Below are 221,091 nucleotides of genomic sequence, written 5' to 3'. Positions count from 1 at the left end.
CGACGAGCGCGAGGCCGTCGAGTGGGTACGCGACGCTGCTGTTCCCCAGCCGTGGCGGCAACGGGTCGACTACGAGACGGTGCGGGCCAACGCCGAGATGATCGTGCCCCGCACGGTCGCGATCGACGACGCCGTACGGGCGCACCCGACCCCGCAGGTGGTGATCCTTGGAGCCGGGCTGGACGGTCGCGCCTGGCGGATGCCGGAGCTCGCCGGTGCGACGGTTTTCGAGGTCGACCAGCCGAGCAGCCAACGCGACAAGCGGGAACGCGCCGAGGGTCTGCCCGGCACCGGACCGACGTTCGTCGCGGTGGACTTCGGCCGCGACCGGCTCGCCGCGGCGCTGGCAGCGGCCGGGCATCGCCCCAGCGAGCCGACGACGTGGATCTGGGAGGGCGTCGTGCCGTATCTGACCAGGGCCGAGGTGTCTACGACGGTCGCCGCGATCGCCGCCTGCTCGGCGCCGCACAGCCGTCTCATCGTCAACTTCCAACTACCCGGGACATCTCTGACGCTGGGCCGGCTCGTCGCACGGCTGCTGATGGCGTCCACCGGCCGGCGGAGCGTCTGGGCGAAGGAGCCATGGCGCTCGACCTGGACACCCGACGCCATGGCCACCCTGCTCGCCCGCCACGGCTTCACCGTCACCGGCGACCACGACCTGCTCGACACGGCGCGGGCACTCGCCCTACCGGTCCGCCGTGCCACGTCACTCGCCCACAGCCGAGTGATGGTCGCGGATCGCGCCTGACCCCGCGTGGGACTACGGCCTCAGCGCCGGGTGCGCTTTCGGCGTACGGCCCAGACACCACCCGCGACCGCCACCACCGTCGGCAGCAGACAACAGATGCTGAGGAGTACGAGGTGCCACGGTTTGATTGCGCCCATAGCCGCGAAGGCTAACGGGTGCGGTCAAGCGACACCTCGTTGTCAGCTTCCACGACGGCGGAAGCCGGCGAAGGCGGTCGGCGACAATAGATGTACATTCGTTGATGTATTGGTTCGGACGATGGCGCTGTGGTCCGTCGCTCCGACGCCGGCGGCGGTCGCCGCCCGCCCATGGAAGGACGACGTAGTGCGACGCAACAGACGGCTGCTATCCCTGGTGGCAGCGCTCAGCCTGGTCGGAACGGCGATCGTGGCGGTCACCACCTTGGCCGCCGCGCCGGCCCAGGCCGCGCCGGTCACGATCCCCAACGGCACGCAGTTCACCGACACCAGCGGCAACGTGCTGCACGCGCACGGCGGTGGGGTGCTCAAGGTCGGCGACTACTACTACTGGTTCGGTGAGAACCGCAACGCCAACAACACGTTCCGGGCCGTCTCCGTCTACCGCTCCACCAACCTGCGCGACTGGGAGTTCCGCAACAACGTGCTGACCCAGGCGTCGGGGGCGGAGCTGCAATCGGCGAACATCGAGCGGCCAAAGGTCATCTACAACGCCAGCACCGGCCGGTACGTGATGTGGATGCACAAGGAGAACGGCAGCGACTACGGCGAGGCCCGGGCCGCCGTCGCCTCCTCGGCCACAGTGGACGGCACCTACACCTACCACGGCAGCTTCCGGCCGTTGGGCAACATGTCGCGAGACATCACGCTCTACAACGACGGCGGTACGGCCTACATGATCTCCGCCGGTGACGAGAACCGCGACCTGCTCATCTACCGCCTCACCGCCGACTACCTGACCGTGGCGACGCTTGTCGGCAACTTCTGGAACGACGGCAACCGTGAGGCACCGGCGCTGTTCAAGCGCGGTAGCACCTACTTCCTGCTCACCTCCGGCCTGACCGGTTGGAGCCCGAACCAGGCCAGGTACGCCACTGCGTCCAGCATCTCCGGTCCGTGGACCGGCATGACGAATGTCGCCGACTCGACCACCTTCCGCTCCCAGTCGGCCTTCGTGCTCCCCATCCAGGGCACGTCGACGACGAGCTACCTCTACCTCGGCGACCGCTGGGCCGGCGCCTGGGGCGGGCCGGCAAACGATTCCCAGTACGTGTGGTTGCCGATCGCCTTCCCCTCCGCCACGACCATGAGCCTGACCTGGTATCCCACCATCACCATCGACGCCGCCACGGGCACCGTCACCGGAGAAGCGTCGTCCTCCTACCGCATCACCAACCGCAACAGCGGCAAGGTGGTCGACGTGCTGGACAGGGCCACCACCGACAACGCCGAAGTCAGGCAATGGTCCTGGAACGGCGGTGCGAACCAGAAGTGGGAGTTCCGCGACGCCGGGAGCGGCTACTTCCGGATCGTCAACCAGAACAGCGGCAAATGCCTCGACGTCGCCAACGCCTCCACCGCCAACAACGCAAACGTCGTCCAGTACACCTGCGGCGGGGGCACCAACCAGCAGTGGCAGTGGGTCGCCACCGGCGACTACTACCAGCTGCGCGCCCGACACAGCGGCAAGTGCCTGGACGTGGTCAGCAGCGGCACCGCAGACGGCACCGACATCACTCAGTACACCTGCGGAACCGGCGCGAACCAGCAGTGGACCCGCAGCCAGTCCTGACATCACGAGACGGCCTTGATGCACCCACGAACGGCCTGCTAGCGCGCCACTCGGTTCGGCTGGCCGGTTGCTGTGCTGCGCTGCCGTCAGACGAGGCGCTGGGTGCGGACCTTCGGGCGCTCGTTCCTGAGATGGCCGTGCTTGTGCTGGCGGAGCTGTTCGTCCCAGACCTCCTGGTCGTAGTCCGGGTCCGGTGGGATCCACTTGTGCGAGCCGTCGCTGTAGTGGAACTTCTCGTCGCCCGGCCGCAGGATGCTCATCGGATCCAGCCGAGGAAGCGTCTGTGCAGCGCATCCGCCGGCACCCAGGTCAGGTCCTCGGAGGCCCGCACCAGCTGGGCACCTAGGTAGAGAGCCAGGGAGATCGGAGCATCGTCAAACTCGGCGCGTAGCTCGCGCTGACGCGCGCGGCAGGGCCAGGGCGCATGGCAGCCGCCGCAGCTCCAGATCGGCAGCACCGGGCCGTGCATGGTCATGCGCGGCCTCCGAGCAGCGCCGCCGTCATCGACCGCGCCTGCCGGCTGGTCGCCCAGTCCACCCACCGGCATGGGTACGGCGTGAGCCGCGACCACCACGCCCGACAGCCAGTGTAAAGGCCGTCTTTCCCGGGCCGACATACGACCAGGATTTGCCGCTCGGCCTCGTTGCTCACTGTTCCTCCTCGGCGGGCCAGTGCCCCCGGTTAATCGGGACGCGGTGTCGGCTGCGACAGGGCAGCTCCGCCCCACAGCGGCAGATCCAGCTCCACTTCCGCCACGACCAAACCGGGCGGTGTCGCCGCGCCAGGGTCATCGCGACGGCGATCAGGTACTGGTCGTAGGTAACGCGTCGCCATGGTGGTGTCCTGGCACGCATCACTGGCTCCCTCCACCGGGCAGCACTCCATGGCCGACCTCGAAACGACGGGGCCGGATCTGGAACGTTCGGTAACTGCGACGCTACGATCACGACGGCGGCGATTGGACTCACCCGCAGTACGAGTGAGCAGGCCAGATGAGCTGCCCGCAGCATCGGTTTCACGGCGGAACGTCGACCACGGGTCAACGTAGGGATGACGCATGAGAGGTCCCGGACGATCAGCACCGCATCGTGGCCAGGTAACCGGCTACCTGTTCAAGCTGATCCGGGAGTCCATCCCGCTCACCCAGGAGCAGCTCGCCGTCGACCTGGACGTCGATCGTGTGACCGTGCAGAGCTGGGAATCCGGGCGCCGGCCATTCACCGCGGTACCGCTCGGGCAGGCGATCGCCGTCCGACGCCGGCTCGGACGGCTCGGCGCGAACACACTCCTGCTCGCGGCACTTGACGACGCCGCCGAGGCGGATCTGATCCTCGCCGCCGTCCTCACCGAACAGGTGGGCCGCTGCGACATCGCCGAACAGCCGCTGGGTTGGTCCGTACTCACGCACCGTCTGACCGACTTGATCCTCTGGGCCGTCCTCGGGCAGACACCGACCTTCGCCAGAGGGCTACCCGTCGCCCATCCCCGGCGGGGTCCAGTCGCCTCCGGGCCGACCCTGCCCGTCGACGAGCAACGCACGTTCTTCGCTCACCTTCACGTACTCGCCGAACGCGCCGCAGCCGGACGGCACAGGAACGTGCTGCTGCACCGGCAAGCCTGCTTCCTCGCCGGCATGGACCCCACCAAGGCAGCAGCAGGTTGGCTCACCCAGACCACCCCCCGAGCACACCGCACGACCACCTTTCACACGTGGTCACCGCTGTGGCCCGACGTCCGATCCGTCGTCACGTCCCTCGCCAACCAAGGCGACCCGGAACCGTTACGAGACTTCATCGCTCGCGCACATCCCGACGACGCCTGCGAGCGAGCAGCCCTCAACTACTCGGCCTACTGGGTTGGCGAGATCCCGTACCGCCACCGCGACGACTCCTTCATGCCCGACGCGCTCGCTGACTGGCATGGCTCAATTCTCCTTCGGCACCTGGTCCATCGCCTCGAACCAGGGCACCCCTTCATCGACCTCAACATCCACAACATCTGGGCTCTGCTGGCCGCACGACGCGGTCTAGCTCTCGACAACCCCGCCGCGACTCGGGCGCTCCTCGACCGCAGTGTCCCCCTCCTGGACAGTGGCCGGATCTCCGCGCAGTCGCGGCAGGAGCTAACCTCAATCGTCTACAGCCTGCGGGCGGACGGACACACCGGCACAGGGACGGGCAGATGACCGACGATCACGACGCCGCCGGAGCGATGAACTTCATCTTCGAAGCCGGCGTCCTCAAACGCGCCGCCCGGACCGGCTGGTGGTTCGCCGGCGTCAAGCAACCCGAGTCCATCGCCGAGCACTCCTTCCGAACGGCGCTCATCGGAATGATGCTCGCTGCCATGGAGGGCGCCGACCCAGCCCGAGTGTCGATGCTCTGCACCCTGCACGACACTCAGGAAACCCGAATCACCGACATCCCACACATCGCCAAGCGCTACCTCACCGCCGCACCCAACACCGCCGTCACCGCCGACCAGGTCGCCGCCTGCCCACCGGCCGTCGCCGACGTCATCACCGCCGCGGTCGCCGAATATGAAGCTGGCGAGACAATGGAGGCGGTCGTCGCTCGTGATGCTGACAAGCTGGAATGCCTAGTCCAGGCCGTCGAGTACCGTCACCAAGGCATCGACAACGTGCAGCGCTGGATCGACAGTTCACGAGCGGCTTTGAAGACCGCCAGCGCCCACCGCCTTGCCGACGCCGCACTCAGCGGACAACCTCAGGCCTGGCTCACTCCTCCGCCACAGGAGTAAGCGTTCAACACTTGGCGTTGTATTGATCAACGGCGGGGAAGTAGTCGATCAAAGCGGACGACTTGGCTTCTAAACTGCTGTTACGCCTGGCATAGATGGTCAGCATTGGGTGCTGCGGGTTGGCCTCTGACGGCCTGAAAACGGCATGATCTCGGCTTGGGCTGCCGTAGCGGCGACGTGCGGACACCTCGCTTGCAAGTTCTGCGCGCTCTGTCCACTGGGGGGTCCATCGGCGTCAGTCACCCGCCTCGGGCCATCGCCCGGCGTCGGTCCTGGTGGGCGAGCAGCAGACCCAAGGGCACCTGATTCTCGGGGATGTTTCGCGCTGTGCTTGACACTGCTCTATGGGACCGGCTTCTTCCAGTGATCACGCTACTTATTGGCGCTGGTCTGTCGCGATTCGGCAGGCGCAGCGACTCACGTCGGACTGCTGCTGAGCAGCTCGCGGAGCTGGATCGGCTCGTCTGGGCCAAGGGCGGTGAGAACAACTGGTTAGACCTACAGGTCTACTTGGGTCGCCTTCGGGTCGCGCTCCGCACCGCCGGAGTGCCATGGCGACTGGTTAAGCGTCTTCAGAAGGCGGCCGTGGATCACTGGATGGCCGTGGAGCATTCAGGTGACGATGAAGTTGGCTGGTTCGTGTTGGGCACACACCCAGATAAGTTGGCTGCCGCCAAGGACGCAGTACTGGACTGGCTGGACCGGCCGTGGCACTTCTGGCGCAAGCTGCGGGCATGGCGGACATCCAGTGAGGGGGCGACTGCCAGTAAGCCGGCCTCGCCCGAGGCTGAATTGTGAGGAGTCCCAGACGTTGAAGCGGAACTTAGAGCAGCCGTCCCACCACCAGCCGGAACGCTGGTCGGCACCTGCTAACACGGCGTCTTGGGCTGCCATCGTTGGTGGCTGGTTGACGACGTTTGACAGAGTCTTGTGCCCCTGTGTGTCCCACCCGCCGGTACGGCGTGATTAGCTGCCGGCACTGGCATCCGACGGCGAGGAGGGTTGGATATCTGACGGCGAGGGCAATCGGTCTGTCGCAGTTTCCTTGAGACCCAACAGCCCGGGAAAGCCCCGAATTGTGGCCAGGCTTTCATCTGAATATTTGGTATCCGGGCTCGGCAACATCGAGGAGCGCTATCAAATAATTGCCCAGGTTCGTTCGATTCTCAAACCAGACGAAAACGAATCGCTCGTTCGACTATTGAAGGATGCCCCGCCTGTGCCGCTTGAAGTGACAACAGTGACCGACGCGATGAAGCACATGCAGGAGGCGGCGGTTCACCTTAATGTCGCGTTTGAGGATGACGACTTGTCGTTCACGCACCCTGACGTTCTTGTGCACCCGATCGCCATCTTCAAGTAGCCGCCATCCCGTCTGCCGCCCCGCCCTCCTGGGGAGCGGGCCGCCGCCCGGTCCGCCACGTCAAGCGGACCTGGACGCACGTGCGGACGCTGGGGGGCCGGGTGGTGGTCTGCTCGGCTCGCCCGGCTGTCCCAACGCGACCTCGCCCGGCTCCTGGCCGACGGCGGCACTCCCGCCGGACCGCCCCCACTACCTCAGGTCGAACAGCAGACCAGCGCCGTCGAGGTCGACCGGGTCGTCAACGTCTGCGGCGGGATCAGCATCGCTGGCCGGCAGATCAGCGTCGGCATGCCACTAGCCGGTCAACGGGTGCGGGTCCGCCTCGATGGCACCCTCCTGCACGTCATCGACGAGACCAGGCAGCTGCGCCGCACCCTGCGCTGCCCCTTGCCGCCCACCCCCTGCGGCCGCATCCGCGACTCCCGACCCGTCTCCCCGATCCCACCACCGGACCACGCCCACCGTCGAGCGGGTCGTGTCGGTCAACGGCAGCATCCAAGTCGCCGGGCAACGCATCCAGGTCGGCGTCGCGCATGCCCGCAAGCTTGCCGCCATTGCCTTGGACGAGCACCGTCACCGTCTACGACGCCGACACTCCGATCAAAGCCGTCCCCCGACGCAGCACAACCGACCTGAACCGCACCACCGCATCAGCACCACTGGCTGAACCTTGAGGCTGAGGCTAGGCGGTGAACCACCCAACAGCCGGGGCACCGCGATAATCCGGCCGGCTCGCCCACACCTGGCCCCACGCTCTCTTCTGGGTCGAGTCCAAGCGTCCGTGGCGGGATGCCTCAGCGTATGCGCCCAGCTGACGGTGCAGCGCTGAGGCCGCCTCGACGCCCACGGCCCCGATCTCATGCAGGACATAGCGCCGGGGGCGATGGTCCAGTGGATGGACCCCCGCAAACCAGAACTCCCGCCCATCCCACCGGGCCATCCCGTCGATCGCTCCGTCGTAGAAGTCGTCGCACCACAGAATCTCGACGCCGGACAGCTCGACCAGACTGGCCAACACCGACTCCTCGTGCATCAGAAAATATTCGTCGGGTTCCTCAGGCACACGAAACACGCTAGCCCTTCCGCCTCACGCGGGTGACCAGCCCTACCACCGGCCATAGGCAGTAGACCAAATCGATCACGACCTGGCGTCAAGGATCGTCCGACGCCGTTGCGTCAAACATCATCCGAGACCAGGCATCGCCGGCAGTCCGGCCGCTGGCTTTACTCGGGTGGTTGCGTGGCTGCACCACGGGAGCGCTCACGCCAGGGACTCCCTGCTGTCACCGCCCCGGGAACTGATCTCCGCAGGACGGTTTCCGCTGTTGGTGAAGGGTGGGCGCGGCAGGTTTCGAACCTGCGACCCCCCGCTTGTAAGGCGGGTGCTCTCCCACTGAGCTACGCGCCCGGATCGCCCGTGTGCGGCGGGCCGGTGGCTGGCAAGCCTACCTGTTCGCCGCCGACCCGGCCGCACGCGTACCCCTATCCGGCGGCCGCGTCGGCGATCGCCTTGCGCCAGCCCTGCTGGTCGCGGGCCTCGCCGGGGCCGTTCATCTCGGCGAAGCGGACCACGCCGGCCTTGTCGATGACGAAGGTGCCCCGGTTGGCGAAGCCGGCCACGTCGTTGAAGACCCCGTACGCCTGGGCGACGCCGCCGTGCGGCCAGAAGTCGGCGAGCATCGGGAACTGGTAGCCCTCGCGTTCGGCCCAGATCTTGTGGCTGTAGGCCGAGTCGACGCTGACGGTGAGCACCTGGACGTCGTCATTCACGTACTCGTCGAGGTTGTCCCGCACCTCGCTCAGCTCACCCTGGCAGGTGCCGGTGAAGGCGAGCGGGTAGAAGACCAGCAGCACGGTGCGCCGGCCGCGGAAGTCCGACAACCGGACCTCCTGGTTGTTCTGGTCCTTCAGCACGAAGTCCGGCGCCTCGGCGCCAACCGCGATGGGCATGCGAACTCCTCGGGGTCGAGTCGGGGGACGACGCCAGCCTGCCACACCCGGCGGCGTCGACCGCCGGGGCGCGAGGGGAACGGATTGGGCTACTTCTTGGCCTTGGCTCCACGGCGCAGCACCAGGCGGGCGCCGCTCCAGTCCCGGCCGGCGTTGACGGTCGAGGTCTGCTGGAGGCCGGCGGTGGGCGCGGACTCCGCGACCTCACTCGGCTCGACGTGCCCGTCACGCCCCGCCTTCGGGGTGAGCAGCCACACGACGCCGTTGTCGGCCAGCGGGCCGAGGGCGTCGACGAGAAGCTCGAAGAGGTCACCGTCGCCGTCGCGGTACCACACCAGCACGGCGTCGACCACCTCGTCGGTGTCCTCGTCGACCAGATCTCCACAGCGGTCGGTCAGGGCGTCCCGGAGATCCTGGTCGACGTCATCGTCGTACCCCATCTCCATGACGACCATCCCCGGTTCGATGCCGAACCGGTCCGCCAGGCTGCGTACCCCGTCGGCGGCCTGACCAGCGGTCGCGCTCACTGTCGCGTGCCTCCTCATCTCGTCCCTGCTCGCGGCGTCGGACCGACGCCGTCAGGCAAAGTCCACACAGTTGTGCCTCTGCGCGCAAGTGGCGCACCGGGTGCAACGGAATTTACCGTGCCAGCAGCGTACGGGCACCGTCGGTAATGGCCTCCGGGGAGACCAGAACGTGACGTGCTGCCGGACCTAATGGTACAAACGAGTCAACTCCGGCCACCCGCCGCGCGGCACCGACATATCCGGCGTCGACGAGCGCGGCGATCACTCCCTCGCCGACCCCGCCCGACCGGCGTGTCTCATCCACCACCAGCACCCGCCCGGTGGCCGAGGACTCCCGGATGATGTCGGCCACCGGCAGGGGCGCCAGCCAGCGCAGGTCCACGACGCGGGTGCCGACCCCCTCCTCGGCGAGGACGGCCGCGGCCCGCAGCGACATCCGCACCCCGTTACCGAAGGTGATGATGGTCAGGTCGTCGGACGAGCCGACCCGGTAGACCCGTGCGCGGCCGATCGGCACGTGCCCGGCCACCCACGAGCCGGGCTCCGGGTAGCCGGCCAGCCACTCCCCGTCACCCTCCGTGTACAGATCGCGGGTGTGGTAGAGCGCGATCGGCTCCAGGAACACGACCACGCTGCCGTCCACCGCGGCGCTCGCCAGACAGGTCCGCAGCATGGGCGCGGCGTCGTCCGGCCGCGCCGGCACCGCGACCACCAGACCCGGCACATCCCGGAGTACGGCCACCGAATTGTCGTTGTGGAAGTGCCCCCCGAACCCCTCCTGGTACGCCAACCCGGGCACCCGGACGACCATCGGGTTGCGGAAGGCGCCCCGCGAGAAGAACTGCATGGTGGCGGCCTCGCCACGCAGTTGGTCCTCGGCGTTGTGCAGGTACGCCAGGTACTGGATCTCCGGCACCGGCAGCATCCCGGCCAGCCCGGCGCCGAGGCCCAGCCCGAGCACCGACGTCTCGTCGAGCAGGGTGTCGAAGACCCGTGCCGCCCCGAACCGGTCCCGCAGGCCCTTCGTCACCCCGTACACGCCGCCCTTGGCTGCCACGTCCTCGCCGAAGACGGCCATCTGGGGGTGGTCGAGCAGCCCGTCGGCGAGCGCCGCGTTGATGCTCTGCGCCAGGGTGAGCGGGCCGGCCAGCTCCGGCGGCTTGCCCCCGAACGACTCCTCCCGCGCCGCCGAGCCCGCCCCGCTGGCCCGTGCCGCCGCGTCGGCCACCGCCCGCGCCACCCGCACCGGGCGGCGGGGCGCCAGCGCCGACACCACGTCGGCCGCGGAGGCCAGCTTCGGCTCGCCCAGCACCTCCTCGGCGAGCCGGCGGATCTGCCAGCCGGTCTCGTCGTACCGGGCCAGCAGCTCGTCGACAGTCGCCACGCCGGCCTCCACGAGCAGCCGGGCGGTGGCGGCCACCGGATCGGCCTGGAGGTCCTCGGCCAGCTCGGCGGGGCTGCGGTACGCCGACTCCGCGTCCGCGCCGGCGTGACCCATCAGCCGGACCGTGCGCAGGTGCAGCACGGCGGGCCGCCGGTGCCGGCGTACCCAGTCGGCGGCCTCCCGCGCCACCTCGTACGCCCGCACCGGGTCGGCTCCGTCGGCGCTGAGGTAGCGGATGCCCGGCTTGGCGCGCAGGGTCGCCTCGACCCAGCCCTCCGGCGAGCGGACGCTGATGCCCAGCCCGTTGTCCTCGCAGACGAAGAGCACCGGAATGCGCAGCCCGGCGTGGTCGTACCAGCCGGCGGTGTTGAAGGCGGCGGTGGCGCTGGCGTGGTTGACCGACGCGTCGCCGAACGAGCAGACCACTATGGCGTCCGGCGGCCAGGGGGCGTGCGCAGCGCCGGCCCCGCTGCCGACCCGCATCCCGGCCCCGGCACGCCGCCCGACCGTGTCCAGCCGGCGCAGCCGCTCCACGGCCAGCCCCATCCCGACCGCGCGGGGCAGGTGCGAGGCGATGGTGGAGGTGGTCGGCACGATCGCCAGGTCGGCTCGGCCGAACACCTTGTGCCGGCCACCGGCGATCGGCTCCTCGCTGGAGGCGACCATTCCGCGCAGCACGTCCCGGGCCGCCTGCGCGTACACCGCGAATCCGCCGACGGGTGGCGTGGACCCGGCCGGCTCGGGTTCGGCGGCCGACTCCGGCTCGGCGGCGTCGACGGCGGACGCCGGGTCGGCTGCCACCTGGGCGGCGCGTACGCAGTAGAAGGCCCCGGAGCGATAGTGCAGCAGCGCCGGGTCGGTCGGGCGCAGCGCGGCGGCGACCACCGCGTTGCCCTCGTGCCCGGCCGAGCCGATCGTGTAGAAGCCCTCCCCGAAGCTGCGCAGCCAGCGGCCGGCCAGGTCGAGCTGCCGGCTTGTCACCTGCGCGTCGAACAGGTCCAGCAGCTCGGCGCCGGTCAGCGGGGCGTCGTCGGTGACCGGGTCGGCGGGGTCACGCCGCCGCTGCGCGGCGGGGAGTGCCGCCAACGTCTCCCGGAAGCGGTCGTCGAGATCCTGCGGCGTGGTCACGTCGGACAGCATTACCGACGCGGCCCCTGGTCGCCCAGTGGGACACGGCAGCGGCGCGCCGACTCACCGCCCGTCGCACTGCTCCGGGCGGCCGTCGTCGGACACCTTCCACACCAGGTCACGAAGGGTGCGCAGCTGCTCGTCGGTCAGACCGGCCAGGAGTCGGGAGTCGGACATCACCTCGGCCACCCCGGCCCGTACGTCCCGACCCGAACCGGTCACGACCAACGTCTTCTGCCGGCGGTCGGCCGGGTCGGTGCGGCGCTCGACCAGCCCGGCCTGCTCCAGCTTGTCGACGAGCGCCGTCACGTTCGACCTGTCGCAACCCAGCCGCTCGGCCAGGTCGCGGGCCGGCGACGGGCGGTCCGGGTCCAGCTCGTGCAGCGCCCGTGCGGCCGCCGGCGTGAGCCCCAGCTCGGCGAACGCGGAATCCTGCCGGTGCCGCAGCACGGCGGTCACGTGGGCCATCCGGCGCACCACGTCGGCGGCCAGGTCAGCACGGCCGACAGGTCCATCTGCTCCGGAACCGACCTCCTGCGCCACGGCCACAATCGTACGCAGCAACCGGGTCGACCAGCTCGGCGACCAGGTTCGGTCACCGGGCGAGTGGGCGGCCCGCGAATCGGCCCGACCGGAGACGAGGGCTGACCACCGGCCCGCATCGATCATGATGAGTGGTGTTCCACTGCCGGCGACGAGCCGGGGCCCTCGTCGTCACCTCCCGGCCACCAACGCTCGCGAGGCTCCCCAGGTCACGAAAAATCGGAACCTGGGGAGGATTTCGTGTCGCTGTCCCGACGTACCATCCTGCTGTCCGGCGCCGCCCTCGGCGCCGCCGGCGCGGTCACCGGACTGCCGGTGGCGGCCGGCGCGGCGGTGGCCCGACGGCCGCTGGCCTACCCGTTCACCCTCGGTGTGGCATCCGGGGACCCCGACGACGACGGCTTCGTGCTGTGGACCCGCCTGGCACCGCAGCCGCTCGCGGAGGACGGCCTCGGCGGCATGCCGGACCGCGACGTGCCGGTGCACTGGGAGTTGGCCGCCGACGAGCGGTTCCGGCACGTGGTTCGTCGTGGCGTCGCGGTCGCCCGTGCCCGCTCGGCGCACAGCATCCACGTGGAACTGGCCGGCCTCCTGCCGGGCCGGGAGTACTTCTACAGGTTCCGCGCTGAGCGGCACATCTCGCCGGTCGGGCGCACCCGCACCGCTTGCGCGCCGTCGAGCATGCCCGCCGCTCTGGCGATGGGCTTCGCGTCCTGCTCGCAGTTCGAGCACGGCTACTTCACCGCCTACCGCCGGTTGGCCGAGACCGAGCCGGAGCTGATCCTGCACCTGGGCGACTACCAGTACGAGTACGCCCCGGACACGTACACCGTGCCGGGCGGCAACCCGCGTGACCACGAGGGGCCGGAGACCCGGACGCTTGCCAACTACCGGCAGCGGCACGCCCAGTACAAGACCGACGCCGACCTTCAGGCGGCGCACGCGGTGGCGCCCTGGGTGGTGGTGTTCGACGACCACGAGGTGGAGAACAACTGGGCCGACGAGGTGCCGGAGGCACCCGATCCGGAGTTCCCCGCGCGGCGGGCGGCGGCGTTCCAGGCGTACTACGAGAACATGCCGTTGCGGCGGACCTCGATTCCGCGTGGCATCGACATGCAGCTCTACCGGCGGGTGCGCTGGGGGCGGCTGGCCACGTTCCACATGCTCGACACCCGGCAGTACCGCGACGACCAGGCCTGTGGCGACGGCTACCAGAACTGCGCGGCAGCTTCCGATCCGGCCCGCTCGATCACCGGCGCGGAGCAGGAGGCGTGGCTGCTGGACGGCTTCCGCCGCTCCGACGCGCGGTGGGACATCCTGGGCCAGCAGGTCTTCTTCGCCCAGCGGGACAACAACGCCGGCCCGCTGACCGTCACCAGCATGGACGCCTGGGACGGCTACGTGGCCTCCCGGGACCGGATCACCCGAGGCTGGCTCGCCGCGGGGGTACGCAACCCGGTGGTGCTGACCGGCGACGTGCACGCGCACTGGGCCAGCGACCTCAAGCTGGACTACGCCGACCCGACGTCGCGCACCGTCGGCACCGAGCTGGTCTGCTCCTCGATCACCTCGACAGGCGACGGCGCGGACTCGGCGTCCGGCTCGCACCCGTGGTTCGCGTTCAATCCGCACCTGCGCTTCCAGAACAACCTGCGGGGGTACGTGCGGACCACGATCACCCCGGGGCAGCTCAGCGCCGACTTCGACGTGCTGCCGTACGTCAGTCGGCCGGACGCGCCCGCGTACACCCGGGCGTCGTTCGTGATCGAGGACCGCGTGCCCGGCCTGCACCAGACGGCGGACAACCCGGTCCCGTCGGCGGCCCGCAGCGCTGCGCCCCACGCGGACCCGGGCCAGCAGACCGTCCAGCAGGAAACCGTCCGCCCGTAACCCCCGCCCAGGAAGCGGTCAGGCGGGGAGGAAGGAGAAGCGGACCTGGCGGGTGGGGTTGTCGCCGTTGGTGTCGACCAGGCAGATGGACTGCCAGGTGCCCAGCGCCAGCCGTCCGTCGAGCACCGGCAGCGTCGCGTACGGCGGGACGAAGGCCGGCAGCACGTGATCGCGGCCGTGGCCGGGCGAGCCGTGCCGGTGCCGCCAGCGGCTGTCCGTGGGCAGCAGCGCGTCGAGGGCGGTGAGCAGGTCGTCGTCGGAGCCCGAGCCGGTCTCGATGATCGCCAGCCCGGCGGTGGCGTGCGGCACGAAGACGTGCAGCAGGCCGTCTCCCTCGCCGGAGACGAAGCTCTGGGCCTCGGCGGTGATGTCCCGGACGGCCGGCCGGGACCCGGTCTGGACGGTTATCACGTCACTGCGCATACGTCGCATTCTGCCGCAGCGGCCCGGGAGCCCCGGCACGTGGGGAAACAAGGGCAGTCGCACTAAGTTACCGGCGGGTACCTGTGTTCAGCATCGCGTCCGGGGGACCTAGACGTGACGACGGGTGCCACCAGGGGGCAGGATGGCGCTAGAGACCTATCCCACACACAACCGAGGGAACGCCTGTGGCTACGGAACGCAAGCGCCCGGTGATCAGCGACGGCCTACCGAGCCAGCTTCCGGACATCGACCCTGAAGAGACAAGCGAATGGGTCGAGTCGCTTGACGGTGTCATCGACGAGCGCGGCGCCAAACGCGCCCGCTACGTCATGCTGCGCCTGCTGGAGCGGGCCCGCGAGCGCCAGGTCGGGGTTCCGCCCCTGACCACCACCGACTACATCAACACCATCCCCCCGGAGCAGGAACCCTGGTTCCCGGGTGACGAGCACGTCGAGCGGCGCATCCGGGCGTACGTCCGGTGGAACGCCGCGATGCTCGTGCACCGGGCGCAGCGCCCGGAGATCGGCGTCGGCGGGCACATCTCCACCTTCGCCAGCTCGGCGTCGCTCTACGAGGTGGGCTTCAACCACTTCTTCCGGGGCAAGAACCACCCGGGCGGTGGCGACCAGATCTACTACCAGGGTCACGCCTCGCCGGGCATGTACGCGCGGGCGTTCCTGGAGGGGCGGCTCAGCGAGCACCAGCTCGACGGGTTCCGCCAGGAGCTGTCGCACCCGGGCGGTGGGCTGCCGTCGTACCCGCACCCTCGGCTCATGTCGGACTTCTGGGAGTTCCCCACCGTCTCGATGGGCCTCGGCGGTCTGAACGCGATCTACCAGGCCCGGTTCAACAGGTACCTGCAGCACCGCGGCATCAAGGACACCTCGCAGCAGCACGTGTGGGCGTTCCTCGGCGACGGCGAGATGGACGAGCCGGAGACGCTTGGCGCGATCGGCGTGGCCGCCCGCGAGGAGCTGGACAACCTCACCTTCGTGATCAACTGCAACCTGCAGCGGCTGGACGGCCCGGTCCGGGGCAACGGCAAGGTCATGCAGGAGCTGGAGTCGTTCTTCCGGGGTGCCGGCTGGAACGTGATCAAGGTCGTCTGGGGCCGCGAGTGGGACCCGCTGCTCGCGGCGGACACCGACGGCGCGCTGGTCAACCTCATGAACACCACGACCGACGGTGACTACCAGACCTACAAGGCGGAGTCCGGCGCGTACGTGCGGGAGCACTTCTTCGGCCGGGACGCCCGGACCCGCAAGATGGTCGAGCCGCTGAGCGACGACGAGATCTGGAACCTCAAGCGGGGTGGGCACGACTACCGCAAGCTCTACGCGGCCTACAAGGCGGCCACCGAGCACACCGGTCAGCCGACTGTCATCCTGGCGAAGACGATCAAGGGCTGGACGCTCGGCTCGCACTTCGAGGGCCGCAACGCGACCCACCAGATGAAGAAGCTGACGCTGGAGGACTTGAAGACCTTCCGCGACCGCCTCTACCTGGACATTCCGGACAAGGCGCTGGAGGACAACCCCTACCTGCCGCCGTACTACCACCCGGGTGAGAAGTCCGAGGAGCTGGCGTACCTGAAGGAGCGCCGCGAGCAGCTCGGCGGCTACCTGCCGTCCCGGCGGACCAGCACCAAGCGGCTGACCATCCCCGGTCCGGAGCGGTTCGCCGACGTCAAGCGCGGCTCGGGCAAGCAGAAGGTGGCCACCACGATGGCCTTCGTCCGCCTGCTCAAGGACATCATGAAGGACAAGGAGTTCGGCAAGCGCTGGGTGCCGATCATCCCGGACGAGGCCCGCACCTTCGGCCTCGACTCGATCTTCCCGACCGCGAAGATCTACTCGCCGCACGGGCAGCGCTACACCTCTGTCGACCGGGAGCTGTTCCTGTCGTACAAGGAGTCGACGACCGGGCAGATCCTGCACGAGGGCATCAACGAGGCCGGTTCGGTCGCCTCGTTCACCGCCGCGGGCTCGGCGTACGCCACCCACGACGAGCCGATGATCCCGATGTACATCTTCTACTCGATGTTCGGGTTCCAGCGGACCGCCGACGGGCTGTGGGCGGCGGCCGACCAGATGGCGCGGGGCTTCCTGCTCGGCGCGACCGCCGGTCGGACGACGCTCAACGGTGAGGGCCTGCAGCACGAGGACGGCCACTCGCTGCTGCTCGCCGCCACCAACCCGGCTGTGGTCGCGTACGACCCGGCGTTCTCCTTCGAGATCGCGCACATCATGGAAGCCGGCCTGCACCGGATGTACGGGGACGCGCAGGAGAACGTCTTCTACTACCTGACGGTCTACAACGAGCCGATCCTCCAGCCGGCCGAGCCGACCGGGGTGGACGTGGAGGGCCTGCTCAAGGGCATCTACCGCTACTCCCCGGCACCGCAGGTCGACGGCCCGAAGGCCAATGTCCTCGCCTCCGGCACGGGCATGCAGTGGGCGCTCAAGGCCCAGCAGCTGCTCGCCCAGGACTGGGGGGTGGCCGCCGACGTCTGGTCGGTGACCTCCTGGACCGAGCTGCGTCGCGACGCGGTGGAGACCGAGGAGTACAACCTGCTCAACCCGGGCGCCGAGGCCAAGGTTCCGTACATCGCGCAGAAGCTGGCCGACGCGGACGGGCCGAAGGTCGCGGTCAGCGACTGGATGCGCGCCGTACCGGACCTGATCGCCCGCTGGGTACCCGGCGACTACACGTCGCTGGGCACCGACGGCTTCGGGATGTCGGACACCCGGCACGCGCTGCGCCGCCACTTCCACGTCGACGCCGAGTCGATCGTGGTGGCGACGCTGCGGCAGCTCGCCCGCAGCGGCGCGGTGCCGGCCAGCGTGCCGGCCGAGGCCGCCAAGAAGTACGCGATCGACGACGTCAACGCCGCGCCGGTCGGTGAGACCGGCGGGGACAGCTGACCCCACACGATCGAGAAAGGGCCCGGCGCACCCGCGCCGGGCCCTTTTTGGTGCACCCGCACCCTCGCTCCCCGGCCCGACCGACCGGGCGGACGGCGGGTGAGAGGGGAGCGGCGGCGCTCCGGAGCCCCTGGCGGAGGCCCGGACCACCGCCGGGGGCGGGTGACGTCGGGAGCGGAGCGCTCGTCAGCCGACGGCGGCCAGGTCGGTGAGCCGGGCGAGCGAGTCCTCCAGGTCGGCGCCGACCCGACGCAGGCCCAGCCGCAGCAGGGCGGCCTTGACCGGCCCGGCCGGCCAGCGGACCACGATGAGCCGCACGATCGTCCCGCCCTCCTCCTCGTCCTCGGTGAGTTGGACGTAGATCTCGGTGCGCGCCTCCGCACGGGCACCGGCACCCTTGGCCCGTTCTCGCCAGCCGATCAGTGTCGGCTCCTGATAGGCGATCACCTCGGCCTCATGCGCCGAACCGCGCCCCGCCTGGACCAGTTGCCGCCGCCCGAAGCCCTCTCCAGAGAGCACTTCGGCCGCGCGAACCCCCGCCAGCCAGGCCGGCAACTGCTCGGCCCGCTGTACGACGTCCCAGACCACTTCCACCGGCGCCACCACGTGCGCACTGCGTTCCACGAGGATCATTTCCGTCTTTCCTCCAGTGAGGACATCCCACGATATCGGCACTCTATGCGCTAAATCGGACTTACACGGACGGGTTGGGAAAAAGACACGCCGATCAACCATTGCGGATTGCGCCAACCCGGCCTATGGCGCATTCATCGACAGCGCCCTAGAGTCCCGAACACGTTTCACGTTGACCGGGAGGGCGCATGTCGACCGCACCGATGCCCGAGTTCCCCGCCGGCTTCCGCTGGGGCGTCTCCACGTCCGCCCACCAGATCGAGGGCGCCGTCACGGCCGGCGGACGCGGACCGTCCATCTGGGACACCTTCGCGCGCTCCCCCGGCCGGATCAGCGACGGCAGCAGCGGCGAGGTCGCCTGCGACCACTACCACCGGCACTCCGAGGACGTGGCGCTGCTGGCCGGGCTGGGTGTCGACGCGTACCGGTTCTCCATCGCCTGGCCCCGGGTGCAGCCCAGCGGCAGCGGCCCGGCCAACGCCGCCGGCCTGGACTTCTACGACCGGCTGGTCGACGAGCTGCTGGCCGCCGGCATCGACCCGGTGGCCACCCTGTACCACTGGGACCTGCCCCAGCCCCTCGAGGACGCGGGCGGCTGGCTCAACCGCGACACCGCCGCCCGCTTCGCCGAGTACGCCGACCTCACCGCCGCCCGCCTCGGCGACCGGGTCAAACTCTGGATCACCCTCAACGAGCCGTTCATCCACATGAGCCTCGGCTACGGCATCGGTACGCACGCCCCCGGCCAGATGCTGCTCTTCGACGCCTTCGGAGTCGCCCACCACCAACTGCTCGGCCACGGGCTCGCCGTCGCCGCGCTGCGCGCCCGAACGCCCAGCCCGGTGGCGATCGCCAACAACTACTCGCCGGTGCGGGTGCTCGGCGACAGCGACGCCGACCGGGCCGCCGGGGCCGCGTACGAGGCGCTGCACAACCGCCTCTTCACCGACCCGCTGCTCGGCCGCGGCTACCCGGAACTGCCCGGCCTCGACGCGAGCCTCATCCACGCCGGCGACCTGGAGACCATCGCCGCACCCATCGACGTGCTCGGGGTCAACTACTACAACCCCACCGGCGTACGGGCCGCCGAGGAGGGCTCGCCGCTGCCGTTCGACCTGGTGCCGCTGGACGGCTACCCGCGTACCGCCTTCGACTGGCCGGTCGCCCCCGACGGGCTGCGCGAACTGCTCGGCTGGCTCCGCGACACGTACGGCGACGCTCTGCCGCCCATCGAGATCACCGAGGGCGGCTGCGCGTACGACGACGTGCCGGACGCGCACGGCCAGGTGGCCGACCCGGACCGGATCGCGTACCTCGACGGGCACCTGCGGGCCCTCCGGGCCGCCGTCGACGACGGGGTGGACGTGCGCGGGTACTTCGTCTGGTCGCTGCTGGACAACTGGGAGTGGGCCGAGGGGTTCACCAAACGCTTCGGTCTGGTGCACGTCGACTACCTCACCCAGCGGCGTACGCCGAAGTCGTCGTACACCTGGCTGCGGGACATGCTCGCGGCCTCGCGGGACGGGTCGGCGCGGTGACCACCCTCGACCCGACGCCGGCGTCGCTGCCGGCGGCGCTCGCCGAACCGACAGTGCCGGTGCGGCGCGGCTGGATCGGTCTGGTCTTCGCGGCCAACCTCGGCGTGTGGATGGCGTTCTTCACCCCGATCCAGGTGCTGCTGCCGCAGCAGATCGAGCGGATCGCGCCCGGCGACAAGGAGACCATGCTGGCCGTGGTCACCGGCCTGGGCGCGTTGGCCGCGGTGCTCGCCAATCCCCTGGCGGGCGCGCTGTCCGACCGGACCTGCCTGCGGATCCTCGGCCGGGAGTTCGGCCGTCGGCACGTCTGGACCGCCGGCGGCGCGGTGCTCGGCGCGGCGGCGCTGGTGCTGCTCGCCCAGCAGCGGACCATCCTCGGGGTCGCCGTCGGTTGGGTCGCCGCCCAGGTCTGCTTCAACGCGATGCTGGCCAGCCTCACCGCCGCCATCCCGGACCGGGTTCCGGTGGTGCAGCGCGGCGCGGTCTCCGGCTGGGTAGGCATCCCGCAGGCGCTCGGGCTGGTGCTCGGCGCGGTGCTGGTCACCGCCGTCGTCACCGGCAACGCCGCCGGCTACGTGGCCATGGCGGTGGTCATCCTGGCGCTGTCACTGCCGTTCGCGCTGCTCACCCCCGACGATCGACTGCCGCGCGCGCACCGCCCGGCACTGCGGGCGCGGGCGCTGTTCGCCTCGATGTGGATCAGCCCGCGCCAACACCCGGACTTCGCCTGGGCGTGGATCACCCGGTTCCTGGTCCAGCTCGGCAACGCGCTGGGCACCCTCTACCTGCTGTACTTCCTCACCGACGGGGTGCGCCACCCCGACCCCGAGGGCGGTCTGCTGGTGCTGATCCTGCTCTACACGCTCGGCATGATGCTGACCGCAGTGGTCGCCGGCCGGCTGTCGGACCGCTCCGGGCGGCGCAAGGTGTACGTGATCGTCTCCGGCCTGATCATGGCGGTGGCGGCGCTGCTGCTCGCCGTCGCGCCGGTCTGGCCGATGGCGATCGTCGCCGCCCTGCTGCTCGGTGCCGGCTACGGCGTCTACCTCTCGGTGGACGCGGCCCTGATCACCCAGGTGCTGCCCCGGGCCACCGACCGCGCCAAGGACCTCGGCGTGATCAACATTGCCAACTCGGCGCCGCAGGTGCTCGGCCCGGCGCTCTCCGCCCCGCTCGTCGTCCACCTGGGCGGCTACCCGACGCTCTACGCGGTCACCGCCATTGTCACCCTGGTGGGCAGCGCCCTGGTCGTCAAGATCCGCTCGGTCCCCTAGGGCGTCTGCGAATCCACTCGACGGTCACCGTAGGCTGAGGGGCGTGACAGTACGTGTGCGCTTCGCCCCGTCCCCGACCGGCATGTTCCACGTGGGCGGCGCCCGCTCCGCGCTGCAGAACTGGATCTACGCCAAGCAGCAGGGCGGGGTGTTCGTGCTGCGCATCGAGGACACCGACGCGGCGCGCAACAAGCCCGAGTGGACCGAGGGCATCCTCTCCGCGCTGGACTGGATCGGCATCTCCCGGGGCAGCTACGAGGGTCCGTACTTCCAGTCGGCGAACGCCGGTGAGCACCGGGCCGCCGCCACCAGGCTCTACGAGTCCGGCCGCGCCTACTACTGCGACTGCACCCGCGAGGACGTCCAGGCCCGCACCGGCTCGCAGTACCAGGGCTACGACGGCTACCACCGCGACCTCGGCCTCGGGCCGGGGCCGGGGCACGCGCTGCGCTTCCGTACGCCCGACGAGGGCTCCACCGTGGTGGTCGACCTGATTCGCGGCGAGCCCACCTTCGAGAACAAGCTCATCGAGGACTTCGTCATCGCCCGCGGCGACGGCTCACCTGTCTTCCTGCTCGCCAATGTCGTCGACGACATGACCATGGGGATCACCCACGTGATCCGGGCCGAGGAGCACCTGCCCAACACGCCCAAGCAGCAGCTGCTCTGGGACGCCCTCGGGGTCAAGCCGCCGATCTGGGCGCACGTGCCGGTGGTGGTCAACGAGAAGCGGCAGAAGCTCTCCAAGCGCCGCGACAAGGTCGCCCTGGAGGCGTACCGCGACGAGGGCTACCTCGCCGGCGCGATGCGCAACTACCTGATGCTGCTCGGCTGGGCGCCATCCGGCGACCGGGAGATCGTCGAGTGGTCGGTCATCGAGGACGAGTTCCGCCTGGAGGAGGTCAACCCCTCCCCCGCGTTCTTCGACGAGAAGAAGCTGCGCGCCTTCAACGGCGAGTACATTCGGGCGCTGCCGGTGTCCGAGTTCGTCGACGCCTGCCAGCCGTGGCTGACCGGCACCGACACCATCGCGCCGCCGCCGTGGCAGCCCGAGGAGTACGACGCCGACGCGTTCGCCGCCGTCGCGCCGCTGGCCCAGACCCGGCTCGCCGTGCTCAGCGAGATCGTGCCGAACGTCGACTTCCTGTTCCTGGCCTCGCCGCTGATCGACGAGGCGGCGTGGACCAAGACGATGAAGGACGGCTCGGCCGACCTGCTGGACGCCGCCATCACGGCGTTCGAGGCCCTTCAGTCCTGGGACGCCGAGTCGCTGAAGTCGACGTTGGAGGCGGTCGGCGCCGAGCGCGGCCTCAAGCTGGGCAAGACGCAGGCGCCCGTCCGGGTCGCGGTCACCGGCCGCACCGTCGGCCTTCCGCTGTTCGAGTCGCTGGAGGTGCTCGGTCGCGAGCGCACCCTGACCCGTATGCGTGCGGCCCGACTGCGCCTGGTCTGACGGGCCCGGCGGTGCGCCGCCGGGCCGGCGTCGATCGGGTGATCAGCGCGCCCGGTTCCTGCGGCGCAACACCAGGCCGGCGGCGAGGGCGGCGAGCAGCACCAGGCCGCCGAGCGCCCAGAGCCACCAGCGGCCGCTGGATTCGGACCGAACCGAGGGTGCTGGCACAACGGACGCCAGTGCGCTGCCCGTCGGCGCCGACGACGGCGAGCCCGCCGGAGCGGCCGCCGGGCCGGTACCAGCGGCCGAAGGGCTGACGGTAGGAGCGACGCCGCCGGCCGACGGCGAGGCGGACGGGTCGGCGGCGGTGCCGGTGGTGAGGGTGAACCGGACCTCGCCCTTCACCGGGTGGCCGTCACCAGAGGCCACCTGGTAACCGACGATGTAGAGCCCGGCCGCACCGGGCGTGAACGGCACGCGCACCCGACTGCCGTCGAAGGTCGGCCGCCCTCCGGCGACCACATTGTCCGGCCCGGTTATTGTGATCTTCGTCGTAGCGGGGGCCGGCTTGGCCAGGAACCGAAGCTCGACCCGGGCGGGCGCGGTGGCCACCCGGGCACCGTCGCGCGGATTGCTGCCGGTCAGCGAGTTGTGCGCGGCGGCCGGTGTCGCCGGGGCCAACAACGACACACCGAACGCCACACCGAGCACCGCTGGCACGACCCGCGCCAATCGTGTAACCCTGCCCCCCATGAACCCCTCCGTAAGGGTACGATCCGCCCGCTGATCAAAACAGCTCCTCATTAGTCGAGCAGAGATCGCAGATAGTTCCAAATACTGTTCCACTTGCTGCAATTCATCGACGTTCTGCGGAGTCTGTGAGAGTGGGCCCGACCGCCCGGTCGGTGTCGTCACCGGCCGACCGACCCGGACGTCACGACGAAGCCATCCATCGAACGGGGCGAGGAGGCGGGATGGTCCGACAGATGAGGCGCTGGGCCGCCGTGCTGGCGGGCACGCTGGCGGCGACAGTGCTGGCGCTCGGTGTCGCCGGCCCGGCCAGCGCGGCGCCGAAGCCGGCACCCAAGCCGGCACCCGCCGGTGTGGACATCACCGGCGAAGGGCTGACCGAGCCGCTGCGGCTCCGGTCGGACACCCAGCCCGCGCACGTGGTGGCTGTCGTCGACCAGGTCAACTTCTTCGCTCGTACCGGCATGCCGACCGGGCCGAAGGCGGCCGGCCTCGGTCCGAAGTACACGGTCGTGGTGCTCGCCGGCGAGACGCCGAAGCAGACGTACGACCTCTACCCCAAGGCTGCCGGTGGGCCGCGCGTCTACCGACCGGCCAAGCAGCCGGACGGCCGCAAGACCAGCGCCGGCTGGTTCCTCGGCCGGCTCAGCATGTCCGAGACGCTGCGCACCGCCGGAGTGCCGCTGGAGCGGCAGTTCGACACGGTCAGCGGCGGCGTGGGCGGCGGCGAGCGTGTCCTCCCGGAGGACACGATGGACCCTGCCCGGGACATCGACGAGGCGCTCGGCGAGTTGCAGCGACTGCTGCTGCTCAACGTCGCGGTGATGCTGACCATCACTGTCGGTCTCGCCGGGATCGCCCTGCTGATCCGCCGCCGGACCCGCTGACCTCAGGCGGCCAGCCGGACCAGCCGTCGTGCGGTGAGCGTCAGCCGTGCGGTCGGCACCAGCCGTGCGGTGAGCGTCAGCCGTGCGGTCGGCACCAGCCGTGCGATTGGCACCAGCCGGCGCGGGTCAGCACCAGCCGGCGCGGGTCAGCACCAGCCGGCGCGGGTCAGCACCAGCGGCGCGGCGGGCGTTCCCGGCGGCTGGCCCGCTGACGCGGCCGCACCGGGCCGTGTCGATGCGCCCCGGCCCATCCGGGCAGCTCGCTGCGACAGCCGGTGACGTCGTCCGGCTCGGCGGGCGGGACCGGCTCGGTGGCCCGCTGGCGTGGCACGGCCACGTCGTCGTCGCCCCGCTCGGAGGCACGGCCGCCTGTCGACTCCGCCGGGTGCGTCGGTGCCCCGCCGACCGGCCGGCGGGGCTTGCCAGCCGCCTGCGGGTCGTGGTGCCCCAGCCGGCAGGGCTCGCCCTGGGCGCAGCCGTGCTCGGCCTCCCCGTGCGCCATCCCCGGTCTCCTCACGCTCGCACTCACGCGCGGGGGCGCTCCCCCCGACGTGCCCTGCCACCGTACTGGCCGGGACCGACGGGCTGTGCACGGCGTACCCCCGGGTCAGCGCTTCGGGCGGCGAGGAAACAGGGTCTCCCAGACCGGGAAGGCGACCAGCCAGATCACGAGGGCGACGGTGAGCTTGTGGATCCAGCCCACCAGCCCGCGCGTCCGTTCGGCGTCGTCGACCCACAGGATGGCGGCACCGAGCAGGCCGCAGGCGATGATCCAGCCGAGCAGTGCCTTGGCCCACTCACGCCACTCGTAGCGGGTGCGCGCCCAGCCGTAGCGGGGCGGCCGCACCGGTGGCGGGCCGCCCGCGAACCGGTGGGCGAAGCGCTGGTCCGCCCAGCGCACCATCGAGTGCCCGAAGGCCACCGAGAAGCCGAGATAGGCGGCGGCGAGACCGTGACCGACGCCGGCGGTCGCGCCGCGGCGCAGGTCGATCACCGACGCGGCGAGCAGTGCCAGATCGACAAACGGCACGCAGAGCAGCAGCGCCGCGCCGAGTCGTGGCCGGCGCAGCGGATACCGGGCCACCAGTCCGGCGCCGAGCAGCACCCAGAACGCGATCTCACAACCGATGATCACTGCGACCACCATGGCGACCTCCCCGACGACGCCACAAGCGTCACCGATCGGCGGGGCTCGAACCTCGACGTCGGAGAGGAGATCGCGGTCATCCCTTCGACGGACCGGCCGGCCCGCCGCGCTCCACGTACCTCTTTCGGCGCATCTCGCCGCCGCAAGCCTCCTTCCCCGGTCGGAGTCGGAGGGCCGACGGTTGTGGTGGGATCGGGGCATGCGACCGCCACCGTGGCTCGGCTCCGGCACGGCCGGCCGCGACCTCACGCTTGCCGGCGCGTCGCTGATCGGCGGCCTGGTGCTGTACGGCCTGGGCATGCAGCCACAGATCATCCCGCACCCGGACGTGCCGCAGGCGCTGTTCCTGGCGCCCCTGCTGGCGGTGTGTGTGGCCGTCGGCCTGCGTCGGGTCTCGCCACGCGCCAGCCTGGCGGTGGGGACCGGGGCGCTCGTGGTGGACACGGCGCTGGGCAACTCGCTGGGCACGGTCGTGGTCTACACGCAGGTGCTCTACGACGCCTGCGTGTACGGCCCGCCCCGGCTGTGGCGGTGGCTGCTGGGGATCACCGGAACGCTGAGCGTGATCGGGACGGTGGTCGGTGTGCTCGGCTTCGGGCAGTGGCGCGGGGCGGCGGTCGGGGTGCCGGTGGTGCTCGCCGGGCTGCTGCCGGTGCTGACCGGGATCAGCGTGCGGCAGTACCGCGACCAGGCTGCCGCCGAGCGGGCACGGGCCGAGCAGACCGCCCGGCTGGTCGAGCTGGACCGCCGGCAGGCGGTCGGCGCCGAACGGGCCCGGATGGCCCGGGAACTGCACGACGTGGTCGCCAACCACCTGAGCGCCGTGGCCATCCACGCCACCGCGGTGCTGTCCGTTCCCGGGCTGGAGCGGGGCCAGGTGGAGTCGGCGCTACGGGTCATCCGGGAGAGCAGCGTGCAGGGCCTGGCCGAGATGCGGCAGATGATCGAGCTGCTGCGCGAGCCGAACGCTGGCGACCCGAGCGCGGCGGGCACCCTCGACGCGACGCCGGAGACGGTGGCGGCGCGGCTCGTCGAGGCGGACGGCCTGGTCGAGCGGATCCGGGCCGCCGGCCTCGCGGTACGGGTGCACACCGACGGCACACCGGGTCCGCTGCCGGTGTCGGTGGACCTCGCCGCGTACCGGATCGTGCAGGAGTCGCTGACCAACGCCCTCAAGCACGGCACGGGCGAGGCGGAGCTGACGATCGTGTACCGGCCGGCCGAGGTGGTGCTGACGGTGGAGAATCCGGTGCGGTCGGACGGGTCGGGGCTGCCGGGCGCCGGGGCCGGGCTGATCGGGATGCGGGAGCGCGCGGCGCTGCTGGCCGGCCGGTTCAGCGCCGGGCCGCACGACGGCCGCTGGCAGGTCCGCGCCGCGCTGCCGACCGGGGAGGGCGGGTGAGCGGGCCGGGACTGGACCCGGGCGGCGACGCGAGCGGGGCGACGGCGGTACGGGTGGTGCTCGCGGACGACCAGCCGGCGGTACGGGCGGGGCTGGCCCTGATCCTGGGCGGGTCGCCGGGCATCGAGGTGGTCGGCGAGGCGTCCGACGGCGACGAGGCGGTCCGGCTGTGCCGGGAGGCGCGTCCCGACGTGGCGGTGCTGGACGTGCGGATGCCACGCCTCGACGGGATCGCCGCGACCAGGGCGATCGTCGCCGACCGGCTCGCCGACGTACTGATGCTGACGACCTTCGACCTGGACGAGTACGTCTTCGGCGCGCTGCGCGCCGGAGCGTCCGGGTTCCTGCTCAAGGACACCGACGCGGCCGGACTGGTCGCGGCGGTGCACACGGTGGCGCGCGGCGAGGGGTTCATCGCCCCCACGGTGACCCGGCGTCTGATCGCCGCCTTCGCGGCCACCGCGCCCGGCGCGTCGGCGGCCACCCGGGCCGCGCTGGCCACGCTGACCCCCCGCGAACGCGACGTGCTGGCCTGCCTCGGCCTGGGCCTGTCCAACCAGCAGATCGCCGACCGGCTGGTGCTGGCGGAGAGCACCACCAAGACACACGTGAGCCGGATCCTCGCGAAGCTGGACCTGCGCAGCCGGGTACAGGCCGCCATCCTGGCGCAGGAGCTGGGTCTGCCCGCGCCGCCGTGACCCTGCGCCGGGCCGGCCGTCCAGGCCCGCCGACCGGTGCCGGCGTGGATGGCCTGCTCACGACGTGTCAGGCTAGGGCGGTGAGTACGCCCGACGGTGGGGAGTTGGCGGCCACGCTGCGCCGGATCGAGCGTTCGGCGGGAGCGCTGGCCACCGCCAGCGTGGCCCGGATGGACGAGACGCTGCCCTGGTTCCGCGCCCTGCCGGCCGACCAGCGCTCCTGGGTGATGCTCGTGGCCCAGGCGGGCGCCCGGTCACTTGTGCAGTGGCTGCGCGACGGTGGCGGCACGGCGGACAGCACCCAGGAGGTCTCCGACGAGGTGTTCGACGCGGCGCCGCAGGCACTGGCCCGGTCGATCACCCTTCAGCAGACCGTGGCACTGATCAAGGTGACCATCGACGTCGTCGAGGAGCAGGTGTCGCAGCTCGCCGCCGAGGGTGAGGAGCAGTTGCTGCGCGAGGCGGTGCTGCGCTTCTCCCGGGAGATCGCGTTCGCCGCCGCCCGGGTGTACGCGCGGGCCGCCGAGTCGCGCGGCGCGTGGGACGCCCGGCTGCAGGCCCTGCTTGTCGACGCGCTGCTGCGCGGCGACTCGCCGGACGTCCTGGCGAGCCGGGCCGCCGCGCTGGGCTGGGCGGACGCGCCGCCGGTCGCGGTGGCGGTCGGCCGTTCCCCCGGCGGGGAGGTCTCCGCCGTACTGCACGTGGTGTACCGGCAGGCGCGGCGGATCGGCGTCGAGGTGATCGGCGGGGTGCACGGTGACCGGTTGGTGATCGTGCTGGGCGGCGCGGCGGATCCGCTGAGCGCCACCGGCAAGCTGCTGGACGCGTTCGGTGACGGGCCGGTGGTGGTCGGTCCGGCCGTACCCAGCCTGGACGAGGCGACGGAGTCGGCGCGGGCCGCGCTGTCCGGTTTCCGGGCGGCGCCGGCGTGGCCGACCGCCCCCCGGCCGGTGCCGGCCGCGGACCTGTTGCCGGAGCGGGCTCTCGCCGGCGACGCGGAGGCGCGTCGCCGGCTGCGCCACGACGTGTACGCGACGCTTGTGCGCGCCGGTGGCGAGTTGCTGGAGACCCTGGACGCCTTCCTGGCCGCCGGTGGCACTCTGGAGAGCGCGGCGCGGGCGCTGTTCGTGCACCCGAACACGGTGCGGTACCGGCTGCGCAGGATCGCCGAGGTGACAGGCTTCTCGCCGCTGTCGCCCCGGGACGCGTTCGCGCTCCAGGTGGCGTTGACTGTCGGTCGGCTGGATCCGGTGGTCCCGGTGGTCACGGCGGTTCCGACCCAGACATTGACCCCGGCCGCCCGGAAATCCCCCCAAAGCAGCGATGATCCCCGCCGATCTTTGTGAGAAACCTCCAAAGGTTCTAGTGCGGTTTGGTCGGCCTCGGCACAGCGCTACCCACTCGTATCCGGGAGAGTCATAGGCGTGCTCGCCGTACTTAGTCCCGGCCAGGGTTCCCAGAAACCCGGCTTCCTGACCCCCTGGCTCGACCTGACCGGCACCGAGGCGCGACTGCGCGACTGGTCGGCGTTGGCCGGGGTCGACCTGCTGCACCTGGGCACCACCGCCGACGCCGACGAGATCAGGGACACCGCCCGGACCCAGCCTCTACTTGTCGCCGCGGCGTTGCTCGCGGCCGAGCACCTGCCGCTCGACGGCGTCGCGCTCACCGCCGGCCACAGCGTCGGCGAGTTGGGTGCCGCCGCCCTGGCCGGTGTGCTGTCCGCCGACGCGGCGATCACCCTGGCCGGCGTACGCGGCCGGGAGATGGCCGCCGCGTGCGCGCTGGAGTCGACCGGAATGGCCGCGGTGCTCGGCGGTGACCCCGACGAGGTGATCGCCGCGATCGAGGCGAACGGGCTGTACCCGGCCAACCGCAACGGCGCCGGGCAGATCGTCGCCGCGGGCGCCCTGGACGGGCTCGACAAGCTCGCCGCCGAGCCGCCCACCCGGACCCGGATCATCCGACTCCAGGTGGCCGGCGCGTTCCACACCCCGTACATGGCTCCGGCCGAGACCGCGCTCGCCGCGGAGGCTGCCCGGATCACCCCCGCCGATCCGGCTCGAACCCTGCTGTCGAACCTCGACGGCACCGCTGTCGACAACGGTGCCGCCATGGTGCAGCGCCTCGTCCGTCAGGTCACCGCGCCGGTGCGCTGGGACCTGTGCATGCGCACGCTGGCCGACCTCGGTGTCACCGGCGTGATCGAGCTGCCCCCGGCCGGCACCCTCGCCGGCCTGGTCAAGCGGGAACTCAAGGGCGACGGCGCCCCGGAGATCGTCACCCTCAACACCCCGGACGACCTACCGGCCGCACGGGACCTGATCGCCCGTATCGGAGGTCGTTCATGACTGGCAGTCGCATCGTCTCGATGGGGCACTACCAGCCCTCCCGGGTGGTGACCAACGACGACATCGCCCAGCTCGTGGACACCAACGACGAGTGGATCCGAGACCGGGTGGGCATCGTCAGCCGGCGGATCGCCGACGGCGAGACGGTTGCCGACATGGCCGCCGCGGCCGCCGGCAAGGCGCTGGCCAACTCGGGGCTCAGCGCCTCCGACATCGACCTGGTCGTGGTCGCCACCTGCTCCTCGATCGACCGCAGCCCCAACGTGGCCTGCCGGGTCGCCGCCAAGCTGGGCATCGCCGCGCCGGGCGCGTTCGACGTCAACACCGCCTGCTCGGGCTTCGCGTACGCCCTGGGGACCGTGGACCACGCCGTGCGGGCCGGGGCGTCGCGCAACGCGCTCGTCATCGGCGCCGAGAAGCTGTCCGACTTCACCGACTGGACCGACCGCTCCACCTGCATCATCTTCGGTGACGGCGCGGGCGCCGCGGTGGTCACCGCCACCGCCGACGACGAGCCGGCCGGCATCGGCCCGGTCGTCTGGGGCTCCGTGCCGGAGAAGAGCGACGCGGTCCGCATCGAGGGCTGGCGCCCGTACATCCAGCAGGAGGGGCAGGCGGTGTTCCGCTGGGCCACCACCGCTATCGCGCCGCTGGCCCTGCAGGCGTGCGAGCGGGCCGGGGTCGACCCGTCGGAGCTGGCCGCGTTCGTGCCGCACCAGGCCAACGCCCGGATCATCGACGGAATCGCCAAGCGGCTCAACATCCCCGACGCGATCATCGCGAAGGACATCGTCGAGTCCGGCAACACGTCGGCGGCGAGCGTGCCCCTGGCCCTGTCGAAGCTGGTCGAGCGTCGGGAGGTGCCCTCGGGCGCCCCGGTGCTGCTGTTCGGCTTCGGCGGTGGCCTGACCTACGCCGGTCAGGTCGTGCGCTGCCCCTGAACCCCCTCGGACGCGTACGCGTCGAGGAGCGGCGGTCGGCGACGCCGGCCGCCGGAGAACCCCCTATGAGAGGAACCAACCGCAATGACCCGTGACGAGATCACCACCGGCCTCGCCGAGATCCTCGAAGAGGTTGCCGGGGTGAACCCGGACGACGTGGCCGAGGGGAAGTCCTTCACCGACGACCTCGATGTCGACTCGCTCTCCATGGTGGAGGTCGTGGTGGCCGCCGAGGAGAAGTTCGGCGTCAAGATCCCGGACAACGAGGTGCAGAACCTCAAGACCGTCGGGGACGCCGTCAGCTTCATCGAGGCGCAGTCCTGATCATGAGTCGTCCTGACGTCGTCGTCACCGGGCTCGGCGCGACGACCCCGCTTGGCGGGGACGTCGCGTCGACCTGGGACGCCATGCTCGCCGGCCGCTCCGGGGTGAGTGCCCTCACCCAGGAGTGGGCCGCGCAACTGCCGGTCCGGATCGCCGCCCAGTTGGCCGTGGAGCCGTCCGAGGTGCTGGACCGGGTCCGGCTGCGCCGGCTCGACCGCTCCGAGGCGATCGCGATCATCGCGGCGCAGCAGGCCTGGGCGGACGCCGGCCTCGCCGGTTCCGACCTCGACGGGGAGCGGTTGGCCGTCAGCGTCGGCTCCGGCATCGGCGGCGCCACCACCCTGCTCGCCCAGGACGACATCCTGGAGGCCTCCGGGCCACGGCGGGTCTCCCCGCACACGATCCCGATGCTGATGCCGAACGGTCCGGCCGCCTGGGTGGGGCTGGAGCTGGGCGCCAAGGCCGGGGTGCACTCGATGGCCAGCGCCTGCGCCACCGGCGCCGAGGCCATCGCTCTGGGCCTGGACATCATCCGCTCCGGCCGGGCCGACGTGGTGGTGGCCGGCGGCACCGAGGCGGTCATCCACCCGCTGCCGATCGCCGGCTTCAGCTCGATGCGGGCCATGTCGACCCGCAACGACGAGCCGGAGCGCGCCTCCCGCCCGTGGGACCGGGGCCGCGACGGCTTCGTCCTCGGTGAGGGCGCCGGGATCCTGGTGCTGGAGCGTGCCGAGCACGCCGCGGCCCGGGGTGCCCGGGTGTACGCGCGTCTCGCCGGCGCCGGCATCACGTCCGACGCGTACGACATCGTGCAGCCGCACGCCGAGGGTGAGGGCGCCATCCGGGCCATCGCCAAGGCGATCGCGGACGCGGACGTGGCCAAGCAGGACATCGTGCACGTCAACGCGCACGCCACGTCGACGCCTGTCGGTGACATGCTGGAGATCGGCGGGCTGCACAAGGCGCTCGGCGACCACCCGGTGCTGTCCGCGACGAAGTCGATGACCGGTCACCTGCTCGGTGCGGCCGGCGCGCTGGAGTCGATCGCCACCATCCTGGCGATCCGCGACAGCGTCGTCCCCCCGACGATCAACCTGGACGACCCGGAGCCCGGTCTCACCCTGGACGTCGCCGCGCACAAGGCACGCCACATGGAGATCCCCGCCGCGCTGAACAACGCGTTCGGCTTCGGCGGCCACAACGTGGCGCTCGTCTTCGCACGTCCCTGACCCCGGCGGTACGAGACGGCAGCGGTCCGGAAACGGCTGCGCTGCGCGCATTACCGAAGGGCCCCCTCTGGTGAGGGGGCCCTTCGGCACGTTCAGCCCCGGTTGCGGGGGTGCTGCTTGGCGGTGCGTTCGTTGCCGTGGCGGTAGTTGCCGGTCCAGCGCGCCATCACCAGTTGCGGGTCGTCGTCGACCTCGGCGAGGAACTCCGCCGCCCGGGCGCCGCGCAGCGTGCCCGCCAACCGGCCGTGATGCGTGATCACCACCGTCCCGTCGGCACGCCTGTCGTACCGGAAGCCCTGTGCGGTTGTCATGCGACGAGGCTGCCAGGCCGGTGCCGTCCGGGGCGAGGCGATTTCCGGCCGACGACAGACCGGCCGGGCGCGGGCAGACCTGCCGGACTGCTCAGGCGCCGCAGGTCGTGGCGGGCAGGCCGGACACGGCCACCGGCGACCGGCCGGCCGGGCGGGCCTTGCCGGCCAGCACAGCGGCCAGCGCGGTCATCGACGCCCGGCTGGAGGAGTACGTCGCCAGCAGCGTCGGCGACGTCGCCTTGGCCAGCACGTACGGGGTGTCCATGGCGACGGTGACCGCCGCGTCGGCGCGCAGGTCGCTGTCGCCGTCGCCGTAGCCGACCAGGTGCACCACTGTCCCGCCGCTCGGCTTCACCTTCACGCCGGCCTTGGTCAGCGCGGCGGTGAGCGCCGCCCGGGTGGCGTCGCGGCCACCGGAGGAGGTGACGGTGACGGGTCCGCGTACCGCGCCGCCGCAGGCGCCCCGCAGCACGGTGACCGCGCCGGCGGCCAACGCCTCCGCCGCCGCCCGGTGCGCCGGGGTGTTGAGCGTGGACATCGGCTCGGTGGGGGCCGCCGCCAGCCGGAACTTCATGGTGAGCACCCGGGTGACCGCCTCGACCAGCCGGGCCCGGGGCAGCGACCCGCCGCGCAGGGCGGCGAGCAGCCCGTCGTACGCCTGGCCGACGTTCGGGGTCATGAGGATCAGGTCGTTGCCGGCGTTCAACGCCCGGACGGCGGCCTCGCCGGGCGCCCAGCGTTTCGCCGGCGGCATGTTCATCCCGTCGGTGATCACCACGCCCTTGAAGCCGAGCTGGCCGCGCAGCACGTCGGTGAGCAGCTTGTGGGAGAAGGTCGCCGGGGTGCCCGGGTCGATGGCCTGCGCGTCCAGGTGGCCGGACATCACGGCCATCGCGCCCGCCTCGAAACCGGCGGTGAACGGCGGCCACGCGCCGCGCTCCAGCTCTGCCGCGGACTGGGTGAGCACCGGCAGGTCCTTGTGCGAGTCGTCGGCGCTGTGGCCGTGCCCCGGGAAGTGCTTCAGGGTGGCGGCCACGCCGCTGGCCTGCAGGCCCCGGACCGCGCCGCCGACCTGGGCGGCGGCCTGCTTCGGGTCGGCGCCGAACGACCGGGAGCCGATCACCGTGCTGCGGGTGGCCAGCACGTCCGCCAGCGGGGCGAAGTCGACGTTTATGCCCATGGCGGCGAGTTCGGCGCCGGCGGCCCGCCAGGCGGCCTCGGTCAGCTTCGGGTCGCCGGCCGCGCCGGCGGCGAGCGCGCTGGGCAGGATGGTGACCCCGTCGGTGACCCGGGTGACCACGCCGTACTCCTGGTCGGTGCCGATCAGGAAGGGCGCCGGGCCGGCGGCCAGCCGCCCGGCGGCGCCCCGCAGCCCGGTGGTCAGCTCGTGGACCTGCTTCGGGTTGTCGACATTTGTGGTCTCCTGGTTGCCCTTGGTCGGGTCGTCGGCGCTGAAGCCGACCAGGATAAGCCCGCCGAGCCGGTACTTGGCGATCATCTCGGCGGGGGTGTCGACGCCGGCGAGGGCCTGGTTGCCGGCCGCGGAGCCGGCCGAGACCTTCGTGGCCGAGTCGCCGTACGCGTACGGCATCAGCACCTGCCCGACCAGGTCCTCGTCGGAGAGCGTGGCGACCAGGGCGGAGGCCCGCGCGGCCGGATCGTCGGCCGGGGTCGCGGCGGGAGCGCTCGGGGCCGCCGAGGCGCCTGTCGGACCGGGCGTCGGGTCGGGCCGGTCCGGGGTGCCGGAGCAGCCGGAGACGAGCAGGGCGGTCAGGGCGGCGACGGCGACACCGGCGTGTCGCGGGCGAATCGGCACGTAGCCCATCCCACCAGCTTCCCCCTTATCGGGGCAACTTGACCTTACCGGTCGCAGCGCCCACCAGCGCCTGGCCAGCGGGCCGGTGGCCGAGGTCAGCCGACGCGGGTGAGCAACGTCACCGGCGCCCCGTCCCCGGCGTACCGGTAGGGCTCCAGATCAGCATCCCACGCCGTGCCGAGTGCCTTGTCCAGGGCGTGTGACAGCGCCTCCGGGGCCCGGGCGGAGGCCATCAGGGCCCGCAGCCGGTCCTCGCCGAGCTGGATGTCACCGGCCGCGCCGACGGTGGCCCGGAACAGGCCACGGGCGGGCACGTACATGAAGCGCTCACCGTCGGTGCCGGGACTCGGCTCCTCGGTGACCTCGAAACGGATCATGGGCCACTGCCGGAGGGCAGCAGCCAGCTCGGCGCCCGTTCCCGGACGGCCGGTCCACCCGCACTCGGCCCGGCGGGCGCCGGGATCGACGGGCTGAGCCGTCCACTGCAGGTTGACCGGCGCGGCTAGGACGCGCGCGATCGCCCACTCGACGTGCGAGCACACGGCGAGCGGGGTCGAGTGGACGTATACGACGCCACGCGTTGGCACGGTGACCTCCCGGAGAGCGAGGTGCGTCTTCCCCTACGACCTCGTTCACCCGAGTGGTTGCTGCAACACATGATGACTTGTGTGACGGATGGTGCGCCAGGGAATCGGAAAAAACGCCTCCCGGAATAGCCGGACGGGTGGTCTCCGTTGCCTCTCAGGACACCGCGACGACCAGCCTGATGTCGTGGTCCTGTACAGTTCCATCGGCGGCTTCTGCCGCGTTACACCTTCGCGGGCCGACTCCGTGTCACCCGCACACAGCCCCCGGACGTCCAGTCCTCCCGTACGTCTTGCAAGGAGTACCTCCGTGGCGAGCAACACCTCTAAGACCGCGCGCGCGTCCGTCCGGGCCGGCCAGGCTGGCCAGGGTGGCGCCCTCAGCGTGCTGGGCGAGTTCAAGTACCTCATCCCGCTCAACGGCGGCAAGCACGCCTACGTGCGCAACCTGACCAACGGCAAGACCGCGCACCTGCGCACCGACTCCGACGCCTTCGTCGAGGAGATCCGGGTGCTGGCCGCCGCCGGCCACGCCGCCAAGATCCGGGCGGAGATCAACAACCTGGCTACCGTTCACCCGAACGACGGCTGGGAGGCCACCGAGAAGCGTCTGGTCGCGGCCGGCGTCTTCGAGGGCTGAGCCCCTCCCCCCACCACAGCACCACCCGAACCGCCCGCCGGGAGTTCCCGGCGGGCGGTTTCGCGTCCAGGATTCAGGCCGGTTCGAGCAGCTCGACCTCGCCGGTGGCCAGGTCGTAGAGGCCGCCCACCGCCGCCACCCGGCCAGCCGCGACCGGCCCGGCCAGCAGGTCGTCCTCGCGCAGCACGTCTACCGTGCGTCGAACGTGTCGGCGGATCGCCAGCGGGAGCACCGCTGGATCGTCGAGCCCGGCCTCGATGACCGCCGGGGCGATCTCGTCGACCAGGTGGGCCAGCGAACCGCCGGGCCGCTCCCCCGTGCGCAGCGCGTCCACCGTGGCACCCACCGCGCCGCACCGCTCGTGTCCGAGGACCAGCACCAGCGGTACGCCGAGCTGACCGACCACGTACTCGATGGAGCCGCACACCGCACGGTCGAGCACGTGCCCACCGGTACGGATCACGCAGATCGCGCCGAAGGTCTGGTCGAAGATCGCCTCCAGCGGCACGCGCGAGTCGATGCAGCCGAGCACCACCGCGTACGGCTGCTGGTCGCCGGACGCGGCCGCCGCCGCTGCGGTGACGTCGTGGCCGTGCACGGGTTGGCCGCTGACGAAGCGCCGGTTGCCGGCGAGCAGCTCGGCGAGCGCGGCGCGAGGCGTACCGCCGGCCTGCCGCCCCTGCCCCGCCACCTCCATGTCGTTCAGCTTGGCTCGCCGTCGACGGTCACGGGCGGGGTCCGGAATGTTCGCCCCGGCGCGATTGGCGGGGTCTCCTGGCGGGTAGCCGGTGTGTTACCGCCGGGTATCACGGTGCCGGTGGTGCCGGAACGGCTCGGGGAGGTGACGATGCCGGAGCGGTTCGAGGTCGGTATGCCCGACGGCGTACGGCTGCACGTGGAGACCACGGGACCGGCGGACGCCCCGGTCACGGCCGTCCTGCTGCACGGCTGGACGCTGGACGGGCGCAGCTGGCACCGGCAGCTCGCCGCGCTCACCGCCTCGTTCGGCGACGCGGTGCGGGTGGTCACCTACGATGCGCGCGGCCACGGCCGATCGAGTTGCATGGCGTTGCCCACAGCCACCCTGGCCCAGCTCGGCGACGATCTGGCCGCCGTCCTCGACGCGGTCGCGCCGACCGGCCGGGTGGTCCTGGTCGGGCACTCGATGGGCGGAATGACGATCATGGAGTACGCCCACCGCCACCGGGCGCACTTCGCCGCCCGTACGGCCGGCCTGGTCTTCGTCTCGACCACGGCCGAGGGGCACACGCACACCGTCTACGGGCTCTCGCCGCGCATCGCCCGGCTGATCCGGCTCGCCGAGACGACGGGCGCCGGCGTCCTGGCCCGGTGCGGCTCGTGGCGCGCGCCCCGGGCGCTGTTGAACGCGTTGCAGCCGAGCATCCGGTGGATGCTCTTCGGCGACCGCTGCGATCCCTCCGACATCCGCCTGGTGACGTCGGCGGTGGCCCGCGCCTCGCTGCGCTCGATCGGTGGCTTCCGCGCCTCGATCGGCGCCCAGCACCGGCTGGACACCCTCACCGCGCTGGCCCACCTGCCGGCGGCCGCCCTGGTCGGTGACCGGGATCGGCTGACGCCGCCGCCGTGCGCCGAGTCGATAGCCGCCGCCCTGCCGGCCACCGAGCTGACCGTCTGCCCGGGCGCCGGCCACATGCTGATGATGGAGCGCCCGGACGAGGTGAACGCCGCGGTGACCGGCGTACTGGGTCGAGTGCTCGCCGCGTCGACCCCGGACGGACGCGACGCGCGCGCCGCCGGGACCTGTCGCTGAGCGCGTTCCCGCACCTCGGGCGCGGAGGGTCGGGCCGGGGGCCGTACCCTTCTGCGGTTGGCCCGCGCGGTTCGCGCCGCTTGCCGGCGACATCGAAGGAGCGTGCGTTGACCGACCAGACCGCCCTGGAGCAGGAGATCGCCGTCGAGCAACGGCACCTCGACCGGGTGTACGCCCGACTGGCCGAGCTGCGCCAGTCCGCGGTTCGGGCCGAACGGGACGGCTACCGGATGGCGCGGGTGGGCACGTTCGGGGCGCTTGTCGAGCGCGACGCGATGGTCTTCCACGCCGCGCAGCGGCGGCACACCCTCGACGCCGAGCACGAGGGACTGGTCTTCGGTCGTCTGGACCTGCGCGACCGGCAGGTGCTGCACGTCGGGCGGCTCGGCATCCGCGACGAGGACGCCACCACGCTTGTCGTCGATTGGCGCGCTCCCGCCGCCTCCGCGTTCTACCAGGCCACCCCGGCGCAGCCGCTGGGGGTGGTGCGTCGTCGCACCATCCAGTCCCGCTCTGAGCGGGTCACCCGGATCGAGGACGACCTGTTGGACCCGACCGCCGCCCCGGAGGGGATGACCGTGGTCGGTGACGGCGCGTTGCTGGCCACCCTCTCGCGAGCCACCGGTCGGGGCATGCGCGACATCGTGGCGACGATCCAGCGGGAGCAGGACGAGGCGATCCGGTCGCCCGGCTCCGGGGTGACGATCGTCGCGGGCGGGCCGGGCACCGGCAAGACGGCGGTCGCCCTGCACCGGGCGGCCTTCCTGCTCTACTCCGACCGCAGCCGGTACGCCGGAGGCGGCATCCTGGTCGTCGGGCCGTCCACCGTCTTCGTCGAGTACATCGCCTCGGTGCTGCCCTCGCTCGGTGAGGACACGGCGACCCTGCATTCGCTGGGTTCCCTCTTTCCGGGCATGACCGCCACCCGCACCGACCCGCCCGAGGTGGCGGCGGTGAAGGGCTCGCTGCGGATGCGCCGGGTGCTGGAGCGCGCCGTCCGGGACGCGGTGCCGGGCGGCCCGGGTGAGCTGCGACTGCTCTACCGGGGGACGCTGCTGCGGCTGGACCGGGCCGAGCTGGACCGGATCCGGGACCGCGCGCTGCACCGCGGCGCCCGGCGCAACGAGGTCCGTCGGGCCGGCTTCGACGGGGTGTTCGCCGCGCTCTGGGCGCAGGCCCGTGCGGTCGGCATCACCCGGCTGCCGGAGCAGCGGGCCTTCGAGGGCGAGATCGCCGAGCGGGCGGAGTTCCGGGAGTTCCTCAAGGCGTGGTGGCCGCGCCTGCACCCCCGGCACGTGCTCGGCTGGCTGGCTCGACCGGAGCGGCTGCGTCGGTACGCCAGCGGTATCCTCTCCGGCGCGGAGATCCGGTTGCTCACCGCGGCGTACCAGAGCCTGGACACCGCAGGTCTGACCATCGCGGACGTGGCGCTGCTCGACGAGTTGGACGCGCTGCTCGGTAAGCCGCTGCAACCGGCGCGGGCCCGCCGCGACCCCTTCCAGCTCGCGGGCGGAGTCCGGGAACTGAGCACCGCCAACGACCGGCAGCGGGCCGCCCGGGCGGCGGCCCGGGAGCGGCCGGAGGACTACCGGGAGTACGCGCACGTGGTGGTGGACGAGGCGCAGGACGTCTCGCCGATGCAGTGGCGAATGGTGGGACGGCGTGGCCGTCTGGCCTCCTGGACGGTGGTGGGTGACCCGGCGCAGACGGCGTGGACCGGTGATCCGGAGGAGCTGACCCGCGCCCGGGACCAGGCGCTGGGCCGGCGCAAGCGGCACGATTTCACGCTCACCACCAATTACCGCAACTCGGCGGAGATCTTCGCGGTGGCGGCGGCGGAGATTCGCCGGCTCTATCCGGACCTGTCGCTGCCGACGGCCGTCCGCTCCACCGGGATCGATCCGGTCGAGCTGGTGGTGCCGCCGGCCGGGCTGGAGACCGCGATCCTGGAGGCGGCGACCGGCCTGCTGGCCGAGGTGGACGGCACGGTCGGGGTGATCACGCCGGTCACCCGCCGCGACGAGGTCGCCGGTTGGCTCGGCACGCTCGGCGCGACGCGCCTGCAGGTGGTGACCAGCCTGGAGGCCAAGGGCATGGAGTACGACGGGGTGGTGCTGGTCGCCCCGAGCGAGATCCGGGCCGACCCGGGCTCCGGCGTCCGGACGCTCTACGTGGCGCTCTCCCGGGCCACCCAGCGGCTCACCACCATCGACCCGACCGGCTGACCTGCCCGTTGGCGGTGTCGGCGGTCGGACCCGCCCGTACAGTTGCATACATAGCGATGTGAGCATACATTTGACCGGGTCCCGGGTGGCGACGGAGGGTGGATCTCGTGGGAGCAGGTCATGACCACCACCACGCCTCGGTCGCCAACGCCGCCCACCAGCACCGGGGCCGCCTCTGGGCCGCGTTCGGGCTGCTCGCCACCCTGATGGTGGTCGAGGGTGTGGCCGCCTTCCACACCGGCTCGCTCGCCCTGCTCTCCGACGCCGGGCACATGTTCACCGACGTGCTCGGCATCGGGATGGCGCTCGCCGCGATCACCGCCACCCGACGGGCCACCGGCGACCCACAGCGCACCTTCGGGCTCTACCGCCTCGAGGTGCTCGCCGCCCTGGCCAACGCCGTCCTGCTCTCCGGGGTGGCGGTCTACGTGGTGATCGAGGCGATCGGCCGGTTCGGCGACCCCCACGAGGTGCTGACCGGCCCGATGCTCGCGGTGGCCGTCCTCGGCCTGCTCGCGAACCTGGGCGCGTTCGCGCTGCTGCGCGCCGGCGCCCGGGAGAGCATCAACCTCCAGGGCGCCTACCTGGAGGTGCTCGGCGACCTGCTCGGCTCGCTCGGCGTGATCGGCGCGGCGCTGCTCATCGCGGTCACCGACTGGTGGTGGGCCGATCCGCTTGTCGCGGTCGCCATCGGCGTGTTCATCCTGCCGCGCACCTGGCGGCTGGGGCGTGCCGCCGTCCGCATCCTGGTGCAGGCCGCCCCGGAACACCTCCAGGTCACCGCCGTGCACGACCGCCTGGCCACGGTGCCCGGCGTCGTCGAGGTGCACGACCTGCACGTCTGGACGCTCACCTCGGGCATGGATGTTGCCTCCGCACACCTGATCATGGCGCCCGGCGCGGAGGTCGGCGCGGTCCTCACCGCGGCGCGTACCGCCCTGCGGGAGGACTTCCGCATCGAGCACGCCACGCTGCAGATCGAGCCCGGGGCCGCCCCGGGTGCCTGCGGTTCGATCGAGTGGTGATCACGTTCGTGACGGACAGACCGTTTCGCCGTCATTTTCCGGTGATGGTGCGGACACCTTCCGTCACATCGACTGCACGCGTCCCACCTGTCCCGGTAGGCTCGGTCCCGGCCACCACCCGGCGGCGCCCTCCCGGCGCCGGTGGCGGCCGCCGCCTAATCACCCGAGAGGGCGAACCGGGGAACCATGTTCCTGGGGTGCATCCGCGTCAGCGGTAGGGATCTTCCGTCCCGAACCCGTCAGCTAACCCGGTCGGCGGCTGACGGAAGGACATGCGAAGTGGCACCAGCACGACCACCTGCCGCCCGACTCGCGGCACTGATAGTCATGATGGTCACCCTCGGCGTCGCGGTACCGATCGGCGCCGCCACCGCCGCTCCCCCCGGCGGCCTGCGGGCCGCCGCGGCGCCCGACGGCGACGAGGAGGGCGGCACCCCCGCGCTGCGAGCCCAACTCGAGGCCGCCAGCAAGGGCTACCTGGACGCCAAGCGCGCCCTGGACACCTCCGTCCAGCGGCAGCGGCAACTCGCGGCCAAGCTGAAGACCACCGAAGCCGAGATGACCGTACGCAGCGGCAAGGTCGGCGAGATCGCCGGCGTGGCGTACCGCACCGGCCGCCTCAGCACCGTCTCGGCGTTGCTCAACACCAACACCCCCGAGGGCTTCCTGGACCGGGCGGCCTCGCTGGACGTGGTGGCCGCCAACGAGGACCGGGTGCTGCGCGAGCTGCACGCCACCCGCGACGAGGCCAACCGCACCCGCCTCGCCCTGGACGGCGAGATCCGCGAGCAGCGCAAGCAGGTCGAGGTGATGGCCAAGCGCAAGGAGCAGGCCGAGCGGGCACTCACGGTCGCCACCAGCAAGCCGCGCACCACCGCCGCCGACACCAGCTCCAACCGGGGCACCTCCACCGCCAACGCCCAGCCCGCGCCGCGCAACTCCGACGGCTCCTGGCCGTCCGAGTCATGCAGCATCAACGACCCCACCCCGGCCAGCGGCTGCATCACCCCGCGCACCCTGCACGCCCTCAACCAGGCCAAGGCCGCCGGCTTCACCCACTACGTCTCCTGTCACCGCTCCGGCGGCTCCGGCGAACATCCCAAGGGTCGGGCCTGCGACTTCGCCGCGGCGAAGGGCGGGTTCGGCGGTGACGCCACAGGCGCCGACAAGACGTACGGCAGCAACCTGGCCGCGTACTTCATCCGCAACTCCGACCGGCTCGCCGTGCTCTACGTGATCTGGTACAGGCAGATCTGGCTGCCCAGCAGTGGGTGGAAGTCGTACAGCGGAGGCAACGGCGACCCGTCCAGCGACCACACCAACCACGTACACCTGTCGGTGTACTGAGAGCAGCGACGTTTGTCTGATGATGCGATCGCATCTTTACTCACGGTAGCGGCAGTGGCCTCCCGGCAGTGCGGCCGGCGGCTGCGGCGACGGTTGCCAGGTCGTCGCTCGAGAAGCCGGCGCGGCTCAGCACCGCAAGCGATTTGTTCGTCGCCAGCGTGCACAACGCCAGCTCTGCCGCCTCCCGCTCATCGGCCCCCGCCGCCCGCAACGCCTGCTGCAGCATCGCTCGCAAACCGTCGATCATGGCGCGAACCGTCGCCTGGCCTTCCGCGTCGAGAGCCGGGAACTGCGTTGCCGACACCGTGAGCAGGCAGCCGTCGGGCACCGTCGGGTCGGCGATGCGGTTCAGGGTGACCTGCAGGTACGCGGCCACAACCGCGCTCGGGCTCGGGTGGGGGCCGGACAACGCCTGCTCGTACAGCGGGTGGTAGGTCTGCGCGTACCGCTGCAGGCTTTTGCGGAAGAGGGTGCTCTTGTCGCCGAACGTGCCGTACAGCGAACCCCGACCCAGGCCCGTGCCCTCGGTCAGGCGGTCGATCGAGGCCTCCGAATAGCCCCAGCGCCAGAAGACATGCATCGCGCGTCGTAGCGCCTCGTCCACGTCGAACTGCTTGCGGCCCGCCATGGTCCGTGAGTCTACACATCTTGTAACGATCGTTCCAATGGTCTTGTACCGATCGTTCCATCATGCGTATGGTGCCGGCATGACAAACCTGAGTTCGCTGCAGTTGCCCGACGGGTTCGCCGAGGTCTTCACCAGCCGGCTGGTGGAGCTGGACGGGCTGCGGTTGCACGCGGTCACCGGCGGGGACGGCCCGCCGCTGCTGCTGGTCGGCGGGTGGCCGCAGACCTGGTACGCCTGGCGGGAAGTAATGCCCGCACTCGCCCGCGAGCACACCGTCGTCGCCGTCGACTCGCGCGGAGCCGGGCTCTCCGACAAGCCCGACGACGGTTACGACGCCGGCACACTGGCCGCCGATCTGGTCGCTCTGATGGCCGCGCTCGGGCACGACCGGTTCGACGTGGTCGGTCACGACATCGGCACGTGGACCGGGTACGCGCTGGCTGCCGACTACCCCGAGCGGGTGGGCCGACTCGCCGTCCTCGAAGCAATGATCCCCGGTCTCTCGCCCTCCCCGCCGGCCTTCAGCCCGGCGGCGGTCAATCAGAAACTCTGGCAGTTCGGCTTCAACCGGCTCACCGACCTGAACGAGGAACTGGTCCGGGGCCGGGAGCGACTCTTCTTCGGCTGGCAGTTCGCCACCAAGGCCGCCACCCCCACCGCGATCCCCGCCTACGCCGTCGACGTCTACGTCGACGCGATCGCTGCGGATCCTCGCGCGCTGCGGGCGAGCTTCGAGTACTACCGGGCGCTGGACGAGACGATCGCGCAGAACGAGCAGCGCAGCAGGACCCGGCTGACGCTGCCGGTGCTCGCCGTCGGTGGCGCGCTGTGGAGCGGCGCGAGCGCCGCCCAGACGATGCGGCTGGCGGCCGACGACGTCACAGGCGTTGTTCTCGACGGCTGCGGCCATTACCCCGCCGAGGAGCAGCCGGCGCGGTTCACCGCGATCCTGAAGGAATTCCTCGACGACAAGCCGGTAGCAGGCGTGCCGCACGGCTGACCCGTTCGTGGCACAGTCCCCCCGGACGGGTCAGTTGCCGGTGGATGCCGTGCCTGCGGATGCGCTGGTCGCGGCAACGCGTGGTACGCGAGAGTCGGCCCGGCTGCGGAGGAGTGCGATGGCGACGGCGACCTGCCAGATGACGATCGTGTAGACGGAGCCGCGTTCGATCGCCCCCGAGGGCAGGCCGGCACCGAAGGTGAGAAAGAGAGCGACCACGGAGACCAGGCCGAATGCTCCGACGACGAGGCCGACGAGGCCGATCAACCGCGTCTCGGGAGTCTTTCGCCAGTGGATGCCCAGGACGAGGGCAAGCACGTTCCCGCCCAGGATGGCAAGCGTCGCTCCGGTGAAGTGCAGGGCAAGCGTGCCGTTCTGCTGCGCCTGCAGGGAACCGTGGAAGGTTCCGACAAGGATGTAGCCGATCATGGTCACGACCCCCATCACGGCGGTGAAGGTTCGGGCCCGCCCGCTGATCGTCCGCGACAGCAGCACTGTGGCGATCCCGAAGAGGATGCCCTGGACGATGAAGCCGGAGTTCATCACGACGTGCAGCGGCGAGTCGAGTTCGCGGCCTTGGAACACCCCGGCCGTTGCGGATCCGAGGTCGCTGATCCAGTTGTCGGCGTAGCTGTAGCTGGGCGACTTCCACGCCGCGGCCGTGATCGCTTCGGCGGCGAGATAGATCGCCGGGCCCAGGAGGAAGGTGGCAGCGGCGAGGGGGCGGATCCTGCTCATGATGGGTTCCATTCCGTCTGGATTACTGATTGGTCGGTCAGATTCGAAGGGAGGGGCCCTTCCTGCCAGATCAGCCCCGATCAGCGTGACCCCAGTCGTCGTTCGAACCCGAGGTGGGCCAGGACGATCAGGGCCAGGTAGGCCACGAGCACTCGACCACTGACGGCGGTGGCGAGCAGGCCCAGCAACAGTGGGGCCGCGATGCCTGTGGTGACCCGTGAGATCGTCCTCGGCAGGTCGGAACTGTGGCTGGCGACGCCGGTGACCACGCCGAGGGTGAAGTAGGCAGCGACCGCTCCGCAGAGCAGCCAGCGACATTGGTCCGGCAGTGGGTCGGAGCCGTGCCTCACCACCAGGGAGAGCGGTACGGCGATGGTGGCGACGACGCCGGTGACCAGGCAGTGCAGGCCGAGGGCGGCGCGGGCGGGGATCCGGCCGGCGCGCAGGTGCGGCAGGCCGGCGTATCCGAAGACGACGGACAGGCCGAACAGGCCGGCCAGCAGCACGAAGGACGCGATTGCGGTGACCAGCAGGCCGAAGTCGTACCGCGCCTCGCCTGCCGCGGCGACGACCTGCACCACCGATTCGCCCAGCACGATGATCACGAAGAGCCCCAGCCGCTCGGAGAGGTGGGCCGGATCGACAGACACCCCGTGCATGACCGGTACCGTGCCGCCGGGGCCTCCTGATCGTGGCCGACGCCGAGTGCTTTTCCGCGCGGTGAGGTACGACTGGACCCGCTGGAGGATCCTGCTGCCGGACAGGACCAGGATCAGCAGTAGGTCGAGGCCGACTCCCACCGCCCAGAGCGCGAGCTTCCAGTGTTCGTCGACCCAGAGCGACGCGAACCAGGGCAGCAGTCCTGCCGAGTACTGCACCACCGGGAAGTCCAGCAGTACTTCGCCGCGCCGCCACGACTTGGACCCGTAGACGCGCGTGGCGATGTAGGCGACCGCGAAGACGTTGAGCGGACGGATGTCGCTGCCGTGCCCGAGCACGGTGTGCGCCACACCTGGCACGGACGCGGCCATGACCCCGAGGCCGAACATGCCGACCATCAGCCGCACCACGCGGGTCTGACCGGCGGCGACGTTGCCGTACAACATGAACGTCGTCCAGGACAGCCACAGAGCCAGGAACAGCAGTGCGTAGAGACCGAGCGCCGCGGCGTCCAGTTCGGACCCGAGCACGTGTGCCAGAGCGGCCACGCCGGCCACCGCCACGAGGTCGAAGAAGAGCTCGGCCCAACTCGCGTGCCGCTCGATCCTGGCGTCTCTGTGCTCTTCGTCGATGTTCACCATCGGCGGCCGCCGGGTGGTGGTGTCCGGGTGGTCGTGGGTGCCCGGGTGATGCTGATGTCGGTCCTCCGCGATGATGTGGTCGGGGTTCGTGGACGATCCGTCAGCCGGCGGGAGCGCTGCTCGTCGAGATGTCGCGCAGGCCACGGTCGAGAAAATCGACAATCCAGGTGAAGCTGTCGTCGACAGATGCGTCGAACTTGAACCCGCCGGCTGCCTCCAGGGTCGAGAACCCGTGCAGGACGCTGCGGAGCAGCCGCAGGGCGTGAATCTCCTGGCTGGAGTCCAGGTGGTAGCCGCGCAGCATGGCCGCCCAGGAGGCGACCACCCGTTCGACGGCGGGGATGATCGGGTCGTCGGGTCCGGTCTGGCGGGCGGCAGCATCGCCGGCCGCGTACTGCCCGGGGTGTTCCCGCACGTAGGTCCGCATCGCCTGCGCCCCGGCGGCGAGGGCATCGCTGCCGGCCCGGCCCTGGATGGCGTCGCGAATGGCGTCCGCGAAGTCGGCCATGGCCCGGACAGCGATGCGGTGGGCCAGGTCGGCCTGGCTGGTGACGTGTTTGTAGAGCGCGGGGGTCTTGACTCCGAGCCGTTCGGCGACCAGGCCCATGCTGAGGTTCTCGAAGCCGATCTCGTCGATCAGTGCGGCCGCGGCCTCGGTGACCGACAGCGGGGTCAGCCCGGCCCTAGGCATTCGCCAGCGTCTTGTCGAGGAAGGGCCGGGCCAGCGCCAGGACCTGATCCGGCGTCTGGGCGTGTGCGTAGTGGCCGGCACCCTCGATGACGACGAGCTCGCCGAGGCCCCTGGGCAGATCAGCGATGATCTTCTCGCCCTCGGCGCGGGGGTCGGCCCAGTCGGGGTCGAGGCTGCCCTCGATGACCAGGACCGGGCAGGTGACGTTGGCCAGCTGCGCGCCGGCATCGGCCGGGCTGGTCTTGCACATGGCCTGCAGAACCTTCATCCGGCCGGGCTCCGTCAGCTTCGCCTCGATGCGCGTCAGCTCGACGCCCCAGTCGGCGGGCTTGACCGGATACGCCACGTCGAGGTACTTCTTCCAGCTCGCCAGACTTCCCCGGACCATGACCTGCGCCATCTGGCTGTAACCGCTGCGGAAGCGCTTCACCCGCATCAACCCGCCGAGATCGAAGGGTTGTACGCGGGTGAACGGCGCCAGCTCGATGACACCGTTGATCAGATCGGGCGCGGTGGCTGCGGCGATGGTCGCCGCACCGCCACTGATCGACTGGCCGATGATCACGGCGGGGCCGCCGAGGTGACGCACGACCGCGACGAGGTCGCCCGCGATGTCGGTGCGGCTGTAGCCGTCCCAGCCGAGGCTGGAGTCGCCGCAGCCGCGGATGTCGACGTTGGCGACGCGGTACCCGGCGGCGGCCAGGGCCGGAGCGAGGAAACGGTAGGAGTGCCGGCTGTCGCCGATGCCGTGCGCCAGGACAACGAGCGGCCCTCGCCCGGACACCTCGTAGGCGAGGGTGTTGCCGGCGATGCTCAGGTACTCGGCCATGACGACCTCCACAGGGTTGGTTAACGGCGCTATCTTTAGGTTAATGGCGTTAACTTTGCGCGTCAAGCGACCTTCCTCGACGGTTCCCTCCCGCAGCCTGGTACTCGACCCGCCATCGACCACACCGGGTGCGGACGTTCACGTGATCTCGAGCGCCGGCACCGGGTACGTCAGCGGACGTACCCGGGACGTCGTCGGCGGTCGGACGACCCGGACGAGCCGGGCGAGGAGCATTTCCGGTATGCCGCGAATCCCGCCCACCACCCGCAAGGCGCTGCTCACCCTGCACCTGATCACCTCGCTCGGCTGGCTCGGAGCCGACCTGGTGCTGCTCACCCTCGGCATCGCGGCACTGCGTGGCGCCGACCCGGCCGTGGTCTACCCGGTCGCCGGGCTCGTCGGCACCGTGCTGTTCGCGCCGCTGAGCGTGCTCGTCTGGCTGGTCGGCGTCGCCAGCGCGCTGCTCACCCCCTGGGGGCTGGTGCGCTACCGGTGGGTGCTGGTCAAACTGGTGATCACCACGGTGATGGTCGGGCTGGTGCTGTTCCTGCTCACGCCGAATCTGCGGCACGCCAGCGCGCTGGGCGCCACGCTCCCCGCCCGGGACCGCGCCGACCTGGTGATCGCGCCCGCGGTGTCGACCAGCCTCATGATCATCGCGACCGTACTCTCCACCTACAAGCCCTGGGGCCGCCGCCCCGCCCGACCCGCAGGCGCGCGAAGCGCGCTGCCAGGTCGCGCAACAACAAGGAGGTAGTGGCCACCGCAGGGCAGGGACGCCACTACATCGAGGATCGAGCACGATCATGCCGCGAGACGGCGAGTGCCCCGGCGCGGCGGGCACGGGCACGGCACGGCACGGGCACGGGCACGGCGGACACGGCGCGGCACGGCGGCGATCGCGGCGCGGCGCGGCGGGTGCGACGGGCGGCGGGTGGGGCGCGGGTGGGTCAGGTCGGGGGTTGCTCGTGGGCGTTGTTCAGGGCCGCACCGAGGCGGGCCGCCAGGGCGAGGTGGGCCGCGCGGGCCTGACGGAAGGCGTACCGGAAGAGGGGTGTCGGGGCGCGCAGGGTGATGTCGACGTCGATCCGGACCAGGCCGTCCGGCTCGGCACGCAGGCGGGTGTGGTTGCGGACGGTGGTGGCCGGCCACTGGCGGGCCACCGTCACGATCTCGTCGGGCTCGCAGATCAACACGTCCGCCTGGTAGGTGGTGCGGAAGCGCAACGGCCCCGCCGCGAGCCTGTCGTTGATCGTGTAGCTGGCGCGGGCGCCCGGGCGGGGCGACACCCGGCGGACCCGCACGATCAACGGGTGCAGCTCACCCTGGCGGGTCAGGTCGCTCAGCAACGCCGCCGCCTCGGCGACTGAGCAGCGGGCCTGGACGGTGTAGCTGAAGGTATCGCTGCTGAGCACACCGTCTCCCGACGTCGCTGGTCGCACGATCGTCCCGTACACGGCCCAGGGTGGCAACGCCCGGACGGACACCGTCCGTTGTCCTGCTATTCGCGCAGCGTTCCCATTACGGTCGGCTGATGGGAAATCACCGGTTGTGACGAAAGGACGGGCACATGAACGGTGACGACCGATGAGCGGGCACGTGATGGTCTTCGCGCCCACCCCGCAGCTGACCGTGACGGTGGACCAGCCGAACGACCAGCCCGAACTGCACCTGCACCCCGGCGGTCAGGGCGTCTGGCAGGCACGCATGGTGCAGTCGCTCGGAGTCGACGTGGTGCTCTGCGCCGCGCTCGGGGGCGAGATCGGTCAGGTGCTGGAGCCCCTGCTGGTCAGCGAGGGGGTGGACCTGAAGGTGGTGGTCCGGGACTCGGGCAGCGGCGCGTACGTGCACGACCGGCGGGACGGGTCCCGACAGGAGATCGTGGACGTGCCCGGGGAGCGACTGAGCCGCCACGAGCTGGACGAGTTGTACAACCTGGCGCTCGGCGAGGGGCTGCGCGCCGACGTGAGCGTCCTCAGTGGCCCGAACGCCCCGTGGCTCGTCCCGGCCGACCTGTACCGCCGCTTCGCCGCCGACCTCGGCGCCAACGGCAGCCGGGTGGTGGTCGACCTGTCCGGTGACCACCTGGGGGCCGTGCTGGACAGCGGCGTGTTCTTCCTGAAGGTGAGCCACGAGGAGCTGATCCGCGACGGGCGTGCCCGCAGCGGGGAGGGTCCGGAGCTGACCCGGGCGATGTACGACCTGCACGCCGCCGGCGCCGAGACGGTGGTGGTGAGCCGGGCCGACCAGCCCGCGCTGGCAATTATCGACGGGGAGCTCTTCGAGGTGGAGATGCCCCGGCTGGAGGCCGCCGATCCGCGCGGTGCGGGCGACTCGATGACCGCCGGAGTGGCCGCCGTCATCGCCCGTGGCGGCGACATCCGGACCGCCATCCGCACCGGCGCCGCCGCCGGCGCGTTGAACGTGACCCGGCACGGGCTGGGCACCGGACGGCTGGACTCCATCACCGGCCTGGTGGAGCGGGTCCGGCTGGTCCCGGCGGACAGCCGGCAACAGGAGCGGACCACCCCTGACGAGTTGGCCGACCGCGTGGTCGAGCGATGACGCTGCGGGTGCTGGTGACCAACGACGACGGGATCGCCGCGCCGGGCATCCAGGCGCTGGCCCTGGCCGCCGCCCGGCGGGGCCTGGACGTGGTGGTCGCGGCGCCGCTGGAGGAGGCCAGCGGCACCAGCGCCGCGATGAGTGCGGTGGAACGCGACGGACGGGTGGTGGTGCACGACCATCCGCTGCCCGGTCTTGCGGGTGTGCCGGCGTACGGGGTCGGTGGCTCACCCGGCTTCATCACGCTCATCGCGCTGCACGGCGCGTTCGGCCCGCCGCCGTCGGTCGTGTTGTCGGGCATCAACCGGGGCGCCAACGCCGGCCGTGCCGTGCTGCACTCCGGCACTGTCGGCGCCGCGTTCACCGCGGCCTCGAACGGGTGCCGGGCCATGGCGGTCTCGCTGGACGTGCTCTCCGCGGGCGAGGCGACGGCCGCCAGCGGCGGGGCCGCGGTGGACGCCGCAGCCCGGGTACGCGACGCCGAACGGCACTGGGACACCGCCGCGCGGGTAGCCCTGGACCTGCTCCCCCGGCTGACCTCCGGGCCGCCGGAGAGCGTGCTCAACGTCAACTCCCCGGACCTGCCGCACGGGCGGCTGCGCGGTGTGCGTCGCGGCGGGCTGGCCAGCTTCGGTCAGGTGCAGATGACGGTGGCCGAGTCGGGGCACGGCTTCGTGCGTACCTCATTGGAGGAGCCCGGCCAGGCCGCGCAGCCCGGCACGGACGTGGCGTTGCTGGCCGCCGGCTATGCGTCGGTGACTGCCATCCGAGCGGTCACCGAGGTGACCGACGTCGACCTGACCGGTCTGGACGAGCAGCTCTGACGGGTGAGAGCGGCGGCGCTCAGGCGCCGGGAAGCACCTCTGGGGTGGCGGCGCCGGCGAAGTAGGGCTCCGGCGCCCCGAAGAGACCGAGCAGACCGGTCACCCAGAGTTGACGGTGCACGAACCGGCTCGGCTCGGTGACCACCAGCTTGACGCCGCTGACCTCGGCGGTCTGGAAACCGGCGACCATGGCGCTGATGCCGACGGAGTCGATGAAGGTGACCAGCCTCATGTTCAGCTCGATGCGGAGCGGGCGGCTCTTGGCCAGCACCTCCGCGATCGCTTCACGCACCTCGTACGCTGTGTCCACGTCGATTTCGCCCCGAGGGGCGATCTCCACGACACCACCGGACAGGACCGACTTCACGATCGACAGGCTCACGCGAGCACCTCCACCCGCCCGTCCCCCGGGCGCCTCATCAGTACGCGGGCCGCGACCGAGAGTATTCCTCCGACGGCCTCGGTCGCCACCCCTCGGGATGAGCAATTCACGGATCCGGGCGCACAAAGTCGCCCATATCCCCACTTTTCGGCATCTGATCATTCAATACTTTTCGTTATCTGCCCACTCCGCGATCGGTCGGAACCAACGCGTCGCCGGACCAGGGTAACGGTCGACGCCTGACACGCCCGACATGCGGCGTGCCCCGGACACCGGCCCCCGCACGGCGCCGGCGTGTCGGACCATGGTCCCCGACGGCGCCGGTCGGATCCGGCCGGACGGTTGCCGGCGCCACCTAGCATCGGCCCGGGACACCCACCGTGACGGAGAGGACCTTCGATGATCAAGCGACTGGCCGGGCTGGCCGGGGTAGGAGTGCTGCTCGCCCTCGTTCTGGCCTGCGGTTTCGGCGGCGGGGACGACGATGACGACGACGATGACGACTTCGCCCGCGGCGCGGCCGTGGTGGCGGTGCGCTGAGGAAGCCGCCGAGCCGCGCCCGAGGCGGGTTTGCGCCCGGTCGGCCCGGGGCACTGCGGAGTGAGCGAACCGTGCCGCGCTGGACAGACGCCGAAGTCCGAAGTGGCCGGCGGCTTCGGCACCCGAGGAGGTAACCACGATGTTCGGAACCAACCTGCTGGACCGGCGCAGCAAGCCGGAGCGGATCGCGGACCAGGCGTGGGAGCACCTGCTCTCCGCCGTCGGCTCCGCGGGAGACAGCGTGCGGGACACCGCCCGTTCGGCGCGGCGCAGCGGCGGTGACCTCGCCGACGGCGCGGGCGACCTGGTGGGCTCCGCGGCGGAGGAGGCCCGGCGTCGGGCCTCGCGCGCCTTCGACGCGCTCGCCGGGCGCCAACCGGCGCTGCCGTGGACGCTGCTGATCGGGGCCGCGCTGGTCGGCGCCGCGGTCGGCTGGGCCGTCGGCTCCGCTGCCCGTGCCGCTGGCAGCCGGGACGACCGCGCGGTCGACGACGTCGAGTTCGTCGACGTCGACCGCCCCAACTCCCCCGTCAGCCTGGACGACTAGCTCCCCGACACCCCGAGCGGGCCCCGCCGACCTTCTGGTCGACGGGGCCCGCTCGCTGTGTGCGGTGGGTGGTGGGGCGGCCGGGATGGGGCCGGTCCGCCGGGGTGCCGGACCCCTCAGGCAGCCCCGGCGGACCGGTGTTCTCGGGTGGCCCGGACGACGCCGGGCCACCGGGTCAGCGACTCGTGCAGGTCACGGTGGCCGGCGGCACGTTGCTGCCGGTCCAGGAGGCGAGGAAGCCGATCGTGGTGCTGGCGCCGGCGCCGAGCGCGCCGTTCCAGCCGCTGTCCACGACCGAGACGACCGCCCCGGTCTGGGTGTGGGTGCCGCCCCAGAGTTGGTTGATCCGCTGACCGTTGGGGAAGGTCCAGCCCAGCGTCCAGCCGGCGATGGGCCGGGTGCCGGGGTTGCTGACCACCACCTCGGCCTGGAATCCGCCCGACCAGGAGCCGGTCACCCGATAGGCCGCCGCACACCCACCAGTCGGGGGCGGCGTGGTCGGAGGCGGCGTGGTGGGGGGCGGTGTGGTGGGGGGCGGCGTGGTCGGGGGCGGCGTGGTCGGGGGCGGCGTGGTCGGGGGCGGTGTGGTGGGGGGCGGCGTGGTCGGGGGCGGCGTCGTCGGGGGCGGCGTGGTCGGCGTACCGCCGGTGCGGTCGGCGACCAGGATGCCGCGACCGTTGGTGCCGAGGTAGACGCGTCCGTAGACACGCGGGTCGCCGGTCAGCGCCTCGGTCGGGTTGCCGTACTGGTGGCGGTCGTCGTTTATGCGTACCCAGGTCGTGCCGCCGTCGTCGGAGCGGTGCACGCCGGGTTGACCGTCCACGGTGCCGTAGAGGAAGACGGCGGGGTTGGTCCGGCCGGGCGCCGCCTTGCCGAAGCCGACGTTGCCGGAGGCGCTGACGCCGCCCAGTTTGGTGAAGCTGGCGCCGGAGTCGGTGGAGCGCCACAGCCCGCCCGGCCCGGCCAGCCACAGCTCACCGGACTTGCCGGGCAGCGCCTTGAACCGGACGTCGGTGGTGGGCAGGCCGGTCGCCGCCGTGGCGGTGAAGGTCGCGCCGCCGTTGGTGCTCAGGTAGACCCGCCCGCCGCTGAAGCCGTAGAACCGGTTGGGGTCGACCCGGTCGGACTCGATGATCGCGTTGGCCGGGATGCCGGCGGACGGCGACCACGAGTTGCCGAAGCCGACCGCGTAGACGACGCGCTGGCCGGCGTCGCCGGGCGCCCAGACGAAGCGGCTGCCGTCGGCCGCGGCGGCGACCGTGCCGCCGGTGTTGACCCCGGACGGCTCGGTGCCCTGGAACCACGTGGCGCCGCCGTCGGTGGAGAAGGCGACGTGGCTGTCGTTGGGCCGGTCCGCGTCGGTGAAGCTGCCGGCGCGCACCAGTACGGCCGGTTTGCTCTCGGCGTAGTCCAGGCTGGTGGTGCTCGTGAAGACCGGCTGGGTGAAGAGCATCGCCGGAATGGTGTCGAGGTCGGTGTGTCGGAACCCGCCGACGTCGCCGAGCGCGCTGATCAGTGGCGCGCCGCTGGGCGGGCTGACCAGGTCGAGGACGGCGGTCTCCTCCAGGCCGCGGACCATCGGCCGCAGGGTGAGCTGACCGCCGGTGTCCCACTTGGTGAGGTCGGTGGTGCCGTAGATGGTGGCGCCGGTGCCGTACATCATCCGGTTGGAGTCGTGCGGGTCGATCTCGACCGACTCGTTCATCCAGCCGAGCTTGGGCGTGGACTCCGGAGGCGCGGGGTTGGTGCCGAAGGTCAGCCACGGCACCGAGCTGATGTCCATGGTGTAGCGGCGGGACCGCTCGGGATAGCTGGTGAAGTCCCAGATCCGCGTCCAGGTCGCCCCGCCGTCGGTGCTGCGGAAGAAGATCGCGTCCGGCCACCAGGAGACCTGGGTGGCCACCATCAGCGTGTTCGGGTGCTGCCGGTCGATGGTCAGGCCGCTGTAGCCGAAGTAGTCGTCGGCACTGGTGGAGGGTATCGGGCTGATCCGCGTCCAGGCGCCTGTCGACCGGTTGAACTTCCAGACGTCGCCCTTGCCGCCGTCGTACGGGCCGCCGGTGTCGCTGGTGGCGATGTAGAGGTGACCGCCGACCGGGTCGACGACACCCTTGTGGGCCAGGTAGCCGGTGGGCTGCCCGGGAATGCGCGACCAGGTGACACCGCCGTCGGTGCTGCGGTAGACCGGATTCTCCTTGTCCGCCACGCCCACGTAGATCGTCTGGGTGGTGGAGCCGGCGGCGCCGGTGCTCTTGTCGAAGCTGACCCAGGTGAGGCCCTGGTTCTGCCCGTTGTAGCCGTTCGGGTCACTGGGGTCGGCCCGGTAGTTGCCGGCGTTGGGGAAGGCGGTGACGCGGGCCCAGGTCGCCCCGTAGTCGGTGCTGCGCCACAGGCCGTTGCCGCCCTCGGCGCCGTAGTAGACGATGTTGTTCCGGTTGGGGTCGACGGCCAGCCGCTCACCCATGCCCCGGCCCGGCATGTTGCCGCCGTTCTTGAACGGCAGCTCGGTGGCCTGCCAGGTGGCGCCCTTGTCGGTCGAGCGCAGGATCGCGCCGTTGTTCGGGTCCCAGCCGTTGGTGTACATGCCGACCGCCGCGTACACCCGGTTGGTCTGCACCGGGTCGGTGGCGATGCTGACCACGCCGTTGTAGCCCCAACGGTCCGCGCCGACCCAGTCGAGCAGCGGCGTCCACGACTGGCTGGACTGCTCCCAGCGGTAGGCCCCGCCGATGTCCGTCCGGGCGTAGATCAGGTTCTTCTCGGTGGGGTTGAAGACGATGCCGGGCACGAAGCCGCCGCCGCCGACCGGGACGTTGCGCCAGGTGTACGCCTCGGCGGCGGCCGGGGCCGGCACCGAGCCCGCGGCGGTGATGGGGACCGCCACGACGGCCGCGGCGACGGCCAACGCCGACACCAGAGCGCCGGTCAGTGATCTGGGCATCTGTGGTTCCTCTCGGGGTGGAGACCCGGGAGACGGGATCGACCGCTGTGTCGTCGTGGCCCGGGGGACGGGCACGCCGACGCGGAGACGGATCGACCGAACGTGGCGCGTCGCGGCCCGGGGGACGGACGACGACGCGGGGGACGGATCGGAGCTTGCCCTGGCTCCAACCACCCGACGCGAGGCTCCCGCAATCGAGGAACTTGCTCACCTTAACCGATTCGACGCCGCTATGGAAGCGCTCCCATCATCGACGGCGGTACCCGGTCGACGGGCAGCGCGGGCAGGTCCGGCGGGTCGGTCGCCCGCATCGGGTGAGGCCCGCTCACCCGCGTGACCGGCACGATCGGATCCCGGCGGGCCTGCCGGCCACTGTCGTCACCCGGTCCGCCAGCCAGTGCACGCAGCGGAGGGAGGGCCGATGGCCATCGCGACGATCACGCGTACCGACCAGGACATCCAGTCCGCCGTACTCGACGAGTTGACCTGGGAACCCCGGGTGCAGCCGCACGAGATCGGCGTGACCGTCGCCGAGGGCGTCGTCACGTTGACCGGGCGGGTGGACAGCTATGCGAAGAAGTGGGCCGGGGAACGGGCCGCGCACCGCGTGGTCGGGGTCCGGGCGGTCGCCAACGACCTGACCGTGCAGTTGTCCGGCAGCGACGAGCGCGCCGACCCGGACCTGGCCGCCGCGGCAGGCAACGCCCTGGAGTGGGACGCGTTCGTGCCCATCGAGAAACTCCAGGTCACCGTCTCGGCCGGCTGGGTGACGCTGCACGGTGACGTCGAGTGGGAGTACCAGCGCCGGGCCGCCGAACGGGCGGTCGGCCGCCTCACCGGCGTGCGTGGGGTGAGCAACGGCATCACCGTCCGGCCGAGCGCGCCGCCGGACGGCGCGAACCTGGCCGGCCGGATCGTGGACGCGCTGGCCCGAGCCGGCGCCACCGAGGCCGAGCGGATCACCGTCCGGGTGCACGGCGACACGGCCGTACTCGGCGGACTGGTGCACTCGATGCCCGAACGCGCCGAGGTGGAGCAGGTGGCCTGGTCCGCGCCTGGCGTCCGGGAGGTCCAGAACCACATCGCTGTCGCACCGGTTCTGCGCTGAGCCGACGGCTGTCGGGTCAACGCCGGCTGGCAGACGCCGGACGAGGTGGCGTCAGCGCCACCGGCAGCGCGGAACCACCCGGGACGGGTGAGCCGGCCTCACCCGTCCCGGGAGCAGGCTGGGTGCATGAGTGATCCGAACGGGCTGATCCAACCCGGGCGCCCCGCGCCCGGCTTCACCCTGCCGAGCACTCCGGACGGGCGCCAGACCGGCCCCGAGCAGTTCCGGGGTCGCCCGGTCGTGCTCGCCTTCTACCCCGCCGACTGGAGCCCCGTCTGTGGGGACCAGATGTCGCTCTACCAGGCGGCGGCACCGGTGTTCGACCAGTACCAGGCGATGGTGCTCGGCATCTCGGTGGACAGCGCCTGGTCGCACCGGGCGTTCGCCGAGAGCCAGGGCATCACCTTCCCGCTGCTGTCCGACTTCGAGCCCAAGGGTGAGGTGGCCCGCCGGTACGGCGCGTACACCCCGCGGGGCGAGGCGGCCCGCGCGCTTGTGGTGCTCGACCAGGCCGGGACGGTGGCGTGGAGCTACCTGTCGGCCCCCGACGTCAACCCGGGCGCGGACGGAATCTTCGACGCGCTGGACAACCTCGCTCGCGATCGAAAGGTGATGGCCGGATGACCACCCCACTTCAGGTCACCGCCCGGCTCCGGGAGCCGGTGACCGTCGAGGACCACGTCCGCGGGCCGTCCAACGCCGCGGTGACAGTCATCGAGTACGGCGACTTCCAGTGCCGGTTCTGCGGCGCCGCGTACCCGAACCTGCACGAGTTGCTGCGTCAACGCGCCGACACGGTACGGCTTGTCTACCGCTACTTTCCCATCGCGAACGTCCACCCGTACGCCGAGCGGGCGGCGGAGACGGCGGAGGCCGCCGCGGCGCGGGGGAAGTTCTGGGAGATGCACGACTGGCTGTACGAGCACCAGGACCAGCTGGACCCGGTGCACCTCTCGCTCGGTGTCGAGCAGCTCGGGCTGCCGCCGGACGAGCTGAACGGCGAGGTGGAGCGCCGGACGTTCGCCGACCGGGTCCGCCGGGACTTCGTCGGCGGTATCCGCAGTGGGGTCAACGGCACGCCGACGCTCTTCGTCAACGACGTCCGGCACGACGGCGGGTACGACCTGCCCGACCTGCTGGCGGCCGTGGACGCGGCGGCGAACGCCTGACCGTGGCGGCCGATCCGGGCGGCTCTTGAGCCGCTCAGATCAGCCGCAGCTCGCGCGCCCGCCGGACCGCCTCGCGCCGGCGGGTCGCGCCGAGCTTGCGGTAGATGTTTCGCACGTGCGTCTTCACCGTGTTCACCGACAGCGACAGCTCGGCGGCGATCTCCACGTTGGACAGGATGCTCTGGAGGTACCGCAGGATGGTCAGCTCCCGCTCGGTGAGCGGCTCGTCGAGCAGGCCACCGGGCTCGGCCGCCGGCCGGGGGGCGCTCTCCTCGACGCCCCGGACCAGGTCGCTGACGAGCGAGAAGTGCGCGGTTCCCGCATCCAGGTGAGCGGCCAGCAGGTCCCGCACCGACGGCTGAGCCCTGGTGAACGCTCGTCGGCAGCCCTGCGGGCCGGCCAGGTCCAGCACCTGCTCCAGGACGCGCCCGGCCCGGCGTCCGTCCCCGGCCCGCTCGGCGAGCACCGCCTCCAGCAGGCCGGCGTCCAGGCGTACCGGAAGGGGCCAGGCGGCGGCGGGCGGGGCCTGCCAGTCCGGCAGCGCCCGCCCGGCAGCGCCCAGATCGCCGGCCCGCAACTCCACCCGGCTCAGTGCCACGTCGAGCGCCGGCGTGGCCGGGTCGCCTGTGACATCGGCCAGCAGGTCCCGGGCACCGTCCAGATCACCTCGCTCGGCCCGCGTCTCCACCTCGGCCGCCCGCACCAGACTCGACAGTTCGGCGGCGGCCGGCCCGTCGGGCAGGGCCTCCCGGGCGCGGGCGAGCAGCCGCTGGGCGCCCGCCAGGTCGCCGACGTCCCGGTCCAGCCACGCGCGACACAGCGCGAAGACCGCTGCCGCCACCGGCTCCCCGCCCGGTCCGGACCGGTCCGGCGGACCCGCCCCCGCGACGCCGTCCGCGCCGCGCGCCGCGCCGATCGCGCCGGTCGCGTTGTTCATGGCCGCAGCGCCGGCCAGCCCCACAGCGGCGGCAGCGCCGGTTGCCGGGGCGGCGAGCGCGAGGTTCGCGGCAGCCTCCTCGGGCTGGTCACGATGCACGGCCACGACGGCCAACGCCAGGTACGCGTAGCCGCAGTCGAGCCGGCAGGACCAGCCCCGGCAGGACGGCATCTCCAGCGCGTCGCGGGCCGCCACCTCGGCCGCGCGCAGGTCACCGCGAACGGCCAGCAGGAGCGCCGACCGGCTGGCCCCGACGAGTTCGGTGCGCGGCCGACCGGCCTCCCGGGCCGCCGCCCGGGCCCGGACGAACCGCGCGTCGGGCAGCCCGCCGGCGGACAGCTCGACGAGACCGAGCGCGGTGCCCGTGAAGGCCCGCAGGTCGGCGTCGTCGGCGTCCGAGCCGGTGGCGATACCGGCCGCCCGACGCTCCGACGAGCCCGCCTCCGCGCGCGCCGGACCCCGCGCGCCCTGACGAGCCGGTGGGCCGGCTGGCGCGCGCCCCGGCGGCGACGCCTGACGACCTGGTGGGCCGGCCGGCGCGCGCTCCGGCCGCGAGGCCTGACGATCCGTTGAGCCGTCGGTCGGGCGGGTACGGAGCAGCCGGGCGGCGGCGACACGCGCCTGCGGCAGGTCACCGGCGAGCCGGGCCACTGTCAGCTCCACGGCCGTCGCCAACCGCAGGAACCGGTCCCGTCGCGGCACGGGCAGCGCGCCGGCGTACCCGGCGGCGGTGCGCAGGTGGCCGGCGGCAGCGGGCAGGTCACCGGCGTACGCCCGCTCGGCGGCGCAGGCCAGGGCGACCTCCGGGTCGGCCCGCACCACCTCCGGCGGCGGGGACGGCGGCGGGGACGATGACGTCTCGGTGACCGGATCGCTGTCGTAGCGGGTCAACTCGGGCCAGTGCGCGACGAACAGGTCGCCGGCCAGGTTCCACCGACCGGCGGCGAGGGCGTGCCGCAGCCCGTCGACCGGGCGGCCGGCGCCGGCGTACCAGTCGGCCGCCCGCACGTGCAGCTCCCGCACCTCGTCGGCGGGCAGCCGGGCCAGCTCGGCGCGGAGCAGGTCGGCGAGCAGCGGGTCACAGCGGTACCAGGGCGGGCGGGTGCCCTCCGGGTGCAGCAGGCCGCCGGCCCCGGCCAGGTCGGCCAGGGCCCGCCCGGCGTCCGCGCGGCCGGTCAACGCCTCGGCCAGGTCGGCGCAGACGGTCTCGGCGAGGGCCGTACGGCGCAGCAGGTCCCGGTCGGCCGGGTCGATTGCGGCCAGGACCTCCTCGTGCAGATAGCCGGCGATCTCCGGTTGGTCGCCGCCGAACTGCCCCACCCAGCGCTCCGGGTCGGGCTGATCGCGCAACGCCAGCGCGGCGATCCGCAGCGCTGCCGGCCAGCCCCCGGTGCGCTCGCGCAGCCGACGCACCGCGGCCGCCGGCAGTGCCGCGCCGTGCGCGGTCAGCAGGTCGGCCACCTCGTCGTCGGTGAAGGCCAACTCGTCCGGGCCGACCTCGGTGAGCTCACCGGCGAGGCGCAGCCGGTGCAGGGCCAGCGGCAGCCCGGCCCGCGCCCCGATCACCAGGTGCAGCCGCTGCTCGGAGTGCCGCAGCAGGAACTCCAGTCCGGTCAGCGCCGCCGGGTCGGTGATCCGGTGCAGGTCGTCCAGGACCAGCAGCACCGGCTGCTCGGCGGCGGCGAGGCCGGCCGCCAGGAGTTCCAGCTGGTCGGGGCGTGGTGGGCCGGTGGGCAGCGGTGTCACCAGGTCGTCGTCGGCCGCCCCGGTGGCGGTGCGCAGCGCCGCAGCCAGGTACGCCCAGAGCCGGTCGCCGTCGTCGCCGGCCTCCACCGAGACCCAGGCCGGCGAGGGCGCGGGCCCGGGCTCGGTCAGCCGGACCCAGGAGGCGAGCAGTGTGGTCTTGCCCCAGCCGGCGGGCGCGGCGACCAGGGTGACCGGCCCGGCGCGGCCCTCGTCGAGGCGGCGCAGCAGGCGGGGCCGGGCCACCACCGGCTCGGGCGGCACGGTCGGGGTCAGCCGGGACGCCAGGAGCGGCCGCTGCTCCTCCCGGCGTTCGGGTGCCGTGCCGATCCGCGCGCGATCCTGCTGTTCCGGCACCCGGCCCCACCCCCACCGACGCGTTCCACCCCCGGTCGGCGAGCGGTTACCCGGCGGGGACCGGTTCACCCCTTCCGGGCGAGCCCGCTTCACCCGGGCGCGACAGACGATCGGCGGACTTGGACCGGGAGGACCGATGGGGCCGATCAGACGGCTGGCGCGGGCGAGATCCGTCGTCGGCGGCGGTGTGCGGGTCGGGGCGGCGCGGCTGGCGCGCGTACCCAGAAGGCGCCGCCGGCCCGGCGCGGACCGCGACGCGGCGGCCGGCTGGGAGGTCGTGACGGTGGACCGGCCCCCGGAGCAGGTCCTTCCCGACGGCCGGTGGCCGGAGCCGTTGCGCCATCTGGACGGCGTTGTCGAGGTGCGGATGCGGCCGGCGCCGGGTGACCGGGGCACCGAGCTGGCCGCCCGCCCGCTGGCCGACGCCGCCGCGGCGGCCGGCCTGGCCGCGCATCTGGTCGGTGACGACCCGCGGCTGCTGGTCCGCCGGACACTGCGTCAGGTCAAGCAGCGCGTGGAGGCCGGCGAGGTGCTGCGCGCGGACCGCTCGGCGCTGGACCGCCGGACGGTCCGCGGGTGAGGGCGCTGTGCTGGGTGGCCGCCGACGAGCTGGCGGTACGCGAGGTGCCCGACCCGGAGTTGCGTAACGAGCGGGACGTCATCATCCGCGTCCGCCAGAGCGCCACCAGCGGCGGCGACCTGCCGCTGCTGGCCGGTCGGGATCCGCTGCTGCGCACCGGTGACGTGCTGGGGGCGGAGTTCCTGGGCGAGGTGGTCGAGGCCGGTCCCGCCGTCCGGCGACACCGGGTCGGCGACCGGGTGGTGGTCGGCGCGAGTGTGGCCTGCGGCGGCTGCTGGTACTGCCGCCGGGGACGGCACTCCTGCTGCGACAACGGCGGCCCCGACGTGGCGAGCGTCGATCCGGACCGGGGGCGTTCCGACGTGGGCTGCTTCGGCCGGCCCCGGGCGGCGGGCGGCTTCGCGGGCGGGCACGCCGAGTACGTCCGGGTGCCGTACGCGGACGTGGGCGCGTTCCGGGTGCCGGACGCGGTAGGCGACGACCGGGCGCTGTTCGCCGCCGACGTGGCACCGACCGGCTGGCTGGCGGCCGAGCTGGGCGAGGTGCGGCCCGGCGACGTGGTGGCGATCTGGGGCGCGGGCGCGGTTGGTCAGGTGACCGCTCGCGCCGCGACGCTGCGCGGTGCCGCCCGGGTGCTCGTCGTCGACGGGTACGCCGACCGGCTGCGGATGGCCGAGCGGCACGCCGGGGCGGAGCCGCTGGACTACCGCCGCACCGACGTCGCGGCGGAGCTGCGGGAGCGCAGCGGTGGGCGCGGCCCGGACGTGTGCGTGGTCGCGGTGGGCGTACCGCCGACGCGGTCGGTGGTCGATCGGCTGGCCGGCCGGGACGTCGACCGCCCGGACGCGGTGCGCGAGGCGGTGCACGCCTGCCGCAAGGACGGCGTGGTGGTGGTGCTCGGCGGGGCCGAAGGGCACGTGGACACGTTTCCGCTGGGCGCGGTGACCGACAAGCGGCTCACGGTGCGGGGGTCGCGCCGACCGGACCTGCGGGACGTGCCGATGCTGCTGCACCGGATGGCCCGCGACGAGCTGCGAACCGAGCACCTGGCGACCCACCGGCTGCCACTGGAGGACGGCCCCCGCGGGTACGCGCTGTTCCGCGACCGCGCCGACGGCTGCGTCCGGGCCGTGTTCACGCCGTGACAGGCGTTCCCGATCGGCGCTTGGCGATGGCGGGTGGCAGACTCGGGGGATGGCTGGCGAGCGGGCGTACGACGTGGTGCTGTTCGGGGCGACCGGCTTCACCGGCGGGCTGACGGCCGAGTACCTGGCCCGACACGCGCCGCCCGGGTTGCGGTGGGCGCTGGCCGGGCGCAACCCGGATCGCCTCGCCGCCGTGCGCGACCGGCTCGCCGCGATCGATCCCACGCTCGGCGACCTGCCGCTGCTCACCGCCGACGTGACCGACGCAGGGTCGCTGCGCGCCGTGGCGGAGAGCGCCCGGGTGGTCGCCAGCACCGTCGGCCCGTACGTCCACCACGGGGAGCCCCTGGTCGCGGCCTGCGCCCGGGCCGGCACCGACTACCTGGACATCACCGGGGAGTCGGAGTTCGTCGACCTCATGTACGTCCGCCACCACGCCGAGGCGACCGCCACCGGCGCTCGGCTGGTGCACGCCTGCGGGTTCGACTCCATCCCCCACGACCTGGGCGTCTGGTTCACCGTCAAGCAACTGCCGGCCGACGTCCCGATCACCGTCGACGGCTACGTCCGCGCCGGTGGCCGGTTCTCCGCCGGGACGTACCATTCCGCGCTCACCGCGTTCGCCCGGACCGGGGAGGCCAGCCGGGCCTCCCGGGCCCGCCGGGCGGTCGAGCCGCGCCCCGCCGACCGTCGGGTCCGGGCGGTGCCCGGCAAGCTGGCCCGATCGGCGGAGCTGGGCATCTGGACCGTGCCGCTGCCGACCATCGACCCGCAGGTGATCAGGCGTTCGGCTGCGGCCCGCCCGGAGTACGGCCCGGACTTCCGCTACCGGCACTTCGCCGCCGTGAAGCGGCTGCCGACCGTGCTGGTCAGCGCGGTGGGGCTCGGCGCGCTTGTCGGTCTGGTGAAGGTGCCGCCCACCCGGCGGTGGCTGCTCGGGCGGCTCGCCTCCGGGCAGGGCCCGACCCCGCAGCGGCGGGCGTCGTCCTGGTTCCGGGTCCGGTTCGTCGGCACCGGCGGCGGGCGACACGTGGTCACCGAGGTCGCGGGCGGCGACCCGGGCTACGACGAGACGGCGAAGATGCTCGCCGAGTCGGCGCTGTGCCTGGCGCTCGACGACCTGCCGCCAACCGCCGGCCAGCTCACGCCGGTCACCGCGATGGGTGACGCGCTGCTGGACCGGCTGGTCCGGGCCGGGCTCACCTTCCGGGTGCTGAAGCGGGACGAGAGCGCCCCGACACCGCCTGCGGCGGCCAGACCGGACGCGGCGACACGGGACGCGGAGCCGGCGGCTTGACCCTCGACCAGGTCGAGGGGGCAGGATGCCCGGCGTGGTGAGCGACCTGCACAGCATCGGCGAGTTGGCCCGGGCCAGCGGCCTGACCGTCAGCGCGCTGCGCTTCTACGACTCGGCGGGGGTGCTGACGCCGGCCCTGGTCGACCCGGTGACGGGTTACCGCTGGTACACCGACGAGCAGATCGGCCCGGCCCGGCTGGTCGCGGGGCTGCGTCGGGTCGGCATGCCGGTGCCCGAGATCGCCGCCGCCGTCCGCGCCGAGCCTGCCGAGGTGCACCTACTGCTAGACGCGCACCTGCGCCGGCTGGTCGACGGGCTGGCCGACGCCCGCCGCGAGATCGGCCGGCTCCGGGCCCTTGTCGACCCCACGCCCACGACGGTGACCACGCTGCTGCTCTCCCCCGCCGAACTGGCAGCCGCGCTCGACGCGGTGCGCTTCGCCGTCGGCGTCGACCCGGAGCTGCCGGCGCTGTCCGGGATGCTGCTCGACGTCGAGCCGGACGGCGTGCGGCTGGTAGCGACCGACAGGCACCGGCTCGCGCTGGCCCGGGCCGGCGCGGTCGTCGACGGGCCGCCCGCGCGGGTGCTCGTGCCGGTGGATCTCGTCGACCGGCTGCGCCTGCTGCTCGACACCGCCGATGCCCGGCCGGTGCGGCTCACCGTGGCCGGCGTCGACCTGCGGGCCGAGGTGGCCGGTCGGACGCTTACCGGCACCGCCCTGCCGTACGACTTCCCCGACTACCGTCGGCTCCTGCGCGAGGCGGTCGGCGAGCGGCCGGCCGCGTACCGCATCCCGGTGGACGTGGTGGCGCTGCGCGCGGCGCTGCGCGACCCGGCGGCACCCACGCTGGCCCGCGAGTACGCCGGCACGCCGCTGGCGGTGTCCGTCCTCGGTCTCGACGACTCCGGCGGCCTGCGCCTGCTGCACCCCGCCGAGCTGACCACGGCCGACCCGGCCGCGGAGCTGTCCACGGCCGATCCGGCCGCCGAGCGGAGAAGCGGGCTGCGGTTCGGGGTGAACGGCCGGTACCTGCTCGACGCGCTGGACGCGGCCGGCGGCCCGCAACTGGTGCTGGAGGTGGACGGCCCCATCGCCCCGCTGGCCGTGCGGCGGCCCGACGACGAGGACACCTTCTCCGTGCTGATGCCGATCCGGCTGTAGAAACCGGTCGCGCTCCCCGTAGTGGGGTGGAAACGTGCGCGACGGTAACATCTGCTGGTTCAGTGAACCCCGGACGGAGGCGTACGGAGCAGCATGCTCGACATGGAGTTGATCCGGAAGGATCGCGAGGCGGTGGCGACCGCGCTGGCGAAGCGTCTGGATCCCGCCGAGGTCGATCGGGCCCTGGACGAGATCCAGCGACTCGACCAGGAACGACGCGCCCTGATCACGGAGATCGATGCCGACCGGCAGCGCCGCAAGGCCGAGGCCCGCGCGTACGCGCAGGCCAAGCGCGCCGGCACCGAGCCGCAGGTCGCCGCCCCGGAGGGGGAGCGTAAGCAGCTCGCCGACCTGGAGTCCCAGTTGGACGAGGTGCAGGCCCGGCTGCGCGACGCGATGAGCGAGCTGCCGAACCTGCCCAGCGACGACGTCCTGCCCGGTGGCAAGGAGGCGAACCGGGTCGTCAAGACCTTCGGCGAGCCGCCGGTGATCGAGAAGGTCCGCGATCACGTGGAGCTGTCCCGCGCGCTGGGGCTGGTCGACTACGAGCGCGGGGTCAAGCTCGGCGGCTCCGGCTTCTGGATCTACACGGGGGTCGGCGCGCGGCTGGAGTGGGCGCTGCTCAACTACTTCGTCGACCAGCACATCAAGGCCGGGTACGAGTTCCTGCTCCCGCCGCATCTGCTGCTCGACTCGGCGGGTTTCGCCGCCGGCCAGTTCCCCAAGTTCTACGACGACGTCTACCACCTGGACGCCGACTCCGCGCCACGTGGACAGTTCCTGCTGCCCACGTCGGAGACGGCGATCCTGGGCGCGTACCAGGACGAGATCCTGGAGACCACGAAGCTGCCGCTGAAGGCATTCGCGTACACGCCCTGCTACCGGCGGGAGTCGGCCGGGTCGCACTCGGACGAGCGCGGCACGGTGCGCGGCCACCAGTTCAACAAGGTGGAGATCTTCCAGTTCACGCTGCCGGAGCAGGCCGACGCGGCACTGGAGGAGATGCTCGCCCACGCCGAGAGCCTGGTGGAGGGGCTGGGTCTGCACTACCAGCGCACGCTGCTGTCGGCCGGTGACGCGAGCGCCTCGATGAAGAAGACCCTCGACATCGAGGTGTGGATGCCGAGCACCGGCAAGTACAAGGAGGTGTCGTCGGTCTCCTGGGCCGGCGACTACCAGGCCCGCCGGGCGGCCATCCGCTATCGCGAGCCGGGCGCCAAGCAGACCCGCTTCGTGCACACGCTCAACGGTTCGGCGCTGGCCACGAGCCGGCTCTTCCCGGCCATCCTGGAGCAGTACCAGCAGGCCGACGGCAGTGTCCTGATCCCGAAGGTCCTCCAGGACCGCCTGGGAACAGACCGCCTGACCCCGCGCTGATCCGGCCGTCGATCATGAAGTTATTGCCCCTCACCTCGGCGTGTCGCGGCAATAACTTCATGATCGACGCCGAGGGGGCGGTGGCGGCGGCGCCGTGGGAGTCGGGCTGCCAGCAGCAGGGCTGCCAGGGTGGCCAGGAGCACCGTGGGGCCCAGGGTGTCGACGGCGTCGGCCAGGGTTTGCTGGACCTTCGTTGCCGCCTGGATCACCGGGTCGTGTCGGGCGTCGCGGTGGCCGGCGGCCAGCCGCAGCTCGTACCAGCCGTACCAGGCGACGTAGCCGCCGGCGAGCAGCAGCACCAGGCCGCTGAGCCGGGGCACCAACGCGCCGGCGACGCGCAGCCGGGCCACCAGCCCGTCGCGCAGCAGCGCCACACCGAGCGCGGCGACCGCGACCACCAGACCCATCCCGAGGGCGTACGCGCCGAACAGGGCCAGCCCGCGCCCGGTCGAGCCGGCCTGGAGGCTGGTCACCACGATGGCCAGAAAGGGTGCGATGGCGCAGCCGAGCGAGGCGAGCGCGTACGCCGCGCCGAACAGCGCCATCGACGGCCAGGACCTCGTCAGCCGGGGCGCGCGGGCCGACCAGCCGGGAGCGGGCAGCCGCCGACCGGCGAGCAGCCAGCAGCCGGCCACCAGCAGCAGCAGACCGAGCGCCACGGTCAGCCACGGCAGCCGGGGACGCAGCCAGCCGGCCAGCGGCGCGAGCGCCAGGCCGAACGCGCCGAAGACCACCACGTACCCCACTGTGAGCCCGGCCGCCGCGGTGAGCGCGCGGCCGACCGCGCCGCGGGCGTCCGACGCTCCGGCGACCAACAGCGAGAGGTACGCGGGCAGCAACGCGAAGCCGCACGGGTTGACCGCGCCGAGCATGCCGGCGGTCAGCGCGAGCAGCAGCGGGGCGGTCACGCCCCGGCCAGGGCGGCGACGCGGGCGGTGAGCGACTCACCGTCCAGGAAGCCCTGGTGGACGATCCTGCCGTCCCGATCGATGATCACGAAGATGCTCTGCTCGGTCACCGTGAACCGCTTCCAGAGCGTGCCCTTGCGGTCGTCGATCTGCGGCATGTCACCGAGGTCGAACTCGCTGACGAAGTTCTTCATGTCCCGCTGCTCGCCGAGCCCGGCGACGCCGACGATCGGAACGGTGTCCCGGTAGCGGGGCGCGATCTCGGCCACCGTCCACGCCTGGCTGGCGCAGGTGGCGCACCACGGCGCCCAGAACCACAGCACCACCGGCCGGCCGGCCAGTCGCGTCGCGTCGAACGCGCTGCCGGTGAGGGTGGTCCCGGTGAAGCGCAGGATGTCCGGGACCGGGGCGGGCGCGGCCGACGGCGAGCCGGTCGTGGGGGCAGCCGGGGTGGCCGGGGAGCTGGTCGGGGCCGGCGCGGTCCCGGCGGCGGTGGCGTCGGGCGGCACCGTGCCGGTGCAGGACGCCGTGGCGAGCAGGGCGGCGACGAGCGCCCCCGCGACGGCGGTGCGGGGCGCGTACGCCGCCGCTGTCCGCCCGATCGGCTTGCGCATCCGCAGCTCCGTTCGACAGGTGTGGTGGTCGGTGCCCTTCCCTACTCGGCCTTCGCGAGGCGAAGGGCGAGTTCCGGGCAGACCTTGACGGCCTTCAGTGCGCCCTCGCGTAGCCACGTCGGCACGGGCGTGGCCGGGAACGCCGGGTAGCCGTTGCCGTCGAGCCGGATGAAGTCCGGGACCACGTGCGCGCAGAGACCGTGCCCGTCGCAGCGGGACCAGTCCAGGGTGAGCTTCTGCGGGTTGGGGTCGGGCGCGCCGGGCAGCCCCATGACGCCCTTGACCCGCCGGCCGCAGCCGTCCCCGGTGCTGTGCAGCCGCAGGTCGTCGGCGAAGACCTCGATCGCGGAGAGGGCGAAGCGGGCCGTGCCGTCCGGGTGGCTGCACGCGCCCCGGCCCTTGACCTCGCCGGCCGCGGCCCGCACCACGTCGGCCGGTTGGCTGCCGGCCACGGCCAGGTCGACCGCGCGGGCCAGGTCCGGCAGACCCATCTTGCACGGGCCGCACTGGCCGGCGGACTCCCCGGCCAGGTAGCGCACCACCTGGGCGGCCTCACCGAGCGGGCAGGTGTCGACGCCGATGGGGATGATGATGCCCGCGCCGAGGGTGCCGCCGACCGCGGCGAGGCCCCTGCGGGAGACCTCGGCCTTCTCCGCCGCCTCCGGGGTGATCCACTTGCCGTGGTAGCCGCCCATCAGGATGCCCTGGACGTCCGGGACCTCGCACAGGTCGAGAACGTCGCGCAACGGCATGCCGGCCGTGCACTCCACCACCGCCGGACGGCCCGCCGCGCCGGTAACGGTGAGCAGCACGGTGCCCGGCTCGTCGTCGGTGCCCAGGGCCGCGTACTCGTACGGGCCGAGCCGCGCGCCGACGGCGAGCTGGGCGTACGTCTCTGCGTTGGACAGCAGGGTGGGCAGGCCGCTGACGCCGGAGTCGCTGGAGCGCTTCTTGGTGCCCGGAGGGATGTGCGGCAGTCCGTTGATGCCGTTGACAAGCGCCCCGCCCTCGCCGGAGATGAACCGGTGCGGCACCGTGACGATGGTGGTCGGCACCGGCATCCGGCGCTCCGCGAGGGCCTCCATGAGCGAGTCCCGCCCGACACCGTCGTCGGCCACGCCGATCACGATCTCCTCGGCGTCCAGCGCGTACGCGGTGAGCGCCGCGCCGTCGAGGATCAGGTGCGGGGCGCGGGTGAGCAGCACCTTGTCCTTCCAACTGGCCGGCTCGCCCTCGGAGGCGTTGACGACCACCACGGCGGCGAGGTCCTGCCGCTCGCAGGACTCCAGCACCGCGCGCAGTTTGCGGGCGAACGGGAAGCCCGCCCCGCCCTTGCCCTTGAGCTGCATGCCCTCGACGAGTCGGAGCAGCTGCGCGGGCTCCATCGGGCCGATCGGCCCGTGCACCTCCTCGTGCGCGAGCAGGTCGAGGCGGCCGTACTCGGCGAAGCCGGCGGTCAGCCGGGGTTCGCCCACACAGGCGACAGGTGGTACGGCGGTCCGCATCACTTCGCCTCACCCCGCAGCCCGGCCCAGTACGCCCCGTCCACGGCGTCCGCGCTTGCCTTGCGGCGCTTCGCGGACCGGCCCTCGCCGGCGGCCCGTCGGGCTCGCCGCGACGCCAGGTCGACGAGGGTCGGGGTGTCGTCGACGGGCGGCGGCACCTCCTCGGGGACGTACCGCGCCGGCGGACGCCAGTAGTCCGGCTCCTCCGGCAGGTCGTCCTCGGCGCTGTGCCGGCCGCTGCCGCTGCGCGGCGCCGCCGAGATCGGACCGGCGGAGATGGGGCTCGCCGAGATCGGACCGGCCGAGATGGGGCTCGCCGAGATCGGACCGGCGGAGATCGGCTCGGCGGACTGCCAGCGGCGCGGGCTGTCCCACGGCTCCTCGGGCTCCTCGACGGCCCGTCGGGGCGGCGCCGAGTACCGGGTGCCCTCGTCCTCGGAGCGGGACCGGCGGCTGCTCCGCTCGGCGGCCGGCTCCTCGGCGCGACGACGCCGGGTCGGGGCGGCCTCCTCGTCCCCATCACGGGTGCGCGACGTGCGCCGCCGGGTCGCCGGCGCCACCTCCTCCTCGACGCTACGCCGGCTCGACCGGCGGGTCGTGGTCTCCGCTTCGTCGCGCCGCCCACGCGTCGGCCGGTCGGCGTCCTGCCGGGCGGCCGGCGCCTCGTCGCGCCGCCGTCGGCTGGGCCGGGCCGGCTCCGCGAGCGAACCGGGCTCGGGCACCACCGGAACGGTGAACCGCTCGGGGTCGCGCCGCCGCGGGCCGGCCGGCGCCGTCCAGGTGGCGGTGGTGGCCTCGGCCCAGGCCGGGCGCTTGTCCTCGCTTGTGTCGCGGCGGCGGCTCAGGCCGGCCAGCAGCGACCGGCCGCGGCCCTCCTCGGTGGCCCGCCCGGCCAGCACCGCGTTGCGCACGGCGGCCTGGTGCTGCTCCCGGCTGCGCCGGCCGATGGTGACCGAGAGTCGGACCAGCAGCGCCAGCACGACGAACAGGATGCAGGCGAGGTAGCTGAGCACCACCCAGGACTTCGCGGCCCGACCGGCGTTGAGGCCGTGCAGCACCGCGAACGGCCACGCGAGGTACGCGGTGGAGTGCAGCGACCGCCACAGCCACTTCGGACCGACGCCTGCGAAGCGGGCCCGGATGATGCCGGTCCAGATCACGCTGACCATGAGCAGGGCCGCCACCGTGCCGAGGCCGACGTAGAGGCCCCGGCCGCCGACGAACGGCACCAGCGAGTCGGTCGCCGCCGCCCGACCGGTGGCAATCTTGGTGAGGACGTGGAAGAGCAGCCCTGCCGCGCCCAGGACGCCCGTGGCGCGGTGCGCCGACTGCATCAGCACTCGGTGCGAGATGCTCAGCACCAGGCGGTCGGTGGCGAGCAGGCCCAGCATCACCGTGAGGCTCAACGACACCAGGGCGACCACCCCGGCGAAGAACTCGGTGAAGAAGAAGCCGTACGCGTACGCCGTCTGGCCGGCGCCGGTCAGCATGGTCGCCGCCCAGAGCCCGGCGAGGACGGACGCGATCAGCAACGTCGTCGCCGAGCGCGACCGGGTCCGCACCCCCCGACTGCTGGTGCTGGTCCGGACCTCGGTGGCCTTCTCGTTCTGCTTTGCCCGGGCCATCTGCTCCTCGATCGTCTCGCGGCGGCGTACCACCGGCCGACCCCTGCTCCCCCATCCAGTACGGGCCGGCGGGGCGAGCGGATCACCCGGGGCGGGAAATTTCTGGGCTGGATCGAACCGACAGGCATCGGGACGCGTGTGGCGGCCACCGTGGACAGCGACCGCCATCCATGCATTGACAGCCGTTGCAACACGCTTGTAACCTTTCGGCAAATTTCAGCATGGGTTGCAAGATTCGAGCAGCCGCTGCGCTCCCCCACCGCACCGCCACCCCCACCCCCCGCTCCCCGTCAGGAGTCCCGATGCACCGACGTCGACGCGGCTCGGCGATCCTCGCCCTCGGCCTGGTCGCCAGCCTGCTCGTCCCCCTCACCGCGACGGCGCCCCCGGCCGCCGCCAGCCCGTCCGGCGCCAAGAAGGTCATCGTCCAGCTCTTCGAGTGGAACTGGCCGTCGGTGGCCAGCGAGTGCCAGAGCACGCTCGGCCCGAAGGGCTACGGCTACGTCCAGGTCTCACCCCCGCAGGAGCACGTGCGGGGCAACCAGTGGTGGCTGGCGTACCAGCCGGTCAGCTACCGGATCGAGTCCCGCAAGGGCACCCGGGCCCAATTCCAGTCGATGGTGAACACCTGCCACGCGGCAGGCGTCAAGGTGCTCGTCGACGCCGTCATCAACCACATGTCCGGTCAGGACAACGGCGGCACCGGCTGGGCCGGCTCGTCATACGCGCACTACGACTACCCGGGCATCTACCAGACCCAGGACTTCCACCACTGCGGGCGCAACGGCGGCGACGACATCGCCAACTACAACGACAGGTACGAGGTGCAGAACTGTGAACTGGTCAACCTGTCGGACCTGAAGACCGAGTCGGACTACGTCCGTACGAAGATCGCGTCGTACCTCAACGACCTGCTCTCGCTCGGCGTGGACGGCTTCCGGCTGGACGCCAGCAAGCACATGCCGGCCGCCGACATCGCCGCGATCAAGGGCAAGCTGTCCCGCTCCGCGTACGTCGTGCAGGAGGTCATCTACGGCGGCGGCGAGCCGGTCGGGCCGACCGAGTACACAGGCAACGGCGACGTGCACGAGTTCCGCTACGGCAAGGACCTGGCCCGGGTGTTCCGCTCGGAGAAGCTGGCGTACCTGCGCAACTTCGGCGAGGGCTGGGGGCACCTGCCCACCGGCTCGGCCGCGGTGTTCGTGGACAACCACGACACCCAGCGCGACAGCAGCGGCGTGCTGACCTACCGCGACCGGGGCATCTACGCCCTGGCGAACGCCTTCATGCTGGCCTGGCCGTACGGCTCGCCGACGGTCATGTCCAGCTACACCTTCAGCGACCGCGACGCCGGACCGCCCTCGGACGGCGCGAACAAGACGCTCAACACCACCTGCTACTCCGGCTGGGAGTGCGAGCACCGCTGGCCGGTGATCGCCAACATGGTCGGCTTCCGCAACGCCACCGAGGGTGCCGCCATGGCCAACTGGTACGACAACGGCAACAACCACATCGCGTTCAGCCGCGGCGGCAAGGGCTTCGTCACGCTCAACGACGAGGACTCCGCCGTGAACGGCCGCTCGTACTACACCGGGCTGCCCGCCGGCCGGTACTGCGACGTCATCCACGGCACGTACGCCGGCGGCACGTGCAGCGGGCCGGTGATCACGGTGGACGGTAACGGCTGGTTCGCCGCGAACGTGCCGGCGCACGACGCGGTGGCCATCCACATCGGCGCGCGGGTCTGAGCGTCGGGGTCCCCGGGTATCGGCGAACCGGGGGCCCCGAACCACCCATCGACATAAAGTGGTTTGGTGCCGTTTGACCGAATGTCCCCGTACCGTCGCCGGGGTGCCTGGGTGGTCACCGCCGTCGCCGTGGCCGCCCTGCTCATCACCGCGCTGCTTGTCGGCCAGGCCCTCACCCCGCGCTCGACGAACCCCGACCGACCCGTGGCAGCCGACCCGACGCCGAGCAGCATCGAGCAGGGCCCGGAGGAGTCCGTCCCGCCGGCCGCGCCCGCCCCGGCCGGTCTGCCGGTGCTCGACTACGACCCCGCGCCCAAGGGTTTCCCCGCCGACCCGGCCACCATGGACACCACGGCGCTGACCGAGGGCGTGCACCCGACCCGGAAGATCGCCGCGTACGACGCGCCAGGCGGACGGCCGCTTGCCTTCCTCGAACCGACGCTCGCCGGTGTCGAGCTGACCGTGCCGATAGCGCAGCGGCGGGTCGGCTGGACGGCAGTCCTGCTGCCCTCGGCCAACAGGCGTCTCGCCTGGCTCCCGCCCGGCGGGTTCGACACGGTGGCGCTGCGTGACCAGATCGTGGTGGAGCGCAAGGCGCACCGGCTCACCTGGTACCGGGCCGGCAAGGCGGTGCGCTCCTGGGAGACGAGCCTCGGCCAGTCCGGGCAGGAGACGCCGCTCGGTCGGACGTTCGTCCTGGGCCGCACCCCACCGCCGGAGGAGGTCTACGGCGGGGTGGACATCTACGCCCTCGGCTCGGTGCCCGACGACCCGGAGGCGGTGCCCACCGGGCTGCGCGGCGCGCACATCGGCCTGCACACCTGGTACAACGACGACGACCTGGGCGAGAACACCACAAACGGCTGCATCCGGGTCACCCGCAGCGGCCAGCGGGAACTGCTCGCCGAGGTCCGGCCCGGCAGCAGCCTGGTGGTGGTCGACCAGCTCCCCACCCCGCCGCCGACCGCCTGAGCGGCGCCGCTCAGTCGCCGAGCAGCCAGCCGTTCTGCTCGGCGATGCGGACTGCCGCCGCCCGGTTACGCGCGCCGGTCTTGCCGATCGCCGCCGAGAGGTGGTTGCGCACCGTCCCCTCGGACAGGTGCAGCGCCTTCGCCAACTCGGCGACCGCGCCGCCGGCCCGGGCCGCCCGCAACACCTCGGTCTCCCTCTCGGTCAGCGGGCTCGCCCCGGTGGCCAGGGTCTCCGCGGCCAGCGTCGGGTCCACCACCCGCAGGCCGGCGTGCACCCGGCGGACCGCGTCGGCGAGCTGCCGGGCCGGGGTGTCCTTGACCACGAAACCGTTCGCGCCGGCCTCCATGGCGCGGCGCAGATAGCCGGGCCGACCGAACGTGGTCACCACCAGCACCCGGCAGGCCGGCAGCGCGGCCCGCAGCGCGGCGGTGGCGGCGATCCCGTCCAGGCCGGGCATCTCCACGTCCAGCAGGGCCACGTCGGGGGCACTGCGGAGCGCCTCGGGCACCACCTCGTCGCCGCGGCCGACCTCGGCCACGACGGTCAGGTCCGGCTCCAGCGAGAGCAGCGCGGCCAGCGCGCCCCGCACCAGCGCCTGGTCGTCGGCGAGCAGCAGCCGGATCGGCGGGGACGCCGCGCTCACCGGGCCTCCGCCGGGGCGTGCACCCGCAGCAGGAAGCCGCTGCCGCCATCGTCGGACCGGCGCCCCACGGTCACCACGGCGTCCAGCCGGCGGGCCCGCTCCCGCAGGCCGACAAGCCCGTACCCGGCGGCATCGGCGTCCGGCGTGGACGGCCCCCGGCCGTCGTCGCTCACCTCGACCCCGTCCGGGCGCACCCGGATCGTGCAACACCGCGCGCCGCTGTGCCGGACCACGTTCGTCACCCCTTCCCGTACCGTCCAGCCGAACAGCCGGTCCCACTCCCTGGGCAGCTCCGGCACCTCGGCCGGCAACTCCGCCGCGATGCCCGCAGCGGCGAGGGCGGACCGCGCGCCGGCCAGCTCCCCGGCGAGGGTGACCTCCCGGTACGCCCCGACGGTCTGCCGCACGTCGGCCAGCGCCGCCCGCGCCAACCTCTCCACCTCGGCGATCTCGGCGGCCGCCCGGGCGGTGTCGACCTCGATCAGCCGCCCGGCCAGCTCGGCCTTGATCGCCACCACGGTCAGCGAGTGCCCGAGGATGTCGTGCAGGTCGCGGGCGGCGCGGGCCCGCTCCTCGGCGACCGCGAGCCGGCCGATCTCCTGCTGGGCGGCCCGGAGTTCGCTGTTTCGCTGGGCGAGACGGGACACGCCGAACATGGCGAACGAGGCGAGCACCACCGCGACGGTGACAGTGCTCTCCCCCGTCCAGCTCGGCACCAGCCAGGCGCCCACCAGGGGAATCAGTGCGCAGAGCGCCACGATGACAAGCGCCTGCGTCGCCGACAGCAGGAACACCGCGGACGCGGCCACGAACACAAGCGTGGCCGTCCAGTCCCCGGCGGTGCCCGGGATGCTGGCCAAACCAACCGCCACCAAGCCCAACAGCGCGATCCCGGCCCGTCGTGGCGGAATCGGTTGAAGGTGCTCACGCAGGTGACGGGCCCACTGGAACAGCAGCACGTAGCCCAGGCCGAAGACGAAGAGGGTGACCACGCCGACGATTCGCCGCCACGGCTGCGCCTGGTCCAGCGCCGTGGAGATCGGCACGTTGAGGAAGAACAGCCACACGGCGGCCAGCAGCCAACCGGTGAACCGCCATCGGCGGCTCACCGGTCGGGGCTGACCCGTCAGGGAGTCCATCGGCTTAACGCTAGCGGTCGCGGAAGTCAGACCCGAGCGGTGTCCCGGCGGAACAGCCGGGCCGCGCCGATGCCGAAGGCCAGGGTCCAGAAGACAATGTTGGCCAACCCGGCCATGCTGACCCCGTCGCCGGTCAGCGGGGCGCGAGCCAGCTCACCCATGCCGTACACGGGGGTGAACTTCGCGGCCTGCTGGAGCACGTGCGGCAGCACCTCGACCGGCACGAACAGGCCGCCGAACATGGCCAGCACCGCCAGGATCGGCCCGATGAACTGCATGACGTTCTCGGCCGGCACCAGGTAGCCGATGAACAGACCGAATGCGGCGAAGACCAGCGAGCCGATCCACGCGGCGAGCCCGGACAGCAGCCAGACGTACAGCGGGAGGCGGACACCGGCCGCGGCGCCCACCACGAACTCGATGACGACCGCGAGCAGGCCGAGGGTCATCGCGGTGGCCACCTTCGTGGCCACGTAGGCGGGCGGACGCAGCGGGGTGAGCCGCAGCTGCCGGCTCCAGCCCAACGCCCGCTCGGTGGCCACCGCGCCGCCCGCGCTGGTGGTCGCCACCATCGCCGCGTACACGGCGAGGCTGATCATGACGTACGCCGTCACGGGCCGCCCGTTGTCAAGCATCTGCCCCCGCTGCGGCAGGCCGAAGATGAGGAAGAAGACCGCCGGCATGATCAGCGTGAAGGCGAGCGTACGGCGGTTGCGCAGCACCCGGCGCAGCTCGATGCCGAGGACGGCCGGGGCGAAGCCACCCATCGCGGGCAGCCGACGGTCGGGCTGGTCGGGTCGATCGGTGCGGGTGACGGCGGGGGTGGCCGGCAGGGTGGACATCTCAGGCTCCGATGCGCTCGGTGGTCAGGGCGAGGAAGGCGTCTTCGAGGTTGCGGGAGGTGATCTCCACGTCCCGGGCAGCGGTCCGGGTGAGCAGGTGGCGGGCGATCGCGTCCGAGTCGCCGGTCCGCACCAGCACGCTGTCGCCGCGTACCTCCACGGCGTCCACGCCGGGCAGCGCGGCCAGCGCCGCCTGGTCGGCGCCGGGCAGGGTGGCCCGCACCGTACGGCCGGCGGCCAGGTTCTTGATCTCCGCGGTGGTGCCGTCGGCGACGATTCGTCCCTGCCGGACCAGCACGATCCGGTCGGCGTACGCGTCCGCCTCGTCCAGGTAGTGGGTGGCGAAGATGACGGTCCGGCCGTCGCGGGCGTCGCGGCGCAGGGCCTGCCAGAAGTCCCGGCGGCCCTCGACGTCCATGCCCGTGGTCGGCTCGTCGAGCACCATCAGGTCCGGGTCCGGCAGCAGGGCCAGCGCGAAACGCAGCCGTTGCTGCTGGCCGCCGGAGCACCGCCCGACGATCCGGTCGGCGATGTCGGCGATGCCGGCGCGCTCCAGCACCTCGGCGGCCGGGCGGGTGTGCCGGTAGAAGTGGGCGGTCATCCGCACGGTCTCGCCCACCGTGAGGTCCTTGAGCAGCCCGCCGGTCTGGAGGACGGCGGCGACCCGACCCCGGGCCACCGCCTCGTCGGCGGTGCCACCCAGGATGCGGACCGTGCCCGCGTCCGGGCGGGCCAGGCCGAGCAGCATGTCGATGGTGGTGGTCTTGCCCGCCCCGTTGGGGCCGAGGAACGCCACCACCTCGCCGGGCTGCACCCGCAGGCTCAGCCCGTCGACCGCGGTGACCGTACCGAAGGTCTTGGTGAGGCCGTTCAGCTCGACGGCCGGATGCGTACTGGTCATGGCATAGATGCTCCGGCGTCGGGGGCCGGGGCTCCCGGAGCGGCCGTCACGTTCCGGCCGTGACATTTGTCAGGGGCAATGCGCCGTCGCCGCGCGGTGTCCGCGCCCTCCGGCCGGGCCGCGAGGGGAGGAATTCCGGGCGCGGCAGCGGGTAAGCGCGCGGCCGGACACGCGACACCGGGAGGACGCGATGGGTGCCACGCCGCAGGGTCGGGTCGACACGGTCGTGCTGATCCACGGACTCTGGATGACCCCGCGCAGTTGGCAGGGGTGGATCGAGCGGTTCACCGCGCGCGGCATGCACGTCATCGCCCCCGCCTGGCCCGGGATGGACCGGTCCGTGGAGCAGTTGCGCGACGATCCCACCCCGATCGCCCAGCAGAGCATGGCCACGATCGTCGCCCACTACGACCGGATCATCCGGGCGCTGCCCCAACCGCCGATCATCATGGGGCACTCGTTCGGGGGCCTGTTCGCGCAGGTCCTCGCCGACCGCGGCCTGGGCGCGGCAGTGGTCGGGGTGCATCCCGCCGCCGCGAAGGGGGTGCTCAAGGTGCCGTTGAGCCAGTTGCGCTCCGGCTTCCCGATCCTGCGCAGCCCCGCCAACCGGAGCAGGGCCGTCCCGTTCACCGCGGACGACTTCGCCTACGCCTTCGGCAACACGATGAGCCGCGCGGACTCCGACCGGGCCTGGCAGCGCTACGCCGTCCCCGGCGCCGGTCGGGTGTTCTTCGAGGGCGCGTTCGCCAACCTCGACCCGCGCTCACCCGCCCGCGTCGACGTCGGGCGCGACGACCGCGCGCCGCTGCTGCTGATGGCCGGCGGAGAGGACCACGTGGTGCCGGCGTCGGTGGTCCGCGCCAACGCGGGCCTCTACCAGAAGTCCCGGGCTCTCACCGCGTACGAGGAGTTCCCCGGCCGGTCGCACTTCACGGTCGGGCAGGACGGCTGGGAACAGATTGCCGACTACGCGCTGGACTGGGCGCTGCGCGCGGCGGCGCTGCCCCGGGAGGCGACCATCACCAGCGAAGCCCCCCGCCGCTGACCCGGCGACCCACAGCAGCACGATCTCGTCTTCCATGAAGTCGGGGCATTCCTGACGCCAGGACACGCCGACTTCATGCAACCGGAGTTGATCACAGCGACGTGCTCATTGCTCGGCATGTGCGGGGCTGAGCGGGGTATCTCGGTGGGATGAGGGCCAGTTTCCGGCTTGGCCGGATCGCGGGGGTGCCGGTCGGCGTCAACTGGAGCGTTCTGGTCATCTTCGCGCTCATCGCGTGGGGGCTGGCCGCGAACCAGTTCCCCCGCTCGTACCCCGACCGCTCGCCGGTGGCGTACACAGTCGCCGGTCTGGCCGCGGCGGTGGTCTTCTTCGTCGGCCTGCTCGCCCACGAGGTGTCGCACGCCGTGGTGGCCCAGCGCAACGGGCTGACCGTCGACGGCATCACGCTCTGGCTGTTCGGCGGGGTGGCCGAGCTGCGGGGCGAGCCGCGCGACCCCGGCGCGGAGCTGCGGATCGCGGGTGTCGGTCCGCTGGTCAGCCTGCTGCTCGGGGCTTTCTTCGGTGCCATCGCGTTGCTGCTCGCGCTGGCCGGGCAGGGTGGGCTGCTCTTCGGCGCGATCGCGTGGCTGGCCGGCATCAACGTGCTGCTGGCGGTCTTCAACGTGCTTCCGGCCGCGCCGCTGGACGGGGGTCGGCTGCTCCGGGCCGCGGTGTGGAAGGCCACCGGCGACCGGGCTCGGGCCTCCGTGGTCGCGGCGCGCGCCGGCTGGGTGCTCGGCGCGCTGCTCATCGGCCTCGGGCTGTGGCAGTTCCTGTCCGGGGTCGGCTTCGGTGGGCTCTGGCTGGCGCTGATCGGCTGGTTCCTGATCGGCGCCGCCGGGACGGAGGAGCGGCAGGCCCGCGCCGGAAGCGCGCTGCGCGGAATCCGGGTCGCCGACGTGATGACGCCGCAGCCGCAGACCGCCTCGGCGGACATGACCGTCGCCGACTTCGTCGACCACTACCTTTTCGCGTACCGGCACTCGGCGCTGCCGCTCACCGAGGAGGGCCGGCCGACCGGTCTCGTGACCCTGGACCGGGTCCGGGGCGTACCGGCCGACAGGCGGGCGTCGACCACGCTGGCCGAGGTGGCCTGCCGGGCCGACCAGCTGGTCCTCGCGCAGTCGGGGGAACAGCTCAACGACCTGCTGCCCCGGCTCAGCGAGTGCGCCGACGGCCGCGCCCTGGTGGTGAGCGACGACGGTCGTCTGACCGGGATCGTCTCCCCCAGCGACATCAGCCGTGCCGTCCAACACGGCAGCCTGCGCACCGCCACCCCAACCCCATCCCGTTGATCATGAAGTTATTGCCCCGACACGCCGGGCAGGGTGGCAATAACTTCATGATCAACCGGGGCGGAGGGGTCCGGAGGCGGGTCGGGTCAGCGCGGGAAGTAGCGGTCCAGCAGGTCGGTGCGGAACTTCCCGGTCGGGTCCAGGCGGGTCAGCAGGGCGGCGAAGTCGGCGTGCCGGGGGTAACGGGTGGCCAGCTCGGTCGGGTCGGTGACGAAGACCTTGCCCCAGTGCGGTCGGGGCGCGAACGGCGCCAGGCGCTCCTCCACCTCGGCGAGCACCGGCAGCACCGCGGCGGCGTCGTCGACCCAGGTGAAGTGGACCACGAAGCTGTCCCGCCCGTGGTTGGGGCTGAGCCACAACTCGTCGGCAGCCACCGTCCGCAGCTCGCAGACCTGCAACAGCGGGGCGATCAGGTGCGCCACCTCGGCCAGTGCGGCGAGCGCCTCGGCCGCCGCCGTACGCGGCAGGTGGTATTCGGACTGAAGCTCGTCACCGCTGCTCGGGGTGAAGCCGAGCTTGAAGTGCGGCAACCGCTCGTGCGACGGACCCGGGACGCCGAGCTGCGGGGTGCAGTTCTCCGCCGGCATGCCGAGCACCGGGTGTCGCGGCTGGTCGGCGGCCGTGGTGCCGAGCCAGTCCGCCTCCGGCGGGGGCTGGTCCGCGAGCTGCTTGCGCCACACCTCGCGCAGCCGCGGCGTACGCCAGTCGGTGAACACGCTCACGCTGTACGCCGAGTCGAACGCCTCGTCCAGCGCCTCGGCAGCAAGGTCGAGGCGCACGTACTGGCGCAGCTCGAACGCCGGCACCAGGTCCAGGGTGACCCGGGTGACCAGGCCGAGCGCGCCGAGCCCGACCACCATGCCGGCGAACGTGTCGCCATCGGTGTCGCGGTCCACGCGCGTCAGCTCCCCGTCGGCGGTGACCAGCTCCAGGGCGGCGACCGAGGTGGCCAGGTTGCCGTGGACGGGGCCGGAGCCGTGGGTGGCGGTGGCCACCGCGCCGGCGACCGAGATGTGCGGCAGCGAGGCGAGGTTGGCAAGCGCGTACCCCTGCGTGTGCAGGTGCTGGGCGACGTCGCCGTAGCGCAGCGCCCCGGCGACGGTGACCCGCCCGCGCTCGGCGTCGACCTCGATGGTCGGGGGCAGGCCGGCGAGCGAGACCAGGTCTCCGGTGGTGTCACCGAGGCGGTTGAAGGAGTGTCCGGTGCCCACCGCGCGGATCCGGGAGCTGCCGGCGACCAGCCGGCGCACCTCGTCGACGGTGGTGGGGCGGTGGAACTGCCGGGCGGCGTAGCGCACGTTGCCGGCCCAGTTACGGCGGGGCACGTCGGTGCTCGACGTCAGGTGCTGGTCCTGCGCGGTCATGCGGTGCTCTCCCGATCGGTGGACTGATGGTCGGCCAACGCGGCGACGAGGGCGCCCAGAACCGTATCCGTCTGGAGCGCGCCGTAACCACGTTGGGCGATCGGCAGCCCGGCGGCCACGGCGCGTTCGATCTCACCCCGGGCCGCCTGCCGGGTCGCCGCGTCCCCGGACAGCAGGGCGTCCTGTCCGCGTCGGATCAACCGGTCGACCCGGTCCATCTGATAGCCGCGCAGGCCGACGGGCAGGTCCGGGGCGGCGAACGCGGCGCGGCGCAGAGCGAGCAGGTCGACGAAACGGTCCCCGGCGCAGCGGGTGAGCGCGGCGGCCACCTGCTCGGGCTGCTCCCGGACCTGGTCGAAGACGAGCAGCTCGATGGCCGGCCGGCCGTCGATCGGGTGGCGGGCGGTGACCGGGTCGAACGTCACCCCCGCGGCGGGCACCAGCAGCAGGCGCGGCGGTGTCGAGTAGCCGTCGCGGCGGGGCGGCTCGTCGAGGACCAGCGCGTCGACCTCGGCCCACCGGATCTCCCGGCGCAGACCGGGCCGCCGGATGCTGAGCCCGTCCGGGGTGATCCCGAAGCGGAACGGCCGCACCGCGCTGACCAGCGCCACCGCGCCGAGCGCGATCGCGCCCACGGCGATGATCGTCCGTAACAGGGCGCCGTCGCTGGGAAAGGCCAACAAGAGCACTCCACCGAGTACGCACGCCAGGGCGAGCATCCGGGCCCCCCGGCTCCGGCGCAGCTCCACGCTCGAACCCCCGTTCATGACCGTGGCGTCGGTCCCCGCATCCTCCGACAGACCGGGCGCTACGGACACCGGACGATCGGGCACGGTTGTTCTCGTCATCGTCGGGGAACCCTACGCGCATGAGCAGCTATCGTGATCCGGCCCCGCGGGGCGACGTCTTCCCGTCGGAGGAGGAGCTGGACCCGACCGGCAGCGCGGTCGAGGCGGCCAGCGCCCCGCCGGGCGCCCGGTTGTCGAGCCACCCGTCGCCCACACCGGGCCCCCGTCCGACGCCGGCCCCCGCGCCCGCGCCGACGCCCGTTCCGGCGCCCGGTCCACCGCCGCGCGAACCCGCCGCCGGGCCACTGTCGATCGTGACGCGACACCTGGACGGCTCGGTCGAGGTGGTCACCGACCTCGACGGGGACGGCCTCGCCGACGTCGTCCAGATCGACGTGGACGGCGACGGCGTACCGGACATCACCTATGTGGACAGCGACCGGGACGGCCGGCTGGACACCGTGCTGCGCGACACGGGCCACCACGCCCACCACCGCGCCTGACGCGACGGCCGGGACCGGGCTCAGAGGTTGGCCATGACCTCGCTGGCCACCAGGTCGAGGTGGTCCAGGTCGGTCAGGTCCAGTACCTGGAGATAGAGCCGCTGGCTGCCGATCTTCGCGTACCGGCCGATGGTCTCCAGGACCTCGTCGGGCGTACCGGCGAGACCGTTGGCCCGCAGTTCGTCCGGCTCGCGGCCGATGGCGGCGGCCCGGCGGGCCACCTCGGCGTCGTCGCGCCCGCAGCAGAGGACCAGGGCGTTGGACCAGACCAGGTCGCCCGGGTCCCGACCGATCTCGGCGCACGCCGCGCGGACCCGTTCGAACTGCGCCGCGGAGTCCGACACCGAGGCGAACGGGAGGTTGAACTCGTCGGCGTAGCGGGCGGCCAACCGGGGCGTACGCTTCGGGCCCATTCCGCCGAGCAGGATCGGCGGGCGGGGCTGCTGCACCGGCTTGGGCAGGGCCGGGGAGTCGCTGACCGGGTAGTAGCGGCCGGCGTGGTCGAACCGCTCCCCCGCCGGCGTGGACCACAGCCCGGTGATGACGGCGAGCTGCTCCTCCAGCCGGTCGAACCGCTCGCCCAGCGCCGGGAACGGGATGCCGTACGCGGTGTGCTCGTCGGCGTACCAGCCGGTGCCGATGCCCAGCTCCACCCGGCCGCCGCTCATCTGGTCGACCTGCGCCACGGTGATCGCCAGCGGGCCGGGCAGCCGGAACGTGGCGGCGGTCATCAGCGTGCCGAGCCGGATGCGGGTGGTGTCGCGGGCCAGGCCGGCGAGCGTGGTCCACGCGTCGGTGGGGCCGGGGTCGCCGCTTCCCGCGCCCATCCTGAGGTAGTGGTCGGACCGGAAGAACGCGCCGAAGCCGGCGTCCTCGGCGCGGCGGGCCACCGCGAGCAACTGGTCGTAGCTGGCACCCTGCTGGGGCTCGGTGAAGATCCGCAGTTCCATGGTCCGAGCATAGGTAGCCGCACCCGGCGCAGCTCGCGCAGTGGGCGCCTAGGCCAAGAACATCGGCTGGGCCGAGCTGCGCGACACGTACGCCAAGCGGTTCGGCGAGGGCTGAGCGGCCCCCGCCGGCCTGCGCCGGCGGGGCCCGCGGTGGCGGTCAGACGTCGCCGGACCGATCAGACGTACGGCGGGGTTGCATACGCCGCTCGCAGTGCGGCCAGCCCGGTCTCCTTCGGGGTCAGGGTGCCCCAGCCCGAGTTGAAGTAGTTGGTCCGCGCGATCCAGGGCGCGCCCTCGGCGTTGAGCTGAATGATGGCTGCCGGCACGGTCGCGATCCAGGCGGCCTGGTTGGGGATCTCGGCCACCCGTACTCCCCATTCGGCGATCAGCACCGGACGGGACAGGGCCACCGGGCCGAGGTCGGCCACCGCCCAGTCCTTCGTCCTGCGGAAACGGGCCAGCGCGGTGTGGCTGGCGTTGGTGGCGTACGCGTTCCACTGCAGGAAGTCCAGCCGCGCCATCAGCTCCTCCGGGTGGATGCGGCGGAAGCAGTCCCGGTTGAAGCCGGCGATTCCCACCGAGAAGGTCGTCCCCCCTGGCAGTGTGCGCGCCTTGAACCAGGTGAGGATGTAGTTGACGGCCTGCACGGCGCGGGCATCGGACTGCGCCCAGGTGTACGCCACACCGGCCTCGGTGGTGCCGAACTCGTGGTCGGTGTCGAACTCCGAGGCGAGCTGGATGTTCACCCCGAAGCCGAGCGTGCGGTACTGGGACAGGGCACGGGCGAACAACCCGTCGCACTGGCCGTTGACGACCTGGCCGTACCCGTACGCCTTCGGCCAGGTCGTGCCGGGACGCTGCAGGATGGTCATCGACGGCGCCGGCACGGTGTAGGTGGTGCCGTCCACGGTGAAGGTCTGCGGCCCGTCCGGGGCGCCGTAGTGCTTCAGCTCCAGGACCATGTTCATCATCACCCCGGACTGGCCGAGAGTGATCAGCCAGGGCCGGTTGTAGCCGGGGAAGATGTACGCGTCGGCGAAGCTGCGGTACTGGGTCAGCGAGCGGAAGTTGCCGCCTGCCATGTCGGCGGTCGGGTCGGCGCCGCCGGACAGGTAGTAGCCGCCGAGCACCGGTCGGCGGATCGTGTAGTCAGCGGTTGCGGTGGCGGTGTGGCCGCCGGCGTCCCGCACCGAGACGGTGACGCGGGCCATCACGCCACCGACCGGTACACGGCGACGGCGCCGTTGTCGGAGACCCGGGCCCAGGCGCGCCCGGAGTCATCGGTGACGGTCAGGGTGAGAGGGTCGATGACCACTGTGGTCTTGACCGGCGCGCTGCTGTTGCCCTTCGCGTCGGTGATCACGATGGTGACGGTCAGCGGTTGGGTGTCGGCATCGGAGTAGGTGACGGTCAGCAGCATCTGTTGTCCCGGTGTGAAGACCGATCCGTTCAGTGCTGCGGTCACGGTGGGAGTGGCCATGTCGGACCCTCTCTGATTGGTCGCCGGAGCGGGGCGCGGTTGAGCGACGCCGGTCCCGGCGGTGGTGCACGGATGTGCAAGAGGAAGCCGGGACGATGGCGTGACCCGAGGCGACGCCTTGAAGGTCCCGATAGGCGGTGGCACTGCTGCGGGCGCCCGTAGCGGTGTCGGCGGCAGCCGTGGCCGGGCCGTAGACGTCGGCTGGCGGGCTACGCCGTGTCGGCCGCGTCGGCGGGGCCGGGCTGGGTGGTGGCCTCGTCGGTGCGGACGATGCTGTCCGCACCGGGCCGTGGGATTCCGATGCGTGGCTCGCTATCTGTACCCTTCCCACCTGCCCTAACAGTGCTCTACCAGGGGCTTTGCCGTCTTGTCAGGTTGGCGACACCGCGCCCGCCGCCCCGGGGGCGGACCCGGCCGATGTCCTGCGCGACGGTCGGGCGGTGCGGCGCGTCGTACGGCGAAGGCGCGGACACATTCGTAAACTTGGACCGCAACTCGGCTGGATTGTGACGGTTTCCGCTGCGGATACCATGCGGTCGTCTCCGTCAGGCGCGACCCGAAAAGGTGCCGAGTGCTCAGGACGGCGAGAAGAGTCAGCACGACGATGAGCATCTGGCGGCAGGGCCTCTGGCGGTATCGCCTGACCGCCGCCGGCGTCGGCCTGGCGGTCCTGAGCGCGGCGACCGCGGCACAGAGCCCACCGCTGGCGCTCAGCGTCGGGGCGGCCACGGCCGGTGTCCTGGTGTCGACGCTGGAGATCCTCGCCAACCGTCGGCGGACCCGACAGTTCCGCTTCCACCCCCGCGACGGCGACGACTACCGGGACGTCGCCGAGCAGGTCTCCGACCCGAAGCGGGTCCTGACGAGCGCCCACAGCACAGGCGTCGTCCCCACCGCCGAGAGTGCTCGCCTACGCGGCCAGCGAATCCGCTGTGTCGTGTCGCCGACGAGCTACGTCCTCGGACGGGACCTGCGGCGCTGGTCGTTCGACTTCCTGGCCCGGCACGCCCGCACGGCCACCATGTACAACGGGGCCGCGCTAGGCCTCGCCGACGACCTGCCCACCGGCGCCGACGACCCGGTGGTCACGCTGCGACCGGCGCAGTACTTCGACTTCTTCTGCAGCAACCTCCTCGCCCCCTACGACGTCTACGAGGCGGGCCGGGACACCCTCGCCATGCGCGGGCGGGACCTGCTCCTCGACCATCGCAAGCGGCTGCGGAGATTCGCCGACAGCCGGCTGGCGAACGTCGTGGGAATCTCCACGGTGGCCTTCACCATCGACGGGCGGCTCCTGCTCGTCGCGCAGACCCGGGACAACGTGGGCAGCCCCGGGCTCATCGCCCCCTCCGGCTCCGGTTCGCTGGAGCCGCAGGACGCGGCGGCTACGGTCGCCGCGCCCAGCCTCCAGGAGGTCATCGTCGCCGGCGCGCTGCGGGAGCTGCGCGAGGAGTGCCACCTCGAACCACACGAGATCGCCGAGAGCGCGGTCCTCGGCTTCGGGCGCTGGATGAGCCGCGGTGGCATGCCCGAGTTCTGCACCGTCACGCTGCTCAAGGTCACCGCCGAGCAGGTGCTGCGCCGGGCCGTCCGCTGGAACGAGCGGCCGTACGTGGGTGAGGTGCTGGCGGTGCACGTCCCACCCACAGGCGAGTGGGACCCGGACGCCCCACTGGCGCTGTTGCCGGCCGAGAACAGGCACAGCGCCTCGTGGCCGCTGGCGTTCAGCCTGTCCTGCCTCACGGACTGCATGACCGACGAGACGTGGCCGCAGCGTGCCGCCCTGACGGCAGTCGTCGACCAGTGACGGGTGACCGGTCCCCCGGAAGGGGTGACCCGGGGGTGGCGTGCACTCGACGCCTTCGTCAGCGGGCCGTGCTCCGCACGGCCCAGGCCCGCGCGGTGAGCCGGATCGAGCCGTCCGGCTCGGTCGGCAGCCGGGCGGCCAGCAGGTCCCGCAACGCCTCCCGCTCCGGCTCGCCCAGCGAGGTGACGTACGACGGTGCGCTGCCCTGGCCCCCGAGGAACGGCCGCCAGTAGTCGGCGAAGTCGGCGAAGACCGTCGGCACGTCCACCGGCCGGACCGACACCTCCCCCAGACCGGCGTCCACCCACAGCTCCCGCAGGGCGTCCGGCCCGGCCACCGTGCCGCGATTCGCCTCGTCCCGCGCCGCCGAGGCCGGGTCGAGCTGCGTTGCGGCGGCCCAGAAGTGCCGCATCATCGCCATGCCCTCCGCGTAGTCCCACACGTACGCGGCCACCTCCCCCGCCGGCCGGACGACCCGGGCGAACTCGGCCACCGCCCGCGCCGGCTCGGGCACGAAGTTGAGCGTCAGCCCGCTGACCACCACGTCGACGGCGCGGTCGGGTATCGGCAGCGCGCGGGCGTCACCGACGTGGAAGCCCGCTCGGGCGTCCTCGACGCGGGCGCGCGCCTGGGCGATGAAGCCCGCCGAGGGATCGATGCCGGTGATCCGGGCGGGATCCGCCTCGACGAGGACCGTCGAGGTCAACGCGCCGGTGCCGCAGCCCACATCCAGCCAGCGCCGCCCGGGTGGCACCGCGAGCCCGCGCACGAAGTCGGCCGCGACCAGCCGACTCCACCGACCTACGTACGCCTCGTACGCGTCACCGTCCGCCCACACCGGGTGCGCCATTCCGGCACCATACGACAGGCGGGACGGCCCCACGGCCCAGACGCTCAGTCGAGATGGTCCCCGGGAGCCGTCTGGAGCAGCCACGCCAGCGGCATCCGCGCGCACTCCTCGTACGACCCGTCACCACCCAGCCGGTGCAGCGTGACCGTCTGCGCGCCGTCGCGGTCCACCACCCAGTACTGCGGAATGCCCGCCGACGCGTACTCGCGGACCTTGGTGACCGAGTCCATCGCCTCCGAGCCGGGCGAGACGATCTCCACCACGAGCACGATCTCCGTCACCGCGGCCCAGACGCTGCGGCTCGGTGGCTTGCGCCACACGCTGAGATCGGGAATCCGACCGCCGTCGCCATCCGGGCCCGGGATTCGCACACCGGCGACCTGGAGCACCTGCTCGGCGGGCCACCCCGCCATGATCAGCCAGGCGAAGAGCCGGCTGGCGATCATGGCGTGGTCCGAATCGGGAGGCGGCATGACCGACAGGACCCCCTCGGGGCTGGTCTCGTAGCGGTGGCCGTTCGGATCGGCGGCATTCATCGCCGCCACGTCGTCGAGCGTCACGACGGCGGGCATGTGCATGCCGACGGCCTCAGCGCTCATACGCCTCATCCTAGGCGACAAGCGTTGGCAGCTCGGGTAGGTCACCTCCTGACGCTCGGGGAGGGAAACCTGGACATCGCCGCGCGACGGAGGTGGCTAGTGTCGAGCCATGTCGCTGAGTCCGGACGACGTCGAGGTGTTCGAGCGCTCCCGGGCCCGCCTGGAGGCGATCGCCTACCGGCTGCTGGGCTCGACCAGTGACGCCGAGGACGCGGTCCAGGACACGTTCCTGCGCTGGCAGGCCGCCGACCGGAAGCACGTCGAGACGCCGGAGGCGTGGCTGACGAGGGTGCTCACCAACCTGTGCCTCAACCAGCTCACCTCGGCGCGCGCCCGGCGGGAGACGTACGTGGGCACCTGGCTGCCCGAGCCGGTCCTCGCCGGGGACCGGATGCTCGGCCCGGTCGACTCCGTCGAGCAGCGCGAATCGGTCTCGATGGCGGTGCTCACCCTGCTGGAGAGGCTGTCGCCGAACGAGCGCGCGGTGTACGTGCTGCGCGAGGCGTTCGGCTACGCGCACGCTGAGATCGCCGAGATCCTCGGCGTGACCGAGGCGAACTGTCAGCAGCTCTACCGGCGCGCCAAGCAGCACGTGGGCGCCGACCGGGTTCGCGTCGAGGTCGACGGCGCCGCCGCACGGAGGATCGTGACGGAGTTCCTCACGGCCGCCAACAGCGGCGAGATCCAGCGGTTGGTGCAGTTGTTGACCGACGACGCGACGAGCGTCGGTGACGGCGGCGGCAAGGTCCCGGCCCGGACCACGCCGATCGCCGGCGCGCTGGCGGTGGCGAAGTTCCTGCGTGGCCTGTTCCGGCCGAGCGACGTCAAGCGGAACCTGGTGGGCGGCAGTCCCGCGCTCTACGCCGAGGTCGTCAACGGCGGCCCGGCGGTGGTGGTGGTGACCGACGGCCGGGTCGTCGGCGTCATGTCCCTGGAGGTGACACCCGAGGGTGTCGCGGCCATCCACACCCAGGTCAACCCGGACAAGCTCGAACGCGCCACCCGCCAGTGGTCCGCCGCCGAGCACGGGGAACCACTCCTGCACGTCTGGTGACCCAGGTCATAGCCGACTCCTGTCAGCAATCACGTCGCTGTCCGGTTCAGGAGGTGACCACCCACCGAGACAGGAGCGTCACCATGAAGCATCGCATCGTCGTCCTCGGGGCCGGCTACGCCGGAGCGATAGCCGCCGGACGTCTCGCCAGGCGGCTGCACCCCGACGACGTCGACATCACAGTCGTCAACGCCGCCGGCGACTTCGTCGAGCGGGTCCGCATGCACCAGCTCGCCACCGGGCAGGACCTCACACGCCACGAGCTGAGCGAGGTGTACGCGGGCACCGGCGTGCGGGTCCGCCTCGCCCGGGTCGGCGCCGTCGACGTCGAACACCGGACCGTCGCGGTTACCGACGAGCGTGGCGCCGATGAGCTCGCGTACGACACTCTCGTCTACGCCCTCGGCAGCGCCGCCGCCGACCACGGTGTGCCCGGCGTCGCCGAGCACGCGTACGACGTCTCCGGCCGGCCGTCGGCGCTGCGGTTGCGCGACCGCCTCGCCCACCTCGCGGCCGGCGGGACCGTGCTCGTCGTCGGCGGGGGCCTCACCGGCCTCGAAGCGGCCACCGAGATCGCCGAGGCCCGCCCCGACCTCGACGTCGCGATCGCCGCCCGCGGCGGCCTCGGCGACTGGCTCAACGAGAAGGCGCGACAGCACCTGCGGGGCGTCTGCGACCGGCTCGGCATCACCGTCCACGAGCACACCGACATCGCCCGGGTGGAGGCGAACGGCGCGGTCACCGGCGACGGTCGGGCCATCCCCGCCCAGGTGACAGTGTGGACGGCAGGCTTCGCCGTCCATCCCATCGCCGCCGCCACGACCCTGACGGTCGCGGCCACCGGTCAGATCCTCGTCGACGACACGATGCGCTCCGTGTCGCATCCCGACGTGTACGCCGTCGGCGACGCCGGACTCGCCGCCGGGCCGGGCGGCAGGCCGCTGCGGATGTCCTGCGCCTCGGGAACCCCGATGGCCTGGCAGGCCGCCGACGCCATCGCCGCGCGCCTGACCGGTCGGACGAGGATCCCGAAGGCCCCGCTGCGCTACTTCAACCAGTGCATCAGCCTCGGCCGCCGCGACGGCATCATCCAGTACGTGACCGCCGACGACCGCGCCAAGCCGGCCCTGCTCACGGGGAGGTTGGCGGCCCGCTACAAGGAGGTCGTCTGCAAGGGCGCGGCGTGGAGCATCTCCCACCCGATCTTCTATCCGGTGCGCCGCCGCCGCGTCGCGTCGATCCGGCCGGAGAGCCTCGCGACCACTTCCTGACTCGACGGTTGTAGGGGTGGAAGCCCGCCGGCATCAAGGGCCGAGCCGAGATGATGCCGACGGGCCACCGGTGGATGGCGTCGGTCAGCCGTGGCCCCAACCGGACGTCACCAGAATGGGCTCCGGGGCGAATGAGATATCGCTGGCCTGGGCTGGCGCAGCCATCCCGCCGACCGCCAGCATGGCTCCGACTGCCATTGCATAGATAACACGACGGATTTGCATAAGCACTCCTTCTCGAGCCCGGGAACTGCCGTTCAAGAGACGACAGCTTTGACGGAAATCAACGTATGGGCGTCAGCTGGGAGGTCGCTACCGTCGATGCCTGTCCCGAACAATGCGCGCCTGTACGGGCTGCTCACGGATTGTTCGGAATGCTCCGGAACATATTCAACTGCTGCGAGGGCGGTCCCGAACTCAGCGGTCGGTGCTCGCGCTGTCAGGAGAACGTGCGCCCTGCCCAGGTGCGGAAGTCGGTGAGGAGCAGGCCGAGTGCCTGGGCGATCTCCGGGCGGGCGGGGCTGCCGTTCTCGTTGATCCGCTCGACCTCGTTGACCATGGCCGAGAGCAGGCCGCGCTCGACCGCCTCCTGCAGGGCGTGAAGGCCGCCACCGAGGCGACCGCCCGTGACGGCGCGTACGCGTCGCTGGAGGAGATCGCCCGATCCGCCGGGGTGGGCTCGGCAACCCTGCATCGGCACTTCCCCTCCCGGTGGTCCCTGCTCCAGGCCGTCTTCCAGACCTGCGTCCGAAACCTCGCCGGCCGCGCCGAGGACCTGCTGGCCGAGCCGGACGCTCTCACCGCCCTCACCACCTGGCTGCGGGAGGTCACCGTGTACGCCACGACGACCCGCGGCCTGGCGGGAATCCAGCCACCCGGGCGACGAACCGCGCCGTCGCGGTGGACGTGCATCCAGGGTCGACCGGTTGACTCGCTCGTCATGCTGGAACCGGAACCTGCGCCACTCGAGGAGGACCCGTGCGCAAGCCAGTCAGGACCGCCGCCGTCCTCGTCGGGCTCGGCGTCGGCACCGCGGTCGGCCCGTCCCTCGGGCCTGCCGCCGTCTGGTCCGGCGTGACGGTCGCCGCGCTCGGAGCCGCGCTCTTCCTGATCGGCGGCACGGAGGCCCGCCTCGTCGAGGACGGCCTGGTCGACCGCGGCGAGGTGGCTGACGACGCGGCGACCGGCCCGCAACGACGACGGGGCAACCGGGAGACGCCAACCCTCAGCGGCCTGGGTACCCGGGTGGAGCAGATCCTCGACCTCGCCGAGGAGCAGGCCGACGACCACCGCGAGGTCGCGCGGCTCGAGGCGGAGGGCATCGTGACCGCTGCGCGACGGGAGGCGGAGGCGCTGCTGAACCGGGCGCACGAACAGGCAGCCGGGATCACCGGCGTCCGCTGGGAGCCCAATCCGATACCGCCCACCCGAGCGTCGGCGGCTGACGACGATCCGGGCCGTCACGCCTGACGGAAGCGGATACGTCCCGAAGACGGGCTACGGAGAGGGATTCACGTTGGGTAGTGTCTGCGTCGCTACTGCACGTGCAGCACGCCGGCATCCCTCGCCGCGCAGTCGATCGGAAGGACGGCATGGCCAGCATCGAGCAAGTCAAAGCCGCGCTTGTCCAAGCAGCCGAGCAGAGCAACACGACGACAAGCCAGATCCGGGCCACCATCGAGGGCACCGAGCAGGTGCTTGCCCGCCTGCGCGCGGTCGCCGCCGGCACCGGGCACCCTGCCCTCTCCGAAGCCATCGCCCGAGCCGAGCAGAGCAAGCAGCGCCTGATCGAGGCAGCCACCACTCTTCAGGGCAGCACCGCAGCAGCCCGGCAGTACATCAACATCCTTGGCTGACCGTGAGTATCGGCGAGGTCAAGGCAGCCCTCGGAGAAGCGAGCCAACTGCTCGACCAGGGCAGAACAACTGTCGAAGGTATCGGCGACTCCTTGAACGAGGCGGCTGGGTTCATGCTCGCCACGCTGCATGACAGTCGACGAGACGAGGCCGAGAAGGCCCGCAAGGCCATCGCCGAGGCGGTACGCGAGGTGAAGTTGGCCCTCCGCGCCATCACCGCCGCACAGGAGAGTGGTAACGAGTTCGGGAAGGCGCTGGGGTGAGCAGCCTGCTTGCCCAGGTGGTGGCCCAGCTCAGATCCACGATCGACCGACTGGACGCACTCGCGGTTCAGGCGAACCGTGCCGCGACGGATGTCGCCGAGGCCAACGCCCGGTACGCCGGTGTCGGCAGGGGCACCGACCATCCGAAGTTGCGGGCGGCGATGAGCCAGAGCCGCACCGGCGCGGACAAGGTCCACCGAATCGCCCGGTTGAGCAGCGACGCCGCCCGCAACGTCGCCGAGTTTCTGAACGTCATCGCCCCCGGTTCGGCACCGCAATCGGCGGCAGCCGCCTCCGGGCCACCGTCTGGCGAGGACCTCCTGGCGGACAGCGACCGCCGTGATCTCGCTCGCGCCAAGGCGCGGGGTTGGGTCAACCGCTCTCTCCGGAAGGCTGATGATCTCCAGGAGCACGCAGCCAACGCCACCGACATGACTCAAAAGTTGATCAAAGTTTTCAACAACCCCAAAGGTCCTTCGGGGACACAATCAACGGGCACCGGCACCCCCACGATCCCGGGCTCGGCACCTCGGGCAAGGATCGATGGTGCCGAGGCCGCAGGAAATCTCGTGGTAGTTGGCTTGCTGGCAGGTGTGGCGGCAAGCCGGTTGGCAACGACGACCGGCAAATTGATTGCGAGGTTCTGGAGACGTGGACGTTAGTGCACTGAGCAACCTGATTCGGGCGTTGGCCCGCGCTGACTGGGACACCGCCGATGCCTTGGTAGGCGAGATCGGCGGGAGCGGCTGGGTCGGCGGCCTTCAGGTCATTGGGGCTGCGTTCGCCCTCGCCGTCCACCGGCGCTTCGACGCAGACGCTACGCCGACCGAGGTGGCCGCCTGGGTCTCGGCGACCCGTGCGCAGTACGAGGAAGGAGACACCCTGCCAGCCCTCGAGATGGAGGGCCTCATCCGCGCCGCCCTCGGCGAGGAGGAACTGGCCGACAACATTCCCGCCGAGACCGTGGTCGCGGCTGAAGTTTTCGTTCTCGGACAGCTACTCCTTGAGGCGAAGATGTCGCCGGCCGAGCTTGACGACTTCGTGGACGACGCGGAGCAAGTCGCAGCCGAGTACCTGTAGGCAGCCGGCATCGCTAACGCCGAGCACCGCTTCCACGAGAATGTGCGGGGCAGGGGATCAACCGCTGCCCCGCCCCGCAAGCCTCAGCACGTCAGTGAGACACCTTGATGTTGTCGATGAACATGCCCCAGGCGGCTGGCTCGAAGCTCAGCATGCCGGCGTCGGGGGCCTTGGAGTCGCGCACGTCCACCTGAGCGCCGCGATCCCGCACCTCGACGCACTGACCGTTGTTGCCGGACCGGCTCGATTTGCGCCAGGCGTTACGTGGCATCCTCGCTCAACTCCTTGATGAACCTGATCGACTCGGCCGGTGACCGCGCCAGTGTCTTCAGATTGTCGTACGCCGCCGACAGCCGCGCCAGGTCGCGGCTCGACTCCAGGAACAGCTCTCCGGCCAGAGTCTCGATGTAGCCCAACGGCGGATCGTCCGGCTCGAAGTCGAGCAGGACGAAGCCGCTGCTGATGGCCAAATGCGCACCAGCCTCGAAGCGCAGCACCTGGATCGTGACGTTCGGCAGCCGGCTCAGCGTGACCAGATGATCGAGTTGCTCACGCAGCACAGCCGGACCGCCGACCTCGGTCCGCACCGACGCCTCGGAGAGGATGGCGTGCATCCGCAGCGGTGTCGGCTTGCGGTGCAGCACCTCCTGCCGCGTCATCCGAGCGGCGACCCGCTCCTTGACGCCTCCGGGGTCGGTCTCCCGGCCGATGAGGTTGACCTCGCGGGCGTACGCCTCGGTCTGGAGTAGACCCGGCACCAGCATCGGCTCGAAGTTCTTCAGCTCGACGGCCTCGGTCTCGTACGCGATGTAGGTGGCGTACTTGCCGCCGAGGCGCTGCCACCAGCCCTCTTCGCGCAGGCCACGCGCCTGCTCCAACACCGACGTGCCGGGCTCCTCGTCAATCTTGACGCCGTAGGCGACCAACAACTCCATGACGTCGCCGACGCGAGGCTTGATCTCGCCGGACTCGATCCGACTGATCCGCGACGGCGAGCAGCGGACGACCCCCGCCGCGCCGTCGCCGGTCAGTCCCTTTGCTTCACGCAGCTTGCGCAGCTCCCGGCCGAGCCTGCGGGAGCGCGGTGTTGCAGGAGTGAATCGAGGCATGCACATATCGTGCCCCACCATCACTCGGTTGTCTCGCCTTAACCTGATGCGTGTCAATGTTGATCACATCGGAAAGCTTGCTTTGCATCACTTGATGCGCAACCCTGATTACTGCACGCAACGAGCAGATTTCACAGGGTGCGTGGTCGGTGCAGGGTCACACGTTGCGTGACCCACGCCAGGAGGCGAGGTGATGCGTGATTTCCGGAGTGGCGGCGATGGTGTTCGGAGGGCTGGTGCCGGGGTTTCTGCTCGGGCTGCTGGCGTTTCGGGTGAAGGCGAGGTGGTGCCCCCACTGCGGCCAGCACACCCAGCCGCTACCCGAGGGGCGCGGCAGGTGACCGGGCCAGCGTTGGAGCGCGACGAGCCCGTCGGAAGGCGGGTGGCCCGGTGGCGGGCGCGCCGTCGGATGACCCAGCAGATGCTCGCCGACCGGCTCGGCAAGTCGAAGAGCTGGGTCGACAAGGTCGAACGCGGCGTACGCGGCCTCGACCGCTACTCCGTCGTGCAGGAGATCGCCGCAGTGCTACGCGTCGACCCGGCCGTCCTCCTCGCCCCCGGCAAGCCACCACCGACGGCCACCATCGGCCTGGACGGCATCGACGCGGTCCGCGCCGCCCTGGCGCACTACCACCACCGGCCCACCCGCACCCCGCCTGCCGGTGAGGTCCAACGCCACGTCGCGCACGCCTGGCTCAGCTACCAACACGCCCACTACGCCCCACTGCTCAGGGCGCTACCCGCGCTGCTCGACGCCGCTCACACCACACCAACCCTGCTGTTGCCCACGTACCGGATCACCGCCTGCATACTCATCAAACTCGGCGAGCCCGACCTCGCCTGGCTGGCCGCCGACCGGGCTGTCACCGCCGCCACCGGCGACCCCGTCCGCGCCGGCGCCGCCACCATCAGCGTCGCCCAGGCGCTACGCGCACTCGGCCGCGATCGACTCGCCCACACCGCGGCCCTCGCTGCCACCGGCACCGCGGCCCACCCTGGGGTACGCGGAACACTGCTCCTCCAGGCCGCCATGGCTGCGGCCGCCTGTGCCGAGCGCCGCCGCGTCGAGGACCTGCTCGACCACGCCACCGCCCTGGCTGACCGCAGCACCGGGGACGACGACGCCCACCACACCGCGTTCGGCCCGAGCGCCGTGCTGCTCGCCCGCTTCCTCACCGCACTGCACCTCGGCGACACCGACCACGCCGTGCACCAGCACGAGCAGGCCGTCCGCGGCGACGACTGGCCTCGACTGCCCGCAGAACATCGAGCCGCCCACCTCATCGACGCTGCCCGCGCCTACCTCGATCTCGGCGACCTCTCTGCGGCCGGACGCTCCCTCGCCGACGCCGACGCCATCGCGCCCGCCGAAGTCCGCTGCCGCCCTGCCGCCCGTACCCTCATCGCCGAGATCGCTCACAGCGGCTCCGCAGCCACCCACGTGGCGCGATTGGCCACGCTCGTCGGGCTCACCCGATGAGGCCGGATCTGCTCGGCGGCCTGCTCCGGGCAGCGCGCCGCGCCCCGCGAACCGGCGAGATCCGGTCCGTGGGGCGCGGGAGGAGTAGCCTGTTCCCCCTCAGCGGTCGGTGGCGCACAGCGCCGTTTCGACGCCTTCGTTCACGTCGGCGAGCATCTGCTCACCGGTCGGCAGGGCGGTCACCGCGACGACGGCGCTGCGGCCGTCCCTGGTGACGAGGTTGCGGGTCTCGAAGCCCTGGATGTCGCCGCCGTGGCCCCAGGCGTCGCCGCCGCAGGGCAGCTCGTGCCGGGCGATGCCCAGCCCGTACGCGTACTCGCCGGTCGGCTCGAAGCCGGGCGCGGGCACGGTCGTCATCATGGCCGTCTGCTGCGCGGGCTTGAGCAGCTTGCCGCCGACGAGCGCCTCGAAGAAGGTCCGCAGCTCGTCCGGGGTCGACACCAGTTGGCCGGCGGCCCAGCCCAGGGACGGGTCCATCTCGGTGACGTCCACCCACTCCGCGCCCGGGGCCACCGCGACATAGCCGCGCGGGTGCGTGCCCCGGAGGCGCTGCTCGCCGACGCCCGGCCAGTACGTGTCGCGCAGACCGAGCGGCCGGATGACGCGGTTGGTGATCTCCTCGCCGATGGGTCGTTCGGTGACCTGCTCGACGATGAGACCGGCGAGGACGTAGTTGGTGTTGCTGTACTCCCACTTCGCACCGGCCTTGAAATGCGGGGCGTTCGTGAGCGCGGCGTCGACCAGCCGGCGCGGCTGGTAGTACGAGTGACTCTTGTCGACGAGGTCCTGCTGCTTGGTGAACAGCACGTCGTCGTAGTCGGGCAGGCCGCTCGTCTGCTGCAACAGTTGGCGTACGGTGATCGTGCGGCCGTCGTTGCCGTTGCCCCGCACGACGCCGGGCAGGTAGTGCTCGACCGTGGCGTCCAGGTCGATGCGCCCCTCCCCCACCAATTGCAGGACGACCACTGCGGTGAAGGTCTTGGTGTTGCTGCCGATGCGGACCTGGCCGTCGCGGGGAACGGGGCCGGCTGTGTAGTCGCGGACCCGCCCGTCGGCCCCTCGGACGGAGGCGAGCGCGCCGGGGAAGCCGTCCTCGCTGACCAGCCGGTCCAGGTGCCGCTGCACGGTGTCCCGTCCGCCGGCGGGCCGACTGGACTCGGCGGCGGCGAACGCCTGTGGGCCGGTCAGGACGGCGACGGCGGCCAACGCCCCGGCGGCGATCCGCATGGTCCGACGACGGCGGGTGGAGGGAGGGGCTTGCAGGGGCATGACGACTCCTCGGTAGCGGAACGCTTGATGCCACCAATGGTTCAAGAATTCCGATACCGGGACGATCCCTCCTGCTGCCCTCCTCGGGTACAGCCTGCGCTACCCCGCCGCAGTCATCAGGTCCGTGCGGAGGCTTCCAGTTCGCGACGGTTGAGGGCGGCCCGCAACAGCAGCCCCTCGGCGGCCAGGTTCTCCCGCCCGCCCTGCTCACGGTCGATCGCGCACACCACCGTTTCGAGCACCGCCCCGCCGGCGCGCAGGAGCCGGCACGACGCCAGCAGCGCACCGCCGGTCGTGACCACGTCCTCGATCACCACGACGCGCCGGCCGTTCACCGGGCCGCCCTCGGCCGCCTTGCCGGTGCCGTACTCCTTGGCCTGCTTGCGCACGAAGACGGTGGGCAGCCCGGTCAGCTGCGACATGACTGTGGCGATCGGGATGCCGCCCATCTCCATGCCCGCCAGCACGTCGCACTCCGGCAGCAGGGCGACCATCGCCTCGGCCACGTCACGCAACAGACCGGGCTGCCCCTCGAACAGATACTTGTCGAAGTACTCGGGGCTCACCTGCCCGGACCGCAGTCGGAACGACCCGGTCAGGTGGCAGGCTTCGTACACACGACGCGCGAGCGGGGACGGCACACTCTCAGCCTCGCATCCCTAGCGACGCGATCAGTACCTGACCCCGTCGGCGAGGAAGGGCGACTCGGGGCTCGGGCGGTCGTCCACAGTCGTACCCGGGAAGGCGAGGCTCGGCGCGAGAAGACGGTTGTTGTCGGCCGGGAAGTTGAGCGCCGGCGCCGACACCTCGTCGAGTCGCGCGGTCTGCTCCGGTGACAACCGCACGTCCACGGCGGCCAGGTTGGCCTTGAGTTGGTCGAGGCGCCGGGCCCCGATCAGCACCGAGGACACTCCCGGTCGGGCGCCGACCCAGGCCAGCGCCGCTGCCGCCGGTGTCACCTCGGCGTCGGCAGCGACCTCGTGCAGCACGTCGATCACCTGCCAGTCGCGCTCCGCCGGGCCGCCGACCAGGGCGGCACGCGTCGTGTCCACGTTGCTGTTGCCACGGACGAACTTGCCGGAGAGCCAGCCGCTCTTCAGCGGACTCCACGGGAGTACGCCGAGGCCGTGCTCGGCCGCCATCGGGATCAACTCCCCCTCGACCGTGCGTTCGAGCAACGAGTATTCGAGCTGCATGGCGATTGCCGGCGTCCAACCGCGGAAGTGCGCGACGACCTGCGCCTCGGCGGCCTTCCAGGCGGGCAGGTCCGACAGACCGACGTAGCGGATCTTGCCGGCCGTGGCGAGGTCGTCGAGCGCACGCAACGTCTCTTCGACGGGTACGCCCCGGTCCCAGTTGTGCAGCCAGTAGATGTCCAGGTAGTCGGTGCGCAGCCGGCGCAGCGACTCCTCGGCCTGGGCGACAACTGCCTTGCGGCCGGCGCCACCGCCGTTCGGGTCGCCGGGGAACAGGTTGCCGAAGAACTTCGAGCCGAGGACGATCCGGTCCCGCAGGCCGGGCCGGGCGGCCAGGTAGTCACCGATGATCTTCTCGGAGTGGCCGTTGGTGTAGATGTTGGCGGTGTCGATGGAGTTGCCGCCACGTTCCAGGTACTCGGTGATCATCGCTTCGGACTCGGCGACCGGGGCGCCCCAGCCGTGGTCCTCGCCGAAGGTCATCGCACCCAGGGTGTACGGGCTGATGCGCAGGCCGGAGCGTCCCAGCGTGACGAAATTGTTGAGTGGCATGCGCCCAGTGCACACCCGCCGACCCCGCATCGAGTAGATCGATGCTGCCATCGCGTTGCCTGATCCTGCCAAAGTCGGCAGGATGGGTTCCATGAGCGCGCTGCCCGAGATCCGCGACCTGGTGCTGCGACACGCCGGTCGGCCCACACCGGCAGGCCTCGTCCTGCACCGCAGCGACGCCCCCACCGAGCCCATGCCGGGCCAGTCCGCACCGATCTTCGCGGTTGTCGCACAGGGTGCGAAACACGCCGTACTGGGCGACCGCGTCTTCTCGTACGGCGCCGGGCAGTTCGTCGTCGCGTCCCTGGAGCTGCCGGTGATCGCCCACGTCAGCGAGGCCAGCCCCGCCGAGCCGTACCTGGTGCTGGGCCTCGCGCTGCGTCCGCCGCTGATCGCGGACCTGCTGTTGGATGCGCCGCCGGGACGCGGCGAGCCGGCGGCGGGCATCGCGGTCAGCACCGCGAGCGACGATCTGCTCGACGCGGTGGTACGCCTGCTGCGCCTGCTCGACCGCCCCGACGACCAGCGCGTGCTCTGGGCCGGCGTGGAACGCGAACTCGTCTGGCGGCTGCTGTCCAGCGAGCAGGGCGGCACGGTCCGGCAGATCGGGGTGGCCGACGGCAACGTCGTGCAGATCGAGCGGGCGATCCGCTGGATCCGTGAGCACCACGCGGACCTGTTCCGCGTCGAGGACGTGGCGCGCGTCGCCGGGATGAGCGTGACCTCGCTGCACCGTCACTTCCGGGCGGCCACGACGATGACACCGATCCAGTTCCAGAAGGTGATCCGACTCCAGGAGGCGCGAGCGCGGCTGCTGGCCGAGCCCGGCGACGTGGCGGCCGTCGGATTCGCGGTCGGCTACGAGAGCGCCTCGCAGTTCAGCCGCGAGTACCGACGACTGTTCGGATTGCCGCCGGGCCAGGACGCGGCCCGCCTCTCCCGACTCGATCCAGCACGGCTCGCCGACGTGTGACGATGCCGAAGACAGGGAGACCCGCTCCGCGTCGACCCGGTCGGTCGACGCGGAGCGGGATCGTCGGCCTACCAGCTAGAACCCGCCCCACTGGTAGGACTTACATCTCCAGGTCTTCCCGTTGTTGTACGAGACGCAGAACACGACGACCTTCCCGAGGATGGGGACCTCGAAGCTGACGATGTGCGTCCACTTTTTCACGTAGGGAACGCCCGACTTCTCGGCGATGTCGTTCAGTGCCCACCCAGGGTCCGGTCCCGCCACTGTCGCCACCCGACGCAGCGAGTCGACCTCCTTGCCGTCGAGGAGCATCTCGATCTCCTCCGCCGAGGGCTCGGCGTCGCCGGCCAACGTCTCCACCGCGTACGGCCCTTCGACGGCGACGCCGTTGGCCTCCGCGAAGGCCGCCTTCATCCCGCCTAGCGTGGTGTCGCCGGCGAGGTCGAGGGTGAGGATCTGGTCGCCGCGACGCGACAGGACGCATTCCCAGAAGGACTTGCCCGAGCCCATGCACATGGTCAGGCACCACTCCCTGCCTTCCGGCGTGGACGAGGCGAAGAGCAGGGAGGACGTCGCGGTCCCACTGTCACCCCTGCCGTCGTACACGCCGTCGGCGAGGTCGGTCATGGTCGTGTCGAGGATGTCCCGGCCACCGGACATCGCGCCCAGGACCTTGACGCCGTCGACCTCTTTGCCGGCGACGAGCGCGCCGAGCTGGTCGACTGTGAGGTTCCGCCCTCCGGTGTCGACGGCCAGCACCGTGTCCAGCTCGCCGACGGGCCGGCCGGTCAGGTCCTCGAACTGTTGGAGCATGATCCCCGGGGCGCCGGGCTGGTCGGTGACCGTCGTCCGGGCCTCATCCTCGGCGGCCTGGGCCGGCGCGTACGAAGCAGTCAGCCCGACGATCAGTGCCGCGGTGACGATGGTGACGCGCCTGGTGATGTCCCGCAGAGCTGTCATGTTGTCCTCATCTCGGCAATCGGTGTCGGCGGGGTCGGACGGGCTACCAGCGACACGTGATCACGTCGCCCACATCGTTCGGCGACCCCCAGTCGCAGCGGTCGTCGATCCACTCACCGATGTCGGTGATCGTGTCCACGATCCAGGCGAACACCGACTTGATCGCGCCCCAGAGGCTGAAGTAGACGACAGTCGTCTCCGGCAGGCCGCCGGCCTCGTCGATGATGTCCTTCGCCGACATGGCGGCATCCGGCTTGTCGATGGTCTTCAGCACGCGTACGCCTGTGGTGTCCTTGCCGGCCAGCAGCGCCTCGACCTGCTCCGGGGTCCGCTCCTTGCCGTCGTCGACAGCCACGATCGCGCGGTCGATCAGCACGTCGCCACTGCCGGTGACGGCCTGGGCGATGGCGGCGATCTCGGCCAACGTGAGCTCGTTGCCGAGCGCGGGACCGGTGAACCGCCGGACCGAGACCGCGCCGGACGGGTCGATCCAGATCTCGTCGGCCACGATCCTGTCGTCCGCCCCGAACGGATCCCAGGCGTACGTCCACTGCCCGGCGACGCAGCGGAACCGGCCGTGCTCCCGACCTTCGGGTTCGGTCTCGGTGCGGACGATCCCGCCGCGCTCGTCGACGTACTGCACCACACAGTCGGTGCCCCTGGTCGGCGGCTTGTCGGTCCGGGCCACGGCCGCGGAGGAGGTGGCGAGCACCAACCCGCCGACCACCCCGACCACCGCGAGGTTGCGTGCCAAACGACTCATCGAACACTCCGTTCCTAGCTGAGGAAACTGGTGCCCGAAGAGTGCCGGCCCGCGCTGAAACGGCCCGGAAAGCGTGCGGAAAGCGCGGAGCGTCAGGACAGCCGGGTGACGTCGAGCTGTTCGAGGTCGGCGCGGAGCGAGTCGGCGTCGGCGTCGCCTAGGTCGTCGAGGATGCTCAGGGCGCGGCGCCACGCGGTACGGGCGGCGCCCACGTCGGCGAGGGCCCGGTGGCTGCCGCCCAGATTGACGTACGTGCTCGCCACCGCGTACCGGTCGTGGACCTGCGCGAAGAGTTCGAGGGCGTGCTCGTAGCAGGTGATCGCCCGCCGGTCGTCGCCGAGCTGGTGATGGGCGTGGCCGAGGCTGTCCCACGTGTCGGCCTGTCCCTGCACGTCGTCCACCTCCTGCAACATCCGCAGGGCCTCGCCGCACGCCGCGAGGGCACGGTGGTGGTCGCCGAGCAGCCCTTCCTGCCAACCGACCGCATTCAGGGTGTACCCCTGCCCGGCCCGGTTCCCAGCCTGCCGGAACAGCGTCAGTGCCCGCTTGGAGTGACCGAGCGCCTGGTGGTGCTGCCCCTGCCGCTCGGCGAGCTGACCGAGGTTGAGGCAGGTGTGTGCCCGCCCGGCGTCGTCGCCGACGTCAGTGAACAGGTCCAGCGCCCGCCGCAGGTGGTCGTCCGCCTCGTCGTAGCGCCGGAGCCGGGAGCAGGCGAGACCGAGGCTGCGGTGGGCGTGGCCCTGCCCGGCCCGATCTCCGATGCGCGACGCGGCGGCGAGAGCGATCCGCTGTGTGCCGAGCCAGTCCTGCCAGTGCCCCTGCCGGTGCAGGAAGCCGGCCATGGCCCAGGCGAGCCGCCAGGCGTGCCCCTCGAACCCGGACCGCGCCGCGAGCGGCACGGCGGCGAGCAGAACGGGAACCTCAGCGGTGAACCACGCCGTCGCGGCCGACTTGTTCCTGGGATTTTCCGGCGTCACGTCGGCCCGGGGCGGCGGGAGGCTGATGTCGCTGAAGTGCGGGTGCAGTGCGAGGTCCGCGGCGTGTGCGGCGCGCAGGCAGTGGTCGAGAAACCGGTGTACGGCTTCCTGTCGGTCGGCCGGGAACTCCGCCTCGTCGGCCAGGCCGGAGGCGTACGCGCGCAGCAGGTCGTGGAACGCGTACCGCCCGTAGGTGTGCTCGGTGAGGAGGTTCGCCCGGGTCAACTCGGTGAGCAGGGGACCGATCGCCGCCGGGGTGACGCCGGCGAGGCTGGCCACGGCCGGGGCGGCGGCGTCCGGGCCGGGATGCAGGCTCAGCAGCCGGAACAGCCGGACCGCCGGTGGGCTGAGCGTGCGGCACGACCAGGAGAACACCGCCCGGACGTCGGTGGCCTCGTCGCCTCCGTGGAAGGCGTTCAGGTCACCGAGCTCACCGGCGACCGCGGCCAACGAGAAGCGCCTGTTGGTGGCGGCTCGGGCCGCGACGATGGCCAGCGCGAGGGGCAGCCGCGCGCAGCGGTCGGCGATGTCGTCGGCTGCGGCGGGTTCGGCGGCGACCTGGTGCGCCCCGAGCCGGCGGACCAGCATGTCGCGGGCTTCGTCGGGGCTGAGCAGGTCGAGGATCACCGGTTGGGCGCTCTCGGTGACGACAAGCGGGGTGAGCTGGTCCCGGCTGGTGATGATCGCGAGGCAGTCGGGTGAGCCGGGCAGCAGCGGTCGGACCTGCTCGGCGTCGCGGGCGTTGTCCAACACCACAAGCAGACGCTTGCCGGCCACCGCCGTGCGGTACAGGCTGACCATCAGGTCCGGTTCGCTGGGCATCCGCGCCGCCGAGACGCCGAGCGCCTCCAGGAATCCGCGCAGCGCTCGCGTCGGTTCGGTAGGTGCGGCCGCCGGGTCGAAGCCGCGCAGGTTGACGTAGAGCTGGCCGTCGGCGAAGCGTCCGGCCGCGCGGTGCGCCCAGTGCACCGCGAGGGCGGTCTTGCCGACGCCCGCGGTGCCGGACACCACGACGGCGCCGCCCCGGTCGACGAGCGCGTCCAGGGCGGCGAGTTCCGCGTCGCGCCCGGTGAACGTGGGTACGGGGGGAGGCAACTGCGCCGCCACCGCCACCACCCGTGCCGTCGCCACCGGGGCGGGCGCGGCGATGGCGGTGTCCTGGCGCAGGATGGCGCGCTCCAGATCCCGCAGCCGCGGGCTGGGGTCGATGCCGAGGTTGTCCCGCAGGGCATCGCGCAACCGCCGGTACGTGGTGACCGCCTCGCCCTGTCGGCCGTCCCGGTACAGGGCGAGCATCAGCTGCGCGTGCAGGTGCTCGTCGAAGGGATGCTGCCGGACGAGACGCTCCAACCCGGGGACCAGCCGCGCGTGCTCGCCTACCGACAGCCGGGCCTCGGCGAGCGCCCGTTCGGCCTCCAACCGCAGGCGTGCCAGGTGCTCGGCCTGCTCCTCGAGCCAGGCCGACCCGGCCACGTCGGCCAGCGGCGGTCCGCGCCACAGTGCCACCGCCTCGGTCAGGTGGGTCACCTGCTCGGTCCGATCCGTGGCGCGGCGGGCCAGTTCCAGGAGGTGCTCGGCGACCTGGACGTCCGTGGACTCCGGCCCGGTGTTGAGCAGATAACCGGGCCGACGCGCCACGATAGATCCGGGCTCGCCGAGCACCCCGCGCAGGTAGGAGACGTGGCGCTGGAGCGTGTTCTCCGCGGTGGCCGGCAGGCGCTCGCCCCAGACCACGTCGATGAGCCGGTCGACGCTCACAACCCGACCCGCGTGCAGCGCCAACGTCGCCAGTACCGCCTTGCGACGCAGCCCGTTCACCGCCTGCGGGCCGTCGGCGGCGACCACCTCCACCGGGCCGAGCAGCCGGACGCGTACACCCGCGCCAGCCATCGACATCACCGGATCAGGCTAGTTCCGCAGCTCGCGGGCTCGACCTGTTCGTCGCGCAATGGACACGACGCCGGATCCGTCAGGTGTCGTCAGCCGGCGTACTTGCCGTTGCGGGTGTCGCCGGACGTACCCCTGGCGCCGCGGGCCGGCAGGGCAGGGCCGCGCAGGCGTACCGCCACTCGTGCAGGCGATGTCCGCCACCCGCGTGCGACGTCGTTCGTCATCGACCCTGCTCGCTCGGCGCCGTCACTCCCGTCCCGCGCAGGGTGTCGTAGGGGTGGCAGCCGTACGCCTCGCGATACGCCTGCGCGAACCGCCCGGGATGGGTCCAGCCCCAGCGGCGGGCCGTCTCCGCCACCGTCTGGCCCGGTTTGGCGTGTTGCAGGTCCCAGTGCGCCTGGCGTAACCGGACGGCACGCAGGAACGCCATCGGCGTCTGCCCGTGGTAGCGCTGGAACGCGGCCTGTAACGCGCGCTGGCTGACCTCACAGGCTTCGGCGATCCGGCCCACGGTCAACGGTGCCGCCGCGTGTGCCTCGATGAACTCGGCGGCCCGACGCACGATCGCCCGGCCGACGCCCGCCTGGCCGGGCAGATAGTTGATGGTCATGGTGGTGTTCGGGAACACCGCGACGGCGGTTGTCGCCACCATCTCCACGAGGCCGGCCCGGGCCAGCGGACTGGCCACCACCGCGCTGATGGCGAGTTGTCGCCTGGCGAACGCCGTCACCGACTGCCAGAGCAGGGCCATCGCCGGGGAGAGCGGCGCCATCGTGGTGAACTGGAAGTTCGCGGCGGGCAGGCCGGTTCGGAGGGAGGCGGCCGCCGCGACCCGTTGCATCGGCAGCCGGACGACGACCGATGCCAGGTCGTCGACGAGATGAATCGCCTCCACCTCCGGGTATCGACCGGTCGTACCGGGCCCGAGGCGCAGTTCCTCGCCGTCGGTGCGGACGGCGTACCGGCCGTGCGTCACGCTCACCGTGGCGAAGTCGGGATAGGGCAACGACTCGGTGCGGTTGCGCATGGTGTACCGGGTCTCACCGATCTCCAGGTCGTCTGCGCGCAGTGTGACCCGCCGGTAGCGGAACCGGGCGGGTGGACCGGAGATCCGGACGCGGTGTTCTCCGAAACGCTGTGCGATCAGGTGGTGTGCACGTTCTGGGTCATCGGTCTCCACAATGTCTCGGGTAACAGGCTCCTGCCCGTCTGGGTCCCCCGTCCACGGCATAGGCCGTCACCTCCGTCGGGCGGTCAGTCCGGCCCGATCTGATTGAACGTGTCACACAGTGGTTCGCAACGGCCTGGCGACGACTTCCGGGACATCGGCGGCGGCATCCACCGCTGGTGCGACACGCCGAGTCGACGACCCGAGCCGGTTCCCGTACCGGGCTGGCCGATTCGCGAATGACGGCTCGCGGAACGGTTTTCTGCCAGGTAACAATCAAAGTCGTCCAGTTGCGTGCCTCGGCAGCGCCGAGACGGTCCACGGGGTGAGTGGACTGGTTGTGACGTTGTGGTTACGCGTTTCCGTCCCCGAAACTGTCGGGTTCACGACTATTCGGCAGACGCAGTGGAGTCCGTCCACCGCACCTAGCCTCTGCCTGACCGAGCCACTCATCCTGGCCCGGCCCAGTCGGCCGGCCGATCGGGGTTACGCGACGATGCGACCCCGGTCGGCCGGTCTTGCACCCGCCGGAACGACGGGCGCGAGCAACCCGTCGACCACGCTCGGGGAGGAGACCCATGGGGCGCTTCGAGGCGGCGGTGTCCACGGTCACCGCCGGGACGCCGCAGCAATGACCCACTGTGGAGGTGCCGAAGTGAACGCCGACACGGCGACCGTGTACCGGGTCCGGGGTAACCGGGTCGCCTGGCGTGCGGCCGGCGACGAGACCGTGCTGCTCGACATCCGGCAGTCCGTCTACCTGGCCCTGGACCGATCGGCCGCGATGCTGTGGCCGCACCTGATGGCCGGAGCCACCGCAACCGAGCTGGCCAAGGTGCTTGCCGAACAGGGGCCGGTCGAGCTGGAGCGGGCCGTCGCCGACGTGCACGCGTTCCTCGCCGAGCTGGAGGCCATCGACCTCATCGAACGCCTGTGACGGCCGCGGGGGCGTGCCTGTCCCGCCGGCCTGATCAGCGCAGCCAGGCCTGCGGGACCGGGCGCCGCAGGATCTCCGCCAACCCGTGCCGGTGCGGGTCCGGGTCGCCGTCGAGCCAGGCGTGGGCGTGGAAGCCGGCGGCTGGGTCGCTGACCCCGATGACCACGGTCCGGGCCACCCCTCGTTCGGCGAACCAGCGCTGCCGCACGAGCGCGCTCTCCAGACAGTTGCCGCCGCTGCGGCGGAGTGCTCCGCGGACCAGCGTGTCGGTGCCGCCGGCCGGGGGCGCGGCGAGGCGCACCGCGCCCAGTCCACCCCTGGCGAGTTGGCGACGCACTCGCCGACAGGCAAGCATCGTCCACGCCACCAGGGCCAGACTCCGCAGCCCGTACCCACGGATCAGCCGGGCCATGGCGCCCGGACGGGCGGTCAGCACGCCTCCTTGCCGGGACGAGCGTGGCATCGGACCTACCTTTCCGGGGCGGCGGGGCACGGTGGGCGCGTGAACGCGCCTCTTCGAACTACCACGCATCTTCTGCACGATGGCTCTTCGCTGACCCCGGCCGGCGCAATCTGACCCGCCGGCTGCGGCTTGTGGACAGAGCGCGTCCATCGCCGTCGTCACCGCCTGCCTGGCCGAGGCCCCCGGCCCGCCGCGACCACCTGCTGACCATGCGGCACCTGCGGCCGCGTCGGCAGAGCCCCACCTTCGTTGAAAACACGGCGCTGCTCTCATGTCTCGTCCACTCGGCGCGTCGCACACCGTCGAGCGGACGCGGCTGACGGTCGCCGCCCGCTCGCGACGAGGGAGGACCGATGGAACAGAACGCCGAGACAGCGGACCCCACCACTCGGCACCAGTTCACGACCCACGAGGTCACGCAGGCGAACGACGTGATCGGTCAGAGATGCGCGGGACTCGAGCTTCGGCCGCGGCGCCTCGACGCGCCATTCACGTATCGGGAAGACCTGATCGACGTCGGACGGATCCTGGCAACCCGGGTGCATTGCAGCATGGAATTCGAGATGCATCTCGAGCCACTTCGTGACCTGATGCTCGTCGCGATGGTGCGTGGGCGGGCGGAAGTGCGGGATGGCCGGGAGGAGGCGCGGACAGGTCCCGGCGGGGTGGTCCTGCAGCGGACGGGCCGCCCGCTCGTCAACTTCGGCTGGCATCTCGACCTCTACAGCATCAGTCTGGACCCGCGCACGGTGACCGAGGCGGCCGTCGAGCGGACGGGCATCGACCCGGCCGACTTCCGATTCGAGGCGATGACGCCGATGACGAGCGAGCTGGGCCAGTTCTGGTACGACACCGCAACTCATCTCTATGGTCTCCTGAGCGGCCCGCCGGAGCCACTACGAAGCCCGCTGGTGATCCGGTCCGCCATCGACCTGGCCGCGTCGGCCGCGCTCGCCACCTTCCCCAACTCCGCGATGACGTTCTCCCACCCCGACGCCAGCCCGGTACCCGTCGGCCCGGTCCGCCGCGCCGTGTCGTTCATCGAGACGCACGCCGCCGAAGCGCTCACCACCACCCAGATCGCCGACGCCGCCCGCGTCACACCCCGCGCCCTCCAGGCGGCGTTCCGCCGCCACCTGAACACCACACCGACGGCGTACCTACGACGAACCCGGATCGACCGCGCTCACCAGGACCTCCTCGCCGCCGACCCCACCCGAGGCGACACCGTGGCCGCCACCGCCCACCGCTGGGGCTACCTGCACGCGGACCGGTTCGCCGCCGACTACCGGGCCACGTACGGCCGATCCCCCAGCGACACCCTGCACTCCTGATCCGGCCGGCGCGAGGTGCCGGCAGGCGACGCGGTTGCCGGAGACCGCATCGGCCGAGGCTCGGCTTCGTTGAGAACAGGGCAGCGTTCTCACGTTTCATCCGCCTGGCCCGCCCGAGCGCCCGCGGACGCTGCCCCGCTTGGTGACGAAGGAGGCAGGATGCAGGGCGTCGAGACGGTAGATCTGGCCATCCTGCACAGGTACACCACCTCCGAGATCTCGCAGGCCAACGATGGGATACGCCAGGCGTGCGCGGGGCTTCAGCTACGCATGCGGGGCGTGGCCGGGCGGTTCACCTACCGGGAGGAGTCGGTCGGCTTCGGGCCGATCCTGCTGAACAGGATGCAGTACGGCGCGAACGTCGAAATCCATCTCGAACCCCTGAGTGACCTGATGCTCATCGCGCTGGTGAGCGGTCAGGTCGAGACACGCGATGGCCGGCAGGAAGCGCGGACAGGTCCCGGCGAGGTGGTCCTGCAGCGGCCCAACCGCCCGATCATCAACATCTGCCAGCAGTTCGATCTCTACAGCATCAACCTGGACCCGCGCATCGTGACCGAGGCGGCGACCGAGCGGACTGGGATCGACCCGGCCGACTTCCGATTCGAGGCGATGACGCCGGTCACCAGCGAGCTCGGGCGGTACTGGTACAACACCGCCACGCACCTCTACCGCCTCTTCACCGGCCCGCCGGAGCCACTACGAAGCCCGCTGGTGGTCCGAGCCGCCATCGACCTGGCGACCTCGGCCGCGCTCGCGGCCTTCCCGAACTCCGCGATGACGATGTCCCACCGGCCCGGTGCCGGCCCAGTGCCCGCCGGCCCGGTCCGCCGCGCCGTGTCGTTCATCGAGACGCACGCCGCCGAAGCGCTCACCACCATCCAGATCGCCGACGCCGCCCGCGTCACACCCCGCGCCCTCCAGGCGGCGTTCCGCCGCCACCTGAACACCACGCCGACGGCGTACCTGCGACGAACCCGGATCGACCGCGCTCACCAGGACCTCCTCGCCGCCGACCCCACCCGAGGCGACACCGTGGCCGCCGCCGCCCACCGCTGGGGCTACCTGCACGCGGGCCGGTTCGCCGCTGACTACCGGGCGGCGCACGGCAGGTCCCCCAGCGACACCCTGCACTCCTGACCCGTACCTCCCCGGCCGCAGGACCGCCCGGGGGGCGGGCTTCGGTCAGCACGATCCTCGGGTCACGCCTCGCGCCCTGTCCCCGGTCGGTGCGGAGACCCGCGCCGTCATCCGCGACCGGCGGCCTCGCGCAGCAGCGCGTCCGTCTCGGGGTCGGGCATGAGCTCCCGCACCTCCTGGGAGCAGCGGCAAGCACCGGCGATCTTGGCAGCCCACACCTGCGCCTCCTCGCGGGTGGCCACGTCGACGACCGCGAACCCTCCGACGACCTCCCTGGTCTCCGGGTAGGGGCCGTCGGTGATCGTCCCGTCCGTGGCCACGACGGTCGCCCGCTGCCTCTCCAGTCCGGCGCCGAACACCCACACGCCAGCGTGCACGGCCTCCTCGGTCACCGCGTGCGCGGCCTTGCCCACATCGGGCCAGTCCTCGGCGGGGATGTGGTCCATGGCGCCGTCGTCGAACGAGATCAGGTACCGCGGCATTCCCAGACTCCTTCGTTCCGGCGGCCTCCGCCGACCGCCTCCTGCCTGTACTACGAACGGCTCACCCCGGATTCGACGCTACGCCAGAGGAAATCTCCAGGACGGCGGCAATCCAGCGGTCACCGCCCCGGCGCCGCGGCGGCGCCGGCAGGCCGGAGGCGGTACGCGAAATGGGCGCGCAGGTCATGGCGACGCTGTGGCAAGGTGCTCCTCGTGGCACGGGTCGTCGCTCGGCACCTGATCGCGGTGGATGCCTGCACCCGCGATGGGCGAGGCGGCAGCCCCACCGCGGTCGTGATCGACGACTCCATCCGCACCGACGACGAGCGGCGCGCTGTCGCCGCGACGGCCCGCACCTCCCACACCGCATTCGTCGACAGCAGCGCCGCCCCGCCCCGCGTACGGTTCTTCACCACCGAGGGCGAACTCCGCAACTGCGGACACGGCACCATCGCCGCGCAGGCCGTCCTGCTGCACCGCGCCGGCGGCAGTCAGCACCACGGTCACCAGCGCACCGGCAACCGAACCCTCGCCGTGACCGCCACCCGCCGCCACGACAGCATCGAAGTCTGGTTCGAACAGGGCGTCATCGCGCTGCGGGACCACGCCGAACCGGCCCGCGGCGCCATCCTCGCGGCCCTCGGTCTGGCACCGGACGACATCGTCGCCGACGACCTGCGGGTCGCCTCGCCCGGCACGCCCCGGCTTCTCCTACGTGTCCGGGATCGCCGGACCCTGTCGGCAATGCGGCCGGACTTCGCCCGGCTGGCAGCCGAGTGCCGCCGGCTCGGCTATCTCGGCTGCTTCACTTACGCGCTCTCACCAACCGCAGGACCAGCCACCGCCCGCATGTTCGCCCCCGCGATCGGCGTCGACGAGGACACCGTCAACGCCAACAGCGCCGGTTGCCTCGCCGCCCACCTCCTCGACACGTCCCGCACCGGCCAGATCGAGGTGCACCAGGGCGACGCCCTCGGCCGCCCGTCCTCCGTCTTCGCCACCGCGACACACACCGAAGACGGCATCGTGACCAGGATCGGCGGCCTGGCCGCCCACTTCCAGGTCTTGCTGCTGCACCTCGGCTGAGGCCGCCTCGGCTCGGCGGGCTGTCTCTGCATCCCGGGTGGTTTCACGCCATCAGTCGAGGCAACGGACATGGACGACGATGTGCTGTGGCTGACCACCCGTGTCGCGATGCAGGACCTCAAGCCCCACCCGGTGCCGGTCCGTGGAGACGGGATCGCCCTTCTCGCCGGCCAGGCAGCTCGGGTACGTACCCTCGTGGTGCAGTGTCCCGTCAACGTCCTGCCAGCCTTCGGCGATCACCGAGTAGATCGTGTCGCCGTCGCGAGGGCGGTGAGCGGTCCCGTCTTCCTCGAACGCGACGGACCTGGTCTGCTCGTTCGACCAGGTGACCACCCCGACGACCAGCTCCGGCCTGGCGGTGTGCGGATCGTCGGCAAGCTTGGCCGCCCCGAAGCCGCCCACCAGACCTGCCGCAACAAGGGCCAGCACAATGGCAATTGTTGTGAGGCGACGGTGTGGCACGTGAACGTCAGCCCGTCGTAGCACGTCAGCAAATGCCACTAGCATGCCTGCAAGGTACGCGATCGACACCCACCGGGATGCCCAGCGGATCGGGGACCAATTCACACTCTGGCGAGAAGGGTGGAGGCGCGGTCGAATGAGGTCGAGGCTACGCAAGCTGCACGTCGACGGTCGGACGTTCACCTGGAAGGCCGACATCCGCGACGCGCTCGAACGCGATGGTTGTCCTCGTCGCTGCATCCGAATCCGCGTATGGGGAGCGGGAAAGAACGGCCGTGCCCTACAGGCCGACCTGACTGAGTGGCCTTACCCGCCGACGCCCTGGGACGAGAGGTACGCATACCCGACGGCTGAGGACGTCCGTGAACTTGCCCGGTACGCCCTGAGCGTTGGCTGGACGCCCGAAGCAGTCGGCGGCACGTTCCGAATCACGTCGAGCGCGAAGGTAGGGCTGCCCGGGCTTGCCGTCACGGATCTTCTGTCGAGTGCGGAGCGTCCCCACTAGCTCCGCTACATGCCCTGCAGGCTGCCGCCGACCAAGGAGGTGCTGTGATACGGGGAGACGACCGCGTACTGCCGGACCATGTGGCACAGGCACTCAAGATCGCCGGTTGGTCACCGCGCCGCAGAGTGGACGTCGACGAGTGGGAGTCGGCGCTCACCCCCGAGGGCTTTGCCATGCACACCCCCGCCCGTACCTTCCTGACCGAGTTCGGCGGCCTGGTCGTGCCGGTGAGCGGTCCCGGCCGCGACTCCGCCCGACTCGGCGTCCGGCTCGACCCACTGCTGTGCCTCGGCCAGAAGGTGTGGTTCGACAGCCTCTCCGGGCCGACGGCCGGTCAGCTCTACCCGCTCGGTGAGGAGCACGACGGGCACGCGAGCCTGGCCATCGATGCCGACGCCACAATCCACCTGCTCTTCGACAACCAGATCAGGAGGATCGGCCCCGGCCTGACCGGCCTGGCCCGACTGCTCGAAGGCGACAAGGCCCCGGCCGGGCAGTGACGAGCCGACACCGCCCAGGTTGGGAGTATCGATGTCCGGCTGTACCGTTCCGCTGGTGGAACGGCTAACGGACCGGCGCCGTGACCTTGCCGGATGGTTGGTGACGCCGCTGTTCACCCTCGTGGCAGCTCCTGTACTGGCCGGCATCGTGGGATTGTTGGGAAACCTCGGCGACCACAATGGCCCGCCAGCGGTGTGCGAGAAGGCCGTGGCCGACAACATGTGCGAGGAGACCACCCTCGGGTTGATCGGCGCGCATGTGGCGATCTCGAGCGCCATGTGGTTGCTGCTCTGGATCATCCCGTGGTGGCGAGGTCTCCGCCCCGTGCGCGTTCTGCTCGCCGTCGCCGCGACCGTCGTTCTTGTACTCCTGCCGGTGCGGATGTTCGACTGGTCCTGACCCGAAACCTGTCGCTGAGCGCCCCTGGCTGGACCGCTGACGAACGACGCAGGTTCGAGGCCCACGCGAGTCGGCCGAGCCTCTTCAGCGGTCGGAGCAGGTCCCGCATTTTGGCCCGCCTCCGGGTCATAGCGGCCGATCGGTAGTACCGCCGTCGGCAGGCTGACGAGTGGCGTGATCCGGTCGAGATCAAGCAGTCCCGCCGACGCAGGTCATCCACCTGGTTGCCGCCCAGATCCCCCGGGTAGAGGCAGATGTATGGACCCCCGAGACGTGTTCCAGATCCTGTTGGGCGTCGGCGGTGTGGTCTTTGCCAGCTACGGTGTCCGTCTCCTGCTGACTGGCCGCATGTCGCCCTTTGCCCGGAGAAGGTGGAGGCGGCCAGTCGATGCGGGGATGTGGTTCCTCTGCGGTGGGCTCTTCTTCTTGTTACTTGCAGTGGGGTACCTCGGACGGCTCATCGGCGCGTTCGGACCCGCGACAGCGTTGACGCTCGTGGCCCTGGCGCTCGGGTTCCTCACACTCGGTCTCGTCAGGTACCGGCCCCGTGACGGTGGAGATGGCGACCGCGCGTAACCATCAACAACCACACCGTCCGGACGGACCGCCTCCACCGTCACAACACGGGTGCGCGGCAACGATCTCGATGGTTGGATCGCAGGCGTGACCCGCCTGTATCCCGAGATCGAACCCTTCGCACACGGCATGCTCGACGTCGGAGACGGCCACCTCGTCTACTGGGAGAGCTGCGGCAACCCACTCGGAAAACCAGCCCTGGTGTTGCACGGTGGCCCCGGCTCCGGAGCCGGCGCCTCCTGGCGGCGGTTCTTCGACCCGGCCGTCTATCGGGTGGTCCTGTTCGATCAGCGGGGATGCGGACGCAGCACACCGGACGCGGGCGACGTGCGAACAGATCTTTCGACAAACACCATGCCGCATCTTCTGGCCGATATCGAGAAGCTGCGCACGCACCTGGACATCGACCGGTGGTTACTGCTCGGCGGATCGTGGGGCAGCGCCCTCGGCCTCGGCTACGCCGAGCGGCACCCGGACCGGGTCACCGAGATCGTGCTGTTCAGCGTCGTCACCAGCACACCGGCAGAGCACAGGTGGCTCACCCGCGACCTCGGACGGGTCTTCCCCGAACAATGGGAGAGGTTCCGGGACGCGGTGCCGGCGGCCGAACGCGACGGCAATCTGCCCGCCGCGTACGCCCGATTGCTGGCCGATCCTGACGAGGGCGTACGGGACCGGGCCGCACGCAACTGGTGTGCCTGGGAGGACACACTCGTCTCGAACCTGCCCGGAAGTCGACCCGACCCTCGATACGAGGACCCGGCGTTCCGGATGACCTTCGCGCGTCTCGTCACCCACTACTGGGCGCACGACGGCTGGTTCGCCGACGGCGAGTTGATGGCCGGCGTACATCGGCTCGCCGGCATTCGCGGTGTTCTCGTACACGGCCGGCTCGACCTCGGCAGCCCGGTCGACATCCCCTGGCAGCTGTCCAAGGTGTGGCCCGAGGCACGGCTGGAGCTGATCGACGAGGCTGGCCACGGCTCCGGGCGGGGCGTCGGCGACGTCGTCATCGACGTCTTGGACCGCTTCGGGGCCTCCTACCTCGACCGGCAGGATCAATAGGCGGTTTTCCTGGCGCCCAAGCGGCGGCACGGGGTCAGCAGAAGGGACCCGCAGCTGGTCAGGTGCCTGCGGCCGGATGAGGCTTACCGGCTGAGGAAATCACGAACGTCGGCCGCCAGCCTGGTCATCTCCTCGCCGGCCTGCCCCGCTGCACGTTCACGCCGGGCGATACTCGTGGCCCTTGCCGGCGATCGGGCTCAACCGGCCCGGACTGGGCCTTCTGGCCCTGGCTTCTCCTGAGTTGCGCGCTGCCGTCGCCGCAGCAGCACGGCTGGCACCAGATAGCCCACACTGACGACGGCCCACAGTGCGGCAAATGCCCAATGCCACGGCGCGCGGTCTCCGACGGCCACAACCACCCACCCGACCGCCAGGAGAAGCCAGACGCCTCCCCTGATGAAACCCTGCTTCGGTGTCATTGTTGTCTGCCACCACGCGTTCTTGGTTGGCTTCATGTAGGAGATTTTCGCACTCATCACCCGGGCCACACAGCCGGAGCGGCATGAAGACCCCAACTTTTGAACCACTGTGGACCGCGGACGGGACTGAGATACTTCCGCCCTTGCTCAAGGCCACGGCTGGCCGGTCAGGAACTCCGGGTCTCGTCGCACAACCGATTCAGGAAGCAATGCCCCCGTGTCTGGCCCAACCCTCGCGCCGGCCGCTGCGCCGACTCTGGCCCGGCTGCTCACCTGCGGCGCGCTTCTGACTTCGGCTCTCGCCGCCGCCTGGCTGACGAGCGAGTACCCCTGGATGTGGTTCATCGCATGGTTCCCGTCAGTACTGGTAGCGATCCCTCTCGGGATCAAGCAGGCGAGAGCGTTCCGGGTCACGTGTTGGGTTGTCGTGGGGTTACTACTCGTCCTGGCCGTGCTTGGCCTGCTCTTCGGGCTCTTCGTTCACCTGCCCGCCGCCGTGATTCTGGCGTTGGCTACGGCGGTTGATCCGCAGAAGGCACCGAGGCGGACCAAGGCGGCGGCAAGGCTCGGCCCGCTTGTCGCCGCCGTTGCCAGCGTGGCATGGGCCTTGGCGTTTTAAGTCGCCAGCAGGCCGGGGCCGGGCCGGCACCGCCCGCTATGCGGGCTGCCTTGACGCACGTCCAGGTGGGCGAGCTGACGGCGGCAGAGCCGTGCGCCTCCTGGGTACGGTGCAAGGGCCCAGCGCAAACCGGAGGTGCAGCTGTCGCCGTCGCACTGCACACGGCCCGCAGGAACGGCGAACCGCGGAGCCCGCCGGCGCCGTCAGCGCCAGCGGCCGACGCGCAGCCGCTTCCTTCGTTGGACGGTCTGGACCGTCTGGACGATCCTCGCGATCACTGCGGCGCTCGGCCGGTAAGTCAGGCCCGAGGCTCCCGCGCAGCCCGCTCCACCTCGCGCAGGACCAGGCCCAGCGTCTGTGAGCGGCGCTCCGGCGCGAGCGCCGTCCAGGCCCGCCGCGCGTACGTCAGTCCGCCCGCCCGGTCGCCGGAGTGCGCCATCATGAGCGCCCGGTGCAGCTCAATGTGCGTAGCGAACCGGGTTAGCGTCACCGGCCGCCACCGATCGGCCTCGAACTGCGCCAGCTCGCCCTCGCGCAACATTCCCAACCTGGAATACAGCATCGACCGGAACGTGGCCATCCGCCACGGCGGCACCGCCGAGTCCGAGATCTCCGCGTCCGGAGAGGCAACCTCGTCGTGGCCGTATCCGGCGCCGCCGGTGTTCTATGGGATCAACTCAGCCACGGAAAGTGCTTCGTCCAGCCGACCAGCGGCCAGGTCGTCGTGACGGATCACGAAACTCCCGTCACTCCGGTAATAGAGCTCGTTGTCCACGGGAAAGTGGGCGAGCGACACCCACTCACTCGTCAGCCGGTGCGTTTCCTTCTCCACATGGGAATACCATTTCGCGACCGGGATGACGATCTCGCCGGTCTTCTCGCGCCACGCGAGGGTCTGCTCCGCAAAATTCTTGATTACCTCCTCGTCGGCATACCCGCCGATATAGGCGCGGGCGTACCCGTTGTCAGGCGGCCAGAGATCATTGGCCAGAGCGCAGAGTTCGTCAAGGTGCGGCAGGTCACGCTCGAGGTCACGGGCCAACTGCTGCTGGAAGGGCGACAGGTCGTCGTCGTCCTCGTCCTCGTCGTCCGCCCCGAACCAATCGGGGAACTCCGCGCGCAGCGTGGCGCCGACGTCGTACGGCTCGCCGACGAACGCGTTGTCGGTGGATCCTGCCGCCACCTCGGTATCGGTACCGGCCGGCACATACACGACTCGCCCGTACCTTCGCTCCCCGGTGGCAGCGGCCTGCTCGTGGTTCAGGAAGAACAGCAGCGAGCCGTCTGCCGGCAGTCCGAAGTCGTCGACTCTTGGCAGCAGCGCGCAGTCGACCGAGAAGATGAACGGCAACGGACTGACCCCGTCGGACGGCCAGTCCACGCCCACCGGCAGTCGGGGCAACCCACCGAACTGCCCCACCGGAACACCGCTGGATCCTTCGCTCAACCGGATCGACAAACGGAGGTGCTGGATGAACCGGCGGACCTCGTCGTCCGGGATGCCCAACGCGAGCGCTGCACGACGAAGCTGCCCCTGATGATCCATAGCGCAACATGGTGCCACGAGGGCGAGCCCGGCGACCGGGTGCCCCACGGCCCGCACGCGCTGTTTTCGCGTCCCCGACTGGCGAGGTGCTGCGCATAAACTTCCGCCGTCGCGTCTTCGATCGGGCTGCGGAGTCGATCGGTCTCGCCGGCCTGACCCGCACGAGCTGCGGCACACGGCGGCCAGTCTGGCGGTAGCCGAGGGCGCCAACGTGAAGGCGGTGCAGCGGATGCTCGGGCACGCCTCGGCGGCCATGACGCTGGACGTGTGCACGGACCTGTTCGAGGACGACCTGGACGAGGCGGCGGGTCGCCTTGACCGTGCGGCGGGTCGTGGGGCTGCGGACTAAGAGCGTTGGTCCGGACCTCGATGCGGTTCGCCCGAGTCGTGGACAGCCTGGCTGACCAGGGGGAACTGCTGGTGGGGCGGGCGGGACTCGAACCCGCGACCGAGGGATTATGAGTCCCCTGCTCTAACCGGCTGAGCTACCGCCCCGACACCGCGCGGATCTTATCCCGCTCGGCGGATCACGGGCCAGCGCCGGTGTGGCCCCGCCTCATCCCCGCCGCCGTCGCCACAGCAGCACGATGGGCAACGCGAGAATAACAGTGAGCAGCCAGCCCGCCACGACGACGCCCCAGAGCCATTCCTCGCCGGGCTCGGTGCCGGCGGCGGCCACCACGTACGTCACCAGCAGGCTCACCGCGCCCACCAACAGGACGGCCACGCCGCTGACCACGATCGCCGCGATCTCCCACCACGGGCGGTCGGCGGGCGTACGGGCCGGCTGGTCGGCGGTCGACGGCTGCGGGATGGTGTCCGGTGTGCGGGCCGGCATGGCGATGCGCCTGTCGGAAGGCACCTGGGCGTCGATGACCGGAAGCGCCGCCGGGTGCAGGTTGAACATGGTCGGCTCGACGTGCAGCACGATGGCGTCCGAGCCGATCAGTTGCCGTGCGCCGTCGGGCCAGGCGAGCATCGCGGAGCAGTCGGCGTACCGGACGGTCAGCGGGCCGTCGGTGCCGAGGTAGGTCACCCCGTCCACGCCGATGCGCAGCGCGCCTGCGCCCTGCTTCGCTGGGTACGTGGTGCCCTCGACGGTGTCGTTGGAGTGGGTGGGTGCCGCGACGAAACCGGCCCAGTCGGCGGTGAGCCCGCGCGGCACCAGGAGCAGCGCGGACGACATCATCTCGCCGGCCACGTCGTGCAGGTCGGCGAGGTCGACCGCCTTCAGTTCGGCCCGGTGTTCGTCGATGCTGAGGTTCGGCTCGCCGGTCAGCACGTTGAGGGCGTACCCGGGCAGTCGCGCGGCGTCGACCTCGGCGGTGCCGAGCACGTCCTCCCGCTTGGCGATGGTGGCGTCCAGGTCGGCCTGCTCGATCCGCCCGACCCGCAGCTTCGCCAGCACGTCGACGAAGCCGCCGAGTACCGCGTCCTGCTTCTCGGCAAGCGCGTCGGCGAGCGCCCGCAGCGTGGCGTACCCGTCGCCGCGCGGCTCGTACCCGGTCGTGGTGGTGTAGGAGAGGCCGGACTCCTGGCGCAGTGACCGGTACAGCTCCCGCTCCAGCACGCCGGAGAAGACTGCCGCGGCGGCGCTGCGCCGCACCACCGAGTCGAGCACCACGGCGCGGGCGCCGCTGACGAAGTACGCCGGGGTCTGCGGCAGCGCCGACGAGACGGCCGGCACCGGCTGCCGGACCCCGCTGGGCAGCGGGAGGCGCAGCCCGGCGGGCACCCGGTCGCCGGCGATCCAGAGCACCGCGTTCTCCCTGGTGAAGGAGCGGGCCACCCACTCGCGCAGGTGGTCCGCGGTGAGCGCGCCGAGGCCCCACTCGGGGTAGCTGCTCAGGCCGAAGTCCCGCGCGCCGTGTCGCCACAGCGGGATGTCGTCGACCGCGGCGGCGCCCCGGCTGCTCCACTCGGTACGCAGGATGTCCTTCTCGACGTCCAGCCGCGCCACCGGCAGGTCCGACAGGTGCTCGCAGACGGCGGTCAGGAACGACGCGATGTCGGCCTCGGAGCCCTGGGTGTGGAACATGGTGAACGCGGGGGCGGTCACGCCGTTGACGTGGTAGTCGGCCAGGCCCAGCGGCGCGAGCGCGAGGTGCTCGATGAGGTGGGTGATGCCGGCGCGGCTGAGCGTCTCGTCGGCGGTGCCGACCCGGAAGGTCAGTCCGGCGCGCATCGGCCCGCCGGTGGGGGCGAGCAGCGTGGGCACCCCGTCCACGTCCAGGTGCTGGATCATGACTGGCCACCCTTCGCGTACGCCTTGGCGCGGTACTTCGTGTAGCCCTCGGCGTCGTCCACGTAGGCCCAGGGGTATTCGGTGCCCAGGTTGCCCAGCGCGGTGAACTGGCTGGCGGCGGCGGGCCACTGTTCGGTGAGGCTGAACATCAGCGCGAACGTCGAACGGACCCACACCCAGCCCGGCCGGTCGACGAAGGCCGGGTGCAGCACGGATCGCTGCCCGGCCTGCATGACCTCGTCCACGACGGGGGTGCTGCGCAGGTACGCGGTGCGCTCCCGTTGGGTGTCGAAGTCCAGCCAGCGTTCCAGGTGCGCCTCGGCGACCAGCACGGCGTTGGGCGCTCCGGCGGGCGCGGCCTGCGCGCACTCACGGGCGAACGCGAAGGTCCGGTCCCAGTCGCCGCTCCACTTCGGGCAGAGCTGCTGGAGCAGGGCCGCCTGCGCGGGCGCGTGGTGGGGGTGCTCGCGGGCGAGCCGGTCGTAGCGGCGGCGCGCCTCGTTCTGGCCCAGTTGCAGCCCCCGGGCGAGGGTGATCCGTTGGGTCCAGGCGGCCGCGTCGTCGGGGTACCGGGCGGTGACGTCGATGAGCACCTGCTCGGCACGGCGCAGGTGATCGTGGAACTGTTCGAACTGCGCCTGGCTGACGTACTTCGCCCGGTAGGCGCTGCGGATGCGCCAGCCGTCGCGGATGAGCTGGTTGCCGAGCAGCGTCCCGGCGAGCTGGTCGGTGGGGTCGGCGTCGTACACGCGGCGCAGGAACGGCTCGGTCCCGATCTGGTCGCCTGCCGCGCCGACGAGCAGGGTGCGGCCGTCCGCGTCCCGGTCGGCGAACACGGCCTGGACGGCGGGCCAGTCGGCGGCGTCGAGCGCCTTACGCAGGTCGTTTACCTCGGGGTACGCGGCAGCGACATCGAAGGTGGGTGCCGGGAGGGGGGCGGGCATGGCGGCGATCATAGGTGATCAACTACGGCTGCGGGGGCCTTGTTCGAGGCGGGCTCAGCCGGCGCGCAGCTCCTCCAGCACCGCCCCGGCGGCACGCCAGCCGCTGGCGAGAGCGCCCTGGATCGATGGACTGTCGCGGTGGTCACCGGCCACGAACAGCCTCTCCCCCAGCGAGACGGGCTTGCGCAGCCGGCCCTGCGGCGGCGGCGCGGCGGGCAGCGCGGCCGGGACGGCCACAGTGGTGAGGTGGGTCCAGTCTGCGGTGGATCGACCGTACAGCCGGGTCAACTCGGCCCGGATGGTCGACTCGGGCGGGGCCGTCGGACCGACCACCGACGTGGCCACGAGGTGCCGTCCGGCCGGCGCGTACGTCGGGACGGCGTTGCTGAGCACCACCGTGTTCGCCACGATCTCCCGGCGGTCGCCGTCGACGACCAGGATCGGCTCGGCGAGCGGCGGCTCGGGGGCGCTGTGGTAGTAGGTGGTGTAGCTGTGCATGCGTACCGTCGCCAGGGCCGGCAGCAGCGCGGCCGCGGCGGGCGGGTCGACGGCGACCACGACGGCCCGGCAGCGGATGTCACCGGCCTGCGTGCGGACCAGACCGGGTGCGACCTGCGCGACAGGGGTGTCCAGGTCGAGCAGGTCGGCGGGCAGGGGGTCGGCGATGGCCCGGGGCAGCGCGGCCATCCCCTCGGCGGGCAGACCGATCCGGCCACGGGCGAACGAGCGCAGCACCACGGCGAGCACGTGACTGGAGGTGGCCAGTTCCCGGTCGATGAGCACGCCGGACAGGAACGGCCGCAGCAGCTCCTCGATGATGGCGTCGGAGAGACCGGCGCGACGCAGCGCCGTCTCGGCGGTGGTCTCCGGCGCGGAGAGCAGCCGGGACACCGGTAGCGTGGCGCAGCCGGTGGCGAGCGCGGCGAAGCGCAGCCGGTCGAGCAGCGAGCCCACGCCGGCCAGCGCGGTGCGCGGCCCCCCGGCCGGTTCGCGCAGGGGGTTGACCAGCCGGAGCAGGTCGTCGCCCCGGCGCACCAGCACCCCGGACGTGAAGTAGCCGAGGTCGAGCCGGTCGGTGTCGAGCAGCGTGCCGAGCCGCGGGTACGCCGTGTTGAGCACCTGGAAACCGCGATCGATCAGATAGCCGTCCACGACGTCGGTGGCGACGCGACCGCCGAGCCGGCCACTGCCCTCCAGCAGCCGCCAGGGCACGCCGGCGCGGTGCAGCCGGCGCGCGGCGGCGAGGCCGGCCAGGCCACCGCCGACGACGACAACGTCGGTCTCAGCCAGCATCGCGCGCCTCCCGCTCACCGTTCGCCCGGGACAACCGGCCCGGCCACCAGATCTTCGGCCCGATGTCGTAGGCGAGCGCGGGCACCAGCAGCGACCGGACGATGATCGTGTCGATCAGTACCCCGACCGCGACTGCGGTACCCAACTCGACGAGGATCACCAGCGGCAGGACGGCCAGGGCCGAGAACGTCGCGGCGAGCACGATGCCGGCGGAGGTGATCACCCCGCCGGTGACGGCGAGGCCGGCGAGCACGCCGGCGCGGGTGCCCCGTTTGGTCGACTCCTCCCGGACCCGGCTCATCAGGAAGATGTTGTAGTCGATGCCGAGGGCGACCAGGAAGACGAACGCGAACAGCGGGAACGACGAGTCCACGCCGGGGAAGTCGAAGACGTGGCGGAACAGCAGCGCGCAGAGACCGAGGGTGGCCGCGAAGCTGAGCAGCACCGTGCCGATGAGCAGTACTGGTGCGAGGAGGGCGCGCAGCAGCAGGGCCAGGATGACCGCGATGACCACAAGCACCACCGGGATGATGACGTTCTGGTCGCGCTTCGCGGCGTCGGAGGTGTCCACGTTGATCGCGGTGAAGCCGCCGACCACGGCGCCCGCGCCGGGCACCCGGTGTACGGCCACCCGCAGCTCGCGGATCGTCCGCTCGGCGCCGTCGCTGTCGGGCGGGTCGGCGAGCGTCGCCTCCAACTGCACCCGCCCGTCGACGACCTTCGGTGGGGCGCTCGGGTCGGGCGGGCCGGTCTGCGGGCCGCCGGAGAGCGGACGGACGTCGGCGACGCCGCGTACGCCCTGGGCCGCCTGCGCCACCTGCCGCGCGGTCTGCTCGGTGGTGAAGATGGTGGCCGGGCTGCCGGTGCCGGCCGGGTAGTGCCGGGCGATCACGTCCTGACCGTCCACCGAGTCGGTGCGCTGGGTGAACAGGTCGGACTGGCCGAGGGTGGTGGCGCCGAGCTGCGTCAGGCCGAGCGTGAGGAGAGCCAGCACGACTGCGGTGCTCAGCCAGATCGGTCGGGCGTGCCGGGCCACGAACCCGGCGACGCGGTTCCAGATGCCGTGCTCCACCCGCGGGTCGGCCTGGTCGACCCGCGGCCGCCGGGGCCAGAACGCCCACCTGCCGCCGAGGACCAGCAGCGCGGGCAGGAAGGTGAGCATCACCAGCAGCGTGGCGGCGATGCCGATGGCGGCGACCGGGCCGAGCGCCCGGTTGGAGTTGAGGCTGGACAGCAGCAGGCAGAGCAGGCTGACGATGACCGTGCCGCCGGACGCGATGATGGCCGGCGCGGCGCCCCTCCAGGCGGCGCGCACGGCGTCCCACGGGCGGTCGTGCCGGTGCAGCTCCTCCCGGTAGCGAGCGATCATCAGCAGCGCGTAGTCGGTGCCGGCGCCGAAGACCAGCACGGTGAGGATGCCCTGTGCCTGGCCGTTGAGCTTGATGATGTCGGCATCGGCGAGCAGATAGACGAAGACCGAGGCCAGCGCGTACGACATTCCGGCGGCCAGCAGCGGGAAGATCCACAGGACCGGGCTGCGGTAGACGATCAGCAGGATGACGAGCACCACCACGAGGGTGACGAGCAGCAGTGGCCCGTCGATGGCGGAGAAGACCTCGATCAGGTCGGCGAGCAGGCCGGCCGGGCCGGCGACGTCCACGGTGAGCCCGTCCCGGTCGCCGCCGGCGAGGTCGCGCACCTGTTTGACGACCGCGCCGATCTCCTCGCCCTCGGCGTCGTCCACCGGCACGACGACCTGCAGTGCCTGGCCGTCCGCGCTGGGGATCGGCGGGGACAGCGGGGTGACCACGCCGGGTATCTGGGCGAACCGGGCGGCGTCGGCGGCGACCCGCTGCCGGTCGGCGTCGGTGATCCCCGACGACCGCTCGTAGACGACCAGAGCCGGCACGGTCTGCCGGTCGACGAAGCCACCGGCGAGGTCCTGGGCGCGGGTCGCCTCGGCGTCGGTGGGCAGGAAGGCGGCGTTGTCGTTGGTGGCGACCTCGCTGAGACGCCCGGCGTACGGGCCGGCCACACCGCCGATCACCAGCCAGGCCAGTACGACCGCCACCGCGATCAGTGTGGCCCGGCCGAAGCCACCTCGTCCGGACATGGCGCTCACCCCAAGGATCGACGCATCAATCGACGCAGCGGGAGTCTAAGTCGACATCGACCATCCTGCCGGGCGAGCTCGTCGAGCGAGGGCGAAACCGGGTGGGCGCAGACGAAAACGCCCGTCGGCGTACTGCCGACGGGCGCTGGGTGGAGAAGCTCCCCCGATTGGACTCGAACCAATAACCTGCCGGTTAACAGCCGGCTGCTCTGCCAATTGAGCTACAGGGGATCGTGCATCGCCTGGAACCGGATCTCGCCGGTGCCCCGCGACGGGACAAGAGTACAGGACATCCCCCCGTGGTGGTCCAGTGGGTTCCGCACGCATCCGCCTTGATCCAGATTCGCAGGTCACCGCCGCGACCCGATCGCAATCGGGACAAATCGCGATCCCGGCACAAGCAGGCTTGAGCGGGGAGCAGGATGGGTAGTTAGCTGCGGACAGAGGACGCAGGCGCGAATTGGTCGCGCCCGACGGGGCAACCCGCCGGCGCGACGGCGCGTCAGGTACGGAAGGAGCCGCCATGCGCGGAAAGATCATGTTTCTTGGCGGGCTGGCTGCGGGATTCGTCCTGGGCGCCCGTGCCGGCCGGGAGAAGTACGAAGAGCTCGTGGTTCGGGGCCGCAAGGTGCTCGACCACCCGACCGTCCAGGAGGCGGCCGGGGTCGCGCAGGCCCAGGCCAACAAGCTCTACAGCGAGGGCAAGGACAAGCTCGGCCAGACCAAGCTGGGCGAGAAGCTGGGCAACGGCAGCACCGGCAAGCAGGAGCTGACCGCCGCCGACGACGCGTTCGCCGGCACGCCCGCCACGGTGGGCGCCAAGGCGGGCTCCGGCTCGACGGGCAGCAGCACGGTCGGCACGACCTCCGGGTCGCCGTCGGCCACCACCCCCCGCACCAAGCCGTCCGGCTCGGGCACCAACGGCAGCACGCTCTGACCCAACGCACGTCGACGGGCCGGTCGCCGAGAGGCGACCGGCCCGTGGTCTGTCCGGGTGGTGGTCAGTCCTTGCTGCTGAACGCCGCGTCGAAGGCGGCGGTCGGAGCATCGAAGGCGAGCCGGCGGACGAACTGAAGCGCCTCCGGGGCACCGAGCAGTCGATCCATCCCGGCGTCCTCCCACTCCACGGAGATCGGGCCGGTGTAGCCGATCGCGTTCAACGCCCGGAAGCAGTCCTCCCAGGGCACGTCGCCGTGCCCGGTCGAGACGAAGTCCCAGCCGCGGCGCAGGTCGGCCCAGGGCAGGTGCGAGGCGAGCCGGCCGCGTCGGCCGTCGCCGGTACGCACCTTCGCGTCCTTGCAGTCCACGTGGTAGATCCGGTCGGCGAAGTCGAAGATGAAGTTCACCGGGTCCAGCTCCTGCCAGACGAAGTGCGACGGGTCCCAGTTCAGCCCGAACGCGGGCCGGTTGCCGATCGCCTCCAGCGTCCGCTTCGTCGTCCAGTAGTCGTACGCGATCTCACTGGGGTGCACCTCGTGCGCGAATCGCACCCCGACCTCGTCGAACACGTCGAGGATCGGGTTCCACCGGTCGGCGAAGTCCTGGTAGCCACGCTCGATCATCGAGGGCGGCACCGGCGGGAACATCGCCAGGGTGTGCCAGATCGACGACCCGGTGAACCCGACGACGGTCTTGACCCCGAGCTTCGCCGCCGCCCGCGCGGTGTCCTTGATCTCCTCGGCGGCCCGCTGGCGGACCCCCTCGGGCTCCCCGTCGCCCCAGATGCGGCCGGGCAGGATGTCCTGGTGCCGCTCGTCGATCGGATGGTCGCAGACCGCCTGACCGACGAGGTGGTTGGAGATCGTGAAGACCTCGAGGTTGTGCTTCGCGAGCGTCTCCCGCTTGCGGTCGACGTACGAGTCGTCGGCGAGCGCCTTGTCGACCTCGAAGTGGTCGCCCCAGCAGGCGATCTCCAGACCGTCGTAGCCCCACTCGGAGGCGAGCCGGCAGACCTCCTCGAACGGAAGGTCGGCCCACTGGCCGGTGAAGAGCGTGATGGGTCGCGCCATTGTCCTTCTCCCCTGATGTGATGGGGATTCCGTTGTGCGGACCGGGGCGAGGGTGACCGGTCAAACCGGTACGCGGCACCGAGGCGGAACACCGGTGGGTGCCGAGCGCACCTGAGCCCGGCGGGTTGCGCCTCCCACCGGGTCACCGGCCACCGTCACGGTCGCCGCCCCCACCCTATTTCCGCCAGGCCCTCTCGCGGAAGCCCCGGATCGTCACTCGGCCGCTTCTTCGGGCGCGGGAAGGACCGCCCGGACGGTGAACCCGCCGCCGGGATTCGGGCCGGCAGAGAGGGTGCCGCCAACCCGCTCGGTGCGCCCCCGCACCGCGGCCAGCCCGCGCCCGGCGGCCCGGGGCTCCCCGGCCGGCGTCGCGGCGTCGGCGCCCTCGTCGCGTACCTCGATGGTGACGCCCTGGGCGTCGTAGCGCAGGCGGACCGCGACCGCCGCGCCCGGGGCGTGCCGGCGCGCGTCGGCCAGCGCCTCCTCGATGATCCGGTACGCCGCCACGTCCACCGCCCCGGGCAACGGCCGGGGTGCCCCGCCGAGGCTCCAGCGCACGGGCTGGCCTGCGGCGAAACCCTCCATCAGCGCGTCGAGGCGGTTCAGGCTGGGCGCCGGCCCGGTCAACGGGTCGGGCTCATCGACCCGGTGCAGCGCCGCGCGCAGCCGGTGCCCCTGCGTCCGCACCGTCCGGCGCCATCGCGCGAAACGCCCCATGCCGGTCAAGGTACGGCAGCCGCCTGAGAGTGGGCCGCCCGGCCGCTCCGGCTCCGGCCGTTCCGGCCATGGATGGTCGAGAGGTGACATCGGCTTCGGCAGGGACGCGCCCGGTGAGGCGGAGCGCGTCGCTGCGGTTGACGCCAGGAGCGGGTGGCGCGCAGGGGCCGTCGGCCGTGACCGGCGGCCCCTGCGCGCTCAGTGAGCCCGGCGGGCTCGGTGCGCTCGGCGGGTCAGGGCAGGGTCCACTTCTGGTTGGCCGCGCCGTTGCAGGTCCAGAGGTGGACGACTGTGCTGTCCGCCGAGTTGTTGCCGGAGACGTCCAGGCACTTGCCCGACGCCGTGCCGCGCAGGCTGCCGTCGGACTGGGCCGCCCAGTTCTGCGCGCCCGTGCCGTTGCAGGTCCAGAGCTGGATCTTGGTGCCGTTGGCGGTGCCACCACCGGAGATGTCCAGACACTTGCCCAGCGCCTTGATCGTCGAGCCGGACACGGTCCAGGTCTGCGCCGTACCGCCGTTGCAGGTGTAGAGCTGGATCTGGGTGCCGTCGGCCGTGGCGCCGCCGCGCACGTCCAGACACTTGCCCGCCAGACCCTTGATCGGGCCGACCCCGGGAGTGCCGCCGCCGCCCTTGACCAGGGTGAAGTCGTCCAGGTCGAAGAGCCCGGTGCCGCTGCCGGTGAAGGTGAGATAGAGGTTCTGGGTGCCGGACGGGACGTTGGCGAGCGCGGTGGTGACGTTGGCGTACGTGGTCCAGCTGCCGGTGTTCGGCACCGCTACCGAGCCGAGCACCGGGCCGGTCGCCGAGCCGGTACGCACCTGGATGGTGCCGCCCGCGCCACCGGAGACGACGCGGGCCGTGAACGAGGTGACGCCGGTCAGGTCCACGCCGTTGTACGCGGCCCAGTCACCCGGCTCGATGTAGCCGAGGGTCTGGCCACCGTTGGCGCCCTCCTTGGTGAACGCGGAGACGCCGTTGGCCGAGGTGAACGCCTCGGCCTGGATGGTGCCGGTGGGCGGCGGCGTGGTGCCCAGCTCCTTGATCCGGATGTTGCGGAACGCGACGTCGTCACCGGTGCCGTGGTTCTGGATGCCGATGTGGCCGGCGAGCGAACGGACCGGGTCGGTGTTGGTGAAGTCGTTGATCTTCACCCCGTTGAGGAAGACCTGTAGCCGCTCACCCTCGACCAGCAGTTCGTAGGTGTTCCACTCCCCCGGCGCGTTCAGCGCCGCGTCCCGGGCCGCGGTGTCGGCGGCCTTGTACGTGTAGACCGAGCCGGTGGTGCGGTCGACCGCGTCGGTGGCGTCGATCTGGACCTCGTAGCCGTTGTTGATCGCCGACTGCGGGTCACTCGACGGCGGGAAGCCGATGAAGATGCCGGAGTTGTCGTCCCCGGCCAGCTTCCAGTCCAGCTTCAACGAGTAGTTGGTGAACTGCTTGGCGTTGTACCAGAACAACCCCATGCCGCCCACCGAGGTCAGGGTGGCGTCGGAGTTGGTGAAGTTGCCCGGACCAGCCTGCGACCAGCCGCTCGTGGAGCCGTTGTAGAGCGGGGTGTAGCCGGTCTCGGGCCGGCAGTCGGCCTTGCTCCGACCGGCCGCGTACCGGATGCCGCCGAGCAGGTGGGTTCGGAAGGCCGGCTCGGCGTACGACGCCTGGGTGTGCCCGGCCCCGGTGTAGAAGGATCGGCCGCCGCTGTAGCTCTTGCACCAGCTCAGCGGGTGGTCGGCGCCCATGCCGCCACCGGAGTACGACGACTCGTCGAGCGTGGCCAGCACGTGGGCGGTCGACCGGGCGTTGGTGCGGTAGTTGTACCACTCGTCGGTGCGGGTCCAGGTCTGCGGCAGGTGCCCGGTCGCGGCGTGCCCCCGGTCCTCCACCTTGACGTTGGCCTGCTGGATCGCCGGGTGCGAGGCGAACCACGCGCCGACCAGGTTGCCGTAGAACGGCCAGTCGTACTCGGTGTCGGAGGCCGCGTGCACGCCCACGTAGCCACGACCGGAGCCGATGTACGACTCGAAGGCGGTCTGCTGGCTGGCGTTGAGCACGTCACCCGTGGTGTTGAGGAAGACGACCGCCTCGTACTGGGCGAGGTTGGAGGTGGTGAACGCGGCGGCGTCCTCGGTGGCGGTGACGGTGAAGTTGTTGGCGGCGCCCAGGTCACGAATGGTCTGGATGCCGACCGGGATCGCGTCGTGCCGGAAACCGGCGGTCTTGGAGAAGACCAGCACGTCGTACGGGGCGTCGGCGGCGCTGGCCGGGCTCGCCGGGGTGGTGCAGGCGATGACGGCGAGGGCCGCCATGGCCGCGCCGAGGACGGGTCGCAGGCGTCTGCGCATATCGCTCTCCTAACTGTGGTTAGGAAGGGCCCCCTGCCCAACCGTAGGCGGTGACAGGGGGCCCCACCACTCAGCTCAGGGCAGGATCCACTTTTGGTTGGCGGCGGCGGTGCAGGTCCACAGTTGGACCACCGTGCTGTCGGCGGAGCTGCTGCCGGTGACGTCGAGGCACTTGCTGGACCCGGCGTTGCGTATCGTGCCGTCGGCCTGCGCGGCCCAGTTCTGCGCCGCGGTCCCGTTGCAGGTGTAGAGCTGGATCTTGGTGCCGTCGGCGGTGCCGGCACCGGAGACGTCCAGGCACTTACCCAACGACTTGATCGTGGAGTTCGGCGTGATCGCCCAGGTCTGCGCCGCGCTGCCGTTGCAGGTGTAGATCTGGATCTGCGTGCCGTCGGCGGTCGCGGCGCTGCGGACGTCCAGGCACTTGCCACCCAGGCCCTTGATCGGGCCGGTCCCGCCGGTGGGGGCCGAACCGGTGGTGAAGGTGAACGCGTCCAGGTCGTAGAGCGCGCCGGTGCCCGTACCCGCGAAGGTCAGGTAGAGCGTGGTGGTGCCGGTCGGCGGGTTGCTGATCGCACCGGTCACGGTGGTGAAGGTTTCCCAGCCGCCGGTGACCGGAACGGTCGCCGAGCCGAGCACCGTGCCGGTGGCCGAGCCGGCCCGGACCTGGAGGGTGCCGCCGGCGCCCGCCGAGGAGACCCGGGCGGTGAACGAGGTGACGTTGCCCAGCCGGTACGGCTGGAACGCGATCCAGTCGCCGTTGTTGATGTCGCCGACGGTCTTGCCGCCCTCGGCCGGGGTCTTGCTGAACACGTTGATCCCGGACGAGCTGCCGAAGAACTCGGCCTGGCGGTGGCGCGGCGGCAGGGTGTGCTGGGTGTGCGTGGTCAGCCCACCGGCGTCGGTGTACTCGGCGTCGAAGATGGCGAAGATGTTCGCCGCGTCGTCGTGCTCACCGTCGACCGGAATCGTGATCGAGCCCGAGCAGCCGGTCTTCGAGGTGATCTGGTGCCCGTGCTGGTCGTGCCCGAGCACGTAGGTCATCTTGACCTTCGTGCAGTCGATCGTGCCGTCCTCCGGGTCGGTCACCGTGATGCTGTAGGCGACTGTGTCGCCGAAGCTGAACAACTGCCCGTTGCCGGGGTTGTTGATGGTCACCGTGGGCGCGGTGTTGCCGACGTTGATCTGCACGCTTGCGCTGCCGGTGGCACCCTGCGGGTCCCGCACGGTGAGCGTCGCGGTGTAGGTGCCGTTGGCGCTGTACGTCTTCGTCGGGTTCGCCGTCGTGGAGGTGGTGCCGTCGCCGAAGTTCCACGAGTAGGTGAGCGCACCGCCCTCGGGGTCGGACGAGCCGGCCGACGAGAACACCACTGTCAGCGGCGCCGCGCCGGAGGTCTTGTTGGCGCTCGCCGTGGCGCTGGGCGCCCGGTTGCCGCCGGCGACGTAGTCGAAGCGGTAGAGCGCCGAGTTGGCGTCACCGTTGAAGTAGCCGGTGCCGTAGTCGAGCACGTAGTACGAGCCGTCCGGGCCGAACGCCGAGTCCATCACCTGCTTGCCGACCCACGGGAAGGTGTCGATGGTGCCCCGGGAGCCGTCGGAGTTGACGTGGATGGGCTTGATCCAGCCCCGGCCGAACTCGGTGGCGAAGAACTGGCCGTCGAACGACTGCGGGAACTTCGTGGTGGAGGTCGACGAGGCGTTGTAGCGGTAGACCGGGCCACCCATCGGCGACTCGGAGCCGCCGCCGAACTCGGTCGGGGTGCCGGCGTCGCCCGCGTACCGGATCCAGGCTGGCTGGGCGGGCGGCAGGGTGGTCAGGCCGGTGTTGCGGAACGAGTTGTTGGTAGGCCCGCCTGCGCAGTTGTACTTCGCGCCGCCGGTGTTGGCGGCGAAGTCCCACTCGTTGTACGTCTCGGTGGTGGTGTTGGTGCCGGTGCAGTACGGCCAGCCGAAGTTGCCCGGGGCGGCGACCCGGTTGAACTCGACCTGGCCGGAGGGCCCACGGGTGGCGCTGGTGCTGCCGGCGTCCGGCCCGTAGTCACCGACGTAGACGACCCCGGTGCCCTTGTCCACGCTGATCCGGAAGGGGTTGCGGAACCCCATCGCGTAGATCTCCGGCCGCGTCTTTGCGGTGCCGGGCGCGAACAGGTTGCCCGACGGGATGGAGTACGTCCCGTTGGAGTTCACCTTGATCCGCAGGATCTTGCCCCGCAGGTCGTTGGTGTTGCCGGCGCTGCGCTGCGCGTCGTACGCCGGGTTGCGGTTGGTCCGCTCGTCCAGCGGCGAGTAGCCGGCGGACTCGAAGGGGTTGGTGTCGTCGCCCGTGGACAGGTACAGGTTGCCGGCGGCGTCGAAGTCGATGTCCCCGCCGACGTGGCAGCAGAGACCCCGGTCGGCAGGCACGTCGAGGACGTCCACCTTGCTGGCCTGGTTGACGGTGAAGTCGCTGTTGAGGGTGAACCGGGAGAGGCGGTTCACTCCCTGCCAGGCCGAGAAGTCGGTGCCGGTCGCGGGCGCGTCGCCGCCGGGGGTGGACAGCGGCGGCGCGTAGTAGAGGAAGATCTGCCGGTTGCTGGCGAAGTTCGGGTCGACGCCGACGCCCTGCAGCCCCTCCTCGTCGTGGTTGTAGACCGACAGGGTGCCGATCACCGACGTGGTGCCGTTGGCGTCGGTGCGCCGGAGGGTGCCGTTGCGGGCGGTGTGCAGGACCGAGCGGTCCGGCAGCACGGCCAGCGACATCGGCTCACCCATGTCGGACACGCCGCGGGCGAGTTCGACCTGCTGGAAGTCGCTGGCGGTGATCGTGTGCGCCTGGGCCGGTGTCGGGCTGGCCGCCAGTGTGACGGTGCCGGCCGCGGCCACGAGGAGCAGGGCCGAGCCGGCGGAGAACAATCGTCTGCGCCGACGAGGGGGTGCGTCCTTGTTGGACATCTGTGCTGTCCCTTCCTGACGAGTGAGGCCAGGCCGGACGCGCGCCGTCGCGCCGGATGCCGTAGCGGTGGTGGGGTCGATGGGTTACCGCGCCGCCGGTTCACCTCGACGAAACAATGTCGTGTTGGCCCCGACACTAAGTCGCGCCCGTCGATGTGTCCACACCTTCCGGCGATCCAGCATCAACTTTCGTTGATTTGATCGAAAGTTGATGGATCAGGCGCGACGATCGATGGCCTGGCCCGCCAACGCGACGAGGGCGGATCGCGCCTCCTCGGCCACCACGGCGCTGCGCAGAGCGGTGAGCGCCGCCTCGGTCCGGACCCGGATCATCTGCTCGATCCGGTCCCGGGCGCCGGTGGCCTCGATGATCTCGCGCAGGTCGGCCGCGCCCTCGGCATCCAACGTGGGATTGCCGAACAGCTCCTTCAGCCGCGCGGTCTGCGTCCGGTCGGCGGCGCTGCGGGCCAGCGCCATCATCACCGTGGGCTTGCCCTCACGCAGGTCGTCCAGGACCGACTTGCCGGTGACCGCCGGATCACCGAAGACGCCCAGCACGTCGTCGCGGAGCTGGAACGCGTCACCCAACGGGTCACCGAACTCGCCGAGAGCGGCGAGCAGCTCCGAACCCGCGCCGGCCAGGGCCGCGCCGATCTGCAACGGCCGGGTGACCGTGTACCGGGCGGCCTTCATCCGGATCACGGTGAGCGCGCTGGCCACCGAGCCGTCCCCCACCCCGGAGACCAGGTCGAGGTACTCCCCCGCGATCACCTCGGTCCGCATCAGCGCGAACACGGCGTAGCCGCGATGCACCTGCTCGGTCTCCAGCCCGCACTCGTGGAACATCTGATCCGACCAGGCCGCGCAGAGGTCCCCGCAGAGCAGGGCTGTGTTGCGCCCGTACGCCTCGGGGTCGCCGCGCCACGACGAGCGGGCGTGCAGGTCGGCGAAGAGGCGGTGCACCGACGGTTCGCCCCGCCGGCGGTCGCTGCCGTCCAGGATGTCGTCGTGGATCAGCGCGAACGCGTGGAACAGCTCCAGCGCCGCCGCGGCCACCACGATCGGGCTGCCGTCGGCCGCCCCGGCGCCGCGCCAGCCCCAGTAGCAGAACAGCGGGCGCAGCCGCTTGCCGCCGGCCAGCACGAATCGTTGCAGCGCGGTGAACACGCCGCGCGGTGCGCCGTCGGGCCAGTCCGGGCCCTGCCGGTCGAGGAAGGCGGCCAACTCGGCGTCGAAGCGCGCCCGCAGTCCGCTCGTGTCGGTCGGGGTCACCGTGACCGTCACGTCCCCTCCCCCGGCCGCTCCGCTTTCCCGTCACCGGAGTTCAGCCCGGCGAGTTCCAACAGCAGTGCCTTGACCTCGGTGGCCGCGACCTTGTCCCGGGCTGCGGACGGGTCGGAGCAGAGCAGCACCGGGGCGTCCGCCGGGTCGCTGGGCAGCCGTCCGTGCGAGCCGCGTACCGCCCGGGCGCCGGCGTCCAGACCGACGGCGGTCATCAGGTAGCGCATGCCGATCTTCTTGCGGGCCAGCGCCACCCCGGCACGGGCCTTCGCGGCACCGGGGTTGGCCGGGTCGAAGAACAGCTCGGCGGGGTCGTACCCCGGCTTGCGGTGGATCTCGACCAGGCGTGCGAAGTCCGGCGCGCGGGCGTCGTCGAGCCAGTAGTAGTAGGTGAACCAGGAGTCCGGCTCGGCCACCAGCACCAGTTCCCCGGCGCGTGGGTGGTCCAGCCCGTGCGCGGCCTTGCCCTCGGCGTCGAGCACCTCGGCCACCCCGGGCAGCCCTGCGCACAGTTTCGCGACCGCCGGCACGTCGGCCGGGTCCTTGACGTAGACGTGCGCGACCTGGTGGTCGGCGACCGCGAACGCCTTCGACGTCCACGGGTCGAGGTACTCCATGCCGGCCTGGGTGTGCACCCGCAGCAGTCCTTCGGCGCGCAGCAGCCGGTTGACGTCCACCGGCCGGGACACGTCGGTGATGCCGTACTCGGAGAGCACCACGACTGTGGCGTCGCGGGCCCGTGCGGCGTCCAGCAGTGGGCCGAGCACCGCGTCCAGCTCCGCCGCCGCGGCCGCGGCCTGGGCCGACGACGGGCCGAAGCGTTGCAGGTCGTAGTCCAGGTGGGGGACGTAGACCAGGGTCAGGTCGGGTGACACGTCGGCCAGGATCTGCTCGGCCGCCTGGCAGATCCACCGCGACGACGGCAGCCCGGCGGTCGGCCCCCAGTAGGTGAACAGCGGGAACGTGCCCAGCCGGCCGGTGAGCGCGTCGTGCAGCTCCGGCGGGTCGGTGTAGCAGTCCGGCTCCTTGCGCCCGTCGGCGTAGTAGACCGGCCGGGGCGTGACGGTCCAGTTGACGTCGGCGCCCATGGCGTACCACCAGCAGACGTTCGCCACGGTGTAGCCCGGCTCGGCCCGACGGGCCGCCTGCCAGAGCTTGTCCCCGCCGACAAGCGCGTTGTGCTGCCGCCACAGGAACACCTCGCCCAGCTCCCGGAAGTACCACCCGTTGCCGACGATCCCGTGCCCGCTGGGCTGCTCGCCGGTGAGGAAGGTGGACTGCACCGAGCAGGTCACCGCGGGCAGCACGGTGCCCAGCTCGGCCCGGAAGCCGCCGTCGGCGACGCCGCGTAGCCGGGGCATGTGCGCCAGCAGTCGGGGGGTCAACCCCACCACGTCGAGTACCACAAGTCGTCGGCTCATCGCGTCACTCCCGCGCTCACGGTGCGTTCCGGGGTCAGCCCGAGGCCGACCAGTTCGTTCCGGGCGAAGGCCAACTCGGCGGCGATGCCGGCGGCCAGCTCCGCGTCGGTGCCCGGCCGCCGCGCGGCCGGTAGAACCCCCCAGGTGTACGTCTCGACGTCGAGGTGGTCGCACCCGGCGGTCGGCCCGCTGTAGAGCGCTCTCAACGCGGCGCGCAGGACGGGCAGGGTAGAGCTGAGCGGTTCCTCCGGCGGGGCGTGCAGCGGTACGTGGTAGTGCACCCGCCACGGGCCGGGCAGTGCCCGGTCCAGCGCCTCGTCGAGGTCGTCGGCCGCGTACGCCGGATCGGCCGGGTCGGCCAGGCCGGCGCAGCCGACGCCCCGGGTCTGGTGCAGGAAGCGCGGCTCCACCCAGCGACGCAACGCGTCGGCGCCGCCCTCCGGGTCGGTCGCCTCGACGGCGGCGGAGACCTGCACCTTCACCACGGGCAGCCCGGCCGCCCGCAGTCGCTCCAGTGCCTCGGCCGGATCCTCCCAGGCGCACGCCAGGTGGGCCAGGTCGACGCAGACGCCCAACCGGTCGGTGTCCATCCCGGACAGCAGCGCGGCCGCCTGCCCGGTGCTCTCCACCACGCAGCCGGGTTCCGGCTCGAAGGCGACCCGCACCTCGCGGTCGGTGTCGCGCTGCACGGCGGCCAGGCCGGCGGCGAGCTGGTCCAACCGGCGGCGGGCCGCGTCGGCCCGCTCGGTGTCCCAGGGTTGCCGCCAGGCCAGCGGCAGGGTGGAGATCGATCCCCGAGCCGCGTCGTCGGGCAGCAGGTCGGCGAGCACCCGGGCCAGATTCAGCGTGTACGTCAGCCGCTGCTCGGTGGTCCAGTCCGGGTGGTACACGTCCTGCTTGACCACCGGCGCCTGAAAGGCCGCGTACGGGAAGCCGTTGAGAGTGACCACCTCCAGCCCACGCACATCCAGCTCGGCACGCAGCCGCAGCCGCAGCGCCGGGTCGGCGGCAAGTTCGGCGGCGACCGGGGCGGCCAGCCACAGGCCGAGGCCGAGCACGTCGCTGCCCAGCGCCGCGCGGACCGGCACGGCGTAGGTGTCCAATTGGCCGAGGATGCCGGCGAGGTCCTCGGCGGGGTGCACGTTCGTGCAGTAGCCGAGGTGGACCGTCTCGCCACCGGAATGTCGCAGCCGCATCAGCTGCCGCCGCGCAGGATCGAGTTGCCGGTCTGCGGGTCCACCTTGGCGGCCACGTCCAGGTCGCTCAGGTCGAGCCGACCGGACTGCCCGTAGAACTCCACCGGGTTGCGCCACAGCACCCGGTCGACGTCGTCGTCGCTGAACCCGGCCAGCAGCATCGCCTCCCCGGTGGCCCGGGTGAGCAGCGGGTCGGAGCGCCCCCAGTCGGCGGCCGAGTTGACGAGCATCCGTTCCGTGCCGTACTCGCGCAGCAGCTCGACCATCCGCTGCGGCGTCATCTTCGTGTCCGGGTAGATGGAGAAGCCCAGCCAGCAGCCGCTGTCCCGGACGAGTTTGACTGTCACCTCGTTGAGATGGTCGACCACCACCCGGCCCGGGTCGATGCCGGACTCGGCGACCACGGCGAGGGTGCGCTCGCAGCCGCGCGCCTTGTCCCGGTGCGGGGTGTGCACGAGCGCCGGCAGGTCGTACGCCACGGCGAGGGCGAGCTGCGCGGCGAACGCCTCGTCCTCCTCCGGGGTCATCGAGTCGTACCCGATCTCGCCGACCGCCACGACCGCGTCCTTGTCCAGGTAGCGGGGCAGCAGGTCGAGCACCGGCCGACAGCGCGGATCGTTGGCCTCCTTGGGGTTCAGCGCGATCGTCGCGAAGTGCCGCACCCCGAACTGCCCGGCCCGGAACGGCTCCCAGCCGATGAGCGAGTCGAAGTAGTCGACGAACGACGCGGCGCTTGTGCGCGGCTGGCCCAGCCAGAACGCCGGCTCCACCACCGCGCGGACCCCGGCGGCGGCCATCCGCTCGTAGTCGTCGGTGGTGCGTGAGGTCATATGGATGTGGGGGTCGAAGATGCGCATTCACGCCTCCCGGGGCAGTGCGGCGGTGAGCCGGTCGAGCAGGTCGGTGGCGTCGGCGGGTAGGTCCCGGCCGGCGGCGTGCCGCTCGGCGGCCAGCGCGGCAAGCATCGCGGCCAGCTCCCCGTCGGCGCGGGTCTCCAGGTCGGCGACGGCGGCGAGGGGCACGCCGCTGAACACGCACTTGAGCACCGCCTGCCGCCAGGCGGCCGGGTCCAGGTGCCGGGCGTACGGGCCGAGGGCGGCGGCGACCAGCCGGGTGTCGTTGGTCCGGATCGCGTCGTGCAGCAGCGGCACCCCTTCGGCGCCGATCGGCAGCAGCGGCAGGGCCCGCAGTACCGCCCGCCGCTCGGCCGCGTCACCGTGCTGGTAGAGGCTCTCGGCGTACGCGGCGTGCTCGCCCGGCAGGCCGCTGAGCAGCAGCACCCGGGCCGCGTCGTCGGCGGTCCAGCCGGGGGCGTCGGGCAACGCGGCCCGGCCGCAACGCCTGCCGACGGCGGGGAAGAGCCGGGTGATCGCGGTGGGCTCGGCCGCGACCTGGCGCAGCGCCGCGTCCAGCCAATCGGGATCGGGTACGCCCCGCAGCGCGGCCCGTAGTGAATCCGGTGTCATCCCGTCTCCTCCCCTTGTGCTGCTGTGCTGCTCCGCGGGTACCCGAGCGCGTCCTTTGCTCTGCTTCACTCCACGCGACGGTTGGTGGCCGGTTCTGCTGCGTCAGTTGAAGCAGAGCAAGGGACGCCGGCGGGTACCCCGTCATCGGTGCGGCCCGCCGACGCGGTCGCGGCGGCGGAACGCAGGAACGCGATCGATCGCGCCGCTACCGCCGGTGCGGCGTGCGAGTCGCGGGGCAGCTCGACGGCGACCAGCCCGCGGTAGCCGGCCTCGGCCAGGGCCGCCAGCACCGGCGGGAAGTCGATCTCGCCGGTGCCGAACTCCAGGTGCTCGTGCACGCCCCGACGCATGTCGTCGATCTGCACGTTGACCAGGTGATCGGCCACCTCGGCGACGCACTGCGGCACCGGCCACGGCTCCAGGCACCGGCAGTGGCCGATGTCGAGGGTGATGCCGAAGCGGGCCGGAGCCCCGAGTGCCGCGTGCAGTCGACGCCAGTCGGTGATGCTCTCGACAAGCATTCCCGGCTCCGGCTCGAAGCCGAGGGTGACACCCGCGCTGTCGGCGGCGTCGAGCACGCTGGCACAGCCGGCGACCAGCCGGTCCCAGGCGCACTGCGGTGTCACCGTCGCGGGTCGCACACCGGCCCAGAACGACACCGCCTCCGCGCCCAGGTCAGCGCCGATCCGCACCGCCCGACGCAGGAACTCGATCCGCCGGGTGGGATCGTCGTGCAGCAGCGTCGGCGCGTGCTTGTGCCACGGGTCGAGCAGATAGCGGGCCCCGGTCTCGATCACGAGCCCCAGGCCGAGCGCGTCCAGCCGTCGACCGACAGCCGCGATCCGGCGGGTGAGCCCGGGTACGAACGGGTCCAGGTGATCGTGGTCCAGGGTGAGCGCCACGCCGTCATAGCCGAGGTCCGCGATGACGGCGAGCGCGTCGTCGAGCCGGTGGTTGGCGAAGCCGTTCGTGCCGTACCCGAGGCGCAGCGTCGTCGCGTCGCCGCCCGACGGCGCGGGTCGGGGCCGGGGCACGGTCATGTCGGGGAGACCTTCCGAGCCAGCCGGCGACCCAGCGGCGCCGCCGCCGCGACGGCCAGCCCGAGCAGGCCGGCGCCGCCACGTGCGGTGAGCGCTCCCTGCAGGGCGGGCAGCCCGGTGATTCCCGCGCCGACAGCCGCGCGAACCTTCCCGGCCGAGGGGTCGCGGACGACCTGGGCCTGGGCCGCGCCGTAGCGGGCGGCGTACCACCCGGCCAGCAACGCGGGCAGCGCGGCGGCGACCCCGGCCGACCGGGACCGGCCCGAGCCCACGACGGCCCGCTCGTCGACCCCTCCGGCTTCGGCGGCGGCAACGTCAGCGTCGCGAACGCCCGGGACGTCAGCACGACGGGCGCCGGGGACGGCGACGGCGGCGCTGGCGGCGACCACCGCGGTGCCGACGAGTGTTCGCATCGGCAGGGCCGCGTCCGCTCCGGTGACCTCGCGCCGGGACAGCGTGGTGACCGTCCAGGTGTGGGCCGCCACGGTCGCCGCCGAGGGGAGCGCCCGCACCAGGTTGCCGCCGGATGCGCCCAGCAGCACGTCCAGCCCTCGGCAGGCGGCCATCACGGCGGGGCCGGCGGCGGTGTTCTTGGCCAGCAGGTCGTACCCCCAGATGGTGGCGGCCAGGGGCACCGCGAGCGCGGCGGCGCGGCGACCGCCCACGGCGGCGGCCAGGCCCACGCCCGCGGCGGTGAGGCCGGCCGCGAGGCCCAGCGCGGCGGCCGGGGTGACGCGGCCGCTGGGGATCGGCCGCTCGGGGCGTTCGACGGCGTCCAACCGCCTGTCGGCCCAGTCGTTGGCGGCCATGCCGGCCCAGTAGAGCAGCACCGACGCGCCGGCGAGAGCGGGGGTACGCGGGCTCAATGCGCCGGCCGCCGCCGCGCCGGCGACCACGTCACCGGGGACGGAGAGCGCGGCCGGCGCGCGGACCAGCTCGGCAACGTCAGCCAGCGTGGTCATGGCCACCCTCCAGGCCGGCGTGCAACCGCTTGGTGAAGTCGGTCAGCCGGGCCCACTGCTCGGCAAGCGAATGGGTGGGCGTGCCGAGCGGGTCCTTGAAGAAGAAGCCCAGGTCGGCAAGCGGCCCCACGTGCCCGGCGGCGTGCGAGGCAGCGGTGAGCCGGGCCAGGTCGAGCACCAGCGGCGCGGCAAGCGCGGAGTCGCAGCCGTGCCAGGTGAACTCCATCCGCATCCCGGTGCCGAGGAAGCCGGCGAACGTGATCAGATCCCAGGCGGTCTTGAAGTCACCCAGCTCCTCGACGTACTCGATGCGGGTGTTGCCCTGCGGGACGTAGCCGAGCGTCTCGCCGAGCACGCGCTGCTTGCTCTGCACCTTTGCCGCGTTGGCGGCCGGGTCGGCGAGGGTGGCGCCGTCGCCGCCGCCGAGCAGGTTCATCCCGGACCAGGAGCGCACGGCGAGGTTGCGCATCGCGAACATCGGCGCGAGCACCGACTTGACCAGGGTCTCACCGGTCTTGCCGTCGTGCCCGGCGTACGGCAGGCGCAGCTCGTCGGCGAGCGCGGCCAGCGCCGGCAGCCGCAGCCCGGTCGACGGGGTGAAGTCGACGTACGGGCAGTCGGCCAGCAGTGCCGCGTACGCGTACAGGGAGCTGGGCGGCAGCACCTCGTCCGGGCCGGTGAGGGCGGCGCGCAGCGCGGCCGGGTCGGCGTGCCCGGGGTGCGGTCGAGGTGCGGGTTCGGTGGCCGAGACGTTTACCACGACCACGCGGTCCAGCAGGTGGCGCGTGCGGAAGGAGGTGAGGTCGTCCACGACTGTCGCGACCCGGTCGGCCTGGGTGCCGCCGAGCGGTGCCGGCCGCAGCTCCTGCTCGACGGCGGCCAGCTCGTCGGGGAGCGCGGCGACCAGCCGACCGGGTATCACACCGGTGTCGGCGAGTGCCTCCGCGCGCTTGCTCAACGGGGTGGTGGCCACGTCGTGGCCACCGAAGACCAGGTCCGCGAAGGACGGGAGGGCGGGACCGCGCAGATCCGGCAGTTCGGTGACGCAGCCGGTCGGTCCGGCCAGACCGGCCCGCAGCGCGAGCCCTCCGACGATGCTGGTGGTCGCGACCGAACCGCGTGCTCCTACCAGCCAGACACCCGTTCGCATGGTGCTCCTTCCCGTCCAGGAGGAACCGTCGGAGTAGTTGAAGAGTCGTCGTACTTAAATATAGGAATATCAGAATATTTTTCGAAAAGCTACGGCCTTGCAGGATGGTGCCCCGCCCGCCCGACCCGTACCGGAACGACACCGGATCCGGCGTCGGCGTCGGCGGCGACGACGACGGACCGGCTCCCGGTACGGGTGCGGGCAGACGGGGCTGGCAGGCAGGGTCGGTCGGCGTCTCGACCCTGCCTCCCCCGCATCCGCCGGTCGGGGCGTTGGCGTGCCCCGACCGGACGTCTCAGGTGGTGGCGGTCCTCCGGTGCGGCCGGGGAATCCCGGTCCGGTCGCACCGGACGACCGTCCTGATCGTGCGCCACCGGGCCACGTGGCCCGGCCGCACACTTCCCGGAACCGACCTCGTCCCGACCGCGGGGCGCAAACCGCTGTCGGTCCCTCGCCGGTCGGCTCCGGAAAGCCTGTCGGGCGACGGCGGCGCGAGCACCGCCGTCGCGGATGGTCAGAAGGTCAGACGGCCACCGCGGTGAGCGCCGGTTCCACGTCGGTCCAGGAGGATCCGACATCCGCCGAACGGGTCACCGCGTCCAGCACGAGCTGGACCTGCAACGCGTCGGCGAAGGAGGGCGCCGGGTCGGTGCCGGTGGCGATCGCCTCGATGAGATCGCGCATCTGGTGGGTGAAGGAGTGCTCGTAGCCGATGAGGTGGCCGGGCGGCCACCACGCCGACATGTACGGGTGGTCGCCCTCGGTCACCAGGATCCGGCTGAAGCCCTGCTCCAGGGTGGGCCGGGTGGCGTCGTAGAACTCCAGCTCGTTGAGGCGCTCCAGGTCGAAGACCACGGTGCCCAGTGAGCCGTTGATCTCGACTCGCAGGGCGTTCTTGCGGCCCGTGGCGAAGCGGCTCGCCTCGTACGTGGCCAGAGCGCCGCCGTCGAGCCGCGCCACGAAGATCGCGGCGTCGTCGACGGTGACCGGCCCGGTGGGCGCAGAGCCGCCGTCCACGGTGGCGGCCAGACCGCTCGACTCGGCGGGCAGCGGCCGCTCCTTCACGAACGTCTCGGTGATCGCGCTGACGCCGGTGATCTGCTGGCCGACGACGAACTGCGTCAGGTCGATGATGTGGGCACCGATGTCACCGAGCGCGCCGGAGCCCGCCCTGTCCTTCTGCAACCGCCAGACCAGCGGGAACTGCGGATCCACGATCCAGTCCTGCAGGTAGACCGCCCGGACGTGCCGGATTACTCCGAGGCGTCCTTCGGCGACCATCTGGCGCATCATCGTGACCGCGGGGACCCGGCGGTAGTTGAACCCGCACATCGATCGCACCCCGGCGGCGCGGGCGGTTTCCGCCGCGGCGGTCATCGCCCGTGCCTCCGCCACCGTGTTGGCAAGCGGCTTCTCGCACAGGACGTGCTTGCCGGCGGCCAGTGCGGCGAGGGCGATCTCGGCGTGGCTGTCGCCCGGCGTGCAGACGTCGACCACGTCGATGTCGTCCCGGTTGATCAGGTCACGCCAGTCCGTCGTGTACGCGTCCCAGCCGAGCCGGTCGGCGGCCTCGGCCACCTTCGGTGTGTCGCGGCCGCAGATCAGCGCCATCCTGGCCCGTGCCGGCAGGTCGTACACGCGGTTCACGGTGCGCCACGCCTGTGAGTGCGCGGCGCCCATGAACGCGTAACCGACCATGCCGATCCGCAGTTCTCTGTCTGTCGTGGACAAGGTGGGTCTCCCCCCGTGTGTCAGAACCCGAGCTTGAGGTAGTTGCTCGCGTTCTCCTTCGTGATCGTCTCCGAGGCGAGCACGATCTCCTTGGGCACCTGGAGTTCCACCAGGTCGGACATGCCCTTGCCCTGGCCGATGAGGCGGGCGAGCGAGATGGCCGAGGAGGCCATCGACGGGCTGTAGGTGACGGTGGCCTTCAGCACGGTGTTGTCCGCCTGGATGTCCTCCATCGCCTTCTTCGAGCCGGCGCCGCCGACCATGAAGAACTCCTTGCGGCCGGACTGGTTGATCGCGGCCATCACGCCGACGCCCTGGTCGTCGTCGTGGTTCCAGATCGCGTCGATCTTCGGCAGCGCCTGGAACAGCCCGGTCGCGGCCTGCTGGCCGGAGTCGACGGTGAACTCCGCCGGCCGCCGGTTGGCGACCTTGAAGCCGCTCGCGGCGAGCGTGTCGTTGAAGCCCTTCGTCCGCTCCTGGGTCAGCTCCAGCGCGTCGATGCCCGGGATCTCACCGATGACCGGGTTGCTGACGCCCTTGGCCTTGAGCTGGGCGATGATGTACGTCGCAGCGGCGACGCCCATGCCGTAGTTGTCGCCCTTGATCTGCAGGCGGTAGGCCCGGGCGTCGGGGAAGGCACGGTCCAGGTTGATCACCGGGATGCCGGCGGTCATGGCCTCCAGGCCGAACGCGTTGAGTTCCTTGCCGTCGTGCGGCAGCACCACGATGACGTCGGGCTTCTGCGACACCAGGGTGGACAGCGCCGCCCGCTGGGCCGCCGGGTCCGCGCCCGCCGCGACGGGCTTGAGCTCCACGTCGGGGTACGCGCTGGCCTGCGCCTTGGCGTTGTTGGTGATGGCGGCGATCCAGCCGTGGTCGTCGGCGGGGGCGGAGAAGCCGATGACCACCTTCTTGCCGGGCTCGTTGTTGACGCCGGTCGCCGCAGCCTTGGTCTGCGCGGTGGTGGGCGACGACTCGTTGCTGGTGCAACCGGCCAGCAGTACGCCGGCGCCGACCGCGACCCCGCCGAAGAGCATTCGGCGGCGCGACAGGTCGGGACTGTGCTGGGTCATGACGACCTCCTGTGTTCGCAGGTGGTGGGATGAGTGAAGGGTGCGTGGTATCCGGTCACCGTCGATGCTCGGGTGACCCTGTGCTGGTGCGGCAAGGTGATGCGGTTGCGGGGGTGGATCAGCTGCTGGTGAGCCGGTTACGGCCCAGGAACTGGGTGATGCTGCGGAACTGCACCTGCTGGACCAGGACGGCCGCCACGATGATGCCGCCCTTGACCATGTTCTGGGCCTCACTGGAGAGGCCGTTGATGGCGAAGAGATTGGTGATCGTCGAGAAGATGATCACGCCGAGCAGGGAACCGATGATCGTGCCCCGCCCGCCGCTGAGCAGCGTGCCACCGATGATCGCGGCGGCGATCGCGTCCAGCTCGTAGAGGTTTGCCGTCGCCGCCTGGGCCGAGTTGGCCTGGGCGGTGAGCATGATGGCGGCGATGCCGCAGCAGAGGCCGGACAGCGCGTAGAGCAGCAGGGTGTGCCGCCGGACGTTGATGCCGGCCAGCCGGGCCGCCTCCGGGTTGCCTCCGACGGCGACCGTGCGCCGGCCGAAGGTGGTGCGGTTGAGCAGCACCCAACCGGCCGCGACCACGGCGGCGAGGATGTAGACCAGCAGCGGGATGCCGAGCACCTTCTCGCTGGCGAGGTTGTTGATGAAGGTGTTGTTGGACAGCTGGGTCTGCTTGTTGGAGATCTCCGCCGCCAGACCGCGGGCGGCCACAAGCATCGCCAGGGTGGCGATGAACGGCACCAGCCGGCCGTACGAGATGAGGATTCCGTTGACCACGCCGACCGACAGCCCGACGACAAGCGCGGTGAAGATCATGCCGCCGGCGCCGTAGCTCTGCGTGGCGACGGTGGTGGCCCAGACCGCGGAGAGCGCGAGGATCGCGCCTACCGACAGGTCGATGCCGCCGCCGATGATGACGAAGGTCATTCCGACGGTGACCACGCCGACCACCGACGCCAGCTTGAGGATGGTGAGGGTGTTGCCCCACACCCACTCCGGGTTGGAGTAGAGGTCCCACCGGGTCATCGCGCCGATGATGACCAGGACCACCAGCACCCCGATGAGGCCGAGGTTACGGCGGGCGCCTTCGCCGCTGTCACCCCGCCACCACGAGAGCCGGTTGCTCGTCGTCGCCGCCTCGCTGGCCGCCGCCGTCTCGGCGGGATCCACAGGCGGCGACTGCGCCGGCAGCTGCGGGCGCTCCGGGGTCGCCGTGGGGGTGGGAGTCGCGTCGCTCATGCCGGTGCGCCTTCCATCAGGGACCCCGCCATCACGAGGTCGAGCACAGTGTTCTCGTCGAGTTCGCCGGCCGGGGCCTCGCGGACCACCCGGCCCTCCCGCATCACCAGCACCCGGTCGGCGAGACCGAGCACCTCGGGCACCTCGCTGGAGACCAGCAGGACCCCGACGCCCTGGGCGGCCAGGCCCCGGATCACCTGGTACAGCTCGGCGCGGGCACCGATGTCCACGCCTCGGGTCGGCTCGTCCAGGATCAGCAGTTTGGTGTCACCGAGGAGCCACCGCCCCACCACGACCTTCTGCTGGTTGCCGCCGGAGAGGGTGCGCACCGGGCGGCGGACGTCGCGCGGGCGCAGTTCGAGATCGGCGGCGATCCGGTTCGCCTCGGCCTGCTCGGCCGCCACGTTCGTGAAGCCGAACCGGGCGTACCTGCTGAAGGTGGAGAGGGTGACGTTGCGGTAGATCGGCTCGCCGAGCAGCAGCGCCTGGCTCTTGCGCTCCTCCGGCGCCATGCCCATACCGGCCCGGACCGCCGCTCCGACGCCCGTGCCCAGCGCCCGGCCGGCCATCCGGATGGTGCCCGAGTCGGCTCGGCGTGCGCCGTAGATCGTCTCGAGCAGCTCGGATCGGCCGGAGCCGACCAGCCCGGCGATGCCGACGATCTCACCGGCCCGGACATCGAGCGACACGTCGGCGAACTCGCCAGCCCGGGTCAACCCCTCGACCTGGAGCAGCTCCGCGCCGGCCGGGCCGGCCGCCGGGCGCTCCGGGAAGACGTACTCGATGCTGCGGCCGGTCATCCGGCTGACCAGGTCGCGGGTCGGGGTGTCGCGCGCCGGCAGGTTCGCCGCCGTGGTCCGGCCGTCCTTGAGTACGGTGACCCGGTCGCCGATCTCGCGGATCTCCTCCAGGCGGTGGGAGATGTAGATGACGGCGATGCCCTGGGCGGTCAGCTCCCGGATGATCCGGAACAGGTTGCCCACCTCGTCGTGCGCCAGCACCGCGCTCGGCTCGTCCATGATGATCAGTCGCGCCTCGTGTGACAGCGCCCGGGCCATGCTCACGATCTGCTTGCCGGCCGCCGGCAGCGCGCGGACCATCCGCTTGGGGTGGATCTCGCCGTGACCGAGCCGACCGAGGATCTGCCGGGTTCGTCGGACCATTTGCCCGCGGCGGACGAAGCCCAGCCGGCGCGGCTCGTGGCCGAGGAACGCGTTCTCCCCCACCGACAGGTCCTCGACGAGGTCCAGCTCCTGGTAGATGGTGGCGATGCCGGCACGCATGGCGGCCTGCGGGTTGGCGAAGGTGGTCGGCTCGCCGCGCCACTCGACCTCGCCGGAATCCGGCTGGTGCACCCCCGCCAGCACCTTGATCAGGGTGGACTTGCCGGCGCCGTTCTGCCCGAGCAGGCAGTGCACCTCGCCGGCACGCACCTCCAACTGCACCCCGTCCAGGGCGCGTACGCCGGGGAAGGTCTTGACCACGTCGGTGAGGCGCAGGACCACCTCGCCGGCGACGGTGTCCGCGGGGGCCTCGACCAGCGACGCCCCGGCGACGGCGGCGTTCTCCTCGGGCTGGGCCACGGTCTCCTCCTCGCTCAGGTTGGGTTTGGCGCCTGACGACCGCAGGTTCATGAGGCCTCGCCGAAGGCGACGTCGCTGGCGAGCACGGCCGCGCCGGCGACGCCGGCCCGTCCGCCCAGCTCGGACAGCACGACGGGCAGGTTGCCGGTGGCCAGCGGAAGCGACCGGCGGTAGACCACGCTGCGGATCTCGGCGAGCAGGATGTGCCCGAGCTGGGCCAGCCCACCGCCGATCACGATCATCGACGGGTTGGTGAAGCTCACCAGGCCGGCGAGGACGCCGCCGACCCGCCGTCCGCCGTCACGGATCAGCTGGATACAGGTCACGTCGCCCTCGACCGCGCCCTCGGCGACGTCCAGGGCGGTCACCGCGCCGCGCAGGCTCATCCGCTCGGCAAGCGCCGGCGACGATCCGCTGCGGGCGGCAGCGGTCGCGTCCTTGGCCAGCGCGGCGCCACTGAACAACGCCTCCAGACATCCGACGTTTCCGCAGGAGCACATCGGCCCGTGCGCGTCGACCTGGATGTGGCCGATGTCCCCGGCGCAGCCGTCGGTGCCGCGGTAGACGTCGCCGGTCAGGTAGATGCCGCAGCCGATGCCGGTGCCGATCTTCACGAAGAGGAAGTCGTCCACCGAGTGGGCGACCCCGCCGTGGCGTTCACCGATCGCCATGATGTTGACGTCGTTGTCGACCACCGCCGGGCAGCCGTGCTCGCGGCTGAGCAGCTCGCGGACCGGGAACCGGTCCCAGCCCGGCATGATCGGCGGTGAGACCGGGACGCCGTCGCGGAAGCTGACCGGGCCGGGTACGCCGATGCCCACCGCGTCCAACCGCTCGTACGCGCCGTCGACCCGGGCCTTGTGCAGCAGCTCGTTGACCCGTTGCAGGGTCACCTTCGGTCCATTGCGGATGTCGGCCGGCTCGGCGTAGTGGGCCACCGGTTCGAGACGACCGTTCACCACCTCGACGTCCATCGAGCTGGCGCCCAGATCGACGGCCGCGAAGCGCAGCTTCGGGTTCAGCTCGACCAGAGTGGAGCGACGGCCGCCCCGGGACGCGGCGAGCCCAGCCTCGGCGACGTAACCCAGTGCGACCAGGCGATCCAGCTCGGCCAGCAGGCGCGGGCGGGGCATCTGGAGGCGGTCGCCCAACTCGGCCCGGGACACGGCCCCCTCGTCGCGGAGCAACCGCAACAATCGGACGTGCAGGGGCTCGACCGTCCGCACCGGGAATTCACCTCTTCATCGAACTCGTTCACATCGACGCAACGCCGAGGTGTTGTGTCCGACACAGTAGGAGCGTTGCGCACCGCCTGTCCAGAGCTTCAACCGTTCCGGTGGCAACTTTTGTCCGTAAGAGCAAAAGCTACTAGTTGATCAAGAAAAGGATTACGACGTGCCCGCGTGTGCTCGCGGGCAGTTCCATCGACGCACACGAAACCGCCCCGTCAGCGCATCTTCGCTGGCGGGGCGGTTTCGTGCGGTCAACGACCGCCGGCCGAGTTCCTCTTCTTCTTGAGCTTGCGGTCGTCGCGCAGCTCGACGTACGGCTCGTCGTCGACCGAGTGGCCGGCCGAGATGGCCCGCCCGCGCTCCAACTCGGCATCGAACTCGGCGCCCAACAGGATCGCGATATTGCTCAGCCAGAGCCACACCAGAAAGATGATCACGCCGGCCAGCGCGCCGTACGTCTTGTCGTACGAGCTGAAGTTGCTCACGTAGAGGGCGAAGAGGCCGGAGATCACCAGCCAGATCACCACGGCCAGTACCCCGCCCGGGCTGACCCAGCGGAACCCGCCGTGCCGGGCGTTCGGTGAGGCCCAGTAGAGGATGGCGAACATCAGGCTGACCAGGAGAAGCAGCACCGGCCACTTGGCGATGTCCCACACGGTGACCGCCGCCGAACCGAGGCCGACCACGTCCCCCACCGTCTCGGCGAGGCGGCCGGTGAAGACCACGATCACCGCACTGGCCAGCAGGAGCACCCCGACCACCGCTGTCACGCCGAGCCGGATCGGCAGCGTCTTCCAGATCGGCCGGCCCTCGGGCACGTCGTAGATGCTGTTCGACGCACGCATGAACGCGCCGATGTAGCCGGACGCGGACCAGAAAGCGGCCACCACACCGATGATCGCCGCGACGCTGGCCAGGCCGCCGTTCTTGTCCGCCGTGGTGATCGCCGCAGTGATGATCTCCCGGATGCTGTCGTTCGGCACGGCCTGGCTGACCGTGTCCTTGACGCCCTCGGTGGCGCTCGTGCCGAGCAGGCCGAGGATCGAGATCAGCACCAGCAGCCCGGGGAAGATGGACAGCACCCCGTAGTAGGTGAGCGCCGCCGCCCAGTCGGTCAGGTTGTCGTCCTGGAACTCGGTGACCGTGCGGCGCAGCGCCGCCTTCCACCCGCTGCCGGGAAGATCGGTGGGGCTGTCCGGCCCCGCCTCGGGCCCGACCGGTTCGCTGCGCCCACGTTCGCGCTCGCGGTGGGCGGAAGTCTCGTCGGAGGCCATCGCCCCTCCTCTTCGTCGGGTGTCGCCGTCGTCGGTGTCGCCGCCGTCGTCGCCGCCGGTGTCGCCGCCGTCGGTGTCGGTGTCGCCGCCGGTGTCGGCGGTGACGGTGTCACCGCCGGCGGTGTCGGCGGTGTCGTTCGGAGGACATGCCCCGCGAACGGCGGCGGATAACCCCTACGGGTAGAGCAACCTGCCCATCCGCCGCGACGCCACCAGCAGGCCGGCCGCCAGCATCGCCAGCAGGTAGAGCACGTCGAGAAGCCAGAGCCAACCCCCGGCGCCCAGCGCGATGCCACGGACCAGGTGCACCGCCCGGTACAGCGGGGTGACCTCGACCAGCCAGTGCAGCAGAGTCGGGTATGCCTGCGCCGGCACGAAGGTGCCGGAGAAGAGGAACAGGGTGAACTGCGCGGAGGCCACCAGGTCGAAATCCTGCCAGCTGCGCATGAAGGTGGAGATCGCCATACCGAGCGCCCCGAACGCGAACCCGACCAGCACTGCGGCCGGCAGGGTGGTCAGGGCGTGGACGACGCTTGTCAGATCCATGGCGATCATCACGCCGAGGAACGCGGCCGAGTAGGCGCTGCCCCGCAGCATCGCCCAGCCCAGCTCACCGAGGGCGATCTCGAACGGCCGTACCGGGGTGGCGATCATCCCGTCGTACAGCTTCATGTACTTCATCTTGCCGAAGAAGTTGAATGTCGTCTCGGAGAGCGCCCCGGTCATCGCGGAGGAGGCCAGCATCGCCGGCGCCACGAACCCGGCGTACGACACCAGCCGCCCGTCGGGCAGCGGCAGGTCACCCACGAGCGTCCCGACGCCCACGCCGATGGAGAACAGATAGAGCAGCGGCTCCACGATGCCGGAGAGCAGCAGCAGCCAGTAGACCGACTTCAGCGCGGCGACGTTGCGCTCGACCACCGACGCCGACCGGCGGGACGCGGCGGAGACGTCGACGAGCCGGGGCAGGACCAGCGTGACCACGGGATCTCCCTACACGACGAGCTTGCGGCGGAAGGTGCGCAGCGCCAGCAGGTAACCGGCGGCGGCCCAGGCAGCCAGGTAGAGCAGGTGCCCGGCGACGGACCACTGTGGAGCAACACCGAGGGTCGCCGCGCGGCACAGGTCGACGGCGTGCCACAGCGGCGTCACGTACGCCAGCCAGCGCAGCGCCTCGGGCAGCGACTCGACCGGAAAGAACACGCCGGCGAACAGCGTCATCGGGATGACCGCGAACCGGAACAGCATCGCCAGCCAACTGTCGCTGGACACCACCGCGGCGTACGCGAAGGTAGGCGCGGCCACGGCCAGCCCGAGCAGCACCACCACCGGCAGGGTGGCCACCGCCCACGGCGACCGCAACGCCCCGAACAGCCCGGTGACCAGCAGGAACGCCGCGCTCGTCGTGAGCACCCGGAACAGCACGAAGGCCAGTTGCCCGGCCAGGATGTCACCGACCCGCAGCGGCGACGCCGTCTGCGCGAAGTAGGTCTTGACCCACTGGAACTTGCTGAACACCGGCCACGTCGAGTCGCCCACGGTGACCTGGAGCGCCGTCGAGGCGATCAGCCCGGGGACCAGCCAGTCGAGATAGCGCGCCCCGTCGACGCCCTGGTCGATGTACGAACCGACGCCCAGCCCGAAGCCGAGCACGGTGAGCACCGGCAGCAGGAACGACGAGAACACCCCGGCCCGCCAGGTGCGACGAAGCCCGACCAGGTTGTGCTCGAACACCGCGTACGCCGGCACCCACTGCACCCGCGACCGCTGCGCCACACTCACCACGACCACCCCCGTCCCCGACCTTCCTACCCCCGGGGTACGACAGGCCGCCGGTCACCCTACGACGCCCCCATCGACGTGTCGCCCAGGTTTTGGGCTGCTGGCGCTGGTGATCGACTCGGGTTCACCGAAACCGCGGTGTCCCGACGCACTCGCGTCCGCATGATCGACTCGGGTTCACCGAAATCGGGAGATCCGGCTGCGCTCGCGCTCATGATCGACTCGGGTTTTTGGAAACCGGGGTGTCCACACCTGTGCGACACCGCGATTTGCAGGAAACCGAGTCGATCTAGGCGGCCGGGGCGCTCCGAGGCGCCAGCGACCGGCGAGCGGCGGCAGCCCGCCCCGCTCGCGGCACAGTGACGCCACGATCCACCCGGCGGGTCCCGGGGCGACGACCTCGGCACCCTCCACATCGGCGAAGTGGCGGGATCCCGCCGAGCTTGCGGCGCCTTGACGCGATGATCCACTCCACATCGGCGAAGTGGCGGGATCCCGCCGTGCTTGCGGCGCCTTGACGAGATGATCCACTCCACATCGGCGATGTCGCGGCATCCCGCTGCCAGGACACCGCCGTACCGCCGACCTAGAGTTGATCAGCCTGCGCGAACGGCGCCGAGCCCGACGAACGCCCGCCACGCGTCCGGCGCGAAGACCAGCACCGGGCCGGTCGGGTCCTTCGAGTCACGAACGGCCACCAACCCGGACAGGTTGTCGGCCACCTCCACGCAGTTGCCGCCATCGGGGCCGCTACGGATGCTCTTGCGCCACCGGGCACCGGTCAAATCCATGTCTCTGCTACTTCCGCCAGGAGATCGAGGGACTGCCTGTGCGATAGTGCCTCACCACGGATCGACTCCCACACCTCGACCATCTGACGGACGTACTCGGTGCGGTCGATGACCTGCCCGTGACGCTGGCCAGCGAGGTAAACAAGGTCCTCCCCCTGCCGCGATGTAGCGATCACGAAGGGTCCACCGAGCCCGACGTAAGCGCCGGCAGCGATTGGCACGACCTGGATTCGGACTCTGGGGAGCGCGGAGCCAAGTTTCACGAGGTGCTGAATCTGCTCGCGCATCACTTCCGGCCCACCAACGGAGCGGCGCAGCACATGCTCGTCGATCACGGCAGTGAGCAGCGGAGGCCGATCGCGGGTGAGCAGTCCCTGGCGGTCCAGCCGGGTAGCCACCTGCTGTTCGACCTCGTCCTCCGCGAACAGCCCGCCGCCAGTCAGTAGCGCGCGAGCGTACCCCTCGGTCTGCAACAGACCTGGCACACACAGCGGCTCGAATGACCGCAGCGCGGTGGTTTCCTGCTCGATGCCGGCCCAGTCGCGGAACCACGGCACCACTGCCTCCCGGCTGATCCGCCGCTGGATGCGTTCGAAGCGCCCGTCGGCCGCGAACACGGCGTCACACCGTCGCGCGAAGTCCAGGCTCGGCCGCCGCTCGGACGTCTCCACCTTCGCGACAAGCGCCCCCGAATAGCTCAGGGCCTCGGCGAGCGTCGCCTGGGACATGCCGTTGGCAGCGCGGGCCAGCCGCAATTCCTCCGCGAAGTGCTCCAGCATGGACGAACTCTCCACGGACAGCCTCCGTACATCTTCGGACCGTGCCCGGCCGATCACCGCACGCACTTGTCGTCGGCGCGCGCGACCTCCCACGGTAGTCGGATCTTCAGCAGACTGTCACGCAGCGGAACCGCTCACGGGCAAGGGACGGCGGGCGGAACCAGGCCGGGAGCGTCCCGTGACCACGGTCCGGGGCGCTCCCCTCCCACCCGACGGAGGTTTCACCGTGCGACTCAGGTGCCGGCGACGCGCCCGCCCGGACGGCGGCCACTGGTTGGCGCGGCGCCGGGGCAGCCGCTGATGCCCCGGTACCGCCCGCACGTGGCAGCGCGACCGTCCTGGCGCTGCCGGGTCTGCGGCGCAGGCTGGCCGTGCTCCCCCGCGCGGCTGGCGTTGCTGGGCGAGTACCGCGGCAACCGCACGGGCCTGCTGGTCTACCTCGCCACGCTGCTTCAGGAGGCGGACGGGGACCTCACAGACCAGCTCGGGCACGACCGCCTGCGCGACCGCTTCCTCACCTGGGCCAGGGCCCGATGACCGGAGAGCAGACCTTGGACAGTTTCCGTCAGCTGCGGACGGAAACTGTCCAAGATCTGCGCGTCGAGCGGCGGGCCGGGCAGCACCTCGACCCGCTCCCCCACGGCGTCGAGCTTGCCGGCAGACGCGCGTCAGGCAGGCCGGTGCGCGCGGACCAGCGACTGCACGGCGTAGCCGAGCAGCAGCACACCCGCACCCGTGCCGATCACCAGACCGGCGGACACCGCCGAGGCGAGCCCGACGACGAGACCCGCCGCCGCCACGACGCACAGCGCGACGCCGAGTGGTCGCAGCAGTGGGTCCGCCAGTAGCGGGGAAAGGGGGAAGAAGTGCAGCCCGACGATCAGGCAGACCAGCACCGGGACGTACGCGGACCAGCCGGCGGCGACCAGGACGGCTGCTCCCAGCCCGGCGGCGACGAACTCGACGATGACGATGAGCAGGTAACGGCGGTCGGTCGCCCGGTTCCGGGGGCCGCTCGTGCCCCGGGTGCGGGCCGACAGCATGCCGCCCAGCACGGCCGTGAGGAGCGCGGCGAGGCTGCCCACCACCAGCAGAGCGCGCAACGGCTGCTCGGCCGCCGGCACGCTGAACCAGACCATCGCGAAGATGCCCAGGTAGAGAGCGGTCAGCCCGGCTTGATGCCGGCTAATGGTCACCTGCGTGGACATGAAACCCCCGTGATCGAGCCTCAGGTCGGGCAGGTGCCTCGACCGGGCCCGCCGATGGTACGCATGATCATGATCGCCCGCACTCTGCTTCCGACGGCAAGGGATCGGCCAGCCGGGACGATCGGGGGCCGGGCCCGTCAGTCGATCAGGGTGCGGCCGGTCAGGTGCAGGAAGACGTCCTCCAGGCCGCTGCGCCGCACCAGCACGTTGGCCGGGTTGAGCCCCAACGCCGTGACCTCGGCGACCGCCGCGTCACCGTCGGGGACGTAGAGCAGGACCCGGTCGGGCAGCACCTCGACCCGCTCCCCCAGACCGTCGAGCTTGCCGGCGAAGGGCTCCTGCGACTCGGCCGCGAAACGCAGCTCGACCACCTCGCGGGTGGAGTGCTCCTCGATCAGCGCCCGGGGTGAACCCTCGGCGACGATCCGCCCGCCGTCCATGACCACCAGCCGGTCGCAGAGCTGCTCGGCCTCGTCCATGTAGTGCGTGGTGAGCACGAGCGTCACGCCCTGCTGCTTGAGCCGGAACAGCCGCTCCCACACCAGGTGCCGGGCCTGCGGGTCGAGCCCGGTGGTCGGCTCGTCGAGCAGCACGATCTCCGGGTCGTTGACAAGCGCGCGGGCGATGGTCAGACGACGTTTCATCCCACCGGAGAGCGGCTCGACCAAGCTGTCGGCCCGCTCGGTGAGCTGAACGAAGTCGAGCAGCTCGGCGGCCCGCTCCCGGGCCACCCGACGGGAGATGCCGAAGTAGCGGGCGTACACCATGAGGTTTTCCCGGACGGTCAGCTCCGGATCGAGATTGTCCATCTGCGGGCACACGCCGAGGCGGGCCCGGATCGCCGGCCCGTCACGGACCGGATCCAGGTCGAGGATGCGCAGCTCGCCGCCGCTGGGTGGGGAGATGCAGCCGACCATCCGCATGGTGGAGGACTTGCCGGCGCCGTTGGGCCCGAGGAACCCGAACGCCTCACCCGAGCGCACCTCGACGTCGATGCCGTCGACGGCGGTGAAGTCACCGAACCGCTTCACCAGCCCACGAGCCTGAATCAGTGGTCGCCCCGAAGTCACCGCCCGACCCTAACCGCCAGGTCCGACAGACCTCCACGCGAATATGCGTCAGCCGTCCACTCCGGCGGTGGCGGCCCGCGCGGCGGCGACCAGCCGGTCGGTCTCGTCGAGCAGTGCCGCGTCGTCCGCCGGGGTGCCGGGATCGAGGCGGACCGTCCAGGTCAGACCGTCCACGCCCGCCACCCGCCGGGCCGCGACCCGGGCCGCGCCGCCGGGCACCTGGTGGCGTTCGGTGTACGCGACGGAGCGTGTCACCCGCGCCCGCACCTGGTGCGGCAGCTCACCCGGGTCGAGCAGCAGGTACGTCTCGGCCGGCCCGTCGGCGACCACCGTGTAGCCGTCGCGCTCGACGACCGTCTCGGCGGGCGTGACGGTCAGCTCCCGACCGGACCAGACCGCCTTGAGGACGTCGTGCCAACCGATGCGGTGCCCCCGCCCGGGCAGCCACAGACCGAGGTTGCTGGCCACGACGACCCCGTCGCCCTCGCCGTTGCCGGCCGCCGACCAGGCGAGCACCCGCTCGTCGGCGGCCAGCGGCGGCCGGTCGGCCGGCGGCAGCTTCGGCTTGCGGCTGAACAGTGCCATCTAGAGCCCTCCCGCGGCCTGCTCGCGCAACGCCCGCGCATGCTGCTCCAGCGACAGCAGTTCGCCGAAGGCGGCAAAATACTCGTCCTTGTTGTTGACCGGGTTGATCCGCTGGATGCGCGACTTGAGGTCGCGGATGCGGGCCGTCACCGACCCGAACTGCACCCGGGCCATGGTGATCGACACGTAGCGCGGGTCCGGTTCGCCGTCGATCCGCAGCGGCTCCACGGCCAGCTCGCCTACCAGCGCCGCCGAGGCCAGGTCGTCGCAGGCGTCACGGACCTTCTCGATCCACACGGCGCCGCCGGTCGCCGAAACCGCCCCACCGGCCGCCGCGATCGCCGCCCGCACGGAGACGTGCATCGGGTGGCGGTACTCGGTGGCCTCCACCGCGTCGAACATCGGCCCGGCCAGAACCGGCTGTTGCAGGGCGAGCTTCAACGCCTCGCGCTCGACCATCGACTGCGGGCTGTCCACGGCCGGCTCGGGGCGGGCCGGGGCCGAACGCGGAGCGGATGCGGCCTCCCGGTCGCCGGGCGGCGGAGTGTTGGCGGCGGCGAGCACCGCCCGCTGCACCGGCTCGATCTCCATCCCGAGGTCCATGGCGAGCTTGCGGACGTACTCCGGGCGCTTCTCCCGGTCTTTCAGTTGCGCGACAAGCGGCGCGGCCCGGCGCATCGCCTCGACCCGGCCGTCGACGGTGTCCAGGTCGTAGCGGCTGATGACGTGACGCAGCGCGAAGTCGACAAGGGGCTCGCGCCGGGCCACCAGGTCGCGGACCGCGAGGTCGCCCTTGGCCAGGCGCAGGTCGCACGGATCCATGTTGTCGGGGCTGACCGCGATGAAGGTCCGGCCCACGAAGCGCTGGTCGTCGGCGAAGGCACGCAGTGCCGCCTTCTGCCCGGCGGCGTCCCCGTCGAAGGTGAAGATGATCTCGCCGGCCACCGAATCGGTGTCCAGCAGGAGCCGGCGCAGCACCCCGATGTGGTCCGCGCCGAACGCGGTGCCGCAGGTCGCCACCGCCGTCGGAACCCCGGCCAGGTGGCAGGCCATCACGTCGGTGTAACCCTCGACGATCACCGCCCGGCCCTGCTTGGCGATCTCCCGCTTCGCCTGGTCGATGCCGTAGAGCACGTGCGACTTCTTGTAGATCGGCGTCTCGGGGGTGTTCAGGTACTTCGGGCCGTCGTCGTCGTCGAAGAGCTTGCGCGCCCCGAAGCCGATCACGTCGCCGGCCAGGTCGCGGATCGGCCAGAGCAGTCGACGCCGGAACCGGTCGATGAGCGTGCCCGAGCGGGACTCCCGGGACAGGCCGGCGGTGACCAGCTCCTGGTGGGTGAAGCCCTGCTGACGCAGGTGCTTGGTGAGCAGGTCCCAGCCCTCCGGCGCGAACCCGCACCCGTAGCGCTCGGCGGCGGCCCGGTCGAAGCCCCGTTGGGCCAGGAACTCCCGGGCGGGCCGGGCCCCGGCGGTGCTGAGCTGCGCCCGGTAGAACTCGACGGCGGCGGCGTGCGCGGCGACCAGGCGCTGACGCTGGCCCTGCTGCGGGCGGGGACGCGGGGTGCTGCGGTCGTCCTCGACGTAGCGCAGCTGGATGCCGGCACGCCCGGCCAGCCGCTCGACGGACTCGACGAAGCTGAGGTGCTCCGCGTCCATCAGGAACTTGATCGCGTCGCCGCCCGCGCCGCAGCCGAAGCAGTACCAGACGTTGCGGGCCGGCGAGACGTTGAACGACGGGCTCTTCTCGTCGTGGAACGGGCACAGGCCCTTGAGGTTGCCGCCGCCGGCGGACTTCAGGGTGACCGTCTCGGAGATCACATCCCCGATCGAGGTGCGTTCCCGGACCAGTGCGATGTCCTCGTCCCGGATCCGCCCAGCCATGCGCCACCCCCTCGGCGTACATCCTGCCCTGCCGGACCGGCGACACGCCGGCCGGGGGACGCCGGTGTGGCGACCGCCGCTGCCAGCTGGGCGGTTCCGGCCCGGCCGCCGGGCCCGCGCGGGGACCATGACCAGATGCGCAGGGTACGGACCGGAGCTCCCCGACTGCCGAGTTGGTTGGCCGGTCGGATGGGGCTGCGCCAACTGGTCCCGCGAGCCGACGAGGCCGGCCACCGGCACGCCACCTGGTTGGAGCTGTTCCTCGACATCATCTTCGTGTACGCGCTGGCGGCGGTGGTGGCCCGGCTGGGCAACGAGCCGAGCCCATCGCCGACGGCCGTGCTGGCCGTGATCGGGCTCTTCGTCGTGATCCAGTGGGCCTGGCTGGGGCAGGTCTACTACGACACCCGGTTCGACCCGGACGACGCGCCGCACCGGCTGCTGGTGCTTGTCGCGTTGATCGGCGCGGGCGCGATGACCCTCGGGGTGGACGAGGTGCCGGAGAGCGTGCTCCTGCCGGTCGGGTACCTGATCGTGCGGGGCGTGCTGCTCCTGCTGTACCTGCGGGCCCGCCCCACCAGCCCGATGGCCCGCATGGTGACGACTGTCTACCTGATCGGCTTCGGGGCGGGCTGGCTGATCTGGCTGGTGTCGCTGACGACGCCCACCCAGCTGCGCCCGGTCCTGTGGATCGTCGCGATGGTCATCGAACTGGCCACGCCCTGGGTCGGCGTGCGATGGCTCAACCGCTGGCCGGTGGACAACCGGCACCTCCCGGAACGGATCGGCCAGTTCACCATCATCGTGCTGGGCAGCGCGCTGGCCAGCCTGCTCTTCGCGGTGCCGGACCACCCTCGGCCCCACATGATCCTCACCGCCGCGATGGCCTTCCTGATCCCGGCGGCCGTCTGGTGGGTGTACACCACATTCGTCACCACCCGCCTGCTCCAGAGTCGGCTGCGCGGCGGGCAGGCGTACAGCTTCCTGCACATCCCGCTCGGCGGCGCGCTGCTGCTGCTCGGCTGGGCGCTCGGCCAGGTGGTCCGGCTGGTCGACGACGACGCGGCCCGGCTGCCGCTGGAGCTGCGACTGCTGCTGGGCGCATCCATGGTGGTCTGGACGGTGTGTGGCCTGGCCCTGTACTGGTTGTGGACCCGACCGAGCCTCGCCCGATTGGCGATCTCCGCCTACGGGGTGCTCTCGGTCTCCCTGATCACCGCGACTGTGCACCGACCGAGGGTGATGCTGGCGCTGCTCGCCCTGGCGGTCGTCGGGTACGCGGTGCTGCTCAGCCGGCGGCTCAACCGGGCCGGAGCGGCGAACCGCACAACCGAGGGATGAGCGGCCCTCAGGCGGCGGTGGCCTCCTCGGCCGCCACCTGGTTGTTCCAGTCGGCCTTGGTGGAGCGCCAGCCCTCGTCGTCCATGCCCCGCCGCCAGTAGCCGGAGATGGAGAGCTGGTCGAGGGGTACGCCCCGCTCGCCGCGCAGCAGCCGGCGCAGGTCCCGAACGAAGGCGGCCTCACCATGCACGAACGCGTGCACCCGACCCGCCGGGAACTCCAGCTCGCGCACCGCCGCGACAAGCGCCTCGCCCACCGGGCGGTCGCCCCGGTGCAGCCAGGTCAGCTCGACCGCCCCCGGGCTGAGCAGCTTCTGCTCGTCCGCCGGGTCGGCGATCTCCACGAAGACCCGGGCCGGCGCGCCCAACGGCAGCCGTTCCAGGGCCGCGGCGATCGCCGGCAGGGCGCTCTCGTCGCCCACCAGGAGGTGCCAGTCCGCGTCCGGGTCCGGCGCGTACGCCCCGCCGGGGCCGACGAAGTGCACCGGGTCACCCGGGCGCAGCGCGGCGGCCCACGGGCCGGCCAGCCCCTCGTCGCCGTGGTGCACCACGTCCACGGTCAGCTCCCCGGCCAGCGGGTCCCACCGTCGCACGGTGTACGCGCGCAGCCGGGGCCACTGCTCCCGGGGCAGGTCCCGGCGGATCGCGGCGAGGTCCAGCGGCTGCGGGTACGCGACGCCGGGGTGCGGAAAGACCAGCTTGATGTAGTGGTCGGTGAACTCGCCCACCGGCAGGCCGGTCAGCTCGTCCCCACCGAGGACGAGCCGGATCAGGTGCGGGGTGGGTCGCTCGGTGCGCAGCACCTGGACCGCTGTGACGTTCCTTGGGCGTTCCGACATGCACTTAGGTTAGCCTAAGTTGTCCCGGATGCCTCAGGCGGTGCGCCGTCGGAAGTGAGACGGGCGTGCCAGCTCATCGCCGCCGGGTCGGTGAGCGAGGCGATCTGGTCGATCACCACGCGCAGCCGGGCCGCGTCGTCCGGCGCTGCCGACCACAGCGGGGCGAACACCGGGTCGAGCCCGTCCGGCGCCCGCCGGACCAGCGCCGCCGCCAGCTCGGCAAGCATCGTCCGCTGCCGCTCGTAGCGACCCCGGAAGCCGGTGCGCCGCATCACGTAACGCAGGGCGATGCCCTTGAGCAGGGCGCACTGTGCCCGGACCCGTCGCGGCACCACCAGATCGGCGGCGTAACGGCGGTGCGGCCCGGGGCCGTACCGCTCCTCGGTCGCCGCCACCGCCGCCGACACGAACCGACCGGTCAGACCGCTCGTGGTGGCCTTCAGCGCGACCTGGGCGCGGTGGCTGCCGTCGTAGGAGGCGAGCGGGGCCAGCAGCGGGTCGGCCAGCAACTCGACGAGCACCTCGGCCAGATCGGTCGCGGACTCTCCGGAGTAGGCGGCGGCCACGTCGGCGCAGAGCGCCGCCCGCTCGTCGACGTCCACGAGCAGCGGGCGCAGCGTGACGTACCCGCCGTGGATGCCGTCCTCCACGTCGTGCACCGAGTACGCGACGTCGTCGGCCCAGTCCATCACCTGCGCCTCCAGGCAGCGCCGGTCGCCCGGCGCACCGGCCCGGATCCAGCCGAACACCGCCGCGTCGTCGGCGTACACCCCGAACTTGCGCTGCCCGTCGCGGCGCGGCCAGGGGTACTTGCCGATCGCGTCGAGCGACGCCCGGGTGAGGTTCAGCCCGGCGGACGAACCGTCCGGTGCGAGCACCTTCGCCTCCAGCCGGGTCACCACCCGGAGCGTCTGCGCGTTGCCCTCGAAGCCGCCGCAGGGCGCGGCGAGCAGGTCCAGCGCCGCCTCGCCGTTGTGCCCGAACGGCGGGTGCCCGAGGTCGTGGGCGAGCCCGGCGACGTCCACCACGTCCGGGTCGCAGCCCAGCCGGGCGCCCATCTCCCGGGCGATCTGGGCCACCTCCAGCGAGTGCGTCAGCCGGGTCCGCAGGAAGTCGTCGGTGCCGGCCGTGTGCACCTGGGTCTTGGTGGCCAGCCGACGGAACGCCGCCGAGTGCAGCACCCGAGCGCGGTCACGCTCGTACGGCGACCGGCGGTGGCCGGTGTCCTTGGGCGGCTCAGCGACCAACCGGTCGTCGGCGCGATTCACTTCCCACGCAGAACGCAGAACTCGTTGCCCTCCGGGTCGGACAGGACCGTCCACGCCACGTCACCCTGACCGACGTCGACGTGCCGGGCGCCCATGTCGACAAGGCGCTCGACCTCGGCCTCCTGGTCGGCCGGGCGCAGGTCGAGATGCAACCGGTTCTTGCGGTCCTTGCCGTCGGTCACCGGCACGAAGACCAGGCCGGGAAGGCGGTCGGCGGACTTGCGGATCTCCACCTCGTCCGGGCTCTCGGCGACGACCTGGTACCCGAGTGCCTCGGCCCACCAGCGGGCCAGTCGGGCCGGATCGCGGGCGTCGATGGTCAGGTTCTCCCAGACGCTTGTCATACAACCACCTCTCCCGTCGACGGCGGACACCGTCGGCCGTGTGTGAGCGAGCCAAGGTTACGCCCGCCGATGCCGCTCGACCTGCCCGCGACGCAGCACCGGCGGCCGCACAACCGCCGATCGGCTGTGAGTTGTGAACCGATCGCCGTCGGTTACGGGCTCGCGGGCGGAAGTGGCCACCGGTAGCGTTCCCAGCGCGGAAAGTGACCAACGACCGAGACGCGGAGCCGACCGCTAGGGAGACGCTCGTGGATGCAGACACGGTGGTGGGAACGGAACTGCTCGGGCTGCGCCGACGTCGGCCCGAGGTCGCCGGCGCCGTGCTGGCCGGCACGGACGGGCTGCTCATCTCCAGCGACCTGCCGAGCACCGACGCCACCCACCTCGCCGCGCTCGCCGCGGCCAGCTACGGGCTCGGTCACCGGGTCGCCGACACGGTCCGGCGGGGCGAGTTCCGCGAATCGGTGGTGTGCACCACCGACGGCTGCGTGGTCACCTACCCGGCCGGGCGCAGCGCCCTGCTGACACTGGTCACCGCATCTGCGGCGGAGGATCTGGAAGGGTTGCACGAGGAAGCCCGGGCGGTGGCGCACCGGGCCGGTCGCGTACTGGACACCCGTGGCGGCGGGATCGGCGCCACGGCGGTGCCCGACGCGCACGCGCCGCTGGCCGTGCGTACCCCGATGGCGACCCTGCCGACGCAGCTACGCCGCTCGGCACGACCCACCTGGCGTCGCCCGCCGATCTGACCGCAGAACGCCAAACCTCCTTGACGGCACAGCTCGGGCCTGCCGCACGAGAACTAGCCGGCGGCCGTGTGGGTGGTCGGGCGCCTGGTGTCGACGTTGCCGGTCATGGCGTTGAGGATGGCGGGTAGCTCGGCCACGGTCTGGGCGGGCAAGCCGCTCACGGTTTCCTCCGCCAGACCATGCCACAACTCCTTGACCTGGTCGGCAAGCGCCTTGCCGCTGTCGGTGAGTTCGACGATGCTGGCGCGCCTGTCGGAGGGAGCGGGCCTGCGGCGGATGTGGCCGGACGCTTCAAGCTTGCGGGTCATGAGCGTGACGCTGGGCGGCTCACAGCCGAGCGCCTCGCTGAGCTGGGCCTGAATCCTCGGGCCGGTCCGGTCGAGTTCGAGCAGGAGTGCCTCTTGGCCGGGGTGCAGGCCGAGCGGAGCCAGCAACGTGGCGGCCCTGGCCCGGTGGCGCAGGCTCAGCAGGCGGATGGCCTGGTTGAGGGCGTCGGCGTACTCGAAGTCCACGAACTCTCCTTGACAGATTAGTTATCCGCATAACATTATGCGGATAACTAATTCTAGCAACACCGAGGAGCCGGACATGACCGTGAAGGTCGCTGTCATCTACTACAGCGCGACAGGCAGTGTGCACACACTCGCAGAGGCCGTCGCCGAGGGGGCCGCCTCGGCCGGGGCCGTTGTGCGGCTGCGGCGGGTCGCCGAGCTGGCACCCGACAACGCGATCGACCAGGACCCGCAGTGGCGGCGGCACGCCGACGCGACCGCGTCGATTGCCCAGGCATCCCTCGATGACCTGGCATGGGCCGACGCGTACGCGTTCGGGACGCCGAGTCGATTCGGCGCGCCGGCCGCGCAGCTCAAGCAGTTCATCGACCAGGCCGGCGGGCTGTGGCGGGAGGGAAAGCTGGCCAACAAGCCGGTGACCGCCTTCACCTCGGCGTTCAACCGGCACGGTGGCAGCGAGGCAACAATCTTGTCGCTGAGCAACGTCTTCTACCACTGGGGGTCGCTGATCGTGCCGCCCGGATTCACCGATCCGGTCGTGTCCGCCGCTGGCGGCAACCCCTACGGCACGTCGCACGTGGCCAGCCCGAACGGAGACGGCCCCGATGCCGCGGCGCGGGACGCGGCCAGATACCAGGGACTTCGGCTAGCCACGATCACGCGTCAGCTGCTGGGCGACCACGTCGTCGCCGATGCCGTCGTGGGTGACGGGACCAGCCACGGATCCCTCGCCGGAGCGGCCTCCCGGACCGCGTGAGCGCCGGCCAAGCAGGGAGAGAAGTCATGACAAGCACCAGCACCGCACCTCAGCGGGCCAGGCTGCGGGCCGGATCCTCCTGGATGGTCCTGGCGCTGGCCTGTGCCTGCCAGTTCATGGTGATCCTGGACGTTTCCATCGTCAACGTTGCGCTGCCCTCGGTCCAGCGGGATCTCGGCTTTACCGCCACCGGCCTGGCCTGGGTGGTGAACGGGTACGTGCTTACTTTCGCCGGCTTCATGCTGCTGGGTGGCCGGGCCGTCGACCTGTTCGGCCTGCGCCGGATGCTGGTCGCCGGGCTGTTTCTGTTCTCCGCCGCAAGTGTGGTCGGTGGCCTCGCGCCCGCTCCGGAGATCCTGGTGGGGGCCCGCGTCGCGCAGGGCGTGGGCGCCGCGATGCTGGCCCCGGCCACGTTGGCCGTGATCAACACCTACTTCACCGAGCCGCAGGCGCGGGCCCGGGCGTTCGGCGCGTGGTCCGCCTCGGGCGGCGTGGGCGGGATGGCCGGCGCGCTCGCCGGCGGTGTCATCACCACGGGCCTGTCGTGGCGATGGGTCTTCCTCATCAACGTACCGATCGGCGCCATGCTGATCGTGCAGGCCATGATGTCGCTGGTCGGCAGGCGAGCCAGCCGGCGAGAATCGCTCGACCTCGGGGGCGCGGTCACGGGCACGGCGGGGCTGGCCGCGTTGATCTACGGGATCATGCAAAGCGCCGACCACGGCTGGATGTCCGTGCGGTTTCTCGGGCCAGCCGTGGCGGGCCTGCTCCTGCTCGTCGTCTTCGCCGTGGTGGAAGCGCGTGTCGCCACCCAGCCGATGGTGCCCCTGCGGCTGTTCACGATCCGGACGGTGGCCGTCAGCAACGTCATGTTGCTGCTGTTCGGCGGGATTGCCATCGCAATGTGGTACTTCACGTCGCTGTTCATGCAGAACGCCCTCGGCTACAGCGCACTCGAAGCCGGGCTCGGGCAGACACCCGCGGCGGTGACGTTCGTGGTGATCGCGCGAGTGTCCGCCAACCTGCTGCCCCGAACCGGTGCACGCCCCCTGGTACTGGCCGGCAGTGTCTGCTTCGTGGCCGGCTTCGGCTGGCTCGGCCAGGCCCACACGGACAGCGACTACGTCACAAGCGTGCTCGGACCCACGCTGCTCATCGCCGTCGGTATCGGCCTGACCTTCCCCACCCTGATGGCTGCGGCCACCGCCGACGCACCCGAAGGCGACGCGGGCATCATCGGCGGCCTGGCCAACACCGCCAGCCAGGTAGGTGGCTCGGTAGCCCTGGCCGTACTCGCCACAGCCGCCAGCGCCAAGGTCGGAACAGACGCCGCCGACGCCGGCACTCCTGCCGCCCTCGCCGCCGGCTACGACCTGGTCTTCCTCATGGCAGCCGGGATCGGCCCAGCTATCGCGATAGTCAGCCTGCTGCTACCACGGCATCGCCGCGGCTGACCACGGCGGCGCGGCGGAGCACCGAGTAGAGGCCACCGCCGTCCTCGGTGCTGCGCCGCAGGACCCGCCGCCACTGCTCAGCGACTGTCCGACCCGTCCGTCTCCACGGCGGCCCGGCCCGCCTCCAGGCGTGCCACCGGCACCCGGAACGGCGAGCAGGAGACGTAGTCCAGGCCGACCTCGTGGAAGAAGTGCACCGAGTCCGGGTCGCCGCCGTGCTCGCCGCAGACGCCGAGTTTCAGCCCGGGTCGGGCGGCCCGGCCCTCCTCGGCGGCGATCCGCACCAGCCGGCCGACGCCGTCGCGGTCGATCGACTCGAACGGCGAGATGCCGAAGATGCCCAGCTCCAGGTAGCGCCAGAAGAACGCGCCCTCGACGTCGTCGCGGGAGAAGCCCCAGCCCATCTGGGTCAGGTCGTTGGTGCCGAAGGAGAAGAACTGCGCCGCCTCGGCGATCTGGCCGGCGGTCAACGCCGCCCGGGGCACCTCGATCATCGTGCCGATCAGCACCTCGACAGCCTTATCCCGGGTCACCTCCTCGATGATCTTCTCGGCCTCGGCGCGTACCGTCTCCAGCTCCTGCACCGCGCCGACCAGCGGGACCATGATCTCCGGCTTGGGGTCGCCGCCGCGCTTGGCGCACTCGACCGCGGCCTCGACGATGGCCCGGACCTGCATCGCGAACAGGCCGGGGATGACCAGGCCGAGGCGTACGCCACGCAACCCGAGCATCGGGTTCTCCTCGTGCATCCGCCGGACGGCGGCGAGCAGCGCCTCCTCCTTGGCCACGTCCTCGCCGCGTTCCTGCGCGACCGCGACGTTGACGGCGAGCTGCTCCAACGGCGGCAGGAACTCGTGCAGCGGCGGGTCGATCAGCCGGACGGTGACCGGCAGCCCGTCCATCTCGCGGAAGATCTCCACGAAGTCGTCCCGCTGCAACGGCAGCAGCGCCTCAAGCGCCGCCTCCCGCTCGTCCGCGGCGCGGGCCAGGATCAGCCGCTCGACCAGCTCCCGCCGGTCGCCGAGGAACATGTGCTCGGTGCGGCACAGCCCGATGCCCTCGGCGCCGAAGCGCCGGGCACGGGCCGCGTCCGCGCCGGTGTCGGCGTTCGTGCGGACCGCCAGCCGCCGCTTCCCGTCGGCGTGCGTCATGATCCGGTGTACGGCACGGACGAGCGCGTTGTCGATGTGCTCGGGGTCGAGGCTGCCCTCGAAGTACTGCACGACCTCCGAGGGCATGACCGGCACCTCACCGAGGTACACCTTGCCGGTGGTGCCGTCGATGGAGACGACGTCGCCCTCGTGAACGGTCTGTCCGGCCACTGTGAACCGCTTCGCCGGCACGTTCACGTCGATCGCGTCGGCGCCGGAGACGCAGGTCTTGCCCATGCCCCGGGCCACCACCGCGGCGTGGCTGGTCTTGCCGCCGCGCGAGGTGAGAATGCCCTGGGCGGCGATCATGCCGTTGAGGTCGTCCGGGTTGGTCTCCCGGCGGACCAGGATCACCGACTTCCCCTCGGCCGCCAGCTCGACGGCCCGGGCGGAGGTGAAGACCACGGTGCCGGACGCCGCGCCGGGTGACGCGCCGATGCCCGTGGCGACCGCCTCGAACTCGTGGTCGAGCTGGAAGCGGGGGAACATGAGCTGGGCGAGCTGCGCGCCGTTGACCCGGTGCAGCGCCTCGTCCAGGTCGATCAGGCCCTCGTCGACGAGCTGCCCGGCGATGACGAACGCGGCGGCGGCCGTCCGCTTGCCGACCCGGGTCTGCAACATCCACAGCTTGCCGCGCTCGATGGTGAACTCGATGTCGCACAGATCCCGGTAGTGCTCCTCCAGCCGGGCCATGATGCCGAGCAGCTCGTCGTAGGAGGACTTGTCGAGCTGCTCCAGCTCCTGCAACGGCACCGTGTTGCGGATGCCGGCGACGACGTCCTCACCCTGCGCGTTGGCCAGGTAGTCGCCGTAGATGCCCTGCGCGCCGCTGCCCGGGTCGCGGGTGAAGGCGACGCCGGTGCCCGAGTCGGGGCCCAGGTTGCCGAAGACCATTGTCACCACGTTGACAGCGGTGCCGAGGTCGGCCGGGATGCGCTCCTGGCGGCGGTAGAGCACCGCGCGCTCGGCGTTCCACGACTCGAAGACCGCCCGGATGGCCAGGTCGAGCTGCTCACGCGGCTGCTGCGGGAACTCCCGACCGGTGTGCTTGGCGAAGATCTTCTTGTACGCGTCGACAAGCCCCCGCAGGTCGCCGGCGTCCAGGTCCAGGTCGTTGGAGGTGCCCTTGGCGGCCTTGGCCTCGTCGAGGGCGTGCTCGAACTCCTCGCCCGGCACCTCGCAGACGGTCTTGCCGAACATCTGGATCAGCCGGCGGTAGGAGTCCCAGGCGAACCTGTCGTTTCCACCCGCTTGCGCGGAGAGCCCGACCACGCTCTGGTCGTTGAGGCCGACGTTGAGGACGGTCTCCATCATGCCGGGCATGGAGAACTTGGCCCCGGAGCGGACGGACACCAGCAGCGGGTCCCGCGGGTCGCCGAGGCGCTTGCCCATCGTCCGTTCCAGCGCCTCCAGGTGCGCTTCGATCTGACCGGCGAGGCCGTCCGGCTCCCGCCCGGTCGCCAGGTACGCCTGACAGGCCTCGGTGGTGATGGTGAAGCCGGGCGGAACGGGCAGGCCGAGGTTTGTCATCTCGGCGAGGTTTGCGCCCTTGCCGCCGAGCAGATCCTTGAGATCCTTGTTGCCCTCGGAGAAGTCGTAGACGTACTTGTGTTCGTCGGTCTCTTGCGCTGCCACCAGAGCCTCCCACGCGCGCCGGATTGACACTTAACGAAGGTTCAGGGCGAAGGTTAAGCGAAGATCGGGCGGCCTGGGACCGTTCGGTGACAATAGGCACAGCTATCACGACTATCCGCGTTCGTACCGGTTTTTGGGAACGCTTCCACGCGCACGATCACGCAATATCCCCGGTCCTCGTATTGTTGACGACACTGGTTCTGCCGAAGCTGACTTTTGCCATATCCGACGCAAATAACCCCCTCCGGAGCCGTCGTCGTGTCCTCCCTTCCGCTCCCCTCCCCCGCCCCCGAGCCGAACACCGAGCCGACCGCCGCCGAGCCCACCCCGACGGCCCCCGCCGACCCGGCCGTGCTGCCCGCGCACCAGCCGGGAGCCGGCGACCTGGCCGTGCTCGCCGCGCGGGCGGCCGGCGAGGACCTGCTCGCCCCTGCGGTACGCCTCGACGCCGTCGTACCGGCGCCGGAACGGGTCGAAGCGGACCCCGGCGCCACCTTCGTGCTCACCGGGGACACCGCCATTCGGGTCACCGCCCACCCGCGCGCCCGCGAGGTGGCCGACCACCTCGCCGAGCTGCTCCGACCGGCGACCGGGTTCCCCCTGCCGGTCGCCGACACCCTCGTGGACGGGCCGACCGGCACGCTGACGCTCACCCTGGCCGCCACGCCCGCCGGCCCCACCCCCGCACTCCCCGCCGACCTCGGCGCGGAGGGCTACCGGCTCGACGTGACCGCCACCGAGGTACGCATCACCGCCGACACCGCGACAGGTCTCTTCCACGGCGTGCAGACGCTCCGGCAGCTACTCCCCGCCGCCGTGGAGAGCCCGGCCCCGGTGACCACGCGCTGGGCGGTGCCCGGCGGCACGATCCTCGACCGCCCCCGCTTTCCCTACCGGGGCGCGATGCTCGACGTGGCACGGCACTTCTTCGCCGTCGAGGACGTCCTGCGGGTGATCGACCACCTCGCCCGCTACAAGCTCAACCACCTGCACCTGCACCTCACCGACGACCAGGGTTGGCGCATCGCCGTCGACTCCTGGCCGAAGCTGGCAGGCGTCGGTGGGGCGAGCGAGGTCGGCGGCGGCCCCGGCGGCTACTACACCAAGGCGGACTACCGGCGGATCGTCTCCCACGCCGCCGCCCGGCACGTCACGCTGGTCCCGGAGATCGACCTGCCCGGCCACACCAACGCGGCGCTCGTCGCGTACCCACGGCTCGCACCGGACAAGCTCGCGCCACCGCCGTACACCGGCACCGAGGTCGGCTTCAGCTACGTCGACCCGGCCGACGAGCAGACGTACGACTTCATCGCCGACGTGCTCGGCGAGGTGGCCGCCCTCACCCCCGGGCCGTGGCTGCACATCGGCGGCGACGAGGCGTTCAAGGTCAAGGGCGCGGTCTACACCGACTTCGTGGAGCGGGCGCAGCGGATCGTCGCCGACACCGGCAAGGCGGTGGTGGGCTGGCACCAGATCGCCCCGGCCGCGCACCTCGACGGGCGGGTCCTGCAGTGGTGGGGCACCGACGCCGACGATCCCACCACGGCCGGCGCGGTCCGCCGGGGCGCCCGACTGATCCTCTCCCCCGGCAACCACGCCTACCTGGACATGAAGTACGCCGAGGACACCCCGATCGGGCACGACTGGGCCGGCCTGATCGACGTGCGCCGCGCGTACGACTGGGATCCGGGCACACACGTCGCCGGCGTGCCCACCACGGCCGTCCTCGGCGTGGAGGCCCCGCTGTGGACCGAATCGGTCACCTCGCTCACCGACATCGAGTTCATGCTGTTCCCCCGACTGCCCGCCATCGCCGAGTTGGGCTGGTCGACCCGGGCCGCACACGACTGGGCCGGGTTCCGTGAGCGCCTGGCCGGGCACGGCCCGCGCTGGTCCACCGCCGGGATCACCTTCCACCGCGCCCCCGAGATCCCCTGGCCGGCGACTCCCACGATCCCCCGGCAGGACCGCGCACCCCAGAACGACCCGACAACCCCGTAGGCCCCCGCCAAGAGGGTGATCGACTCGGGTTGCATGAAGTCGGGGTGTCCCGCATGCCCGAACACCCCGCTATCACCGGAACCCGAGTCGATCACCCCCGCAACCGCCGGGGCTGGCCGCCAGGGGCGTGGGTTTTGTCCGGTATCGGTGGTTGCGTCCCGTGGTCGGTGCCACCCGGGCGGCGGAATCGTGGGCCCGCCGGGGTCGTTATACCTGGCATGCCGCCGCGACCCCCGGGCCGTGGAGCACGGCAGCCGCCGGGAACACCCGACCGGCCGCCACGGTTACACCCCCGCACGGCCGAGCAGCACCACCGGCCGGCCCGTGCGGCAGCCGCCGGGAACACCCGACCGGCCGCCACGGTTACACCCCCCGGACACCCGAGCAGGCCGAGCCGCCGGGTGGATCCCCCTGAGACTTCCCGCCCGGCACACACCCCCCGCGACATTCGTGTGCCGAGGCACTTTCCCCCGATGCAGAGGAGCACGCCATCATGCGTACCGATCTGATTCGTAAGACCGCTCTGACCGCTGCTGGCCTGGCCTTCACCGGTGGCGCCATCGCCGGTCCCGTGACTGCCGCCTACGCCGCGTCGGACGCCAAGCCCGTGTCGCAGACCCAGACCGACCGCAAGGGTCACGGCGAGCGTCAGCTCGGGGTGCGCTACGAGGCGCAGCCGAACTTCTACTACTGCGGTCCGGCCGCGGCCCGTAACGCCCTGTCCGTGCAGGGCAAGGACATCAGCGTGGACGCCATGGCCAAGGAGATGGGCACCACCGAGGCCGGCACCAACAGCATCAACGACATCACCCCGGTGCTGAACAAGGAGACCGGTAAGGCCGACGCCTACCACAGCGTGGAGATCAGCAAGCCCGACGCCGACGCCAAGCAGACCGATCAGCTGCGCGCCGACGTGGTCAAGACCGTGGACAACGGTCGGGCCGTGGTCGCCAACATCGCCGGCACCACCACCGACACCGACGGCGGCATCCACTCGTTCGAGGGCGGGCACTACATCAGCGTCGTGGGTTACCGCGACAACGGTGCGATCGTGCGGATCGCCGACTCGGCCGACCCGAACACCGCCTCCTACGAGGTCACCGTCGAGCACCTCGCCGACTGGATCGCCACCCGCGGCTACGCCACCAGCTGACACCGCGAGCACACCACCGAAGGGCCGGACCCCACCAGGGGCCCGGCCCTTTTCGGCTTGACCGGTCGCGGTCCGGAGCACGGCAGGCAACCCGCCGACCGCGTCGTGGGTCCTTTGGAGCTGATGTCGTAAACGAATCAGGGGACGGCCGACCGACGCGAGCGGGTCGAGCGGGTCGAGCGGGTCGAGCGGGTGATTCGTTCCCGACATCAGCTCGATAGGACGCCGAACTCATCTGCCCAGCCCCGCCGAGGCAGCGTTCGGAAGGGAGGTTCGCGGGGCGTCTTGCTCAGCCGGCCGGAGGTTCAGCCGCCGGAGTCGTCCATTTCGGCGCCCTCGGGAACGGTGTCGTCGTCCCGGCTGGCCAGCCAGCCGTCCGGGAGGGAGACCTTGCCGGGCGAGTTGGTGCGCCCGCGCGGCTGACCGAGGGCGGCCACCGGGAAGGGTTCCGCCGGGTCGAGCTTGCCGAGCAGGTCGTCGAGCTGGGCCAGGCTCTCGATCATCGCCAGCGAGCGACGCAGTTCGCCACCGACCGGGAAGCCCTTCAGGTACCAGGCGACGTGCTTGCGGAAGTCGGTGCAGCCGTCCCGCTCACCCCGGGCGGGGTTGCGGGCACCGGCCACGAACTGGTCGACGAGCAGTTCGGCGTGGCGGCGCATGGTCACCGCCACCTCGCCGAGGGCGGGCAGGCGCCGTTCGGGACGCCCGTTGAAGGCGGCCTCCAGGTCGGCGAAGAGCCACGGCCGGCCGAGGCAGCCACGGCCGACGACCACACCGTCGACGCCGGTGTGGGCGACCATCCGCAGCGCGTCGTCGGCCTCCCAGATGTCGCCGTTGCCGAGCACCGGCACGTCGAGGGCCTGCTTCAGGGTGGCAATCGCGTCCCAGTCGGCGGTGCCCGAGTAGCGCTGCGCGGCCGTCCGCCCGTGCAGGGCCACGGCGGCCACGCCCGCGTCCTGGGCGGCGAGCCCCGCTTCGACGTACGTCAGGTGGTCGTCGTCGATGCCCTTGCGCATCTTGACGGTGACCGGCACCCCGGAGGGTGCGGCGGCGTCCACCGCGGCCCGGACCAGGCGGGCGAAGAGCCGGCGTCGCCACGGGAGCGCCGCGCCACCGCCCCGTCGGGTGACCTTGGGGACCGGGCAGCCGAAGTTGAGGTCGATGTGGTCGGCCAGGTTGCGCTCGACGATGATCCGCACGGCCGCGGCGGTGACCTCCGGGTCGGTGCCGTAGAGCTGGAGGCTGCGTGGCTGCTCGTCGTCGCCGAACGCGATCATGTGCAGCGTCTTCGGGTTGCGCTCGACCAGCGCACGTGTGGTGATCATCTCGCAGACGTAGATGCCGCCGCCCTGCTCGCGGCAGAGCCGGCGGAACCCGACGTTGGTGATACCGGCCATCGGCGCGAGCACCACCGGCGGCCACACCTGGTAGCCGCCCAGGGTCAACGGGCGTCCGGTCGCCACCGCAACATCACTCACTCTCCGAGTATAAGGAGAGGTTCCTCCACCTATGCCTGGCGCTCGGCGGGCGCCCGGGGTCGACCCGACCCGGCCTAGCGAGTCATCCGTCGGGCGGTGCTGAAGCCCGTCCCGCTCCGCCCCGTGCAGGTCTGGAGCACGAGGTCGTAGTGGCCCATCCAGGAAGGCAGCGAGCCGCCCTTGCGCGGCTGCCACCGGTGCCCGACCACCTGATAGGTGCCCCTGCACGGCCCCGACCCGACCCGGACCACAGTCCCTGTGGTGAGGTCGTCCAGCCACGCCCAACCCATCGTGTCGTGCCCCGCCAGGAGGCAGGTCGGCGACGTCGTCCAGGTGACCAGCGCTCCGCGGTCGACCGCGGTCTGCGAGTGGATCGCCGTGACGGGGGAGAGACGTGTCGTGCTTGCCTTGGGAGACCCAACCGGCTCGCGAGCGCGACGGGACGCGACAGGCGGCTGGGGCCTCTCCTGGGCGGCCTCGATGATCCCCTCGACGGACGACGGGACCATGGCTTCGGGACCTGTCGACAGGCGGGGCGCGGATGACGCGTTCGGCAGCGGGGTGGCGTGGGCGGCAGCCTCGGCAGGGGGAGGCTGGGCGGCACTGTGTTGGGCCGAGGAGCCCGCGAGGGCCGGCAGTCCCGCGACAATCGACGCCGCAGCGGCCAAGCGGAGGACAGAAAATCGCTTCGCCAACGTGGTCTCACTTTCCTTCCGGCTGAGATCACGATATCGAAGGATGGCATTGAATTGATTTCATCGGCCACGACCCGCCGCTGGTCGACAATTTGCACGGCTATTTTCCGGGCTGCCACGAGAACCGAAAGTGCCTCCTCTCCACGGCGGTGGAGAGGAGGCACTTTCGCTATCAGGTCAGCAGCCGGGAAGGCGTTCGATCAGGTAACGCTCGACCTGGTCCAGGGAGACCCGCTCCTGGCCCATGGTGTCGCGGTTCCGCACCGTCACGGCGTTGTCGTCCAGGGTGTCGAAGTCGACGGTGACGCAGAACGGGGTGCCGATCTCGTCCTGCCGGCGGTAGCGGCGGCCGATCGCCTGCGAGTCGTCGAACTCCACCACCCAGCGCTTACGCAGCAGCGTCGCGAGGTCCTTCGCCTTCGGCGAGAGCGCCTCGTTGCGGGACAGCGGCAGCACCGCCACCTTCACCGGGGCCAGCCGCGGGTCGAACCGCATCACCGTGCGCTTGTCCACGCCACCCTTGGTGTTGGGCGCCTCGTCCTCGTCGTACGCCTCCAGCAGGAAGGCGAGCACGGCGCGGGTCAGACCGGCGGCGGGCTCGATGACGTACGGCATCCAGCGCTCGCTCTTGGTCTGGTCGAAGTACGACAGGTCGACGCCGGAGTGCTTGCTGTGCGTGGACAGGTCGAAGTCGGTGCGGTTGGCGACACCCTCCAGCTCGGCGAACTCGGTGCCGCCGAACTGGAAGCGGTACTCGATGTCGACAGTGCGCTTCGAGTAGTGCGAGAGCTTCTCCGCGGGGTGCTCGTAGAGACGCAGATTGTCCGCCGAAAGGCCGAGGTCGAGATACCAGTTCCAGCGCTCCTGGAGCCAGTACTCGTGCCACTCTTCGTCGGTGCCCGGCTCGACGAAGAACTCCATCTCCATCTGCTCGAACTCGCGGGTCCGGAAGATGAAGTTGCCCGGGGTGATCTCGTTGCGGAACGACTTACCGGTCTGCGCGATGCCGAACGGCGGCTTCTTGCGGGCGACCGTCTCGACGTTCTTGTAGTTGACGAAGATGCCCTGCGCGGTCTCCGGGCGCAGGTAGTGCAGCCCCTCGTCGCTCTCCACCGGGCCGAGGTAGGTCTTCATCAGACCGTTGAACATCTTCGGCTCGGTGAAGGTGCCCTTGTTGCCGCAGTTGGGGCAGTTCAGCTCGGCGAGCGAGGTCGGCGCGTGGCCGTGCTTGGCCTCGTACGCCTCCTCCAGGTGGTCGGCCCGGAACCGCTTGTGGCAGAACTGGCACTCGGTGAGCGGGTCGACGAACTCGGCGATGTGGCCGGACGCCTCCCACACCTTGCGGGCCAGGATCACCGCGGAGTCGAGGCCGACGACGTCGTCACGCTGCTGGACCATTGTCTTCCACCACTGCCGGCGGACGTTCTCCTTGAGCTCCACGCCGAGCGGACCGTAGTCCCACGCCGATCGGGTGCCTCCGTAGATCTCGCTGGAGGGGAAGACGAAGCCTCGGCGCTTGGCGAGGCTGACGACGGCGTCGATACGGTCGGCTGGCATGTTTCCTCCTACGCCGGCTGGCGGTCGGCGGGGGCGAGATGTGGATGGATCGGTCGGTTCGGGACAACGGTACGACCACCGGCGCCCCGAGCCCAGCAGAATACCGGGGGCGGGGGTCAGCTCACCCCGCAGACCTCCATGCCGCCGGTCTGACCGTCCTGGCCCAGGCTGACCTGCTGCCGCTCCCGGTCGCCGCCGTCGAGGGTCACGTCGACCGGAACGGTCAGGCTGGTGGTGTCCACCTCACCCACCCGGAACGCGGTGACCTGCGGCTCGGCGGCGGCCCGCCGCTCGAACTCGGGGCGGGACTCGCGCCGCTGCGCGTCGTCGCAGAGCTGGTCGTACGCCCGGCCGTAGTTTCGCTCGACGAGCGCCTGGTAGTAGTCGCCGGTGACCGTGCGGCCCTGCTCGCGAACCGCCTGCACGCCGCTCACGGCCAGGCCGACGACGGCGCTGCCGCCCCCGCCACAGCAGAGCGCCACGGCGAGCGCGCCGACGCCGAGGCCGATCCAGAGCCGGGTCCGGCGGCCCTCGGTGGGCGGCGCGGCGAACGGCGGAGCCACACCGGGACCGGGCGGCGGGGCGGGTGCGGTCATAGGAGCAGCGTAGTGTCCTGCCGCTCAGCGGTAAGGACCCGCAGCCCGATCACTCTCGGCGACCACCACGGCTCCCCCGGGCGCGGCGCTGGCCAGCGCCTCGTACGCGGACGGCTCGTCGACCGACTCGGCGAGCAACGGCACCGCGCTCACCTTGACCTCGAAGGCGCCCAGCGCCCGCCGGTAGGTGCCTACCGACTCCCACTCGGTGACGAGCGACCAGTACCGGGGGTCGTCCAGGGCTCGGACCAGTTGGCCGCGCAGGTAGCCGGGGCAGGCGGCCAGGGCCGTGAGGGCGGCGTGCGCCCGTTCGGTGAAGCCGTCGGCGACATCGACGTCGACCACGAACCGGTTGGTCACCAGCACCGGGGGTTCCTCCTCGTAGAGTCTGTGGGATGCAGCGTACGCAGCGCCCTCTGCTGGCCCGGTTGGCCGGGGCGAACCCGACGTCGGTGTTCCTGCTCACCCTGGTGGTGGTGCTGGTGGCGTTCTTCACGCCGGGGGTGGTGGGCGGGCTGCTGACGTTGGCCCTCGCCGCCGCCCTGATCGTCCTGTTGGCGACCACCTGGCCCGTTCAGGCGCCGCAGACCCGGCTGATCCGGCTGCTGATGCTGACCCTGCTGGTCACCGTGGGTCTGGCGAAGCTGCTCTGACATGCAAGCATGCGTTTTTGACAATCATTGTCGTTACCACGGACAGTTGGGGACATGACCAACCGCACCACGTCCCGCGTCCTGGCCGCCGCGACCGCCCTGCTCACCCTGAGCGCCGGCGCCGGCTGCTCCATCGGCGGCGCGGCCGGCGCCGATCCGCAACGGGTCGACGTGGTTGCCGCGTTCTATCCCCTCCAGTTCCTCGCCGAGCGCGTCGGCGGTGACGCGGTCCGCGTGACCAACCTGGCCAAGCCCGGCGCCGAGCCGCACGACCTGGAGCTCAGCCCGAGCCAGGTCGGTGAGGTCACCGAGGCCGAGATGATCGTCTACCTCAAGGGCTTCCAGCCGGCGGTGGACGAGGCGGTCGCGCAGGACGACGACGACCGGGTGTTCGACGTGGCCGGCGTGCAGCCGCTGCTGGACGCGAGCGCCGGTGGCCACAACCACGAGGGCGAGGAGGAGCAGGGCGAGGAGCAGCACCGGCACGCCAAGGACCCGCACGTCTGGCTCGACCCGACCCGCCTCGCCGGCATCGGCGACCAACTCGCCAAGCGTCTCGGCACCGTCGACCCGGACCACGCCGCCGACTACACCGCCCGCGCCACGGCGCTGCGCGCCGACCTCACGGCCCTCGACGGCGAGTTCACCCAGGGCCTGGCGACCTGCCAGCGGCGGGAGATCGTCACCAGCCACGCCGCGTTCGGCTACCTGGCCGACCGCTACCGGCTCGACCAGGTGGGCATCACCGGGCTCACCCCCGACGTCGAGCCCTCGCCGCAGCGGCTCGCACAGGTCATCGAGGAGGCCAAGGAGCACCGGGCCAGCACGATCTTCTTCGAGTCGCTGGTCAGCCCGAAGGTCGCCGAGACCATCGCCGGTCAGGTCGGCGCGAAGACCGCGGTGCTCGACCCGATCGAAGGGCTCGCCGCGGGCAGCGACTCGGACTACCTTTCGGTGATGCGTACCAACCTGCAGACCCTGCGGACGGCGTTGAGCTGCTCGTGAGCACCCCCGTCATCACCGTCGAGCACGGCGCGGTCGGTTACGACGGCCGCCCGGTGCTCCGGGACGTCTCGCTCAGAGTGACCGCCGGGGAGGTGGTCGCGGTGCTCGGGGCCAACGGTTCCGGCAAGTCCACGCTGATCCGCGCGATCCTCGGCCTCGTGCCGCTCGGCGCCGGCTCGATCACCCTCTTCGACAGGCCGTTGCGCCAGTTCCGCCAGTGGCAGCGCATCGGGTACGTGCCGCAGCGCCTCGGCGCCGGCGGAGGCGTGCCCGCCACGGTCCGCGAGGTGGTGGCCTCCGGCCGGCTGGCCCGCCGGGGCGTACTGCGTCCACCCGGCGCCGCCGACCGGACCGCCGTCGACGCGGCCCTGCGCGCGGTCGGGCTCGCCGACCGGGCCGGCGACCCGGTGGCCACCCTCTCCGGCGGTCAGCAGCAGCGCACCCTGATCGCCCGCGCGCTTGCCGGCCAGCCGGAGCTGCTGGTCCTCGACGAGCCCACCGCCGGGGTGGACGCGGCCAGCCAGGAGGCGTTCGCGGGCGCGCTGCGCGACTTCGTCGCCGACGGCGGGACGGTGCTGCTGGTGGCACACGAGCTGGGCCCGCTGCGGCCGGTGATCACCCGGGCGGTCGTCGTCCACCAGGGCGGCATCTGTCACGACGGCGCGGTTCCGGACCCGGCCGGCCACCACGCGGAGCCCGACCACGACCACGTGCACCCGCACGGTCCCGACGAGCCCGCCGGGCTGTGGAGCAACTGAGAAATGGAACTCTTCCAGTACCCCTACATGCAGCGCGCCCTGATCGGCGCGTTGGTGATCGGCCTGGCCGCGCCGGCGCTCGGCATCTACCTGGTGCAGCGCCGACTGACACTGATCGGCGACGGCATCGGGCACGTGGCGTTGACGGGCGTCGGCGCCGGCCTGCTCCTCAACCGCTCGCCGGTGCTGGTGGCGGTGATCGTCGCCACGGTCGGCGCGATCGCCGTCGAGGTGGTCCGCGCTCGCGGGCGGACCTCCGGCGACCTGGCCCTGGCGCTGCTCTTCTACGGCGGCATCGCCGGTGGCGTCCTGCTGGTCGGCCTGTCCGACGCGACAAGCGCCAACCTCAACGCCTACCTGTTCGGGTCGCTGCTCTCCACCTCGACCACCGACCTGATCACCGTCGGAGTGCTCGGCGCGGCGATCCTGATCACCATGATCGTGCTGCGGCCGGCACTCTTCGCGATCAGCCACGACGAGGAGTACGCCCGCGTCTCCGGCCTGCCGGTGCGAACCCTCAACCTGCTGATCGCGGTCACCACCGCGGTCACGGTGACAATCGCGATGCGGGCCGTCGGGGTGCTGCTGATCAGCGCGCTGATGGTCGTTCCGGTGGCCACCGCCCAGCAGGTCACCAGGGGCTTCCGCAGCACGATGACCGCCGCCATGGCGCTCGGGCTCTTCGCCGCCGGCGCCGGCGTCTGGGTGGCGGCCACCGCCGACACCCCGCCCGGCGCCTCGGTGGTGCTGCTGGCCATCGCCTCCTTCCTGGTGGTGGCCGTGGCGGGCGCTGCCTGGCGGGCCGTGCGCCGCCGCACCGCGCCGGCTACCGTGCCGGTGCCGGAACCGCACGAGGTCGTGCTCGACCGAGGCTGATCGGCGGATGTCGGTGGTATTGGTTACCGTTGCAAGATGACCAGCGCAACGGGCTACGAGGGTTTCGACGGAGCCAGCGAGCTGCTCCGGGCCCTGTCGGCGCCGATCCGGCTGGCCATCGTCAGCGAGCTCGCCGGCGGCGAGCGGTGCGTGCACGAGCTGGTGGAGAAGCTGGGCGCCGCACAACCGCTGGTGTCCCAGCACCTGCGGGTGCTGCGCGGAGCGGGCGTGGTGCGCGGTTCCCGCCGGGGTCGGGAGATCGCCTACAGCCTCGTCGACGAGCACGTCGCGCACATCGTGGCGGACGCGGTCAGCCACGCCGGGGAGGGATCATGAGTGAGAGTGGCGCCGCGGTGCGCAACACGCGGCAGCGCTCGGCGGTGAGCGCGCTGCTGGGCGAGATGGAGGGCTTCCACAGCGCCCAGGACCTGCACGCGATGCTCCGGCAGCGCGGCGAGCGGGTGGGCCTGACGACTGTCTACCGCACGTTGCAGGGGCTGGCCGACGCGGGCGAGATCGACGTGATGCGCCCGCCGGGCGGTGAGCACCTCTACCGCCGGTGCAGCGAGGGACACCACCACCACCTGGTCTGCCGGGCCTGCGGGCGTACGGTCGAGGTCGCCGGCCCCGCGGTGGAGAGCTGGGCCGACCGGGTCGCGGCGCAACACGGCTACGCGGACGTCAGCCACACCCTGGAGATCTTCGGCACCTGCCCGGCCTGTGTCCACTGACGCCGTGACCGACCTTCGGTTCACTCCGGTGCGGCCAGTGCCCGGCGAAGCGACCCTGCTCGACTGGCAACACATCCACAATTCGATCATCCACACGGCTCCGCTGTCGGCGGACGAGATCGTCGCTCGCGCCCAGCGCAACGTCCTCGAGGTCGCGTACGCCGACGGGGTGCCGGTGGGCTGCTCGACGGTACGGCCCCCGACCCCCGACGCCGCGACCGTGATCGCGCGGGTCGTGCCCGGCAGCCGCCGACGTGGCTACGGGGAGCAGATCTACCAGCGCGGGCTGGCGCGGGCGCGGGAGCTCGGCGCGCAGGTCATCGAGACCGTCGTCCTGGCGTCCAACGACGAGGGCCTGCGGTTCGCCCGACAGCACGGCTTCGTCGAGATCGAGCGGTACGTCTTGCCGGGTGACACCGTCGCGTTCGTGGACCTGCGGCTCGCCTGACCGAAAGCGGTCGCGCCTTCGCCCGGGCCGCACCGGCCGCCGAATCGACGGGTGCCGGGCCGGAGTCGTTCGTGGCACGCTGTCCGGCGTGAAGATCTACGCCGATCGGTTGCCGACCGCCGTCCGTCAGTTGCTCACCGACCTGCTCGTCATCGCCTGGGTGTACGTCGCGATCCGCGCCGCGCTCTGGCTGCACGATCTGGTGCAGAAGCTCGCCGTACCCGGACAGAAGCTGGAGGGCGCCGGCAGTGGCCTCGCCGACAACCTCGCCGACGCGGGCGGCAAGGTCCGGCGGGTGCCGCTTGTCGGCGACGAGCTGACCGCACCCTTCCAGCGGGCCGCCGACGCCGCCCGAGGTCTCGCCGACGCCGGCCGCGACCAGCAGCACCTGGTCGACCAACTCGCCCTCGCCCTCACCATCGCGGTGCTGATCTTCCCGCTCGGCCTGGTGCTGTTCGGATGGCTGCCGCTGCGGCTGCGCTGGATGCGCCGGGCCGGATCGGCCGCGAAGCTGGCCGCCGGACCGGCCGGACGGGACCTGCTCGCGCTGCGCGCGCTCGCCACCCAGCCGCTGGGCCGGCTGGCCCGGATCGCACCGGACGTGGCCGAGGCGTGGCGGCGCGGCGACGACGCGACAGTCGACGCGCTGGCCGCGTTGGAGCTGCGCCAACTCGGCCTACGCAGCCGGGGCAGGTGAGGTCGGCGCGTCCCGTTCGGGCGCCGCTGGTCAGCCGCCCTTGCCATGATCAGGTGATGAAAAGTAGGTCTGAGAGCCGCTTCTGACCTACTTTCCATCTCCTGATCAACGGACACCGCCGTACCGCCCCGCGCGAGCATGTCCGTCGGCACGCCCACCGCGCCACTTCCGGCCTGCGCAGCCGGGGCCGCTAGGGTCTTCGGGTGTTCTACTTCCTGATCGTCATCGCCGTGCTGCTGCTCGGCTACGCCGCCGTCCTGGTCTCCTTCGTGCGCAAGGGCAAGAAGATCCCACCGGCGGCATACCTGGCCCTGGCCGGGCTCAACGGCCTGATCCTGGCGGGTGTGCTGGCCTGGGCGGTCTCCCGCTGACCAACCGACGTCGCACCCGTCACGGCCTCGGCGGGATGCGGCGGCGGACGTCCTCGGCGGTGGACGGGCCGGGCGACCAGCGGGCCACCCAGGGCAACTCCTCGGACGGGGTGACGACGCCCTCCTCCAGGCCCGCGTAGCGGCCGGCGAGGATCCGCTTGGCGGCGGCCGTGTCGACGGAGTCGGTGTTGTCCCACAGAGCGGCGAACAGCGCGTCCACCCGGACTCGGGCCTGCCGGCAGAACAGGTCGGCCAGCTCGACGTTCTCCGGCCGCGTGTCGCGCTCGGCGGACGCCCGGACACAGACGGCGGACATCGCGAACAATTCCGCGCCGATGTCCACCACACGCCCGAGGAACGCCTGCTTGCGCTCCATCTTTCCCTGCCAGCGGGACATCGCGTAGAACGTCGACCGGGCCAGCTTGCGCGACGACCGCTCCACCTGGCGCAGGTGCGCGGCCAGGGGGCCGAACTCGGCGTACGCCGACGGGCTCTGGCCCCTGCCGACCGCGAGGGTGGGCAGCCACCTCGCGTAGAACGCGCCCGCTCTTGCGCCGGCGCGGGCCTTGCGGCCGAGCCCCGCCTCCGGGTCGATGATGTCGCCGGCCACCGACAGGTGGGCGTCGACCGCCTCGCGGGCGATCAGCAGATGCATGATCTCGGTCGAGCCCTCGAAGATCCGGTTGATCCGCAGGTCCCGGAGCACCTGCTCGACGTTGGCCGGACGTTCGCCGCGAGCGGCCAGCGAGTCGGCAGTCTCGTAGCCACGCCCGCCCCGGATCTGGATGAGCTCGTCGGCGATCTTCCAGGCCATCTCGCTGGCGTACAGCTTGACCAGCGCCGCCTCGATCCGGATGTCGTTGCGGTCGTCGTCGGCGAGCAGGCAGCAGAGGTCGAGCATGGTCTCCATGCCGTACGTGGTGGCGGCGATGAAGGAGAGCTTCTGGGCGACCGCCTCGTGCTCGCCCACCGGCCGACCCCACTGGACCCGGTCGGCGGCCCATCCGCGTGCCACGTTCAACGACCACTTGCCGGCGCCCACGCACATGGCCGGCAGCGAGAGCCGACCGGTGTTCAGCGTGGTCAGGGCGATCTTGAGCCCCTTGCCCTCACCACCGATGACGTTCTCCGCCGGCACGAACACGTCGTGGAACCGGGTCAGGCTGTTTTCCAGGCCGCGGAGGCCGACGAACTCGTTGCGCCGTTCCACTGTGATGCCCGCGCTGTCGCCGTCCACCACGAACGCGGTGATCCCGCCGCGCCGACCCTCGGCGGCCGGCACCCGGGCCATCACGACCAGCAGGGTGGCGACGATGCCGTTGGTGGCCCAGAGCTTCACACCGTTGAGCCGGTAGCCGGTGCCGTCCTCGGTCGGCTCTGCGGTGGTGGCGAGCCGGGCCGGGTCGGAGCCGACGTCGGGCTCGGTGAGCAGGAACGCGGAGACCTCCCCGGCGGCGAGTCGGGGCAGGAAGCGCTGCTTCTGCTCGGCGGTGCCGAACATCTTCAGCGGCTGCGGCACACCTATCGACTGGTGGGCCGAGAGCAGCGCGCCGATCGCCGGGCTGACCGAGCCGGCCAGCATCAGCGCGCGGCAGTAGTGCAGGTTGCTCAGCCCGAGGCCGCCGTACTTCCGATCGATCTTCATGCCGAACGCGCCGAGGTCGGCCAGCCCGTGGAACACGGAGTCCGGAATCGAGGCTTCCCGCTCGATGGCCGCGCCGTCCACCTCGGAGGTGAGGAAGTCGCGGAACCGGCCGAGGAACTCCTCGGCGCGGGCCACGTCGTCCGGGTCGGAGGTGGGCCAGGGGTCGATCAGGTCGAGCCGGAACCGCCCGAGGAACAGCTCCTTGCCGAAGCTGGGCCGGTCCCAGGCGGACTCCCGGGCGGCCTCGGCGACCTGCCGGGCCTCCTTCTCCGAGACCTGCCCGGCCTCGGTGGGCAGCGGGGCGGCGGCGCCGGCGGTGTCGGCCGCGGATTCGGAGTCGGGGCCGTCCGGTGCCGGTCGGCCGTTCTGCGTCGTGGTCACGGCTGCCCCCTCGAAGCTCGGTGCGGCTGCGGCTGTTGCGCGTCCCCCGGCCGCCCGGCCGGACCGGCGCGGACCGCGTCGACGTGCGTGACTACCGTCACGCTACCCCCGGTTGTTACCCAGGGGTAGCGGTGCGGGCGGATCGACGTGCTCAGCGACCGCCGGCCGCATCCGGGTCGTCATCCTCGTCGTCGATGTCGTCGTCGCCCCAGTTGCGTCGGGCGAACGGCAGGATCACCCAGAACGCGAGGAACCAGAGCCCGGCCACCGCGCTGAGCACGAAGGCGATCGGCCGGTCCAGCACGAAGTCGGTGATCAGCAGCACCGCGCTGACCATCGCGATCAGCATGAAGGCGAGGCCGCCGGTGGCCATCCGGTGCGCGAACCGCACCAGCTCCGGCTTGCGCCCCTGGCGGAACAACGCCCGGTGGAACGCCACCGGCGAGATGATCAGCGCGGTGGCGGCGGCCGCGGCGAGCAGCGCGACGATGTAGACGTCCCGCTGGAACTCGCTGGTCCGGGTGAAGCCGTTGCTGAACGGAAGGGTGAGCAGGAAGGCGAAGAGGATCTGCACACCGGTCTGGGCGACCCGCAGCTCCTGCAACAGGTCGGCGAAGTTGCGTTGCCAACGCTGCTTCTCTGTCTCCTTGGACACGCGCTACCTCCGGTCAGACGCTACTGCCGACGGTCCCGGCCGCCGGCAGCAACGCCAATGCCCCCCACGACCGAGCGCGAAACGGGTTCACGACACGTCCCGGCCATCCGCCGGTCACCCGCCGGCCATCGCCCGGTCGCCGCGCCGCCGCCGCCCGCGCCACGCCGCCGTCATGCCGCTGGCCGCGCCATCCACGCCGCCCGCGCCTGCCGCCCGGTGTCAGGAGCCGCGGCGGATCCGGCCGGCGTACCGGGCCTCCAGCGCGTTGTTGTGCGCGTCGCCGTCCGGGATGTTCGCCGACAGGTAGACCGGAGGCCGCTCCCCCACCGCCAGCAACCGGGCGACCACCTCCACGGTGATCTGCTGCGCCAGCAGCGCCGCCGTGATCGACGAGACCGCGCCGACCGCGCCACCGCCGGGCAGCGGCAGCGTCGCATCGCCGTACGGCGCGCCGTTGTCGAGCACCACGTCGGCGAGATCGGCCAGCTTGCGCCCGGACGGGTGGCGGGACGTCATCCGCCCGGAGTGCTGCGCCGAGGTGATCGCCACCAGCGGGTGACCATGCTCCTTGACCAGCGTGGCGAACTCGACCATCGCGCCGTTGACCCCTGAGTTCGACGCGAGCACGAAGACGTCGGCGGGCCGTACGGGGGCCAACTCCCAGAGCCGGTGCGCCACCTCCGGATCCCGCTCCAGCAGCGGTCCGAGACGCTCGGCCGGTTCGCCGCCCAGCAGCACCAGGTCACGCAGCGCGATCCGGTTGGTGGGCACCAGGCCACCCGCCCGCCCGGCGATCTCCATGGCCAGGGCCTCGGAGTGCCCGGTGCCGAAGGCGTGCACCACCCCGTCGGCGCGCACCGCTTCCGCGATCAGATCGGCGGCCCGCCCCACCGCCTCCCGCTGGCTGGCGGACACCCGGCCGATCGTCTCGGTCACCACTGCCAGGTAGTCCTCGGCGCTCACACTCATAGATCCTCCGTCGTCCGGTTGCGGGCCATCCACTGCACCGCGAAGTCGACAGCCGCCCGCTGGCGTACCAACCTCCCCGTCCCGGCGCCGACCGGGCCGGAGCGCACCGCCCCGGTGGCCTCCAGGTCTTCGCCCAACGCGCCGAAGTCGCTCGCGTCGAGCCGGACATCCTGCCACCACACCCACTCGCGGCCGCCGTCGGCCGTACGCACCGCCGCGCCCAGTCGCTCGCGGACCAGCGCCGGGAGGCGATATTCGGCCAGGTGCAGCGAGGTGTTGACGGTGTGGTCCACCCCGAGCAGCAGCACGTCGGCGTCCAGGTCGTAGAGCCGGGCCAGCGGCGAGCCCGCACCGAGCATGTCGGCCAGGCCGTGCCCGGTGACCACCTGCTCGGCCGTCGGCCCGAGCGCGGCGAACGACACGTGGGGATGCGCGCTGCGCAGCGCCGCGGGCCAGCAGCGGACCGTCTCGGCGAACACACCCATGTGCCGACTCGGCGTGACCGCCGGGTCGTAGCCCGGCATCTCGGCGCGGATCAGCGGCCACCAGTCCACCGGCACCGGCGGGTTGCGCCACTGCGCCGGGTCACTGTTGTCGGGGGTGTGGGTGGGCACCACGATCGTGCCGTCCGGGCCGAGCGCGTCGCGCAGGGCGAGCACCAGCGCCTGCGGCCCACCGCAGACGAAGCCCAGCGAGCGCATCCCGGCGTGCACAAGCACCGTCGAGCCGGGGCGTACACCCAGTAGGCGCAGCTGCGCGGCGAGCGCGCGGCGGGTGCCCAGCCCGTCGGCGGGCGTCGTCACGGCGCGTCTCCTCCCGGCGCTCGTCGGCCCGGCACGGCTCAGGCCGTCCCGGCGACCCGGGCCAGGACCGCCTCGGCCAGCGCGGCGGGCGCGGCGTCCGGGATCCAGTGGGTCACCCCGGGCAGCGGTACGAAGCGGTAGTCACCAGTGACGTTTGCGGCGCACGCCTCGGCGGCGGTACGCCCGATGGCGATGTCCCGGTCGCTCCACACGTAGGTGGTGGGCACGGCGACCGGACCGACGCCGGCCAGGTCGGCGCGGGACATGGCCCGGTACCAGTTCAGGGCGGCGGTGAGCGCACCCGGCTCCCGCATCGGATCGGCGTAACGGTTCACCCGGGAGGCGTCGCCCACCCCGCCGAGCATCCTGCGCAGCGCCGTCGCGTGCCACGCCAGCAGCACCTTCTCGGCCTTGCCCGGCTTGCGGAACAGCGCGATGTACGAGGAGCGGGCCTTCTGCTCGGTGTCGCTGCCGAGGGCGTGCGCCATGGCCGCCGGGTGCGGCACGGACACCGCCGTCAACGTACGGACCCGATCCGGGTGCGCGGCGGCCACCGCCCAGGCCACGATCGCGCCCCAGTCGTGGCCGACGAGGTGGACGGCGTCCACACCGAGCGCGTCGAGCACGGCCACCGCGTCGGCGACCAGTTCGGGGATCCGGTACGCGGCCACCGCTTCCGGCCGGGCGCTCGGCGAGTAGCCCCGCTGGTCCAGCGCGTACGTGCGCAGCCCGGCCGCGTGCAGTGCCGGCACGACCTCGTCCCACTCGCCGCTGTGCTGCGGGAAGCCGTGCAGCAGCAGGACGGGAACGCCGTCGGACGGGCCGCCGGTGCGTACCTCGAATGTGAGACCTCGCGCGTCGACCTGCATGATCGTCAGCCTACCCAGCCGCCGCCGCGCCGGTCCGGACGCGCAGGTGACGCGCTGCCCTGCTGGGCCGTTACCCCTGGTCGGTGCTAGCGTCAGCGAGACAACTTCACATCCGACAGGGGAGCGCACAGCGCTGAGAGTGCGGGCACGCCCGCAGACCCTCGAACCTGATCTGGGTAATGCCAGCGCAGGGAGTTCGGTCGACCTCCAGCCGCGCCGTGGGTCCGGTGCCACCGGACGCGCGGCGTGCGTCTTCTCCTGGTTCGTTCCACTGAACTGGGAGCACAGCATGGACAACACCACAAGCCGTTGGCGCACCATCGACATCGTGGTCGCCTCGGTGATCGCGGTCGCCTTCGGCGTCATCTTCTGGGCCTGGGGCCTGGTCTGGAGCGCCACCGAGGGGGCTTTCGCCTTCTTCCCGCCGGCGCAGACGCTGATCTACGGCGTCTGGCTGCTGCCGGCCGTGGTCGGCGGCCTGGTCATCCGCAAGCCCGGCGCCGCGCTCTACTGCGAGACGGTGGCCGCGGTCGTCTCCGCGCTGCTGGGCAGCCAGTGGGCCGGCACGGTGATCCCCCAGGGCATCGTGCAGGGCCTCGGGGCCGAGTTGGCGTTCGCCGCCTTCCGGTACCGGTCGTACCGGCTGCCGACCGCCGTGCTCGCCGGTGCGCTGACGGGTCTCAGCGCGGCGCTGTTCGACTTCTTCGTCTGGAACGTCGACTACGCGCTGGGCGACTACCGCATCCCGTACGCCCTGCTCACCATCGTCAGCTCCACCGTAATCGCCGGTGCGGGGGGTTGGCTGCTCACCCGCGCCCTGGCCAACACCGGCGCCCTGGACCGCTTCCCCGCAGGCCAGAACCGGGCCCTGGTCTAACCCCCCACCCCCACTCCGCGCTGATCATGAGGTTGACGGGCGGATGGATCTTCATAACCACCGTCAACCTCATGATCGACACTGCAGGGTGGAGCCGAGGCCCGGGAGGGGGTGGGTGTGGTGGGGGGCGGGGTTCTGTTGCGGGGGTTCGGGTGGCGGCACGCCGGGCGGCGGGCCTGGGCTCTGCGCGGGGTGGATCTGCGGGTGGAGGCCGGGGAGCGGATTTTGCTGCTCGGGCCATCGGGGGCCGGCAAGAGCACCCTGCTCAGCGCGCTGGCCGGGCTGCTGCCCGAGGATTCCGGCGAGCAGGAGGGCACCGTCGAGATCGACGGGCTCGACCCCCGCAAGGCGCGGGAACGGGTCGGCATCGTCTTCCAGGACCCGCAGAGCCAACTGGTGATGGCGCGCAGCGGCGACGACGTCGCGTTCGGGCTGGAGAACCGGGGCGTGCCGACAGACGAGATCTGGCCCCGGGTCGACGAGGCGCTGCGGCGGGTCGGCTTCCCGTACCCCCGGGACCGGCCGACGGCCGCGCTCTCCGGCGGCGAGCAGCAACGCCTCGCCCTGGCCGGCGCGCTGGCCCTGCGGCCCAGCCTCCTGCTGCTCGACGAGCCGACCGCCAACCTCGACCCGGACGGGGCCGCCCTGGTCCGACGCGCGGTGGCGGGCGCGCTGGACGTCGACACCACACTGATCCTCGTCGAACACCGGGTCGCCGAGGCGCTCCCACTTGTCGACAGGGTGGTCGTCCTGGAGCCCGGCGGCGGCGTCCGCGCGGACGGAACGCCCGACGCGGTCTTCGCCGCGCACGGCGACACCCTCGCCGCCGAGGGCGTCTGGGTGCCCGGTCACCCCATCGCGCCCCGCACGGCCACCGTCGCCCCCGGCGACGTCCTGCTCACCGCCGACCGGCTCGGCCTGCCGCCGCGGCTGGGCCACACCGACCTGGCGGTACGCGCCGGAGAGGCCCTCGCGGTACGCGGACCCAACGGCGCCGGGAAGTCCACCCTGGCGCTGCTGCTCGGCGGCCTGCTCAAACCGGGCGTCGGCCGGGTCACCGCCTCGGTCGAGTTGGCCGGAGCCGACCACCGCGCTCCCCCGCACCGCTGGCGGGCGCCCGCGCTGACCCGGCGGATCGGGTCGGTGTTCCAGGACCCGGAACACCAGTTCGTCACCGGAACAGTCTTCGACGAGTTGGCGCTCGGTCCCCGCCGGACGGGTCAACCCGAGGCGGCCGTCCGGGAGACCGTCGCGGGTCTGCTGGACCGGCTGCGGCTGACCCGACTCGCGGCGGCCAACCCGTACACCCTCTCGGGTGGGGAGGCGCGGCGGCTGAGCGTGGCGACGGCCCTGGCCACCGCGCCCCGCCTGCTGATCTGCGACGAACCGACCTTCGGTCAGGACCGGCGGACCTGGCGGGAGCTTGTCGATCTCCTCGCCGACCTGCGCGACGCCGGCCACGGCGTGGTCGCGGTCACCCACGACCTGGACTTCGTCGCCGCGCTCGCCGACCGGACCGTGACCCTGGAGCGCGGATGATCAGCATCGAGCCGGTCGCCGCGCCCGGCGCCCCGCTGGCCCGGCGCAACCCGGTGGCGAAGGTGTCCGCCGCCCTGGTCTTCTCGTTCGCCCTGCTGGCGACGCTCGACCCGGTGGCGCCGGCGATCGCCATCGCCGTCGAACTCGCCGTCCTGCCGCTGTTCGGCGTCCGCTATCGCGTGCTGGCCCGGCGGGCCCTGCCCCTGCTGCTCAGCGCCACAGGCATCCTGGTCACGCTTGTGCTCTTCGCCGCCGACCAGTCCGGCCGGGTCCTGCTCGACGTCGGACCGGTGCTGGTGAGCACGGGCGTGCTGGGCACCGCTCTCGGTCTGGTGCTGCGGATCTTCGCGGTGGCCCTGCCCGGCGTGATCGTCTTCGCCACCACCGACCCGACCGACCTGGCGGACGCGCTGATCCAGAACGCGAAGGCGCCGGCGCGGTTCGCCATCGGCGCGCTTGCCGCGTTCCGGCTGGTGCCGCTGCTCGGCCAGGAGTGGCAAATGATCAGCATGGCCCGGCGGGCGCGCGGCGTCGACGCCGGACGCAACCCGGTGGCGAAGCTGCGGCTGTTCGCGTCCACGGCGTTCGCGCTGCTGGTCGGGGCGATCCGCCGGGGCACCCGGCTGGCCGTCGCAATGGACGCGCGCGGGTTCGACGGCGACACACCACGTACCGTCGCCCGCCACCAGCGCTTCGGCCTCGCCGACGGGCTGCTGATCGCCGGGGCGGCCGCGCTGGCCGGAGCGGCCCTGACGACGAGCGTCCTCCTCGGTGCCTTCCGGCCCCTGATCGGCTGATCCTCTCCCCATCGCCGGGACACACGCGCGATGATCCACTCCACATCGCCGACATGGGGGCATCCAGATGCCCGGACACCCCCACGTCGCCGACCTTGAGTGGATCAACCGCCCGGCCGCCCCGGCGGTGCGGGGGTTGGTCAGCTGCGTCGGAAGGCGTAGCGGCGCGGTTGACCGGCCCGCTGGCTGCGGCCGCCACCCGCGCGGTCACCGCCGGCCTGCGGTGGCCCGGCCGTCGGCGCCGTCGGCCGCCCGGCGGTCTTCGACAGGTCTTCCACCGCCGGCGCGTCGACCGCCGCCGGCACGTCCACGGCCAGCGCCGGCTCGGTCAACGCCGCCGGCAGCGCCGGCTCGGTCAGCGCCGCCGGCAGCGCCGGCTCGGTCAGCGCCGCCGGCAGCGCCGGCTCGGTCAGCGCCGCCGGCAGCGCCGGCTCGGTCAGCGCCGCCGGCCCGGTCAACGTCGCCGGGAGCGCCGGCGCGATCGCTTTGACCGGGAGGTCCGGGTGGGTGGGTGCGAGCGGGCCGTGGCCGGCCGCCGGGTCGGTGCCCAGTGGGGTCGGCGCGGCGGTACGGGTCTTTCTCGGACTGCGTTTGGCAGGCATCCGGGCCTCCTTCGGTGCCGACCGTCCCCGGCGGTCCCGCGCTCCGGCGGTCGGTCGGGTCGGCTGGTGACCGTGGCAACGCGACGGTCGAATGGGGAAGGGACTGCTCACCGGGGATCGGGCCGGGTCGACACCGCCGAACGGTGGACGGAGACGCTGCGACGCCCGGGAGCGCACGGACCGCCGTCGCGGGGCGGCGGGCCGGCTCGGAAAGTGGGGCATCAGTTGCGCATGTCCGAACCCTAACCACTGCTCGACCGCACGCGCACCCGGTTTTCCTGACACGATCGGCGCATGCTTGTCGCGTTCTCGATCACCCCGCTCGGTGGCGGCGACTCCGTGGGTGACCTGGTCGCCGATGCGGTACGGGTGGTCCGTGAGTCCGGGTTGCCCAATCGGACCGATGCCATGTTCACCACCGTCGAGGGCGAGTGGGACGAGGTGATGGCGGTGGTGAAGCGGGCGGTCGACGTGGTGGCCGCGCAGGCGCCCCGGGTGAGCGTCGTGCTGAAGGCCGACGTCCGGCCCGGGGTCACCGACGCGCTGACCGCGAAGGTGGCGCGTGTGGAGGATCGACTGGCCCAGGGGTGAGCGTTACTGCCGGTCGGGATGTCGACGCGCAGCGCGGACGGGCCGCCACCAGGCAGTGACCCGCCGTGGGACGACCCGCCCACGATGTCGTCCGCCGCGATACGGTCGCAGCAGGATAGTTCGACGGCGAGAGGTGGCGGCACGAATGGCTGAGCAGGCGACGGCGCAGATCGGCGTGACCGGGCTGGCGGTGATGGGCCGGAACGTGGCCCGCAACCTGGCCCGCAACGGCTTTACCGTGGCGGTGCACAACCGGTCACCGGAGCGCACCCGCAGTCTCGTCGCCGAGCACGGTGACGAGGGCACCTTCGTGCCCGGTGAGTCGATGGCCGATTTCGTGGCGGCGCTGGAACGGCCCCGCGCGGTGATCGTGATGGTCAAGGCCGGTGCGCCGACCGACGCGGTGATCGACGAGTTGGTGCCGCTGCTGGACGAGGGCGACATCATCGTCGACTGCGGCAACGCCCACTTCGCCGACACCCGCCGCCGGGAGGAGGCGCTGCGCGCGCAGGGGCTGCACTTCAGCGGCACAGGCGTCTCCGGTGGTGAGGAGGGCGCGCTGCTCGGGCCGAGCATCATGCCTGGCGGTTCCGCCGAGTCGTACGCGAAGCTCGGGCCGATGTTCGAGAAGATCGCGGCTCAGGTGGACGGTGTGCCGTGCTGCACGCATGTCGGGCCGGACGGCGCCGGGCACTTCGTCAAGATGGTGCACAACGGCATCGAGTACGCCGACATGCAGCTCATCGCCGAGGCGTACGACCTGCTCCGGGCCGGTCTGGGCGCGAAGCCGGCGGAGATCGCGGAGATCTTCCGCGACTGGAACAGCGGCGAGTTGGAGTCGTTCCTCATCGAGATCACCGCCGACGTGCTCGCGCACACCGACGCGGCGACCGGTCGCGCGTTCGTCGACGTCGTGCAGGACCGGGCCGAGCAGAAGGGCACCGGTAGGTGGACGGTGCAGAGCGCCCTCGACCTGGGCATTCCGATCACCGGGATCGCCGAGGCGACGTTCGCCCGCTCGCTGTCCGGGCACGTCGACCAGCGCGAGGCCGCCCGTCGGGCATTCCCGGACGCGGGTGAGCAGTGGCAGGTCGCCGACCGGGACGCGTTCGTGGAGGACGTCCGCCGCGCGCTGCTCGCTTCCAAGATCGTCGCGTACGCGCAGGGCTTCGACCACATCCGGGCCGGCAGCCAGGAGTTCAACTGGGACATCGACCTCGGTGGCACGGCGACCATCTGGCGGGGCGGCTGCATCATCCGCGCCCGCTTCCTGAACCGCATCCGCGAGGCGTACGACGAGCAGCCCGACCTGCCCACGCTGCTGGTGGCACCGTACTTCGCCGAGGCGGTCGCGGCAGGTGTGCCGAGCTGGCGGCGGGTCGTGGCCGACGCCGCCCGGGCGGGTGTGCCGACGCCGGCGTTCTCGTCGTCGCTTGCGTACTTCGACGCGCTGCGCGCCGAGCGGCTGCCCGCCGCGCTGATCCAGGGCCTGCGGGACAACTTCGGCGCGCACACCTACCAGCGCGTCGACCGCGAGGGCTCGTTCCACACCACCTGGGCCGGCGACAAGACCGAGTCCCCGGCGTAACGGGGAGCGCTCCGCGCCCGCAAGATCGCACTGAATCGATGATGGAGGGGTCTCCCGACAACGGGAGGCCCCTCCATCCATGTTCGAGCGTGATCATGGGCCCGACGGGAGGCGTCGGGGGCACCGGTCAGGCGACGGTGGCGTGCATCTCCCAGACGAGGATCTCGGCCGGCTCGTCGGCGGTCACCCGCCGGCCACCGGTCATGGTGAGCCGGGCGGCGTCGCCGGTCCCGAGGGGGCCACTGTCCTCCAGGGTCACCGTGCCGTCCGGGACGTACAGGTGCACGAAGGGCGCATCCGGGAGGGTGACCTCGTCGCCGGGGCCGAGTCGGGCGGCGTGCAGGGTCGCGTACCGGTTGCGGATCCGGATCGCGGACGCGCCGTCGTAGCGGTCCATCCCGGAGGCGATCGGCACCAGGCCGCCGCGCAGCAACTCGTCCTCGATCTCCAACTGCTCGTAGCCGGGGTCGACGCCCTGCTCGTCGGGGAGCACCCACATCTGCACGAAGTGCACGGGATCACTGTGCGGCTCCTGGTTGTTGAGCCGCCAGGCGTCGTTCTTCTCCGAGTGCAGGATGCCGGTGCCGGCGCTCATCCGCTGCGCCAGGCCCGGATAGATCACTCCGGAGTGGCCTGTCGAGTCCTGGTGCACGAGCGAGCCGCGCAGCACCCAGGTGACGATCTCCATGTCCTCGTGCGGGTGGGTCTCGAAGCCGGCGCCCGGGCGGACCACGTCGTCGTTGTTGACAAGCAGCAGCCCGTGATGGGTGTTGGCCGGGTCGTAGTGCCGGGAGAACGAGAAGGAGTGCTTGGAGTCCAACCAGGAGATGCGGGTGGCGAACCGGTCGTCGGCGCGACGCAGGTCGACCGACGGCGCGGGTGCGGTCACCAGGCACGCTGCCCGGCGTCGGGGGTCGTCGGCGCCCAGGCCAGGGCCGGCTCGCCGGTGGCCAGCTCGGCGATCTCACCGGTACGCAGCTGTGGCGTGTGACCGAACTCCGCGCAGTGCTGCTCGGCTATCTCGGCGCAGATCTCGGCCACCTGCTCGCAGATCGGGTCACCCAGATCGGCCGCGTTCAACGCCATGATCATCTTGTATCGGAGATCCCGCATATCCACCCCAAACCGCCATCATCCCGCCACCTCCGGACCCTACCCGCCCCCATCCCGCACCACCTGCGAACAGTCGCACATCCCGGCCAACCGCCCGAGCGGCACCGGCACGCCCACCGACGGCGCCCCACGGGGGTGGGCGCGGGCACGAGAAGGCGCCGCCCGCGTTCGTGCGGGCGGCGCCGGAGAGTCGCGACCTACCAGAACCGGCGGCGCTTGGCCTTCTGCGGGCGGATCAGATCCGCGCCCCTGGTCAGCAGCCGGGTCGCCCCGGAGGGACCACGCCGGGCCTCCAGGGTGTGGCTGAGCCGGCGGGCGCCGGCCGCAGCCAGCGGCACCGCGACGGCCATCACCGCCCACTGGGCAATGCGCTTCTGGATCATGTGGGTTCACCTCCGTCAGTAGCTGTCTGACGGAGGTGATACCCAGCGTGACGTGTCGGTAAGCCTCGCTCAGACCGTCGGGGCCACCGGGTTGGGCAGTGCCCCGCCGAAGCGCCGGTCCCGCTGGGCGTACAGCTCGCACGCGTACCACAGGTGGCGGCGGTCGAAGTCCGGCCAGAGCGTGTCCAGGAAGACCAGCTCGGCGTACGCGGTCTGCCAGAGCAGGAAGTTGGAGATCCGCTCCTCGCCGGAGGGCCGCAGGAACAGGTCCACCTCCGGGATCTCCGGGTGGTAGAGGTACTTCGCGACGGTCTTCTCGGTCACCTTCGACGGGTCCAGTCGACCGGCCGCCACGTCCCGGGCGATCGCCGCGGCCGCGTCGCCGATCTCGGCCTGCCCGCCGTAGTTCACGCAGAACTGCAGGGTCAGCGTCGAGTTGCCCCGGGACATCTCCTCGGCGGTCTGCAACTCGGAGATGACGCTCTTCCACAACCGCCCCGGCCGCCCGGACCAGACCACCCGGACGCCGAGGTCGACCAACTGGTCGCGGCGTCGACGGATCACGTCCCTGTTGAACCCCATCAGGAACCGGACCTCGTCCGGCGAGCGCCGCCAGTTCTCGGTGGAGAACGCGTACGCCGACAGGTAGGGGATGCCCATCTCGATGGCGCCCTCGATGGTGTCGAAGAGGCTGTGCTCCCCCGCCTCGTGGCCCTTGGTGCGGGGCAGCCCGCGGTCCTTGGCCCACCGGCCGTTGCCGTCCATCACGACCGCCACGTGCTTCGGCACCGCCTCGCTCGGCAGCGCCGGCGGCCGGGCACCGGACGGGTGCGGCGTCGGTGGCGTCGGCTCGCGCCGGCCGGGCCTCATCGATCGGATCACTCGGCTCTCTCCCTGCTCGTGCCGTCCGCACCGGCCTCGACGTCACCGCGTGGCCGGAGCATCGCAGCCCCACCGCCGCCCGGCGGCGGGACCGAGCCGGCGACCGAGGGACCCCGGTCGACCAGCGGCAGCGAGCGTAGCGCGCGTTCCAGATGCCACTGGAGGTGCGCCGCGACCAGGCCACTGCACTCCCGGCGTACACCGGCCTCGGTCGCGTCGGCGACCACCCAGTCACCGGTGGTCAACGCGGACATCAGGTCGATGGTCGCCGGCGCGGGGTGGGCCGCGCCGGGTGGCCGGCAGTCCGGGCAGACCGCGCCGCCGGCCGGCACGGAGAACGCACGGTGCCGCCCGGGGGTGCCGCAGACCGCGCAGGCGACAAGCGCCGGCGCCCAGCCCGCGAGGGCCATCCCGCGCAGCAGGTACGCGTCGAGCACCAGCGTCGTCGCGTGCTCGCCTCGGGACAGCGCCTTCAGCGCCCCCACGGTGAGCTGGAACAGCCGCAGCGACGGCTCCCGCTCGACAGGCGTCAGCCGCTCGGCCGTCTCGGCGATCGCGCTGGCCGCCGTGTAGCGGGGATAGTCCCCGAGGAACCGCTTGCCGTACAGCTCGATGCCCTCGACCTGGCTGACGGTGTGCAGCGAGCTGCCGAGGTTGCCCTTCGGGTCACCGGCGAGCTGGAGATCCACGTGACCGAACGGCTCCAGCCGGGCGCCGAACTTGCTCATGGTGCGCCGGACCCCCCGGGCGACCGCCCGCAGCCGGCCGTGCCGGCGGGTGAGCAGCGTGATGATCCGGTCGGACTCGCCGAGCTTCTGCACACGCAGCACCACCGCGTCGTCGCGGTAGAGCTGTCGGCGGTACCCGGCCATCGGACCATTCTCCCTCGGGGTGTGAAATCAGGGTCGGCTCGGGGTGGATGCGCGGACGAACCCCGATGCGCACCGCTCGTCACCGGCCGTAGCGTGCTCGCCATGGCACTGCACCAGACCACCGCCGCCCGTCGTCGCCGCGCCGCCGCGCCCGTCGCGTTGGGGCTGACCACCGCCCTCATCCTGCTCGCCGGGTGCGACAACCTGTCCTTCCGCCGGCTCGACTACGACAACACCGAGGCGGTGAAGATCACCACCATCCGTGTGCAGGGGGGCTCCGGGGACGTGATCGTCCGCGGTACCGGCACGGCAGGCGAGGCACGGATCAAGCGGGTGGTGCGCTACCAGGGCGGCGAACCGAAGACCCGGTACGAGATCAAGGACAGCGAGCTGGTGCTGGACACCGACTGCGGCAACCGGTGCAGCGTCTCGTACGAGGTGACAGTTGGAGAGGGCGTGACCGTGCAGGGCGAGAGCGGCTCGGGTGACGTCGAGCTGACCAAGACCGGCGCGGTGAAGCTGCGGCTGGGCTCGGGCGACGTGCGGATCAGCGACGTCGCCGGGGCGATCGACGTGGAGACCGGCTCCGGCAACATCGAGGTGAGTGAGGCCCGTTCGGCAGTGCGACTGCGCGCCGGCTCCGGCGACATCACCGCTCGCCGGGTGGGCGGCACGACGGACGCGGAGGCCGGGTCCGGCAACGTCACGGTCGAGCTGGAGACGGCCGCCTCGGCACGTCTGCACGCCTCCAGTGGGGACGTCTCGTTGGTGGTGCCGGCCGGCAGCTACCGGGTCCGCTCCAGCACCGGCTCCGGCGACGCCCGGATCACCGTCGCCGACGACCCGGCCGCGTCCCTGGTGCTCGACGGCTCGGCCGGCAGCGGCGACGTGACGATCAGCCAGCGTTGATGTCGGTCAGCCAGCGGTGATCTCAACGGTCGCCGCCGCACCGGACACCCGCTGCGCCGGTACGGTCGCCGAGCCGGCGGGGATCAGCTCCGGGCGGCGACGGGCGGCGACGTCCTCGACCCAGCCGACGACAAGGGTGACCAGACCGACCAGCGCGAAGACCAGCAGCACCCGGACGGCCAGCCCCACCGGGTCCTGGCGCGACCACCCGACCACGTCGACGAGCGGAGTCAGCGCCACCACGAACGGCATGTGCCAGAGATAGATGGTGAGCGCCCGCCGGTTGACCACTGTCACCACCCGGTCGGCCAGCCGGCTGCGCTCCAGCCAGGCCACCCCGGCCGGCGCCCGACCCAGCACGACCAGGATGAACGCGGCCGACCACAGCGCGTTGCCGAGGTGGTTCTCGTTGAGGTCGTACCCGCGCGGGCCGGGATGCGTGACGATCCAGGCCCCGCCGGCGACAGCGAGGGCCAGCGACAGCGGGTACAGCACCCGACCGGCGAGTCGGCGCAGCATCCCGGCGTGGTGCGCGAAACCGAGCAACCACGCGCCGAAGTACAGCCCGAACTCGCGCACCACCGGCGGCGCCGGGTAGATCCCCACCTCGATCGTCACCAGCACCACGTACGGGGCGAGCAGGGTGGGCAGCGGCGCCCGCCGGAACAGCCAGAGCGCGACAGGCGAGGCGAGCACGAACCACAGGTAGTCGCGCAGGTACCAGATGGTGCTCAGTCCCACCGCACCCCAGTTGTTCGCCGGCGGATCGGCGATCGGGAACAGCCACAGCAGCACCCGGGGCGACAGCGACAGCCCGGTGAGCAGCATGGCCGGCACGAAGACTGCCGCCAGCACCCACAGCGACGGCAGCAGACGGCGCAACCGGCGGCCGACCGCCACCGGGCCGGAGCGGGCGAGCGAGGCGGCCATCAACGAGCCGGCCAGCGCGAACATCACCGACATGGCCGGGAAGACGAGCGTGAGGGTCGCCCACCCGGTGACGTGGTAGACGACCACCCGGACGATGGCCAGGAAACGGAGCAGATCGAGGTATCTGTTGCGCATCAGCCTGCATCTGGATCGGGGACGCGGGGGTGTTCTTTCCCCTACCCTCCGCGGCCCGCGCGCCAAACGACGCCGACCCCGGCCGATCGTGAAGCTGCCCACGCTCGGCCGACGATCGGACCGACCGGCGACCCGGCCCGGCCGGCGACGTTCAGAAGCCCAGCTTGCGCAACTGCCTCGGGTCGCGCTGCCAGTCCTTTGCGACCCGTACGTGCAGGTCGAGATAGACCCGGCTGCCCAACAGCTCCTCGATCTGCCGGCGGGCGTTCGTTCCGACCTCCTTGAGCCGGCTCGCCTTGTGACCGAGAACGATGGCCTTCTGGCTGGGCCGCTCCACGTACAGGTCGGCGTAGATCTTGATGACCTGACCCTCGGGGATCATCTCCTCCACCACCACGGCGATGGAGTGCGGCAGCTCGTCGCGGACGCCCTCCAGGGCCGCCTCCCGGATCAGCTCCGCGACCATCACCTGCTCCGGGTCGTCGGTGAGCATGTCGTCCGGGTAGAGCTGCGGCGACGGCGGCAGGTACTTGGTCATCACGTCGACGAGCGTGTCCACCTGGTGCCCGGAGACCGCGCTCACCGGCACGATCTCGGCGAACTCCCCCAGCTGGCTCACCGCGAGCAGCTGCTCGGCCAGCCGGCGCTTGTCCACCAGGTCGGTCTTGGTGACCACCGCCAGCACTGTCGCCTTCAGCTCGGCCAGCTCGCCGGTGATGAACCGGTCGCCGCGCCCCACCGGCTCGTCCGCCGGGATGCACAGGCCGATCACGTCGACCTCGGTCCAGGTGGAGCGGACCAGGTCGTTGAGGCGCTCACCGAGCAGCGTACGGGGGCGGTGCAGACCCGGCGTGTCCACCAGGACCAGCTGCGACTCCGGACGGTGCAGCACCGCCCGGATGACGTGCCGGGTGGTCTGCGGCTTGTTCGAGGTGATCGCGATCTTGGTGCCGACGATGGCGTTGGTGAGCGTGGACTTGCCGGCGTTGGGACGGCCCACGAAACAGCCGAACCCGGCCCGGTACGGACGCGGCTCCGGATCCCGGACGGGGCTCACTGGGTCACCGTGCCGAGCACGGTGCCGTCCGGCGCGGCCAGGTGGATCGGCGCGTCCACGGCGAGGTCGCGTACGGCGGCGTGCCCGGCGCCGTCCAGCGTCGACGCCTCGGTCACCACCGCCGCCGCCTCCAGCCGGCCCGCCCCGGCGGCCACGGCCGAGGCCACCGCCAACTGCAGAGCCGTGAGGGTCAGCGAGGGCAGCGCGACGCTGGCCGCCGCGTACGTCCGGCCGTCCGAGTCCCGAACCGCGGCGCCCTCCACGGCACCGACCCGCCCGCGGGCGCCCCGGGCCAGGACGACGAGCTTGCCGTCCTCGGCGCTCAGCGGTGCCGGCGCGGTGGGGGTGGGTTGGGCGGCGGGCGCGGCGGGTGTCTCAGGCATCGGCGGCTTGCCTCTCCTCGTCTCGATAATGATCCGGGTCGTCCCCGGGGCCGGCATGGTCGCCGCGCCCGGTGCTGTCCTGCTCGTCGCCCGACTCCACCCTGCTGACCAGGACGGTGTCTATCCGGTTGCGCCGGCCCGTGGTGCCCTCGGCGACCAGCCGGAGGCCGGCCACCTCGGCCTGCGCTCCGGGGATCGGCACCCGCCCCAGCGACTGGGCGAGCAGGCCACCGACCGTCTCCACCTCGTCGGTGGGCAGGTCGGCGCCGAACATCTCGCCCAGGTTCTCCACCGGCAGGCGGGCGGTCACCCGCACCGAGGAGTCCGCGAGGCGTTCGACAGGCGGGCGTTCGACATCGTACTCGTCGGTGATCTCACCGACGATCTCCTCCAGGATGTCCTCGATGGTGACCAGACCGCCGGTGCCGCCGTACTCGTCGACCACGATGACCAGGTGGTTGCGGGCCGCCTGCATCTCCGACAGCAGATCGTCGACCGGCTTGGACTCCGGCACGAAGGTGGCCGGCCGCATCAGCTCCGCCACCGGCAACTGCTCGGCGTCCGGGTCGCCGCCCCTCGACCGGCGGATCAGGTCCTTCAGGTAGAGCACACCGAGCACGTCGTCGACGCTCTCCCCGATCACCGGGATGCGCGAGAAACCCGACCGCAGGAAGAGCACCAACGCCTGCGCGAGGGTCTTGCCCTCCTCGATCCACACCATCTCGGTACGCGGGACCATCACCTCACGGGCGATGGTGTCGCCGAGCGCGAAGACCGAGTGGATCATCTGACGCTCGCCGTGCTCCACGACGCCGCGCTGCTCGGCCAGGTCCACCAGCTCGCGCAGCTCCACCTGACTGGCGAACGGCCCCTCCCGGAAGCCGCGCCCCGGGGTGACCGCGTTGCCGATCAGGATGAGCAGCGACGCGAGGGGGTTGAGCGCGCGGCCCAGCCAGCGGACCAGCGGCGCGACCGCCCGGCCCACCGCGTACGCGTGCTGCCGGCCGATGGTGCGCGGCGCGACACCTACCACCACGAAGCTGACCACTGTCATCGCGCCGGCGGTGACGAGCGCGGCACGCCAGCCGGCGCCGAAGCTGTCCACCGCGACCAACGCCACGAGCGTGGTGGCGGTCAGCTCGGCGAGCAGCCGCAGCAACAGCAGCAGATTGAGGTGCCGGACGACGTCCGAGGCCACGACCTGGAGGGTCCGGGCGCCGCGTACGCCGTCACGGGCCAGCTCGGCGGCCCGGGCCGGCGAGACCGCAGCGAGCGCCGCCTCGGTCATGGCGATCACACCGGCCAGCACCACCAGGCCCGCCGCGAAGACGATCAGTTGCAGGTCGGGAAGGCCGGCCGTGGGGCCGACCGCGAGTAACGGAGGAGTGGACATCACTGGGTGCGGGTCGACCGCCAGCTCGCCAGCAGTCGAGCCTGCAGAGCGAACATCTCGCGCTCCTCCTCCGGCTCGGCGTGGTCGTAGCCGAGCAGGTGCAGCACCCCGTGCACGGTGAGCAGGTGCAGCTCGTCGGCCGAGACGTGCCCCGCGGTCGCCGCCTGCTTGGCAGCGACCTCGGGGCAGAGCACGATGTCACCGAGCAGGGCGGGCTCGCCGCCGGCGGGGGCGCTCTCGCCCGGGCCGTGGTCGACGCTTCCCTCGTCCATCGGGAAGGCGAGCACGTCGGTCGGGCCGTCCCCGCCCATCCAGCGGTGGTTCAGCTCGGTCATGTAGTCGATGTCGACGAGCAGCACGGACAGCTCGGCGAGGGGGTTGACCCCCATCTCGTCGAGGGCGTGCCGGGCGACGGCGAGCACGGCATCGGTGTCGACCTCGACACCGGACTCGTTGGCGATCTCGATGGACAACTGCTTTCCTCTGCTTTAGCGGCGGCGGCCGGCCCGGCCGCCCTGGGCGGGTCGCCCGGGCACGGCATGGACGCCCTGCGCCTGCTGGTTCTCCCGCTCGGCGTCCCAGCGGGCGTACGCGTCGACGATCTCCCCGACCAGCCGGTGGCGGACCACGTCGGAGCTGGACAACTGGGAGAAGTGCACGTCGTCGACGTTCTCCAGGATCTCCCGGACCACCCGCAGGCCGCTGCTCGTCCCGCCGGGAAGGTCCACCTGGGTGATGTCACCCGTCACGACGATCTTGGAATTGAAGCCGAGCCGGGTGAGGAACATCTTCATCTGCTCGGGCGTCGTGTTCTGCGCCTCGTCCAGGATGATGAACGCGTCGTTCAGGGTGCGACCCCGCATGTACGCCAGTGGCGCGACCTCGATCGTCCCGGCGGCCATCAGCTTCGGGATGGACTCCGGGTCGAGCATGTCGTGCAGCGCGTCGTAGAGCGGGCGCAGGTACGGGTCGATCTTCTCGTTGAGGGTGCCGGGCAGGAAGCCCAGCCGCTCCCCCGCCTCGACCGCCGGCCGGGTCAGGATGATGCGGTTGACCTGCTTGGCCTGCAACGCCTGGACGGCCTTCGCCATCGCCAGGTAGGTCTTGCCGGTGCCGGCCGGGCCGATGCCGAAGACGATGGTGTGTGAGTCGATCGCGTCGACGTACCGCTTCTGCCCGAGTGTCTTGGGGCGGATGGTGCGTCCGCGACGGGAGAGGATGTCGAGGGTCAGGACCTCGGCGGGCCGCTCGGCGCTGCCCTGCTCGAGCATGCCGACGGTACGCCGGACGGCGTCACTGGTCAGGGTCTCGCCTTTCTCGATGAGTTCGAGCAGCTCACTGAAGACCCGCTCGGCGAGGGCGTTGTCGGCGGGGGCGCCGGTGATCGTGATCTCGTTGCCCCGGACGTGCACGTCACTGGCGACCGAGCGTTCGACGAGTCGCAGGATCTCGTCGCCCGCGCCGAGCAGATTGACCATGATCTTGGGGTCGGGCACGGTGATCCTGGTCTGCACCCGGGGCGGGCCGGGAGGTGGGGTGCCGGTCATAGGTCGGGCCGAAGGGCCCTGCGCACCTGCTCTCGATCTCGGCGCCGGCCCTGCTGGCACGGCGTGCGGACGTTACACCCATCGTATCGGGTCAACGCGGGCCGCATCGCGCCCATTTCCGCTGGCCGCGATCAACTCCCGGCCCGGAAGTCGTACCTGTCGAAGGTCTCCTGGTGACGGGTGAACCGATAGGTCGCCCAGTGCATCCGGACCACCGTCCGAGACTCGTCCCGGGTCAACCGCAGCAGCTCGCCGACCTCCCGGCCGGAGACCGTCCGGAACACGTCCGGGCGGTCCGGCAGCGGCGCGAAGACCGCCGGCGGGCGACCCGCCGGGTCCCCGACCCCGCGCGCCCGAAGGGTGCCGTCGTGCCAGGAGAAGACATATTCGGAACCCTCCCCCCACCAGCGGCCGAGCATCCCCCGCAGGGCCGCCGGAGCGGGCGCGCCGGGCGCCCACGGCTCGATGTCCGCGGGGTCGTGTTCGACCGCCTCGGTGAGCAGCCGGTGCGGCAGCTCGAACAGCTCGGCCGCCGTACCGGACGAGCCGAGCACCGCGGCGCCCATCGCGCCGGCCGTCCCGTCGCCGCCCCGACGGCCGTACACGCCGGCCAGGAAGCCGGGCATCGCGCCGTCGTGCCCCACGTGCACCACCCGTTCGCCCTGCGGGACGAGGATCAGGCCGAGCCCGAAGCCGGCGCCCCAGAGCGTCTCGTCCGTGGTGGTCAGCGGCCAGCGCATCTCGTCCAGGGTGCCCGGGGCGAGGACCGCGCCGGCCGGGTCGAGAGCCGCCGGGTCGGCGAGGAACGCCGCCCAGCGGGCCATGTCGGTGGCGGTGCTCCAGAGCTGGGCGGCCGGGCCGACCGCGCCGAAGTCGGTGGGCGGCTCCGGGTGCGCCTCGTCGGAGTACGCGTCGACCAGGTAGCCGGTGGCCGCCGAGGGCCGGGGCGTCACAGTGGTGTCGGTAAGCCCCAGAGGCGTCAGCACCCGCTCGGCGAGCACCTCCGCCCAGCTCCCGCCGCGCAGCCGGCCGACCAGCAGGCCGAGCACTGCCAGGCCCAGGTTGGAGTAGTGGAAACGCCGGCCCGACGGCAGCACCCGCTCGGCACGGTCCAGCTCGCCCACCAACCGCTCGCTGTCCGGTGCGCGCAGGGTGTCCCAGACGTCACCGTACGGCTCGCGTTGCAGTCCACCGGTGTGCGACAGCAGCCGGCGCACGGTCAGCTCGCCGTGCGCGGGTAGGTCCAGGTGCCGGCCCACCGGGTCGTCCAGGTCCAGCAACCCGTCGTCGCGGCACTGCAGGGTGAGTACCGCCGTGAAGGTCTTGGTGACCGAGCCGATCCGGAACTGGGTGCCCGGCCCCAACGGGCTGTCGGTGCCGCTGCCACCGACGGTGCAGGTCCACAGCGGCCGGTCGGCACGATGCAGCGCCGCCGACACCCCCGGCACGCGCGCGTCGGCCTGCACCCGGCGGACCAGCCGACCCAACCGGTCGTACGCGTCCGTACCGGTCGTCACGCCAGGTCCCGGGCGAGCATCGGGCCGAGCGGCGCGCCACCGAGCAGGTGCGCGTGGGCGTGGAACACCTCCTGCCCGCCGTACGCCCCGGTGTTGAACATCAGCCGGAACCCGTCGCCGAGCAGCCCCTCGTCCTCGGCCACGGCGGCGGCCGTGGCGAGCACCGCACCGGCCAGCGCCGGGTCGCCCTCGGCGAGCGTGGCGACGTCGGCGTAGTGCTCCTTCGGAATGACCAGGACGTGCACCGGGGCCTTCGGGTCGATGTCGCGGAAGGCGAGCGTGGTGGCGGTCTCCCGGACCACGGTGGCCGGGATCTCCCCGGCGACGATGCGGCAGAACAGGCAGTCGGATCCCATCGGGGCAGTGTAGGTAAGCGCGACCGGCTCGGGCAGGATGGCCCGCATGACGGATCGGGCGGTACTGGTGACCGGTTCCTCGCGCGGCATCGGCCGCGCCGTGGTGGAGGCGTTCGCGGCCGGCGGCGACCGGGTGGCCATCCACCACCGCGACTCCGCCGACGCGGCCGAGGAGCTACGGGCGCGGCTGCCCGGTTCGGGGCACGTGGTGGTCCGCGCCGACCTCACCGATCCGGACGCCGTCCGGGCCATGGTCGACCGGGCCGCCGAACTGCTCGGCGGGTTGGACGTGCTTGTCAACAACGCCGGGGTGTACGGCGACCGGGACGACCCGCACCCGGTGTTCGGCACCTCGTACGAGCAGTGGCAGCGGCGCTGGCGTCAGGCGGTGGAGACCAACCTGACCGGGGCCGGCAACGTCATCTGGTGCGCCGCCCAGCACCTGCGCGAGCGTGGCGGCCGGATCGTCAACGTGTCGTCGCGGGGCGCGTTCCGGGGTGAGCCGGACCAGCCGGCGTACGGGGCCAGCAAGGCGGGGCTGAACGCGCTGGGCCAGTCCCTCGCCGTGGCGCTCGCGCCGTACGGCATCACGGTGGCCACCGTCGCGCCGGGCTTCGTGGCTACCGACATGACGACCGAGCACCTGAGCGGCGAGCGCGGCGCGGCCATCCGGGCGCAGAGCCCGTTCGACCGGGTGGCCCGGCCGGAGGAGATCGCGGCGGCCGTGCACTGGTTGGCGTCGCCGCAGGCGGAGTGGGCCTCCGGCACCATCGTCGACCTCAACGGCGCCTCCTACCTGCGCAGCTGACCGACCGCTCCGACAGGATCGACTACCAGCGGCCGAGGCGGGTGGCGAGCACGGCGAGCGCCGCCACGCCGGCCGTCGAGGTACGCAGCACGGCCGGCCCGAGTCGCACCGGCCGGCCTCCGGCCTCCTGGAACGCGGTCAACTCGGCCGGGGCGATGCCGCCCTCCGGGCCGACGACCAGGACGATCTCACCGGTGGACGGCAGCTCGGCGACGGTCAGCCGCTCCTCGGCCTCCTCGTGCAGGACGAACGCGGCGGCGGCGCCGGCGATGCGGCGGGCGACAGTGGCGGTGGACTCGTCCGGCGCACCGGCCACCACCGGCAGCCAGGGCCGGCGGGCCTGTTTGGCGGCCTCCCGGGCGGTGGCGACCCACTTCTCCCGGGCCCGTACGCCCCGGTCGCCGCGCCACTGGGCCACCGAGCGCGACGCCGCCCAGGGCACGATCTCGTCCACCCCGACCTCGGTCATCGCCTGCACGGCCAGCTCACCCCGATCACCCTTGGCGATGCCCTGCACGGCGACGATCCGGGGTACGGGCGCGTCCGCGTACCCCCGGGAGGTGACGGTGACGTCCAGGCTGCCCTTGCCGACGGCGGTGACCACGGCGGCGGCCGTGCCGCCCCGCCCGTCGGCGAGCAGCAGCTCCTCGCCGACGCGCAGCCGCTGCACGGTGGCGGCGTGGTGCCCCTCGGGGCCGTCGAGGGTCAGCGTGTCGCCGGTGGGCAGCGCGTCGACCAGGAAGAGCGGCGCGGACACGTCAGGCGTGGCCGTTGAACGCGTCGCGCATCCGGGAGAAGAAGCCGCCCTGCTTGGTCAGCTCGGCGACCTCCTCACCACGGGTCTTGGCGAAGTCGCGCAGCATCTTCTCCTGGTCGGGGTCGAGCTTGGTGGGCGTCCGGACGTCGAGGTGCACGTAGAGGTCGCCTCGGCCGGTGCCGCGCAGGTGCGGCACACCGCGGGCGCGCAGGCGCAGCGTGCTGGCCGGCTGGGTGCCGGCCTTGACGTCGACGGTCTCCTCGCTGTCCAGCGTCTTGATGGTGAGTCGGGTGCCCAGCGCGGCGGCAGTCATCGGCACGGTGACGCGGCAGTGCAGGTCGTCGCCCTTGCGGGAGTAGACGTCGTGCGGCCGCTCGTGGATCTCCACGTAGAGGTCGCCGGCGGTGCCGCCGCCCGGACCGACCTCGCCCTGCTGGGCCAGCCGGATCCGCATGCCGTCCTCGACACCGGCCGGGATCTTGACGGTGAGCGAGCGGCGGGTACGCACCCGGCCGTCGCCCGCGCAGGTGGGGCAGGGGTGCGGGATGGTGGTGCCGTAGCCCTGGCAGACGGTGCACGGCCGGGCGGAGACCACCTGACCGAGGAAGGTGCGCTGCACCGACTGCACCTCGCCCCGCCCGCCGCAAGCCTCACAGGTGGCGAGGTGCGTGCCGGCGGCCGTGCCGGCGCCGGAGCAGGTGGTGCAGAGCACCGCGGTGTCGACGGTGATCGGCGCCTCGACGCCGAACGCGGTCTCGTGCAGGTCGAGTTCGAGTCGCAGGATCGCGTCGGCGCCCGGGCGGGTACGCGGACGCGGCCCACGAGCACCGCCCGCCGCGCCGCCGAAGAACGCGTCCATGATGTCCTGGAAACCGACGAACGGGCCGGCTCCGCCCGGTCCACCCGGACCGCCCGCGCCGCCGCCTCCCGGGGCGAGCGGGTCGCCACCCAGGTCGACGATCTGCCGCTTCCGGTCGTCCGAGAGAACCTCGTACGCGGCGTTGATGTCCTTGAACTTCTCCTGGGCCTCCGGGTCCGGATTGACATCCGGGTGGAACTGGCGTGCCAGCTTGCGGTAGGCGCGCTTGATCTCGTCATCGGAGGCTTCCCGGCTGACACCGAGGATGCCGTAGTAGTCCCTGGCCACTGCGTTCCGTGTCCTCATGTTCGTCTCGCGTTACGCCGACCGGCGGCCGCAGCCGGCCGTCGGCCCTGACTGGTCAGTTCTGGGCCAGCAGCTCGCCCACGTAGCGTGCCACGGCGCGCACCGTGGCGATATTGCCGGGGTAGTCCATGCGGGTGGGCCCCAACACGCCGAGGCCGCCCACGATGGTGGCCCCCGGGCCGTACCCGGTGCTGACCACCGAGGCGGCGCGCAGGTTGTCGAACTCGTTCTCGTCGCCGATCAGCACCCGGGTCGTGCTGGGCTCGGTCTCGCCGATGAGCTTGAGCAGCACGACCTCCTCCTCCAGAGCCTCCAGGATGGGCCGCAGCGAGCCCTGGAAGTCGAGCAGGCCACCCCGGGTGAGGTTGGCGGTGCCGGCCAGGGCGATGCGCTCCTCGTGCCGTTCGACGAGCGTCTCCAGCAGGACCGTGGCGAGGGTGGTCATCGTCGGACGCAGCTTGGGTGGCACCTCGTCGACAAGCGCCTGCACCAGCGGCGGAGTGTCGGACAGTCGGGCGCCGGCGAGCTTCTCGTTGATCAGTCGGCGCAGGTCGGTGACGTCGTCGGCGGGCACCGGCCCGGGCAGCTCCACCAGCCGCTGCTCGACCCGCCCGGTGTCGGCGATCATGACGAGCATCAGCCGGGTGGTGGAGATCGGCACCAGCTCCAGGTGCCGCACCGAGGAGCGGGCCAGCGACGGGTACTGCACGACTGCCACCTGCCGGGTGAGCTGGGCGAGCAGGCGTACGGTGCGGTGCACCACGTCGTCGAGGTCGACCGCGCCGACGAGGAAGCGCTCGATGGCCCGGCGTTCGGCGGGGCTGAGCGGCTTGACCCGGGACAACCGGTCGACGAAGAGCCGGTAGCCACGGTCGGTGGGCACCCGGCCGGCACTCGTGTGCGGCTGCCGGATGTAGCCCTCCTCCTCCAGCACGGCCATGTCGTTGCGGACCGTCGCCGGGGAGACACCGAGTTGGTGCCGCTCGACAAGCGCCTTGCTGCCGACCGGCTCCTGGGTGGAGACGTAGTCCTCGACGATGGCGCGGAGCACGGCGAGCTTGCGGTCGTCCAGACCCATCCTCCGCACCTCCTGTCGCACGTCGGCCGACGGCCCCCCGGGGCCGACGGCCGCCCTGGCACTCGACTGTAACGAGTGCCAGTCTACGTCGGCGCCCCCGCCGACGCGATGATCAACGACAGGCCGCAGCTGCGGCCCGCGCCACCCCGTCCGGCCGATCGGCCCGCGTGGCCGGCCGATGTCGCTCTGGTGCGGCCTTGCCGCGGGCACCTACCGTGACAGTCATGACTGAACCACCTCGCCCTCCCGGCGCGGGAGACCCCGGCAGTTACCCGCCGGAGCCGACTCCCCCGGGCTCGTCCTCCGCGGCCGAGCCGCCCACCGCACCACTGTCCGGGGCACCCGGCCCGGGCGGCTATCCCCCGGCCGGTGGCTATCCGCCGCCCACCGGTGACCAACCGCCGTCGGGCGGCTACCCTCCGCCGGAGGGCTATCCCCCGGGCGGCCCGGGTGGCGGCTATCCGACCGGCGGCGCCTTCGGCGGCCCCGGCGGCGGCTACGCCAACAACGAGGACAAGACCTGGGCGCTTGTCGCGCACTTCGGCGGCGCGGCCGGGATGATCATCAGTGCGGGCGTGCTCGGCTGGATCGCTCCGCTGGTGGCACTGCTGGCCCGGGGCAACCAGTCCCCGACGGTTCGGTCGCACGCCGTCGCCGCGCTGAACTTCCAGGTCATCTGGTCGATCGTCGGCCTGGTCGGCTGGGCGCTGTCGTGCATCCTGATCGGCTTCCTCGGCGTCGGGGCGGCCGTCATCCTCGGTGCCGTGTGCGGCATCCTCGCCGGCATCAAGGCCAACGAGGGCAGCCTCTACCGCTACCCGCTCTCGGCCAACCTCGTCAAGTGATCCGGGCCGGCCGCTCCCCCGGCCGGTCCGGCACACCGCCCGCTCCGGCCGTAGCGGCGCGCGGGGTCAGGGCAGCAGGTCGCGGACGACCGCGTCGGCGAGCAGCCGGCCGCGCAGGGTGAGCACCGCCCGACCGGCGGCGTAGTCCCCGGGGGCGAGCAGGCCGTCGGCGAGTGCCCGCTCGGCGCCGGCCCGGCCGGCCGCGTCGAGCACCGCCAGCGGCAGCCCGCTGGCGAGCCGCAGCCGCAGCATCACGTCCTCCATGTGCGCCTCGTCGACGGTGAGCACCTCGCGGGCCAGGCCGGGTGACGCCCCGGAGGCCAGCCGCTGGGCGTACGTCGTGGGGTGCTTCACGTTCCACCAGCGCACCCCGCCGACGTGGCTGTGCGCCCCCGGGCCGAGCCCCCACCAGTCCGCGCCGGTCCAGTAGAGCAGGTTGTGTCGGCACCGGGCCGCGTCGGTGCGCGCCCAGTTGGACACCTCGTACCAGGACAGGCCGGCCGCGTCGAGGGCGGCCTCCGCGGCCAGGTAGCGGTCCGCGGCGACGTCGTCACTGGGGTACGCCAGCTCGCCGCGCCGCATCCGGGCGGCGAGCCGGGTCCCGTCCTCGACGATCAGGGCGTACGCGCTGACGTGGTCCACCCCGGCGGCGACGACCTGCTCCAGCGTGGCGGCGAAGTCCTCGGCCCGCTCCCCCGGCGTGCCGTAGATCAGGTCCAGGTTGACGTGCTCGAACCCGGCGTCGCGTGCCTCCAGGGCGGCGGCGGTGGCCCGACCGGCGCTGTGTTTGCGGTCCAGGATCGCCAGCACCCCCGGGGAGGCGGACTGCATGCCCAGCGAGATCCGGGTGTAGCCGGCGGACCGCAGCAGCTTCAACGACTCCGGGGTGACCGACTCCGGGTTGGCCTCGGTGGTCACCTCGACGTCGGCGGCCAGCCCCCAGGTGCGGTCGATGCCGTCGAGGATGCGGGCCAGATCGTCGGCGGGGAGCAGGGTGGGGGTGCCGCCGCCGACGAAGACCGTGTCGACCCGGGGCGGTGGGTTGTCGCCCAGCACCCGGGCGGCGAGCGCCAACTCGGCCAGCACGGTGTCGGCGTACGCCTCGCGGCTGGCGCCCCCACCCAGCTCGGCGGCCGTGTACGTGTTGAAGTCGCAGTAGCCGCAGCGGCTGGCGCAGAACGGCACGTGGACGTACACGCCGAAGCCGCGCGCGCCGACCGCCGAGGTGGCGGTGGCGGGCAGCGAACCGTCGACGGGGACGGTCTCACCATCTGGAAGGACGCCGGGCATGGCCACTAGTGTGCCCGGCATGACCTCTCCCGACGTCCTCGTGCGGGTCGCCACGGCCCGTGGGGTGACCACCCTCACCCTGGACAGCCCGCACAACCGCAACGCGCTCTCCACAGCCCTGATGACCCAGTTGCTGGCCGGGCTGGCCGACGCGGTGGCCGACGACGCGGTCCGGGTGATCGTGCTCGACCACACCGGCCCGGTCTTCTGCTCGGGCGCGGACCTGAAGGAGACCGCTGCGGCGTACGCCAGCGGAACGGTGCCGGCCGGGATGCTGGGCGACGTCCTCGCGGCGCTCTGGGAGTGCCCGAAGCCGGTGCTCGCGCGGGTCGCCGGCCCGGCGCGGGCCGGCGGGCTGGGCCTGATCGCGGCCGCCGACCTGGCGGTCTGCGCCGACGAGGCGACGTTCGCGTTCACCGAGGTACGGATCGGGGTGATCCCGGCGGTGATCTCGGCGACCGTGCTGCCCCGCCTGCACCCGCGTGCCGCCGCCGAGCTGTATCTGACCGGCGACACCTTCGACGGCCGACGGGCCGCCGAGATCGGCCTGGTCACCGCGAGCGTGCCGGCGGACGGGCTGGACGACGCGGTGCGCCGCTACTGCGACTCGCTGGTGCGCGGCGCGCCCGGCGCGCTGGCCGGCGCGAAGGAGCTGCTTCGCCGGCCGGGCGCCGCCGAGTTGCGAGGTGACCTGGCCCGGCTGTCCGCCCTCTCCACCGGCTACTTCCTCTCCGACGAGGGGCGCGAGGGGGTCACCGCGTTCCGGGAGAAGCGATTGGCTCGATGGGTGGCCGCTCTGGACGCGGATCACGGTGATCAGGCCGGGTAGGAACGGAGCCGTCGGGGCGCCGTCGGTGGTCGGCGGCGCCCGGTGTCCGACCGTGTCACCAGGCGGTCGCGCCGCCGTCGACGGGGTAGTTCGCCCCGGTGATGTACGACGCCCGGTCGGACGCGAGGAAGACCACCAGCTCGGCGACCTCCTCCGGGCGGGCGAAGCGCTTGAGGAGCGTCTTGGCCGTGATGGCGTCCCGGGCCGCCTGGTTGTCGCCGAGGTCCCGTTCACTCGCCGGGGTGAGGATCGGGCCGGGGCTGACGGCCACCGCGCGGATGCCGTGGGGCGCGCCTTCGAGCGCGAGCTGCCGCGTCAGACCGATGACACCGGCGTTCGCCGCGGTGTGGCCCACCATCGGGGGCACCTGGCCCGCGATCATGCCGGCCATCGAGGCGGCGTTGATGATGACGCCGCCACCGCGCCGGACCAGGTGCGGCCAGGCGAACTTCGACACGAAGTACGGAATGTCGAGTTCCCCGGTGATGGTGTAGCGCCAGTCCTCGACCGAGAAGTCAGGCATCGGGCCGAAGCGCAGCGCGGCCGCGTTGTTGTAGACCACGTCGAGCCCGCCGTAGACGGTCGCGGCGTCCTCGACGAGCTTCCGGGCCTGTTCCGGGTCGGTCAGGTCGACGGGCGCGATGCTCGTCATCTCCCCGCCGGCCGCCCGGACGAGGTCGACCGTCTCGTTGTTGCCGTCGATCTGGATGTCGGCTCCGACGACCTTCGCGCCCTCGCGGGCGAAGGTGAGCGCCGCGACGCGGCCCAGACCGCCGCCGGTGCCGGTGATGAGTACGACCTTGCCGTCCAGCATGCCCATCGAACTCCTCCTTGCCTGGTCAGGGCCCGTTTCCGGCCCTGCGATTGACGTGTCAATCAGTCAAGTCCCGGACCGGTCGATCGCTTCCCGGTGCCAGGGGTCCGTGACCTGGGAGACAGGCCGCGGTCCGACCGACGCGGCAGGTGAGTTCGCCGCCGGAGCGGGAACGTCCCGATCGGTACGCGCCGGCAGCGCGAACCCCGAACCGCTCGGACGACCCGGACGACGCCAACGGGGACGTACGCTTGTCGAACTGTCGTTCAGGGGGTGTGGGTGCGAACTCGGGCAGCCGTGGCGGGTGGAGTGGTGCTCATCCTCGTCGCCGTGATCGCGATCTGGCTCGTCGTCCGGCAGGTAGGGAATGAACTGCGCCTGCCGCTGGCGGGTCGCACCTGCACGGTGCAGGCCGACGGCCGGGTCGCGCTGGACGTCGAGCAGATGGCCAACGCGGCGACCATCGCGGCGATCGGCGCCCAGCGCGGGATGCCGGAGCGGGCCGTGGTGATCGCGCTTGCCACCGCGTACCAGGAGTCGGGGCTGCGCAACCTCCCCGACGGCGACCGGGACTCGGTCGGCCTGTTCCAGCAGCGCCCGAGTCAGGGCTGGGGCACGTCCGCGCAGATCCGCGACCCCCGCTACGCGGCGAACCGGTTCTACAAGGCGCTCAAGAAGGTGCGCGGCTGGGAGAAGATGCGGGTCACCGACGCCGCCCAGCGGGTGCAGCGCTCGGCGTTCCCCGAGGCGTACCAGAAGTGGGCCGACGACTCCGAGGTGCTCACCAAGGCCCTGCTCGGCGACGTCACCGGCGCGGTGGCGTGCACGGTGGGGCGTACCCCGGTGATGCACGGCGCGGCGGCGGCCGCCCAGCTGACCCGCAACCTGGTGCTGGACTGGGGTGTGTCGAGCGCCGACCCGGCCAGCCAGACCGGGCTGGCGGTGGCGGCGGACGACAAGCGCGACGGTTGGCGGTACGCGCACTGGCTGGTCTCGCACGCCCAGGACCACGGGGTGAAGCGGGTCCGCTTCGGCGACCTGGAGTGGACCGCCCGCAGCGGCACCTGGGGCCGGGTCACCGGCGAGCGAGGCCCTGCGGGTCAGGTGGTGGCCGAGGTCTTCGCCGAGGGCTGAGCGACCCGGATCTCTTAACCGGCAGTCACCGCACAATCGGTCACCGCACCGCAGAACACCCAATTTACCCCAGAGATGTCACTGTGTGCAGTAGTACCGCTGCACGCGGTCTGGCCGGGGCCCGCCCGCGCCGCACGCCCTCCCCGACGCCTGGACAGTCGCGTTACGATCGGCGGCCTGTGCCAGAAATGGTTTCACCTCATGGGGAGGGGTACGACGCGGTGTTCGATTACGGCGACCGGACCGGCTACGAACCGATCAGCGACACTGACCGCAAGGAGTTTCACGAGCAGGGTTTCCTCCTGCTGCGCAACGTCCTGACGGAGGACCACCGGGCGGCGCTGGAGGCGGCGGTCGACCGCGTCTACGCGGAGGAGCAGGCCAAGGGCAACACCAAGAAGGACGGCACGCTGCACCTGCTGGGCTTCCTGGAGCGCGACGAACTCTTCGGCGAGCTGCTCACCCACCCGATCGCCTTCCCGTACATGTGGGGGCTGGCCGGCTGGAACATCTACACCCACCACAACCACCTGGACGTCACCCCGCCGGCTCTCGAGCCGGAGAAGCCGTACTGGGGCTGGCACCAGGACGGGTACCGCCAGAACTCCGACCCGGAGACGATGGACCCGAACCTGCCCCGGCCGATGTTCTCGCTCAAGGTCGCGTACGTGCTCTCCGACCTGTCGGAGACCGGCCGTGGCGCCACCAAGGTCATCCCGGGCAGCCACCTGAAGAACTCGCTGCCCCGGCCGGCGGACCTCACCGTGCAGAACCCCGACCCGGAGGGCACGGTGGAGATCACCGCGAACCCGGGCGACGCGTTCATCTTCGACCGTCGGCAGTGGCACTCCCGCTCGACGAACCTGTCGACGATCACCCGCAAGATGCTCTTCGTCGGCTACACCTACCGGTGGATCCGCCCGCTCGACGAGCTGCACCCGGACCTGGACGGCGAGTGGTACCGCAACCGCACGCCCGTGCAGCGCCAGCTGATCGGTGAGGGCACCCACACCGCCAACTACTGGGGCATCAACTGGGACGGGTACGTCGACGACGAGATCCCGCTGCGCAAGGAGCTCAAGGAGCGCGGTCTGCTGGACCGCAGCGTTCCCTGGCTGCGCTGATCACCCGCGGCTGAGAACGGCTCCCTGCCAACGACGGCAGGGGGCCGTTCTCGTATCCGCTTCCGGGCCACCCGGCGCCGCACGGTCGGTAGCGTGACGGTAGGCAGGCCCGGGGCGCATCGCCCGCCCGGGGCGCGGGGTGGCACCGGAGGCAGCCGCGATGACGTCCGCTCCGCTCCCCCGGATCCTCCGCCGACGCGGCGAGCCGGAATATCCGACCTTCCTGGAATTCTTCTTCGACCTGGTCTACATCTTCCTGCTCTCCCGGCTCGCTGCCAGCCTGGGCGAGGACCTCACCGTCCGGAGTGCGGCACAGACCGCCGTCCTGCTGCTGGCCGCCTGGTGGGTCTGGGTGCTCACCGCATGGCTCACCGACCTGTTCGACCCCCGACTGCCGATCATCCAGGCGACCGTCCTGCTTGTCATGCTCGGCACCCTGCTGATGGCGATCGCGACACCGTACGCCTTCGGCCGGTACGGGTGGCTCTTCGTCGCCGCGTACTTCGGCATCCACCTGGTCCGTGACGCCGTCCTGATCCCGGGCACCCGGGTGAACCGTCCGATCCAGGCCCGCAGCGTTCGGGTCTTCTTCTGGTTCGGCATCACCGCGACGCCCTGGGTGGCCGGGGTGTTCGTGGACGACACGGCCCGTCTGGTGCTCTGGTCGCTCGCGGTGGCGGTCGACCTCGGCTCGGCACGGATCGGCTGGCCGACGCCGGGATTGGGGCGGACCGAGCTCGCCAGCCAGATCTTCACCGGGGTGCACCTCTCCGAGCGGCACCGGGCGATCTTCATCGTCGCGCTCGGCGAGTTGATCCTCAGCACCGGCACGAGGTTGGCCGGCAGCGGGTTCACGGCCGGGCAGGTGACCGCCAGCGCGGTCGCGTTCGCCAGCGCGGTCCTGCTGTTCCAGCTCTACTTCCAGCGCGTCCAGCGGATCCTGGCCCCACCGAGCGTCACGACTGTGGAGCGGGTCCGCTCCGGCACCTCCACCTCGTACACCCATCTGGTGATGGTGGCCGGGGTGGTGGTGATCTCGACCGGCACCTCGATGGTCATCGTCCGGCCGTCCGGTAACACGCCGGTGGGGCTGATGGCCACCATCCTCGGCGGGCCCGTGCTGTTCCTGGTCGGCAGCGTGCTCTTCGATGCCGTGGTGACGGCCCGGATCCTCTGGTCCCGGGTGCTGGCGATCGCGGTGCTCGCGGTCGTGCTGCTGTGCGCCCTGGTGGCACCCGGCGTGTTCCGGCTGCCGCCGCTTACCGTCCTGGTGGTGGCGAACCTGGTCCTGCTGCTCACCCTGGTCGGGGAGGGGCTGGCCGCCCGACGCGGACGGGTCGAGGCCACCGCGCCGGCCCGCTGAGGGGCCACCGCGCCAGCACGGAGTCTCACCCGAGCATCGGCGGTGCCGGCGTACGGGCGTGTCGTCGGGTGCTGACCAGGTTCGCCACGGCGATCAGGGCCAGCACGGTCATGGCGAGCAGCGCGACCAGGACCGGCGGCAGCAGGGGCGTGACCGGCGCCAGGCACGCGAGCAGCACCACGCCGGCCAGCCGGGACCGCGAGATCCGTCCGAACACGGTGAAGTCGAGGACCCCCCGACCGAGCAGGTACAGCGCCGGACCGCCGAGGATGACCGCGACCCACGACGGCGGGGTCTCGCCCGACGGGCGACCCACCACGAGGTGGCTGGTGACCGCCGCGCCGGCGATTCCGGTCACCATGATCAGGTGGGTGACGGCGGCGGACTGGGTGAGCAGCGCCGGGTCGGTCGACCGGGCGATCGCGTCGGTCAGCAGCTCACCGGCGCGGTAGATGTAGATCCGCCACATCAGCACCACAGTGCTGAACACCACGAGCAGGGCCCAGACGCGCTCCAGGGTGTACTCGCCCCTGCTGAAGGTCGTTCCGGTCACGAAGATCGACACCCCGAGCGCGATGATGACGAACTGCCGGTAGCGCTCGGCCACCCGCGCGTCGACCAGCCGCCAGTCCCCAGGTCGTGAGCGGCCGATCCGGGGCAGCGGCCAGCCGAACACCGCCGCCGCGTACTCGACGACGATCGCGAGCGCCCAGATCGGCAGCTGACCCGAGCCGCCGACGAGCGCTCCGGCGATCCAGCCCACGCCGGCGACGGCCTTCCAGGTCTGGATCCGGATTGTCGAACGCGGCAGAGCCCGGCCCTTCGCGACGAAAACGGCGTAGTAGGCGGTGGTGCTGATCGGGATGATCATGAAGGTGATCGCGAAGAGCAGAGCGCGATCGCCGTACGCGTCGGTCGCCGCCGCGGCCAACAGCAGGCTGGCCGCCGCCACCGAGATGAGATGCCCCTGCCCGGATGGGCGGGTCAGGTCGATGGTGTCGGCCGTCCACACGGTCAGCGCCCAGATCATCGTGAACGCGAGCAGCAGCACCAACACCTCGGCGACGCCGGTCCACGTCAGGTCCTCGGCCAGCATGGTCGCCAAGGTGACAAGCGCGAAGACGTACACGAGGTCGAAGAAGAGTTCCAGGAATGCCGGCCGCCCCAGGTCCGGATCGGTGGGCGCCGCTGCGGTGGCGCCGCCGTCCGTTGCCATCGACATCGCGCCCCACCTGGCCTCCACCGCCTGCCCTCAGTGGGGACAATACGGGCAACTCCCTGCCGGCAGTCCCGTCATCCGGTTCTTACCGGCCGCCGGCCGCGCGTCGCCGCGTCGGGCGTACACGGTCGCGGTCAGCCGCGTTCGTCGCGGCGCGGCGGTCAGGCGTGCCGTCGTCGCGGGGTCGCGGTCAGCCGCGCGAGGAGAGGCGGCGGCGGACCTTCTCGCGCATCGGCGCGGGCAGGTCGTCCGCGTCGAGCAGGCGGGGCAGCAGCTCCGGCTCCAGGCTGGTCGCCCGGAACACCTCGCCGATGGTCACCCCGTGCGCGGGCCGGTCCACCACCTCGACCGGGTCGCCGGCGCCCACCTCACCCTCGCGCAGCACCCGCAGGTACGCCCCCGGGCTGGCCCGCACGGTGAAGCGCCGGATCAGGTCGGGCACTCCCCAGAAACCAGCGAACGTCATGCAGGGGTAACGCGGCATCGTCACCTGGAGCACCGTCGTCCCCACCGCCCACTGCTCGCCGATGACCGCGCCGGTCAGGTCGATGGCGTAGGTGGTCAGGTTCTCCCCGAAGCCGCCCGAACGGATGGACCGGCCGATCTCGGCCGACCACCACGCGGCGTCCTCCTCGGCGTACGCGTAGACGGCCTTGTCCGGCCCGCCGTGCACTGCCCGCTCGCCGACGAAGTCACCGGCCAGGCCCCCGGTGAGCACCGACACGGGCCCGTCGACCGGTCGCTTGTCGATGCCGCTGCGACCGCTGGCGTCGCCCGCCCACGCCGCCTCGGTCACGACGCCGATGTTCACCGCTGCCACCCTGCCCGTCATGACCGACAGCCTAGGTGAATTCGCGGTACGGGCTTGACCTTGACGCTGGGTCAACCCCCCATGCTGGCCGCCATGAGCATCCCGCCAACAACCGACCGGGTCGAGCAGGCCGTGATTTCCGTGCAGGGCCTGGAGAAGTCGTTCACGCAACTGAAGGTGCTGCGCGGCGTGGACTTCGACGTGGCGCGCGGCACCATATTCGCCCTGCTCGGCTCCAACGGGGCGGGCAAGACCACGGTGGTGAAGATCCTCTCCACGCTGCTCAGGGCGGACGCGGGGACCGCCCGGATCAACGGCTTCGACGTCACGGCGCAGGCTGCCGAGGTACGCGAGTCGATCAGTCTCACCGGGCAGTTCGCGGCGGTCGACGAGATCCTCACCGGGTGGGAGAACCTCGTCCTGGTCGCCAGGCTCCGGCACCTCAAAGGGCCGGGTGCCATCGCGGACGACCTGCTGAGGCGCTTCTCGCTGACCGAGGCGGGCAGCCGGCGGGTGGCGACGTACTCCGGTGGCATGCGCCGCCGGCTGGACATCGCGATGAGCCTCATCGGCAACCCGCCGGTGATCTTCCTGGACGAGCCGACGACCGGGTTGGACCCGGAGGCCCGTATCGAGGTGTGGCAGGCCGTCAAGGAGCTGGCCGAGGACGGTACGACGGTCCTGCTCACCACCCAGTACCTGGACGAGGCGGAGCACCTCGCCGACCGGATCGCGATCCTGCACGAGGGCCGGATCATCGTGAACGGGACCCTCGACGAGCTCAAGCAACTCCTCCCGCCCGCCAAGATCGAGTATGTCGAGAAGCAGCCGAGCCTGGAGGACGTCTTCCTCACTCTCGTCGGCGCCCGAACGAACAAGGAACAACGATGAACAAGCATTTCGTCACCGACACCGCCACTCTCCTGGGACGCTCGCTGCGCCACATCGCCCGCAGCCCGGACACCATCATCACCACCGCGATCATGCCGATCGCCTTCATGCTGCTGTTCGTCTACGTCTTCGGTGGCGCGATCGAGACCGGGTCCGATTCGTACGTGAAGTACCTGCTGCCCGGCATCCTGGTCATCACGATCGCCTCCGGCATCTCGTACACCGCCTTCCGGCTCTTTCTGGACCTGAAGGGCGGCATCTTCGAACGGTTCCAGTCCATGCCGATCGCCCGCTCGTCAGTGCTGTGGGCGCACGTCCTGACCTCGCTTGTCGCCAACCTGATCTCGCTCGTCGTCGTCATCGGTGTCGCCCTGCTCATGGGCTTCCGTACGGGGGCGGGCGTGTCGGGGTGGCTCGCGGTCGCCGGAATCCTCGTCCTGTTCACGCTGGCGCTGACCTGGATCGCCGTGATCCCCGGCCTCACCGCGAAGACGCTGGACGGCGCGAGCGCGTTCTCCTATCCGCTCATCTTCCTGCCGTTCGTCAGCTCCGCCTTCGTGCCCACCGAGTCCATGCCCGGCCCGGTGCGTGCCTTCGCCGAGCACCAGCCGGTGACCTCCATCGTCAACGCGATCCGGGACCTGTTCGCCCAACAGCCGGTCGGGACGGACATCTGGATCGCCCTCGGCTGGTGCGTCGGCATCCTCGCCCTCGCCTACGTGTTCGCCACCGTCACCTACCGTCGCAGGATCTCCTGAGCGGGTGCCGACCGGAGCTGGATCAGCTGCGGGCAGGATCAGAGCATGCTGACGATCGGTCAACTCGCGGCGTACGCCGGCGTCACGGCGCGGGCGGTGCGGCACTACCACCAGATCGGACTGCTGCCCGAGCCGGAGCGGGACGCTTCGGGTTACCGGCGGTACGGCGCGACGGCGGTCGTGTCCCTCATCAAGATCCGCACCCTCGCCGACGCCGGCGTACCGCTGTCGCAGATCAGTCGGATGCTCGAAGCAGACGCAGCAGCCTTCGCCGAGTCGATCCGGGCCATCGACGACCACCTGCGCGACGAGATCGAACGACTGCGGACCAGCCGCAGACACATCGCGCAGCTCACCGCCGGAGACAGCCTGGCGCTCCCACCGGAGGTGGCCGCCTATCTCGACCGACTCCGGGACATCGGGGCGTCACAGCGGATGGTGGAGGCCGAACGGGACGGCTGGATCCTGGTGGCGGCGCGCTGGCCCGACCGCGTCGTCGAGTGGATGCCCGGCAAGATCGCCGCTCTCGATGATCCGCAGGTCGTCAGGCTCTATCGGGTGCTCTCGGCGATCTTCGACGGTGACCAGGCCGACGACCCGCGTCTGGCGGAGGCCGCCGACATCATGGCCTGCCTGGCGGAGCAGGCGTACGACACAGGCGAGGTCCTGCACCCCGAGGAGGCCGGCGACGATCTCCCGCACGACCTGATCGATGCGCTCGCCGACGAGTCCGACCCGCGGGTGCGGCGACTGCGGCAGCTGATGCGCGAGCGCGGGTGGTCCGGTTGGAACCGGATGGAGCGGCTGGCGGAGCCGGCCCCCGACTGATCGCCGGGCGTCGGGGCCGGCCCGTCAGCCCTTGACCGCGCCGGCCACCAGGCCGGAGACCATCCGCCGCTGCACCAGCAGGAAGAAGATGATGACCGGCAGGGTGAACAGGGTGGAGGCGGCCATGACCGGCCCCCAGTTGGTGTCGTCACGACCGAAGAAGAACGTCATCGCCACCGGCAGCGTGTAGCGACTCTGGTCGTTGATGAACGTCAACGCGAAGATCAGCTCGTTCCACGCGGTGATGAAGGAGAAGATGCTGGTGGCGACCAGGCCGGGCGCGACAAGCGGGAACAGCACCCGACGGAACGTCTGGGCCCGGCTCGCGCCGTCGATGGCCGCCGCCTCCTCCAACTCCTTGGGCACGGCGGCGACGAATCCGCGCAGCATCCAGACCGCGAACGGCAGCGAGAAGCCGAGGTACGTGAGGATCAGGCTGGGCAGGGTGTTGTAGAGCCCGAGCCGCTGGATCATCAGGAACAGCGGGATGACCAACGCCTCCAGCGGGATCATCTGCACCACGAGCAGCATGATCAGGAAGCTGGTCCGCAGCTTGAAGCGGAACCGGGCCACCGCCGTCGCGGCGAGCAGGGCGACCAGGCCGCTGAGCACCACAGTCGAGACGGCGACGATCGCGCTGTTGACGAAGAAGTCCAGGAAGCTGACGCCGGGGATCAGGTTGCCGGTCAGGATCTCCCGGTAGTGCGCCAGCGTCGGGTGGGCCGGCACCGGCTGCGGGGTGGACGAGAAGATCTCGCTGCTCGGCTTCAACGAGGTCGAGATCATCCAGTAGACCGGGAACGCCGCGAAGAGCGCGACCAGCAGCCCGGCGGCGTTGAGGGCCACCTTCTTCACGACTCGTCCTCCTGCCTGAGCACCATCCGTACGTAGAAGCCGGTCACCACGAGCAGGATCAGCGTGAGGATCACCGCGATGGCCGCGCCGAGGCCGTACTTCGGCGGCGGAGAGAAGGCTTCGGCGTACGAGTAGATGGAGAGCATGAACGTCGGCCGGTCCTGGGTGCCGCCGGCCAGGACGAACTGCTGGGTGAAGACCTTGAAGTCCCAGATGGTGGAGAGCACGATCAGGATCCCGAAGACCGGGCGCAACAGCGGGAACGTGATCTTCCAGAAGACCCGCCACGGGCTGGCGCCGTCCACGCGGGCGGCCTCGTGCAACTCGCTCGGCACGCTCTTCAGGCCGGCGAGCACGCTCACCGCGATGAACGGGAACGAGTGCCACACGACCACCAGGGTCAGGATGGCGAAGAAGAGCAGCGGTGAGTTGAACCAGCCGTAGCCGGTCCAGTCGCTGCGGCCGAAGAGACCGTTGGACAGGCCGTCCGGTAGCGCGTTGAACAGCCAGGTGACCAGGCCGCTCGTGTCGTCGAAGATCCACTTCCAGACGATCGTGCCGGTCAGCGCCGGGGTGGCCCAGGCGAGCATCACGCAACTGGCGACGAAGGTGGCCATCTTGCGGCCGAGCCGGTTGAGCAGCAGCCCGACCAGGGTGCCGAGCACCATCGTGAGCAGCACGTTGGCCGCGGCGAACAGCACCGTGTTGCGCAGCACCGTCAGGAAGAACGGGTCGGAGAGGATGTCCGTGTAGTTGCCGAGCCCCACCCAGGGCCACTCCCGGTCGCCGCGCAACTGCCGGACGCTGTTCAGCCGGTAGAAGGACATCGCCACCACCTGGCCGAGCGGCCAGAGCAGCAGCACCCCGATGATCACCAGGGCGGGCAGGAGCAGCAGGTAGGGCAGGCGGTCCACCCGGCGACGCCGCCGCGCGGGGTTCTCCCGCGCGGCGGCCGTCTCCGGCACCTCGGTCAGCGTGGTCACTTGGAGTTGAGAACGCTTTCCATCTCACCGGCCGCGTCGGCGGTAGCCTTCTCGACCGTCTTCTGACCCTTCATGACCGAGCTGTTCATCGCCTGGGTCACCGTCTTCGTGCGGCTGACCTCCACCCACTTCGGGGTGAGCGGCGTGAGCTTGGTGTTCTGCATGGTGGTGGCGAACGCCGCCATCACCTTGTCGTTGGCGTACGTGTCACCGGCGACCAGGTCCTTGTAGACCGGGAAGAAGCCGAGGCTGCTCGCGAAGCTCTGCGCGTTCTTCTTGTTCAGCAGCACGGTCAGGTAGTCCCAGGCCAGATCCTGACGCTCGCTGTCCTTCCAGATCGCCACATCCGAACCACCTGCGAAACCGGGCGCGGCCTTGCCGTCCGGGCCGGGGATCGGGAACGTACCCCAGACCTTCTCGATCTCGGGGTTGTCCTTCTTGATGGCGCCCTGCTGCCAGCTACCGGCGAACGCCATGGCGGCCTTGCCGGTGGCGAACTGGGTGCGCGCGTCGATCTCGTTCCAGCCGGCGGCGGCCGGTGGGGCCACCTTGTGGACGGTCACGAGGTCGGTCCAGTACTTGACGGCCCGCTGCGCCTCCGGCGTGTTGTAGCCGGACTTCCAGGTGCCGCCCTGGTTGGTCGCGATCTCCGCGCCGGCGCCCCAGAGGAAGGAGTAGAAGGGCAGCTCGGAGTTGCCCGGCAGCGCGATGCCGTAGGTGCCCTTCTTCTTCGCCTGTACGGCCTTGGCCACGGTGACCAGTTCGTCCCAGGTCTTCGGCGGCTGGACGCCCGCCTCGGCGAACCAGTCGGTGCGGTAGTAGATCGCCCGGACGCCCGCGTACCAGGGGACGCCGTACTGCTTGCCGTCGAGCTGCGCGTTGCGCACCAGGTCGGGCAGCAGGTCCTTGCCGTCCGCCCAACCGCCCATCCGACCACTCACGTCGGCGAGCGCCTCCTGCGCGGCCCAGCCCTGGGTCTCGGTGTTGCCCAGCTCGGTGACGTCCGGCCCCTCACCACCGGCGAGCGCGGCCTGGAACTTCTTGGGCGCCTCCAGCCAGGGGATGTACTGCACGACCACGTCGGTGTCGGGATGCTTCTGGCGGAACTCCGCCTCGACGCCGTCGAGGAACTTGTTCTGCGCGTCGCCGCCCTCGCCCATCATCCAGACCGTGAGCTTGCTGTCGTCGGCCGCCTTGTCGTCGGAGCCTCCGCAGCCGGTCAGCACCATCGCGGCCGAGGCCACTACGGCGGTGACCGGGGCCAGCCGCTTCCACCTGTTCACGCCACTTCTCCCCTCGCGCCGCTTGGAACTAACCTTCTCCGCCGCACCCTAGTACGAAGAAATCCTTTACGACAGTGGGCGGGCTGGCCAAAGCGAGGCGACGGTACCGCAGCGCACCGACCCGAAGGGCCGCGGCATAGGGCCGAACCCGGGCACTCCACCACGAAAGAGCGCCCGACCGGTGGTCGGACGCTCTTTTCCGTGGTGCGGTGATGCCAGGTTGTTACCGGGTGACGCGGCGGCGGCCACCCACACCGGCCACCAGCGCGACCGCGATCGCGGCCACCACGACCTGCACCAGCAGCTCCGTCCAGTCGATACCGGACGTCTCGGTCGCGATACCCATCGCCCGCGCCAGCACCGTCCCCAGCAGAGCCGCACCGATACCGATCAGCAGGTGCAGCCACATCGGCATGTTCTGCCGACCCGGGACAACCAGGCGGCCGAGCGCCCCGACGATGAGACCAACAACGATGGCAGTGATGATGCCCCACACGGTGAG

General features: G+C 71.7%; 218 protein-coding genes, 3 tRNA genes, 6 pseudogenes and 2 riboswitches (1 of these 229 only partly in view). Of the genes and pseudogenes, 97 read left to right on the top strand and 130 right to left on the bottom strand.

The features are described from left to right. Together ACGFIE_RS18360 and ACGFIE_RS18355 are read left to right on the top strand one after the other, a co-directional pair. Nucleotides 1-751, top strand: the 3' portion of a protein-coding gene (locus ACGFIE_RS18360) for a class I SAM-dependent methyltransferase (RefSeq protein ID WP_393296037.1). 122 nt of this gene lie to the left of the window's left edge; 751 of the gene's 873 nt are visible here — the last part of the coding sequence; its start codon lies off the left edge, out of view; it ends in the stop codon at nt 749-751. Between the two features lie 324 nt (nt 752-1,075). Next, nucleotides 1,076-2,521 (top strand): RICIN domain-containing protein, encoded by a 1,446-nt coding sequence (locus ACGFIE_RS18355; protein ID WP_393296035.1) that lies wholly within the window; start codon nt 1,076-1,078, stop codon nt 2,519-2,521. An 86-nt stretch (nt 2,522-2,607) separates the two neighbouring features. Here the strand turns inward: ACGFIE_RS18355 and ACGFIE_RS18350 are convergent, their stop codons facing one another. Together ACGFIE_RS18350 and ACGFIE_RS18345 are read right to left on the bottom strand one after the other, a co-directional pair. Next, nucleotides 2,608-2,781 carry a hypothetical protein gene (locus ACGFIE_RS18350; RefSeq protein ID WP_393296033.1) on the bottom strand — a complete coding sequence of 58 codons (174 nt, stop codon included), beginning with the start codon at nt 2,779-2,781 and terminating at the stop codon, nt 2,608-2,610. Then, on the bottom strand, nt 2,778-2,996 hold the full coding sequence (locus ACGFIE_RS18345; RefSeq protein ID WP_393296031.1) for a hypothetical protein: 219 nt from the start codon (nt 2,994-2,996) through the stop codon (nt 2,778-2,780). The genes ACGFIE_RS18350 and ACGFIE_RS18345 overlap by 4 nt, the downstream gene beginning before the upstream one ends. Before the next feature lie 582 nt (nt 2,997-3,578). On the opposite strand from ACGFIE_RS18345, the gene ACGFIE_RS18340 reads away from it, so the two are divergent. The 4 genes from ACGFIE_RS18340 (at nt 3,579) to ACGFIE_RS18325 (ending at nt 6,644) form a co-directional block, all read left to right on the top strand. Continuing rightward, complete coding sequence (locus ACGFIE_RS18340; protein ID WP_393296029.1) at nt 3,579-4,706, top strand: helix-turn-helix domain-containing protein; 1,128 nt, start codon at nt 3,579-3,581, stop codon at nt 4,704-4,706. Continuing rightward, nucleotides 4,703-5,281, top strand: coding sequence for an HD family hydrolase (locus ACGFIE_RS18335; protein ID WP_393296027.1), 579 nt, complete (start codon nt 4,703-4,705; stop codon nt 5,279-5,281). Before ACGFIE_RS18340 ends, ACGFIE_RS18335 begins: the two co-directional genes overlap by 4 nt. 363 nt (nt 5,282-5,644) lie before the next feature. Continuing rightward, nucleotides 5,645-6,079, top strand: coding sequence for a hypothetical protein (locus ACGFIE_RS18330; RefSeq protein ID WP_393296025.1), 435 nt, complete (start codon nt 5,645-5,647; stop codon nt 6,077-6,079). 280 nt (nt 6,080-6,359) lie between these two features. Continuing rightward, the gene (locus ACGFIE_RS18325; RefSeq protein ID WP_393296023.1) at nt 6,360-6,644 is read left to right on the top strand and encodes a hypothetical protein; all 285 of its coding nucleotides are present in this window, start codon (nt 6,360-6,362) and stop codon (nt 6,642-6,644) included. A 682-nt stretch (nt 6,645-7,326) separates the two neighbouring features. Here the strand turns inward: ACGFIE_RS18325 and ACGFIE_RS18320 are convergent. From ACGFIE_RS18320 to ACGFIE_RS18290, 7 genes and pseudogenes are all read right to left on the bottom strand, one after another. After that, the gene (locus ACGFIE_RS18320; protein ID WP_393296021.1) at nt 7,327-7,707 is read right to left on the bottom strand and encodes a hypothetical protein; all 381 of its coding nucleotides are present in this window, start codon (nt 7,705-7,707) and stop codon (nt 7,327-7,329) included. A 273-nt stretch (nt 7,708-7,980) separates the two neighbouring features. After that, a tRNA-Val gene (locus ACGFIE_RS18315) sits at nt 7,981-8,052 on the bottom strand. Between the two features lie 74 nt (nt 8,053-8,126). Next, nucleotides 8,127-8,594, bottom strand: a complete 468-nt coding sequence (locus tag ACGFIE_RS18310) for a peroxiredoxin (RefSeq protein ID WP_363683357.1) — start codon at nt 8,592-8,594, stop codon at nt 8,127-8,129. 89 nt (nt 8,595-8,683) lie between these two features. Beyond that, nucleotides 8,684-9,121 carry a DUF3052 domain-containing protein gene (locus tag ACGFIE_RS18305; protein WP_007463483.1) on the bottom strand — a complete coding sequence of 146 codons (438 nt, stop codon included), beginning with the start codon at nt 9,119-9,121 and terminating at the stop codon, nt 8,684-8,686. A 112-nt stretch (nt 9,122-9,233) separates the two neighbouring features. Beyond that, nucleotides 9,234-11,204 (bottom strand): annotated as a pseudogene (locus tag ACGFIE_RS18300) (thiamine pyrophosphate-dependent enzyme); the annotation flags it as partial. Between the two features lie 71 nt (nt 11,205-11,275). After that, nucleotides 11,276-11,645 (bottom strand): annotated as a pseudogene (locus ACGFIE_RS18295) (transketolase); the annotation flags it as partial. A gap of 51 nt (nt 11,646-11,696) precedes the next feature. Next, the gene (locus ACGFIE_RS18290) at nt 11,697-12,101 is read right to left on the bottom strand and encodes a MarR family winged helix-turn-helix transcriptional regulator (protein WP_393296397.1); all 405 of its coding nucleotides are present in this window, start codon (nt 12,099-12,101) and stop codon (nt 11,697-11,699) included. A gap of 315 nt (nt 12,102-12,416) precedes the next feature. On the opposite strand from ACGFIE_RS18290, the gene ACGFIE_RS18285 reads away from it, so the two are divergent. Further along, nucleotides 12,417-14,066 carry an alkaline phosphatase D family protein gene (locus ACGFIE_RS18285; RefSeq protein WP_393296018.1) on the top strand — a complete coding sequence of 550 codons (1,650 nt, stop codon included), beginning with the start codon at nt 12,417-12,419 and terminating at the stop codon, nt 14,064-14,066. 18 nt (nt 14,067-14,084) lie between these two features. Here ACGFIE_RS18285 and ACGFIE_RS18280 read toward each other — a convergent pair whose 3' ends face one another. Further along, nucleotides 14,085-14,489 (bottom strand): YjbQ family protein, encoded by a 405-nt coding sequence (locus ACGFIE_RS18280; RefSeq protein ID WP_358102170.1) that lies wholly within the window; start codon nt 14,487-14,489, stop codon nt 14,085-14,087. A 185-nt stretch (nt 14,490-14,674) separates the two neighbouring features. Here ACGFIE_RS18280 and aceE point away from each other — a divergent pair, with 185 nt between their 5' ends. After that, nucleotides 14,675-17,413 carry a pyruvate dehydrogenase (acetyl-transferring), homodimeric type gene (gene aceE, locus ACGFIE_RS18275; protein ID WP_393296016.1) on the top strand — a complete coding sequence of 913 codons (2,739 nt, stop codon included), beginning with the start codon at nt 14,675-14,677 and terminating at the stop codon, nt 17,411-17,413. 186 nt (nt 17,414-17,599) lie between these two features. On the opposite strand, the gene ACGFIE_RS18270 is transcribed toward aceE, so the two are convergent. Next, nucleotides 17,600-18,046, bottom strand: coding sequence for an SRPBCC family protein (locus ACGFIE_RS18270; protein ID WP_363683366.1), 447 nt, complete (start codon nt 18,044-18,046; stop codon nt 17,600-17,602). A 188-nt stretch (nt 18,047-18,234) separates the two neighbouring features. On the opposite strand from ACGFIE_RS18270, the gene ACGFIE_RS18265 reads away from it, so the two are divergent. From ACGFIE_RS18265 to gltX, 3 genes are read left to right on the top strand one after another with little or no spacing between them, the layout of a single operon-like run. Next, nucleotides 18,235-19,584, top strand: coding sequence for a GH1 family beta-glucosidase (locus tag ACGFIE_RS18265; protein ID WP_393296013.1), 1,350 nt, complete (start codon nt 18,235-18,237; stop codon nt 19,582-19,584). Beyond that, the gene (locus ACGFIE_RS18260) at nt 19,581-20,858 is read left to right on the top strand and encodes an MFS transporter (protein ID WP_393296011.1); all 1,278 of its coding nucleotides are present in this window, start codon (nt 19,581-19,583) and stop codon (nt 20,856-20,858) included. Before ACGFIE_RS18265 ends, ACGFIE_RS18260 begins: the two co-directional genes overlap by 4 nt. Nucleotides 20,859-20,901: 43 nt before the next feature. Continuing rightward, entirely contained in the window at nt 20,902-22,311 is a 1,410-nt protein-coding gene (gltX, locus tag ACGFIE_RS18255) for a glutamate--tRNA ligase (RefSeq protein WP_393296009.1), read from the top strand. A gap of 42 nt (nt 22,312-22,353) precedes the next feature. Here gltX and ACGFIE_RS18250 read toward each other — a convergent pair whose 3' ends face one another. Further along, the gene (locus tag ACGFIE_RS18250; protein WP_393296007.1) at nt 22,354-23,004 is read right to left on the bottom strand and encodes a copper resistance CopC family protein; all 651 of its coding nucleotides are present in this window, start codon (nt 23,002-23,004) and stop codon (nt 22,354-22,356) included. A 221-nt stretch (nt 23,005-23,225) separates the two neighbouring features. Here ACGFIE_RS18250 and ACGFIE_RS18245 point away from each other — a divergent pair, with 221 nt between their 5' ends. Continuing rightward, a complete protein-coding gene (locus ACGFIE_RS18245; RefSeq protein ID WP_393296005.1) occupies nt 23,226-23,888 on the top strand; it encodes a hypothetical protein in 663 nt (220 codons plus the stop codon). 166 nt (nt 23,889-24,054) lie between these two features. Here ACGFIE_RS18245 and ACGFIE_RS18240 read toward each other — a convergent pair whose 3' ends face one another. Both ACGFIE_RS18240 and ACGFIE_RS18235 read right to left on the bottom strand, forming a co-directional pair. Continuing rightward, the gene (locus tag ACGFIE_RS18240; RefSeq protein WP_393296003.1) at nt 24,055-24,390 is read right to left on the bottom strand and encodes a hypothetical protein; all 336 of its coding nucleotides are present in this window, start codon (nt 24,388-24,390) and stop codon (nt 24,055-24,057) included. A 105-nt stretch (nt 24,391-24,495) separates the two neighbouring features. Then, nucleotides 24,496-25,035: a hypothetical protein gene (locus ACGFIE_RS18235; protein WP_393296001.1), complete on the bottom strand. Its 540-nt coding sequence runs from the start codon at nt 25,033-25,035 to the stop codon at nt 24,496-24,498. Between the two features lie 199 nt (nt 25,036-25,234). On the opposite strand from ACGFIE_RS18235, the gene ACGFIE_RS18230 reads away from it, so the two are divergent. The 7 genes and pseudogenes from ACGFIE_RS18230 (at nt 25,235) to fabF (ending at nt 31,980) form a co-directional block, all read left to right on the top strand. Then, nucleotides 25,235-26,437: a sensor histidine kinase gene (locus ACGFIE_RS18230; RefSeq protein WP_393295999.1), complete on the top strand. Its 1,203-nt coding sequence runs from the start codon at nt 25,235-25,237 to the stop codon at nt 26,435-26,437. Next, the gene (locus ACGFIE_RS18225; protein WP_393295997.1) at nt 26,434-27,135 is read left to right on the top strand and encodes a response regulator; all 702 of its coding nucleotides are present in this window, start codon (nt 26,434-26,436) and stop codon (nt 27,133-27,135) included. The genes ACGFIE_RS18230 and ACGFIE_RS18225 overlap by 4 nt, the downstream gene beginning before the upstream one ends. A gap of 80 nt (nt 27,136-27,215) precedes the next feature. Next, the gene (locus ACGFIE_RS18220; protein ID WP_393295995.1) at nt 27,216-28,481 is read left to right on the top strand and encodes a PucR family transcriptional regulator; all 1,266 of its coding nucleotides are present in this window, start codon (nt 27,216-27,218) and stop codon (nt 28,479-28,481) included. 78 nt (nt 28,482-28,559) lie between these two features. Then, a pseudogene (locus tag ACGFIE_RS18215) lies at nt 28,560-29,477 on the top strand (ACP S-malonyltransferase); the annotation flags it as partial. A 5-nt stretch (nt 29,478-29,482) separates the two neighbouring features. Beyond that, nucleotides 29,483-30,427, top strand: coding sequence for a beta-ketoacyl-ACP synthase III (locus tag ACGFIE_RS18210; RefSeq protein ID WP_393295993.1), 945 nt, complete (start codon nt 29,483-29,485; stop codon nt 30,425-30,427). A gap of 84 nt (nt 30,428-30,511) precedes the next feature. Further along, nucleotides 30,512-30,751, top strand: a complete 240-nt coding sequence (locus tag ACGFIE_RS18205) for an acyl carrier protein (RefSeq protein WP_007463517.1) — start codon at nt 30,512-30,514, stop codon at nt 30,749-30,751. Between the two features lie 2 nt (nt 30,752-30,753). Then, nucleotides 30,754-31,980 (top strand): beta-ketoacyl-ACP synthase II, encoded by a 1,227-nt coding sequence (gene fabF, locus ACGFIE_RS18200; protein WP_363683390.1) that lies wholly within the window; start codon nt 30,754-30,756, stop codon nt 31,978-31,980. A 92-nt stretch (nt 31,981-32,072) separates the two neighbouring features. Here fabF and ACGFIE_RS18195 read toward each other — a convergent pair whose 3' ends face one another. The 3 genes from ACGFIE_RS18195 to ACGFIE_RS18185 all read right to left on the bottom strand — a co-directional run bounded on the left by ACGFIE_RS18195 (nt 32,073) and on the right by ACGFIE_RS18185 (nt 34,694). Further along, entirely contained in the window at nt 32,073-32,291 is a 219-nt protein-coding gene (locus ACGFIE_RS18195; protein ID WP_393295991.1) for a hypothetical protein, read from the bottom strand. 91 nt (nt 32,292-32,382) lie between these two features. Next, nucleotides 32,383-34,116, bottom strand: a complete 1,734-nt coding sequence (locus ACGFIE_RS18190; protein ID WP_393295989.1) for a glycoside hydrolase family 3 protein — start codon at nt 34,114-34,116, stop codon at nt 32,383-32,385. An 86-nt stretch (nt 34,117-34,202) separates the two neighbouring features. Further along, entirely contained in the window at nt 34,203-34,694 is a 492-nt protein-coding gene (locus tag ACGFIE_RS18185; RefSeq protein ID WP_363683396.1) for a DUF3145 domain-containing protein, read from the bottom strand. Nucleotides 34,695-35,001: 307 nt separating this feature from the next. On the opposite strand from ACGFIE_RS18185, the gene ACGFIE_RS18180 reads away from it, so the two are divergent. Further along, nucleotides 35,002-35,331, top strand: a complete 330-nt coding sequence (locus tag ACGFIE_RS18180; RefSeq protein ID WP_266244844.1) for a hypothetical protein — start codon at nt 35,002-35,004, stop codon at nt 35,329-35,331. 73 nt (nt 35,332-35,404) lie between these two features. On the opposite strand, the gene ACGFIE_RS18175 is transcribed toward ACGFIE_RS18180, so the two are convergent. Next, a complete protein-coding gene (locus ACGFIE_RS18175) occupies nt 35,405-36,028 on the bottom strand; it encodes a carbonic anhydrase (protein WP_393295987.1) in 624 nt (207 codons plus the stop codon). Between the two features lie 150 nt (nt 36,029-36,178). Between ACGFIE_RS18175 and ACGFIE_RS18170 the strand changes: the two genes are divergently transcribed. The 4 genes from ACGFIE_RS18170 (at nt 36,179) to ACGFIE_RS18155 (ending at nt 41,720) form a co-directional block, all read left to right on the top strand. Then, nucleotides 36,179-37,123, top strand: coding sequence for an alpha/beta fold hydrolase (locus ACGFIE_RS18170; RefSeq protein ID WP_393296395.1), 945 nt, complete (start codon nt 36,179-36,181; stop codon nt 37,121-37,123). Between the two features lie 107 nt (nt 37,124-37,230). After that, the gene (locus ACGFIE_RS18165) at nt 37,231-39,348 is read left to right on the top strand and encodes a HelD family protein (protein ID WP_393295985.1); all 2,118 of its coding nucleotides are present in this window, start codon (nt 37,231-37,233) and stop codon (nt 39,346-39,348) included. Nucleotides 39,349-39,455: 107 nt separating this feature from the next. Continuing rightward, nucleotides 39,456-40,373 carry a cation diffusion facilitator family transporter gene (locus ACGFIE_RS18160; protein WP_393295983.1) on the top strand — a complete coding sequence of 306 codons (918 nt, stop codon included), beginning with the start codon at nt 39,456-39,458 and terminating at the stop codon, nt 40,371-40,373. 142 nt (nt 40,374-40,515) lie between these two features. After that, nucleotides 40,516-40,647, top strand: a riboswitch (cyclic di-AMP (ydaO/yuaA leader). Nucleotides 40,648-40,652: 5 nt separating this feature from the next. Further along, a complete protein-coding gene (locus ACGFIE_RS18155; protein WP_393295981.1) occupies nt 40,653-41,720 on the top strand; it encodes a coiled-coil domain-containing protein in 1,068 nt (355 codons plus the stop codon). Between the two features lie 40 nt (nt 41,721-41,760). Here the strand turns inward: ACGFIE_RS18155 and ACGFIE_RS18150 are convergent, their stop codons facing one another. Next, nucleotides 41,761-42,348, bottom strand: coding sequence for a TetR/AcrR family transcriptional regulator (locus ACGFIE_RS18150; RefSeq protein WP_393295979.1), 588 nt, complete (start codon nt 42,346-42,348; stop codon nt 41,761-41,763). Nucleotides 42,349-42,427: 79 nt separating this feature from the next. Between ACGFIE_RS18150 and ACGFIE_RS18145 the strand changes: the two genes are divergently transcribed. Continuing rightward, nucleotides 42,428-43,348: an alpha/beta fold hydrolase gene (locus ACGFIE_RS18145; protein WP_393295977.1), complete on the top strand. Its 921-nt coding sequence runs from the start codon at nt 42,428-42,430 to the stop codon at nt 43,346-43,348. A 30-nt stretch (nt 43,349-43,378) separates the two neighbouring features. On the opposite strand, the gene ACGFIE_RS18140 is transcribed toward ACGFIE_RS18145, so the two are convergent. The 4 genes from ACGFIE_RS18140 to ACGFIE_RS18125 form a co-directional block, all read right to left on the bottom strand. After that, nucleotides 43,379-44,086, bottom strand: coding sequence for a DUF998 domain-containing protein (locus ACGFIE_RS18140; RefSeq protein ID WP_393295975.1), 708 nt, complete (start codon nt 44,084-44,086; stop codon nt 43,379-43,381). A gap of 80 nt (nt 44,087-44,166) precedes the next feature. Beyond that, on the bottom strand, nt 44,167-45,387 hold the full coding sequence (locus ACGFIE_RS18135; RefSeq protein WP_393295973.1) for a low temperature requirement protein A: 1,221 nt from the start codon (nt 45,385-45,387) through the stop codon (nt 44,167-44,169). 100 nt (nt 45,388-45,487) lie between these two features. After that, nucleotides 45,488-46,078: a TetR/AcrR family transcriptional regulator gene (locus ACGFIE_RS18130; protein WP_393295971.1), complete on the bottom strand. Its 591-nt coding sequence runs from the start codon at nt 46,076-46,078 to the stop codon at nt 45,488-45,490. Further along, nucleotides 46,071-46,907: an alpha/beta fold hydrolase gene (locus ACGFIE_RS18125; protein WP_393296393.1), complete on the bottom strand. Its 837-nt coding sequence runs from the start codon at nt 46,905-46,907 to the stop codon at nt 46,071-46,073. Before ACGFIE_RS18125 ends, ACGFIE_RS18130 begins: the two co-directional genes overlap by 8 nt. A gap of 241 nt (nt 46,908-47,148) precedes the next feature. Here ACGFIE_RS18125 and ACGFIE_RS18120 point away from each other — a divergent pair, with 241 nt between their 5' ends. After that, nucleotides 47,149-47,664: a hypothetical protein gene (locus ACGFIE_RS18120; RefSeq protein ID WP_393295969.1), complete on the top strand. Its 516-nt coding sequence runs from the start codon at nt 47,149-47,151 to the stop codon at nt 47,662-47,664. A 193-nt stretch (nt 47,665-47,857) separates the two neighbouring features. Here ACGFIE_RS18120 and ACGFIE_RS18115 read toward each other — a convergent pair whose 3' ends face one another. Continuing rightward, nucleotides 47,858-48,322 carry an SRPBCC family protein gene (locus ACGFIE_RS18115; RefSeq protein WP_393295967.1) on the bottom strand — a complete coding sequence of 155 codons (465 nt, stop codon included), beginning with the start codon at nt 48,320-48,322 and terminating at the stop codon, nt 47,858-47,860. Between the two features lie 172 nt (nt 48,323-48,494). Here ACGFIE_RS18115 and ACGFIE_RS18110 point away from each other — a divergent pair, with 172 nt between their 5' ends. Then, nucleotides 48,495-49,472, top strand: coding sequence for a 1-phosphofructokinase family hexose kinase (locus ACGFIE_RS18110; protein WP_393295965.1), 978 nt, complete (start codon nt 48,495-48,497; stop codon nt 49,470-49,472). Then, entirely contained in the window at nt 49,469-50,296 is an 828-nt protein-coding gene (surE, locus tag ACGFIE_RS18105; protein ID WP_393295963.1) for a 5'/3'-nucleotidase SurE, read from the top strand. The genes ACGFIE_RS18110 and surE overlap by 4 nt, the downstream gene beginning before the upstream one ends. A gap of 19 nt (nt 50,297-50,315) precedes the next feature. Here surE and ACGFIE_RS18100 read toward each other — a convergent pair whose 3' ends face one another. Next, a complete protein-coding gene (locus ACGFIE_RS18100) occupies nt 50,316-50,678 on the bottom strand; it encodes an STAS domain-containing protein (protein ID WP_007463546.1) in 363 nt (120 codons plus the stop codon). Between the two features lie 399 nt (nt 50,679-51,077). On the opposite strand from ACGFIE_RS18100, the gene ACGFIE_RS18095 reads away from it, so the two are divergent. Both ACGFIE_RS18095 and ACGFIE_RS18090 read left to right on the top strand, forming a co-directional pair. Then, on the top strand, nt 51,078-51,218 hold the full coding sequence (locus ACGFIE_RS18095; protein ID WP_234589220.1) for a hypothetical protein: 141 nt from the start codon (nt 51,078-51,080) through the stop codon (nt 51,216-51,218). 139 nt (nt 51,219-51,357) lie between these two features. After that, nucleotides 51,358-51,765: a hypothetical protein gene (locus tag ACGFIE_RS18090; protein ID WP_393295960.1), complete on the top strand. Its 408-nt coding sequence runs from the start codon at nt 51,358-51,360 to the stop codon at nt 51,763-51,765. Nucleotides 51,766-51,940: 175 nt separating this feature from the next. On the opposite strand, the gene ACGFIE_RS18085 is transcribed toward ACGFIE_RS18090, so the two are convergent. After that, nucleotides 51,941-54,706 carry a cellulose binding domain-containing protein gene (locus tag ACGFIE_RS18085; RefSeq protein WP_393295958.1) on the bottom strand — a complete coding sequence of 922 codons (2,766 nt, stop codon included), beginning with the start codon at nt 54,704-54,706 and terminating at the stop codon, nt 51,941-51,943. A gap of 421 nt (nt 54,707-55,127) precedes the next feature. Between ACGFIE_RS18085 and ACGFIE_RS18080 the strand changes: the two genes are divergently transcribed. The 3 genes from ACGFIE_RS18080 to ACGFIE_RS18070 all read left to right on the top strand — a co-directional run bounded on the left by ACGFIE_RS18080 (nt 55,128) and on the right by ACGFIE_RS18070 (nt 56,983). Next, nucleotides 55,128-55,814: a BON domain-containing protein gene (locus tag ACGFIE_RS18080; protein WP_393295956.1), complete on the top strand. Its 687-nt coding sequence runs from the start codon at nt 55,128-55,130 to the stop codon at nt 55,812-55,814. 126 nt (nt 55,815-55,940) lie between these two features. After that, a complete protein-coding gene (locus ACGFIE_RS18075; RefSeq protein WP_393295954.1) occupies nt 55,941-56,438 on the top strand; it encodes a redoxin domain-containing protein in 498 nt (165 codons plus the stop codon). Continuing rightward, nucleotides 56,435-56,983: a thioredoxin domain-containing protein gene (locus ACGFIE_RS18070; RefSeq protein ID WP_363683426.1), complete on the top strand. Its 549-nt coding sequence runs from the start codon at nt 56,435-56,437 to the stop codon at nt 56,981-56,983. The genes ACGFIE_RS18075 and ACGFIE_RS18070 overlap by 4 nt, the downstream gene beginning before the upstream one ends. A 34-nt stretch (nt 56,984-57,017) precedes the next feature. Here ACGFIE_RS18070 and ACGFIE_RS18065 read toward each other — a convergent pair whose 3' ends face one another. Further along, nucleotides 57,018-60,089, bottom strand: coding sequence for a LuxR C-terminal-related transcriptional regulator (locus tag ACGFIE_RS18065; protein WP_393295953.1), 3,072 nt, complete (start codon nt 60,087-60,089; stop codon nt 57,018-57,020). A 76-nt stretch (nt 60,090-60,165) separates the two neighbouring features. Here ACGFIE_RS18065 and ACGFIE_RS18060 point away from each other — a divergent pair, with 76 nt between their 5' ends. From ACGFIE_RS18060 to serS, 5 genes are all read left to right on the top strand, one after another. Next, on the top strand, nt 60,166-60,600 hold the full coding sequence (locus tag ACGFIE_RS18060; RefSeq protein WP_393296391.1) for a hypothetical protein: 435 nt from the start codon (nt 60,166-60,168) through the stop codon (nt 60,598-60,600). Continuing rightward, a complete protein-coding gene (locus tag ACGFIE_RS18055; RefSeq protein ID WP_393295951.1) occupies nt 60,597-61,745 on the top strand; it encodes an alcohol dehydrogenase catalytic domain-containing protein in 1,149 nt (382 codons plus the stop codon). The genes ACGFIE_RS18060 and ACGFIE_RS18055 overlap by 4 nt, the downstream gene beginning before the upstream one ends. Before the next feature lie 49 nt (nt 61,746-61,794). Continuing rightward, nucleotides 61,795-63,042 carry a saccharopine dehydrogenase family protein gene (locus ACGFIE_RS18050; protein WP_393295949.1) on the top strand — a complete coding sequence of 416 codons (1,248 nt, stop codon included), beginning with the start codon at nt 61,795-61,797 and terminating at the stop codon, nt 63,040-63,042. A gap of 25 nt (nt 63,043-63,067) precedes the next feature. Then, nucleotides 63,068-64,204, top strand: a complete 1,137-nt coding sequence (locus ACGFIE_RS18045) for a MerR family transcriptional regulator (RefSeq protein ID WP_393295947.1) — start codon at nt 63,068-63,070, stop codon at nt 64,202-64,204. A 93-nt stretch (nt 64,205-64,297) separates the two neighbouring features. After that, on the top strand, nt 64,298-65,581 hold the full coding sequence (gene serS / locus ACGFIE_RS18040; protein WP_393295945.1) for a serine--tRNA ligase: 1,284 nt from the start codon (nt 64,298-64,300) through the stop codon (nt 65,579-65,581). A gap of 20 nt (nt 65,582-65,601) precedes the next feature. On the opposite strand, the gene ACGFIE_RS18035 is transcribed toward serS, so the two are convergent. Genes ACGFIE_RS18035 through ACGFIE_RS18020 form a run of 4 tightly spaced genes read right to left on the bottom strand, consistent with a single transcriptional unit; the run spans nt 65,602 to nt 70,266 of the window. Continuing rightward, entirely contained in the window at nt 65,602-66,489 is an 888-nt protein-coding gene (locus ACGFIE_RS18035; RefSeq protein ID WP_393295943.1) for a cytochrome c biogenesis CcdA family protein, read from the bottom strand. Beyond that, entirely contained in the window at nt 66,486-67,103 is a 618-nt protein-coding gene (locus ACGFIE_RS18030; protein ID WP_393295941.1) for a TlpA family protein disulfide reductase, read from the bottom strand. Before ACGFIE_RS18030 ends, ACGFIE_RS18035 begins: the two co-directional genes overlap by 4 nt. 41 nt (nt 67,104-67,144) lie before the next feature. Then, nucleotides 67,145-68,608: an NADH-ubiquinone oxidoreductase-F iron-sulfur binding region domain-containing protein gene (locus ACGFIE_RS18025; protein ID WP_393295939.1), complete on the bottom strand. Its 1,464-nt coding sequence runs from the start codon at nt 68,606-68,608 to the stop codon at nt 67,145-67,147. Next, nucleotides 68,608-70,266: a hypothetical protein gene (locus tag ACGFIE_RS18020; protein WP_393295937.1), complete on the bottom strand. Its 1,659-nt coding sequence runs from the start codon at nt 70,264-70,266 to the stop codon at nt 68,608-68,610. The genes ACGFIE_RS18025 and ACGFIE_RS18020 overlap by 1 nt, the downstream gene beginning before the upstream one ends. A gap of 269 nt (nt 70,267-70,535) precedes the next feature. Here ACGFIE_RS18020 and ACGFIE_RS18015 point away from each other — a divergent pair, with 269 nt between their 5' ends. Together ACGFIE_RS18015 and ACGFIE_RS18010 are read left to right on the top strand one after the other, a co-directional pair. Continuing rightward, nucleotides 70,536-71,981, top strand: a complete 1,446-nt coding sequence (locus ACGFIE_RS18015; protein ID WP_393295935.1) for an alpha-amylase family protein — start codon at nt 70,536-70,538, stop codon at nt 71,979-71,981. Nucleotides 71,982-72,047: 66 nt separating this feature from the next. Then, the gene (locus tag ACGFIE_RS18010; protein ID WP_393295933.1) at nt 72,048-72,953 is read left to right on the top strand and encodes a L,D-transpeptidase; all 906 of its coding nucleotides are present in this window, start codon (nt 72,048-72,050) and stop codon (nt 72,951-72,953) included. Between the two features lie 10 nt (nt 72,954-72,963). Here ACGFIE_RS18010 and ACGFIE_RS18005 read toward each other — a convergent pair whose 3' ends face one another. The 4 genes from ACGFIE_RS18005 to ACGFIE_RS17990 are packed head-to-tail and all read right to left on the bottom strand — an operon-like array spanning nt 72,964 to nt 76,478. Beyond that, nucleotides 72,964-73,596 (bottom strand): response regulator, encoded by a 633-nt coding sequence (locus ACGFIE_RS18005; RefSeq protein WP_393295931.1) that lies wholly within the window; start codon nt 73,594-73,596, stop codon nt 72,964-72,966. Further along, the gene (locus tag ACGFIE_RS18000; RefSeq protein WP_393295929.1) at nt 73,593-74,735 is read right to left on the bottom strand and encodes a histidine kinase; all 1,143 of its coding nucleotides are present in this window, start codon (nt 74,733-74,735) and stop codon (nt 73,593-73,595) included. Before ACGFIE_RS18000 ends, ACGFIE_RS18005 begins: the two co-directional genes overlap by 4 nt. Nucleotides 74,736-74,761: 26 nt before the next feature. Continuing rightward, entirely contained in the window at nt 74,762-75,577 is an 816-nt protein-coding gene (locus ACGFIE_RS17995) for an ABC transporter permease (protein WP_393295927.1), read from the bottom strand. A 1-nt stretch (nt 75,578) separates the two neighbouring features. Beyond that, nucleotides 75,579-76,478: an ABC transporter ATP-binding protein gene (locus ACGFIE_RS17990; protein WP_393295925.1), complete on the bottom strand. Its 900-nt coding sequence runs from the start codon at nt 76,476-76,478 to the stop codon at nt 75,579-75,581. Nucleotides 76,479-76,668: 190 nt separating this feature from the next. On the opposite strand from ACGFIE_RS17990, the gene ACGFIE_RS17985 reads away from it, so the two are divergent. After that, nucleotides 76,669-77,523, top strand: coding sequence for an alpha/beta hydrolase (locus ACGFIE_RS17985; RefSeq protein ID WP_393295923.1), 855 nt, complete (start codon nt 76,669-76,671; stop codon nt 77,521-77,523). A 149-nt stretch (nt 77,524-77,672) separates the two neighbouring features. After that, on the top strand, nt 77,673-78,818 hold the full coding sequence (locus tag ACGFIE_RS17980; protein ID WP_393295921.1) for a site-2 protease family protein: 1,146 nt from the start codon (nt 77,673-77,675) through the stop codon (nt 78,816-78,818). A gap of 86 nt (nt 78,819-78,904) precedes the next feature. Here the strand turns inward: ACGFIE_RS17980 and ACGFIE_RS17975 are convergent, their stop codons facing one another. Further along, nucleotides 78,905-80,182, bottom strand: coding sequence for an FAD-binding protein (locus ACGFIE_RS17975; protein WP_393295920.1), 1,278 nt, complete (start codon nt 80,180-80,182; stop codon nt 78,905-78,907). Beyond that, complete coding sequence (locus ACGFIE_RS17970) at nt 80,179-81,030, bottom strand: hypothetical protein (RefSeq protein ID WP_393295918.1); 852 nt, start codon at nt 81,028-81,030, stop codon at nt 80,179-80,181. The genes ACGFIE_RS17975 and ACGFIE_RS17970 overlap by 4 nt, the downstream gene beginning before the upstream one ends. 20 nt (nt 81,031-81,050) lie before the next feature. Here ACGFIE_RS17970 and ACGFIE_RS17965 point away from each other — a divergent pair, with 20 nt between their 5' ends. Continuing rightward, nucleotides 81,051-81,473: a hypothetical protein gene (locus ACGFIE_RS17965; RefSeq protein WP_393295916.1), complete on the top strand. Its 423-nt coding sequence runs from the start codon at nt 81,051-81,053 to the stop codon at nt 81,471-81,473. 20 nt (nt 81,474-81,493) lie between these two features. On the opposite strand, the gene ACGFIE_RS17960 is transcribed toward ACGFIE_RS17965, so the two are convergent. The 3 genes from ACGFIE_RS17960 to ACGFIE_RS17950 all read right to left on the bottom strand — a co-directional run bounded on the left by ACGFIE_RS17960 (nt 81,494) and on the right by ACGFIE_RS17950 (nt 83,903). Then, nucleotides 81,494-82,423, bottom strand: a complete 930-nt coding sequence (locus ACGFIE_RS17960; protein ID WP_393295914.1) for an LLM class F420-dependent oxidoreductase — start codon at nt 82,421-82,423, stop codon at nt 81,494-81,496. Nucleotides 82,424-82,599: 176 nt separating this feature from the next. Then, nucleotides 82,600-83,634, bottom strand: coding sequence for a hypothetical protein (locus ACGFIE_RS17955; RefSeq protein ID WP_393295912.1), 1,035 nt, complete (start codon nt 83,632-83,634; stop codon nt 82,600-82,602). Further along, entirely contained in the window at nt 83,634-83,903 is a 270-nt protein-coding gene (locus ACGFIE_RS17950) for a hypothetical protein (protein ID WP_363683476.1), read from the bottom strand. The genes ACGFIE_RS17955 and ACGFIE_RS17950 overlap by 1 nt, the downstream gene beginning before the upstream one ends. A gap of 604 nt (nt 83,904-84,507) precedes the next feature. Between ACGFIE_RS17950 and ACGFIE_RS17945 the strand changes: the two genes are divergently transcribed. Beyond that, entirely contained in the window at nt 84,508-85,710 is a 1,203-nt protein-coding gene (locus ACGFIE_RS17945; RefSeq protein WP_393295910.1) for a hypothetical protein, read from the top strand. Between the two features lie 58 nt (nt 85,711-85,768). On the opposite strand, the gene ACGFIE_RS17940 is transcribed toward ACGFIE_RS17945, so the two are convergent. Together ACGFIE_RS17940 and ACGFIE_RS17935 are read right to left on the bottom strand one after the other, a co-directional pair. After that, nucleotides 85,769-86,560, bottom strand: coding sequence for a class I SAM-dependent methyltransferase (locus ACGFIE_RS17940; protein WP_393295908.1), 792 nt, complete (start codon nt 86,558-86,560; stop codon nt 85,769-85,771). 44 nt (nt 86,561-86,604) lie between these two features. Beyond that, nucleotides 86,605-87,159, bottom strand: a complete 555-nt coding sequence (locus tag ACGFIE_RS17935; RefSeq protein WP_393295906.1) for a Uma2 family endonuclease — start codon at nt 87,157-87,159, stop codon at nt 86,605-86,607. Nucleotides 87,160-87,268: 109 nt separating this feature from the next. On the opposite strand from ACGFIE_RS17935, the gene ACGFIE_RS17930 reads away from it, so the two are divergent. Together ACGFIE_RS17930 and ACGFIE_RS17925 are read left to right on the top strand one after the other, a co-directional pair. Continuing rightward, a complete protein-coding gene (locus ACGFIE_RS17930) occupies nt 87,269-88,213 on the top strand; it encodes an RNA polymerase sigma-70 factor (RefSeq protein WP_393295904.1) in 945 nt (314 codons plus the stop codon). A gap of 83 nt (nt 88,214-88,296) precedes the next feature. Further along, nucleotides 88,297-89,484 carry an NAD(P)/FAD-dependent oxidoreductase gene (locus ACGFIE_RS17925; RefSeq protein ID WP_393295902.1) on the top strand — a complete coding sequence of 396 codons (1,188 nt, stop codon included), beginning with the start codon at nt 88,297-88,299 and terminating at the stop codon, nt 89,482-89,484. A gap of 439 nt (nt 89,485-89,923) precedes the next feature. Here the strand turns inward: ACGFIE_RS17925 and ACGFIE_RS17920 are convergent, their stop codons facing one another. After that, nucleotides 89,924-90,178 (bottom strand): hypothetical protein, encoded by a 255-nt coding sequence (locus ACGFIE_RS17920; protein ID WP_393296428.1) that lies wholly within the window; start codon nt 90,176-90,178, stop codon nt 89,924-89,926. Between ACGFIE_RS17920 and ACGFIE_RS17915 the strand changes: the two genes are divergently transcribed. The 6 genes from ACGFIE_RS17915 (at nt 90,083) to ACGFIE_RS17890 (ending at nt 92,683) form a co-directional block, all read left to right on the top strand. Further along, entirely contained in the window at nt 90,083-90,562 is a 480-nt protein-coding gene (locus ACGFIE_RS17915; protein ID WP_393295900.1) for a TetR/AcrR family transcriptional regulator, read from the top strand. The two genes, ACGFIE_RS17920 and ACGFIE_RS17915, sit on opposite strands and share 96 nt — an antisense overlap. Then, nucleotides 90,463-90,954: a DivIVA domain-containing protein gene (locus ACGFIE_RS17910; RefSeq protein ID WP_393296426.1), complete on the top strand. Its 492-nt coding sequence runs from the start codon at nt 90,463-90,465 to the stop codon at nt 90,952-90,954. Before ACGFIE_RS17915 ends, ACGFIE_RS17910 begins: the two co-directional genes overlap by 100 nt. A 122-nt stretch (nt 90,955-91,076) precedes the next feature. Continuing rightward, a complete protein-coding gene (locus tag ACGFIE_RS17905) occupies nt 91,077-91,340 on the top strand; it encodes a hypothetical protein (protein ID WP_393295899.1) in 264 nt (87 codons plus the stop codon). 2 nt (nt 91,341-91,342) lie between these two features. Next, nucleotides 91,343-91,603 carry a hypothetical protein gene (locus ACGFIE_RS17900; RefSeq protein ID WP_393295897.1) on the top strand — a complete coding sequence of 87 codons (261 nt, stop codon included), beginning with the start codon at nt 91,343-91,345 and terminating at the stop codon, nt 91,601-91,603. Then, nucleotides 91,600-92,265 (top strand): hypothetical protein, encoded by a 666-nt coding sequence (locus tag ACGFIE_RS17895; protein WP_393295895.1) that lies wholly within the window; start codon nt 91,600-91,602, stop codon nt 92,263-92,265. The genes ACGFIE_RS17900 and ACGFIE_RS17895 overlap by 4 nt, the downstream gene beginning before the upstream one ends. Then, entirely contained in the window at nt 92,255-92,683 is a 429-nt protein-coding gene (locus ACGFIE_RS17890) for a hypothetical protein (RefSeq protein ID WP_393295893.1), read from the top strand. The genes ACGFIE_RS17895 and ACGFIE_RS17890 overlap by 11 nt, the downstream gene beginning before the upstream one ends. 91 nt (nt 92,684-92,774) lie before the next feature. On the opposite strand, the gene ACGFIE_RS17885 is transcribed toward ACGFIE_RS17890, so the two are convergent. Beyond that, nucleotides 92,775-92,954 carry a DUF397 domain-containing protein gene (locus tag ACGFIE_RS17885; RefSeq protein ID WP_393295891.1) on the bottom strand — a complete coding sequence of 60 codons (180 nt, stop codon included), beginning with the start codon at nt 92,952-92,954 and terminating at the stop codon, nt 92,775-92,777. Beyond that, nucleotides 92,944-93,792, bottom strand: coding sequence for a helix-turn-helix domain-containing protein (locus ACGFIE_RS17880; RefSeq protein WP_393295889.1), 849 nt, complete (start codon nt 93,790-93,792; stop codon nt 92,944-92,946). Before ACGFIE_RS17880 ends, ACGFIE_RS17885 begins: the two co-directional genes overlap by 11 nt. 337 nt (nt 93,793-94,129) lie before the next feature. Here ACGFIE_RS17880 and ACGFIE_RS17875 point away from each other — a divergent pair, with 337 nt between their 5' ends. After that, entirely contained in the window at nt 94,130-95,272 is a 1,143-nt protein-coding gene (locus ACGFIE_RS17875; RefSeq protein WP_393295887.1) for a helix-turn-helix domain-containing protein, read from the top strand. A gap of 99 nt (nt 95,273-95,371) precedes the next feature. On the opposite strand, the gene ACGFIE_RS17870 is transcribed toward ACGFIE_RS17875, so the two are convergent. The 3 genes from ACGFIE_RS17870 to ACGFIE_RS17860 form a co-directional block, all read right to left on the bottom strand. Then, a complete protein-coding gene (locus ACGFIE_RS17870) occupies nt 95,372-96,541 on the bottom strand; it encodes a serine hydrolase domain-containing protein (protein WP_393295885.1) in 1,170 nt (389 codons plus the stop codon). Between the two features lie 116 nt (nt 96,542-96,657). Beyond that, nucleotides 96,658-97,182, bottom strand: coding sequence for an orotate phosphoribosyltransferase (pyrE, locus tag ACGFIE_RS17865; RefSeq protein ID WP_393295883.1), 525 nt, complete (start codon nt 97,180-97,182; stop codon nt 96,658-96,660). A gap of 30 nt (nt 97,183-97,212) precedes the next feature. Further along, nucleotides 97,213-98,289, bottom strand: coding sequence for an aldo/keto reductase (locus ACGFIE_RS17860; RefSeq protein WP_393295881.1), 1,077 nt, complete (start codon nt 98,287-98,289; stop codon nt 97,213-97,215). A 91-nt stretch (nt 98,290-98,380) separates the two neighbouring features. Between ACGFIE_RS17860 and ACGFIE_RS17855 the strand changes: the two genes are divergently transcribed. Then, nucleotides 98,381-99,262, top strand: coding sequence for an AraC family transcriptional regulator N-terminal domain-containing protein (locus ACGFIE_RS17855; RefSeq protein WP_393295879.1), 882 nt, complete (start codon nt 98,381-98,383; stop codon nt 99,260-99,262). Nucleotides 99,263-99,337: 75 nt separating this feature from the next. Here ACGFIE_RS17855 and ACGFIE_RS17850 read toward each other — a convergent pair whose 3' ends face one another. From ACGFIE_RS17850 to ACGFIE_RS17830, 5 genes are all read right to left on the bottom strand, one after another. Beyond that, entirely contained in the window at nt 99,338-100,222 is an 885-nt protein-coding gene (locus ACGFIE_RS17850; protein WP_393295877.1) for a hypothetical protein, read from the bottom strand. Between the two features lie 43 nt (nt 100,223-100,265). Beyond that, nucleotides 100,266-100,985, bottom strand: a complete 720-nt coding sequence (locus ACGFIE_RS17845) for a hypothetical protein (protein ID WP_393295875.1) — start codon at nt 100,983-100,985, stop codon at nt 100,266-100,268. A gap of 92 nt (nt 100,986-101,077) precedes the next feature. Then, nucleotides 101,078-103,858: a BTAD domain-containing putative transcriptional regulator gene (locus tag ACGFIE_RS17840; protein WP_393296389.1), complete on the bottom strand. Its 2,781-nt coding sequence runs from the start codon at nt 103,856-103,858 to the stop codon at nt 101,078-101,080. Between the two features lie 83 nt (nt 103,859-103,941). Next, nucleotides 103,942-104,076, bottom strand: a complete 135-nt coding sequence (locus ACGFIE_RS17835; protein WP_393295873.1) for a hypothetical protein — start codon at nt 104,074-104,076, stop codon at nt 103,942-103,944. Further along, entirely contained in the window at nt 104,073-105,032 is a 960-nt protein-coding gene (locus tag ACGFIE_RS17830; RefSeq protein ID WP_393295871.1) for an AraC family transcriptional regulator, read from the bottom strand. Before ACGFIE_RS17830 ends, ACGFIE_RS17835 begins: the two co-directional genes overlap by 4 nt. 643 nt (nt 105,033-105,675) lie before the next feature. On the opposite strand from ACGFIE_RS17830, the gene ACGFIE_RS17825 reads away from it, so the two are divergent. Continuing rightward, nucleotides 105,676-105,957 carry a PqqD family protein gene (locus tag ACGFIE_RS17825; protein ID WP_393295869.1) on the top strand — a complete coding sequence of 94 codons (282 nt, stop codon included), beginning with the start codon at nt 105,676-105,678 and terminating at the stop codon, nt 105,955-105,957. 34 nt (nt 105,958-105,991) lie between these two features. On the opposite strand, the gene ACGFIE_RS17820 is transcribed toward ACGFIE_RS17825, so the two are convergent. Beyond that, a complete protein-coding gene (locus ACGFIE_RS17820) occupies nt 105,992-106,420 on the bottom strand; it encodes a lasso peptide biosynthesis protein (protein WP_393295867.1) in 429 nt (142 codons plus the stop codon). Nucleotides 106,421-106,773: 353 nt separating this feature from the next. On the opposite strand from ACGFIE_RS17820, the gene ACGFIE_RS17815 reads away from it, so the two are divergent. Together ACGFIE_RS17815 and ACGFIE_RS17810 are read left to right on the top strand one after the other, a co-directional pair. Further along, a complete protein-coding gene (locus tag ACGFIE_RS17815; RefSeq protein ID WP_393295865.1) occupies nt 106,774-107,754 on the top strand; it encodes an AraC family transcriptional regulator in 981 nt (326 codons plus the stop codon). Nucleotides 107,755-107,913: 159 nt separating this feature from the next. Then, the gene (locus ACGFIE_RS17810) at nt 107,914-108,894 is read left to right on the top strand and encodes an AraC family transcriptional regulator (protein ID WP_393295863.1); all 981 of its coding nucleotides are present in this window, start codon (nt 107,914-107,916) and stop codon (nt 108,892-108,894) included. Between the two features lie 107 nt (nt 108,895-109,001). On the opposite strand, the gene ACGFIE_RS17805 is transcribed toward ACGFIE_RS17810, so the two are convergent. Further along, on the bottom strand, nt 109,002-109,376 hold the full coding sequence (locus ACGFIE_RS17805) for a YciI family protein (protein WP_393295861.1): 375 nt from the start codon (nt 109,374-109,376) through the stop codon (nt 109,002-109,004). Between the two features lie 213 nt (nt 109,377-109,589). Between ACGFIE_RS17805 and ACGFIE_RS17800 the strand changes: the two genes are divergently transcribed. Further along, entirely contained in the window at nt 109,590-110,462 is an 873-nt protein-coding gene (locus ACGFIE_RS17800; RefSeq protein ID WP_393295859.1) for a PhzF family phenazine biosynthesis protein, read from the top strand. Between the two features lie 51 nt (nt 110,463-110,513). Here ACGFIE_RS17800 and ACGFIE_RS17795 read toward each other — a convergent pair whose 3' ends face one another. Further along, nucleotides 110,514-110,891, bottom strand: coding sequence for a hypothetical protein (locus ACGFIE_RS17795; RefSeq protein ID WP_393295857.1), 378 nt, complete (start codon nt 110,889-110,891; stop codon nt 110,514-110,516). Nucleotides 110,892-111,473: 582 nt separating this feature from the next. Between ACGFIE_RS17795 and ACGFIE_RS17790 the strand changes: the two genes are divergently transcribed. The 5 genes from ACGFIE_RS17790 (at nt 111,474) to ACGFIE_RS17770 (ending at nt 115,008) form a co-directional block, all read left to right on the top strand. Then, nucleotides 111,474-111,929 (top strand): SUKH-3 domain-containing protein, encoded by a 456-nt coding sequence (locus tag ACGFIE_RS17790; protein ID WP_393295855.1) that lies wholly within the window; start codon nt 111,474-111,476, stop codon nt 111,927-111,929. Nucleotides 111,930-111,984: 55 nt separating this feature from the next. Beyond that, complete coding sequence (locus ACGFIE_RS17785) at nt 111,985-112,329, top strand: hypothetical protein (protein ID WP_393295853.1); 345 nt, start codon at nt 111,985-111,987, stop codon at nt 112,327-112,329. Nucleotides 112,330-112,587: 258 nt separating this feature from the next. Continuing rightward, a complete protein-coding gene (locus tag ACGFIE_RS17780; RefSeq protein WP_393295851.1) occupies nt 112,588-112,905 on the top strand; it encodes a hypothetical protein in 318 nt (105 codons plus the stop codon). 87 nt (nt 112,906-112,992) lie between these two features. Continuing rightward, a complete protein-coding gene (gene pip, locus ACGFIE_RS17775) occupies nt 112,993-113,970 on the top strand; it encodes a prolyl aminopeptidase (protein ID WP_393295849.1) in 978 nt (325 codons plus the stop codon). Between the two features lie 636 nt (nt 113,971-114,606). Next, the gene (locus ACGFIE_RS17770; protein WP_393295847.1) at nt 114,607-115,008 is read left to right on the top strand and encodes a hypothetical protein; all 402 of its coding nucleotides are present in this window, start codon (nt 114,607-114,609) and stop codon (nt 115,006-115,008) included. 298 nt (nt 115,009-115,306) lie between these two features. On the opposite strand, the pseudogene ACGFIE_RS17765 reads toward ACGFIE_RS17770, so the two are convergent. Together ACGFIE_RS17765 and ACGFIE_RS17760 are read right to left on the bottom strand one after the other, a co-directional pair. Beyond that, nucleotides 115,307-115,645: pseudogene (locus tag ACGFIE_RS17765) on the bottom strand (XRE family transcriptional regulator); the annotation flags it as partial. 27 nt (nt 115,646-115,672) lie between these two features. Then, nucleotides 115,673-116,554: a DUF1963 domain-containing protein gene (locus ACGFIE_RS17760; RefSeq protein ID WP_393295845.1), complete on the bottom strand. Its 882-nt coding sequence runs from the start codon at nt 116,552-116,554 to the stop codon at nt 115,673-115,675. On the opposite strand from ACGFIE_RS17760, the pseudogene ACGFIE_RS17755 reads away from it, so the two are divergent. Beyond that, nucleotides 116,553-116,759: pseudogene (locus ACGFIE_RS17755) on the top strand (hypothetical protein); the annotation flags it as partial. The gene ACGFIE_RS17760 and the pseudogene ACGFIE_RS17755 sit on opposite strands and share 2 nt — an antisense overlap. A 6-nt stretch (nt 116,760-116,765) precedes the next feature. Beyond that, on the top strand, nt 116,766-116,903 hold the full coding sequence (locus ACGFIE_RS17750) for a hypothetical protein (protein WP_393295843.1): 138 nt from the start codon (nt 116,766-116,768) through the stop codon (nt 116,901-116,903). Nucleotides 116,904-116,972: 69 nt separating this feature from the next. On the opposite strand, the gene ACGFIE_RS17745 is transcribed toward ACGFIE_RS17750, so the two are convergent. The 6 genes from ACGFIE_RS17745 to ACGFIE_RS17720 all read right to left on the bottom strand — a co-directional run bounded on the left by ACGFIE_RS17745 (nt 116,973) and on the right by ACGFIE_RS17720 (nt 123,380). Beyond that, nucleotides 116,973-117,049: transfer RNA gene (locus tag ACGFIE_RS17745), tRNA-Ile, on the bottom strand. 61 nt (nt 117,050-117,110) lie between these two features. Further along, nucleotides 117,111-118,799 (bottom strand): insulinase family protein, encoded by a 1,689-nt coding sequence (locus tag ACGFIE_RS17740; protein WP_393295841.1) that lies wholly within the window; start codon nt 118,797-118,799, stop codon nt 117,111-117,113. Beyond that, nucleotides 118,796-119,743 carry a hypothetical protein gene (locus ACGFIE_RS17735; protein ID WP_393295839.1) on the bottom strand — a complete coding sequence of 316 codons (948 nt, stop codon included), beginning with the start codon at nt 119,741-119,743 and terminating at the stop codon, nt 118,796-118,798. Before ACGFIE_RS17735 ends, ACGFIE_RS17740 begins: the two co-directional genes overlap by 4 nt. Before the next feature lie 54 nt (nt 119,744-119,797). Beyond that, nucleotides 119,798-121,036, bottom strand: a complete 1,239-nt coding sequence (locus tag ACGFIE_RS17730) for an FAD-dependent oxidoreductase (protein WP_393295837.1) — start codon at nt 121,034-121,036, stop codon at nt 119,798-119,800. Continuing rightward, entirely contained in the window at nt 121,026-123,149 is a 2,124-nt protein-coding gene (locus tag ACGFIE_RS17725; RefSeq protein WP_393295835.1) for an MMPL family transporter, read from the bottom strand. The genes ACGFIE_RS17730 and ACGFIE_RS17725 overlap by 11 nt, the downstream gene beginning before the upstream one ends. Nucleotides 123,150-123,307: 158 nt before the next feature. After that, nucleotides 123,308-123,380 (bottom strand) — tRNA-Asn (locus ACGFIE_RS17720). Nucleotides 123,381-123,672: 292 nt separating this feature from the next. Here ACGFIE_RS17720 and ACGFIE_RS17715 point away from each other — a divergent pair. Continuing rightward, nucleotides 123,673-124,086, top strand: coding sequence for a hypothetical protein (locus ACGFIE_RS17715; protein ID WP_007463781.1), 414 nt, complete (start codon nt 123,673-123,675; stop codon nt 124,084-124,086). Nucleotides 124,087-124,150: 64 nt separating this feature from the next. Here ACGFIE_RS17715 and ACGFIE_RS17710 read toward each other — a convergent pair whose 3' ends face one another. From ACGFIE_RS17710 to ACGFIE_RS17605, 22 genes are all read right to left on the bottom strand, one after another. Then, entirely contained in the window at nt 124,151-125,158 is a 1,008-nt protein-coding gene (locus ACGFIE_RS17710; protein ID WP_363683546.1) for a sugar phosphate isomerase/epimerase family protein, read from the bottom strand. Between the two features lie 213 nt (nt 125,159-125,371). Beyond that, nucleotides 125,372-125,875 carry a sensor histidine kinase gene (locus tag ACGFIE_RS17705; RefSeq protein ID WP_393295832.1) on the bottom strand — a complete coding sequence of 168 codons (504 nt, stop codon included), beginning with the start codon at nt 125,873-125,875 and terminating at the stop codon, nt 125,372-125,374. Nucleotides 125,876-126,108: 233 nt separating this feature from the next. Continuing rightward, complete coding sequence (locus tag ACGFIE_RS17700) at nt 126,109-128,214, bottom strand: ThuA domain-containing protein (RefSeq protein ID WP_393295830.1); 2,106 nt, start codon at nt 128,212-128,214, stop codon at nt 126,109-126,111. A 75-nt stretch (nt 128,215-128,289) separates the two neighbouring features. Continuing rightward, a complete protein-coding gene (locus ACGFIE_RS17695; RefSeq protein WP_393295828.1) occupies nt 128,290-131,145 on the bottom strand; it encodes a PQQ-dependent sugar dehydrogenase in 2,856 nt (951 codons plus the stop codon). 216 nt (nt 131,146-131,361) lie between these two features. Beyond that, nucleotides 131,362-132,429, bottom strand: coding sequence for a polyprenyl synthetase family protein (locus tag ACGFIE_RS17690; RefSeq protein WP_393295826.1), 1,068 nt, complete (start codon nt 132,427-132,429; stop codon nt 131,362-131,364). Further along, nucleotides 132,426-133,847 (bottom strand): alkaline phosphatase family protein, encoded by a 1,422-nt coding sequence (locus ACGFIE_RS17685; protein ID WP_393295824.1) that lies wholly within the window; start codon nt 133,845-133,847, stop codon nt 132,426-132,428. Before ACGFIE_RS17685 ends, ACGFIE_RS17690 begins: the two co-directional genes overlap by 4 nt. Continuing rightward, entirely contained in the window at nt 133,844-135,043 is a 1,200-nt protein-coding gene (gene eboE, locus ACGFIE_RS17680; protein WP_393295822.1) for a metabolite traffic protein EboE, read from the bottom strand. Before eboE ends, ACGFIE_RS17685 begins: the two co-directional genes overlap by 4 nt. Next, on the bottom strand, nt 135,043-135,900 hold the full coding sequence (locus ACGFIE_RS17675) for a TatD family hydrolase (RefSeq protein ID WP_393295820.1): 858 nt from the start codon (nt 135,898-135,900) through the stop codon (nt 135,043-135,045). Before ACGFIE_RS17675 ends, eboE begins: the two co-directional genes overlap by 1 nt. Next, on the bottom strand, nt 135,901-136,509 hold the full coding sequence (locus ACGFIE_RS17670; protein ID WP_393295818.1) for an EboA domain-containing protein: 609 nt from the start codon (nt 136,507-136,509) through the stop codon (nt 135,901-135,903). Nucleotides 136,510-136,574: 65 nt separating this feature from the next. Then, nucleotides 136,575-137,549 carry a sugar phosphate isomerase/epimerase family protein gene (locus ACGFIE_RS17665; RefSeq protein WP_393295816.1) on the bottom strand — a complete coding sequence of 325 codons (975 nt, stop codon included), beginning with the start codon at nt 137,547-137,549 and terminating at the stop codon, nt 136,575-136,577. Beyond that, the gene (locus tag ACGFIE_RS17660; RefSeq protein WP_393295814.1) at nt 137,546-138,511 is read right to left on the bottom strand and encodes an SCO3242 family prenyltransferase; all 966 of its coding nucleotides are present in this window, start codon (nt 138,509-138,511) and stop codon (nt 137,546-137,548) included. Before ACGFIE_RS17660 ends, ACGFIE_RS17665 begins: the two co-directional genes overlap by 4 nt. Continuing rightward, complete coding sequence (locus tag ACGFIE_RS17655; protein WP_393295812.1) at nt 138,495-139,661, bottom strand: inositol-3-phosphate synthase; 1,167 nt, start codon at nt 139,659-139,661, stop codon at nt 138,495-138,497. The genes ACGFIE_RS17660 and ACGFIE_RS17655 overlap by 17 nt, the downstream gene beginning before the upstream one ends. Nucleotides 139,662-140,183: 522 nt before the next feature. Next, a complete protein-coding gene (locus ACGFIE_RS17650) occupies nt 140,184-141,359 on the bottom strand; it encodes a Gfo/Idh/MocA family protein (RefSeq protein ID WP_393296387.1) in 1,176 nt (391 codons plus the stop codon). Nucleotides 141,360-141,412: 53 nt separating this feature from the next. Then, complete coding sequence (locus ACGFIE_RS17645) at nt 141,413-142,465, bottom strand: substrate-binding domain-containing protein (protein WP_363683571.1); 1,053 nt, start codon at nt 142,463-142,465, stop codon at nt 141,413-141,415. Between the two features lie 118 nt (nt 142,466-142,583). Continuing rightward, a complete protein-coding gene (locus ACGFIE_RS17640; protein ID WP_393295810.1) occupies nt 142,584-143,708 on the bottom strand; it encodes an ABC transporter permease in 1,125 nt (374 codons plus the stop codon). After that, on the bottom strand, nt 143,705-145,342 hold the full coding sequence (locus ACGFIE_RS17635) for a sugar ABC transporter ATP-binding protein (RefSeq protein ID WP_393295808.1): 1,638 nt from the start codon (nt 145,340-145,342) through the stop codon (nt 143,705-143,707). The genes ACGFIE_RS17640 and ACGFIE_RS17635 overlap by 4 nt, the downstream gene beginning before the upstream one ends. Then, nucleotides 145,339-146,517 carry an ROK family protein gene (locus tag ACGFIE_RS17630; protein WP_363683577.1) on the bottom strand — a complete coding sequence of 393 codons (1,179 nt, stop codon included), beginning with the start codon at nt 146,515-146,517 and terminating at the stop codon, nt 145,339-145,341. Before ACGFIE_RS17630 ends, ACGFIE_RS17635 begins: the two co-directional genes overlap by 4 nt. Nucleotides 146,518-146,774: 257 nt before the next feature. Then, nucleotides 146,775-147,797 carry a YihY/virulence factor BrkB family protein gene (locus ACGFIE_RS17625; RefSeq protein ID WP_393295806.1) on the bottom strand — a complete coding sequence of 341 codons (1,023 nt, stop codon included), beginning with the start codon at nt 147,795-147,797 and terminating at the stop codon, nt 146,775-146,777. Between the two features lie 174 nt (nt 147,798-147,971). Beyond that, a complete protein-coding gene (locus ACGFIE_RS17620; protein ID WP_363683580.1) occupies nt 147,972-148,781 on the bottom strand; it encodes an ABC transporter permease in 810 nt (269 codons plus the stop codon). A 9-nt stretch (nt 148,782-148,790) separates the two neighbouring features. Then, a complete protein-coding gene (locus ACGFIE_RS17615) occupies nt 148,791-149,588 on the bottom strand; it encodes an ABC transporter permease (protein ID WP_393295804.1) in 798 nt (265 codons plus the stop codon). A 587-nt stretch (nt 149,589-150,175) separates the two neighbouring features. Then, on the bottom strand, nt 150,176-150,370 hold the full coding sequence (locus ACGFIE_RS17610; protein WP_393295802.1) for a DUF397 domain-containing protein: 195 nt from the start codon (nt 150,368-150,370) through the stop codon (nt 150,176-150,178). Next, nucleotides 150,361-151,149 (bottom strand): Scr1 family TA system antitoxin-like transcriptional regulator, encoded by a 789-nt coding sequence (locus tag ACGFIE_RS17605; protein WP_393295800.1) that lies wholly within the window; start codon nt 151,147-151,149, stop codon nt 150,361-150,363. Before ACGFIE_RS17605 ends, ACGFIE_RS17610 begins: the two co-directional genes overlap by 10 nt. A 321-nt stretch (nt 151,150-151,470) precedes the next feature. On the opposite strand from ACGFIE_RS17605, the gene ACGFIE_RS17600 reads away from it, so the two are divergent. Then, the gene (locus ACGFIE_RS17600) at nt 151,471-151,686 is read left to right on the top strand and encodes a flavin reductase (protein ID WP_393295798.1); all 216 of its coding nucleotides are present in this window, start codon (nt 151,471-151,473) and stop codon (nt 151,684-151,686) included. Between the two features lie 131 nt (nt 151,687-151,817). Here ACGFIE_RS17600 and ACGFIE_RS17595 read toward each other — a convergent pair whose 3' ends face one another. The 4 genes and pseudogenes from ACGFIE_RS17595 to dnaG form a co-directional block, all read right to left on the bottom strand. Further along, on the bottom strand, nt 151,818-152,357 hold the full coding sequence (locus ACGFIE_RS17595) for a hypothetical protein (protein ID WP_393295796.1): 540 nt from the start codon (nt 152,355-152,357) through the stop codon (nt 151,818-151,820). A gap of 137 nt (nt 152,358-152,494) precedes the next feature. Then, entirely contained in the window at nt 152,495-153,427 is a 933-nt protein-coding gene (locus tag ACGFIE_RS17590; RefSeq protein WP_393295794.1) for an ABC transporter ATP-binding protein, read from the bottom strand. 48 nt (nt 153,428-153,475) lie between these two features. Further along, nucleotides 153,476-154,012 carry a hypothetical protein gene (locus ACGFIE_RS17585; protein WP_393295792.1) on the bottom strand — a complete coding sequence of 179 codons (537 nt, stop codon included), beginning with the start codon at nt 154,010-154,012 and terminating at the stop codon, nt 153,476-153,478. After that, a pseudogene (gene dnaG, locus ACGFIE_RS17580) lies at nt 154,013-155,915 on the bottom strand (DNA primase). It abuts the gene before it with no gap. A 113-nt stretch (nt 155,916-156,028) separates the two neighbouring features. Between dnaG and ACGFIE_RS17575 the strand changes: the two are divergent. Beyond that, the gene (locus ACGFIE_RS17575) at nt 156,029-157,234 is read left to right on the top strand and encodes a low temperature requirement protein A (protein ID WP_393295790.1); all 1,206 of its coding nucleotides are present in this window, start codon (nt 156,029-156,031) and stop codon (nt 157,232-157,234) included. A gap of 7 nt (nt 157,235-157,241) precedes the next feature. Here ACGFIE_RS17575 and ACGFIE_RS17570 read toward each other — a convergent pair whose 3' ends face one another. Genes ACGFIE_RS17570 through ACGFIE_RS17560 form a run of 3 tightly spaced genes read right to left on the bottom strand, consistent with a single transcriptional unit; the run spans nt 157,242 to nt 159,684 of the window. Further along, nucleotides 157,242-158,072: a siderophore-interacting protein gene (locus tag ACGFIE_RS17570; protein WP_393295788.1), complete on the bottom strand. Its 831-nt coding sequence runs from the start codon at nt 158,070-158,072 to the stop codon at nt 157,242-157,244. A gap of 14 nt (nt 158,073-158,086) precedes the next feature. After that, a complete protein-coding gene (locus tag ACGFIE_RS17565; protein WP_393295786.1) occupies nt 158,087-159,340 on the bottom strand; it encodes a deoxyguanosinetriphosphate triphosphohydrolase in 1,254 nt (417 codons plus the stop codon). Next, nucleotides 159,337-159,684 carry a VOC family protein gene (locus tag ACGFIE_RS17560; protein ID WP_393295784.1) on the bottom strand — a complete coding sequence of 116 codons (348 nt, stop codon included), beginning with the start codon at nt 159,682-159,684 and terminating at the stop codon, nt 159,337-159,339. The genes ACGFIE_RS17565 and ACGFIE_RS17560 overlap by 4 nt, the downstream gene beginning before the upstream one ends. A 248-nt stretch (nt 159,685-159,932) precedes the next feature. Between ACGFIE_RS17560 and ACGFIE_RS17555 the strand changes: the two genes are divergently transcribed. Continuing rightward, complete coding sequence (locus ACGFIE_RS17555) at nt 159,933-160,433, top strand: roadblock/LC7 domain-containing protein (protein ID WP_393295782.1); 501 nt, start codon at nt 159,933-159,935, stop codon at nt 160,431-160,433. Nucleotides 160,434-160,486: 53 nt separating this feature from the next. On the opposite strand, the gene ACGFIE_RS17550 is transcribed toward ACGFIE_RS17555, so the two are convergent. After that, nucleotides 160,487-160,945 (bottom strand): MarR family winged helix-turn-helix transcriptional regulator, encoded by a 459-nt coding sequence (locus ACGFIE_RS17550; RefSeq protein WP_393295780.1) that lies wholly within the window; start codon nt 160,943-160,945, stop codon nt 160,487-160,489. Nucleotides 160,946-161,021: 76 nt separating this feature from the next. Here ACGFIE_RS17550 and wrbA point away from each other — a divergent pair, with 76 nt between their 5' ends. Together wrbA and ACGFIE_RS17540 are read left to right on the top strand one after the other, a co-directional pair. Further along, nucleotides 161,022-161,702 (top strand): NAD(P)H:quinone oxidoreductase, encoded by a 681-nt coding sequence (gene wrbA / locus ACGFIE_RS17545; protein ID WP_393295778.1) that lies wholly within the window; start codon nt 161,022-161,024, stop codon nt 161,700-161,702. Nucleotides 161,703-161,728: 26 nt separating this feature from the next. After that, the gene (locus tag ACGFIE_RS17540; RefSeq protein WP_393295776.1) at nt 161,729-163,156 is read left to right on the top strand and encodes an MFS transporter; all 1,428 of its coding nucleotides are present in this window, start codon (nt 161,729-161,731) and stop codon (nt 163,154-163,156) included. A 77-nt stretch (nt 163,157-163,233) separates the two neighbouring features. On the opposite strand, the gene ppdK is transcribed toward ACGFIE_RS17540, so the two are convergent. Next, on the bottom strand, nt 163,234-165,942 hold the full coding sequence (ppdK, locus tag ACGFIE_RS17535) for a pyruvate, phosphate dikinase (protein WP_393295774.1): 2,709 nt from the start codon (nt 165,940-165,942) through the stop codon (nt 163,234-163,236). Nucleotides 165,943-166,200: 258 nt separating this feature from the next. Here ppdK and ACGFIE_RS17530 point away from each other — a divergent pair, with 258 nt between their 5' ends. Together ACGFIE_RS17530 and ACGFIE_RS17525 are read left to right on the top strand one after the other, a co-directional pair. Further along, on the top strand, nt 166,201-167,943 hold the full coding sequence (locus tag ACGFIE_RS17530) for a beta-N-acetylhexosaminidase (protein WP_393295772.1): 1,743 nt from the start codon (nt 166,201-166,203) through the stop codon (nt 167,941-167,943). A 493-nt stretch (nt 167,944-168,436) separates the two neighbouring features. Next, on the top strand, nt 168,437-169,096 hold the full coding sequence (locus ACGFIE_RS17525) for a C39 family peptidase (RefSeq protein WP_393295770.1): 660 nt from the start codon (nt 168,437-168,439) through the stop codon (nt 169,094-169,096). Between the two features lie 305 nt (nt 169,097-169,401). Here the strand turns inward: ACGFIE_RS17525 and dusB are convergent, their stop codons facing one another. The 5 genes from dusB to ACGFIE_RS17500 all read right to left on the bottom strand — a co-directional run bounded on the left by dusB (nt 169,402) and on the right by ACGFIE_RS17500 (nt 173,788). After that, nucleotides 169,402-170,574 (bottom strand): tRNA dihydrouridine synthase DusB, encoded by a 1,173-nt coding sequence (gene dusB / locus ACGFIE_RS17520; RefSeq protein ID WP_393295768.1) that lies wholly within the window; start codon nt 170,572-170,574, stop codon nt 169,402-169,404. A 74-nt stretch (nt 170,575-170,648) separates the two neighbouring features. Next, nucleotides 170,649-171,083 carry a hypothetical protein gene (locus ACGFIE_RS17515; protein ID WP_393295766.1) on the bottom strand — a complete coding sequence of 145 codons (435 nt, stop codon included), beginning with the start codon at nt 171,081-171,083 and terminating at the stop codon, nt 170,649-170,651. 363 nt (nt 171,084-171,446) lie between these two features. Then, nucleotides 171,447-172,826, bottom strand: a complete 1,380-nt coding sequence (locus ACGFIE_RS17510; protein ID WP_393295764.1) for a glycine--tRNA ligase — start codon at nt 172,824-172,826, stop codon at nt 171,447-171,449. 116 nt (nt 172,827-172,942) lie between these two features. After that, nucleotides 172,943-173,422, bottom strand: coding sequence for a hypothetical protein (locus ACGFIE_RS17505; protein WP_393295762.1), 480 nt, complete (start codon nt 173,420-173,422; stop codon nt 172,943-172,945). Nucleotides 173,423-173,446: 24 nt separating this feature from the next. Next, entirely contained in the window at nt 173,447-173,788 is a 342-nt protein-coding gene (locus ACGFIE_RS17500) for an antibiotic biosynthesis monooxygenase (RefSeq protein ID WP_007463893.1), read from the bottom strand. Nucleotides 173,789-173,817: 29 nt separating this feature from the next. Between ACGFIE_RS17500 and ACGFIE_RS17495 the strand changes: the two genes are divergently transcribed. The 9 genes from ACGFIE_RS17495 (at nt 173,818) to ACGFIE_RS17455 (ending at nt 178,961) form a co-directional block, all read left to right on the top strand. Next, nucleotides 173,818-174,075: a hypothetical protein gene (locus ACGFIE_RS17495; protein WP_387186581.1), complete on the top strand. Its 258-nt coding sequence runs from the start codon at nt 173,818-173,820 to the stop codon at nt 174,073-174,075. 54 nt (nt 174,076-174,129) lie between these two features. After that, nucleotides 174,130-175,080, top strand: a complete 951-nt coding sequence (locus tag ACGFIE_RS17490; RefSeq protein ID WP_393295760.1) for a metal ABC transporter substrate-binding protein — start codon at nt 174,130-174,132, stop codon at nt 175,078-175,080. After that, nucleotides 175,077-175,838 carry a metal ABC transporter ATP-binding protein gene (locus tag ACGFIE_RS17485; RefSeq protein ID WP_393295758.1) on the top strand — a complete coding sequence of 254 codons (762 nt, stop codon included), beginning with the start codon at nt 175,077-175,079 and terminating at the stop codon, nt 175,836-175,838. Before ACGFIE_RS17490 ends, ACGFIE_RS17485 begins: the two co-directional genes overlap by 4 nt. A 3-nt stretch (nt 175,839-175,841) precedes the next feature. Further along, nucleotides 175,842-176,714 (top strand): metal ABC transporter permease, encoded by an 873-nt coding sequence (locus tag ACGFIE_RS17480; protein ID WP_393295756.1) that lies wholly within the window; start codon nt 175,842-175,844, stop codon nt 176,712-176,714. A 36-nt stretch (nt 176,715-176,750) separates the two neighbouring features. Continuing rightward, entirely contained in the window at nt 176,751-177,050 is a 300-nt protein-coding gene (locus tag ACGFIE_RS17475; protein WP_007463903.1) for a metalloregulator ArsR/SmtB family transcription factor, read from the top strand. Then, a complete protein-coding gene (locus ACGFIE_RS17470) occupies nt 177,047-177,445 on the top strand; it encodes a Fur family transcriptional regulator (RefSeq protein WP_007463905.1) in 399 nt (132 codons plus the stop codon). Before ACGFIE_RS17475 ends, ACGFIE_RS17470 begins: the two co-directional genes overlap by 4 nt. A gap of 4 nt (nt 177,446-177,449) precedes the next feature. After that, on the top strand, nt 177,450-177,893 hold the full coding sequence (locus tag ACGFIE_RS17465; RefSeq protein WP_393295753.1) for a GNAT family N-acetyltransferase: 444 nt from the start codon (nt 177,450-177,452) through the stop codon (nt 177,891-177,893). Nucleotides 177,894-177,981: 88 nt separating this feature from the next. After that, nucleotides 177,982-178,590, top strand: a complete 609-nt coding sequence (locus tag ACGFIE_RS17460; RefSeq protein ID WP_393295751.1) for a hypothetical protein — start codon at nt 177,982-177,984, stop codon at nt 178,588-178,590. Nucleotides 178,591-178,793: 203 nt separating this feature from the next. Beyond that, nucleotides 178,794-178,961 carry a hypothetical protein gene (locus tag ACGFIE_RS17455; RefSeq protein ID WP_393295749.1) on the top strand — a complete coding sequence of 56 codons (168 nt, stop codon included), beginning with the start codon at nt 178,794-178,796 and terminating at the stop codon, nt 178,959-178,961. A gap of 19 nt (nt 178,962-178,980) precedes the next feature. Here ACGFIE_RS17455 and ACGFIE_RS17450 read toward each other — a convergent pair whose 3' ends face one another. The 5 genes from ACGFIE_RS17450 to ACGFIE_RS17430 all read right to left on the bottom strand — a co-directional run bounded on the left by ACGFIE_RS17450 (nt 178,981) and on the right by ACGFIE_RS17430 (nt 184,283). Beyond that, a complete protein-coding gene (locus ACGFIE_RS17450; protein ID WP_393295747.1) occupies nt 178,981-180,987 on the bottom strand; it encodes an acyl-CoA dehydrogenase family protein in 2,007 nt (668 codons plus the stop codon). A 151-nt stretch (nt 180,988-181,138) separates the two neighbouring features. Continuing rightward, on the bottom strand, nt 181,139-181,642 hold the full coding sequence (locus ACGFIE_RS17445) for a DUF6328 family protein (protein WP_363689200.1): 504 nt from the start codon (nt 181,640-181,642) through the stop codon (nt 181,139-181,141). A 219-nt stretch (nt 181,643-181,861) separates the two neighbouring features. Next, entirely contained in the window at nt 181,862-182,611 is a 750-nt protein-coding gene (locus tag ACGFIE_RS17440) for a sugar isomerase domain-containing protein (protein WP_393295745.1), read from the bottom strand. Continuing rightward, a complete protein-coding gene (locus ACGFIE_RS17435) occupies nt 182,608-183,414 on the bottom strand; it encodes an aminoglycoside N(3)-acetyltransferase (RefSeq protein ID WP_393295743.1) in 807 nt (268 codons plus the stop codon). Before ACGFIE_RS17435 ends, ACGFIE_RS17440 begins: the two co-directional genes overlap by 4 nt. 38 nt (nt 183,415-183,452) lie before the next feature. Continuing rightward, nucleotides 183,453-184,283 carry an alpha/beta fold hydrolase gene (locus ACGFIE_RS17430; RefSeq protein ID WP_393295741.1) on the bottom strand — a complete coding sequence of 277 codons (831 nt, stop codon included), beginning with the start codon at nt 184,281-184,283 and terminating at the stop codon, nt 183,453-183,455. Nucleotides 184,284-184,390: 107 nt separating this feature from the next. Then, nucleotides 184,391-184,495, top strand: a riboswitch (TPP riboswitch). 77 nt (nt 184,496-184,572) lie between these two features. Between ACGFIE_RS17430 and ACGFIE_RS17425 the strand changes: the two genes are divergently transcribed. The 3 genes from ACGFIE_RS17425 (at nt 184,573) to ACGFIE_RS17415 (ending at nt 187,496) form a co-directional block, all read left to right on the top strand. Then, entirely contained in the window at nt 184,573-185,160 is a 588-nt protein-coding gene (locus tag ACGFIE_RS17425) for an ECF transporter S component (protein ID WP_393295739.1), read from the top strand. Nucleotides 185,161-185,277: 117 nt separating this feature from the next. Further along, nucleotides 185,278-186,699, top strand: a complete 1,422-nt coding sequence (locus tag ACGFIE_RS17420; protein ID WP_393296385.1) for an ABC transporter ATP-binding protein — start codon at nt 185,278-185,280, stop codon at nt 186,697-186,699. Beyond that, nucleotides 186,696-187,496, top strand: coding sequence for an energy-coupling factor transporter transmembrane component T family protein (locus ACGFIE_RS17415; protein ID WP_393295737.1), 801 nt, complete (start codon nt 186,696-186,698; stop codon nt 187,494-187,496). The genes ACGFIE_RS17420 and ACGFIE_RS17415 overlap by 4 nt, the downstream gene beginning before the upstream one ends. Before the next feature lie 140 nt (nt 187,497-187,636). Here the strand turns inward: ACGFIE_RS17415 and ACGFIE_RS17410 are convergent, their stop codons facing one another. Next, nucleotides 187,637-188,098, bottom strand: coding sequence for a hypothetical protein (locus ACGFIE_RS17410; RefSeq protein WP_393295735.1), 462 nt, complete (start codon nt 188,096-188,098; stop codon nt 187,637-187,639). A gap of 294 nt (nt 188,099-188,392) precedes the next feature. On the opposite strand from ACGFIE_RS17410, the gene ACGFIE_RS17405 reads away from it, so the two are divergent. Then, a complete protein-coding gene (locus tag ACGFIE_RS17405) occupies nt 188,393-188,689 on the top strand; it encodes an MTH1187 family thiamine-binding protein (RefSeq protein WP_363689214.1) in 297 nt (98 codons plus the stop codon). Between the two features lie 145 nt (nt 188,690-188,834). Next, a complete protein-coding gene (gene gndA / locus ACGFIE_RS17400; protein ID WP_363689216.1) occupies nt 188,835-190,277 on the top strand; it encodes an NADP-dependent phosphogluconate dehydrogenase in 1,443 nt (480 codons plus the stop codon). A 127-nt stretch (nt 190,278-190,404) separates the two neighbouring features. On the opposite strand, the gene ACGFIE_RS17395 is transcribed toward gndA, so the two are convergent. The 5 genes from ACGFIE_RS17395 to recO form a co-directional block, all read right to left on the bottom strand. Continuing rightward, nucleotides 190,405-191,166, bottom strand: a complete 762-nt coding sequence (locus ACGFIE_RS17395; protein ID WP_363689218.1) for a pirin family protein — start codon at nt 191,164-191,166, stop codon at nt 190,405-190,407. Beyond that, nucleotides 191,163-191,363, bottom strand: coding sequence for a thioredoxin reductase (locus tag ACGFIE_RS17390; protein ID WP_363689220.1), 201 nt, complete (start codon nt 191,361-191,363; stop codon nt 191,163-191,165). The genes ACGFIE_RS17395 and ACGFIE_RS17390 overlap by 4 nt, the downstream gene beginning before the upstream one ends. Nucleotides 191,364-191,587: 224 nt before the next feature. Continuing rightward, entirely contained in the window at nt 191,588-191,773 is a 186-nt protein-coding gene (locus tag ACGFIE_RS17385) for a hypothetical protein (RefSeq protein ID WP_007463934.1), read from the bottom strand. Between the two features lie 69 nt (nt 191,774-191,842). Continuing rightward, nucleotides 191,843-192,643: an isoprenyl transferase gene (locus tag ACGFIE_RS17380; protein ID WP_144057220.1), complete on the bottom strand. Its 801-nt coding sequence runs from the start codon at nt 192,641-192,643 to the stop codon at nt 191,843-191,845. Between the two features lie 8 nt (nt 192,644-192,651). Further along, the gene (gene recO, locus ACGFIE_RS17375) at nt 192,652-193,527 is read right to left on the bottom strand and encodes a DNA repair protein RecO (RefSeq protein WP_393295731.1); all 876 of its coding nucleotides are present in this window, start codon (nt 193,525-193,527) and stop codon (nt 192,652-192,654) included. A gap of 102 nt (nt 193,528-193,629) precedes the next feature. Between recO and ACGFIE_RS17370 the strand changes: the two genes are divergently transcribed. Then, the gene (locus ACGFIE_RS17370) at nt 193,630-194,436 is read left to right on the top strand and encodes a DUF4097 domain-containing protein (protein ID WP_393295729.1); all 807 of its coding nucleotides are present in this window, start codon (nt 193,630-193,632) and stop codon (nt 194,434-194,436) included. A gap of 6 nt (nt 194,437-194,442) precedes the next feature. Here ACGFIE_RS17370 and ACGFIE_RS17365 read toward each other — a convergent pair whose 3' ends face one another. The 8 genes from ACGFIE_RS17365 to ACGFIE_RS17330 form a co-directional block, all read right to left on the bottom strand. Further along, entirely contained in the window at nt 194,443-195,501 is a 1,059-nt protein-coding gene (locus ACGFIE_RS17365; RefSeq protein WP_393295727.1) for an acyltransferase, read from the bottom strand. Between the two features lie 151 nt (nt 195,502-195,652). Beyond that, nucleotides 195,653-196,558, bottom strand: a complete 906-nt coding sequence (gene era, locus ACGFIE_RS17360) for a GTPase Era (RefSeq protein WP_363689226.1) — start codon at nt 196,556-196,558, stop codon at nt 195,653-195,655. After that, complete coding sequence (locus tag ACGFIE_RS17355) at nt 196,555-196,941, bottom strand: cytidine deaminase (RefSeq protein WP_363689228.1); 387 nt, start codon at nt 196,939-196,941, stop codon at nt 196,555-196,557. Before ACGFIE_RS17355 ends, era begins: the two co-directional genes overlap by 4 nt. Continuing rightward, nucleotides 196,934-198,358 carry a hemolysin family protein gene (locus ACGFIE_RS17350; RefSeq protein ID WP_363689364.1) on the bottom strand — a complete coding sequence of 475 codons (1,425 nt, stop codon included), beginning with the start codon at nt 198,356-198,358 and terminating at the stop codon, nt 196,934-196,936. The genes ACGFIE_RS17355 and ACGFIE_RS17350 overlap by 8 nt, the downstream gene beginning before the upstream one ends. Continuing rightward, a complete protein-coding gene (gene ybeY, locus ACGFIE_RS17345) occupies nt 198,334-198,807 on the bottom strand; it encodes an rRNA maturation RNase YbeY (protein ID WP_393295724.1) in 474 nt (157 codons plus the stop codon). The genes ACGFIE_RS17350 and ybeY overlap by 25 nt, the downstream gene beginning before the upstream one ends. A gap of 15 nt (nt 198,808-198,822) precedes the next feature. After that, complete coding sequence (locus tag ACGFIE_RS17340) at nt 198,823-199,881, bottom strand: PhoH family protein (protein ID WP_363689230.1); 1,059 nt, start codon at nt 199,879-199,881, stop codon at nt 198,823-198,825. A 131-nt stretch (nt 199,882-200,012) separates the two neighbouring features. Further along, nucleotides 200,013-201,398: a serine hydrolase domain-containing protein gene (locus tag ACGFIE_RS17335; protein ID WP_393295721.1), complete on the bottom strand. Its 1,386-nt coding sequence runs from the start codon at nt 201,396-201,398 to the stop codon at nt 200,013-200,015. Continuing rightward, nucleotides 201,395-201,754, bottom strand: coding sequence for a histidine triad nucleotide-binding protein (locus tag ACGFIE_RS17330; RefSeq protein WP_007463963.1), 360 nt, complete (start codon nt 201,752-201,754; stop codon nt 201,395-201,397). The genes ACGFIE_RS17335 and ACGFIE_RS17330 overlap by 4 nt, the downstream gene beginning before the upstream one ends. A gap of 46 nt (nt 201,755-201,800) precedes the next feature. Here ACGFIE_RS17330 and ACGFIE_RS17325 point away from each other — a divergent pair, with 46 nt between their 5' ends. Further along, a complete protein-coding gene (locus ACGFIE_RS17325; protein ID WP_393295719.1) occupies nt 201,801-202,562 on the top strand; it encodes an SDR family NAD(P)-dependent oxidoreductase in 762 nt (253 codons plus the stop codon). Between the two features lie 22 nt (nt 202,563-202,584). Here the strand turns inward: ACGFIE_RS17325 and ACGFIE_RS17320 are convergent, their stop codons facing one another. The 3 genes from ACGFIE_RS17320 to hrcA form a co-directional block, all read right to left on the bottom strand. After that, on the bottom strand, nt 202,585-203,319 hold the full coding sequence (locus tag ACGFIE_RS17320) for a 16S rRNA (uracil(1498)-N(3))-methyltransferase (RefSeq protein WP_393295717.1): 735 nt from the start codon (nt 203,317-203,319) through the stop codon (nt 202,585-202,587). Between the two features lies 1 nt (nt 203,320). Continuing rightward, nucleotides 203,321-204,466 (bottom strand): molecular chaperone DnaJ, encoded by a 1,146-nt coding sequence (dnaJ, locus tag ACGFIE_RS17315; RefSeq protein WP_172899204.1) that lies wholly within the window; start codon nt 204,464-204,466, stop codon nt 203,321-203,323. Between the two features lie 73 nt (nt 204,467-204,539). Further along, nucleotides 204,540-205,562 carry a heat-inducible transcriptional repressor HrcA gene (gene hrcA, locus ACGFIE_RS17310; RefSeq protein ID WP_393295715.1) on the bottom strand — a complete coding sequence of 341 codons (1,023 nt, stop codon included), beginning with the start codon at nt 205,560-205,562 and terminating at the stop codon, nt 204,540-204,542. Between the two features lie 224 nt (nt 205,563-205,786). Here hrcA and ACGFIE_RS17305 point away from each other — a divergent pair, with 224 nt between their 5' ends. Next, complete coding sequence (locus tag ACGFIE_RS17305; protein ID WP_393295713.1) at nt 205,787-206,407, top strand: DUF4870 domain-containing protein; 621 nt, start codon at nt 205,787-205,789, stop codon at nt 206,405-206,407. 66 nt (nt 206,408-206,473) lie between these two features. Here the strand turns inward: ACGFIE_RS17305 and hemW are convergent, their stop codons facing one another. After that, a complete protein-coding gene (hemW, locus tag ACGFIE_RS17300) occupies nt 206,474-207,697 on the bottom strand; it encodes a radical SAM family heme chaperone HemW (protein WP_393296382.1) in 1,224 nt (407 codons plus the stop codon). A 19-nt stretch (nt 207,698-207,716) separates the two neighbouring features. On the opposite strand from hemW, the gene ACGFIE_RS17295 reads away from it, so the two are divergent. Then, nucleotides 207,717-208,526, top strand: a complete 810-nt coding sequence (locus ACGFIE_RS17295) for an enoyl-CoA hydratase-related protein (RefSeq protein WP_393295711.1) — start codon at nt 207,717-207,719, stop codon at nt 208,524-208,526. A 55-nt stretch (nt 208,527-208,581) separates the two neighbouring features. Here ACGFIE_RS17295 and ACGFIE_RS17290 read toward each other — a convergent pair whose 3' ends face one another. Beyond that, a complete protein-coding gene (locus ACGFIE_RS17290; RefSeq protein WP_393295709.1) occupies nt 208,582-209,346 on the bottom strand; it encodes an SDR family NAD(P)-dependent oxidoreductase in 765 nt (254 codons plus the stop codon). A 273-nt stretch (nt 209,347-209,619) separates the two neighbouring features. Between ACGFIE_RS17290 and ACGFIE_RS17285 the strand changes: the two genes are divergently transcribed. The 3 genes from ACGFIE_RS17285 (at nt 209,620) to ACGFIE_RS17275 (ending at nt 212,961) form a co-directional block, all read left to right on the top strand. Next, a complete protein-coding gene (locus ACGFIE_RS17285; protein ID WP_393295707.1) occupies nt 209,620-210,474 on the top strand; it encodes a hypothetical protein in 855 nt (284 codons plus the stop codon). Between the two features lie 221 nt (nt 210,475-210,695). Then, the gene (locus ACGFIE_RS17280; protein ID WP_363689248.1) at nt 210,696-211,598 is read left to right on the top strand and encodes a phytanoyl-CoA dioxygenase family protein; all 903 of its coding nucleotides are present in this window, start codon (nt 210,696-210,698) and stop codon (nt 211,596-211,598) included. A gap of 160 nt (nt 211,599-211,758) precedes the next feature. Continuing rightward, nucleotides 211,759-212,961 (top strand): low temperature requirement protein A, encoded by a 1,203-nt coding sequence (locus tag ACGFIE_RS17275; protein ID WP_363689250.1) that lies wholly within the window; start codon nt 211,759-211,761, stop codon nt 212,959-212,961. 25 nt (nt 212,962-212,986) lie between these two features. On the opposite strand, the gene ACGFIE_RS17270 is transcribed toward ACGFIE_RS17275, so the two are convergent. Together ACGFIE_RS17270 and ACGFIE_RS17265 are read right to left on the bottom strand one after the other, a co-directional pair. Continuing rightward, a complete protein-coding gene (locus ACGFIE_RS17270; protein ID WP_393295704.1) occupies nt 212,987-214,183 on the bottom strand; it encodes a low temperature requirement protein A in 1,197 nt (398 codons plus the stop codon). A gap of 187 nt (nt 214,184-214,370) precedes the next feature. Continuing rightward, nucleotides 214,371-215,012 carry an MOSC domain-containing protein gene (locus ACGFIE_RS17265; protein ID WP_393295702.1) on the bottom strand — a complete coding sequence of 214 codons (642 nt, stop codon included), beginning with the start codon at nt 215,010-215,012 and terminating at the stop codon, nt 214,371-214,373. A 72-nt stretch (nt 215,013-215,084) separates the two neighbouring features. Between ACGFIE_RS17265 and ACGFIE_RS17260 the strand changes: the two genes are divergently transcribed. Genes ACGFIE_RS17260 through ACGFIE_RS17250 form a run of 3 tightly spaced genes read left to right on the top strand, consistent with a single transcriptional unit; the run spans nt 215,085 to nt 217,468 of the window. Then, nucleotides 215,085-215,882 carry an ABC transporter ATP-binding protein gene (locus ACGFIE_RS17260; RefSeq protein WP_393295700.1) on the top strand — a complete coding sequence of 266 codons (798 nt, stop codon included), beginning with the start codon at nt 215,085-215,087 and terminating at the stop codon, nt 215,880-215,882. Then, entirely contained in the window at nt 215,879-216,640 is a 762-nt protein-coding gene (locus ACGFIE_RS17255) for an ABC transporter permease (protein WP_393295698.1), read from the top strand. Before ACGFIE_RS17260 ends, ACGFIE_RS17255 begins: the two co-directional genes overlap by 4 nt. Before the next feature lie 45 nt (nt 216,641-216,685). Continuing rightward, a complete protein-coding gene (locus ACGFIE_RS17250) occupies nt 216,686-217,468 on the top strand; it encodes a MerR family transcriptional regulator (protein WP_393295696.1) in 783 nt (260 codons plus the stop codon). A 24-nt stretch (nt 217,469-217,492) separates the two neighbouring features. On the opposite strand, the gene ACGFIE_RS17245 is transcribed toward ACGFIE_RS17250, so the two are convergent. From ACGFIE_RS17245 to ACGFIE_RS17230, 4 genes are all read right to left on the bottom strand, one after another. Beyond that, the gene (locus ACGFIE_RS17245; RefSeq protein WP_393295694.1) at nt 217,493-218,323 is read right to left on the bottom strand and encodes a carbohydrate ABC transporter permease; all 831 of its coding nucleotides are present in this window, start codon (nt 218,321-218,323) and stop codon (nt 217,493-217,495) included. After that, nucleotides 218,320-219,306 (bottom strand): sugar ABC transporter permease, encoded by a 987-nt coding sequence (locus ACGFIE_RS17240; protein ID WP_363689262.1) that lies wholly within the window; start codon nt 219,304-219,306, stop codon nt 218,320-218,322. Before ACGFIE_RS17240 ends, ACGFIE_RS17245 begins: the two co-directional genes overlap by 4 nt. Beyond that, nucleotides 219,303-220,589, bottom strand: a complete 1,287-nt coding sequence (locus ACGFIE_RS17235) for a sugar ABC transporter substrate-binding protein (RefSeq protein WP_393295692.1) — start codon at nt 220,587-220,589, stop codon at nt 219,303-219,305. Before ACGFIE_RS17235 ends, ACGFIE_RS17240 begins: the two co-directional genes overlap by 4 nt. Before the next feature lie 223 nt (nt 220,590-220,812). Next, the coding region (locus ACGFIE_RS17230) for a GlsB/YeaQ/YmgE family stress response membrane protein (RefSeq protein WP_393295690.1) at nt 220,813-221,091 on the bottom strand (279 nt) is incomplete at its 5' end.

It is taken from the genome of Micromonospora sp. NPDC049275 (genome assembly GCF_043197115.1).
In the GTDB taxonomy this organism is placed as follows: domain Bacteria; phylum Actinomycetota; class Actinomycetes; order Mycobacteriales; family Micromonosporaceae; genus Micromonospora.
This window is presented reverse-complemented; position numbering and strand designations above follow the sequence as displayed.

Bases quoted from the DNA above. Each gene is read 5' to 3' on its own strand.
- ACGFIE_RS18350 (WP_393296033.1), bottom strand. From the start codon at position 2,781: ATGAGCATCCTGCGGCCGGGCGACGAGAAGTTCCACTACAGCGACGGC.
- ACGFIE_RS18345 (WP_393296031.1), bottom strand. From the start codon at position 2,996: ATGACCATGCACGGCCCGGTGCTGCCGATCTGGAGCTGCGGCGGCTGC.
- ACGFIE_RS18340 (WP_393296029.1), top strand. From the start codon at position 3,579: ATGAGAGGTCCCGGACGATCAGCACCGCATCGTGGCCAGGTAACCGGC.
- ACGFIE_RS18335 (WP_393296027.1), top strand. From the start codon at position 4,703: ATGACCGACGATCACGACGCCGCCGGAGCGATGAACTTCATCTTCGAA.
- ACGFIE_RS18310 (WP_363683357.1), bottom strand. From the start codon at position 8,594: ATGCCCATCGCGGTTGGCGCCGAGGCGCCGGACTTCGTGCTGAAGGAC.
- ACGFIE_RS18290 (WP_393296397.1), bottom strand. From the start codon at position 12,101: ATGGCCCACGTGACCGCCGTGCTGCGGCACCGGCAGGATTCCGCGTTC.
- ACGFIE_RS18280 (WP_358102170.1), bottom strand. From the start codon at position 14,489: ATGCGCAGTGACGTGATAACCGTCCAGACCGGGTCCCGGCCGGCCGTC.
- ACGFIE_RS18270 (WP_363683366.1), bottom strand. From the start codon at position 18,046: ATGATCCTCGTGGAACGCAGTGCGCACGTGGTGGCGCCGGTGGAAGTG.
- ACGFIE_RS18265 (WP_393296013.1), top strand. From the start codon at position 18,235: ATGTCGACCGCACCGATGCCCGAGTTCCCCGCCGGCTTCCGCTGGGGC.
- ACGFIE_RS18250 (WP_393296007.1), bottom strand. From the start codon at position 23,004: ATGGGGGGCAGGGTTACACGATTGGCGCGGGTCGTGCCAGCGGTGCTC.
- ACGFIE_RS18245 (WP_393296005.1), top strand. From the start codon at position 23,226: ATGGTCCGACAGATGAGGCGCTGGGCCGCCGTGCTGGCGGGCACGCTG.
- ACGFIE_RS18240 (WP_393296003.1), bottom strand. From the start codon at position 24,390: ATGGCGCACGGGGAGGCCGAGCACGGCTGCGCCCAGGGCGAGCCCTGC.
- ACGFIE_RS18235 (WP_393296001.1), bottom strand. From the start codon at position 25,035: ATGGTGGTCGCAGTGATCATCGGTTGTGAGATCGCGTTCTGGGTGCTG.
- ACGFIE_RS18230 (WP_393295999.1), top strand. From the start codon at position 25,235: ATGCGACCGCCACCGTGGCTCGGCTCCGGCACGGCCGGCCGCGACCTC.
- ACGFIE_RS18210 (WP_393295993.1), top strand. From the start codon at position 29,483: ATGACTGGCAGTCGCATCGTCTCGATGGGGCACTACCAGCCCTCCCGG.
- ACGFIE_RS18205 (WP_007463517.1), top strand. From the start codon at position 30,512: ATGACCCGTGACGAGATCACCACCGGCCTCGCCGAGATCCTCGAAGAG.
- fabF (WP_363683390.1), top strand. From the start codon at position 30,754: ATGAGTCGTCCTGACGTCGTCGTCACCGGGCTCGGCGCGACGACCCCG.
- ACGFIE_RS18195 (WP_393295991.1), bottom strand. From the start codon at position 32,291: ATGACAACCGCACAGGGCTTCCGGTACGACAGGCGTGCCGACGGGACG.
- ACGFIE_RS18190 (WP_393295989.1), bottom strand. From the start codon at position 34,116: ATGGGCTACGTGCCGATTCGCCCGCGACACGCCGGTGTCGCCGTCGCC.
- ACGFIE_RS18175 (WP_393295987.1), bottom strand. From the start codon at position 36,028: ATGGAGGTGGCGGGGCAGGGGCGGCAGGCCGGCGGTACGCCTCGCGCC.
- ACGFIE_RS18170 (WP_393296395.1), top strand. From the start codon at position 36,179: ATGCCGGAGCGGTTCGAGGTCGGTATGCCCGACGGCGTACGGCTGCAC.
- ACGFIE_RS18150 (WP_393295979.1), bottom strand. From the start codon at position 42,348: ATGGCGGGCCGCAAGCAGTTCGACGTGGACGAGGCGCTACGACGCGCG.
- ACGFIE_RS18145 (WP_393295977.1), top strand. From the start codon at position 42,428: ATGACAAACCTGAGTTCGCTGCAGTTGCCCGACGGGTTCGCCGAGGTC.
- ACGFIE_RS18140 (WP_393295975.1), bottom strand. From the start codon at position 44,086: ATGAGCAGGATCCGCCCCCTCGCCGCTGCCACCTTCCTCCTGGGCCCG.
- ACGFIE_RS18135 (WP_393295973.1), bottom strand. From the start codon at position 45,387: ATGGTGAACATCGACGAAGAGCACAGAGACGCCAGGATCGAGCGGCAC.
- ACGFIE_RS18130 (WP_393295971.1), bottom strand. From the start codon at position 46,078: ATGCCTAGGGCCGGGCTGACCCCGCTGTCGGTCACCGAGGCCGCGGCC.
- ACGFIE_RS18125 (WP_393296393.1), bottom strand. From the start codon at position 46,907: ATGGCCGAGTACCTGAGCATCGCCGGCAACACCCTCGCCTACGAGGTG.
- ACGFIE_RS18120 (WP_393295969.1), top strand. From the start codon at position 47,149: ATGCCGCGAATCCCGCCCACCACCCGCAAGGCGCTGCTCACCCTGCAC.
- ACGFIE_RS18110 (WP_393295965.1), top strand. From the start codon at position 48,495: ATGAGCGGGCACGTGATGGTCTTCGCGCCCACCCCGCAGCTGACCGTG.
- surE (WP_393295963.1), top strand. From the start codon at position 49,469: ATGACGCTGCGGGTGCTGGTGACCAACGACGACGGGATCGCCGCGCCG.
- ACGFIE_RS18095 (WP_234589220.1), top strand. From the start codon at position 51,078: ATGATCAAGCGACTGGCCGGGCTGGCCGGGGTAGGAGTGCTGCTCGCC.
- ACGFIE_RS18090 (WP_393295960.1), top strand. From the start codon at position 51,358: ATGTTCGGAACCAACCTGCTGGACCGGCGCAGCAAGCCGGAGCGGATC.
- ACGFIE_RS18085 (WP_393295958.1), bottom strand. From the start codon at position 54,706: ATGCCCAGATCACTGACCGGCGCTCTGGTGTCGGCGTTGGCCGTCGCC.
- ACGFIE_RS18080 (WP_393295956.1), top strand. From the start codon at position 55,128: ATGGCCATCGCGACGATCACGCGTACCGACCAGGACATCCAGTCCGCC.
- ACGFIE_RS18075 (WP_393295954.1), top strand. From the start codon at position 55,941: ATGAGTGATCCGAACGGGCTGATCCAACCCGGGCGCCCCGCGCCCGGC.
- ACGFIE_RS18070 (WP_363683426.1), top strand. From the start codon at position 56,435: ATGACCACCCCACTTCAGGTCACCGCCCGGCTCCGGGAGCCGGTGACC.
- ACGFIE_RS18050 (WP_393295949.1), top strand. From the start codon at position 61,795: ATGGCTGGCGAGCGGGCGTACGACGTGGTGCTGTTCGGGGCGACCGGC.
- ACGFIE_RS18045 (WP_393295947.1), top strand. From the start codon at position 63,068: ATGCCCGGCGTGGTGAGCGACCTGCACAGCATCGGCGAGTTGGCCCGG.
- serS (WP_393295945.1), top strand. From the start codon at position 64,298: ATGCTCGACATGGAGTTGATCCGGAAGGATCGCGAGGCGGTGGCGACC.
- ACGFIE_RS18030 (WP_393295941.1), bottom strand. From the start codon at position 67,103: ATGCGCAAGCCGATCGGGCGGACAGCGGCGGCGTACGCGCCCCGCACC.
- ACGFIE_RS18025 (WP_393295939.1), bottom strand. From the start codon at position 68,608: ATGCGGACCGCCGTACCACCTGTCGCCTGTGTGGGCGAACCCCGGCTG.
- ACGFIE_RS18015 (WP_393295935.1), top strand. From the start codon at position 70,536: ATGCACCGACGTCGACGCGGCTCGGCGATCCTCGCCCTCGGCCTGGTC.
- ACGFIE_RS18000 (WP_393295929.1), bottom strand. From the start codon at position 74,735: ATGGACTCCCTGACGGGTCAGCCCCGACCGGTGAGCCGCCGATGGCGG.
- ACGFIE_RS17995 (WP_393295927.1), bottom strand. From the start codon at position 75,577: ATGTCCACCCTGCCGGCCACCCCCGCCGTCACCCGCACCGATCGACCC.
- ACGFIE_RS17990 (WP_393295925.1), bottom strand. From the start codon at position 76,478: ATGACCAGTACGCATCCGGCCGTCGAGCTGAACGGCCTCACCAAGACC.
- ACGFIE_RS17985 (WP_393295923.1), top strand. From the start codon at position 76,669: ATGGGTGCCACGCCGCAGGGTCGGGTCGACACGGTCGTGCTGATCCAC.
- ACGFIE_RS17980 (WP_393295921.1), top strand. From the start codon at position 77,673: ATGAGGGCCAGTTTCCGGCTTGGCCGGATCGCGGGGGTGCCGGTCGGC.
- ACGFIE_RS17975 (WP_393295920.1), bottom strand. From the start codon at position 80,182: ATGACCGCGCAGGACCAGCACCTGACGTCGAGCACCGACGTGCCCCGC.
- ACGFIE_RS17970 (WP_393295918.1), bottom strand. From the start codon at position 81,030: ATGACGAGAACAACCGTGCCCGATCGTCCGGTGTCCGTAGCGCCCGGT.
- ACGFIE_RS17965 (WP_393295916.1), top strand. From the start codon at position 81,051: ATGAGCAGCTATCGTGATCCGGCCCCGCGGGGCGACGTCTTCCCGTCG.
- ACGFIE_RS17960 (WP_393295914.1), bottom strand. From the start codon at position 82,423: ATGGAACTGCGGATCTTCACCGAGCCCCAGCAGGGTGCCAGCTACGAC.
- ACGFIE_RS17955 (WP_393295912.1), bottom strand. From the start codon at position 83,634: ATGGCCCGCGTCACCGTCTCGGTGCGGGACGCCGGCGGCCACACCGCC.
- ACGFIE_RS17950 (WP_363683476.1), bottom strand. From the start codon at position 83,903: ATGGCCACTCCCACCGTGACCGCAGCACTGAACGGATCGGTCTTCACA.
- ACGFIE_RS17945 (WP_393295910.1), top strand. From the start codon at position 84,508: ATGAGCATCTGGCGGCAGGGCCTCTGGCGGTATCGCCTGACCGCCGCC.
- ACGFIE_RS17940 (WP_393295908.1), bottom strand. From the start codon at position 86,560: ATGGCGCACCCGGTGTGGGCGGACGGTGACGCGTACGAGGCGTACGTA.
- ACGFIE_RS17935 (WP_393295906.1), bottom strand. From the start codon at position 87,159: ATGAGCGCTGAGGCCGTCGGCATGCACATGCCCGCCGTCGTGACGCTC.
- ACGFIE_RS17930 (WP_393295904.1), top strand. From the start codon at position 87,269: ATGTCGCTGAGTCCGGACGACGTCGAGGTGTTCGAGCGCTCCCGGGCC.
- ACGFIE_RS17925 (WP_393295902.1), top strand. From the start codon at position 88,297: ATGAAGCATCGCATCGTCGTCCTCGGGGCCGGCTACGCCGGAGCGATA.
- ACGFIE_RS17920 (WP_393296428.1), bottom strand. From the start codon at position 90,178: ATGCAGGGTTGCCGAGCCCACCCCGGCGGATCGGGCGATCTCCTCCAG.
- ACGFIE_RS17905 (WP_393295899.1), top strand. From the start codon at position 91,077: ATGGCCAGCATCGAGCAAGTCAAAGCCGCGCTTGTCCAAGCAGCCGAG.
- ACGFIE_RS17885 (WP_393295891.1), bottom strand. From the start codon at position 92,954: ATGCCACGTAACGCCTGGCGCAAATCGAGCCGGTCCGGCAACAACGGT.
- ACGFIE_RS17880 (WP_393295889.1), bottom strand. From the start codon at position 93,792: ATGCCTCGATTCACTCCTGCAACACCGCGCTCCCGCAGGCTCGGCCGG.
- ACGFIE_RS17870 (WP_393295885.1), bottom strand. From the start codon at position 96,541: ATGCCCCTGCAAGCCCCTCCCTCCACCCGCCGTCGTCGGACCATGCGG.
- ACGFIE_RS17860 (WP_393295881.1), bottom strand. From the start codon at position 98,289: ATGCCACTCAACAATTTCGTCACGCTGGGACGCTCCGGCCTGCGCATC.
- ACGFIE_RS17855 (WP_393295879.1), top strand. From the start codon at position 98,381: ATGAGCGCGCTGCCCGAGATCCGCGACCTGGTGCTGCGACACGCCGGT.
- ACGFIE_RS17850 (WP_393295877.1), bottom strand. From the start codon at position 100,222: ATGACAGCTCTGCGGGACATCACCAGGCGCGTCACCATCGTCACCGCG.
- ACGFIE_RS17845 (WP_393295875.1), bottom strand. From the start codon at position 100,985: ATGAGTCGTTTGGCACGCAACCTCGCGGTGGTCGGGGTGGTCGGCGGG.
- ACGFIE_RS17840 (WP_393296389.1), bottom strand. From the start codon at position 103,858: ATGTCGATGGCTGGCGCGGGTGTACGCGTCCGGCTGCTCGGCCCGGTG.
- ACGFIE_RS17835 (WP_393295873.1), bottom strand. From the start codon at position 104,076: ATGACGAACGACGTCGCACGCGGGTGGCGGACATCGCCTGCACGAGTG.
- ACGFIE_RS17820 (WP_393295867.1), bottom strand. From the start codon at position 106,420: ATGCCACGCTCGTCCCGGCAAGGAGGCGTGCTGACCGCCCGTCCGGGC.
- ACGFIE_RS17815 (WP_393295865.1), top strand. From the start codon at position 106,774: ATGGAACAGAACGCCGAGACAGCGGACCCCACCACTCGGCACCAGTTC.
- ACGFIE_RS17810 (WP_393295863.1), top strand. From the start codon at position 107,914: ATGCAGGGCGTCGAGACGGTAGATCTGGCCATCCTGCACAGGTACACC.
- ACGFIE_RS17805 (WP_393295861.1), bottom strand. From the start codon at position 109,376: ATGCCGCGGTACCTGATCTCGTTCGACGACGGCGCCATGGACCACATC.
- ACGFIE_RS17780 (WP_393295851.1), top strand. From the start codon at position 112,588: ATGGACCCCCGAGACGTGTTCCAGATCCTGTTGGGCGTCGGCGGTGTG.
- ACGFIE_RS17760 (WP_393295845.1), bottom strand. From the start codon at position 116,554: ATGGATCATCAGGGGCAGCTTCGTCGTGCAGCGCTCGCGTTGGGCATC.
- ACGFIE_RS17740 (WP_393295841.1), bottom strand. From the start codon at position 118,799: ATGATCCAGCACCTGGACGTGGACGGGGTGCCCACGCTGCTCGCCCCC.
- ACGFIE_RS17735 (WP_393295839.1), bottom strand. From the start codon at position 119,743: ATGCCCGCCCCCCTCCCGGCACCCACCTTCGATGTCGCTGCCGCGTAC.
- ACGFIE_RS17730 (WP_393295837.1), bottom strand. From the start codon at position 121,036: ATGCTGGCTGAGACCGACGTTGTCGTCGTCGGCGGTGGCCTGGCCGGC.
- ACGFIE_RS17725 (WP_393295835.1), bottom strand. From the start codon at position 123,149: ATGTCCGGACGAGGTGGCTTCGGCCGGGCCACACTGATCGCGGTGGCG.
- ACGFIE_RS17715 (WP_007463781.1), top strand. From the start codon at position 123,673: ATGCGCGGAAAGATCATGTTTCTTGGCGGGCTGGCTGCGGGATTCGTC.
- ACGFIE_RS17710 (WP_363683546.1), bottom strand. From the start codon at position 125,158: ATGGCGCGACCCATCACGCTCTTCACCGGCCAGTGGGCCGACCTTCCG.
- ACGFIE_RS17705 (WP_393295832.1), bottom strand. From the start codon at position 125,875: ATGGGGCGTTTCGCGCGATGGCGCCGGACGGTGCGGACGCAGGGGCAC.
- ACGFIE_RS17700 (WP_393295830.1), bottom strand. From the start codon at position 128,214: ATGCGCAGACGCCTGCGACCCGTCCTCGGCGCGGCCATGGCGGCCCTC.
- ACGFIE_RS17695 (WP_393295828.1), bottom strand. From the start codon at position 131,145: ATGTCCAACAAGGACGCACCCCCTCGTCGGCGCAGACGATTGTTCTCC.
- ACGFIE_RS17685 (WP_393295824.1), bottom strand. From the start codon at position 133,847: ATGAGCCGACGACTTGTGGTACTCGACGTGGTGGGGTTGACCCCCCGA.
- eboE (WP_393295822.1), bottom strand. From the start codon at position 135,043: ATGCGGCTGCGACATTCCGGTGGCGAGACGGTCCACCTCGGCTACTGC.
- ACGFIE_RS17675 (WP_393295820.1), bottom strand. From the start codon at position 135,900: ATGCGCATCTTCGACCCCCACATCCATATGACCTCACGCACCACCGAC.
- ACGFIE_RS17670 (WP_393295818.1), bottom strand. From the start codon at position 136,509: ATGACACCGGATTCACTACGGGCCGCGCTGCGGGGCGTACCCGATCCC.
- ACGFIE_RS17665 (WP_393295816.1), bottom strand. From the start codon at position 137,549: ATGACCGTGCCCCGGCCCCGACCCGCGCCGTCGGGCGGCGACGCGACG.
- ACGFIE_RS17660 (WP_393295814.1), bottom strand. From the start codon at position 138,511: ATGACCACGCTGGCTGACGTTGCCGAGCTGGTCCGCGCGCCGGCCGCG.
- ACGFIE_RS17655 (WP_393295812.1), bottom strand. From the start codon at position 139,661: ATGCGAACGGGTGTCTGGCTGGTAGGAGCACGCGGTTCGGTCGCGACC.
- ACGFIE_RS17650 (WP_393296387.1), bottom strand. From the start codon at position 141,359: ATGGTCGGTTACGCGTTCATGGGCGCCGCGCACTCACAGGCGTGGCGC.
- ACGFIE_RS17645 (WP_363683571.1), bottom strand. From the start codon at position 142,465: ATGACCCAGCACAGTCCCGACCTGTCGCGCCGCCGAATGCTCTTCGGC.
- ACGFIE_RS17640 (WP_393295810.1), bottom strand. From the start codon at position 143,708: ATGAGCGACGCGACTCCCACCCCCACGGCGACCCCGGAGCGCCCGCAG.
- ACGFIE_RS17635 (WP_393295808.1), bottom strand. From the start codon at position 145,342: ATGAACCTGCGGTCGTCAGGCGCCAAACCCAACCTGAGCGAGGAGGAG.
- ACGFIE_RS17625 (WP_393295806.1), bottom strand. From the start codon at position 147,797: ATGGCCTCCGACGAGACTTCCGCCCACCGCGAGCGCGAACGTGGGCGC.
- ACGFIE_RS17610 (WP_393295802.1), bottom strand. From the start codon at position 150,370: ATGGATTTGACCGGTGCCCGGTGGCGCAAGAGCATCCGTAGCGGCCCC.
- ACGFIE_RS17605 (WP_393295800.1), bottom strand. From the start codon at position 151,149: ATGCTGGAGCACTTCGCGGAGGAATTGCGGCTGGCCCGCGCTGCCAAC.
- ACGFIE_RS17595 (WP_393295796.1), bottom strand. From the start codon at position 152,357: ATGTCCACGCAGGTGACCATTAGCCGGCATCAAGCCGGGCTGACCGCT.
- ACGFIE_RS17585 (WP_393295792.1), bottom strand. From the start codon at position 154,012: ATGGCACTGTTCAGCCGCAAGCCGAAGCTGCCGCCGGCCGACCGGCCG.
- ACGFIE_RS17575 (WP_393295790.1), top strand. From the start codon at position 156,029: ATGCGCAGGGTACGGACCGGAGCTCCCCGACTGCCGAGTTGGTTGGCC.
- ACGFIE_RS17570 (WP_393295788.1), bottom strand. From the start codon at position 158,072: ATGTCGGAACGCCCAAGGAACGTCACAGCGGTCCAGGTGCTGCGCACC.
- ACGFIE_RS17560 (WP_393295784.1), bottom strand. From the start codon at position 159,684: ATGACAAGCGTCTGGGAGAACCTGACCATCGACGCCCGCGATCCGGCC.
- wrbA (WP_393295778.1), top strand. From the start codon at position 161,022: ATGACCGTGAAGGTCGCTGTCATCTACTACAGCGCGACAGGCAGTGTG.
- ACGFIE_RS17540 (WP_393295776.1), top strand. From the start codon at position 161,729: ATGACAAGCACCAGCACCGCACCTCAGCGGGCCAGGCTGCGGGCCGGA.
- ACGFIE_RS17525 (WP_393295770.1), top strand. From the start codon at position 168,437: ATGCGTACCGATCTGATTCGTAAGACCGCTCTGACCGCTGCTGGCCTG.
- ACGFIE_RS17515 (WP_393295766.1), bottom strand. From the start codon at position 171,083: ATGGTCCCGTCGTCCGTCGAGGGGATCATCGAGGCCGCCCAGGAGAGG.
- ACGFIE_RS17510 (WP_393295764.1), bottom strand. From the start codon at position 172,826: ATGCCAGCCGACCGTATCGACGCCGTCGTCAGCCTCGCCAAGCGCCGA.
- ACGFIE_RS17505 (WP_393295762.1), bottom strand. From the start codon at position 173,422: ATGACCGCACCCGCCCCGCCGCCCGGTCCCGGTGTGGCTCCGCCGTTC.
- ACGFIE_RS17495 (WP_387186581.1), top strand. From the start codon at position 173,818: ATGCAGCGTACGCAGCGCCCTCTGCTGGCCCGGTTGGCCGGGGCGAAC.
- ACGFIE_RS17490 (WP_393295760.1), top strand. From the start codon at position 174,130: ATGACCAACCGCACCACGTCCCGCGTCCTGGCCGCCGCGACCGCCCTG.
- ACGFIE_RS17480 (WP_393295756.1), top strand. From the start codon at position 175,842: ATGGAACTCTTCCAGTACCCCTACATGCAGCGCGCCCTGATCGGCGCG.
- ACGFIE_RS17475 (WP_007463903.1), top strand. From the start codon at position 176,751: ATGACCAGCGCAACGGGCTACGAGGGTTTCGACGGAGCCAGCGAGCTG.
- ACGFIE_RS17470 (WP_007463905.1), top strand. From the start codon at position 177,047: ATGAGTGAGAGTGGCGCCGCGGTGCGCAACACGCGGCAGCGCTCGGCG.
- ACGFIE_RS17440 (WP_393295745.1), bottom strand. From the start codon at position 182,611: ATGAGTGTGAGCGCCGAGGACTACCTGGCAGTGGTGACCGAGACGATC.
- ACGFIE_RS17430 (WP_393295741.1), bottom strand. From the start codon at position 184,283: ATGCAGGTCGACGCGCGAGGTCTCACATTCGAGGTACGCACCGGCGGC.
- ACGFIE_RS17425 (WP_393295739.1), top strand. From the start codon at position 184,573: ATGGACAACACCACAAGCCGTTGGCGCACCATCGACATCGTGGTCGCC.
- ACGFIE_RS17415 (WP_393295737.1), top strand. From the start codon at position 186,696: ATGATCAGCATCGAGCCGGTCGCCGCGCCCGGCGCCCCGCTGGCCCGG.
- ACGFIE_RS17410 (WP_393295735.1), bottom strand. From the start codon at position 188,098: ATGCCTGCCAAACGCAGTCCGAGAAAGACCCGTACCGCCGCGCCGACC.
- ACGFIE_RS17405 (WP_363689214.1), top strand. From the start codon at position 188,393: ATGCTTGTCGCGTTCTCGATCACCCCGCTCGGTGGCGGCGACTCCGTG.
- gndA (WP_363689216.1), top strand. From the start codon at position 188,835: ATGGCTGAGCAGGCGACGGCGCAGATCGGCGTGACCGGGCTGGCGGTG.
- ACGFIE_RS17390 (WP_363689220.1), bottom strand. From the start codon at position 191,363: ATGGCGTTGAACGCGGCCGATCTGGGTGACCCGATCTGCGAGCAGGTG.
- ACGFIE_RS17385 (WP_007463934.1), bottom strand. From the start codon at position 191,773: ATGATCCAGAAGCGCATTGCCCAGTGGGCGGTGATGGCCGTCGCGGTG.
- ACGFIE_RS17380 (WP_144057220.1), bottom strand. From the start codon at position 192,643: ATGAGGCCCGGCCGGCGCGAGCCGACGCCACCGACGCCGCACCCGTCC.
- recO (WP_393295731.1), bottom strand. From the start codon at position 193,527: ATGGCCGGGTACCGCCGACAGCTCTACCGCGACGACGCGGTGGTGCTG.
- ACGFIE_RS17370 (WP_393295729.1), top strand. From the start codon at position 193,630: ATGGCACTGCACCAGACCACCGCCGCCCGTCGTCGCCGCGCCGCCGCG.
- ACGFIE_RS17365 (WP_393295727.1), bottom strand. From the start codon at position 195,501: ATGCGCAACAGATACCTCGATCTGCTCCGTTTCCTGGCCATCGTCCGG.
- ACGFIE_RS17355 (WP_363689228.1), bottom strand. From the start codon at position 196,941: ATGCCTGAGACACCCGCCGCGCCCGCCGCCCAACCCACCCCCACCGCG.
- ACGFIE_RS17340 (WP_363689230.1), bottom strand. From the start codon at position 199,881: ATGACCGGCACCCCACCTCCCGGCCCGCCCCGGGTGCAGACCAGGATC.
- ACGFIE_RS17330 (WP_007463963.1), bottom strand. From the start codon at position 201,754: ATGGGATCCGACTGCCTGTTCTGCCGCATCGTCGCCGGGGAGATCCCG.
- ACGFIE_RS17325 (WP_393295719.1), top strand. From the start codon at position 201,801: ATGACGGATCGGGCGGTACTGGTGACCGGTTCCTCGCGCGGCATCGGC.
- hrcA (WP_393295715.1), bottom strand. From the start codon at position 205,562: ATGGGTCTGGACGACCGCAAGCTCGCCGTGCTCCGCGCCATCGTCGAG.
- ACGFIE_RS17305 (WP_393295713.1), top strand. From the start codon at position 205,787: ATGACTGAACCACCTCGCCCTCCCGGCGCGGGAGACCCCGGCAGTTAC.
- hemW (WP_393296382.1), bottom strand. From the start codon at position 207,697: ATGCCCGGCGTCCTTCCAGATGGTGAGACCGTCCCCGTCGACGGTTCG.
- ACGFIE_RS17295 (WP_393295711.1), top strand. From the start codon at position 207,717: ATGACCTCTCCCGACGTCCTCGTGCGGGTCGCCACGGCCCGTGGGGTG.
- ACGFIE_RS17290 (WP_393295709.1), bottom strand. From the start codon at position 209,346: ATGGGCATGCTGGACGGCAAGGTCGTACTCATCACCGGCACCGGCGGC.
- ACGFIE_RS17275 (WP_363689250.1), top strand. From the start codon at position 211,759: ATGACGTCCGCTCCGCTCCCCCGGATCCTCCGCCGACGCGGCGAGCCG.
- ACGFIE_RS17270 (WP_393295704.1), bottom strand. From the start codon at position 214,183: ATGTCGATGGCAACGGACGGCGGCGCCACCGCAGCGGCGCCCACCGAT.
- ACGFIE_RS17265 (WP_393295702.1), bottom strand. From the start codon at position 215,012: ATGACGGGCAGGGTGGCAGCGGTGAACATCGGCGTCGTGACCGAGGCG.
- ACGFIE_RS17260 (WP_393295700.1), top strand. From the start codon at position 215,085: ATGAGCATCCCGCCAACAACCGACCGGGTCGAGCAGGCCGTGATTTCC.
- ACGFIE_RS17255 (WP_393295698.1), top strand. From the start codon at position 215,879: ATGAACAAGCATTTCGTCACCGACACCGCCACTCTCCTGGGACGCTCG.
- ACGFIE_RS17250 (WP_393295696.1), top strand. From the start codon at position 216,686: ATGCTGACGATCGGTCAACTCGCGGCGTACGCCGGCGTCACGGCGCGG.